191 protein-coding genes, 1 other RNA gene and 1 pseudogene (2 of these 193 cut by a window edge) are annotated in these 230,686 nt (G+C 48.1%); 61 read left to right on the forward strand and 132 right to left on the reverse strand.

The features are described 5' to 3' along the window. Positions 1-95, reverse strand: the 5' portion of a protein-coding gene (locus BBD42_RS06530; RefSeq protein ID WP_172455420.1) for an aminoglycoside phosphotransferase family protein. 880 nt of this gene lie to the left of the window's left edge; the window shows 95 of its 975 coding nt (coding positions 1-95); its start codon is at positions 93-95; the stop codon falls past the left edge of the window. A gap of 73 nt (positions 96-168) precedes the next feature. Further along, positions 169-1,251, reverse strand: coding sequence for a lactonase family protein (locus BBD42_RS06535; RefSeq protein ID WP_099517513.1), 1,083 nt, complete (start codon positions 1,249-1,251; stop codon positions 169-171). Positions 1,252-1,543: 292 nt separating this feature from the next. Between BBD42_RS06535 and BBD42_RS06540 the strand changes: the two genes are divergently transcribed. The 3 genes from BBD42_RS06540 (at position 1,544) to BBD42_RS06550 (ending at position 3,424) form a co-directional block, all read left to right on the forward strand. Continuing rightward, entirely contained in the window at positions 1,544-1,759 is a 216-nt protein-coding gene (locus BBD42_RS06540) for a hypothetical protein (RefSeq protein ID WP_099517514.1), read from the forward strand. Positions 1,760-1,934: 175 nt separating this feature from the next. Beyond that, the gene (locus BBD42_RS06545; RefSeq protein ID WP_099517515.1) at positions 1,935-2,585 is read left to right on the forward strand and encodes a futalosine hydrolase; all 651 of its coding nucleotides are present in this window, start codon (positions 1,935-1,937) and stop codon (positions 2,583-2,585) included. Beyond that, a complete protein-coding gene (locus BBD42_RS06550) occupies positions 2,582-3,424 on the forward strand; it encodes a 1,4-dihydroxy-6-naphtoate synthase (RefSeq protein WP_099517516.1) in 843 nt (280 codons plus the stop codon). Before BBD42_RS06545 ends, BBD42_RS06550 begins: the two co-directional genes overlap by 4 nt. A gap of 61 nt (positions 3,425-3,485) precedes the next feature. On the opposite strand, the gene BBD42_RS32555 is transcribed toward BBD42_RS06550, so the two are convergent. Continuing rightward, the gene (locus BBD42_RS32555) at positions 3,486-3,617 is read right to left on the reverse strand and encodes a hypothetical protein (protein ID WP_257790767.1); all 132 of its coding nucleotides are present in this window, start codon (positions 3,615-3,617) and stop codon (positions 3,486-3,488) included. A gap of 286 nt (positions 3,618-3,903) precedes the next feature. On the opposite strand from BBD42_RS32555, the gene BBD42_RS06555 reads away from it, so the two are divergent. Continuing rightward, positions 3,904-4,731, forward strand: a complete 828-nt coding sequence (locus tag BBD42_RS06555) for a hypothetical protein (protein ID WP_099517517.1) — start codon at positions 3,904-3,906, stop codon at positions 4,729-4,731. A gap of 124 nt (positions 4,732-4,855) precedes the next feature. On the opposite strand, the gene BBD42_RS06560 is transcribed toward BBD42_RS06555, so the two are convergent. From BBD42_RS06560 to BBD42_RS06590, 7 genes are all read right to left on the reverse strand, one after another. Further along, on the reverse strand, positions 4,856-5,872 hold the full coding sequence (locus BBD42_RS06560; protein WP_099517518.1) for a hypothetical protein: 1,017 nt from the start codon (positions 5,870-5,872) through the stop codon (positions 4,856-4,858). A gap of 18 nt (positions 5,873-5,890) precedes the next feature. After that, positions 5,891-6,880: an aldo/keto reductase gene (locus BBD42_RS06565; protein WP_099517519.1), complete on the reverse strand. Its 990-nt coding sequence runs from the start codon at positions 6,878-6,880 to the stop codon at positions 5,891-5,893. A 208-nt stretch (positions 6,881-7,088) separates the two neighbouring features. Further along, positions 7,089-7,910 (reverse strand): AraC family transcriptional regulator, encoded by an 822-nt coding sequence (locus BBD42_RS06570; protein ID WP_099517520.1) that lies wholly within the window; start codon positions 7,908-7,910, stop codon positions 7,089-7,091. Between the two features lie 395 nt (positions 7,911-8,305). Beyond that, positions 8,306-8,566, reverse strand: coding sequence for an HPr family phosphocarrier protein (locus BBD42_RS06575; RefSeq protein WP_056032013.1), 261 nt, complete (start codon positions 8,564-8,566; stop codon positions 8,306-8,308). A 45-nt stretch (positions 8,567-8,611) separates the two neighbouring features. Then, entirely contained in the window at positions 8,612-9,982 is a 1,371-nt protein-coding gene (locus BBD42_RS06580; protein WP_099517521.1) for an MFS transporter, read from the reverse strand. 38 nt (positions 9,983-10,020) lie between these two features. Then, entirely contained in the window at positions 10,021-12,297 is a 2,277-nt protein-coding gene (locus BBD42_RS06585; RefSeq protein WP_099517522.1) for a glycoside hydrolase family 3 C-terminal domain-containing protein, read from the reverse strand. Between the two features lie 306 nt (positions 12,298-12,603). Continuing rightward, positions 12,604-15,126, reverse strand: a complete 2,523-nt coding sequence (locus BBD42_RS06590) for a GH39 family glycosyl hydrolase (protein WP_099517523.1) — start codon at positions 15,124-15,126, stop codon at positions 12,604-12,606. 197 nt (positions 15,127-15,323) lie between these two features. Here BBD42_RS06590 and BBD42_RS06595 point away from each other — a divergent pair, with 197 nt between their 5' ends. Then, on the forward strand, positions 15,324-15,680 hold the full coding sequence (locus tag BBD42_RS06595; protein WP_056032024.1) for a DUF1304 domain-containing protein: 357 nt from the start codon (positions 15,324-15,326) through the stop codon (positions 15,678-15,680). Positions 15,681-15,813: 133 nt separating this feature from the next. Here the strand turns inward: BBD42_RS06595 and BBD42_RS06600 are convergent, their stop codons facing one another. Beyond that, complete coding sequence (locus BBD42_RS06600; RefSeq protein ID WP_099517524.1) at positions 15,814-16,572, reverse strand: MBL fold metallo-hydrolase; 759 nt, start codon at positions 16,570-16,572, stop codon at positions 15,814-15,816. Positions 16,573-16,690: 118 nt separating this feature from the next. Here BBD42_RS06600 and BBD42_RS06605 point away from each other — a divergent pair, with 118 nt between their 5' ends. Then, the gene (locus BBD42_RS06605) at positions 16,691-17,104 is read left to right on the forward strand and encodes an Lrp/AsnC family transcriptional regulator (protein ID WP_099517525.1); all 414 of its coding nucleotides are present in this window, start codon (positions 16,691-16,693) and stop codon (positions 17,102-17,104) included. Between the two features lie 127 nt (positions 17,105-17,231). Here the strand turns inward: BBD42_RS06605 and BBD42_RS06610 are convergent, their stop codons facing one another. Next, positions 17,232-18,293 (reverse strand): NAD(P)-dependent alcohol dehydrogenase, encoded by a 1,062-nt coding sequence (locus BBD42_RS06610; protein ID WP_099517526.1) that lies wholly within the window; start codon positions 18,291-18,293, stop codon positions 17,232-17,234. Between the two features lie 216 nt (positions 18,294-18,509). On the opposite strand from BBD42_RS06610, the gene BBD42_RS06615 reads away from it, so the two are divergent. Both BBD42_RS06615 and BBD42_RS06620 read left to right on the forward strand, forming a co-directional pair. After that, positions 18,510-18,902, forward strand: coding sequence for a MerR family transcriptional regulator (locus BBD42_RS06615; protein ID WP_099517527.1), 393 nt, complete (start codon positions 18,510-18,512; stop codon positions 18,900-18,902). Between the two features lie 217 nt (positions 18,903-19,119). Continuing rightward, entirely contained in the window at positions 19,120-20,289 is a 1,170-nt protein-coding gene (locus BBD42_RS06620) for an MFS transporter (RefSeq protein ID WP_099517528.1), read from the forward strand. Positions 20,290-20,376: 87 nt separating this feature from the next. On the opposite strand, the gene BBD42_RS06625 is transcribed toward BBD42_RS06620, so the two are convergent. The 11 genes from BBD42_RS06625 to BBD42_RS06675 form a co-directional block, all read right to left on the reverse strand. Beyond that, positions 20,377-21,156, reverse strand: a complete 780-nt coding sequence (locus tag BBD42_RS06625) for a squalene/phytoene synthase family protein (RefSeq protein ID WP_099521497.1) — start codon at positions 21,154-21,156, stop codon at positions 20,377-20,379. Positions 21,157-21,264: 108 nt separating this feature from the next. Continuing rightward, positions 21,265-22,857, reverse strand: coding sequence for an SMP-30/gluconolactonase/LRE family protein (locus BBD42_RS06630; protein WP_099517529.1), 1,593 nt, complete (start codon positions 22,855-22,857; stop codon positions 21,265-21,267). Positions 22,858-22,882: 25 nt separating this feature from the next. Continuing rightward, entirely contained in the window at positions 22,883-25,240 is a 2,358-nt protein-coding gene (locus BBD42_RS06635) for a FecR family protein (RefSeq protein ID WP_099517530.1), read from the reverse strand. Next, on the reverse strand, positions 25,237-26,994 hold the full coding sequence (locus BBD42_RS06640) for a CHASE2 domain-containing protein (protein WP_099517531.1): 1,758 nt from the start codon (positions 26,992-26,994) through the stop codon (positions 25,237-25,239). Before BBD42_RS06640 ends, BBD42_RS06635 begins: the two co-directional genes overlap by 4 nt. Before the next feature lie 246 nt (positions 26,995-27,240). After that, the gene (locus tag BBD42_RS06645) at positions 27,241-30,402 is read right to left on the reverse strand and encodes a GAP1-N2 domain-containing protein (RefSeq protein ID WP_099517532.1); all 3,162 of its coding nucleotides are present in this window, start codon (positions 30,400-30,402) and stop codon (positions 27,241-27,243) included. Next, positions 30,402-31,661 carry a TRAFAC clade GTPase domain-containing protein gene (locus tag BBD42_RS06650; RefSeq protein WP_099517533.1) on the reverse strand — a complete coding sequence of 420 codons (1,260 nt, stop codon included), beginning with the start codon at positions 31,659-31,661 and terminating at the stop codon, positions 30,402-30,404. The genes BBD42_RS06645 and BBD42_RS06650 overlap by 1 nt, the downstream gene beginning before the upstream one ends. Before the next feature lie 22 nt (positions 31,662-31,683). Further along, a complete protein-coding gene (locus BBD42_RS06655; protein WP_099517534.1) occupies positions 31,684-32,325 on the reverse strand; it encodes a beta-mannanase in 642 nt (213 codons plus the stop codon). A 223-nt stretch (positions 32,326-32,548) separates the two neighbouring features. Then, positions 32,549-33,835, reverse strand: coding sequence for a vWA domain-containing protein (locus tag BBD42_RS06660; protein ID WP_099517535.1), 1,287 nt, complete (start codon positions 33,833-33,835; stop codon positions 32,549-32,551). Positions 33,836-33,886: 51 nt separating this feature from the next. Next, positions 33,887-36,361 (reverse strand): transcription initiation factor TFIID, encoded by a 2,475-nt coding sequence (locus BBD42_RS06665; RefSeq protein ID WP_099517536.1) that lies wholly within the window; start codon positions 36,359-36,361, stop codon positions 33,887-33,889. Positions 36,362-36,365: 4 nt separating this feature from the next. Continuing rightward, positions 36,366-39,755: a tubulin-like doman-containing protein gene (locus BBD42_RS06670; RefSeq protein WP_099517537.1), complete on the reverse strand. Its 3,390-nt coding sequence runs from the start codon at positions 39,753-39,755 to the stop codon at positions 36,366-36,368. A gap of 1,036 nt (positions 39,756-40,791) precedes the next feature. Further along, positions 40,792-42,564, reverse strand: a complete 1,773-nt coding sequence (locus BBD42_RS06675; protein ID WP_099517538.1) for a vWA domain-containing protein — start codon at positions 42,562-42,564, stop codon at positions 40,792-40,794. A gap of 273 nt (positions 42,565-42,837) precedes the next feature. On the opposite strand from BBD42_RS06675, the gene BBD42_RS06680 reads away from it, so the two are divergent. Both BBD42_RS06680 and BBD42_RS06685 read left to right on the forward strand, forming a co-directional pair. Further along, on the forward strand, positions 42,838-43,764 hold the full coding sequence (locus BBD42_RS06680) for a zinc ribbon domain-containing protein (RefSeq protein ID WP_099517539.1): 927 nt from the start codon (positions 42,838-42,840) through the stop codon (positions 43,762-43,764). A 313-nt stretch (positions 43,765-44,077) separates the two neighbouring features. After that, positions 44,078-44,704 carry a hypothetical protein gene (locus tag BBD42_RS06685; RefSeq protein ID WP_099517540.1) on the forward strand — a complete coding sequence of 209 codons (627 nt, stop codon included), beginning with the start codon at positions 44,078-44,080 and terminating at the stop codon, positions 44,702-44,704. A 128-nt stretch (positions 44,705-44,832) separates the two neighbouring features. On the opposite strand, the gene BBD42_RS06690 is transcribed toward BBD42_RS06685, so the two are convergent. From BBD42_RS06690 to BBD42_RS06705, 4 genes are all read right to left on the reverse strand, one after another. Further along, a complete protein-coding gene (locus BBD42_RS06690; protein WP_099517541.1) occupies positions 44,833-45,786 on the reverse strand; it encodes an aromatic acid exporter family protein in 954 nt (317 codons plus the stop codon). An 81-nt stretch (positions 45,787-45,867) separates the two neighbouring features. Beyond that, positions 45,868-46,701, reverse strand: a complete 834-nt coding sequence (locus BBD42_RS06695) for a methyl-accepting chemotaxis protein (protein WP_099517542.1) — start codon at positions 46,699-46,701, stop codon at positions 45,868-45,870. A 188-nt stretch (positions 46,702-46,889) separates the two neighbouring features. After that, positions 46,890-48,056: a Gfo/Idh/MocA family protein gene (locus BBD42_RS06700; protein ID WP_099517543.1), complete on the reverse strand. Its 1,167-nt coding sequence runs from the start codon at positions 48,054-48,056 to the stop codon at positions 46,890-46,892. A 229-nt stretch (positions 48,057-48,285) separates the two neighbouring features. Next, the gene (locus BBD42_RS06705; protein ID WP_046231731.1) at positions 48,286-48,486 is read right to left on the reverse strand and encodes a cold-shock protein; all 201 of its coding nucleotides are present in this window, start codon (positions 48,484-48,486) and stop codon (positions 48,286-48,288) included. A 336-nt stretch (positions 48,487-48,822) separates the two neighbouring features. On the opposite strand from BBD42_RS06705, the gene BBD42_RS06710 reads away from it, so the two are divergent. Continuing rightward, complete coding sequence (locus BBD42_RS06710) at positions 48,823-49,500, forward strand: cyclase family protein (RefSeq protein WP_099517544.1); 678 nt, start codon at positions 48,823-48,825, stop codon at positions 49,498-49,500. Positions 49,501-50,431: 931 nt separating this feature from the next. Beyond that, positions 50,432-51,088, forward strand: a complete 657-nt coding sequence (locus tag BBD42_RS06715) for a phosphatase PAP2 family protein (protein ID WP_099517545.1) — start codon at positions 50,432-50,434, stop codon at positions 51,086-51,088. A gap of 66 nt (positions 51,089-51,154) precedes the next feature. Here the strand turns inward: BBD42_RS06715 and nikE are convergent, their stop codons facing one another. The 6 genes from nikE to BBD42_RS06745 form a co-directional block, all read right to left on the reverse strand. Then, positions 51,155-51,985, reverse strand: coding sequence for a nickel import ATP-binding protein NikE (nikE, locus tag BBD42_RS06720; protein WP_099517546.1), 831 nt, complete (start codon positions 51,983-51,985; stop codon positions 51,155-51,157). Positions 51,986-51,988: 3 nt separating this feature from the next. Next, positions 51,989-52,822 (reverse strand): nickel import ATP-binding protein NikD, encoded by an 834-nt coding sequence (gene nikD, locus BBD42_RS06725; protein WP_099517547.1) that lies wholly within the window; start codon positions 52,820-52,822, stop codon positions 51,989-51,991. 15 nt (positions 52,823-52,837) lie between these two features. Further along, positions 52,838-53,671: a nickel ABC transporter permease subunit NikC gene (nikC, locus tag BBD42_RS06730; RefSeq protein ID WP_099517548.1), complete on the reverse strand. Its 834-nt coding sequence runs from the start codon at positions 53,669-53,671 to the stop codon at positions 52,838-52,840. After that, positions 53,668-54,612, reverse strand: a complete 945-nt coding sequence (nikB, locus tag BBD42_RS06735; protein WP_099517549.1) for a nickel ABC transporter permease subunit NikB — start codon at positions 54,610-54,612, stop codon at positions 53,668-53,670. Before nikB ends, nikC begins: the two co-directional genes overlap by 4 nt. 32 nt (positions 54,613-54,644) lie before the next feature. Continuing rightward, positions 54,645-56,285: a nickel ABC transporter substrate-binding protein gene (nikA, locus tag BBD42_RS06740; RefSeq protein WP_099517550.1), complete on the reverse strand. Its 1,641-nt coding sequence runs from the start codon at positions 56,283-56,285 to the stop codon at positions 54,645-54,647. 178 nt (positions 56,286-56,463) lie between these two features. Beyond that, positions 56,464-56,934, reverse strand: coding sequence for a CcdC family protein (locus BBD42_RS06745; protein ID WP_056032105.1), 471 nt, complete (start codon positions 56,932-56,934; stop codon positions 56,464-56,466). 173 nt (positions 56,935-57,107) lie between these two features. On the opposite strand from BBD42_RS06745, the gene BBD42_RS06750 reads away from it, so the two are divergent. Further along, positions 57,108-58,469 carry an MFS transporter gene (locus BBD42_RS06750; RefSeq protein WP_099517551.1) on the forward strand — a complete coding sequence of 454 codons (1,362 nt, stop codon included), beginning with the start codon at positions 57,108-57,110 and terminating at the stop codon, positions 58,467-58,469. 29 nt (positions 58,470-58,498) lie between these two features. Here the strand turns inward: BBD42_RS06750 and BBD42_RS06755 are convergent, their stop codons facing one another. The 6 genes from BBD42_RS06755 to BBD42_RS06780 all read right to left on the reverse strand — a co-directional run bounded on the left by BBD42_RS06755 (position 58,499) and on the right by BBD42_RS06780 (position 63,752). Further along, complete coding sequence (locus BBD42_RS06755; protein WP_099517552.1) at positions 58,499-59,236, reverse strand: ABC transporter permease; 738 nt, start codon at positions 59,234-59,236, stop codon at positions 58,499-58,501. Position 59,237: 1 nt separating this feature from the next. Then, positions 59,238-59,957, reverse strand: a complete 720-nt coding sequence (locus BBD42_RS06760; protein WP_348272595.1) for an ABC transporter permease — start codon at positions 59,955-59,957, stop codon at positions 59,238-59,240. Beyond that, on the reverse strand, positions 59,957-60,871 hold the full coding sequence (locus BBD42_RS06765) for an ABC transporter ATP-binding protein (protein WP_099517553.1): 915 nt from the start codon (positions 60,869-60,871) through the stop codon (positions 59,957-59,959). Before BBD42_RS06765 ends, BBD42_RS06760 begins: the two co-directional genes overlap by 1 nt. Before the next feature lie 59 nt (positions 60,872-60,930). Next, positions 60,931-62,358, reverse strand: coding sequence for a sensor histidine kinase (locus BBD42_RS06770; RefSeq protein WP_099517554.1), 1,428 nt, complete (start codon positions 62,356-62,358; stop codon positions 60,931-60,933). Continuing rightward, positions 62,355-63,029: a response regulator transcription factor gene (locus BBD42_RS06775; RefSeq protein ID WP_099517555.1), complete on the reverse strand. Its 675-nt coding sequence runs from the start codon at positions 63,027-63,029 to the stop codon at positions 62,355-62,357. Before BBD42_RS06775 ends, BBD42_RS06770 begins: the two co-directional genes overlap by 4 nt. A gap of 273 nt (positions 63,030-63,302) precedes the next feature. Beyond that, positions 63,303-63,752, reverse strand: coding sequence for an SRPBCC domain-containing protein (locus BBD42_RS06780; RefSeq protein WP_099517556.1), 450 nt, complete (start codon positions 63,750-63,752; stop codon positions 63,303-63,305). A gap of 250 nt (positions 63,753-64,002) precedes the next feature. Between BBD42_RS06780 and BBD42_RS06785 the strand changes: the two genes are divergently transcribed. Continuing rightward, positions 64,003-64,800 carry an AraC family transcriptional regulator gene (locus BBD42_RS06785; RefSeq protein WP_099517557.1) on the forward strand — a complete coding sequence of 266 codons (798 nt, stop codon included), beginning with the start codon at positions 64,003-64,005 and terminating at the stop codon, positions 64,798-64,800. A 77-nt stretch (positions 64,801-64,877) separates the two neighbouring features. Here the strand turns inward: BBD42_RS06785 and BBD42_RS06790 are convergent, their stop codons facing one another. Beyond that, positions 64,878-66,578, reverse strand: coding sequence for a methyl-accepting chemotaxis protein (locus BBD42_RS06790; protein WP_099517558.1), 1,701 nt, complete (start codon positions 66,576-66,578; stop codon positions 64,878-64,880). 140 nt (positions 66,579-66,718) lie between these two features. Continuing rightward, entirely contained in the window at positions 66,719-67,603 is an 885-nt protein-coding gene (locus BBD42_RS06795) for a TetR/AcrR family transcriptional regulator (RefSeq protein WP_099517559.1), read from the reverse strand. 196 nt (positions 67,604-67,799) lie between these two features. Here BBD42_RS06795 and BBD42_RS06800 point away from each other — a divergent pair, with 196 nt between their 5' ends. Further along, the gene (locus BBD42_RS06800; protein WP_237163399.1) at positions 67,800-68,516 is read left to right on the forward strand and encodes an MBL fold metallo-hydrolase; all 717 of its coding nucleotides are present in this window, start codon (positions 67,800-67,802) and stop codon (positions 68,514-68,516) included. Beyond that, positions 68,513-69,637, forward strand: coding sequence for an AbrB family transcriptional regulator (locus BBD42_RS06805; protein WP_099517561.1), 1,125 nt, complete (start codon positions 68,513-68,515; stop codon positions 69,635-69,637). Before BBD42_RS06800 ends, BBD42_RS06805 begins: the two co-directional genes overlap by 4 nt. A gap of 51 nt (positions 69,638-69,688) precedes the next feature. Here the strand turns inward: BBD42_RS06805 and BBD42_RS06810 are convergent, their stop codons facing one another. After that, positions 69,689-70,636 carry a ketopantoate reductase family protein gene (locus BBD42_RS06810; RefSeq protein ID WP_099517562.1) on the reverse strand — a complete coding sequence of 316 codons (948 nt, stop codon included), beginning with the start codon at positions 70,634-70,636 and terminating at the stop codon, positions 69,689-69,691. Between the two features lie 167 nt (positions 70,637-70,803). Here BBD42_RS06810 and BBD42_RS06815 point away from each other — a divergent pair, with 167 nt between their 5' ends. Continuing rightward, a complete protein-coding gene (locus tag BBD42_RS06815; protein WP_099517563.1) occupies positions 70,804-71,373 on the forward strand; it encodes a TetR/AcrR family transcriptional regulator in 570 nt (189 codons plus the stop codon). A gap of 92 nt (positions 71,374-71,465) precedes the next feature. Here BBD42_RS06815 and BBD42_RS06820 read toward each other — a convergent pair whose 3' ends face one another. Then, the gene (locus BBD42_RS06820) at positions 71,466-72,317 is read right to left on the reverse strand and encodes an aldo/keto reductase (protein WP_099517564.1); all 852 of its coding nucleotides are present in this window, start codon (positions 72,315-72,317) and stop codon (positions 71,466-71,468) included. 365 nt (positions 72,318-72,682) lie between these two features. Here BBD42_RS06820 and BBD42_RS06825 point away from each other — a divergent pair, with 365 nt between their 5' ends. The 4 genes from BBD42_RS06825 (at position 72,683) to BBD42_RS06840 (ending at position 75,138) form a co-directional block, all read left to right on the forward strand. After that, entirely contained in the window at positions 72,683-72,907 is a 225-nt protein-coding gene (locus BBD42_RS06825) for a spore coat associated protein CotJA (protein WP_056032155.1), read from the forward strand. Positions 72,908-72,909: 2 nt separating this feature from the next. Further along, positions 72,910-73,182 (forward strand): spore coat protein CotJB, encoded by a 273-nt coding sequence (locus BBD42_RS06830; protein ID WP_099517565.1) that lies wholly within the window; start codon positions 72,910-72,912, stop codon positions 73,180-73,182. 104 nt (positions 73,183-73,286) lie between these two features. After that, positions 73,287-73,856: a manganese catalase family protein gene (locus BBD42_RS06835; RefSeq protein WP_099517566.1), complete on the forward strand. Its 570-nt coding sequence runs from the start codon at positions 73,287-73,289 to the stop codon at positions 73,854-73,856. A 367-nt stretch (positions 73,857-74,223) separates the two neighbouring features. Beyond that, the gene (locus BBD42_RS06840) at positions 74,224-75,138 is read left to right on the forward strand and encodes an AraC family transcriptional regulator (protein ID WP_099517567.1); all 915 of its coding nucleotides are present in this window, start codon (positions 74,224-74,226) and stop codon (positions 75,136-75,138) included. Positions 75,139-75,172: 34 nt separating this feature from the next. On the opposite strand, the gene BBD42_RS06845 is transcribed toward BBD42_RS06840, so the two are convergent. The 4 genes from BBD42_RS06845 to BBD42_RS06860 all read right to left on the reverse strand — a co-directional run bounded on the left by BBD42_RS06845 (position 75,173) and on the right by BBD42_RS06860 (position 80,930). Continuing rightward, positions 75,173-76,135 (reverse strand): zinc-binding dehydrogenase, encoded by a 963-nt coding sequence (locus BBD42_RS06845; protein WP_099517568.1) that lies wholly within the window; start codon positions 76,133-76,135, stop codon positions 75,173-75,175. A gap of 1,013 nt (positions 76,136-77,148) precedes the next feature. Then, positions 77,149-78,573 (reverse strand): L-arabinose isomerase, encoded by a 1,425-nt coding sequence (gene araA, locus BBD42_RS06850; RefSeq protein WP_099517569.1) that lies wholly within the window; start codon positions 78,571-78,573, stop codon positions 77,149-77,151. Between the two features lie 42 nt (positions 78,574-78,615). Further along, the gene (locus BBD42_RS06855) at positions 78,616-79,311 is read right to left on the reverse strand and encodes an L-ribulose-5-phosphate 4-epimerase (protein ID WP_099517570.1); all 696 of its coding nucleotides are present in this window, start codon (positions 79,309-79,311) and stop codon (positions 78,616-78,618) included. Positions 79,312-79,313: 2 nt separating this feature from the next. After that, the gene (locus tag BBD42_RS06860) at positions 79,314-80,930 is read right to left on the reverse strand and encodes a xylulokinase (RefSeq protein WP_099517571.1); all 1,617 of its coding nucleotides are present in this window, start codon (positions 80,928-80,930) and stop codon (positions 79,314-79,316) included. 435 nt (positions 80,931-81,365) lie between these two features. Between BBD42_RS06860 and BBD42_RS06865 the strand changes: the two genes are divergently transcribed. Then, the gene (locus BBD42_RS06865) at positions 81,366-82,457 is read left to right on the forward strand and encodes a GntR family transcriptional regulator (protein ID WP_099517572.1); all 1,092 of its coding nucleotides are present in this window, start codon (positions 81,366-81,368) and stop codon (positions 82,455-82,457) included. 272 nt (positions 82,458-82,729) lie between these two features. Here BBD42_RS06865 and BBD42_RS06870 read toward each other — a convergent pair whose 3' ends face one another. Further along, the gene (locus BBD42_RS06870) at positions 82,730-83,767 is read right to left on the reverse strand and encodes a ketopantoate reductase family protein (protein ID WP_099517573.1); all 1,038 of its coding nucleotides are present in this window, start codon (positions 83,765-83,767) and stop codon (positions 82,730-82,732) included. Positions 83,768-84,004: 237 nt separating this feature from the next. Here BBD42_RS06870 and BBD42_RS06875 point away from each other — a divergent pair, with 237 nt between their 5' ends. From BBD42_RS06875 to BBD42_RS06885, 3 genes are all read left to right on the forward strand, one after another. Next, a complete protein-coding gene (locus tag BBD42_RS06875) occupies positions 84,005-84,553 on the forward strand; it encodes a TetR/AcrR family transcriptional regulator (RefSeq protein ID WP_099517574.1) in 549 nt (182 codons plus the stop codon). Positions 84,554-84,668: 115 nt separating this feature from the next. Continuing rightward, entirely contained in the window at positions 84,669-85,244 is a 576-nt protein-coding gene (locus BBD42_RS06880) for a LysE family translocator (protein ID WP_099517575.1), read from the forward strand. Positions 85,245-85,280: 36 nt separating this feature from the next. Further along, entirely contained in the window at positions 85,281-86,060 is a 780-nt protein-coding gene (locus BBD42_RS06885; protein ID WP_099521499.1) for an AraC family transcriptional regulator, read from the forward strand. Between the two features lie 75 nt (positions 86,061-86,135). On the opposite strand, the gene nfsA is transcribed toward BBD42_RS06885, so the two are convergent. The 4 genes from nfsA to BBD42_RS06905 form a co-directional block, all read right to left on the reverse strand. After that, positions 86,136-86,876 carry an oxygen-insensitive NADPH nitroreductase gene (gene nfsA, locus BBD42_RS06890; RefSeq protein ID WP_099517576.1) on the reverse strand — a complete coding sequence of 247 codons (741 nt, stop codon included), beginning with the start codon at positions 86,874-86,876 and terminating at the stop codon, positions 86,136-86,138. A gap of 18 nt (positions 86,877-86,894) precedes the next feature. Further along, positions 86,895-88,262 carry an NtaA/DmoA family FMN-dependent monooxygenase gene (locus BBD42_RS06895; RefSeq protein ID WP_237163400.1) on the reverse strand — a complete coding sequence of 456 codons (1,368 nt, stop codon included), beginning with the start codon at positions 88,260-88,262 and terminating at the stop codon, positions 86,895-86,897. Between the two features lie 5 nt (positions 88,263-88,267). Then, entirely contained in the window at positions 88,268-89,401 is a 1,134-nt protein-coding gene (locus BBD42_RS06900; RefSeq protein ID WP_099517578.1) for an NtaA/DmoA family FMN-dependent monooxygenase, read from the reverse strand. 311 nt (positions 89,402-89,712) lie between these two features. Next, positions 89,713-90,138 (reverse strand): MarR family winged helix-turn-helix transcriptional regulator, encoded by a 426-nt coding sequence (locus BBD42_RS06905; RefSeq protein WP_099517579.1) that lies wholly within the window; start codon positions 90,136-90,138, stop codon positions 89,713-89,715. Positions 90,139-90,382: 244 nt separating this feature from the next. Between BBD42_RS06905 and BBD42_RS06910 the strand changes: the two genes are divergently transcribed. Next, a complete protein-coding gene (locus BBD42_RS06910; protein ID WP_099517580.1) occupies positions 90,383-91,321 on the forward strand; it encodes an alpha/beta hydrolase in 939 nt (312 codons plus the stop codon). 252 nt (positions 91,322-91,573) lie between these two features. Next, on the forward strand, positions 91,574-93,649 hold the full coding sequence (locus BBD42_RS06915) for a serine hydrolase domain-containing protein (protein ID WP_099517581.1): 2,076 nt from the start codon (positions 91,574-91,576) through the stop codon (positions 93,647-93,649). Between the two features lie 387 nt (positions 93,650-94,036). Here the strand turns inward: BBD42_RS06915 and BBD42_RS06920 are convergent, their stop codons facing one another. Further along, entirely contained in the window at positions 94,037-95,572 is a 1,536-nt protein-coding gene (locus tag BBD42_RS06920) for a glycosyltransferase family 4 protein (RefSeq protein ID WP_150131520.1), read from the reverse strand. Positions 95,573-95,813: 241 nt separating this feature from the next. Here BBD42_RS06920 and BBD42_RS06925 point away from each other — a divergent pair, with 241 nt between their 5' ends. Genes BBD42_RS06925 through BBD42_RS06945 form a run of 5 tightly spaced genes read left to right on the forward strand, consistent with a single transcriptional unit; the run spans position 95,814 to position 101,940 of the window. Further along, a complete protein-coding gene (locus BBD42_RS06925; RefSeq protein WP_099517583.1) occupies positions 95,814-97,088 on the forward strand; it encodes a nucleotide sugar dehydrogenase in 1,275 nt (424 codons plus the stop codon). 12 nt (positions 97,089-97,100) lie between these two features. Then, the gene (locus tag BBD42_RS06930; protein WP_099517584.1) at positions 97,101-98,063 is read left to right on the forward strand and encodes an NAD-dependent epimerase/dehydratase family protein; all 963 of its coding nucleotides are present in this window, start codon (positions 97,101-97,103) and stop codon (positions 98,061-98,063) included. Positions 98,064-98,096: 33 nt separating this feature from the next. Further along, a complete protein-coding gene (locus tag BBD42_RS06935; protein WP_099517585.1) occupies positions 98,097-99,317 on the forward strand; it encodes a glycosyltransferase family 4 protein in 1,221 nt (406 codons plus the stop codon). Next, entirely contained in the window at positions 99,314-100,672 is a 1,359-nt protein-coding gene (locus tag BBD42_RS06940; protein ID WP_099517586.1) for a glycosyltransferase family 4 protein, read from the forward strand. Before BBD42_RS06935 ends, BBD42_RS06940 begins: the two co-directional genes overlap by 4 nt. 32 nt (positions 100,673-100,704) lie before the next feature. Beyond that, entirely contained in the window at positions 100,705-101,940 is a 1,236-nt protein-coding gene (locus tag BBD42_RS06945) for a sialidase family protein (RefSeq protein ID WP_099517587.1), read from the forward strand. A 63-nt stretch (positions 101,941-102,003) separates the two neighbouring features. Here the strand turns inward: BBD42_RS06945 and BBD42_RS06950 are convergent, their stop codons facing one another. Then, positions 102,004-102,462, reverse strand: a complete 459-nt coding sequence (locus BBD42_RS06950; RefSeq protein WP_099517588.1) for a hypothetical protein — start codon at positions 102,460-102,462, stop codon at positions 102,004-102,006. Between the two features lie 153 nt (positions 102,463-102,615). Between BBD42_RS06950 and BBD42_RS06955 the strand changes: the two genes are divergently transcribed. Beyond that, positions 102,616-103,254 carry a class I SAM-dependent methyltransferase gene (locus BBD42_RS06955; RefSeq protein WP_099517589.1) on the forward strand — a complete coding sequence of 213 codons (639 nt, stop codon included), beginning with the start codon at positions 102,616-102,618 and terminating at the stop codon, positions 103,252-103,254. 72 nt (positions 103,255-103,326) lie between these two features. On the opposite strand, the gene BBD42_RS06960 is transcribed toward BBD42_RS06955, so the two are convergent. Continuing rightward, entirely contained in the window at positions 103,327-104,235 is a 909-nt protein-coding gene (locus BBD42_RS06960; RefSeq protein WP_099517590.1) for an NAD-dependent epimerase/dehydratase family protein, read from the reverse strand. A 173-nt stretch (positions 104,236-104,408) separates the two neighbouring features. Here BBD42_RS06960 and BBD42_RS06965 point away from each other — a divergent pair, with 173 nt between their 5' ends. From BBD42_RS06965 to BBD42_RS06995, 8 genes are all read left to right on the forward strand, one after another. Then, positions 104,409-105,050, forward strand: coding sequence for a TetR/AcrR family transcriptional regulator (locus BBD42_RS06965; RefSeq protein WP_099517591.1), 642 nt, complete (start codon positions 104,409-104,411; stop codon positions 105,048-105,050). A 120-nt stretch (positions 105,051-105,170) separates the two neighbouring features. After that, positions 105,171-105,920, forward strand: a complete 750-nt coding sequence (motB, locus tag BBD42_RS06970) for a flagellar motor protein MotB (RefSeq protein ID WP_099517592.1) — start codon at positions 105,171-105,173, stop codon at positions 105,918-105,920. 94 nt (positions 105,921-106,014) lie between these two features. Continuing rightward, on the forward strand, positions 106,015-106,428 hold the full coding sequence (locus BBD42_RS06975) for a MarR family winged helix-turn-helix transcriptional regulator (RefSeq protein ID WP_099521500.1): 414 nt from the start codon (positions 106,015-106,017) through the stop codon (positions 106,426-106,428). Positions 106,429-106,497: 69 nt separating this feature from the next. Further along, positions 106,498-107,526 carry an LLM class flavin-dependent oxidoreductase gene (locus tag BBD42_RS06980; RefSeq protein WP_099517593.1) on the forward strand — a complete coding sequence of 343 codons (1,029 nt, stop codon included), beginning with the start codon at positions 106,498-106,500 and terminating at the stop codon, positions 107,524-107,526. A gap of 103 nt (positions 107,527-107,629) precedes the next feature. Then, positions 107,630-107,800, forward strand: a complete 171-nt coding sequence (locus BBD42_RS31715) for a hypothetical protein (protein ID WP_172455341.1) — start codon at positions 107,630-107,632, stop codon at positions 107,798-107,800. 308 nt (positions 107,801-108,108) lie between these two features. Then, complete coding sequence (locus tag BBD42_RS06985; protein WP_099517594.1) at positions 108,109-109,608, forward strand: MFS transporter; 1,500 nt, start codon at positions 108,109-108,111, stop codon at positions 109,606-109,608. A gap of 55 nt (positions 109,609-109,663) precedes the next feature. Beyond that, positions 109,664-110,083: a hypothetical protein gene (locus BBD42_RS06990; protein WP_099517595.1), complete on the forward strand. Its 420-nt coding sequence runs from the start codon at positions 109,664-109,666 to the stop codon at positions 110,081-110,083. A gap of 32 nt (positions 110,084-110,115) precedes the next feature. After that, positions 110,116-110,652 carry a TetR/AcrR family transcriptional regulator gene (locus BBD42_RS06995; RefSeq protein ID WP_099517596.1) on the forward strand — a complete coding sequence of 179 codons (537 nt, stop codon included), beginning with the start codon at positions 110,116-110,118 and terminating at the stop codon, positions 110,650-110,652. 157 nt (positions 110,653-110,809) lie between these two features. On the opposite strand, the gene BBD42_RS07000 is transcribed toward BBD42_RS06995, so the two are convergent. Further along, complete coding sequence (locus tag BBD42_RS07000; RefSeq protein ID WP_099517597.1) at positions 110,810-111,976, reverse strand: serine hydrolase domain-containing protein; 1,167 nt, start codon at positions 111,974-111,976, stop codon at positions 110,810-110,812. A gap of 357 nt (positions 111,977-112,333) precedes the next feature. Here BBD42_RS07000 and BBD42_RS07005 point away from each other — a divergent pair, with 357 nt between their 5' ends. From BBD42_RS07005 to BBD42_RS07015, 3 genes are all read left to right on the forward strand, one after another. Then, positions 112,334-113,551 (forward strand): MFS transporter, encoded by a 1,218-nt coding sequence (locus BBD42_RS07005; RefSeq protein WP_099517598.1) that lies wholly within the window; start codon positions 112,334-112,336, stop codon positions 113,549-113,551. A 36-nt stretch (positions 113,552-113,587) separates the two neighbouring features. Beyond that, positions 113,588-114,439 (forward strand): sugar phosphate isomerase/epimerase family protein, encoded by an 852-nt coding sequence (locus tag BBD42_RS07010; protein WP_099517599.1) that lies wholly within the window; start codon positions 113,588-113,590, stop codon positions 114,437-114,439. An 87-nt stretch (positions 114,440-114,526) separates the two neighbouring features. After that, positions 114,527-115,540 carry an ROK family protein gene (locus tag BBD42_RS07015; protein ID WP_172455421.1) on the forward strand — a complete coding sequence of 338 codons (1,014 nt, stop codon included), beginning with the start codon at positions 114,527-114,529 and terminating at the stop codon, positions 115,538-115,540. A 163-nt stretch (positions 115,541-115,703) separates the two neighbouring features. Here BBD42_RS07015 and BBD42_RS07020 read toward each other — a convergent pair whose 3' ends face one another. From BBD42_RS07020 to BBD42_RS07050, 7 genes are all read right to left on the reverse strand, one after another. Continuing rightward, positions 115,704-118,640: a glycoside hydrolase family 78 protein gene (locus tag BBD42_RS07020; RefSeq protein ID WP_099517601.1), complete on the reverse strand. Its 2,937-nt coding sequence runs from the start codon at positions 118,638-118,640 to the stop codon at positions 115,704-115,706. Positions 118,641-118,678: 38 nt separating this feature from the next. Further along, on the reverse strand, positions 118,679-119,506 hold the full coding sequence (locus tag BBD42_RS07025) for a carbohydrate ABC transporter permease (RefSeq protein WP_099517602.1): 828 nt from the start codon (positions 119,504-119,506) through the stop codon (positions 118,679-118,681). Continuing rightward, the gene (locus tag BBD42_RS07030) at positions 119,503-120,369 is read right to left on the reverse strand and encodes a carbohydrate ABC transporter permease (RefSeq protein WP_099517603.1); all 867 of its coding nucleotides are present in this window, start codon (positions 120,367-120,369) and stop codon (positions 119,503-119,505) included. Before BBD42_RS07030 ends, BBD42_RS07025 begins: the two co-directional genes overlap by 4 nt. Before the next feature lie 103 nt (positions 120,370-120,472). Next, positions 120,473-121,822 carry an ABC transporter substrate-binding protein gene (locus tag BBD42_RS07035; RefSeq protein ID WP_099517604.1) on the reverse strand — a complete coding sequence of 450 codons (1,350 nt, stop codon included), beginning with the start codon at positions 121,820-121,822 and terminating at the stop codon, positions 120,473-120,475. A 90-nt stretch (positions 121,823-121,912) separates the two neighbouring features. Beyond that, positions 121,913-123,682 carry a cache domain-containing sensor histidine kinase gene (locus BBD42_RS07040; RefSeq protein WP_099517605.1) on the reverse strand — a complete coding sequence of 590 codons (1,770 nt, stop codon included), beginning with the start codon at positions 123,680-123,682 and terminating at the stop codon, positions 121,913-121,915. After that, on the reverse strand, positions 123,675-125,180 hold the full coding sequence (locus BBD42_RS07045) for a response regulator (RefSeq protein ID WP_099517606.1): 1,506 nt from the start codon (positions 125,178-125,180) through the stop codon (positions 123,675-123,677). Before BBD42_RS07045 ends, BBD42_RS07040 begins: the two co-directional genes overlap by 8 nt. A 292-nt stretch (positions 125,181-125,472) precedes the next feature. After that, positions 125,473-125,790 (reverse strand): thioredoxin family protein, encoded by a 318-nt coding sequence (locus BBD42_RS07050; protein WP_099517607.1) that lies wholly within the window; start codon positions 125,788-125,790, stop codon positions 125,473-125,475. 153 nt (positions 125,791-125,943) lie between these two features. Between BBD42_RS07050 and BBD42_RS07055 the strand changes: the two genes are divergently transcribed. Next, positions 125,944-126,582: a transmembrane-type terpene cyclase gene (locus BBD42_RS07055; RefSeq protein WP_099517608.1), complete on the forward strand. Its 639-nt coding sequence runs from the start codon at positions 125,944-125,946 to the stop codon at positions 126,580-126,582. Between the two features lie 14 nt (positions 126,583-126,596). Here the strand turns inward: BBD42_RS07055 and BBD42_RS07060 are convergent, their stop codons facing one another. Both BBD42_RS07060 and BBD42_RS07065 read right to left on the reverse strand, forming a co-directional pair. Continuing rightward, positions 126,597-127,613, reverse strand: coding sequence for an alpha/beta fold hydrolase (locus tag BBD42_RS07060; RefSeq protein WP_099517609.1), 1,017 nt, complete (start codon positions 127,611-127,613; stop codon positions 126,597-126,599). Between the two features lie 212 nt (positions 127,614-127,825). Continuing rightward, complete coding sequence (locus BBD42_RS07065; RefSeq protein WP_099517610.1) at positions 127,826-129,193, reverse strand: sensor histidine kinase; 1,368 nt, start codon at positions 129,191-129,193, stop codon at positions 127,826-127,828. Between the two features lie 230 nt (positions 129,194-129,423). On the opposite strand from BBD42_RS07065, the gene BBD42_RS07070 reads away from it, so the two are divergent. From BBD42_RS07070 to BBD42_RS07090, 5 genes are all read left to right on the forward strand, one after another. Continuing rightward, positions 129,424-129,726, forward strand: a complete 303-nt coding sequence (locus BBD42_RS07070; protein WP_237163401.1) for an AbrB/MazE/SpoVT family DNA-binding domain-containing protein — start codon at positions 129,424-129,426, stop codon at positions 129,724-129,726. Between the two features lie 2 nt (positions 129,727-129,728). Next, positions 129,729-130,064: a type II toxin-antitoxin system PemK/MazF family toxin gene (locus BBD42_RS07075; protein ID WP_099521501.1), complete on the forward strand. Its 336-nt coding sequence runs from the start codon at positions 129,729-129,731 to the stop codon at positions 130,062-130,064. 476 nt (positions 130,065-130,540) lie between these two features. Continuing rightward, positions 130,541-131,773, forward strand: coding sequence for a hypothetical protein (locus BBD42_RS07080; protein ID WP_099517612.1), 1,233 nt, complete (start codon positions 130,541-130,543; stop codon positions 131,771-131,773). Further along, entirely contained in the window at positions 131,770-134,796 is a 3,027-nt protein-coding gene (locus BBD42_RS07085) for a DEAD/DEAH box helicase (RefSeq protein ID WP_099517613.1), read from the forward strand. The genes BBD42_RS07080 and BBD42_RS07085 overlap by 4 nt, the downstream gene beginning before the upstream one ends. 218 nt (positions 134,797-135,014) lie before the next feature. Next, positions 135,015-135,893, forward strand: a complete 879-nt coding sequence (locus tag BBD42_RS07090) for a hypothetical protein (RefSeq protein ID WP_099517614.1) — start codon at positions 135,015-135,017, stop codon at positions 135,891-135,893. 96 nt (positions 135,894-135,989) lie between these two features. Here BBD42_RS07090 and BBD42_RS07095 read toward each other — a convergent pair whose 3' ends face one another. Next, positions 135,990-136,202, reverse strand: coding sequence for a TM2 domain-containing protein (locus BBD42_RS07095; RefSeq protein WP_099517615.1), 213 nt, complete (start codon positions 136,200-136,202; stop codon positions 135,990-135,992). 208 nt (positions 136,203-136,410) lie between these two features. Between BBD42_RS07095 and BBD42_RS07100 the strand changes: the two genes are divergently transcribed. Together BBD42_RS07100 and BBD42_RS07105 are read left to right on the forward strand one after the other, a co-directional pair. Continuing rightward, the gene (locus BBD42_RS07100) at positions 136,411-137,022 is read left to right on the forward strand and encodes a TetR/AcrR family transcriptional regulator (RefSeq protein ID WP_099517616.1); all 612 of its coding nucleotides are present in this window, start codon (positions 136,411-136,413) and stop codon (positions 137,020-137,022) included. 40 nt (positions 137,023-137,062) lie between these two features. Then, positions 137,063-138,292, forward strand: coding sequence for an MFS transporter (locus BBD42_RS07105; protein ID WP_099517617.1), 1,230 nt, complete (start codon positions 137,063-137,065; stop codon positions 138,290-138,292). Between the two features lie 192 nt (positions 138,293-138,484). Here the strand turns inward: BBD42_RS07105 and BBD42_RS07110 are convergent, their stop codons facing one another. Then, positions 138,485-139,414 (reverse strand): AraC family transcriptional regulator, encoded by a 930-nt coding sequence (locus BBD42_RS07110; RefSeq protein ID WP_099517618.1) that lies wholly within the window; start codon positions 139,412-139,414, stop codon positions 138,485-138,487. A 165-nt stretch (positions 139,415-139,579) separates the two neighbouring features. On the opposite strand from BBD42_RS07110, the gene melA reads away from it, so the two are divergent. Next, entirely contained in the window at positions 139,580-140,878 is a 1,299-nt protein-coding gene (gene melA, locus BBD42_RS07115; RefSeq protein ID WP_099517619.1) for an alpha-glucosidase/alpha-galactosidase, read from the forward strand. Between the two features lie 87 nt (positions 140,879-140,965). Here the strand turns inward: melA and BBD42_RS07120 are convergent, their stop codons facing one another. Next, the gene (locus BBD42_RS07120; RefSeq protein WP_099517620.1) at positions 140,966-141,823 is read right to left on the reverse strand and encodes a class II fructose-bisphosphate aldolase; all 858 of its coding nucleotides are present in this window, start codon (positions 141,821-141,823) and stop codon (positions 140,966-140,968) included. A 361-nt stretch (positions 141,824-142,184) separates the two neighbouring features. Between BBD42_RS07120 and BBD42_RS07125 the strand changes: the two genes are divergently transcribed. Continuing rightward, positions 142,185-143,216: a YheC/YheD family endospore coat-associated protein gene (locus BBD42_RS07125; RefSeq protein ID WP_099517621.1), complete on the forward strand. Its 1,032-nt coding sequence runs from the start codon at positions 142,185-142,187 to the stop codon at positions 143,214-143,216. Positions 143,217-143,358: 142 nt separating this feature from the next. Here BBD42_RS07125 and BBD42_RS07130 read toward each other — a convergent pair whose 3' ends face one another. The 7 genes from BBD42_RS07130 to BBD42_RS07160 form a co-directional block, all read right to left on the reverse strand. Next, positions 143,359-144,381: an exosporium glycoprotein BclB-related protein gene (locus BBD42_RS07130; RefSeq protein ID WP_099517622.1), complete on the reverse strand. Its 1,023-nt coding sequence runs from the start codon at positions 144,379-144,381 to the stop codon at positions 143,359-143,361. Between the two features lie 298 nt (positions 144,382-144,679). Further along, positions 144,680-145,471: a carbohydrate-binding protein gene (locus BBD42_RS07135; RefSeq protein ID WP_099517623.1), complete on the reverse strand. Its 792-nt coding sequence runs from the start codon at positions 145,469-145,471 to the stop codon at positions 144,680-144,682. Between the two features lie 244 nt (positions 145,472-145,715). Further along, positions 145,716-146,192: an HPP family protein gene (locus tag BBD42_RS07140; protein ID WP_099517624.1), complete on the reverse strand. Its 477-nt coding sequence runs from the start codon at positions 146,190-146,192 to the stop codon at positions 145,716-145,718. Positions 146,193-146,528: 336 nt separating this feature from the next. After that, positions 146,529-148,136, reverse strand: coding sequence for a fibronectin type III domain-containing protein (locus BBD42_RS31520; RefSeq protein ID WP_150131522.1), 1,608 nt, complete (start codon positions 148,134-148,136; stop codon positions 146,529-146,531). Positions 148,137-148,453: 317 nt separating this feature from the next. Next, positions 148,454-149,593: a toxic anion resistance protein gene (locus BBD42_RS07150; protein ID WP_099517626.1), complete on the reverse strand. Its 1,140-nt coding sequence runs from the start codon at positions 149,591-149,593 to the stop codon at positions 148,454-148,456. A 39-nt stretch (positions 149,594-149,632) separates the two neighbouring features. Beyond that, positions 149,633-151,321: a vWA domain-containing protein gene (locus tag BBD42_RS07155; RefSeq protein ID WP_099517627.1), complete on the reverse strand. Its 1,689-nt coding sequence runs from the start codon at positions 151,319-151,321 to the stop codon at positions 149,633-149,635. Positions 151,322-151,334: 13 nt separating this feature from the next. After that, a complete protein-coding gene (locus BBD42_RS07160; RefSeq protein ID WP_099517628.1) occupies positions 151,335-152,081 on the reverse strand; it encodes a hypothetical protein in 747 nt (248 codons plus the stop codon). Positions 152,082-152,410: 329 nt separating this feature from the next. Between BBD42_RS07160 and BBD42_RS07165 the strand changes: the two genes are divergently transcribed. Beyond that, positions 152,411-153,313, forward strand: a complete 903-nt coding sequence (locus tag BBD42_RS07165; protein ID WP_099517629.1) for a class I SAM-dependent methyltransferase — start codon at positions 152,411-152,413, stop codon at positions 153,311-153,313. Between the two features lie 63 nt (positions 153,314-153,376). Here the strand turns inward: BBD42_RS07165 and BBD42_RS07170 are convergent, their stop codons facing one another. From BBD42_RS07170 to BBD42_RS07195, 6 genes are all read right to left on the reverse strand, one after another. Then, on the reverse strand, positions 153,377-154,528 hold the full coding sequence (locus BBD42_RS07170) for a response regulator (protein WP_172455422.1): 1,152 nt from the start codon (positions 154,526-154,528) through the stop codon (positions 153,377-153,379). Beyond that, a complete protein-coding gene (locus BBD42_RS07175; protein ID WP_099517631.1) occupies positions 154,509-156,320 on the reverse strand; it encodes a sensor histidine kinase in 1,812 nt (603 codons plus the stop codon). Before BBD42_RS07175 ends, BBD42_RS07170 begins: the two co-directional genes overlap by 20 nt. A 66-nt stretch (positions 156,321-156,386) precedes the next feature. Then, on the reverse strand, positions 156,387-156,881 hold the full coding sequence (locus BBD42_RS07180) for a phage holin family protein (protein WP_099517632.1): 495 nt from the start codon (positions 156,879-156,881) through the stop codon (positions 156,387-156,389). Between the two features lie 415 nt (positions 156,882-157,296). Continuing rightward, entirely contained in the window at positions 157,297-157,695 is a 399-nt protein-coding gene (gene cdiI / locus BBD42_RS07185) for a ribonuclease toxin immunity protein CdiI (protein WP_099517633.1), read from the reverse strand. 12 nt (positions 157,696-157,707) lie between these two features. Next, entirely contained in the window at positions 157,708-158,892 is a 1,185-nt protein-coding gene (locus BBD42_RS07190; protein WP_099517634.1) for a CdiA family toxin C-terminal domain-containing protein, read from the reverse strand. Between the two features lie 191 nt (positions 158,893-159,083). Further along, complete coding sequence (locus BBD42_RS07195; protein ID WP_099517635.1) at positions 159,084-159,374, reverse strand: hypothetical protein; 291 nt, start codon at positions 159,372-159,374, stop codon at positions 159,084-159,086. 233 nt (positions 159,375-159,607) lie between these two features. Here BBD42_RS07195 and BBD42_RS32815 point away from each other — a divergent pair, with 233 nt between their 5' ends. Beyond that, on the forward strand, positions 159,608-159,727 hold the full coding sequence (locus tag BBD42_RS32815; protein WP_481855923.1) for a transposase: 120 nt from the start codon (positions 159,608-159,610) through the stop codon (positions 159,725-159,727). A gap of 822 nt (positions 159,728-160,549) precedes the next feature. Here BBD42_RS32815 and BBD42_RS07205 read toward each other — a convergent pair. The 5 genes from BBD42_RS07205 to BBD42_RS07230 all read right to left on the reverse strand — a co-directional run bounded on the left by BBD42_RS07205 (position 160,550) and on the right by BBD42_RS07230 (position 162,708). Continuing rightward, complete coding sequence (locus BBD42_RS07205; protein WP_099517636.1) at positions 160,550-160,861, reverse strand: hypothetical protein; 312 nt, start codon at positions 160,859-160,861, stop codon at positions 160,550-160,552. A 354-nt stretch (positions 160,862-161,215) separates the two neighbouring features. Then, positions 161,216-161,431 (reverse strand): hypothetical protein, encoded by a 216-nt coding sequence (locus tag BBD42_RS07215; RefSeq protein ID WP_099517637.1) that lies wholly within the window; start codon positions 161,429-161,431, stop codon positions 161,216-161,218. After that, positions 161,428-161,775 carry a hypothetical protein gene (locus tag BBD42_RS07220; RefSeq protein ID WP_099517638.1) on the reverse strand — a complete coding sequence of 116 codons (348 nt, stop codon included), beginning with the start codon at positions 161,773-161,775 and terminating at the stop codon, positions 161,428-161,430. Before BBD42_RS07220 ends, BBD42_RS07215 begins: the two co-directional genes overlap by 4 nt. A 245-nt stretch (positions 161,776-162,020) precedes the next feature. Further along, positions 162,021-162,509: a hypothetical protein gene (locus BBD42_RS07225; protein WP_099517639.1), complete on the reverse strand. Its 489-nt coding sequence runs from the start codon at positions 162,507-162,509 to the stop codon at positions 162,021-162,023. Positions 162,510-162,522: 13 nt separating this feature from the next. Next, positions 162,523-162,708: a hypothetical protein gene (locus tag BBD42_RS07230; RefSeq protein WP_099517640.1), complete on the reverse strand. Its 186-nt coding sequence runs from the start codon at positions 162,706-162,708 to the stop codon at positions 162,523-162,525. 323 nt (positions 162,709-163,031) lie between these two features. Between BBD42_RS07230 and BBD42_RS07235 the strand changes: the two genes are divergently transcribed. After that, positions 163,032-163,301 carry a helix-turn-helix domain-containing protein gene (locus BBD42_RS07235; protein WP_099517641.1) on the forward strand — a complete coding sequence of 90 codons (270 nt, stop codon included), beginning with the start codon at positions 163,032-163,034 and terminating at the stop codon, positions 163,299-163,301. A gap of 157 nt (positions 163,302-163,458) precedes the next feature. Here the strand turns inward: BBD42_RS07235 and cdiI (BBD42_RS07240) are convergent, their stop codons facing one another. The 8 genes from cdiI (BBD42_RS07240) to BBD42_RS07275 all read right to left on the reverse strand — a co-directional run bounded on the left by cdiI (BBD42_RS07240) (position 163,459) and on the right by BBD42_RS07275 (position 179,005). Next, positions 163,459-163,800 carry a ribonuclease toxin immunity protein CdiI gene (gene cdiI / locus BBD42_RS07240; RefSeq protein WP_237163403.1) on the reverse strand — a complete coding sequence of 114 codons (342 nt, stop codon included), beginning with the start codon at positions 163,798-163,800 and terminating at the stop codon, positions 163,459-163,461. A gap of 370 nt (positions 163,801-164,170) precedes the next feature. Further along, on the reverse strand, positions 164,171-164,416 hold the full coding sequence (locus tag BBD42_RS07245; RefSeq protein ID WP_099517642.1) for a hypothetical protein: 246 nt from the start codon (positions 164,414-164,416) through the stop codon (positions 164,171-164,173). A gap of 513 nt (positions 164,417-164,929) precedes the next feature. Then, a complete protein-coding gene (locus BBD42_RS07250) occupies positions 164,930-167,728 on the reverse strand; it encodes a glycoside hydrolase family 3 C-terminal domain-containing protein (RefSeq protein ID WP_099517643.1) in 2,799 nt (932 codons plus the stop codon). 174 nt (positions 167,729-167,902) lie between these two features. Beyond that, the gene (locus tag BBD42_RS07255) at positions 167,903-168,778 is read right to left on the reverse strand and encodes a sugar phosphate isomerase/epimerase family protein (RefSeq protein ID WP_099517644.1); all 876 of its coding nucleotides are present in this window, start codon (positions 168,776-168,778) and stop codon (positions 167,903-167,905) included. Between the two features lie 112 nt (positions 168,779-168,890). Continuing rightward, positions 168,891-170,222: a glycoside hydrolase family 125 protein gene (locus tag BBD42_RS07260; RefSeq protein WP_099517645.1), complete on the reverse strand. Its 1,332-nt coding sequence runs from the start codon at positions 170,220-170,222 to the stop codon at positions 168,891-168,893. 20 nt (positions 170,223-170,242) lie between these two features. Continuing rightward, entirely contained in the window at positions 170,243-173,386 is a 3,144-nt protein-coding gene (locus tag BBD42_RS07265; RefSeq protein ID WP_099517646.1) for an alpha-mannosidase, read from the reverse strand. Then, positions 173,383-175,704, reverse strand: a complete 2,322-nt coding sequence (locus tag BBD42_RS07270; protein WP_099517647.1) for a glycoside hydrolase family 3 N-terminal domain-containing protein — start codon at positions 175,702-175,704, stop codon at positions 173,383-173,385. Before BBD42_RS07270 ends, BBD42_RS07265 begins: the two co-directional genes overlap by 4 nt. 25 nt (positions 175,705-175,729) lie before the next feature. Then, the gene (locus tag BBD42_RS07275) at positions 175,730-179,005 is read right to left on the reverse strand and encodes a beta-galactosidase (protein WP_237163404.1); all 3,276 of its coding nucleotides are present in this window, start codon (positions 179,003-179,005) and stop codon (positions 175,730-175,732) included. Positions 179,006-179,160: 155 nt separating this feature from the next. On the opposite strand from BBD42_RS07275, the gene BBD42_RS07280 reads away from it, so the two are divergent. After that, positions 179,161-180,201, forward strand: coding sequence for a LacI family DNA-binding transcriptional regulator (locus tag BBD42_RS07280; protein WP_099517648.1), 1,041 nt, complete (start codon positions 179,161-179,163; stop codon positions 180,199-180,201). 139 nt (positions 180,202-180,340) lie between these two features. On the opposite strand, the gene BBD42_RS07285 is transcribed toward BBD42_RS07280, so the two are convergent. From BBD42_RS07285 to BBD42_RS07355, 15 genes are all read right to left on the reverse strand, one after another. Further along, positions 180,341-182,554, reverse strand: a complete 2,214-nt coding sequence (locus BBD42_RS07285) for a helix-turn-helix domain-containing protein (RefSeq protein ID WP_099517649.1) — start codon at positions 182,552-182,554, stop codon at positions 180,341-180,343. Positions 182,555-182,708: 154 nt separating this feature from the next. Further along, positions 182,709-184,346, reverse strand: coding sequence for a type 2 periplasmic-binding domain-containing protein (locus BBD42_RS07290; RefSeq protein WP_099517650.1), 1,638 nt, complete (start codon positions 184,344-184,346; stop codon positions 182,709-182,711). Between the two features lie 147 nt (positions 184,347-184,493). Beyond that, positions 184,494-185,393, reverse strand: coding sequence for a carbohydrate ABC transporter permease (locus BBD42_RS07295; protein ID WP_099517651.1), 900 nt, complete (start codon positions 185,391-185,393; stop codon positions 184,494-184,496). An 18-nt stretch (positions 185,394-185,411) separates the two neighbouring features. Beyond that, positions 185,412-186,341: an ABC transporter permease gene (locus BBD42_RS07300; protein ID WP_237163501.1), complete on the reverse strand. Its 930-nt coding sequence runs from the start codon at positions 186,339-186,341 to the stop codon at positions 185,412-185,414. A gap of 397 nt (positions 186,342-186,738) precedes the next feature. Beyond that, complete coding sequence (locus BBD42_RS07305) at positions 186,739-188,139, reverse strand: alpha-L-fucosidase (protein WP_099521503.1); 1,401 nt, start codon at positions 188,137-188,139, stop codon at positions 186,739-186,741. A 59-nt stretch (positions 188,140-188,198) separates the two neighbouring features. After that, a complete protein-coding gene (locus BBD42_RS07310; RefSeq protein ID WP_099517653.1) occupies positions 188,199-189,257 on the reverse strand; it encodes a Gfo/Idh/MocA family protein in 1,059 nt (352 codons plus the stop codon). 56 nt (positions 189,258-189,313) lie between these two features. After that, complete coding sequence (locus BBD42_RS07315; RefSeq protein WP_099517654.1) at positions 189,314-190,180, reverse strand: sugar phosphate isomerase/epimerase family protein; 867 nt, start codon at positions 190,178-190,180, stop codon at positions 189,314-189,316. Positions 190,181-190,286: 106 nt separating this feature from the next. Then, positions 190,287-192,119 carry a glycoside hydrolase family 35 protein gene (locus BBD42_RS07320; protein ID WP_099517655.1) on the reverse strand — a complete coding sequence of 611 codons (1,833 nt, stop codon included), beginning with the start codon at positions 192,117-192,119 and terminating at the stop codon, positions 190,287-190,289. Beyond that, positions 192,119-193,570: an alpha-L-fucosidase gene (locus BBD42_RS07325; RefSeq protein WP_099517656.1), complete on the reverse strand. Its 1,452-nt coding sequence runs from the start codon at positions 193,568-193,570 to the stop codon at positions 192,119-192,121. The genes BBD42_RS07320 and BBD42_RS07325 overlap by 1 nt, the downstream gene beginning before the upstream one ends. Beyond that, positions 193,567-194,601 (reverse strand): asparaginase, encoded by a 1,035-nt coding sequence (locus BBD42_RS07330; RefSeq protein WP_237163405.1) that lies wholly within the window; start codon positions 194,599-194,601, stop codon positions 193,567-193,569. Before BBD42_RS07330 ends, BBD42_RS07325 begins: the two co-directional genes overlap by 4 nt. Positions 194,602-194,634: 33 nt before the next feature. Next, positions 194,635-195,393, reverse strand: a complete 759-nt coding sequence (locus BBD42_RS07335) for a copper homeostasis protein CutC (RefSeq protein ID WP_237163406.1) — start codon at positions 195,391-195,393, stop codon at positions 194,635-194,637. A 506-nt stretch (positions 195,394-195,899) separates the two neighbouring features. Further along, positions 195,900-196,751: an Rpn family recombination-promoting nuclease/putative transposase gene (locus tag BBD42_RS07340; protein ID WP_237163408.1), complete on the reverse strand. Its 852-nt coding sequence runs from the start codon at positions 196,749-196,751 to the stop codon at positions 195,900-195,902. A gap of 183 nt (positions 196,752-196,934) precedes the next feature. Further along, a complete protein-coding gene (locus tag BBD42_RS07345; RefSeq protein ID WP_099517658.1) occupies positions 196,935-199,001 on the reverse strand; it encodes a stalk domain-containing protein in 2,067 nt (688 codons plus the stop codon). Between the two features lie 234 nt (positions 199,002-199,235). Continuing rightward, positions 199,236-200,480, reverse strand: a complete 1,245-nt coding sequence (locus tag BBD42_RS07350) for a macrolide family glycosyltransferase (protein ID WP_099517659.1) — start codon at positions 200,478-200,480, stop codon at positions 199,236-199,238. 311 nt (positions 200,481-200,791) lie between these two features. Next, positions 200,792-201,241 (reverse strand): hypothetical protein, encoded by a 450-nt coding sequence (locus tag BBD42_RS07355; RefSeq protein WP_056032426.1) that lies wholly within the window; start codon positions 201,239-201,241, stop codon positions 200,792-200,794. A gap of 265 nt (positions 201,242-201,506) precedes the next feature. Here BBD42_RS07355 and BBD42_RS32170 point away from each other — a divergent pair. Then, positions 201,507-201,599, forward strand: a pseudogene (locus BBD42_RS32170) (oxalate:formate antiporter); the annotation flags it as partial. A gap of 95 nt (positions 201,600-201,694) precedes the next feature. On the opposite strand, the gene BBD42_RS07365 reads toward BBD42_RS32170, so the two are convergent. Beyond that, the gene (locus BBD42_RS07365; protein WP_099517660.1) at positions 201,695-202,513 is read right to left on the reverse strand and encodes a methyl-accepting chemotaxis protein; all 819 of its coding nucleotides are present in this window, start codon (positions 202,511-202,513) and stop codon (positions 201,695-201,697) included. Positions 202,514-202,709: 196 nt separating this feature from the next. On the opposite strand from BBD42_RS07365, the gene BBD42_RS07370 reads away from it, so the two are divergent. Continuing rightward, on the forward strand, positions 202,710-203,954 hold the full coding sequence (locus BBD42_RS07370; RefSeq protein WP_099517661.1) for a hypothetical protein: 1,245 nt from the start codon (positions 202,710-202,712) through the stop codon (positions 203,952-203,954). Positions 203,955-204,036: 82 nt separating this feature from the next. On the opposite strand, the gene BBD42_RS07375 is transcribed toward BBD42_RS07370, so the two are convergent. The 13 genes from BBD42_RS07375 to BBD42_RS07435 form a co-directional block, all read right to left on the reverse strand. Next, on the reverse strand, positions 204,037-204,216 hold the full coding sequence (locus BBD42_RS07375; RefSeq protein ID WP_099517662.1) for a hypothetical protein: 180 nt from the start codon (positions 204,214-204,216) through the stop codon (positions 204,037-204,039). A gap of 314 nt (positions 204,217-204,530) precedes the next feature. Then, a complete protein-coding gene (locus BBD42_RS07380) occupies positions 204,531-206,438 on the reverse strand; it encodes a helix-turn-helix domain-containing protein (RefSeq protein ID WP_172455423.1) in 1,908 nt (635 codons plus the stop codon). 335 nt (positions 206,439-206,773) lie between these two features. After that, positions 206,774-207,796 (reverse strand): Gfo/Idh/MocA family protein, encoded by a 1,023-nt coding sequence (locus BBD42_RS07385; protein ID WP_099517664.1) that lies wholly within the window; start codon positions 207,794-207,796, stop codon positions 206,774-206,776. 35 nt (positions 207,797-207,831) lie between these two features. Beyond that, complete coding sequence (locus BBD42_RS07390; protein ID WP_099517665.1) at positions 207,832-208,497, reverse strand: class II aldolase/adducin family protein; 666 nt, start codon at positions 208,495-208,497, stop codon at positions 207,832-207,834. Positions 208,498-208,506: 9 nt separating this feature from the next. Then, entirely contained in the window at positions 208,507-209,868 is a 1,362-nt protein-coding gene (locus BBD42_RS07395) for a four-carbon acid sugar kinase family protein (protein WP_099517666.1), read from the reverse strand. A gap of 4 nt (positions 209,869-209,872) precedes the next feature. Then, the gene (locus BBD42_RS07400) at positions 209,873-210,799 is read right to left on the reverse strand and encodes a sugar phosphate isomerase/epimerase family protein (protein ID WP_172455424.1); all 927 of its coding nucleotides are present in this window, start codon (positions 210,797-210,799) and stop codon (positions 209,873-209,875) included. Further along, positions 210,799-211,914 (reverse strand): isocitrate/isopropylmalate dehydrogenase family protein, encoded by a 1,116-nt coding sequence (locus BBD42_RS07405; RefSeq protein ID WP_099517668.1) that lies wholly within the window; start codon positions 211,912-211,914, stop codon positions 210,799-210,801. Before BBD42_RS07405 ends, BBD42_RS07400 begins: the two co-directional genes overlap by 1 nt. Then, entirely contained in the window at positions 211,901-212,671 is a 771-nt protein-coding gene (locus tag BBD42_RS07410) for an amidohydrolase family protein (protein WP_099517669.1), read from the reverse strand. The genes BBD42_RS07405 and BBD42_RS07410 overlap by 14 nt, the downstream gene beginning before the upstream one ends. Positions 212,672-212,687: 16 nt before the next feature. After that, entirely contained in the window at positions 212,688-213,503 is an 816-nt protein-coding gene (locus BBD42_RS07415; RefSeq protein ID WP_099517670.1) for a carbohydrate ABC transporter permease, read from the reverse strand. Between the two features lie 13 nt (positions 213,504-213,516). Next, the gene (locus BBD42_RS07420) at positions 213,517-214,389 is read right to left on the reverse strand and encodes a carbohydrate ABC transporter permease (protein ID WP_099517671.1); all 873 of its coding nucleotides are present in this window, start codon (positions 214,387-214,389) and stop codon (positions 213,517-213,519) included. Between the two features lie 67 nt (positions 214,390-214,456). After that, entirely contained in the window at positions 214,457-215,788 is a 1,332-nt protein-coding gene (locus BBD42_RS07425; RefSeq protein ID WP_099517672.1) for an ABC transporter substrate-binding protein, read from the reverse strand. A 70-nt stretch (positions 215,789-215,858) separates the two neighbouring features. Next, positions 215,859-217,367, reverse strand: a complete 1,509-nt coding sequence (locus BBD42_RS07430; protein ID WP_172455425.1) for a DUF5060 domain-containing protein — start codon at positions 217,365-217,367, stop codon at positions 215,859-215,861. A gap of 201 nt (positions 217,368-217,568) precedes the next feature. After that, entirely contained in the window at positions 217,569-218,198 is a 630-nt protein-coding gene (locus tag BBD42_RS07435; protein ID WP_237163503.1) for a GntR family transcriptional regulator, read from the reverse strand. A 320-nt stretch (positions 218,199-218,518) separates the two neighbouring features. Here BBD42_RS07435 and BBD42_RS07440 point away from each other — a divergent pair, with 320 nt between their 5' ends. Next, positions 218,519-219,373 (forward strand): DNA-primase RepB domain-containing protein, encoded by an 855-nt coding sequence (locus BBD42_RS07440; RefSeq protein WP_099517675.1) that lies wholly within the window; start codon positions 218,519-218,521, stop codon positions 219,371-219,373. A gap of 183 nt (positions 219,374-219,556) precedes the next feature. Here the strand turns inward: BBD42_RS07440 and BBD42_RS07445 are convergent, their stop codons facing one another. The 9 genes from BBD42_RS07445 to rnr all read right to left on the reverse strand — a co-directional run. After that, on the reverse strand, positions 219,557-220,195 hold the full coding sequence (locus BBD42_RS07445; protein WP_099517676.1) for a hypothetical protein: 639 nt from the start codon (positions 220,193-220,195) through the stop codon (positions 219,557-219,559). Between the two features lie 406 nt (positions 220,196-220,601). Then, the gene (locus BBD42_RS07450) at positions 220,602-220,835 is read right to left on the reverse strand and encodes a DNA-binding protein (RefSeq protein ID WP_099517677.1); all 234 of its coding nucleotides are present in this window, start codon (positions 220,833-220,835) and stop codon (positions 220,602-220,604) included. A 617-nt stretch (positions 220,836-221,452) separates the two neighbouring features. Further along, positions 221,453-224,953 carry an MBG domain-containing protein gene (locus BBD42_RS07455; RefSeq protein WP_150131524.1) on the reverse strand — a complete coding sequence of 1,167 codons (3,501 nt, stop codon included), beginning with the start codon at positions 224,951-224,953 and terminating at the stop codon, positions 221,453-221,455. 854 nt (positions 224,954-225,807) lie between these two features. Then, positions 225,808-226,953, reverse strand: a complete 1,146-nt coding sequence (locus tag BBD42_RS07460; RefSeq protein WP_099517679.1) for a YecA family protein — start codon at positions 226,951-226,953, stop codon at positions 225,808-225,810. 197 nt (positions 226,954-227,150) lie between these two features. After that, on the reverse strand, positions 227,151-227,690 hold the full coding sequence (locus BBD42_RS07465) for a DoxX family protein (RefSeq protein ID WP_099521506.1): 540 nt from the start codon (positions 227,688-227,690) through the stop codon (positions 227,151-227,153). A 618-nt stretch (positions 227,691-228,308) separates the two neighbouring features. Next, positions 228,309-228,674: a transfer-messenger RNA gene (gene ssrA / locus BBD42_RS07470) on the reverse strand. 209 nt (positions 228,675-228,883) lie between these two features. Continuing rightward, positions 228,884-229,363: an SsrA-binding protein SmpB gene (gene smpB, locus BBD42_RS07475; protein ID WP_056032466.1), complete on the reverse strand. Its 480-nt coding sequence runs from the start codon at positions 229,361-229,363 to the stop codon at positions 228,884-228,886. Between the two features lie 192 nt (positions 229,364-229,555). Next, complete coding sequence (locus BBD42_RS07480; protein WP_028609190.1) at positions 229,556-229,756, reverse strand: cold-shock protein; 201 nt, start codon at positions 229,754-229,756, stop codon at positions 229,556-229,558. 274 nt (positions 229,757-230,030) lie between these two features. Continuing rightward, positions 230,031-230,686, reverse strand: partial view of a ribonuclease R gene (gene rnr / locus BBD42_RS07485; RefSeq protein ID WP_099517680.1) — the 3' portion only. 2,536 nt of this gene lie beyond the right edge of the window; only the last 656 of its 3,192 coding nucleotides appear in the window; the start codon falls outside the window, past its right edge — the gene reads right to left on this strand; its stop codon occupies positions 230,031-230,033.

Raw genomic sequence — 230,686 nt, forward strand, 5'->3', positions numbered from 1 at the left:
CTTGCCAGCAGCAAGTCCAGCTCAGCAAGCCACCGCTCGCCGCTTTCTCCATGTACGCTTATGACAGTCTGCATCCATGCTGATGGCCATCTCATCTCCGCTGACCTCTCCCTCTCTTTTCGCATCTCGCCGCATGAAAGGCATGTTCGCCTCAACTATTTCCTGCTGCTACACTAACACGGGCTGCACATACACGGGACCAGATACCGTAACGGAATGTCCGGTATACACAGGCAAGCCTGTTGCCACATCTATGCGGAATACAGCCAAATTATTCGTGTCGCGGTTAGCCGCGATAATATACTGGCCTCCCGGCACAAAAGCAAAATGGCGCGGGTGCTCGCCCTCAATCGGCACATGACCAGCAAGGGTCAGCTTGCCGTCTGCTTCATTAATTGCGTACACTACGAAGCTGTCGTGCCCGCGATTCGAGCCATATACATATTTGCCATCCTCGGAAACGGCAATTTCGGCGCATGTATTTTCACCGTCAAAATCAGCAGGAAGCGTTGGAACAGTTGCAAGCGCCGCAAGCGTACCTGCCTCAGCATCGTAACGGAACGCAGTAACCGTCGAATCTACTTCATTAATGACATACGCGAATTGCCCATTCGGGTGAAAAGCCATATGCCTCGGGCCAGCACCTGCATGAAGCACGGTCTCGCCGTGGAAAACCAGCTTTTGCGCTTGGTCATCAATACGATAAGCCATAATGCGGTCAATGCCCAGATCCGGCGAGAACAGGTAGCGGCCGTCCGGGCTGAATTGTATGCTATGGGGATGCGGCTGATTTTGCCGCTCCGGGTGCTGGCCAACTCCCGTATGCTGGGCGATATCAAGCAGCTCTCCCACCTCGCCATTGTCCGTCAGCGACACTAGGCTGATTCTGCCGCCATGGTAGCTCGACAGCAGCAAATAGCGATTGGATGGATCGCGTTGAATATGGCAAGCAGGAGCTGTAATTGCTTCGCTGCGGTTAAGCTCCGTCAAGGCTGTTTTATCCGTGTCGATGGCAAAAGCTACAGCATCGCCGATTTTGGCTCCTGCTGCAGAAACCCCTTCTGCAATGGCATACAACCGTTTGTTTAGAATATCCACATTCAAAAATGTAGGATTTTTGAGGCCGGATACTTCATCCAGCAGCGACAGCTTGCCTTCTTTTTCATCAAAAGCATACGCATATACGCCGCTCGCCGCAGCCTCTGCATAGGACCCGACAAATACGACAACTCGTTCATTATGTACAGACACGATTTATATTCCTCCTTCAAATTAGCGGGACCTGCCCCGCTGCGTGTAAGGGCTGACGTTATGGCAGCGGAGCTTGCCGCTTGCCTTGCCAGCTTTCCCGCATTAAAGCTTTCCCTCTTATTGTACTAGCAGTCTGCGCACAAACCAAGTGCTGTTGCTACGGTTTTTATCCCGCCTGAGCAAACGGCTGTTAGGATGAACAATGTTGCAACAGGCTGCTGGCTGGTCTATCATAACGCTAGGGCATACCGCCTTTATAAGGTTTAATTTTAATGGGCAAAGGAGTCTGAGGATGGCGATAAATCGTAAATTGATAACGGATGCGGATTTCGAGGAGGCACTCCAGCGGGAGCTTCGGCTTCGCGTCTTTGAAGATGATTATATTGTGTGCTCCGGCGGAAACATCGTCCGTTTCGACGATACGCAGGTCGTCATTCAGACGAGCGTCAGCGATATTACTTATTTTTCCAGGGATCAATGCGAGTTTTTTGAAATGAAACGCAAATAGCCGCTTGCAGCCGGGAAAGCGCTCGCCTTTCCTTTTCGTCTGCAACCGTACTATAATTAAGTAATAAGCTTGGAAAAAGCAACAACCCTAGCTTTTCGCAGCATTATGCGGCCGTAGATGCAATCTACTCCCGCATGATGGTGCGAAATTTTGCCGTTAAAGGAGATTGCGCCTGATGGACGCTGGCCCAAACATTTTAATTATGACCCCCGTCACAGCTGAGAAGGATGCGGTTTGTCGAGGCTTGCAAAACAACCCGCGCTTTCATGTGGCAGAAGCCGGAGTTGGCCCAGCTGAAGCCGCTGTCCGCACGACACTCGCTCTCGCACGGGGCAGCTATGATCTCGTCATTTGCATGGGAATCGCCGGAGGCTTTCCCGGCCGAGCAGCCGTTGGCTCGCTCGTCATAGCCGATGCCATTATTGCCGCCGATCTCGGAGCAGAGACACCGGACGGCTTCAGCAGCTTGGATACCCTTGGCTTCGGTTCTTCTGCAATCGAGGCTGGCGCACAAGCCTCCGCTTTAGCCGCAGCACTCGCTCAGGCTGGTCTTGCTGCAGCGCTGGCCCCCATTTTAACGTTGTCGACCGTCACCGGAACTGCCGCCACCGCCCAAGTGCTGAGCGAGCGCTTTCCTCGCGCCGCCGCTGAAGCGATGGAAGGCTTTGGCGTTGCAACAGCTGCACAAAGCTTTGGCATTCCCGTACTTGAAATTCGCGCCATTTCGAATGCGATCGGCCCAAGGGACCGCAGCGCATGGCGAATTGGCGAAGCTTTGCAGGCTTTGGAAGCTGCGGGCTCCACACTATTGGAGGTGCTTGTATGAAAATCGCTTTTTCTCCATGTCCGAACGATACTTTCGTCTTCCACGCTTGGGCGCACGGGCTTATCCCGGATGCACCAGAGCTGGAAATTACGTATGCCGATATCGACATTACCAATCGTCTGGCAGCCAGCGGCGACAGCCCGCTTGATGTGCTGAAAGTTTCCTACGCCGCCCTCCCTTGGGTGCTGGAAGATTATGCGCTGCTTCCATGCGGCGGTGCGCTGGGCAGAGGCTGCGGCCCGCTCGTCCTGACAGCTGGAAGCCGCACGGATGCGGCAGCATTATCAGGCAAACGCGTAGCGGTGCCAAGCGACCGTTCCACCGCTTACTTGCTGTTCAGGCTTTGGGCCGCGAAGCACGTTCCCGGCGGGGTCGGCGATATCGTCATCATGCCGTTCCATGAAATTATGCCTGCCGTTCGCGACGGACATATCGATGCTGGCCTTGTCATTCATGAAGCGCGCTTCACGTATCCAAGCTTTGGCCTATCCATGATGACGGATCTTGGCAGCTGGTGGGAATCGGATACGGGACTGCCTATACCGCTCGGTGCCATCATCGCCCGCCGCTCGCTCGATTTGCCCGCCATCACGAAGTGGATTCAGGCTTCAGTCGCTTATGCATGGGCGAATCCGGAAGCGCCTCGCGATTACGTCATGCAGCACGCCCAAGAGATGGACGCTGCCGTAGCGAAGGCGCACATTGATCTATATGTGAATGACTTTACCGCTAATCTCGGCGATAGCGGATATGAGGCGATTACGACGCTGCTGAATCGCGCTGCGCAGGAAGGGCTCGTGCCAGCCATCGATCCTGAGCTGCTGAAATTTCAGCCTTAGTTTAGGACAGGCTATTGTTACGTGTGACGCATAATCGTTGTGAAAATATGGGCTCGTCGATTTACGTCCCGATATCCTGATCGGAATCGTCCCATTTTTTCGAATACGCTTTTTTCGTCACCCAAAGTGTCATCCATGTCAGCAATATAACGATTAAGCCTGAAAAAATCCAAACGCCTATAGGCACATTCATTCGCTGCTTCCTCCCTTTCGTCTCTTTTCCTACTATCATACAGGAGAATCGGCGGGGGGAACAGTCCTTCCGAAAGAGCTTGACGAATGCCCTTCCTTTTAGTATATTTGGAAATAATTATTTGAATAGCAGCGGCTTACGATGGAAGCACCCGTAAGAGAAGACGCCTCAGGCGTCCTTCTTGCGGGTGCTTTTTTGCGTGCATTCGGGACTAAGCCCTTTATCGCTGCCCTTCAACGTCTTTCTTTTCCACTTCATTTCCACCATTTTAAAGGAGGGCTCCATTATGTTTATTTTCAAGCCGCTGCATCTGTTCACTGCTCTAATCGCATTATCCTTATTTCTGACGCTGCCATCACTCTCCACCGCTGCCACGTCGCTTTTGCCTTTTTCGCCCACCGTTCAGACGGCCTTTGACAAACTGACCACGAATGCTGACTCCGCATCAGCCTCCCAGCTCAAGAAGCAATACGACAGCCTGCTGTCCGCCCAGCAACAGGAAGACGCTTGGGAAGGCAAAATTACCGCCAGCCATTATCGCAATGAAGAAGCGCTTGTTGCCGTTCGGCAGCGCATCAAGCAATTGAATGCGGAGAAGCTTGCCCAGCTGGCAGCTGACGTTAAGCAGACGAAAGAGCATTATCAGCCGCTATTTGAGCTGTACGCTTCGCTGCGCAAGCAGCAGGAAGCCGCCAAGCTGCTGCAAAGCAAGGAGCTGAATGCCGTAATAAAGGCGCAGCTGGAGCAAACGAAGCAAGCTGTCCAGCTCGCCAAGCTGGATATTAGAAATAAAACCGAGGCCTACAGCAAGCTTAAGGCCGCTACTGTGCTGAAAGCGAAGCAGACGCGAGCCATATTGGAGACTGCTTCCTCGCAGCGTATCAAAATCCGCTCCGCCAAAAGCAGCATATCCAGCAGCCGCAAGCTTATTACGGCCGAGGGCAAGCTATTGACCCAAGCTGTGAAGAAAGGCGATGCCGCATCCGCTTCGCGCTCCTTCGCTAAGTTGCTGACGCTGCAGCAAAGCATTCTGGATAAAAAGCAGGCGATCAACAGCAGCGAGGAGCAGATCGCCGCTATTATTACGAAGGCGAATACACTGCTCTCTTCATAAGGCGACGTCCAATTATTTATATCCATAGCAAACACCCCTTAGAATGTCATCGAGCTAACCAGTTGGTTATCCCATGTTTATTCTAAGGGGTGAATTTCATCCTATTTGTTGTTTAATGGGACGCTTAAATAAATGGTCTGCGGTCCAATACCAATTGCAGGGGCCGATCCGTAAGGACAAGTTCTGGAACCAGCTGTTGAATGACTGCAAGGCCGCTTACAGCGCCGCAGAGCGAATGCAAATCTTCGAACGGCTCTGCTGGCGATTGTTCGCCCAGCTTCTCGATATAGGCAAGGAAAGGTGCAGCCGATTCCCGAACAACAGCAAGCACTTCCTCGCGGCGATAGGACGTTTGCTTCAGGCAGCAGCCCAGCACGTATACCCAATCGATTTCGAAAAAGGAAAGCTGCTCCTTCGGCTGCTCCCACCGCTCGCTGTGGAACAAGGCGATGCAAGTATCGACCAATGCCTCCACATAAGGAATAGACTGCTCGCGATAAGCCATATTAAACAGGTAATGAAAGCTGCCAGCCAAGTGATGGAAGAGCGGCGCACCGCGCAGCTCGCCATCTCCATCAACAATGCAGCCTTTGCGCCATAAGCCCGTTGCCGGATCAGCCTGCTCCTTTAACCAGTCGAAGTACCAGGCTTCCCACGCAGCGTCTACTTCCTGCGCGAGCACCAGACTTGCGAAGACGCCGGAGCCCTTCTGCGATTCTCCCCAAGGCTGCTGTACCCAATCCAGCTGCTCCAGCAATTCGTAAAGCCCAGCTTTGCTTCTATAGGCTGCAAATTGCTGAAGCGGATAAAGTGGCTTGCCATCAAAAAGCTCCAAAGCCGATATTGCGAACGCCGCGCTATGCAGCTCATTATGGTAAAGCCCGCGGAACATGCCGCTGCCTTGCTCCTGAAAGCTTTGCAGCGCCTGCTTCCATGCGGATTTCTCCGCTTCTGCTTCCGGCAGCCCGTTCACCGTGTATAGCAGATTGGCGGCATCCGCCGTCCCATAGACATCGCTCCGGCCTGCCTGCTTGTCCGCATGAAGGAAGCGTTCGTAGAACATCCCATTCGCATCCTTGGCGAGGTGAGCATCAAGTGTCAGCAGCACCCGATTGATGAATGGTTGCGCCTTTATAGCCATTGCCTCATCCCCCTTTGCCTATTGCAAGATCTGATCGATCAGCGCCAGCTCTTCATCGGTGAAATGAGCAACAGCAAGCGCCTGTACGGCATCTTCAATCTGGCTGACTTTGCTGGCGCCAATAAGCGCGGAAGTCACGCGTCCGCCACGCAGCACCCATGCCAGCGCCATTTGCGACAGCTTCTGGCCGCGGCCAGCTGCCATTTCGTTCAACTTGCGCAGCTTAACAATAAGCTCATCGGTAATTTCCTCTGGACGCAGAAACACGCTTGGGCCAGCCGCACGCGAATCTGGAGCAATGCCATTCAAATAGCGATCGCTCAACATCCCTTTCGCAAGCGGGGAAAATACGATGGAGCCAATCCCCTCTTCCTCCAGCACGTCCAGCAAGCCATCCTCAACATGGCGATTAATCATGGAGTAGCTCGGCTGGTGAATCAGACAAGGCGTACCCAGCTGCTTCAAAATGCGCGATGCCTCACGCGTCTGCTCCGGCTTATAGTTGGACAACCCAACATACAGCGCTTTGCCTTGGCGTACAATGAGATCAAGCGCAGCCATCGTTTCCTCCAGCGGCGTATTTGGATCTGGACGGTGATGATAGAATATATCGACATAATCAAGTCCCATGCGCTTCAAGCTTTGGTCAAGGCTCGACACCAAATATTTTTTGGAGCCAAAATCGCCGTAAGGCCCTTCCCACATGCCGTAACCGGCTTTCGTCGAAATAATTAATTCGTCGCGGTAAGCCCCAAAGTCGGCTTTCAAAATGCTGCCGAACGTTTGCTCAGCAGAGCCCGGAGGCGGTCCGTAGTTATTCGCCAGGTCGAAATGCGTTATGCCAAGGTCGAATGCCCGTCTAACCATTTCTCTGCCTTTCTCTACGGAATCAATACCGCCAAAATTATGCCACAGCCCTAACGAAATAGCAGGCAGCTTCAATCCGCTTCTCCCACTGCGATTATATGTCATAGTGTCATATCGATTATGACTTGCCAAATAGCTCATTCATTTGTTCCTCCTCAGGTTTAATATAAACCTATTGTAGCGGGAAACGACTATGAATCCTATGTCAGCAAGGATGATGTTTATGGAATAATGTCCTTTTTTAAAATATAGGGAGTATATGGTTTTCCCATCCGTTCTCTATACTTCTACGCGCAGCAGCAGCTTTGCCGCCAAAGGACGGCTTCAGCCGTTTACGTTTGTAAAATAACTATTCAAAATTGCGTGGAGGTGTTCCCTTTACTTTTTTGAACATTTTAGAAAAAAGCAGCGCATCTTGATACCCTACGGATCGCGCTACCTCACTGATGCTGTAGATGCCCTTCCCTAACAGCTCACAAGCTTTATTCATCCGATAGTTAAGCAAATACTGCTGCGGCGGCATGCCCACAGCCTCTTTAAACAGAAAAGACAAATATTTGCGATCCAGGCCGAGTACGTCAGCGAGCTGCTCCATCGTAATTCGTTCACTGTAATGGGCGTGCAGAAATTCCATGCTTCGGTGAATGTAAGCTTCCTGCTTGCGTGCGGCATTGCTGCTATTGCTTTCCGTTAAAGGAACAAGCTCGACAAGCAGCGATAAAAACTCATACAAAATGGCTTGAAGGCGCAAATCACTGCTGGCTTGGTGGGATACAGCTTCCGTCAACTGGTCATACAACGTCGGCATCAGCTTCATATCCATGGGAAATACGGGGTTTTCTGGCGTAATCGATGTCCGGGCGATGATTTGGGCAGCCTGCTCTCCAAAAAAACCGATCCAGGAGTACGTCCACGGGTCCTTCTCGTCCGATTCATAAGAAATAAGCACCTGTGGATAAATGAGGAAGGCTTGTCCGGCTGTAAGCGTGTAGGTTTTGCCCGCCACCTTCACAGTCCCTTTTCCTTTATGAATGAAATGCAGTTTAAAGTTTTCCCTTACGATTGGCCCTATGAGATGGCAAGGCTTGCATGCCTCTTTGCCCCAATAAAGCAAATACATATCCGGGCCATCACGAAAGGGACGCTCCGGATTATACTGAAACACTGCCATGATGACCTTCATCCCTCTCTACGCTATCTTGCATCGTGATGTGGCGAACGTCTGCTGCAACAGGGCAATACCACTCATGATTTCTCTATATAAAAACAGCCCCTATACTGGGGGCGCTGCTTTTTGGATGCTTTCCGATAATAATAGCACAGTTTTCAAACATCTGACACAATTAAACGGATGCAATTTTTTAATAATAAATGCCCTTTTCAGCCTTAGCTTTTCACATGATTGAATGAAATTACACCGTATTAAACTATGTTTAATTAATAAAATATCATTTTCATGCGATTTCAATTAAATTCACTAAAAAAAGCAGGGCGAGGTTTTCCTCTCCCTGCTTTTATCGTTTTTTACTGTGCCGTTTACTCTGCTTTGCTGACCCGGAGCATTCCTTATTCGTGACCTTCGAATAAAGCGGCTAATTTCTCAATCGCCTGATCCTCGTCCGGACCTTCAGCCGTGAGCTTGATCGGCGTGCCCTTCATAATATCGAGCGCCATTAGGCCCAAAATGCTTTTGCCATCGGAAATAATGTTTTTCGCTTGCCAAATGACGCGGATCTCGGATTCGAAGGAAGACGCAAGCGTCGTGAATTCTTTTGCAAACAAGACATTGAAGCCGTTTTGCTTCGTTAACGTATCATGCGATTTCATCTTTGTCAGCACCTTTCATTCAGAGTATGTGTTTGCAGCTTCGTATTAAGCTTTTTTAACAGCTTTCAATTCAGCTACAATTTGCGGATACAATTTATCCAGCTTGTGGAAATACAAAATGACCATCTGCAATACCCCTAAAATAATCGGCAAATAAATAAACATGAAGTGAATCGCGCTGCTTGCGGAAGAGCTGATTGTCTCTTGTCCTCCGATATATCCGCCAATCGCCAGCCCCCAGCCAATAATAGCTGCGCCCAGACCGCTGCCCGCTTTCGTACCAAAGCTTCCTGCGCTGTATACGAGTCCTTCCGTACGCACGCCTGTTTTCCATTCGCCGTATTCTACGGTGTCGGCCAGCATGGCGAAAATCGTACCAAGAATTGGCGTCATGCCAAGCGCCTTGACCACCAAACCAACAATTACAAAGGTAACATTCGTTGGATCCATTAATATAATCAGCGAGCCTAAAATCATAATAAAGCTTCCGACAAGCGCCACATTCCGTTTGCCGTACTTCTTGATAAGCGGAGCAATCAAGAACAAGCCGACTGCAATAGGAATCAATCCGGCAAAGCTTAGAAGGCCCAGCAGCTCAGCATCATTCAACATGTACTGTGCGTAATAAATATTCAAACCATTCATGCCGTAGTTTGTGTAAACAGTGACAGCGAATAGCAGCATAATCGCCCAATATTTATTGCGGAATAGCGCTCCCAAGCCTTGCTTGAACGGGATTTCTTTTTGCGACACGGAAGGTTTTACGCGCTCACGTGTCGATTTAAAGGTAATGAAAAACATAATGAGAGATAAAACGCCATAAATCGTGAAGGTCAAAATCCAGCCTTTTTCGCCGCCGCCAAATGCTTTAACAAGCGGTTGCGTCGCGAAGCTGACGCCGATCGCCCCTGCAAGCGCGCCAAGCATACGAACGATATTGAGTACCGAACGCTGATAGCCGTCCTGTGTAACAAGCGAGTTCAACACCCCATATGGAATGTTAATAAACGAATAAATAAAATTCATGAGCAAATAAGTAACATAGGCATACACGAGAGCTCCGCCGGGTCCGACATCAGGGAACGTAAAGAGCAATACGCCTGATGCGGCGAATGGAACCATCATCCATAGCAGCCATGGACGAGCTTTGCCATGCTTATTTTTCGTTTTGTCTACCAATGCCCCTACACCGACGTCAAGGAAGGCATCCAATATGCGGGCAATCAGCATCATCGTTCCGATTGCGCCTGCGGCAAGTCCCATTACGTCCGTATAATAATACGTTAGAAACGTAGCCGCACCTGTAAAGATAAGGTTGCTGGCTGCATCACCAAAACCATAACCAATTCGTTCTGACCATCTTACTTTATGGTACGCGTCATCTTGAACGCCGCTTGCTGTCTGATTCGCACTCATCGCACATTCTCCTCTTGTACCTAGCTTTAAACGCTAATTTATAAGCTGTTCAGCTCTTTAATTAATTGGTCAAGCATGTCTTTGGTGAAGCCATCGCCGCCGAAAGCCATCAAGTTGCGAAGCGGCATGTATTGCATCATTTTGACCATCATTTCCGCATGGGCATCATCTTCATCAACGCCGCCGAGCGGACTGTTCTCCTGGAATTTCTTCATATATGGCTGCAAAATGACAGTCGCTTCTTCATTGTTATACAAGTCGCCCAGTGTCGTATTTTGCGTATAATGCTTTTTCAATTTAACGGTAGATTCAACGGCAAGCGTCGCTTCAAGAACGATTTCCTGCGAGGAATGCCCGATCAAAATCGCGAATTCGCCGCTTTCCACATGCCAATCCTTAATATCCACATTGTAGTAGGCGAAAGAACGTTTATTGAGCACGAAGCTTACCGTTTTTGTCTCGCCAGGCGCGAGCGCAACCTTTTTAAAGCCCTTCAGCTCTTTCTCTGGGCGAATAACGGTGCTTGCTACATCCTTCACATAAAGCTGCACCACTTCTTTGCCTGCAACGCTGCCTGTATTGGTCACATTGACCGTTACTTCTACCTCATCTGTATCCTTGATGCTCGCCGCGCTTAGCTTTAAGTCGCTGTAAGCAAACGTCGTGTAGCTCAGGCCATATCCAAACGGGAACAGAACATCGATTTCCTTCTTGTCATAATAACGGTAGCCTACGAAGATGCCCTCTTTATATTCAACGCGGTCGCCTTCGCCCGGGAAGTTCAGGAATGAAGGGTTGTCGCTAAGCTTCAGCGGGAACGTCTCTGCCAGCTTGCCGGAAGGATTCACTTCTCCAAACAACAAGTCTGCAACGGCTCCGCCAACGGCCTGTCCACCCAAATAACCTTCAAGCACAGCATCGACTTGATCCAGCCATGGCAGCAGTACTGCTGATCCATTGAGCAGCACAACTACGACGCGGCCTTGAACGCTCGCAACGGCCTCGATCAGCTTGTTTTGATTTTCAGGCAGGTTCAGATGCTCACGGTCATACCCTTCTGATTCATAACGGTCAGGCAATCCGGCAAAAATGACCGCAACCTCCGCCTCGCTTGCAGCGCGCTTCGCTTCTTCAATCAACGCTTCATCAATGGCATCATCACCTGCGTGATAGCCTTGCGCATAAACAACTGCCGATGCATCGCTAACGAGCGCCTTAATTTCTTCAACCGGGTGATCCAGCTTTGTCGGTACGATATGCGAACTGCCGCCGCCTTGGAATCTTGGCTTCTCGGCAAAAGCGCCGATAACTGCTACACGGCTGTTTTTCGCAAGCGGAAGCAAACCGCCTTTATTTTTCAGCAAAACCATGCTCTCGCTTGCAACGGTTCTTGCCAATTGGTGATGCGCGTTTTTGTCATACGCTGCATCCTTGACTTTCTCATCGACCGATTTGAAAATAATGCGAAGCAGGCGCGTTACCGCACGATCCAAAGCTTCCTGCGTCAATGTGCCGTTGCTGATCGCATCAAGAACCTTCTTCTCGCCTACGCCGTTGCTTGCTGGCATTTCCAGCTCCATGCCTGCCGCAAGCGAAAGATCGCGCTCATTGACTGCGCCCCAGTCAGAAACGACAAAGCCCTCATGGCCCCACTCATCCTTCAAAATATCAGTAAGCAGCTTCACATTCTCGGATGCAAATACGCCATTCACTTGGTTGTACGAGCACATAACCGTCCAAGGCTGCGCTTTCTTCACCGCTCCCTCGAAGCTTGCCAAATAAATTTCGCGAAGCGTACGCTCGTCAACAACTGCATCCGTCGACATGCGGCGATGCTCCTGATTGTTGACGGCGAAATGCTTCAGCGACGTTCCGACGCCTTGGCTTTGCACACCGTTGATATGGCCTGCTGCCATCTCGGAGGACAAATAAGGATCTTCGGAAAAATATTCGAAGTTGCGGCCGCAAAGCGGGGAGCGTTTAATGTTCACGCCTGGCCCAAGCAAGACGGCAACATCTTCCGCCTGGCATTCTTCACCAAGCGCAACGCCGACTTTGCCGATCAGCTCTTCATCCCATGAGCAGGCAAGTCCAGCTGCAGAAGGGAAGCACGTTGCCGGCACACTGTCGAAAATGCCCAAATGATCCGCACCTGTTTGCTGCTTGCGCAAGCCGTGTGGTCCATCGGTTACCATAATGGAAGGGACGCCTAGACGTTCGACACCCTTCAAATGCCAAAAATCAAGCCCCGAGCATAGTCCCGCTTTTTCCTCCAGCGTCATTTGAGCTACGATATCCTGAATGTTTCTCGTCAATGTAAAAACCTCCAATTCGATATAAGTGATGATGAGTACCTGTTCTACCCCACAGAAAAAAATGGATGACTACGAAGCATAACTTGCTCCTATCCCCATTTCCTTATCAACTAATTTTAAGTATAGTGCGTTTGTTTAGCGCTTTCCTTCCCTCGTTTCATTGAAAACAATGTCACTTTTTATGATTATCCTTTTGCCTCTTTCTTACTCTTTCAAAAAGAAAATAAAAAAGGCCATATGTCCGCCGCTTGCTGCAAAAAAAAGACCTCCGCCGATTTCACAATCAGGCGAAGGTCTTTCTGCTTTTTATATGGAATTGTGCTGCCATTCCCGTTTAATCTCCAACAGCTGAACCTCATGCGGCGCAAGCAGGCCCTTCAGCGTCAACACATCTCCCGCTGTTTCGGTGCGCATATGCTGCTTCGGCACGCTGCACTGGTTCAAATAGTCAATATCCGAAGGCATCAGCTCGGCGGGCGCTCCCATCCGCAGCCATTCATCGTAAGAGCTGCCCGATTCCCGGTTAATCGTATGCCGGTGTATGCGGTAAGCGCCTGGCTCCAGCCCTTCCAGCTGAATAGTCAGCTCCAGTTGGTCGTTATGATTAAAGACGGCATACCGATGATGCGGCTGAATGCCTGAAATATCATTTTTGAGATACATCTGGTCAAAATGGGCGTAATGGAACAGCAGCAGCTGATATGTGCCATCCTTCGACATCGTCAGGCAGTAGCCATCGCCGCGGTCAAGCAGCTTGCAGCCCAGCTTGGCAAGCAGCTCGTAAGCATAGAAGGCCGCTTTTTTGAGCCCATTATTCGTAATCATGCCAAGTCCGCCGTGGAATATCTCCTGCGGCAGCGGCAGCTCCTCCAGCAAATCCGTTACTGTCCAGTAACCTAGACTGCTTACTTCATCGAGCGTTTCCACGATGTTTTTGGCAATGTATGCGGCTTTGAAGCAAGTATCATTCGTCAGCTCCCGATGATGGGGCGTTGCATTCCATTCCGTCACATGCAGCTCGGTGCCCGTCCATCCAAGCTCCAGCAGCTTGCGTTTCACCTTGCCCAGCATTTTGGGAACATAGTCCTCGCCCGCGTAGCGGAAATCGCTGATTTGGGGCACTTGATCATGCTCTGACTCCGTTACCGCATATTCAATCGGGTACATATGAATGGTGATAAAATCAGGCAAGCATTCATGCTCGGTGCAATAAGCCAAATATTTTTCCATCCAATAGCTGCGATCCACGATGGTGTCTCCCTGCATGCATGGGCCGCCAATCTGCACCTGCGGGTTTACGCGCTTAATCGCTTTAAAGCTCGCTTCATATAGTTCCAGGTATCGTTCAAAAGGATCTGGCCAGAACAGACCGCCATCCGGCTCGTTCCAAAACTCAAAGCGCCAGCTGCTTACCTCGGCACTGCCATAACGATGGAGAAGGTGCTGAATGAACGCTTCCATCAGCGCGGTCCAATGCTCCATCTCATTAGGCATGCTCATGTAGCTTTTTTTATGAAAGAAAAACTTCGACTGATCTGCAAAATCGCCCGGCATAAAGCCCAGCTCGAAGAAGGGACGCAGCCCGATGCTCCGGAAAAAATCAACCACCTGATCGACATAGCCGAAGCTGAACAGGGGCTTGCCGTCCGGCCCCAACCGCGCCACCATCATTTCGTCATCAAAGATGCCGTGGAAGCGAATATATTGAAAGCCAATGGCTTGCTGCACCATCCGCAAATGCTGCTGGACGGGAGCAAACAACGCTTCCTTCGCCTTGCCGATCGTACATAAGCTGCGCCAAGTATGCTTCAGTGTCCGCCCGCTGCCAGAGGCACGGATTTGTACCGAGCGGCAGATAGAGCCCTGATCAGCAGCGGCAATCGTTCCAGCGCTCGCTTCCGTTGGCAAATATTTAAACAAGCTGATGTAAGCATTTTCCCGGTCAAAAGCCAAGTAATTGTCGCTGGAGGGCTCGGACAATTCCGCCTCAGGCAAATGCTGCCCGCGATGGCCGCGATATTCCGTCGGCGTCATTTGGTAGACCGCTTTGAACGCCTTATGGAAAGCTTTCAAATTTGGAAAGCCGCTGTCCAAAGCGATTTTTATAATTGGCTCCTGTGTCGTCAGCATCGCCTTGACCGCATGCTCCAGCCGAATGCGCGTAATATAAGTACGGAACGTCACACCCATGCTTTTCTGAAAGAAGCTCGATAAATAGGAGACGGAGAAATTTTCACGCTCAGCCAGCTCATTCAGCGTCAGCGGGCGATTGTAATGCTCCTGAATGTACTCGTTCAGGTGGAGGAGCCGCGCCATCGTACGGCGATTGATTGGGTACTCCCGCTTCTCCTGCGTGCTTCTGAATTTGCGCAGCAGCAAATAAATCAGCTCCAGCAGCAGGGAGCGGACCTTAATTTCATAGCCATATCCGGCTTTATTATAATTCCACATAATGGTGGACAACAGCGTACGCACTTCAATAAACTTCTGCTGATCGCCTTGAGCATGCCAGCAGGAATTGCACTCAAAGGCGGTCTGCTCCGTGTCCACCCCCTGCTCGCGCAGGAAAGAATCCGGAATTTGCAGCGCCAGCAGCAGATTTTCCTGATCCGATTGTATCGTATGAATGTCATTGCTATTAATAAGGATAATATCCTCTTCATTAAGCACGAAAGGCTTGCCTTGTACAGCAATGATTGCCTTGCCCTTAAGCACGAACAGCAGCTCCATGCTGTCATGCCAATGATTCGGGACGTATCTGACGTTATGAAAAAAAATATGCAGCGGAAGCTCATGATCCGTCTGAATGATTTCATAAGTATGGTCCATCTATGTCCTAACCGCCTCGTCCATTTGACCTTTTGCTATGTATACTCAACGTATCACCTGCTCACAGCACTGTCAAATCCAGTCATGCGAAGATAGCGTAAAAGCATAATCTGCGCTTGATTGTAGAAGAGGTTAGGAGTAAGATGGGTAGGGATCATTTTTCCCAATATTTGAGTTTATTTCAGGAGGGTATCCTTATGTTAGCTGCTATATTCGTTGCCCTTGTGGCTGCCGAGCATTTGTACATATTGGCTATGGAAATGTTTTTGTGGACGAAACCTCGGACGCGCAAAACATTCAATTTGACGCCTGAGTTTGCTGAGCAAACCAAGTCGCTTGCCGCCAATCAAGGATTATATAATGGATTTCTCGCCGCTGGCCTGATTTGGGGCCTTGTGCATCCGAATGCCGATTTCGGCTATCAAATCCAGCTGTTTTTCCTCATTTGCGTACTCGTTGCTGCATTGTACGGCGGTCTTACGACTAAACGCTCCATCTTGGTTATGCAGGGGCTGCCTGCGCTAATTGCGCTGCTGCTTGTGCTGTTTACCTAGAGCGGGCGGGCTGCTGGTTGCAACAACACCCAGCTTTTGTACCAGCAGCCCAGCGAATGCAACTGAAAAAAATCTCCAGCTTCGCTATAACAGCGACAGGCTGGAGATTTTTTGATGTTCATAAGCCGCATGATTAACTAATAATCGTTTCGCCGTCCTCTGGCACGAGGATTACGCCGCTTAGCCCTTTGCCTGCTGCATATTCGCGCAGTTCCGGTCTGGACAGCATGCAATGATTGACCGCCCCCATATGGGAGGAGATGATAACCGCCTGCGGCGCCGCGAGATGCGCATAATATATATCTTCCTTCGTCATCAGGATGGGACCCCCTTGTAAAAACTGTGCGGCGCCGCCATTCACGACGATGACTGACGGTTCGTACTTCTCGATTGCCGCTTGCGTCTCCTCGCACCAAATCGTATCTCCCGCCACATAAAGCGTCTGCTCCTGCGCATGCTGAAACACGATTCCCGACACCTCGCCCATACGCTCGCCGATTTCCCCTGTGCCGTGCCGTCCATAGGTTCGGCTGAGGCTGACTTCCCCGAGCTGTGCCGATGGTGTGAAAATCCGCACCTGCTCAAAGCCTTTCTCGCGAATCGCTGCCGCATCATGCTCGTTTTGGGCAAAAATCACCATGTCCTTCGGCAGAAGCTCCGCCGCCGCCTGATCAAAATGATCCACATGCAAATGCGTAACAATAACAGCATCAACAGGGAGCAGTTGCTCCGCTGGGAAGGGCAGCTCGACCGTCGGATTAAACTGCTCTTGGTTAGCTGTATTGGGGAAAGGCCGATAGGTGCCTTTGGGCGCCAAGAAAGGGTCGATCAAAAAGGCAAGGCCGCCGTAATTTATTTTCAAAGTTGCATTGCGGATTTGAGTTATTTGCATATGCTGTTCCTCCTTTAATCTTGCTCTTTAATAGGTTACTATCTAAAGAATGGCATGAACATAGAAGCAATCACTCAAATCGCACCAAACACTTGATTTTTGAAAGAGGTTGTCGCTTATGCTGGATCATACGGATAAACGCATCATTGAAGAGCTGTCGAAAAATGGCCGCATCTCGATGAAGGAGCTTGGCCAGCTCGTTCATTTGACTGGACAGGCTGCTGCGAATCGTGTCAGCCGGCTGGAGGAAGAGGGATTTATCGAGGGTTATACGATACGCCTGAATCAGGAGAAGGCGGGACTCCCTGTCCATGCCTTTATCCAAATTTTTATGCATGGATTGTATCATGCTCCCTATATAGCGTTTGTACAGCAGCAGGCAGCTATCATTCATCATTATAAAACGGGCGGAGACAGCTGCTATATGATGGAATGCCGCTTTCCTTCCAATGCCGCGCTTGACCAGTTTCTCACGGAGCTAAATGAGCATGCCAATTACAGGCTGACGATCGTCATTAATCAGACGCTTTAAGCTAAAATAACCATGCAATGGAAGCAGCGGTAGACTGTTCCTTGTAAAAGGTTCCTCGTAAAATGAAAAAAAAGCCCTTATTTTGAACAAAATTTGTTCAAAGCGAGGGCTTTTTATTAATTGAAAATTACAAAGTAGAGATATCAATAACGAACCGATAACGCACATCACTTTTGAGGACACGTTCATACGCTTCGTCGACTTGGTCTGCACGGATTACTTCAATCATTGGAGCAATGCCATGTTCAGCTGCGAAATTGAGCATTTCCTGGGTTTCACGAATTCCGCCAACGAGTGAACCGGCAATGCTGCGGCGGCCCATAATTAATGAAAACACTTGATACTGGTCTGGTTCAGCCGGTGCGCCAACATTTACAAGTGTTCCATCAATGCGAAGCAGAGATAAATACGCATCAACATCCAGATTTGCCGAGACGGTATTTAAGATCAAATCAAAGCGGCCTGCTAATTGCGCAAAGGTAGCGGAGTCACTTGTCGCAAAATAATAATCTGCGCCAAATGCCAATGCTTCCTCTTTCTTATGATTAGAGCGGCTCAATACGGTAACTTCAGCACCCATAGCATGAGCGAATTGAATGGCTACGTGACCAAGACCTCCCATTCCCACAATGGCAACCTTCTTGCCTGGGCCAGCTTTCCAGTGCTTTAAGGGAGAAAATGTAGTAATGCCTGCACATAATAGCGGGCTTGCCACATTCATATCCAGACTGTCTGGTATACGGACTACGAACCCTTCGGTTACAACGATTTTTTGGCTATATCCACCGTATGTTGGATTGCCGTCGTAGTCTAGCCCATTATAGGTATTGATGACACCTTTCGTACAATATTGCTCCTCGCCACTGAGGCAGTATTCGCATTGTCCGCAGGAATCAACAAAACAGCCAACGCCTACGCGGTCACCAACAGCATATTTGGTCACTTCTGTTCCTACTGCTTCTACAACTCCGGCAATTTCGTGGCCAGGAACCATCGGAAAGATTCCACCGCCCCATTCTCCGAATGCACTATGAATATCAGAATGGCAAATGCCGCTAAACTTAATATCTATCAGAATATCATGGGGCCGTAATTCTCTACGCTCAATAGTAGTCTTTTCAAACGGTGCCCTTGCATTTGATACACTCAGAACATGTGTCGTAGTCCTATTATTATCAATATTGCACATAAGCGATCACACAATCCTTTCCTACATATCCACTTATTTTTCATGCCTTTAAAATTCACAAGACCAGCTTAACCCTTAAAGTTGACTTTAAAGCAAGGGTTTTTCCCGAAATTTTTTTTTCGTTAACTAAACGAGTTGCATTAAAGTCCACTTTAAGGTCTATAATAAATGGAATGAACTCGATCACAACTATCCGTAAAAATGATGGAGGTTATAATGGCATTTTATATTAAAGAAGCAGCTGAAAAGGTAAATTTGCCTACGCATACACTCCGCTATTATGAACAAGAGGGTCTTTTGCCTTTTATAAAAAGAGATGAGCATGGAAATCGCATTTTTGACGACAACGATTTATTATGGTTGGATCTGATTGTATGTTTACGAAAAACGGATATCCCTCTCTCCGAATTGCGTTCGATTGTGGAATTAACAAAAGCAGGAGACAGCACAGCCGCAGAGCGCAAACAAATATTGGAAAAACATAAAGAGAAAATGATGGAGAAACAACGAGATTTGGATAGCGCCTTTATAAAAATAAAAGCGAAGCTAGCATTTTACGATGAAATAGAAAAGAAATTCAACGAAGAAAACATGCCATTCGAAGCTTAATGAAGAACTGCCTTCATACGATTTTGGTTGTAAAAAAGCCGTTTGCCCAATGATGTTGGGAAAACGGCTTTTTGCAGTATAAGGCTGGGATTTGCTTCGCAACCTAGTCTGGCATCACAGCTGTCAGTTAAAAATGTTGCTTGACTTAAAGTCGACTTTAACCGTTATTATGACCTTGTTTAGCAAATAAAGAACAAAGGCAGGAGAAAAATTTTTGATGGATAAAAGAAACCGTTTCTTTATATTTATATTGACCCTAGGTGTTTTCGGCATCTTAAATACGGAAATGGGCATCGTCGGGATATTGCCTCTAATTGCTGATCACTTTCATGTCAGTGTATCCAAAGCAGGGCTGCTAGTGAGTCTGTTCGCCCTTGCTGTTGCCATATCGGGACCCACTATGCCGTTATTATTTTCGGGCATCAATCGCAAGAAGGCCATGCTGCTTGTACTAGGCGTCTTCGTTCTGGGTAACCTGGTCTCCATTTTCGCTTCAAACTTTGCCATTCTAATCATTGCGCGTGTCATTCCAGCCTTTTTACATCCCGTCTATGTCACAATAGCTTTGACAGCAGCAGCTGCCTCCGTTAGCAAGGAAGACGCTCCAAAAGCTACTGCCAAAATATTTATGGGAGTAACGGGAGGGCTAATACTCGGTGCGCCTATCTCTAGTCTTATTGCTAGTACAACTTCACTTGAGATGGCAATGTTATTTTTTACGATCGTAAATGCGATAGCGTTTATTGCTATATTTCTATTTGTGCCCTCTATGCCCGTTAAGGAAAAACTCTCTTATGGATCTCAAATACGTGTATTAAAAAGACCAATTATTTGGCTATCCATCGTTGGGGTTATTTTTATGAATGCAGCGATGTATGGTGTTAGCAGTTACCTTGCAGTGTACCTGGAGACCGTCACGAATGTGCCTGCGAAAACGATCAGTTTCATGTTATTCATATTCGGTGGCGCAAGTATAATAGGAAATATCGTCGCAGGAAAGCTGCTTACTAAAAACGCCTTAAAATCAGTAGCCTCTTTTCCATTCGTATTAGCAGCCGTTTACATCCTATTGCTGTTATTGGGACAGTTCACTGTACCTATGGCTTTCGTTCTTTTTGTTTTTGGAATAGTCGTGGCTTTAGGCAATAATATTGGCCAATATTGGATTACGTCTGCCGCCCCAGAAGCTCCTGAATTTTCAAATGGCTTGTTTTTAACCGCTGGCAACTTAGGGGTAACCGTCGGGACGTCTATAGGAGGATTATTTATTTCGGGAATGGGTACGCCATACGTCGTAATAGGTGGATTCCTGTTTTTGATATTGAGCGTAATATTAATTTTACTGAGAATATACATGCATAGTCCTGCAAAACAGCTTTCCTCATAAGAATGAATATAAAAATAGCCCGCAAGCAGAAGACTTTTCACAAAAGTCATTCTCCTTGCGGGCTATTTTTCAACTCACAGGCAATGGTCAGTTCAATCGGTTAACCAGCTTGAGCACCGCATCGCGCGTCAGCTTGTTGCCGCCAGCAGCAATGAGGTTCACGGTTGCATGAGCCAGCGTGAGCGGAATCTTGCAGAAGCTTAGAGCTGGACCCTTCTTCAGTTCTGCGATATACGCATCCGCAACCTTCAGATTGCGGCGTGTATACGCCAGCATTTCCTTCGGCCCCCAGCCATCTGGATAAAAGTCCACGCCCCGCTCCAAATCCTCGTCGCGGTTGCGAAGAATATTGACGGCTTGCAGTCCACGGCCAAAAGCAACTGCCTTCACCGTATCCGATTTCGTTCCATCAAACCATAACCAGATTTCCGACAGCATCTCGCCTACCATCCCAGCTACGCTGTATGTATAACGGTCGAGATCCTCCTCCGTATGGATGTGCCAGCCTTTTTCTACCCATTCTGCCATTTGCTTTGACATCATCGCAATATAGCGATAGATGGTGCGGGCAACAGTCGACGGACATAGCTCCGCCCATTCATTTACCCGCATAGATACAGCTGGCAATACATCCTCATAGGGAGACAATAGCTTCTGTGTGGCTTCTGTTACATCAGGAGACTGGAAAGCTTCTTCCATTCCGACGAGCAGCTTGACTTTCAATTGGTCTGAGATGTCGTTATGATCCTCTATTTCATCAATAGCCCGCATACACAGATATGCAGCTGCTACAGCTTCCTTCAAGCCAGACTCCAGACGGCTGATAGGAATATAGAAAGTCCGGCTTGTTTGCTGCAGCATGGTCATAGCATCATTAAGGACGACGTTAGTAATGAGTGTTCCCTCCAAAAGTAGCTTCACATTTCTTATAATCATATCATACGATGCTTAACTTCCCAAATAAAAACCGTCCGATTATTGCCCGCTATCTAGGACAGCAGCACGGTATTCGGCATCATAGGCGGCAAGGAATGGCGTTAAGCTCTCCAAGTGGCTGGCCTCAATATAAAGCACGCCTTTCGTTATCGCCACTTTCCCCTCGGAATCCGGCTTAAGGCTCAGCGACCAATCGCCTTTATGCAGCTCAGCGGTTTTCGTTGCAGCATGCCAGTCCAGCCTAGCACCCCATGCTGAAAAGACGCTTCGAACCGGAATATACACCTTTTTCCCACTCGTGTAAGGCGCAGGGCCGCTCGTCAGCTGCTTGCCATCCAGCCATAGCTGCACCGCTGCTCCCGCAGGCTTCAAATCAACGCCAGAGAGTAGATCCTCGGCATTACGAACAGGCTGCAATTGAGCCGGATTAACCGTCAGCGCCTTCACATTGCCATTCGGGGGATCGGAAATATACAGCTTTCCTGAGCGATAAAAGAGCCCTGTGGGCTGATTGAATTGGGCCTGATCCGCTGGACCGATAAGGTCACCGGCAGCACTTTTTCCAGCCAGCGTTGCAACTCGGCCATTCGCCGTCACGGCGCGAATCCGGTGATTGAGGCTGTCCGCTACGAACAGAACGCCACCCTCATAAGCAAGCCCCCGCGGCCGGTTGAAGCGCGCATCGACAGCAGCCCCATTTTGATAGCCTCCCGTGCGATAGCCGGTTAAAGGATCGACTGCCGTCTTTTGGCCTGCAAGCGTCGCAACCTCTCCTTTATCTATTACCCTAATTACATGATTTCCACTATCCGCGATAAAAAGACGTCCGGCTTCGTCAAAAGCAAGCCCAGCAGGCTCGTTAAAACGCGCCTTGGCTGCTTCCCCGTCTACGTAACCACCCGTCTCTCCTGACGGTGCTTGCCCAGCAAATGTCGATACCGTGCCCTCCGGCGTAATCCGCCGAATAACATGATTAAGCGTATCGGCCACATAAACGTTGCCCTCGGCATCAACCACAATACCTGTAGGCGAGTTTAAACGCGCCGTGCCCTGCTCGCCATCTGCATAGCCAGCTTCGCCGTTGCCCGCCAGCGTCGTCAGCTTGCCGCCCGCAAATTTGCGAATAACATGATTGTCTGTATCGCTAATGTACACATTACCTTTTGCATCCGTGGCAGCAAAAGAAGGCGTGCGGAACGCAGCGTTTGCCGCTTCCCCATCCGCATACCCCGCTGCTCCGCCGCCGGCGGCAGCACTGAGCTTGCCCGCAGCGCCGTTCCAGCGGCTGATGTTATTGCTGCCCGCACTCACTACGAGCAGCTCGCCCCCGCTCGCTGCTGTCACTCCCCATGGCTGCTTCAAGCCTTGCAGCTCATAGGTTACAGCCGCAGCGGCTGTCGTTGAGGTTGCCGTGTCCGCAGCAGCCGCTGCGGAAATGCTGACTTCGGCGGCTGCTCCCAACACTGCCGAAGTTAAACCGCTGACTGCTGCGGCTGGCCATTTCACTGCCGTTGCAGCTGCTCCTGCTTGCCCACCGGCTGCTGCCTCAGCGGCCGCAGCTGCTCCTCCTTGCGGCAGCAGCGATGTGAACAGCAGCGCGCTGAAGGCTAGCAGCATTCCTTTTTTGTTCATTGTATTTTCTCTCCCTATAAGTCCATTATAATGGGTTCGGCAAAATCAAAATTTCAATGAGGGCTGAGCTGACTTCCTGCCCATTTTGCATAATTAGGACTTCAACAAAATAACTTCCTGCATCCAAACGGTTATAAAAAGCTTCTGTTAGTGTAATCGTAGGGCCTCTGCCCGGCTCCTGCGCCATCGTATAATTCGCTGCATCCACGATTTTCGATCCAATCTCCGAGCCACTATATAAGCGGACCTCCCCTAAGTCATCACCCAACGTATTAAAGCGAATAACTGGGGGCTGAGGCATACTGCTGCCTCTGACATGCTTCACGTATCCCGGGCTGTAAGATACGGCAAATAAAGTGCCCTCAGGCGTTTGAAGCCTATCCGGCTGAGCTTTATCCTTTTCTGGATTTTTCAAGCTGTTTCCGGCAATCGTTATTAAAATCCCTGTGCCTCGCGGGACACCTTCAGCCAAATGGATAGACAGCTCCGAGCCCGATATTTCGACATATTCAAGCGGCAGCTTCCTGCTTAATTCGCCTTGCTCGTCATAAATCCAGAACTCTACTTGCTGTGCGAGTCCTTGATCAGGAAAAGCTTGCTCATTATAAATAATCTCTGTCGTGAAGGGCAAAACAAACGTATGGTCATCTTTAATATAAAGGTCTCGATCGCTATTGAAGGCCTCCTCGTCAAAATAAGGCAGGTCGCGCGAGTCCTCCACCGTTATATTCATGGTCAGATCAGCAACTTCTGTGCCGTCCAAATCCAGCTTGACCGACAACGTATAAGGCGCTGCTGCTGCATCCAAAGTTTCTAGCCACCTAGGTTCAAACGTGAAGGTGAAATGATTTTCCCCTCCCATTTGCGTGTAATACGCCACCTCGGAATCAAAAGCTACCGGGCCTTCTTCGTTCTCCAAAGTCATCGTCAAATTGGCATTGCTATAGCCAAGATGATAGACGAGAATATCGTCCATTACAGGCGTTATAATCAAGTTTTGTACATATCGCAAGTCCGTTTGGCTAAGTGCTGGTTTAAAATCAATATCATTGCCATCCCGGCCAAGTTCGGTAAAGTCCGCCTGTACTTCGTCCGTTTGAGCGTTTTTCAAATAATCGCCGCGTACAGATATATACAGTCTGGAATTGAGCGGAAGCTCATTAGCTAGTTTTATAACCAAATTTTTGCCGTCTAGCGTTGCGCTCTCTACTTCCCAGAAAAATTCCGGATTATTAATCGCAAAAATAACGCCGTCCATAAGCGTCCGATCCGGTTCTTCCTCCTGCTCATTGAAGGCAAGCAGCATCGTGAACGGAACGACGATTGTCGTGCTATTTATGAAATAAGGATATGGATTGCCGTAAAAAGCAGCCGTATCCGCCTCTGGCGCCCCTTCATACACGACTGGCGTCGGCGTTGGCGGCACTGTTTCTATCGGCGTTTCTGTTGGTACTGGTGTTGGCGTTGCCTCCGGTGTTGCGGTAGCAGCAGGCGTTGGCGTGGCTTCTGGTGTTGGCGTCACGGCAGGTGTCGGCGTTGGCGTGCTTCCGCCAGAACCAGAACCGCTGCTTCCTCCACTGCTCGCTGGCATGCTAGAAGCGGGCTGAACATATACGATAGTCGGCTTGTTGAAAGGCTTCCCTTCCGCCTCTGCCGCCTTATCCTGCTCCGCTTGCTTTTGCTTCACCAGCTCGCTTATTTGCTGCTTAAGCGCCGCATTCGCTTCCGTGCCGGCCGCTTGCTCCAGCTCCTCCAGCAGCTTCTCCAGCGCGACGAGCGGCAGATCGCCCAGCACCAGCGTTCCTTTCGAGCCTTCGCCTGCTTGATTCAGCTTGATTTGCTCATTTGCCAAAAGAGCCGCGATTCGTTCGCCAGCCTCTCCGGTGACGCTTACGACACCTTCGAGAACGCCGACATAGCTGATATCCTGTTCATATGAAACAGCGAATTTAGTGCCCATAACGCCCATTGTCGCTGTTGGCGTCTCGATTTCGAAGCGGGAATCGCCAGTGAGCTTCTTTTTCACCTGAATAACGACTGAACCATTCTGGAGCGTCAGCTTCGTCTTGCCGCCAAGCGCGCTGGCGCTTTTGACCAGCTGGCTGATCAGCAGCGTCGTGTTCGCTCCAATCGTCACTTCCTTGTCGCTGTCGAGGTCCATGCTGACTTTGCCGTTGCTTCCTGTCTTAATCGTATCTCCCTGCGTAATCGCCATGCCCTTGAACGCACTGAAGCTTTTTGTGCCGCCGCCCTTCTTCACCTCGGCTTTACCCGAAACAGACGTCAGCTTGCCGACTTTATCGGTATCCTTCGCCCATGCAGCTGTAGGCAGCGCCGCATAGCACACGACTAATAACACAAGCAGCCATTTGAAGCTTCTCATTTTAATCCCTCCAATTCATAAATGTGAATGCCCTGCTCCTTGCCCTTGACCTTTATTTCTCCAAGCGATTCCGCCAAAATGCGATCCTTGACCGCCTCATGCGTCGACTCGCTAAGCACAATTTGCCCCGGCTTTGCATGGCTCTCCAGCCTGGCAGCCGTATTGACCGTATCGCCAATTGCCGTGTAGTCCATCCGCGTTTTGGAGCCGATGTTGCCGAAAACCGCAGGTCCCGTATGGATGCCGATTCCGAATTTCACGCCAAAGCCGAAGCGCTCGGTGAGCTTCTTCTCAAGCTGCACTGAGCCCTGCTTCATCGCCCATGCGGCGCGGACCGCTTTCATCGGATGATCATCCAGCAGCAGCGGCGCATTGAAGATCGCCATCGTCGCATCGCCAATAAACTTGTCCAGCGTCCCCTCCTGCTGAAAGATGCAGCTGGCGGTCAAATCCAAATACTCATTCAAAATTTCGACGATCTCCTCCGGCTCCGCCTTCTCCGACAGCGGCGTAAAGCCGCGAATATCGACGAACAGCACCGTCAGGACGCGCCTGCTTCCGCCGAGCTTCAAGCCGTCCTCGCCATTTTTCAAAATCTGGCTGACGACCTGCGGCGCCACATACCGGCCAAAAATATCCGTCACCCGCCGCCGCTCCACCAGCTCGCTTACATAGTTGAAAATGACGACCGCCAGACAGCTGGCTGCCAGCAGCGGCACCACATAACCAAGCGACAGCAAAATGCCTTGCCCATATAAATAACGTCCGCCCGCGATAAATACGGCGATAAGCACCGCAACCGACAGGAAAGACAGCAGCATATTGAGCTTGCGGAACAAATAATAAGCCAGCACTGCGGCAGCGAGCAGCACGAGCGCATTCCATTTCCAATCCAGCTCCCGCTTGAAATTCTGCTCCATGAGCTGCTCAAGGATATTGGCATGAATTTCAACGCCGTTCATCGCCTGCTTATCGTTCATTGGCGTCAAATAATCATCGTTAAACCCGACAGCGTAAGGGCCAATCAAGACGATTTTATTCGTAAAATAGTCCGCCGGAACGTCGCCGCCCAGCACGGCCGAATAAGAAATCGTCTCATACTGATCGGGACCGCCCGTATAAGCGATAGGGAAACGCTGAAAGCCGTCGAGCGGCAGCTTCGACGCATCTGCCTCCTTGCCTAAACGCTGCATGTACAGCTTGTAAATTTCCCATGAAAAACTGTCTATTTGCTGGCCGTCTTTATTAAAAGCATACAGCGCCTTGCGAACGACCCGATCTGAATCGGTAATCGTGTTAATATGACCAGTCGCTGCCGCAGCCTCCTTCAAGCCTTCAAACGGCTCGGAAAGCGCCTCCGCTTCAATCGCGCCTAAGCGCGCAGAGTCGGGGAAGGTACCGTAGACAGGCAGAACGACATTGCCTGCTCTCGCAACCGCATCGACAAACTCGCTGTCCGGCTCCTCATCCGAGCTCGTCGCAAAGGTTACATCAAATGCAATGACCGCCGGCTTGCCCTCGCTTAGCGTGTCCACCAGCTGCGCATGCGCACTGCGGCTCCACGGCCAGGTGCCCAAATCCTCCAAGCTTTGATCGTCGACAGCTACGATGACGATTTGTGTATCAATCGGGCTTTCCCGCTGCATCACATGGTCCTGGAAATAAAATTCCGCCTGTGAAAACGTCCCCCGATATAGACACAGCAAAGCTAGCGCCGTCAGGACAGCCATAACATGCTTAAGCTTGATTTTCAATTGTGTTTCCCCTCTCAAAGCTGGCCGGTTGACTGACTATGCGAGCAAGGGCAGCCGCCTGTATCTCTGTCTATTCTATCGTTTTAAATCTCTTGTTTTTATGTAAAATTATCCTGTCTTTCATTATAATTCAGAATTCGCCGCTTGGGCATGATCTGGCGCAAACTTTAGGAAAAAAATTGCTCTTGGCTGCATATGAAGCAGCCCTCTGCCAATAAAACCGACAGAGGGCTGCTTCTTGTGTACTTAATTCGTTGTATTCGGTGAAGCCGTCGGATCGCTAGGGCTTGTCTCTGCATCCGTTGAGCCGGCATCAGCTAAAGGCTCAGTCAGTGTATATTCAGCAGCACCAACCTTTACCTTGCTCGCTGCAAGCAGCTCCACATCCTCGCCTAAATCAATAACGACGCGGTTTGGATAATCGCTCGGGTTGGGCTCGCTAGTTGCTGCTCCATCGGGGCTTGCACTGCTTCCACCGCCGGCGGCTGCATTGTCGCTGGCGCCAGCACTTGCATCCGGCGATGGCGATGCGTCGCCCGGACTTGCAGATGCCGCATCTACCGTCCCAGCGGCTGCATTTTCTACATTGCCCGTATTGCCTGCCGCTGCATCGCTGGTTGCTTCAGAAGTCGGCGCTGCGCTATCGCCTGGGCTCGCGGAAGCATCGCTTTCATCCGTACCTGCTCCCGGAGTTGCCGCAGGAGCCGCCGTGCAGCTAGGAATGAACGTGAGGCCGCTGTATTCCTTGGTTTCTCTATCTGCTGCGACAACAGCCACCGTCTCTGGTGAAAAAGCGCTGCATAGCGCAGCATCCGTAAAGCGGAACACGAGTGTCGTCGTTTGCTTGCCGTCCACACCTTCCTGCTTCGCCGCATACACGAGTGTATCCGGAATGGCCACTCCTGGAGTGGTCAAGCCTTGACCATCGGTCGCTTCTGGAAGATTGGCCCCTTCCTCAGGCTTATCCCCGCCACCAAGCGCAAGCAAGCCGCCAATGCCCACCATTAGAATGGCGAAGGCAATGATTATGGAGAAGAGGAACGGTTTGCGATTTTGCCGAAACAGCTTCGCCAGAGGCGAAGACAGATCCCCTCTCACCTGCTTGTAGACAGCTTGCAGCCTTGGGCCCGCCTTGGAAAAATACTGATTCCGATTCGCGCGGCTCTTGAAAGCATCGCGATCATGCTGCCGGAAATAATTCGTAATGGCGGTTGCATACGCAGGCACGAAGCCTCGCGGCCGCATAAAATCCTCATGGCGCTCCGACCAAGCGAAAAATTGATAAACGAGCTCTTTTTCCCCCGCGCTCTTGCGCAGCGTATCCAGCAGCCCTGCATAATCAATCGTCTCCATGTCCGAGCTGCGATAGAAGGCCAGCACGAGCTGCTCGAACCGCTCGGCTTTCATTTCCGAATCGACCGTTAGCATCCAGCGCCGTCCAAGCTGCTGGACGCGGTCGATTTCGACCGGCGACAGCTTTGCGAACAGGCTTGCCTTCGGCAGCGGTTTGAAGAACCAATCGTAAGCCGCCTTAATAATAAGCGCGGTCGACTTCTGCCTAGGATCGGTCAATTGAGCGTTCCACTGCTCTAGCCGATCCGCCTTCTCCAGAAAGCTGCCTTTGAGCAGCTCACGCTGCGACAGCCGATCCAAGTCAAGCTCCGTCAGCAGCGTCCGGTAAGCGACAAGCTCCAGCTCAAACAGCCGGACGCCGATTCCCGCCGTCAAATGGTTCGTCTTCACACGGCCCTCGTCGCTGTCGAAAGCGGAAGAGCTCAGCTTGTCCAACTGCTCATGCACTTGCTGGAACACTTGTACAGGCTGCGCCTCATCCATCAGCTTATCCTTAAGCTGCTGCCTGAAGAGCTTGTGAACGACATCATTATCGAGAATAGCCGGGAATTCTTTGCCCCATTTACCCATGAAAATAATAATATCCTTCGCCGATCTTGTATCCCGCAGCTTGCCGTCCAGAAACGGGAGCAGCAGCCGTTCGAGCAGTGCTCCGTTCGCCAGCATTTTGCTGACAAAGTCCTTCAGCAGCAGCGGCTCGGCCTCCAAGGCTCCATAATAGGCAGCCATCGCTTCCGCTTGGCCCTGCTGCTGTGCAGCGAGCAAGGAGCGAATGAAGAAATCGACGATTTTGCCGCCATTATATTTGCTGTCAATGTGGTAATAATCCTTAAAGCTCTCCGCAATGAATGGCTCAGGCACCCGGCCGTCACGCACCGCATCAAACTCATAATCGAAGCGGGACAAAAATAAATCATTCATCCGCATACGCTGCGTAAGCGCTCCAGCTGGCTGCAAATACTCCAGCATCCCGCGCAGCACGGCACTTTTGTGCATTTCATACAGCTCGTCGCTGCCTTCCTCGACTTGGAACATAACGCTTAGCTCATGGTAAGAACCGAGCGCCAGAAGCCGCTCCTGTCCCATTCCGTGCAGCATTTCCTCAGCAAACTGATAGAAACGCTCGGCACGGTCCGGCTCGTCCATAACGCTCCAAGCAAAATCCAAATAAGGGTGCTCTCCCTTTTCCAGATCGACATTCAGGAAACGATCATTAACAAAATCAAAGGTGTAGTCCTTGTCCGTATTGCGGTCGCCCGCCCGCAGGCTTCCCTTCTCAACGAAGGTGAGATGAATCCCTTTGCGGCTTTGCGGTTCTTTGGAAAACGTCATGAAGCCCAGCTGTTTGCGGAATGCATAAGGCAAGCTCGCATACAGCACCGCCAGCAGCGTCTTCGCTTGCTCCGGCAGCTGCCGGACAGGCACATTCAGCGCCACATATACCTTCTTCCGTCCGCCAACGGCTGCCATAACGGCAAACAGCAGCTGCTTGAAGCGCTGCTCGCTAATGTTCAGCGCAGCGAGCGCCGCCCGCTGATTGGCAAAGCCCGCAAGTCCGGCAGCAGAGCTAGCGGCTCCAGCCTCGCGAGGCGTCCATGCGCCGCCCGCTGCTTGCGGCAATTCCGCCAAATCGGGCAGCTCCATGCCCTGCTCAATATCGTAGCTGTCCACGAAAGCAGCGCCGAGGAAAGCTTTATAGCTATCTGGATCAGCATCCGCAATCGCGGCAGGAATGACGTAGTTGTGCGTGAAGAAGGCGCTGCGCAGCCCCGTAAAGTCAACGGCTTGATAGATGCTGCGGCCGACAACCGCCTCGCCGCTCTCCAGCCGCAGCACATACGCTGTTTCCGGATAAGCGGCGCCATCCTTCTCGCCGCTTGCGGCCAGCTCAGCTGGAGCGTCATAGACGCAAAGCGGATGCAGCTGCTTTTTTACAAACTGCTGATCCAGCCCTTCGGACTTGGCTACCGTGTCATAACCTTCCGTCGCCCGAAAAATACCGCGGCGCTCCCGCGTATACAATTGCTGGCCAATGGTAGAGGTAGAATGCTTCACTATTCTCTTCTCCCCTCTATATAACCCAGCTTATACAGCAGCCATATAAATGGCTCATCAACGCGGATCGGGCTGACGACCGTCTCCATCTTCTGATTGACCGGATTGCTGCCGAGCGCCGATACCGCATAATAGGCTGTATCCTTAAAGTAAACGTCCATCGTCCCTTTAAACGGGCGGTCAACCTTCTCGATAAAGCGCCGCATTTCGCCATCAATGTTCTCAAACTCGGTTAAATTGAAATAATTGCGATGCACCATATTGTGAAAAATGTTGCTGTTCGACTTAATATATTCGCCTTCCTCATCCTTGAGCGCGTGCAGCATGTCGCTCTTCGTCAAGACGACGGCGGTTGGAATATCCGTCTTGCTATTATCCTGATACGCGATAAAATCCTTGAACATCGTCAGCACGACGTCCCTTGGCTCATCATATTGCGGAGCCCACTCGCCCGGCTTGTCGCCGTGGTTAATGCGCAGCTTCTCGCGGATAGAGCGGATTTGCAGCGGATCGACCATGAACAAAATGCCGGAGGAGTTTTTAATGTGCTGCCCATGCAGCCCCAAATAATCCTCCTCGACCATGCCCTCGCCCGCCACATCGAAAAACACCAGCGTCAGCGGCGGCTTGGACTCGTCACGGAAGACGAATTGAAAAATAAACGGCTCCTGCATTTTTTCCTTCTGCGTAGAAGCCAGCAGATCGCCGCGACCAAACAGCGGCTCCTCATAGTTCGTGCGGAACTTGCGGCTGATCTCCGCCGTAAGCGGCATGCACGCCGCGTTAAAATGATCGGCGGTCGTATTTTGCAGCGTATGTATGAGCGCTGTCATATACACCGATTTGCCGACCTGGGAAGCGCCAATAATCGAAATAATATTGCTTGGCACCTTGCCCGACGTCACCGGCAGCTCGTTATGGCATTTCGGACACAGCCTTCTGCGCGTCAGCTCGCCGTAGCGGTCGTTCAAGCCAATTAGCACCTCGCCTGCATACAGATGCTTCTCCTCCGGCACATCCTCGGGATGAATAACCGCCTCAATATCGTGGACAGAATCGAGCCCGAAGCGCTCTCTGTACCGATTCAGCTGCTCGTCCTCGCCCAGCGCATAATCCTCATCGTCCTCGCGGCTGTGCGTGGCACGAAATACGACATCTTCCGGCGCAAACTTGCTGAAGCAAAATGGGCATACAATATCATAAGAGCCTTGAAGCAGCTCTGCTTGCGGTTTTCTTTTTAAAAAGTCAAAAAAGCCCATGCCTTATCTCCCCTTCCTGCTGTCATTCCGGCACCAGTTCGTACAGCTGTGCGAAACGCGGGCCATCGGTGAAAAACACACGGACGAAGTCCTGCTTGCCGACCTCGATTGGCGGAAGCACATTCCGCCCGGAGGCGAAAGCAGCGGCAAATGGATACATCATGCCATCATCCTTGCTCGCTGGATAGCCCCCCGCCTTTTTCACATAACACAATACATCCTTGGCAATTGGCACCTCCGCCGTCACCTGAATGGAAACCGTCTTATAGCGCTGAAAAAATCCGGTCTTCTGCTTGACGGAATAGCGGATTTTCGCTCTGCCGGCGCTCACATCCAGCTCGCTCAGGCCATCGCTTTGCAGCCAGATGACTTTGCCATCCTCCGCTCCCTCTTCATAAATGTAGACGGTGAAGCGGTAGCGCCCGATGCCCTCCAGCCTCACATGATAGCCGTTGTTCGCCTTGTATTCGGCTCTTGTATATAGCTTTAATGATGCCAGCTCCGGCGTTCCTCTGAATGCCGCCTGCTCGGCCTCCGCCTTGCCGATGTAAACCGCCTCGACGCCGCTCGGCCACAGCCATTGCAGCGTGCAGCGGTCGCCATTCAGCGTATGGGATAAGCCGTTGATGCGCGGCGAATCGCCCTCTGCCTCCACAAATCGCATCTGTCAATCGCCCCCTAGCTGACTTCTAAAAGTGTGTTGAAAAAGAAACTATGCTGCATAAAAAGCTTGGCTTCCGATCGCCATTACTAATCCAAGGGTAAATGCTTATGCTTACGATGCTGCTTTCCTTCGGAAAGCTTTAAGCGAACGCTGCCGCTTCTCCAGCACAAGCTTTTTATTCCGCTACGCCTTTTTCTGGCACGCTTTTAAACTTAGCATCCTTCTAAAATCCATGGTTGCGGCTATCCTTTGATTTTCCGTCGCCGCTCGATGCTCCTCGCTCTCTCGGGACTGGAGCCCCGCGGCGCCTGTCGTTCACCGGCCGGCTGTTTTCTCTAATCGGCACGATCAAGGTGAATAAGGAGATCATAATCGCAAGCAGCGCAATCGCCATGAAGCGGGTGAACGAATCACTGAGAAAATGGCCGGACAGCCACGCTTCCAGCACGAGACCTGCCAGCAAGCCGCCAACTGCACCGCCAATGCCAAAGCTGCGCGCCAAATAGCGATTGTCGAAGAACAGCCCGATCGCCACGCCCAGCACACCGCCAATCAGCAGCATCGAGATGACGCGAACGATTTTGTAAAACGTTGCATCGGCCATCGGTCCCGTACGCTCGGTGACGAGCGTGCGATCATCGATCGTATCGTAGATCGTCTGGAATGCCGTTGATACCTCTGTCGCCTTCTGCACATCGTAATAAGCGCCGCCTGTCGACTCGGCAATGTTGCGCAGCAGGTCCGCCCCTCTCGAATCCACGAGGCTGAGGCCGACGGAATTAATCGCAATCTGCTGCTCCTTGTAGAGCGCCAGCTGTGGAGCCACATCGGATTCACTGAAGCCATCCGACAGCAAAATCACCATCGTTCCGCGCTTGCTGTCCGCCTTCGCCTCAATCGTCTTCAACGATTCCTCCAGCGCGGCGCTGAAATTCGTTCCGCCATCCGTAGGCACAAACGAATCAATCGCCGCGTTGATCGCTGCCTTATTGGCAGCCGAGTCTACGCTCGTAAACGGCAGCACCTGCTCTGCCAAATCGCTGAAGCCCACAATCGCGACGCGTTTGTCATTGTCCATCTGGTCAATAAGCTGCTTCGCCGCCACATAACGCTGGTTGTCCGGGTCCGTCTCCGCCATGCTGCCGGAGTTGTCGATGACAAGGACGATATCCTTCACCTGCTTTAAGCCGCCAATATTGAGGCCGTAAAAAAATTGCAGTCCCCAGCCCGCTGCAAAAAGCAGCACAAGCGTCGCCGGCACGAACAGCTTCCATGAAAGCCCTGTGTAGCGCTGGCGCCAGGAGGAGCCGTTCAAATGCGGATTGACCAGCTCTGCCACAAAGCAGCCGAGCCCGATAAATAATGCGAGTACGCCAAAATACAAGCCCATGAGAACCGAACGCGGCATATCGCCCGTCCACTGCGCAAGCATCAGTTCTCCGATGGCGTAGCCGATGAATCCCCCTATTAAGCTAAACAACAATAGTAGCAGGTTTATTTTTCGCTGCATGTGTATAGCATCCTCTCTTACATTCATTCGGCTTATTCCCTGCGCCCCGTTCTAACGCAGCTCCGGCAAGCCCGCCGGGTCCACGCCGTGGAACGCATAGCCGTTCTCTCTATATGTCTCGTAATACACCTTGCCGTTGCGATAATACAGCAGGTCTTCAAGATGGAAGCCGCCCATCAGGTTCAGCTTCTCCACACCGCTGCTGCGCTTCTCGTGAATGCAGCCAAGCTTGTAAATGCGCGACGTTTCGTCGACTCCAAGCGCATACTGCACAAACTCGCTGTCCGCGTCGCCGAACATATATTTTTCCTCGTAGCGGTGCTCATGCGTGTAGTCCAGCAGCCGAACGTTGATCGACGCGTTCTCCTCCAGCGTCCGGTAGAGGCGCTTGAACAAATCCTCTTTCGCCAGCGCCTGGCGGTTCGTATAGTCAATCGTCACATTCGCCCTGCGAAGCAGCTCCTCCTCGAACGTCTGGGCGAATGGCTCCGCCGTCAGCACATGCTTCAAGCATAGCTGGGCGAGCTTATTCACGTAAGCCTCATTGCCCTGCTCCAGCAGCTCCGCCGCCGAACCGAGATAACGCTCATCAAACCAGATGCCCGCTCCCCGCTTATCCTGCACATCCAGCACAATATCTGCCGTTACCCGAGCGTAATATTCAAAAATATTTTGCCCGATGTAATCGTCAGCGGTCTTGATGCTTTGCAGTGCTGTCAGCTTCATGACATCCGCCATATCGGCCATTTGCTTGACGCGCAGGCGATACAGCTCATGAAGCTGCTCCAGCTCATCTGCCAAGCGGCGATACAGGGAAAGCTCCAGCTCCAGCCGGAGCAGCTCCCACTTCTGGCCATACACCAGCTGAAAAAAAGCACGGATAAACGAACGCAAATTTTGCTTATCCATAAAAGGCAGCCGCTGAATGCGGACATCCTCCGCGCGCCCCGACTGCGTGCGCTCCAGCTCCTCGCGCGCCTGCTCCACCGCAATCGCCAGCTCTTTAATACGGCTGCGAACGCCAGCGAGTACACTGCCATCGTCGCCGCTTGGCTCCGTCCAAGCACATAGCTGGTAGAAGCTAATGTCCGCGCGCTCCCGTTCGAACTTGGCAACCGCACGGCGCATTTCCGGCGCCGCGCCAAATTCGGACAGCCGCTGCTGCGCCGTGCGGGCAAAATGATTATGGAAAAAGACAGCTGCCCCATCCCCGAACAGCGCCTCCTCCGCATCGCGCAGCGATAGCGGCTTCAACTGCTCATAACGGACACCAGAGGTCAGCAGTCCCGTCATGTCGGCAAGCTGCTCCTCGCTTGGCAGCAGCTGCGTCAGCATCGCATCGACCGAGGCCGGATCGAGGCCAAAGCAGGCAAGCTTCTCCCGCATGCTGAGCTCAGGCTCCTTCGCCAGCAGCTCGGATAGCTGCATGTGCAGATGGTACAGCACCGTCAGCGCAATCGAATAATTCGGGCGCTTCACCTTGGATAGCCCCGCTGAGACGAAGCCCTGCCTGCCTGACTCCGTACGCAGGCTGTTCTTAAACGTTGAGTTATTGTAGCCGCCGTAGGCAACACCCTCCTGCGCATCCTTGCGCTTGCGGTTTTTGAGCAGCTGTATGTGGCAAATAATATCATAGTTGTCACGAATGCCGTTAACGGCGGTCATGCCCTTCTCATTGCGATCCGACAGCACGTAAACGAGATCGAACAGCGGCGACGGCGGGTGAACGACCGGAATCGCCAGCCCGTCGCCCGTCACCTCAAGCAGCGCCGAAAACGTATAGTCCTGCCGCTGCATCCCTTCCAGCTCGCGCAGAAAGCTCACGCCAATAGCGCTGGCGTGAGCGAAGGTATCCATTTGCTCACGCTCGCTGATTAGCGTATAAAGATCCATCTGCACGGATTTGAACGATTGCTGAAAAATCGCCTGTGCCAGCAGGGAAATATCCGGCACCAGCGCATTCATCGGGTCATCGGCACGCGTGATAACCGCCAAATGCAGCCGATCAAAGGAAGCATACAGCCTGCCATAATCGGCAATTGTATCGCTGACCCCGCGAAGCGCGCGGTTCAGGTCAGCCAAATAGCCGGCATTGCCGCGGAAGGCTTCCCATAGCTCCTTGCGCCCCGCCTTATGGTCGCTGCCATAAGTCGATAAGCCGTCCAGCACGACCTCAGTCACCTTGGCGGCGCTCGCCGCCTGCCGTCCATTTCCGCCTGCATTGCCGCCTGCGTAGCTTCCGGCCGAAGCGCCTGTTGCTCCAGCAGCTGGCGCCTGACCGCCACTTCCGCTGGCTGAGCCGCCGCTCCTTGAAGTGGACGCGGCGTGAAAATAAATCACGCCAGCGCTGTTTTCCCATTTCGCCGCATTCATCTGAATCATCGGCTCAATGGCTTGCCCCGCCTCGTCGCCAATATACAAAAATACGGTCGGATAATGAATGATGCTCTGGTCGTCTCCATGACCGCTGAGCATTTGCTCGGCAGCCGCATAATCAGCTGCATACCGCTCCAGAAGCTCTCTCATAGGCCTACTTCAACTTTCTGCGTATGTCGTTTAGTTTGCTCGTCATTTGCTTGTAGAACTGGTACAAATCTTCTCCGTTCGCCAGCTCAATCCGCTCGTACTCCAGGCGGTCACGGGCGTCGAGGAATGCGCTGAACAGCTCATCCAGCTTATGAACGAGCAGCTTCGTATCCTCCGTTGCCGTCAAATCCGTCACCCGGCGCGATGCTTTGCGCAGCAGGGCGGCACGGTTTTTCTCATCCAGCCCCCGGAAGCTCTCGAACACCTCATGCTCCACGAAGCTGCTGCTCTTCATCAGATTGGCGAATGGCGCCCACGCCTCTTCCTCTGGGTCCCGGTCATAGACGTACAGCGCACCCTTCTTCACAATCGTTTCCGTATAAAGCGCCTCAATAAATTGATCCAGCCACTTCTCCTCATCCTGATGCAGGCTTAGCAGCTTCTCAAGCTCAAGAACCTTGTCGCTAATCGCATCATATTTCGCCAGCTCCTCGCGCACACGCGCCAGCAGCTCTGGGGAACGAATAAGGTTTTCCTGCGCCAAATCTTCATTCAGGCTGCCGAAAATATCCTTCACTCCATCCGGTGCCAAGCCTTCAGCCAGCAGGCGGCGAAGCTCAATGACAGCGCGCTTCACTTCGCCAAGATTCGGTTTAGCAGCAGCGGCCTCCATATTGTACGAGCTAAGCAGCGCTTGCAGCTGGAATGGCTGGGTGAACTGCACCGCATAACGACTGCTCATGCTGTTGTCGACGCCCTTCTCGCTAATAATCCGGTAGCCAAGCGCACGCTGGAATTCGGCACGCACGCGGGCATTATAGCCTTTCACCCTCGCATTGCTGTACGTATCGCCCCATGATTTCTCTGGAATTGGCGAAGGCAGATTCGTCCAGTTGACCTTCTCCGTCATCACGAGATGGCGGCCGACGCCTTCTTTATCAAGAATCGTCCGTTCATAGCTTTCCTCATACACCTTGAGCGGCGTATAGACGAACAGCGGCACGCCATTTTTCGTATTCAGCCAGAAAATCCGGTTTTTCACTTCACTCTCTTTAATGGTGAAATGCGATTTTCCTACCGCATTGCTCTGGTAATTGCGAATCCCCTTGAGTATGCTCGGCGCATGCTGCGGCACCGATACGAAGCCCCATGAAGGGAAATGCAAATTGCCTGAGCTATTGCTCAGATTGAACACGGCAACTGCCTCTTCATCCAGCTTTGTCGCAATAAAGCGCTCGACGAACTTCTCAATCGACTCGTCATTTCCATATTTCATCACGAGGAAATCTTCCATCGATCTCGTAATCAAATCGCCGAATTTATCAGTCAGGAAGTCGGAAATGGAATTGACGATATCAATGTCCTTCTCCTTCACCCACTGGTCGGAATGATCAAGCAGCCCCTGCGAGAAGTCGCGAATGAGATCATCGACATCCTTCTTCTCCATAATGCGGGCGATCACATCAGAAATGTCCGGCACGCCGACCAAGTTCCAATAGTAGGTTTTGTTGCCCTTGTGATCGGCTTGCTCGTCGCCATTGATCAGAATATCGCCATTTTTCGCGAAAATGCCGTTCAGTACGTTCAGCACCTCGGTAAATACGCTGTAGAAGCGATTGTTCTCGTTGTTCAGCAGCTGATACAGATCCTCGTAGAACTCGATCATTTGCTCGGTACGCTCTACATCGGCGCGCAGCCAATATTCATTGATTTTAGCTTCGATGTAGCTGTTTTTCTTCTTGTCCTTGGACACGAAGGCGCTCTTCGCATCGCCCATCCGCTCTTCCGCTTGAATGCTGGCCGACTCAATGTCGCGCGGCAGGCGCAGCAGCGTTTCGCGCAGCACTTCAATGTAGGAAAGCAGCATTTTCAGCAGGCAGAAGCCTTTCTCGGTGTGCAGCAGGCGGGATACGTAAAACGGTCCCTGCTCTGGATGCAGGAAGGTACGGCGGATTTGGTCGGTGAACTGGCCGACGATTTCTCCTGGCAGCTGCTTTTTCGCCTTCACATATTCCTCGCGGGCACGCGTAAGGAATGTCTGCTCCAGCTCGGTATCCATGTTGACCACCTGCATTTTCACCACATTGCTGTAGTTCAGGCGCTCACTGTTCTCAAAGCCCGGAAGCGGCTCAGGCACACGCGACTCGAACGTCTTGATCATCGTATCGAGATCAATGCCAAGCTTGCGGGCGAATTTCTCCACATCGTCCTGAGTTGGCGCTTTGTGGAACATTTTATCCATTTTGCTAAACAGGCGATACGCCAAAAAGGTCGTCATTTCCTCAATCGGCAGTACAGCCGACGAAGCGCCAATAATGTTGTAATCGTAGTTCGCCGGATACTGCTTGTTCATTTGCGCAATATTCGTGCGGATGTTGCTGATATAGTCATGAATGGCGAATTCCTCGCCAGACTGCTTATCCTCGCTCGCCATAAAGTTCGTAATATTTTCCGCTGTCACGTTCATGCAGTAGTCATAAGCGTTCTCCAGCAGCTTGCCCTCCGTGTTCGTCGCCGAAATCAGATGGCAAAGGTTAAACGGCGGAAGCGGCGAATTGACGCTGAGAATGCTGCCGTACTGCTGCTTAAAGCGCTCGCCGCGGGCATCAACATTCATCCAGTAGTCGAGCTCTTTAAGCGCGGCATAGCCATTTTTCTTAATATATTCTCTCGTATGCTCGCTTAAGCTTTTGTTCGCGAGATTAATATCCGGCGTAAAAAGGTACCCCAGCGTGTTGACGCGGTCAACGCCCGCCGAGCCATGATCGCGCTCAATAATACCGCGCACAATATACGAAATATCAAGGAAGCAGCCGCTGCCCGTACCACCGGATAGACCGGTAAGCAGGAATACCATCAGCTTTTTGCTTGTGCCGACGGAAAGCGTCTTAATTTTTTTATCGATGCTTTGCACAACCTGGTTGATTTTCGTAAAAAGCAGCAGACGCCCAGCTTGGCGTACGCCTGCCGCGCCGTTCATGCCATCGGTAATGCTCAGCTCTGGCGATAGCCAGTCGGTGATGTACGGCTCCAAAATGCTGCGGTTTTGCAGCAGCCCGCCGACTTCGGCATTGGAAAGCAGCACAAACTCATTGATTGGGTCGAGGCCAATGCCTTTATATTTTTTGTTGCGGTCCTGTTCATTGGTCTCAAAAGCTAGAAATTCGACGTTATTAGGCTTTTCCAGCTTGCGTTTGGACAAAGGATCTTCGGGCAGCTTAAAGCGTCGGTTAATTTGATATTTCAGGCGCAGCAGCGCATCGATGCCGGTGCCGCCGAGTCCAATGATGAGTATAGGATTATCGATCGTATCGACGCGAATTTTCTCACTAACGATACCTCCGCCTAATGAAACGTCTAGCTGCTGGATATGTTCTCTAACAATCGGCTTCATTCGTTCTACCTCCAAATGGTATGAATCATTGCTCTATACTTGTTAGAAGAATGGTGAGAAAGAAGCTGCATTGCATGAAAAGATTGGCTTCCGATCGCCATTACCCTTGAATTTCTCTGAATTAATCCCTTAGGGGGAAATTCAAGGGTAAAAGCATATGCTTACGAAGCTGCTTTCCTACGGAAAGCTTTAAGCGAGCGCTAACGCTTCTACAGTCCAATCTTTTCATTCCATTCCGCTTTTCTCACCATACTTCTAACCCTATATTGCTGCAAAAGTTTATCTACAATAGACGACCGCAAGGCCCCCTACCCCTCGCAAATCCCCTAATATTTTTTCTCCATGCTCCTTATGACAGAGGCCTGCGACTTGCACAAAGAAAGACTTGGCGGACACAGCAGACGCTATTTCAACTGAATTATGGGTTTGGCATAAGCAGCGGACTCAGGAGTCGCTATTGTGCTGCAAATGGCTGTTTTGACGGAATAATGGGTAGGATAACGGCTTTCCAGTCCGCTTGCCCCCTGAAATCGCATTAAAAACCAAAATAGCGGAATCTCAGTCCTTCAAAAAAGGAGTACGTGTCTTGAGCGACACGATCTCGGCTATAATCTCAGCAGGCCGACTCCAGACTGCTTACACTCCCTAGTTCTTGCACTTCATCTTTCATCTTTCATCTTTCATCTTTCATCTTTCATCATTCATCTTGCATCTTTCATCTTGCATCTTGCATCATTCATCTTGCATCTTGCATCATTCATCTTGCATCTTTATATCTTTTAGGTTCACGGGGTGTCCTCCCCCGCTAGAACCCCCATGGTTTTAATGTTCTTTAAAACCCTTGCGGTGAAAGGGGAGCGCAGCGAAGTGAAAGGTTTGAGCTGGAGAAGCGGAGCGTTCGTTTTTGCCCTTGGAATTGTACCGCTGAGCGGTTTATTCAACAATTCCAAGGGCAATGGCGATCGTAAGCCAAACCTTTCACGCCGCGCAGCTCCACTTTTCACCCTCCCATCCGTTTTACGAACCCTAAAACCATCTAAACAATATATTCGATAAAAATCGTCTTATCGATCTGCTGCAAAGGAATCGTCAACCGCTCCCCGCTCTTGACCTCCAGACCGCCGCTGGCATCCACCGCACGCCCGGACTTCTCCACCGTGCACGGCGTGCCATTGCGAAGGACTAGGCGGTCGCTGTTGCCCGGCACGAAGATGAGCTTCTCCGTCTCCTTCAGCTCCGGTGCCAGCTGCAGCAGCTGATGCAGCGAGAATTTGCCCCGGAAGGCGTTCAGCTTCTTATACTGCGGGAACGTCTTGTCGCCCGTATTTTCATCGCGAATCTCGATGACCATCTGGCCGACAAAGCCGCGCCGCGCCTGCTTCAGGTAACGCATGATGAAAAAGGCAGCGGCCAGCAGCGCAATCAGCACAAGCGCTCCAATAATGACCGGAATGAGCGGGAATGGCTTATCGCTTTCCGCCGCAGTCCCAGTGCCTGTGCCCGCCGAAGCGCCGCCTTTAGCACTAATTTTTACGACAGCTGTTTCACGATAGAAGCTTGCCTCTTCCGCGCGAACCTTGAGCTCATAATCATGTTTGTCCGCCACCTTATAAGTGCCTTCGAAATGATCGCCCGCATTGTTCAGCTGAACTTCCTCTGTAGTACCCGTATCCAAATCATTGACGTACAGAACCGCCTTCATGTTGCGGTATTGCTCCTGATCGCTCAGCTTATTCCCTCCGCTTACCAGATAAGCGTTAATCGGGATGCTGTCCCCTTTGCTGTATGACGAGCTTGGCAGCTTATCCATCTCTAGCGCCAAATCATAGTTGAAAATAAGATTGATATCGATTTTGTCGCGATCCGCGCCCTTCACTTGAAGCGTCCAATCACCCTCCTCCGGCTTCAACAGCTTCATTAAGGAGTACGTTTTGGACGTCGAGAGCAGCACCTGATCGCTCGGAATAGCTATTTTGTTGCCGGATGGATCAATCAGCCTCGCCTCTACCTGCTTGGAGGACATAATGGATATATTCGCTTCGAGCACGTTGCTGTTCGGCACTGTGATTTTGACATCCTGAAAGTTGCCATCAGCTGTAAAAGAATCGACAGGCACAACATTCAGCTGCAAATGGCTGGCGAAAATTTCGCTTAGAATTTGCGGCAGGTCAGCCGCTGTATTCGTGGAAAACGACTTGCCGCCCGTTTGCTGCGACACGCTCTCAAGCGCCGCTTTATTCAGCTTGCCATCGGCATTCAGCCCAATCGTATAGACCGGATAACCTTTGCTGGTCGCTTCCTTGAGCGCAGCAGCCATATCTGCATCCGAATCAGCCTGCGTACGGCCCGACTTCGAATTAAAATCATTGTTGCCGTCCGCCAGCACGATGATCAGCGGCTCATGATCGGGGTCGGCCCCGTCATTCAAAATTTGCACCGCCTCTTTCACGCCGACAGCGATGTCGGTATAAGCGCCTCTTTTGAGCTGGTCAATGAATTGCTTGAGGTTCGTTTTATCGGCATCCGAGCTAATTTCGAGCAGTGCCTTCTCCCGCTGAATTTGATCGGTATAAGATACGATGCCCACCTGGTCGCCCTTCTCGGACAGCATGTCGATGAACATCTTCATCGCCTCGTTGCCGATCCCGCCCGGATCGCTCGTGCTCATCGACTGGCTGACATCCAGTACTAGAACGGCGTCGATCTGCGAGCTCTGCGCGGCTGCATGTGCAGGAGCGGGAGCAAACCCGGCTAATGGTAGCAGCGTTATAAGAAATAACATGGTGAGGTAACGATATATTTGAATCATCTTTTGGCTCCTTCTCCACAAATTAAGCATATTGGTCCTTGTTGTCTTAATAATGATATACTGTCAGTATACCTGATAGAATCGCTTAAATCACTTCAAGCATAAGAGAGGACTCGCGCTTATGGTTACATACGTATGTCTGGGAATATTGTTTCTTTTCGTCTTGCTCCGGGGTCTCCACTACTACAACCAGCGTAAAAAAGCACCTACGCCAGAGCAGCTTGATCAGCTTGCCTTAGCTATCTTTAAGAACAGCGATCGGGGGAACTCTTGATGAAAAAGATACCCGTGCAGCTGAATCCCTACATTAAAACACGACAAGCTTATGAAAAGCTTAAAATTTGCCGCAGCTGCGGCCGCTTCACGATACTGGGTGATAAAATATGCCCCTCCTGCGGAAAATCTTCCCTCATTAAATTGGAGAAAAAGGCGTCGTCGCTGCAACGAAGAGGTTTCGTAAAGGAAACTATTCTCATCCTTGCCCTTGTTGCCGCTGGAATATTCTTTTCAGAGTCGACTTTGCAGACGAGTCTTTGCGCCGCTGGCGGCGTTACGGCGCTCATCCTTCTATGGATGCTTCGCCGCAACACCAGCGCGGAACGGCGCAGCTACCAGTTAGGGAAGCTGCTGCAGCGCGAATCGTTTAAGCTCGTTGACGGACTGCGGCTCGACCGCGAAGCCGCAATCGAGGTGTTCCACAACGACGAGAAGCAGCAAGCCTATGAAATGCTGCGCGAGATCGGCACGCTCGTCCGTACGGACCAAATTAAGGTAGAGCAAATTTTGCTGCTGCAATCGTTCGTACTGCGCAATGATATGGATCTGATGCTGGAGCCGCTGCTGCTCGACCATTTCAATCCGGACCTTGTCCAGTATATAGGCGAGCTAACCAAGCTCAAACGGGGACTGCTGAAGGAGAAGGCGTTCCGCTACGCCCTTATTCATGAAGCGCAAATTTTGCGCATGAAGGACGGCGAGCAAATTCTCGTCGGCATTGCCGGAGCAGCCGTGCGCTTGAAGCGCTACGTCATTTTATACCCGCATCTGGTTATGCGCTATGCGCGCAAGCTGCCGAAGGACCGTTTCCTGCGGCTCTACAATGTCATTCGCCATAACCCGCAGCATAACTGGGGAGCGCTTGGCACAGAGGTTTTCGAAATCTATAATGAAAAGTACAAATGGGACACTCAATTTCAATAGAACGGTGCGTTGCAGCTGGACTAAAGCTGGAAAAACTTCCTTTTCTCTATACTACCTATTTTTAGGTGAAAAGAATAGCGCAAACCAAGCTTTTGCTGTCGAAAAACAGCTCTCCTCGTACGTTTGGATGCCCTAATGGCATAGGACTTGCCCAATTGCGGGAGAAAGCGCGCTGGCTCGCGCGACAGGGGCATTTTTCGGCAGTTTCACACTAGTTTTAGCGATTCGACACTACCTTTGTCACCCTAGCAGGGAGTACCTTGTCCACCACGAATACTTTACATCAAAGACGAATGAAACGAGGTGCTCGCTAATGAATCTGTTAAAAACGAAAGATGCTGCCAGACAGCTAGCTGTGAGCGAAACGACGATCAGACGCTGGGTTGCCCTTTTCCCTGCCTCCTTTAGCAAGGATATGTTCGGTCATTATATTTTCGATGAACCCGCTTTAGAGAAGCTGCAAAGCGTAAAGACGAAGCTTGAGGCGGGCGAGCTGCTTCATGAGATGACCTTGCCTGAGCTAGCTCAAACGGTTGAGGTCACGGGGCTGCAGCAAATGGCTGCCGGGGCTGCTGGCGTCGGGGCTGTTGGTGCCGCCATTCCCTTCCCCGCTTTCAGCCCGGAAGAAACGAAGAGCAAAATCGAATCCGCTTGGGATTTCAAAAATCCGCAGGAAGAGCTGGCAGAGCGCCTGGAGCGAATAGAAGGAACGCTGGCGCGCAAAGCGGACGAGGTCATTGGCGTGCAGCTGCTTCATCACCGCGAGGAGCTGGAGGAAATCCGCCAGACGCTCAATCAATTGGCGGCTTCCCTGTCGAGCATGCAGGAGCGTAATAAGCAGCTGTCGTCGCTCGTATCCGTGCAGCCTGCCGCAGGAGGCATGGAGCGCAAGCCGCATAAAAAAAGAGCGCTCTTCCGCCTGCCCTTCTCCTTCTTCTGAAAGCGGCGCCCGTCCGCCAATTCCTAAATTTAAAAAAAGCCAAGCCACCCTCTCCCATTGTCCAGGAAGAGAATAGCTTGGCTTTCATTTTTGTATGGCCTGGCTTTGTATGTGGCCTGACTCTGGGACTACAGCGTATTGACGAATCGCTCCAGCTCATTGGCTACCGCAAACAGGCTGGCCCGATTTTCAAATTCATCCCTCGTCTGCGGCAAAGGCAGCAGCTTATGATATTCGCGAACACCGCGCAGCATTTCATAAAAGTAATCGTAACGGTCTTCTCTCGAAGACTCAGCCTCGCCAACGTAGGCGCTGAGCAGCTCCATACATTCGCCAATCCGTTCGCCTTGCTCCAGCTGCGACGTAATTTGCGAAACAAGCGGCAGCAGACGCTCGAGCAGATCATATTGCTTGCGCTTCTGCTCAAAATATTGACGATAGCTCGGCCCCTTCTTGAGCGGCCTGTAATTTTCCGCATCCAGCTGGGCGATCTGGCTAGCCTTCCGCAGCACCGATTCCAGCTGCAACAGCTCATTGCCGTCCCACAGTGTATACCCCTTCTTCAAATACAAGGCATATTCCTTGAGAATAACGGCAATATAACGCTCTGTCTCCTGCTTGTAGCGGGTCATTTCCTTATCAATACTCGGCATGTAGCTGTTTACCAGCAGCGCAACGCCAAGGCCGATTACGACGACGAACAGCTCATTGAGCAAAAAAGAAACCTCGACCTTGCCATGGACAAATACATGCATCATAATAACCGCACTGCTGGCTATGCCCTCATGAATGCGCAGCTTCACGCAAAACGGAATAAATAGCAGCAGAACGACCAAGAAGGCATACGCATGGTAGCCGAGCAATTGAAACATGAGCATGGAGAAAAGCATGCCCGTCATACAGGCAAGAAAGCGGCTGATGGCCGCTTGATTCGACTGGCGGCGGGACCGCTGAATGCACAGCAGCGTCAAAATGCCCGCTGCCGTAAAGTTTTCCAGCTGCAAATAATGGGCGATTAAGATCGACAGGCTGACGCCAACTGCCGTCTTAATCGTCCGAAAACCGATTTTAATGACTTTCACCTGATTTCATTCCAGTTGTAGTGTATGCTCGAATCATAGCATACATCCGCAAATGTAGTAAAATCGCCCTTTGCTATCGGTTTATTGCTGATACGAGATGACTTTTTTAATAAATCCATGCATTTCCAAGCCCGTTGCGTTCATCTGTTCAATAATCTCCATGAGATTGCTGACCAGCTTCGCTTGCTCTTGGGAAGATGAAGTAATTTCAGCAATTTCCGTCTCCATAAGCTTTATTGACTCCTGCACCAGCTTGAGCGACTGCTCAATTTGGGTAGTCGCCCCTTTCGTATCCACGGACAGCTTGCGAATTTCCGACGCCACTACGCCAAAGCCTGCTCCCGCTTCGCCTACACGCGCTGCTTCAATCGCCGCATTGAGCCCAAGCAAGTTGGTTTGCTCTGAGATTTCGCGGATAAAGCCTGCGACTTTATTGACATCGCGCGACTTTTCGACCGCTTCCTTCGTATTAACTAAAATTTCCTCGGATGTCGAGTTCAGCTGCTCCGAATGGGCAGCCAGATGCTGAACACCATCAAGCAATTTGCCATTAAAATGCTCCGTCTTATCCATGAGCTGTTCAAGCAGCTCTTGATTATCCATTTTGTAGGTGACGCATAAGCAAGCCTGCATTTCGCCCTGTTCATTTTTTATAGGCAGAAATAAGCAATCAAGCGGTACACCCGTTATTTCCTTCGGAATATGGGCTACCGTCTTCTCGTTGCCATTGTTCAAATCCTTATAGTTCTGATTAATCTCCAGCAAAGGGTCACCGGATTTATAGCCAAGCTTGAATGGGTCCTCTGTATCAAAATAAACAAAGGTTTTCTCATCAATGATGGATAATGAAACATTTTCACGAATCATTTGTCGAATGAAAGGCATGGCTTCAATCAGAGCTTGAACGGTAGTCATAGTTTCCCATTTCCCCTTTATTAAAAACGTTATACTATAATATCGACAGCAAGGTTAATTTTATGGAGTGTTAATTCACAATAATTCTAGCGTACTATTTTATGAAGGACTTCTAATTTGAAATAAGGGAAGGCCGAATAAAAAAAAGACATAGCGCTTCACTAAAGAAGCCCATGTCTTTATATTCATTACACTTCCAAAACCTCAACCTTAACCCACTTCTCCGTCGCATGGCTTTTCAAAATAGCATCCGTCGTGCTCATTGAAATATGCCCGTCCAAAAACGTTGCGAAAGTCGGTTCTTCGCCGCTTAGATGCTTGCCGTCGCGAATGTACGCATAGAAATGCTGCATCATGTTCTTGATGGCATCCGGCCAGCCTTCATTATGGCCCCCCGGATGATGAATCGAGGAACGGGCGTCTGCCGCGAAAAGCGCCGGATCAGCCATCAGTACCTCATTCGCCTTGTCCCGGTAGCCAATCCACAGTTTTTCTGCCTCCTCCTGGTTCCAGAAGGTCGATTTCTCCGTGCCATTCAGCTCAAAGCTGAGGCGGTTTTTGCGTCCCGCGCTCACTTGCGAAACCGTGAAGGCCCCCTTCGTTCCGTCGGTAAAACGGAGCAGCACGGTCGCATAGTCTTCCGTATCAATCGCTACATCTTCATATTCCGCGTTATCTCCCTGCTTCTGGTACGTTTCGGAGGCTTGCTTTGCCTTCTTCCGTACCGGATGCACGGTCGAGAAATCAGCGAATACCGCGTCTATCTTTTTCCCTGTGACATATTTAATTAAATCGCACCAATGCGAGCCTATATCCGCAATCGCTCTGGATTTGCCGCCGATCTCCGACGACATCCGCCAGTTATAATCGGTTTCGTACAGCAGCCAATCCTGCAAGTAGCTGCCGTGAACCAAATTGACTTTGCCTAAATCGCCGTCCCTTACCATCGATGCAAGCTGTTGAATGATTGGAAACTGACGATAATTGAAATTAATGCCGTGGACGATGCCTTTTTCCTTCGCGAGCCGCAGCAGCTCTACCGATTCCTCGCTTGAAATGGCCAGCGGTTTTTCCGACAGCACATGCTTGCCCGCTTCAATGGCTTCCTTCGTAATCTGGTAATGCAAATGGTTCGGCGTACAGTTATGAATCGCCTGAATATCGGGATTTTTCAGCATGTCCCGGTAATCGCCATAAGCGAGCGGCACACCCAGCTCCCGTGCCTTTTTGTCCGATGAGCTCTGGTCCGAGCCGGAAACCGCTACTACCTCTACAAAACCAAGCCTTCGGCAGGCCTCAATATGCGCAGGGCCAATAAATCCGGCTCCAATTACGCCTACTTTTATTTTTTCCACTTTCTTCACCAACCCGTTAGTCTAATGGAAGAAGCTTAATTTCTGGTAAGCGCTTTCGCTATCCTAATCATGATTCCCTTTCAGTGTAGCGCTCGCCTCGCCTTTCGTCAACGTGCACCCAGCAGAGCATCTGTACCGATTCATTCCAACAACATAAAAAAACAGCTGCCGGGAAAAATCCCGAACAGCTGTCTTTAATCCCTTGCGGGCATTTAGTCCGTTTTAAAGCCTACAGCTTTACAACGTTCTCGGCTTGCGGTCCACGGTTACCTTGAACCACGTTGAATTCAACTTGTTGACCTTCGTCCAAAGTTTTGAATCCGTCGCCAGTGATTGCACTGAAATGTACGAATACATCGTTTCCGCCTTCAACTTCGATGAAACCAAAGCCTTTTTCAGCGTTAAACCATTTAACTGTTCCTGTTTGCATAAGAGCACCTCCTTCTTTATAAAACATGACCCCTTTATTTTGTTAAAAATAAAAAAATCACATATGGTAGCAGGCTATAACCTCAAAAACCATAACCTTCTATCATATGTGAGTTCAGGTCTAATTTTTATTATCCTTATCATAACACAACTGTTTAGAAAACACCAGCGCAAATGTAAGCGATTAAAATAAAGCGCGGAAACGGCCGCTTTATTCGGCTTTTTCCCGGCTCTCTTGGTCATGAATATGCCGCTTCATCAATAAGATAGTTCCATGCTGTACCAGTCAAACGAGGACTGATTGCTTCCATCAAATAAATAAAGGAGATTAGTAAAAATGAAGCGACTGCTCTTATCCTACCCGCTAAGTGTGCATACTCCTGTGTATAAGGATAATCCCCCTGTTGAGATCGTTCAGCAGTTCAGCATCCAAAAAGGCGATCTGTTTAATCAATTTATGATAAAAACGATTAATCATAGCGGTACCCACATCGACGGCCCCTGGCACTTCAATCCGCAAGGCAAAAAGCTGAGCGAAATTCCAATAGACAATTTTGTGTTTCATCATGTGACTGTCCTCGATATTCCAAAAACCGATGACGAGCTGATTACTAAAGCAGATCTTGAGCCCTTTGCCCATCAGATCGCTGGCACAGACTTGCTGCTCATACGCACAGGGTTCGGAAAAATCCGAGCTTCCGACCCTGCTCGCTACGGCAATCATAATCCGGGCTTCTCAGCTTCTGCTGCTAATTACTTAATGGTATTTGATTCCTTGCGAGCCGTAGGCATGGATTTCATTTCCTCTGCCTCACCGCAGCATATGGATGAAGGCATCGCTTTTCACCAAACCATGCTTGGAAAAGACCGGGTGGATGGACGGTTCATCCTGCTGATCGAGGATATGAACTTAAATCATAACTTGTCCAATGTGAACATCGTTTACGCGGTGCCTTTGTTTATTGAAGGAGTCGACAGCAGTCCTGCTACGGTTTTCGCAGAGAAACGCTATTAAACTCCTTCGTCACGTCCTCTGCAAAGCTGCTGATCGTATCAATAACCAATGAAATTGGGGAGTCTCCTAACGGGTATTCACTCTATATCGGTCCCTTTTGGGAAAATGATTCGTTTTCTCTAATTTTACAAATACATTTAACGATCATATGCGGCCTGGGCTTTAATGACCAGGCCGTGTTTATATTTGCAGACTCGCCATTGGCATGTCTAAAAATACGACAAAAAAAGACCGCTGGACACTGCCCAGCGGTCTTCAGGAACCATATTCCACTTGCCTGCATATCTTTTGATGCATACACGTTTGTTTTCACTAAGCTTAGCTTTTCATCGAATTGAGCTGCGATTCGCCTTGATACAGCTCCTTGAGCATGCTTTGATAAAAGTTGTGCTCTTGCCCGCTCAAGCCTTCCCGGTTATTTTTAAGGATGAATGAGTTCAGGTGTCGTTTCAGAATTTCGTTTCGGCGTCCCAACATCTTCTTGTAAGTCAAGTGAGTAACCTCCATTTTGTTCTCCCAGGCGATTGGGTTTCTTTAAGTATAGCGGACTTTGCCCCTTGTATAAAATCCGGTCAGACCGCCTCAGTCCGGATAATTGGGGCTCAGCCACTCTCTCACAGGCTCATGGGAAGCATCCAGAAACATCCTGCCATATTCTCCCGATAACGTACCAACCCACCTCAAGCAGCCTGCATGGCCTGCCCACGAAAGCTCGACTATGTTTCAGGAGAAATCAGGGAAATCGCATACAATTTGAAATAAGACGCTGGATTGTCTATAGTTAAGGCAGAGAAACTGGCGTAAACGACTTTCGCCGTCCTTTGGCGGCAAAGCTAACGTTTCGCGGTGAAATATGAGCCCATTATAAGTGTGGCACTTATAAAAGCTTATATTTTTAAAAATTGCAAGTACGTTGCGTAAGGAGGCCGTGATGAAGTCGTTTTTGTTACGATGGTGGCATGTATTGGGTGTTTCAACCATTTATATACAAGGGTTGATTTATTTATGGATTGGGAGAAATGCAGGTGCCATTGAAACCGTCCATTATAATTATTATTGGATTGACGTGAAAATCCCTTTCCTCTCCTGGTTCGTCTTTCCTTATATGAGCTGGATGCCTGTCATGTATTTGGCGTTTATCTACTTTGCAATTGTTGACCGCAAAATCTATTGGCGTGTTCTAGCTGCCTACAATATTGCCGTAATGGGCTGCAATGTGATTTTCCTCATGTTCGCTACGTATGTGCCGCGTCCCGACATTGAACCAAGCAATTTGGCTCTGACGCTGGTGCAATTTATTTATAATAATGATGCTCCGCTGAATTGCTTCCCAAGCGTGCATTGCCTCACCAGTTATTTGCTGTTCATTACGATCAACCGCGATCTTAAGCTAAGCAACGTTTCCCGGATCTCTTGGAGCGTGCTCATGTGGCTGATTATAGCCTCTACCGTATTCATTAAGCAGCACTCCCTGCTCGATGTCGTTGGCGGCATTCTCGTCGCCGAGGTTACGTATCAGCTCGTTCGCCTGGCAGCTAACCGCTTCTATGTGCGCAAGAAGCAATACGTCAGCAGCAAGGCGATGTGATAGGGCAGAAGTTAAACAAAGAAGACTCCATAACCACTATAAAAGTGGAGCTGGAGTCTTCTTTTCTTACGATGAAGCCTCTGCAAGGCTATCCAATGACGTTCGCGAACGATATCGGGGATGCTCAGGGAGCATGGCGGCAAGCAGTTTTTTCACGGCCCTGTGAGTGGATGCGAAAACTTGATCCTTATCGTCGCACATCTCGATCACCTGCCCATGCTCCATCACCGCCAGCTTATCCGATATCGAATAGGCCGCTTTAATATCATGCGTAATAAACACATACGAAAGCCCAAAATCCGCCCTCAGCTCGCTTAGCAAACTCAAAATATGCGTTTGATTCACCATATCAAGGCTGCTGACCGATTCGTCCAATACAATGAGCTTTGGCTTTAATGCAATCGCTCTAGCAATATTAATGCGCTGCAGCTGGCCTCCGCTAAATTGATTCGGGTATTTCCGCATATCTTCCGGCTTCAGGCCGACCCGTTCGAGCAGCCCGCCAATCATTCGTTTTTGCTCCTGTACGGACAACCGCTCATAGTTCTCCAATGGCTCGCCAATGATCTGCTCCGCTGTCGCACGCGGGTTGACCGATGAATAGCAGTCCTGAAACACCACTTGCAAATCCCGACGCAATGATCTGCGGGTAGCTGCATCCGCCCGGTAAAGATCATGCCCCTGAAAAAGAATTTGCCCGGCTTGCGGCTTTTCCAATCCGAGAATCACTTTGCCTAATGTGCTTTTTCCCGCACCGCTCGTCCCGAGCAGACCGAGGCATTCGCCTTCCTCCAGAGCAAGAGAGACGCCTGAGAGCACGGGGGCACGCTTAGCAGAACGCCATAGCAGCCTCGTCTCACCATAGGTGTGGGTGACTTCCTTTACCTGCAGCAGCATACGCTACCCCCTGTTTTCAAAATATCCGCTTAGATGGTCAGGCAGCTTTGGTCTGGCATTCAGCAGCTTTTTCGTATACGGATGCTGCGGATGATCAAACAATTGAAACACATCTGCCTTTTCTACGATTCGTCCCTGCTGCATCACCGCAACCTCATCGGCCAATTCAGAGATGACCCCTAAGTCATGGGAAATGAGCAAAATCGACGTGCCATGCTCCACACGAAGGCGATCCAGCTCTCTCAGCACCTGCAATTGGTTCACGACATCCAGCGCCGTAGTCGGTTCATCGGCAATGACGACAGCGGGACGCAGACACATGCATATCGCAATCATAACCCTTTGCAGCATGCCGCCGCTGAGCTGGAAAGGATAAAGTTTCAACAGCTTCGCGGGATCGGGCAAGTTCATCGCCTCCATCGCGGTGACAGCCAGCTCGACAGCTTGTTTTTTCGTAAGGGCGGTATGTGTACGAATCGTTTCAATGAAAGGTACGCCAATCGAATATACCGGCGTAAAAGCATTCATTGGATTTTGCATAATGAAAGAAATTTCTTTGCCGCGTATTTGCCTCATGTCCTCCGCCTTCAGGCCATTCAGCTCGCGGCCATTCAATTGAATGCTGCCTTCGACAGTCGTATGCTTCGGGTCCAGAAGCTGCAGCAGGGAATTGCAGGTAACCGACTTGCCGCTGCCGCTCTCGCCCACAAGGCCAAGCACACGGCCGCGCCCAATATCAAAATGAATATCCTCGATCAGGGAAAGCATCCCTTGCTCCGACTTTACTTTCACATGCAGGCCGCTTACTTGCAGCACCTTGCGAGATTTTTCCAACATGGGCCTCATTCCTATTCACATCCGTCGTTTTACCCCAAATCGCTCCGACAACGCTTCACCTAATATGTTGAACGTTATAACCACGAACAAAATCATCAAGCCTGGATATAACATCAATTCCGGATGGCTGCGAATAAAGGCTTTGCCTTCATGAATCATCGCCCCCCATTCCGGAGTCGGCGGCTGAATGCCGAGGCCTAGAAACGATAATGCCGAAATATCCATAATTGCCCAGCCCATTTCAAGTGTTCCCATGACCAAAATAGGAGGAAGCACATTCGGAATAATATGCCGTCTAATAATTTTCCACTCGGAGGAGCCGCTGATTCGAGCGGCGGTAATAAACTGGCGTTCCTTTAGGCTGATAACCATGCCGCGGAACATGCGGGCGTAATACACCCATTGCACCAGCATGAGCGCCAGCACAACCTGCATCAGCCCCGGTCCAAAAATGCCGACCATGCCTAAAACGAGCACGAGGTTCGGAATTGTCATAACCGCTTCGCAAAAACGCATCAGGCAGGCATCCAGCCAGCCCCCTCTGTACCCAGCAATGGTGCCAATAACTAAGCCGATCCCCAGAGAGGCAATAAAAATCAAGAAAGCCAGACCAAGTGAAATACGGGCGCCATAGAGCAAGCGCGATAAAGTATCGCGCCCTAAATGGTCGGTGCCGAGCCAATGCTCCGCCGAAGGCGGCTGCAGCTTAAGCGCCAAATTGACTTTAATAGGGTCATGTGGCGAAATCCATGGAGCTATAAGGGTCACAATAGCAAAAACGAATAAAATGGCCGTGCATATGGCAATCGCTTTCTGGCCCCTCAGGACGGTGCGTAGTCTCGCAATCACTGGTCGGTTCTTCCTTTCAGGGAAATTCGGGGATCCATATAAAGCTGTACCAAATCAACGATTAAGTTGCAGATAATGAACAAGCAAGCCGCGAGGAACACATAACACTGAATAACCGGGATATCCCGATTGAATATCGCATCGACAAAATATCGGCCGAACCCCGGCCACGAAAATACCTGCTCCACGATAATCGTCCCGGTCAGCAATTTGCCAAAGTTCATGCCAAGGCCTGTAATGACGGGCGAAATGGCGATTTTCAGCACATGCTTGACCATAATAATCCGCTGCTTAATTCCTCGCGTCCTCGCATACAGAACATACGACTCCTGCAGCTGCTCCAGCACACTCGCACGCAGCAGCCGGGTATAGATAGCGATAAGGGCGAGTGACAGGGTCAGCGTCGGAAGCACGAGATTTTCCCACGAGCCCTTGCCTTCCACAGGAAGCAAATCCAGCTTGACGGCGAAAAAGAACATCAATAAATAACCGAGCCAAAACTGCGGAATGGACGCCCCGAAATACGAGAGCCCTCTGCTGAAATGATCAATCGGGCTGTTCTTATAAATGGCCGACAAAAAGCCAAGCGGGATGCTGACGAGCATCGCAAACAAAATGCTGCTGACGGCGAGCTGCACCGTCGCGGGCATTTTCGATACGACGTCCTCCCATACCGGTTCATTCGTCATATACGATGTTCCAAAATCAAGCTGCGCCATCTTGACGACCGTGCGCCCATATTGGACGAGCAGCGGCTGATCCAAGCCAAATTCATGTCTCTTCTCAGCGAGCAGCTCCTCCGTCGGATGAATGTGGGCGGCCGTTAAATAAGCTTCCGCCGGGTCTACAGGCGATACCTGAATCAGTACGAACGTAATAAGAATGGCAAAAAGAATGATGGGGACGATTGCGAGCAATCGCCTCCCGATATAGCTAATCATGGATTGCCTCCCTGCTGGCTGCTTGCTGCTTATTACTGGTTAATGTTTATTCCTTCAAATGGATTTTCGTCCCGATTCGCAGGGAACGCAAAGTCCGTTACCTTGTTTTGAAGCACTACCGTTTTCTTAATATAGGAAATTGGCACAATCGCCGATTGCTCCTGCAGCGTCAGCAAGATGGTGCTGTACAGCTGCTGGCGCTTCGTCTCATCCGTCGAGGCAAGCGCTTCATGGATTTGCTGATCCAGCTCCTGCTTCATTGGCAAGCCGGAGTTGGCTTCGGATACGCCCCAGCCTTTCTCAGCTACAACGTTAATGAAGGAATGCGGATCATACGGCGCGCCATAGTTGTACCAGAAATCAAGGTCAAATTCGCCCGCTTTCCGGCGCTGAATTTGCGTCGTGAGCTCAAGCCCCGTTATGTTCAGCTTCACGCCGATCGCACTCCATTCGGCTTGCATCGTTTCAGCCATCGCTTTTTGAATCGGATCTGTCTTATCGAAAATCAATTCCAGCTCTAATGCCTGTCCATCCTTCTCGCGAACGGCTTTGCCAGAAGGCAGCTTCCAGCCTGCTTCATCCAAGTAAGCAGCCGCTTTATCCGTATTGTATTCGACAGGTTGTACGTCGATATTCGTATAAGGGAAGTTTTTGGACAAAATCGTATCCGCCTTTTCCTCAAGGCCGAGCGTAATGCCTTCAACCATCGCCTGCTTGTTAAAGCCAGCCTGAAGGGCCAGACGCACCCGCAAATCGGAAAGCTTGTCATTCGTTGTATTCAGCAGAAGACTTCTTGTTCCGACCGGCTCGGACAATTGGGTTGCATACTTGCCGGATTCTTTCAAACTATTAAAGGCATCCATGCTGATGACACCTTCTCCATAAATCAAATCGAGCTCGCCTTTTTCAAAAGCCAATACACGGGTTTCCGCGTCAGGAATGATTTTGACGGTGATTTTATCGATTTTTGGACTTTCGCCCCAATAATTCGGGTTGCGCGTAAATACGGCATATTCGTCCTTCTTGTATTCAGCCAGCATCCACGGGCCTGTTCCAACCGGCTCTTTAATTCCTTTAGAAGTGTCTCCATCATCCGGGAAACCGGCTTCACCCAAGAAACGAACGGGGCGAACGAGCGAAAGATCCTGAATAGCCGGATAATACGCCTGCTTCAGCGTCATTTTAAAGGTATATTCGTCTACGACCTCCGTCTTGTCGAGAACGTTGATAACGCCAAGCCAGCTGTGCAGGCTCGGATTTTTCATAACCGCATCAAAATTTTTCTTCACGATCGCGGCATTAAAAGCCGTTCCGTCGGAAAACTTCACATTTTGACGAAGCTTGAATGTATATTCTTTGCCATCCTCCGAAATCGTCCATGATTCAGCCAGCATCGGCTCAAGCTTGCCCCCTGCTTTATAGCTGACCAACGGCTCATAAATCATCGATTGGGCAAATAGCTGCGAAGGATTATATGTGTGTGGGTTCATCGTTCCAATATCACGCGGCCAAGATAACGTAATGGCCTTTTCCGTTACGACTGCTGCGTTTTCAGTAGTTCCACTGCTAGCGCTTGGCGCCGCTTCCTGCTTCGTACATGCCATAAGCACGGTTGATACGAGGAAAATCGTAGCTGCGATAGATAGGAGCGTTTTCTTGGTCGTTCTAATCATGTTGTCGTTGTCTCCGTTTCGATTCAGTAATAATGATTCTCATTAATAATAGTGAAAAGCTTATAGGCTGTCAATGCGCATCATCCTTAATAAAGTGAAAAAAGGCAATCGGGCCTCATTCAAGGTCCAATTGCCTGACTTGTTATTTGCTGCTTGTTTTTGCATTTGCATGGGAAGGCTACGCTGCGAGCCGTTCTCTAGCAAGCTTTCTGAATTTAAGATAAGACATCACGCGCCAAGGAATGATATAGGAAAAGGCGATCACCATAAACAAGGCGGCGAACGTTTCCGGATCGAGCATCGACACATAATTCCGCAGCAGCAGGCGAATGCCCAAAATCGCTAGAAAAGCGACGATGAAGCCCCGATTCTTTTTCGCATAAATTTGCTGATCCTCGCGCACCTCATAATTAGTCGTCCAGATGAGCGGTATCGACAGCGCTAAGCCGATCACGATAGCGAGGAGCCACTCAAGCAGCGGCGCATGGATATGAGGATTGAGGAAAATCATGAAGCCCGGCAGCATGAAAAGAAGGGGAAGCAGCAAACGTATGCCGCTGCCGCGAATCGGACGATAAAAGCTGCGCGTCCTCCTCCATAAAATCAATCCCGCGATTAAAATAATAAATACATACACAGAGCCGTTCATGCTCACACCGCTTTCTTTAAAGGAATAGATCGTTTTAATTATAAACGTTCATCAGCTGAACTTCTATACGCTCCTAAACGCTCATGTTATACTTCATGAATATTAAAATTTCACATGGGAAGCAGTAGAGTCGGTTAACGAAAGCACTGTTCAACATCAGATTGGAGATTGTCATGTTTGGATACGGCAAGGCCATCAAGCAGCTTGCGCCCGCTGCAAAATGGCTGATTTTTAGCGAAATATGCTTCGGAATGACCATGGGGCTGTCGAGCCTTGTGCTTAATTTATATTTTCTGTCAAAAGGTGTGAATGAAGAGGCAATTGGCCACCTGACATCGGTCAGCACCTTAATTGGAGGAGCCGTCGGCATTCCCGCCAGCATGCTGGCAGGTCGTCTGGGACGAAAGCGAATTATGGTGAGCGGCATCTGCATGATGTCTGGCAGCTTTGCGCTGTTTGCTATGAGCGATCACTTGCTTCTATATTATGGCGCTCAAGCTATGCTGTCCTGCGGCATCGTATTTATTGTTGCGACGGAAACCCAGCTGTTGTTTCAATATAATCGTTCCCGGGAAGCGGAGACGCAGGCTTACAGCCTGTTTCTGGCTGTGTTTATGTTTTTCAACATCGGCGGCACGCTGCTTGGCGGGTATTTGCCCCGCTGGCTCGGCACGCCAGCGGACCATTATGAGCCGCAGCTGTGGCTGGCGTCTATGTTCATGCTGCTGCTCGCGATCATTCGCGGATGGAAGCTGCCTTCTGACCGCCAAGCTGCTGTGAAGAAGGCAACGCAGGAAGCACAGCAGCGGGGGATTGGCCCACAGGATACAGCGAAGGATCGGAAAGCTGGAGCTGGCAGCAGCGAGCATCGGGCAGCAGTTGGTAAAGCATCCGATTCGCGCAAATTTGCCCATTCGCTTACCCGTCTACTGCCAACGAAGCAGGTCTGGCTGCTAGCAGGATTTATTTTCATATCCGGCATTGCTGGCGCTTTGACCATGCCCTTCCTGAACGTCATCATTAAGTACCAGCTCAATTGGGAAAATGAAGCCGTATCATCGCTGCTTGCAGCTAATTATTTCGTCTTGTTCATCGGCACTTTGCTGGTGCCTTCCGTGTTATCCCGGCTCGGCGAGGTCAAAACGTATATGCTGTTGTTCGCACTGACGATCGTATGCGCAGCCGTGCTGTCTGCCACCAGCTCGGCGGGCTTGTTCGCTAGCGCACTGCTGCTGCGGGGCGGGCTGTTCGCCTTCCTCAATACGCTGATCGACAGCAACACGATGTCGTCGCTGCCGGACGAGGACCGCAACAGCTTTGCGGGTCTGCGCTCTCTGTTTCGCAGCATAGGCGGCGCGGCGGCAGCCTATGCTGCAGGACTGATGCTGGAGCAGAAAAATGTCCAGCTCCCTTTTCTCATCACGGCCGTCGTTATGCTCATCAGCGCCGTTTATTTCTGGTATGTAGTCAGGCCGCTGTTGAACAAACAGAACATACAGAACAAGCAGAAAACGCAGCAGCAGCTCGAACCGTAAGGCTGAGCTGCATGGGCTGTTTCCTGTTATTATATTTCTTTAGCCCGGAAATAGACCAGGCCGCCGATAATAAATAGAAGCAAGCTGCCTATAATCGTCATAAACAAGTTCATCACAGGCATAGTGAAGGCACCGTAATTTTCGGAGCCCAGCGCCAGCATCGCAATCGTCGGCTGCGCCCAAGGATAAAAGGGGCCATATTCTGCTGAGTTGATGACTAATATATTCGGCAGCGTCAGCATGACGTTAATCGTCAGTGGCGCTGCAAAGCTGCTCCAGCCGGTAGAGGCCCACAACTGAAGCGCTGCTAATGGCAAGCAAGCGAGCCAGCCTCCCAGCAAGCCCAGCAGCATAAAATCCCAAGGAATTTCATGAAGTCCGCGGACAACACCTGTAATGAGCACCGCTGCCAAGAAAAGCAGCTGTACACCGATGAGCAGCTCGGAAACGAGCCAAAGCTTGGCAAAATAAAGCGATTTGCGCGATATTGGCAGTGCCAGCAGCTGCTTCCAACCTCCCCCTGCATGCTCATAGCGGCAAACGAAAGCCGCGAAGACGCCAGTCAAAATCGGCAAAAGCAGCACCGCATGAAACAACGCCATGGATGAATACAAGCCTTCATATTGCTCGGCAGGCGTGCCTTCTATTGGATTAGCGAGAATGCCTAAAACAAGAGCCAGCAGCGGACTAATAGGGACTAGCAGCCAGATAAAGGAGCGGGATAGCTTAAGCCGCTCGGATGCCAGCAGCCTCATGAATGCAGCCATTCTAGACCACATCCCTTCGGCCAAAATGCACAGAACCCAGCAAAAAAATAATTAGCCCGGTCAATATTCCTGCGCCGATATAAAGCTCTCCCTGCTCGCCTCTGAAGGCGAGCAGCGGCCAATTCAGCGGCAGCCACGTATATTTAGCCGGAAGATACATGGAAGCCAATGCGGTAACGATCCCGGCGCTAATGGAGAAGCCTTGATTGCGAAAGGTCATGCAGAGCCATAACATGCATGCAAGCATGGGCAGCGCACCTGCATAAGGATAGAAGCTTAGCCGCAGCACGTCCGTTAGCGGAAAGTGCCAGCCGAAGCCCAGCAGCACACCTAAAGCGACAGAGAACACAGCAAGCAGCAGGCAGGAGCAGGCCAGCAAAATCGCGCTCAGCGCAAATTTCGCAGAGAATACCGTCAGCCTTGATACAGGCAGCGCCAGCAGCTGTTTCCATGAGCCTGTGCCATGCTCCACATTTGCCAGCAGCGAGCTGACAAGCACGCAGCCGAGAAACAGCGAGATCGGCACAAACATGAAGATGTTATGCAGCAGCCCGCCCCATAAATCTTCGGCATACTGCTTCACCAAATAGTCATAGCGAAGCCCAAAATTGACGGCTTGCAGCAATACAACGCCAAAAGGAGCAAATATAACGAGCGCCCACAGCCCTTTGCGGCGTATTTTCAAAAAATCGGCAGATAGTGCCCTGAAAAGCATGCCCATCACTTCTGTCCCCCTTCCCCAACAATTTGCAGGAAAAGGTCCTCCAGCGATTTTCTTTTTTCTTCGATACGATATACGTCATGCTTGCGCGCTACTAATTGGTTCACCATCTGAGCCGCAGCGGCATCGCTTATTCCTTCCAGTCTAATAAGCGAGCCTTCTCTGACAGCGTCCAAACCCTGCTCATACAAGGTGAGCAGCGCCGCTTGCGGATCGGATACCCGCAGCTCGATTGTGCTTTGCGCCTTCTGCTGCAAATTTTGAATCGTATCCTGAAAAACAAGCTCCCCTTGCCTAACGATGCCTACCGTTCCCGCCATCTGTTCGACCTCGCTCAGCAAATGGCTGGAGATGAGCACCGTAATGCCATGCTGCCGAGGCATGCGCTTAATCAGCTCGCGAATTTCCAAAATGCCGGAAGGATCGAGGCCATTCGTGGGCTCATCCAAAATCAGCAGCTCTGGATTGCCCAGCAATGCGCTGGCGATGCCAAGCCGCTGCTTCATGCCCAGCGAATACCCCTTGACGGTCCGCCGTGCCTCCTTCGCAAGGCCAACGATATCCAGCACCTCGGCAATTCTCGCCCTTGGGACGTCGATAATTCGGCGAATGGCTTCCAAGTTGTCGACCGCGTTAAGATGTCCGTAATAGGACGGGTATTCCACCAGCGAGCCGACTTTGCGAAGGATGTTCAGCCGTTCCTTTTGCAGCTCCTTGCCGAAAATATGCACACTGCCGCCCGATGGCTTAATCAGCCCGAGCAGCATGCGGATGGTCGTCGTTTTCCCTGCGCCATTCGGCCCAAGAAAGCCGTAAATATCCCCTTTTTCAATGCGCAAATTCAGACCGGCTACAGCATAACGCCCTTTATATTTTTTACTAAGCCCTCTCGTTTCTATGACCCATTCGTTCATGTCTATCACCTCGAAAGCTAGAATAACGCATCAAGGTTAAAAGCAAGGAGCTTCTTTGTTTAAATTTTGTTTAAAAAATAACCCGCCGCCGCTTCCGGATAGATTAGAATGCGTGTGCCATCAGCTGTGCTGTCAATATGCCAGGCCAGCCCCATCTCGCGGACCAAATAATGGACGATCGCAAGGCCGATGCCTGCCCCTTTCTCCTTCGAGGCCGACTGGGTGCCGGGTCCCCGATCCGAAATGACGAGTGCCGAATGCTCGCCTTGCTGCACGATGGCAACGCCAATGTAGCCGCCGTCAGCGGCATGGCGCATAACATTTTGGAACAGATTGTCCAAAATGCGACGGAAGCCGTCCTTGTCCACACGCCATACAAGCGCCTGCTCGGGCAGTTCAATATCTGCCGCCAGCCCTTCGCGCTCCCAAAGCGGATACCAAGAGGCTGCGCTTTCCCTGACAAGCCGCAGCACATCCTGCGGTGCCAGCTCAAGCGGATACCTTCCGCTGGTCATCAGCGTATACGAGAGCAGATTTTCGATCAGGCTGCTGACCGTATCGATTTTATTTTCCAGCTGCTTAACGGTTTCGCGTCCCGCCTGACTGAGCGGCTCCTTATGCAGCGTATACAGCTGGCCGCCCATTACCGTCATCGGCGTACGCAGATCATGCGATAAATTCGCGATCAGCTCCTTGCGCAGCTCCTCCTCTTCGCGTTCCCTTTGCCTGCCCGCTCTAAGCTGCAAAATCATTTCATTAAAAGCGATTTCGAGCTGCCCAATCTCATCCTGCTTCTCCTGCTCCACCAGAAGCGGCAGCCCTTCTTCTCCCTGCCTCGTCATAGCCGCCTGCAAACGCAGCAGGCGCCTGCGAATATGGCGAAAAAACAGCAGCGACATTGCCACGAAGAACAGGAAAACCAGGATGAGAAAAAGAATATAAAACGGGGCTCCGGAAATGAGCGGCGTATTGCTTTGCACAAGCGAACGCGGCAATTGCATCGCCATGAAGCCTTGGCCAAGCGGCTTATCGCCAATAAAGGCAACAACCGTAAACGTATCCGATCCGGTATTTTCTTTCATAAACTGGATGGCATCTTCATTCGACCACGACACTGGCAATCTATTCTGCCCGCCAAGCTCCAGCTTCGTCTTTCCCTCTCCATCGACCCAAAAGAAGGAAGCATCGGGATAGCTCTCCCGCAGCTTTCGCAGCGTTTCATTGATATGCTGGCTGGATGCACCGGACAGCACGGCCGCCTGCTGATGAAACATTAGCTCAATCTCGCTGCTCTTGCCATACTTAAGCTCCTGCATGTCCTGCTCCTGAACCGCAACTCCCAGAAAATAATACAAAATCGTCGCTACTGGAAACACGATCGGCACGAACAGAAACGCCGATAAAATAATGAGCAAATATTTCGATTGCAGCGATTGAAACAAACGGCCGCCTTTGCGTGTCCGCCACTCCTTCTTTTCCCGCTTCACGGCTTCACCCGGTAACCGATACCCCGTACCGTCTCAATGATCTCGGGATGAGCCGGGTCCTTCTCCAGCTTCTCGCGCAAATAGCGAATATGTACCATCAGCGTCTTGTCCCCTTCCAGGTAAGTTTCGCCCCATACACCCTCATAAATTTGCTCCTTCGTCATAATCTGCCCCAAATGGCGCAGCAGGTAGGAGAAGATTTGAAACTGCTTGCCTGTCAAAAGAATTTCCTCGCCCGTTTCCCGATTTTCAATGCGGTTTTCCTGTTCAAAAACAAGCCAATGCTTGACCGCCAGCGGCTCAGCCGCAACGCTCGCAAAGCGGCGCAGCAATACCTCGACCCTTGCCGTCAGCTCATCAGGATGAAACGGCTTCGTCAAATAATCATCAGCAAACTGCAAGCCTTGCAGCTTATCATCAATCGCCGTACGCGCCGAAAGCATGAGAATCGGCATACTCGGCTCTGCCTTTTTCAGCCGCTGCCCAATCGTAAAGCCATCTAGTCCCGGCAGCATCACATCCAAAATCGCCAGTGAACAGCCCGCCGCTGCCTCCAGCGCCCGTTCGCCGCTCAGCAGCCACTGCACCTCATAGCCCCGCTCCTGCAAATGCGCATAAACGAACTGCCCAATTTCCTTGTCATCCTCAATATATAAAAGCTTTACACTCATCGCGGTTTCCCCTCCCAAGCTACAGCAAAGGTTATCAAGCTGCTATACTTTGAAATATTACGCAGCAGCCTAATTAAGTGTAATGTAATCAAGACTGCTATACAACGGCGCGAGCTTGGGCGCTTATTTGCACATTATTAAATAGACGAACCTAGCCCAAAAACCAAGACCTTCGCCGGCCTTGGTTTTTGGGCTGAATGCTTTTATTATTCTGCCTCTTACAGATGATCATATTGCATAGACTTACTTCTGCATTCCAATTCAATTCTAAGCCTACCAGCCAAAATCAAGCGTCTTGCCCGTCTCCGCCAGCGTCTTAATATTGCTGAGAATCATCCACCAGCTCGTCTTCGTATTTTCATACGACGGGTGGCCGGCTGGCCACTTATCATTGACCAGCGTCAGCTTCGTGCAGCCGCCGACCTTCTCAAGCGACAGCGTAAGCCGCGTCTCGAGCTCCGCATGATTTTCACGATATGAGGGCCCCGGGTGCTCCGTACAGCTGAATAGCTCATTTGGCTTATATTCCAGCACCGTTCCGTATACATGCACAACCTCTTCGCCCTTCTCATTTGGCCCGATGTACTCATAATGGGCACCTGGCTCAAACGTCGAATGCAGCGTGCTGCCAAAAAAGATTTTGCGCGTGTTTTCTGGCTTCATGAACGCATTCCAGACGTCCTCCGGCTCGGCATTCACATAAAAATCATATCTCAAATCCATACCTACACTCCTCCGCAATCGTGAATGGGCTGACCTTATACTTAAAAAATAGGAAAGGATATGATTTTTCCACCCTTTCGCTATATTTCCCGGAATGAAACGCGCCGCGCCGAGAGAGGACGGCGAAAGCCGTTTCACCTTATCTTGCTAGTATGCTTGGCTATGATAAAATTATTATAACGTGCAAATAACAACAAGTATTGTAAAAACGCGACAACGACTATGACAATAAATTGCGGAGGAATTCATAATGAGCGCAAACATGCAACGACCGAGCATGGGCCTTCTCCATTTGCAGGAGGGGGAGAAAAATTTTCAGCTTGCGCGTTATGCGCCTTCCGAGGATATTGCTTTTTTCGTCAAGCATTTCTGGATCGTGAGCTGGGACTTGACTGAGCAAAAACAATATTTGCAGGAGGTTGTGCCCAATCCATGCGTGAACCTTATCATTCAGCAAGGAAGAAGCGGCATTTTCGGGGCGGCCAAGCAGAAGTATAGTTATCTCGTAGAAGGCAAAGGCTGCGTATTCGGCGCGAAATTTCGCCCTGGCGGCTTTTATCCGTTTATGCAGCAGCCGGTGTCCTCTCTAGCAGACCATCCGCTGGGCATTCATGATATTTTCGATATAGATGGGCCAGCCATGGAGAAACTGCTGCTGTCACTGGAAGCGGAAACGGCAATGGTCGAGCTCGCCGAGCGCTTCATTAAGCCGAAGCTGCCTGAACAGGACGAGTCGGTCACGCTCATTAATCAGATGGTTGATTGGATTATGGCCGAGCGTAGCGTTACTAAGGTCGATCAGCTATGCGAGGCTTTTCATATGAACAAAAGAACGCTTCAGCGTCTATTTGATCAATATGTCGGCGTTACGCCAAAATGGGTCATTCAGCTGTACCGGCTGCAAAATGCCGCTGAAACGCTGGATCGCAGCCCAAGCCATGACTGGACGCAGCTGTCGCTAGAGCTTGGCTACCACGATCAATCGCATTTTATTAAAGATTTTAAAGCTGTTGTCGGCGTTACGCCGCAGGAATACGTCCGTAAATAGCAAAGAGACAGCCCCTATGCTACGGGGAGCTGTCTCTTTGCTTTTATTTCTAATGAGGCTTGAAAGCCGGCACTCGCTTATACTTTGAATCTGCTGATTTTATCCTGAAGCTCCTCAGCCATGCTGGACAATGATGCCGCCGAGGAAGCAATTTCCTCCATCGAAGCAAGCTGCTCCTGTGTCGCTGCGGACACATTATGCGCGCCGCCCGAAGCTTCCTCCGCAATATGCGAAATTTGCTTCACGAAGCCGACAACCTCATCCGTGCTTGCCGCCATTTGCTCGGCACTAGCCGAAACCTCTTGGATTTCGCCAGCTACCTTGTTAACGGCATCCAAAATTTGTTCGAAGGCTTCTCCAGCATTCGTCACAACCGCGATACCTTGCGATACCTCTTGTTTGTTCATCGTTACAGCTTGGACTGCATTAATCGTGTCCTTCTGAATAACGCTGACCAGTCCGGTAATTTGCATAGCCGAAGCGGATGATTGCTCCGCCAGCTTGCGGACTTCATCTGCTACGACTGCAAAACCGCGACCGTGATCGCCTGCTCTTGCCGCTTCAATCGCCGCATTCAGAGCAAGCAAATTAGTTTGCGTTGCAATGGCGGTAATAACATCGGTAATTTTGCCAATCTCATCCGAACGCTCGCCAAGACCAGTAACCAGCTCAGCAAGCGAGGAAATCGAGCGCTGAATGGAGTCCATTTGCACAACGGCCTGCTGAATCGTCCGGTTTCCTTCTGACGATTGGGTAGCCGCATCAAGAGCCGAGGTAGATACGCTTTGCGCACGCAACGCGATCTGCTCGACGCCAATCGACATTTCGTCGATCGCTTGGGAAGAGCGCTTCACCATTTCAACCTGCTCGCTAGTTCCGACAGCCAGTTCCTCGACCGTTTCGGAAATTTGCTCCGACGCCTTGCTGTTCTGGTCAGCGCTTGCCATCAGCTCCTCAGAGGAAGCAGCAACGAGTGAAGAGGTCATGGAAACGGAATGAATGACTTCACGCAAGCTGTGGGTCATTGCATTAAAGGATTTAGCCAAATCGCCGATTTCATCGCGGTTTTTAATGACGATTGTCTCTCCGGTCAGATCGCCTTGGGCAATTTGCTCCGCTGCTCTGCTTACTTTCTGTACAGACCTGGATACCATTTGCGCAATCAAGACTGCAATAGCCAGCGCCAGAATTACAGCTAAGATGACTACAGCTATAATGGTATTCGTGCTTGTCATAGCCAAGTCGACCGACTGATCTGCAGCACTTTTCGATCCTTCGATGCCCAGATTGATCATTTTGGTAATATTATCATTGGCTGTATACCAGAGCGGGTAAGCTGTTGCATGGAGCTCGCTTGCCCTTTCAAAGTTATTTTCTTTGCCATATGCGATAAACTCCGGCATTTTAGCCAAATAGAGATCCAGGCTTTTGCCGAATTCATCGAACAGCGCCTTCTCTTCTTCACTTTGAACCATCGTTGCTAATTGTTCACGTTCGGATTTCACCTTGTCGAGAAGCTCATTCAAAGCACTATTCATCTTGTCAACTTCATCTTTGTTCGTCTCGACAATGATGTTCAGGGCAAGACGCTCAATATCAGATACGTCCCCGTTCATAATTCCGAGAAGAGTTACGCTAGGCATCCACCTGTCATTCATTTCCTTTGCTTTATCACCCATGCCGTTCATGCCAAACATCGCGATTAATCCTGTTGCAACAAGCAGTAACGCTACCGAAATAAAACCCGTTAGCAATTTAAAACGAATGCTGAACCTCATAACTTCACTCCTCTGATGTGTGTCTTAAATATATCGACATTTTGATCATGGGAGTGAATATGCTTTCGACATTTTTCGGGATAATATTGCTTTATTAGACAGGTCGCATACCATTATGCAATAGTCACAAGTGCAAGCTGCTAGAACAGCATAAGATTCAGCTGTCTCACATCCGCTCTCAGCTCGGAAACGTTGTCCAAATACGCAAGAAACACGCGTATAAGAGTCGGATTCCGCTGCTCTGCCCGAGCCTCCTGCCCAAGGAGCGAAACGACCTCCCGCAGTTCTGCGCGAACAGCCTCTGGCTTAGGCAGCTCGTCTATTTTCCCCGCCAGTGCTTGAATAAACTGCACAGCCGTTTCCCGCCGTACCGGCTCATCGCTCGGGTTCAAATGGTTAAAATAGACGTTCGCGCTATCAATAATCGGCTTCGGCTGCTTAGCCGCCATATCGCGGACGACGGCGTCCATCCGGTCCACCAGAAAAGCGGCCAGCTCTGCCATCGGCACGGCTATGACCTTCTGAATGGCATAGGACAAATATTGCAGCAGCATGCCTCGAAAAATGGTGACGACATCCCATATGATAGCGTCAATCTGCTCGCCGTACGCTTCTGTCAGCAGCTCCCGATGCCACGACAGCATAGCCGCTTTTTTATTTTGCCATGCCGTCAAAAATTTATCATTCGCCGTTATCGGCAGCTCTTTAAAGTCGAGCATGAACAAATGGTTCTCCATCGTATAATACAGCTGGAATTCAATTTTCCGGCGAAACTTCTCCTTTGGCGCAAGCCCCTGCTGCGATTGCACACGGTCAAGCTCCGCTTCCTGCTCCAGCAATGAACGGTAGCAGGCGGTAAATACCTCGGTGAATAAATCTTCCTTGGAAGCAAAAAACTTATATATGCTCGCTTTCGCCATGCCGCAAGCTTCAGCAATATCCTGCATGGATGCAGCGCTGTAGCCCTTCTCCCGAAAAAGCGCCAAAGCAGCGTCTAAAATTTTTCCTTTTCGTAATTCCTCCATTTAGATGCCCTCCTCCCCCCTATCTTGACATGAGGAAAGAGCGAGGTCAACGTCTGGAGTTGACACCGAAACTATTTAGTTTTATATTGAACTCATAAGTTTTACTTTACTGGTAAAGGAGGTGCGCTGCCGCTTGTTTCTATTTAAATAGGGATAAAGCTGTGGCCTGCACATGCGCATAGCCGAAGGAATTGAAATGCTGGAATTGACTTTAAGCTTGGGAGACAATCATAGAGTCTTTCATCCCACAGCGATACTGGGTCCGGACTTTTGGGTGCTGGTTGATACCGGCCTGCCAGGTTCTGCTGAAGCGATTCAGCGAATGGTCGTAGAGGAAGGATTTCCCGATGTACCGCCAAGCGCTATTATACTTACTCATCAGGATCTGGATCATATCGGCGGCTTGCCAGGCTTTTTGTCCTCGAGTCGCAAGCTGCCCGTCGTTTACGCCCATCTTGGAGATCAGGCTGCGATTGACGGGAAAGAGCAGCTGCTCAAAGTGCCCCCTGAAAGGATGGCGCAGCTGCTTGAGACCATGCCTGAAACGCAGCGGACAGCATTTGAGCACACTTTTATCCATCCAACCCGTCCGAACGTTAATTTGACGATTGCAGATGGCGATACACTCGACTTCGGCGGCGGGCTTACCGTCATTCATACACCCGGCCATACGCCGGGGCATATTGCTCTCTATCATCAGCCGAGCAAGACGCTTCTCGCGGGGGATGCCATGGTGGTAATCAATGGCCAGCTATCCGGGCCCGTGCCTGCTGCCACGCCAAACATGGCAGAGGCTATCCGTTCCCTCAGCAAGCTTAAAGCGTTTGATATCGAGCAGGTGATTTGCTACCATGGCGGGCTGTTCCAAGGAGACGCGAACAAACGAATTGCTGAGCTGGCTGACCAGCTGTGACCCGTTTTGTAACGGCACTTGTGCTCGCTTTAGCCGGCGGCTATCTGTTCGCAGCACTTCATGTGCCGCTGCCTTGGCTGCTCGGTCCGATGGTATTCGCCTTTCTCGGTTCACGATTTCTGAAAAAGTCATTCAAACCGCAATGGCCCAGTTCCATGCGCAATCTAGCACTGCTTATTATTGGCTATTCAATCGGACTGTCACTTACAGTCGACACGATGAAGGAAATGGGCCATCAGCTGCCGACTATGGTGCTTATGACGGTACTGCTGCTGCTATTTAGCGGGTTAATTGGCATCACGATTGCCAAGCTGTCTGGATTGCTGCTGCCGACCGTCCTAATGGGCTGCATTCCGGGCGGCTTGTCGCAAATGGTTATTTTGGCGGAGGATACGAAGGGCATTGATATTACGGTTGTCACCTTCTTGCAGGTATCGCGGCTCATGATGATTATTTTCTGCGTGCCGCTGCTCGTATTCAGCCCATTATTCGGGAGCGTTCACGATGAGATCGTCGTTGCAGCAGCAGGCTCCGAGTGGGCGCAGTGGGGCGCCTTATTCCCAGGCATTGTGCCGTTTGCCCTCGCTTGTGTGGCGGCGGCGCTGCTGGCGAAAAAGATCAAGATGCCTTCGGCCTATTTGCTCGGCCCGATGATCGCAACCGCACTGCTTCATAACTTTGGCTTAGATGCTCCTCTGCTGCCATCGACCTTATTGAGCGCAGCACAGCTCATGATCGGCACCTATGTCGGACTGCTGCTGCGGCCGGAAAATTTGAAAAATAAAACACGCATCACTCTGCTCGCCATCCTAAGCGGCATCGTCCTCATTGCCGGAGCGTTCGGCATGAGCCTGCTGCTTGCCAAGCTGCATAATCTGTCGCCTGCCACTGCTTTTCTTAGCATGTCCCCTGGCGGCATGGACCAAATGGGCATTATCGCCAAGGAAATTCATGCGGATGTTGCCATCGTCAGCGTCTACCAGCTGTTTCGAACATGGTTCATCTACTTCGCCATCCCTCCCCTGCTGAGGCTGCTTTTCAAGCGAATCGGCAGTGGCAGCGGAACAGGATCAGAAACAGCAGCAGGCTCAAATGGGAAGCAGCCGATGGAAAGCAAGTAAGCAAGGACAGCGGGCTTGAGCGAAGCCGCGCTGTCCTTTTTTATCCGCCACTTATCGTCTTTCGTTAGCTTTCCCCTCCATTTTAGCAAGGAACGCCTCCTCAAGCTCATTCCAGTTTGGCGTCGCTATATGGGCTTGCTGCTTCCAAACGTCGAACGCTTTATGCAAAAGGGCGATTTCCACGAATGAGCTATCTATCATTTTCGCAACGGGAAGACGATGATAAATTTTCAGAAAAAAGTAGACGAGCTGCCTTTTCCGGCGAAAATAATCAACCTGGCTTGCAGGTGTAATCGTATAGCCGATAGCCTCCATTACTTTAAAGCCTTCATCAACGGCTGCAATCATTTGCAGGAGCAGCTTTTTGTCCTTCGCTATCTGTTTAAATTGATTGTCTTGGACATAACTTACGGAGCTCAACACCAGAATAAAGACAATGTGGCTTTTAAGCCATGCATCTATATCCTCATGATAATCGATTTTATATTTGGCATCAGCAAATGCTTTGTCAATTAAATCTTTAAAGGGGAAAGGCCCGTTCAGGCTGCCAAGCACCATTTGACCGCCTCCACGCACGGAGATCATGCGCCCCTTTTCTCTGCGTCCGCCGCTTAGCTGGAAGCCGAAGGCAGCCTTTTTGTCAGGCAAGCTATTCTCCAGCAGCTCTTGCTCCGTCGTACTAGCCGTCGGATTATTGCCGACAAACACGATATGGCTGCTTTTATTTTTCGCCAAAATCGGCAGCACAGATGGAAAATTATTATATTTCATCACAACAAAAATCAGGTCATAGCTGTCATCCGCCGGGAGCGCTTGAATGATCTTCACTTTATCTACGGTCGTTTTACGCTGAAAATAATGGCGAATGACGAGCCCGTGCTCGCTCAGCTCCTCCGCTCTGCTTCCTCTCGCAAGCACCGTGACGTCATTGCCCCCCTGCACTAACACATGGGCCAGATAGCTGCCTAAAACGCCCGCGCCATAAACTAATATTTTCATATTGCCCCCCTCATTCTTCTGAACACTTGTTGCTTTATCAACATTCGTTCAATACAATGATAGTACCAACGACTTGGGTTCGCTTCAATCGCTAAATGGGTCCGAATCGTTGATTAATCAACATATTTGGCTTAGCTGTTTAAAATATTTTTTGGAGGAGGAGTCCTATGGACAGGAGGGTGCTCAAAACGCGGGAAGCGATAATGAAGGCTTTTATTGCGCTTATGGCCGAGAAAAATTTTGAGCAAATAACGATCAACGAAATTGCAGACCGTGCCAATGTAAACCGGGGCACCGTTTATTTGCATTATGTAGACAAATTTGATCTTCTCGATCAATGCATAGAGGTCCATTTAGTCCAATTGCAGCAAAAATGCTTGCCTAACGAGGAAGCAACCTCCTTTACGTCTAAAGAGCTGCTGCTTCAAACCCTTGAATTTTTAGAGGAGCATGCTTTCCTATATTCGACTCTGCTGACGAACAAGAGTATTCCTGCTTTCCGAAGCCGCATGACGGAGTTGATGTTTCAGCAGCTTGGTGAAAACATCGATATGAGTGAGATGAATAAAGACCGGAACAAAGAGGTACTGAAGCAGTTTTTAGTATCGGCTGCGATCGGTGTTCTGGAGTGGTGGATTACCCGTTCCATGCCCTACCCAGCTAAGGAAATGGCCGAAGAGTTATGGGCGCTGCTTGAGCGCAATCAGATGGTGCCGCAGAATATGGAATCGAAATAAGCCAGTGCAGTTCCTCCTTGTAGAGGCACTGCACTGGCTTATTGTTTCTGATCTGAAATGAATTCATTTATTCAAGTGGGCTGCCTAATCAGTTAGATGTCGTATTTAACTTCACCCAGCCATTTCACCATTTTAGGATCATTATGTGAAAAGAACTGGCTCGTTTTCAAGTCTAAAGCAGCAATCCGCTCCATGTCCGCTGTGCTTAGTTCAAAGTCGAAGATATTAAAGTTTTCAATGATTCTTTCCTTGCGAACAGATTTTGGAATGACAACGATTCCTCTTAGGGTCAACCAACGCAAAATAATTTGCGCAACGGATTTATTATGCTTTTCAGCTAGAGACACTAAAGCTTCATTCTGAAAGATGTCGTTTCTTCCTTCGGCAAACGGAGCCCAGGATTCAACCTGAACATGGTTCTCTTGCATAAACGCTGTACTTTCTATTTGCTGGCAGAAGGGATGCGTTTCAACTTGGTTTACTGCCGGAATGATTTCATTGTGAGTCATTAAATCCATCAAACGATCCATCTGAAAATTGCTAACTCCGATAGCCTTGACCTTGCCCTCCCGATACAATTCCTCCATCGCCCGCCAAGCACCGTAAACATCGCCAAATGGCTGATGAATTAAATATAAATCCAAGTAATCCATTTGCAATCGTTCCAGCGATTTGGCGAACGCTTTCTTAGCGCTCTCATAACCGGCATCCTGGATCCAAAGTTTTGTCGTAATAAATATTTCCTCTCTTGGCACGCCGCTTCGCCTGATTGCTCTGCCGACCGCTTCTTCATTTTGATAGGAAGCAGCGGTATCAATTAGGCGATAGCCTGCCATAAGAGCGTCATAAACGGCTTGTTCGCATTCATCTGCCTCCTTGATTTGAAACACTCCAAAGCCGAGTATAGGCATCTCAACACCATTGTTCAAAATAACTTTTTGCATATGAATTCCTCCTGCTTGTTTATATTAGGATGCAAGCCGCTCCCCATCCCCCTCTATACTTTGAATAACCATTTTCCTTAGAGGTTTAAGTTCATTATGCGCTAAATCTTCAAGAGGGCGATATCTCATTAATCTCTAATGATTGCCTAATCCTCTCATTGCTAAGTAACGTTGCTATCCGAGCCGGACATGAAAGCCCATCCCCAAACCGCCGAATAGCTGCTTAAATTTTCAACAGACAAGCAAGTTAGCTGAAAGTTGAACATACAAATGTTTTAATACTCCAGCCAAGAGGGCCATTTGTTGGACAATATATAAATCATAGAGAAGCGTTAGGCTGGCTAGCTGGATGAAGGAGGCCGTGCATGAACAGCAATCCGCAAATTCGAAAATGGTACCCCTTTGTCGGGCCGCATGATCCGTGCGAGCCGATGATTGTGCGGACGTATGTCGTTCCGCCGAACCAGTACATTCCTTTTCAGCCGATGAACCTTCCGCAATTTTCGCTAGAAGAGGCGCTGCGGCTTGGAACGCTATGGCCTGCCTTATACAGCCCGTACGCATCCAAATGTGGAGGGGGGAGCTATTAGCCATGAGTGAGCAGCCAATGGTGTGCGATGAAGCCTATTATGCCAAGCTTTTGGAGCTGCAGCAGCTGGATTTTGGCCTGCTTGAGCTGAACCTCTATCTCGACACCCATCCGCATGACCATCATGCCCTGCAGCAATTCAATTATTTGGCCCAGCAGCGCATGCAGTGCGCCCAGCAGTTCGAAATGAAGTATGGTCCGCTGATGAACTATGGACACAGCTTCTCGGGTTATCCTTTTCAATGGCCGAATACGCCTTGGCCTTGGCAGGTGTAGCAGGCCTGACAGACAGTCAGCATGAAGCACAGCGGGCTGCCGCTGCTGACATCTGCGCAGCTCTCTAGAAAGCGGCAGCTTAGCATGTTGGAGGTGACAATGGCATGTGGGTTTATGAGAAAAAGCTCCAGTACCCTGTTCGGGTTAGCAAATGCGATCCTCGAATGGCGCGTTATCTCGCCGAACAATACGGCGGCGCGGACGGCGAGCTGGCGGCGGCACTTCGTTATTTGAATCAACGCTATACGATTCCAAGCAAGGTCATTGGCTTGCTAACGGATATCGGCACAGAGGAATTTGCGCATTTAGAGATGATTGCTACAATGATCTATAAACTGACCAAGGATGCCACTCCTGAGCAGCTTGAAGAGGCTGGGCTGGGGCCGCATTATGCGAGCCATGACAGCGCGCTGTTTTACAACAATGCCTCGGGCGTTCCTTTCACAGCCGCCTACATACAGGCCAAGGGCGATCCGCTTGCGGATTTATACGAGGATATTGCGGCTGAGGAGAAGGCGCGGGCCACCTATCAGTGGCTCATCGATATGACCGACGACGTCGATTTGCAGGACAGCCTGAAGTTTTTACGCGAGCGGGAAATTGTCCATGCGCTGCGCTTCAAGGAAGCGGTCGAAATTATTAAGGAGGATCGGGATCAGAAGAAGGTTTATTGAGGAAGGGACAAAAAAGGAGTAAGGCAGCCATCTTCTGTTGGCTGCTTTGCTCCTTTTTTTTAATTCAGATTTGTCGAAATGCCCGGTCCGTCTCTCTCTAAATGACATTTCCCCTTATAATGCTTAATTACGGCTATCGGCCCAGAGGAATTGGCACATCACCCCTAGAGCTGTTAGCGGGATCGTCTGCATCATCAATTTCCCCACTTGCGTTGCTATTTGTTCCGTCCTGCCATTCAACCTGTAAATATCATGTTACCAGTGATTCCTCTTATCAAATTTGATATGATAGGGAAGAATCAGATATGAAACGAGTTCTAATAAGTTCAAAGCCCGCTTTCATTTGTTTATAAAGGAGGATGTTAGGATGGGAAACGAAATCGAAAATCTATATTCAAGCGTAAATCGATTTGCGATAACGGACGGCATCAACCGAACCATTGTCCCCTACCTTGAGATTCATAGTTATCGCGAGCAGGATATTATCATACCCGATACGCCAAATCCGTTTATCTATCTAGTTGTAAACGGTACTATGCGCCTCCACTTTGCTACTGGGGTATCCGATTACGCTCCCGGACAATATCTTATATCCGCCATAGACAGTCCCAAATCCGGAATGGCTTTGTCTGCTTCACAGTCTTCACCATTCCTTGCTCTATATATCGAATTTTCTGTAGATGATATCGTGTCCGTCATGCTGGATATGGAAGCTGATTTTATGGGGAAAATATTCGAGAAAGAAATGGCGTCAAAAATCCAGCCCCATGATGACTATAAACTTCTGGATGTCATAATGCGCCTTCTAAACATAAATGAAAAACCAGATGAAATGGCATTTATGACCAAACATTTAAAGCGTGAAATCATCTTAAATCTAATTACCGGCCCTTATGGAAAAACGTTTGCCCAAAGTATCGTCAAAATCCAGCAGGCAGGCGATATTTATTATACAAATAGCTGGATTAAGCAGCATTATAAAGATACGTTTACCGTAGAAGATCTCGCCGAACAAAGCAATATGAGCGTATCCAGCTTTCATCAAAAATTCAAGAGCGCCGTGGGCATGGGGCCGCTGCAATGTCAAAAAAAGCTCCGGCTGATGGAAGCACGGCAATTAATGCTGGATAAGACTTTAAATGTAACGGATGCGGCAATGGAAGTCGGGTACGAAAGCTTGTCCCATTTCAACAGAGATTATCGGCGACTGTTTGGTCTGTCACCACAGAAAGACATTCAAGAAATACGCAATTGTTTATACACAAAAGCACAATTCGACTAAAGGTCAAATTGTGCTTTTTATTATTTTCGCCCCATTACTTAGACATGCTTATTACGGCACGGAATTTCGTCTTTGCAGACATCATTTTTTCATAAGCTTCTTGAGCGCGTTCCAAAGGAAAAACTTCAATCATAGGCCGTACATCGGTCAGTATGCTAAATTGAATGGTTGCTTCAAGCTCCTTCGCTTGTCCGGTAAACGTGCCTCGAACCGTGTTTGGACCTTTCAGAAAATCCATCGCAGACCATTCCAGAGGCTCGTCTGAAACGGCAGCAATAATAAGTTCACCGCCCGTACCCAAGCCGCCAACCAAGGAAGCGATCACTTTTGCGTTAGGCGCTGTAGCGACAATGACTTTTGCGCCTCCTAATGCTTTCAAGGCTTCAGCCGGATCTTCCTTATCAGCATCGATATAGTGATGCGCCCCAAGCTCAAGTGCCAATTCCTCTTTATCCTGGCCGCGAGAAATCGCAACCGTCTGGAAGCCTGCTTTTTTTGCGTACTGTACTGCAAGATGGCCAAGCCCGCCAATGCCGGAAATCGCTACAAGGTCACCCAGGCGCGCCGCGCTGTTCCGCAATGCACTGAACACGGTTTCTCCAGCGCACAACAGCGGCGCCGCTTCTTCTGGTGAAATTTCCTCCGGAATAACAATGAGAGCATCTTCAAAAGCAACCATATATTCAGCGTATCCGCCATCCATCGTAAGGGCTGTCACATGATTATGCCCTCCATTCCATCCGATACCAACGCGCTGTCCAATTTTCCATTTTGTTGAGCCCGGTGCTAATTTCTCTACGATACCGACAACTTCGTGGCCTGGAATCCGCGGATACTGTGAGGATGCGCCTTCGATTACCTTCGCTTCCCCGTGACATACTCCGCATGCTTCAACACGAAGAAGCACTTGTCCTTCTCCGGGCTGCGGCACAGGAATTTCAACCAGCTTCATTGGCTCTCCCTTGGCGGGAACTTGTATGGCTTTCATCATATTCATATATATTGCCTCCTATAGTTTTGTTTCATGCTTGCTCTACATCATTATTTTTGCAAAAATCACAGCAGGAGGCTTGCTCATTTCTACGAATTGTTTGCCCGATTCTACATGCTTAACAAACTCAAAGCGTGAATCGTTTTAGGCTTTATGCAGTAGTAACGACGGAGGCTCTAACCATTCAAAAAAATCGAAAAACTCACTCCTTATACTTGAAGCTTTCGTTGTTGCAAAACATGATTTGGAAGGACGCAAGAAAATTCTGCTTGCATTAGACATAGAAAATCCTGAGTTACATTCCAAATTAGAATCGATAATTGCTCAAACAGCTGAAGACATTCTACGGGCTAATAAATATGATTTGCACTGGCTGGATGTAAGGAACATTTCCGAAACTAGAGCGTGTATGCACACGCAAGCGAGCTGGTTTCCGATAAAAACCAGCGTTCAAACGTCTTCCCTCTGCTGCCGGGAATAGCACAACTTATAAATATGAAAAATGTGAACCTACGTACCAAAAGTCTGCTTCATGCTCTTCGTTTCTGGGGCTTGCTTCCTGCACAAAGACATTTAGACAGACTTGGCGGACACAGAAACCGCTATTTTAATCGAATCATGGGCTACGACAGAGGCTGCGGACTCAGGGGCCGCTAATGCGCTGCACATCGTCATTTTGAGAGGATTATTAAGGCAATAGCGGATCTCCTGTCCGCTTAATGCCCGAAAGGGAATCAAAAGCCAGATTAACGGAAACTCAGTCCGCCAAAAAAGGAATTCGCTTCCAAAACTGCGCGTTCTCAGCCACAGTGCTCACTGCAACTGTGCTCTCAGCAACATTTGCATGCTGTGGTTCCTTAAGCCTTGAATGGTCCGAAGAGCTTTGCCTCGAATAATCACTTAACAAGGAGCAGCAGAAGGGCTCCCGTTTGCATACACACCCTAGAGCAAAAGAAAAAGGCCGGAGGTTCACCTCCGGCCTTAAGGAAAAAGCTTATTTGTTTAAGCGTACAGCGGTGTTACTTAATTACAACGTACTCCAGGTTCACAAGTTTAGCATAAGTCACGATTTGGTCTGTCGTCAGGTTCAAGGAAACGACAGTATGATGGCCGCCGCCATTCTCAATCCAAGCTTTTACGCCATCCTGGAAGTTCGGCTTAACCGTCCACAGCACACGAGCTACAGGGAGCTTAGGAGCTGGAACCGTTGGCTCGAATGCGGAAACCTCGTTGATTAACAGCTTGTAATGGGTGCCGAAATCCGCCATGGAGACGACGACGCCTTCGCCAGCTTTGCCGTCGAATATGAGACGCGCTGGATCCTCGCGATCGCCAATACCCAATGGGGAAACGATGATGGTTGGTTTGTTGCTGGCCAAAGTCGGATCTACTTCGAGCATATGAGATTGCAGAATGGCTTCTTGCCCAGCTGCCATTTCATACGTGTAATCTTCCATAAAGCCTGTATTTTGGTTATGGCTCATCACTTTCAGCAAGCGATCAAGCGCAGCCGTCTTCCAGTCGCCTTCACCGGCAAAGCCGTAGCCTTGCGCCATCAGGCGTTGGACAGCCAGACCCGGAAGCTGCTTCATCCCATGCAAATCCTCGAAGTTCGTAGTGAAGGCATTGTAGCCTTTCTCTTCAAAGAAACGTTTCATCGCGATTTCATAGCTCGCTTGTACTCTTACGCTAGCTTCCCAAGACTCTTTGCTGCTCGTGCCATAATCAAATGTATATAGCTCCGCATACAGCCCCATCAGATCGTCGATTTCTTGCTCTGTAACAGCATTCACGTATTGTACGAGGTCGCCGATACCGTAATAATCTACCGTCCAACCGAATTGAATTTGGGCTTCGACTTTATCTCCATCCGTAACGCCGACGTTGCGCATATTGTCGCCAAAACGAGCAACCTTGATATTAAAGCTTTCGTTATAGGCAACTGCTACGTCCATCCAGTCGGCAATTTGCTGATGCACTTCCGGACGCTCCCAGTAGCCTACGACGATTTTATTTTGCTTCTTCAGACGGGCATTGATGAAGCCGTATTCGCGGTCACCATGAGCGGCCTGGTTCAGGTTCATGAAGTCCATATCGATCGTGGCCCAAGGAATGCTTTCGTTGTATTGAGTTGCCAAGTGAAGCAGCGGCTTTTGCAGCAATTTCGTGCCGCGAATCCACATTTTCGCAGGCGAGAACGTGTGCATCCACGTAATGACGCCCGCCACCTCGTCGCGATAGTTGACTTCTTTCATAATGCTTGTGATTTTATCTGCGCTGACAGCCAGATCCTGCAATACAACCGGGTAAGGCAACACACCGCTTGCATTCAAGGCATCCGTCATCGTCTGAGCATGTGCTTTCACTTCAGCCAATGCTTCTTCCCCATACAGGTTTTGAGAACCTACGACAAACCAAAACTCTTTAGCTAATGTTACTGACATACCGATCATCCTCTTTTCTAATTTTAGTCGTGGATAAAATGATTATTTCTGTCCGTAATAAGCGTCTTTCCCATGTTTGCGCAAATAATGTTTGTCCAAAATGCCTTGCGGCAGTTCTTTGGCAAAATGATTCAATTGCCGCGCGTACAAGTTCATTTTGCAAACTTCCTCCAGCACGACGCTGTTCACGACTGCCGATTTGGCATCCTTGCCCCACGTAAACGGTGCGTGGCCATGGAGAAGGACGGCCGGTATCGCCATGACATCCAACCCGCGCTGCTCGAAAGTTTCAATGATGACACGTCCCGTTTCGGCCTCGTAACCCCGGTCAATCTCCCCTTGATTCAGGAAACGGGCACAAGGCACCGCTCCATAAAAGGTATCCGCATGCGTCGTTCCCATGACCGGCACATCAAGTCCTGCTTGTGCCCAAATCGTTGCCCATGTGGAGTGGGTATGCACGATGCCGCCGATCTCTGAGTAATGTTTATACAATACGGCATGAGTCGCGGTATCGGAGGAAGGTCTTAGCTCTCCCTCAACCACATTGCCATCAAGATCGACAACGACCATATCGCTCGCCTTCATCTTGTCATAACTGACTCCGCTTGGTTTGATGACGAAGAGGCCGCTTTCCCGGTCAATGGCGCTTACATTGCCCCATGTAAATTTTACGAGTCCATGCTTCGGCAATTCCAGATTCGCCTCAAATACCTCTTCTTTCAGCTGTTCTAACATCGCTAGTCCCTCCCGTTCTCTATCAGATGGTCTACAGCAGCCTGCTCAATGGCCAGCCCATTCCGGTAGCGTTCCATAAATACTTCAAAACCCGACACATCGGATGGGTCTGGGGCAATTTCCTGCCCTTCCACATCTTTAAAGACCTTCTGTTCAAGGAAGTCGTCCAGGCTCTCCTGCTGATCCTTGTTGATCAGATAAGAAGCCAGAAGCGCCATTCCCCACGCCCCGCCTTCGCCGGCTGTAGACATGACGGAAATCGGAACGTTCATCGCCGCGGCTACCATTTTTTGTCCGACGACAGGGGTTTTAAATAAACCGCCGTGAGCCAAAATGCTGTCAATGGCGACTTGCTCGTTTTCTGTCAAAATGTCCATGCCGAGCTTGAGTGCTCCGAAAGCTGTGAACAGATGGGTGCGCATGAAATTAGCCAGAGTGAAGCTGCTCTCAGGCGAGCGCACGAATAGCGGACGGCCTTTTTCAATTCCGGTAATGTTTTCGCCTGAGTAATAACCGTAGCTCAGCAAACCGCCGCCATCCGGGTCGGCCTCCAAAGCTTTATTAAACATGACGCTGAACAATTTTGCGTTATCCGCTTCATAACCCATGGCTACAGAAAATTCGCGGAACAATCCCATCCATGCGTTGATATCGCTTGAGCAGTTGTTGGCATGCACCATGCCAACCGGACTCCCGTCTGGCGTCGTGACCATATCGATTTCCGGATAGACCTTGGATAATTCCTTCTCCAGCACAATCATCGCAAAAACGGAGGTACCTACAGAGATGTTCCCCGTACGCTTTCTTACGCTATTCGTGGCAACCATGCCTGTCCCAGCATCACCTTCCGGAGGACAAAGCAAAATGCCTGGCTGCAAATCCAGTGACGGGTCCAAAATGCGGGCTCCCGCCTCCGTCAATTGACCAGCTTGCTCGCCTGAAAGGAGAACTTTCGGAAGAAGATCCTCAAGCTTCCAAGGATAGCCGCCTGCCGAGATCAGTTCATCGAATTGCTTAACCATCAGTGGATGGTAATTATGAGTCGATTCGTCAATAGGGAAAATACCAGAGGCATCCCCAATACCAATCGCTTTATTGCCAGTTAGCAGCCAGTGAATGTAACCGGCCAATGTCGTCACAAAATCAATACGAGGCACATGCTCCTCTTTGTTTAATATCGCTTGATACAGATGGGCAATGCTCCAGCGCTCAGGAATATTGAATTGGAACTTGTCCGTCAGTTCCCTTGCTGCCTCGCCGGTTGTAGCATTGCGCCAAGTCCGGAACGGTACAAGCAGTTCACCCGTGCTATCGAACGCCATATAGCCGTGCATCATAGCGGAAAACCCGATCGAACCCACGGTCTTAAGGGTGACCTCGTATTTGCGCTCCACTTCTTGCTTCATTTCGCGATAAGCCGTTTGGAGGCCGGTGAGGATATCCTCTTGGCTGTATGTCCAAAATCCGTCTTTCAATTGGTTTTCCCATTCATAGCTTCCTGACGCGATGGTCTCAAAACGATGATCGATCAATACCGCTTTAATCCGCGTAGATCCAAATTCGATCCCCAGCGAAGTTTCTCCCTTAGTTATCGCTTCTTTCAACTCTACATGATTCATGATCACGCATGTCCCCTCTCTGTTCGCGGTTTTTAAACCTGAAGGATGGAAAATAAAGTGAATGTGACACCTCATAATAACGGGTCTATGTTGTTTCGTATAATAGCTGCTCCTAATTAAATGGTACACCTCTTGAAGAGAAGCGTAACGATTTAATCAAAAGAAGGCGCTTTCCATTAGTGACAGCCTTAGTATATTTTTTGTACGTACATTTGTCAATACAAACAAATAGTTATACTTACAACGACGCACTCTCCTCTTAATCCTTGGAGTTAGCGTCCTCTTATTAGGCATTTCCCCAGGCGAAATCCAAGTAAAAAGCATGGAATTAACCCATTTATTTCGTGAAAAATGGTACTGCATTTTCATTCGCTGCAATTCATGTTAGAATGTGTACGTACAACTTTCTGAACAACGATGAAAGAAGTGGATTGCGTGAAGCCAAAGTATCAGATCATCATTGATGATATAAAAAGCAATATCCTGTCCGGAACGTACAAAGCAGGAGAGCAAATTTCTACAGAGTCTGCTTTGCAGAGCAGTTATAATGTTAGCCGCCAGACGGTTCGGAAGGCTATTTTGGAGCTGTCCAATGAAGGATTCCTAAGAAGCGAAAAAGGATCTGGGACGTATGTCAGCAGCCAATACCGGTCCAGATCGGGCGGGAATGCCGCTAAAAAAACGATTGGCGTCATCACCACCTATATCTCGGATTACATCTTCCCCTCTATTATCCGTGGTATTGAAGGCCGATTGAATGAAGACAACTATTCGTTACTGTTAGCCAGTACAAATAATGATATTATGCAGGAAAAGAAAGCGCTGGAAATGATGCTGTCCTATGGCGTGGACGGTCTCATTATTGAGCCGACTAAAAGCAATTTATACAACCCCAATATTGCTTATTACCTGTCCTTCAAGGAGCAGGAAGTTCCGTTCACCATGATTAACGCCTTCTATGAAGAGCTGGAGGTCCCTTTCTTCTGTTTGGATGACGTGCAGTCCAGCTATCTCGCAACCCGGGAACTCATTGCGAAAGGTCATTCCCAGATCGGCATTATCGCGAAAATGGATGATCTGCAAGGAAAATATCGCATGAAGGGATATATTAAGGCACTTGGGGAAGCCAAATTGCGGTTTCATCCCGAGCAAGTGCTTTCCTTCGACACGGCGACGAAGCCGAACCTCTCCACCAGCTTGGAGGAGTTCCTAAACGACAACAGGGATGTTCTGACTGCGCTTGTTTGCTACAACGACGAGGTAGGGCTGGAAGTCGTACATGCCTGCAGAAAACTGGGGATATCCATTCCAGATGAATTATCCATCATTGGCCAGGACAATTCGTATATCGCCAAAAATGCGAATATCAAGCTGACGACACTGACGCACCCCCAAGAACAAATGGGACGGGACGCAGCAGACTGGGTCATTAAAAATTTGCAAGGAAAAAAAGACCTGCCCGTGAGCACCTACTACCAACCCGTGTTAGTTGAAGGTGAAACCGTAAAAGAGATTGAAGTAGAGTAATTTCTTATAATTTGGTTCAACTTAAAGGTTTTGGATCTATCAGCGAAAAAGAAAAAAGGAGCCGCCGCGGCAAGCTCCTTCGTTACGCTTATATTGCTGCCGGAAGTACCTCAGGCATCACGTTGTTCATTTTTAGACATCCGTTGGTCCTGCTCATAAATGCTGATGTCTAAATCTGGAACGGCCTACACACGTTTCATCCCCGAATATCGACAATTCTACTATTTCCTCATTTTTCTATCCAGCGTTCATCACCTGATCTATAAATGCCCTTAACTTGCCGCTTCATGCTCCGAGAGACGTTTCAGCAATTCCTGCAGCGCTGGCATCTGATGGCCGCGGCGCTGCCCTTCGGCAAGGGAATTGCGCATCGATTCAACGTCCTGAGCACGAACCTTGCCGCCATGATGGAAGCGGTTGAATGCCTGATAATCTAGCGGCAGCATGTCCCGCTCCATTTTGATGTGCACGTATGCCGTTATGCGCGCTCCCATAACCAAGGCCATCATTTTGCCCAACAAACCATGCTGAGGGAGTGCTGCTATTTCGCCTTGGGCACGGATGGCAAGCCGCCAAAGCTCCTTGTTTGCCGAAACCGCCGAAAAATCAGGCCAGCCCGCAATGTCACACGCTGCATATACAGGAAAGCCAACACTTGCGTAAATATTAAACATCGCCGGGCTCACTTGACCACAGCGCGAAAGCTTATTGCGGTTGTAGAGCTCAATGAATTGCTTCGCTGCCTCTTTATTGTTGGTCTCGACTTGAAAGCCGACCTTGTTCGCAGGATGCTTGTAACAGACAACAGCCTTTGCTACTTTCGCTGGATCTGTTGGTGCATGTATAGGCAGGTTCGCGCTTCCCTGGTGGCTGAGCATGCCGAGAATTCCTCTTAGCAGGCGATCTTCCGAAATTTGCATGACCTTGATATAGTGCTCGCGAAGGCCGATGCCGAAACCGTTCATGATGACAATAGCTTTAGAAGCGCGTACCACGCCGCCTAGCTTGCTCAGCATAGCCATGCCTTCTGCCGTTCGACTGGCATTTCCGTCAAGTGTAATGAAAATAAACTGAAGTGGTGTATCTGCCAGTTCAGCGGCATTCTCAATGACGCTGAAGCCGGTAAAATTTTTCAGTGCTGCATCGTCATAGCAATAAAGCTGTTGCGGAGATTGGAATGTCGTTTTCCGCCCTTCTCGCACGAGGAAGGTAATGTTGGCGCCGGACAAACTGAGATGGTAGCCGACAGAGAAGCCTACTGCCCCCGCTCCTACAATGAGGACATTGGGTTTGTTCGTAGTAGTTGTCATTTTTATTCACTCTCCAAGGATTCGTTGAAATCTAGTTATACCATTAGGAATAAATGGAACGGCTAATTGATTGCCGTTTCGTCCACGCCATTAAATGAACACCTGTTGATTTAATATCATGGTGATAGTATAATCTCAAAATAGCCGCATGCTCAATCATCAATATGCGGAATAATGTTATTCATTCAACACTTTCCCTGGCGTTTGTTCGATTAGATATGGAAAGGGACGGATCTTATGGTCGGAGTAAAAAACAATAGAAGAACCAAATATACGACGGAGCTTATTAAGCAGTGTTTTCTAGCTCTATTGGAAACGAGGAAGCTGCCGCAAATAACGGTTACCGAAATATGCAAGCAAGCTGACATTAACCGCGGTACCTTCTATCTGCATTACAAAGATCCCTACGAATTATTTGAAGTGATGCAGAAGGAATTTAATCAAGAATTATGGGAGACGCTGCAAAAGGATCAAAGCCCCTGCGCAGAAGATGGTTCCTTAATCAAGCTTTTGAACATTATCCAAGAGAAGAAAACCATTTTTCGTAGCATGATTTCGGACAGAGGAGAAAGCAGCTTTTTATCCGAGGTGCTGGTTGAGGTTCATAAAGATTATTTGCAAAGAAAGGGAGAGGATCTAAACCGGAAGGGCTCCTCCGCAATGGACTACTCTTTTACTTATATGGTTCACGGCTCAATGGGCGTCATCCATCAATGGCTGGAATCGAATGGCGAGGAAAGCCCGGAAGCGATTGCGCGTATCATTTCTTCTTTCAAACCGGCATGAACGGCTCCTTTCCACTTAGATCCATGGCGGAAGAAGCTTTTTATCTGCAATAATATACTATAGCCCAATCCCTTTAAGATGTAGCATATGAGAATAGCTTGAAAGGGGTATTCTCATGGATATGGCATCTTTTTTAATTTATTGCGTGATTGCTACTTTTACACCAGGTCCTACTAATATCGTCATATTGTCCACCGTGCAAAATTCAGGTGCAAAACAAGCCTTGACATATACGTATGGAGCAGCGGTTGGTTTTGGATTATTACTCGTTATTTCGGCTGTATTGAATACGGCGCTCTTAACGATATTGCCGAAAATTCTATTGATGATGCAGATAGTGGGAAGCTGTTATATGATCTATCTCGCTTATCAAGTCTGCAAAATGGATGCATCGAACCCAGCAGCAAACCAAACGGCTACCTTTAGGTCAGGCTTCCTTCTGCAGTTTTTAAATCCAAAGGTAGTTCTGTTTGCACTGACGGTCATTCCAAATTTTATTATGCCATACTACAGTGCAATCCCTGCGGTTACGATAAGTATTATAGCCATAACGCTCATTGGCTTTTTAGCATTTGTGACGTGGGTTGTTTTCGGAAAAATCTTCAAGGCGTTTTTACAGAAGCATAATAAAATTGTGAATGCCATCATGGCCTTATCTCTAGTTTATGCTGCAATTATGATCTGGATGTAGGTGTACTTAGATTAGAAGTGAATCGAGATGAATCGAGTGGACAAATTTATTTATAAAAAATCGGCAGGTATTACTGCGCTGTCAGCAAGCATGACTGATTTTAAATATAAAAAGCACGCTCACCAGGAATATGCCATTGGCGTAACCTTGCGCGGTATTCAACGATATAACATGGATGGCGGCTTGCAATTATCCTACCAAAACGGCGTTATGCTTTTTAATCCAGAGCAGGCGCATGACGGTATGGCCCATGATAAGACAGGCCTCGATTATGTCATGCTGTATATTGAACCGCATTTGCTTCTAGACGCTATGGAGAAAAAGGATATCGTCCGTTTTTCAACTCCTATTGTGTACAATCAGAAGCTTGAACAGCGCATAGTAAATCTTGCCCGTGCCATATTAAGCGAAAAAGACGAGGCTTTGTGCAGTGAATTATTTGTCTCCCTCACGGATGGCCTTATCCAAACTAATTCATCTATCAACAACAAAAAAGATAACACCCTAATTAAAAAAGCAAAGGATATGCTTCATGCCCATTTTGAACATGTCCTTAAGCTTGACGAAATCTGTGAAGAGCTTCAACTATCGAAATTTCAGTTTATCCGGCTATTCAAGGCTCATACAGGGATTTCCCCCTATCAATATTTTCTGAACGGCAAGATCGAATATGCCAAGCAATTAATTGAAAAAAATAGCGATGTTTATTCAGCCGTAGCTGAATGCGGTTTTGTTGATTTAACTCATTTAAATAAACATTTTAAAGGTGTATATGGAACAACCGCATTTGAATATATTTCGCAAATCAATGGGTGAGAAAGATGAAAGGAGAAAAGCAGCCACCATCTATTGGCTGCTTTTCTCCTTTTTGACCCGTGTAATAGGGAACGTCTATTTTTTGGCATAGCCTTGCTTGCGTAAATAATCCAGCATGCCCGGTTGAATGCTTCTTTGCAGATGATCTTGAATATGGCCACTCCAACCCTGTACCTTTTTCACTGTAAAAGGTGCTGTAACTGGACGACTTTCGTAATATTCACGCATGGTTTCGTCATAAATGGCTAATTTTTCTTTAGCGAGAATTTGATACTGATCATCAAACATTATCATTGATTGAGGCAGTCTCGGCTTCATTCCAGGTTTATCTCCAGACGGGTGGCCTATACATAAGCCCACTAAAGGAATGACGTACTTCGGTAAATGCAAAACTTCACTTAATTCGTCGATATTACTTCGGACTCCCCCAATGAATACGCCGCCAAGTCCCATTGATTCTGCGGCAGTTAAAGCATTTTGTGCCATTAGCCCTGCATCAAACGAACCTATTAATAGAAATTCAATATATTCAAGGTCAACCTCGGGGGCGATTTGGTGATTTCGGTTGAAATCAGCACAAAAGATCCAAAACTCTGCCGCTTCTTCAATATAGGATTGATTGACTGAAAGCTGCATCACTTTTTTCCGAAGCTCTGGATCCGTCACTCTAAGGATAGAAACAGCTTGTAGGAGGCTAAAAGATGATGTTTGATTAGCTGCAAGAAAGATCGCTTCACCTTGTTCTTTTGTGAGAGGTTGATTTGTAAATGAGCGAATGGATGTATGATTACAAAGTAACTCAATCGTCCGGTTCATGTGAATTCCCCCTAAGCTTTATTTTTCAACCGTTCCGTATTGATAAGATACGCCCATATGCTCACGCAGCGTCTTGCCCTCATATTCTTCGTGAAATAAACCGCGCTCCTGAAGAATGGGAACAACCAAATGAACAAAATCCGCAACGCCGTCAAATGATATATCCGGTACAACAGAGAAGCCGTCACATGCCCCTGCTAGAAACCATTCTTCCAAGAAATTAGCAACCTGTTCAGGGGTACCCGCAACAACAGGATGATAATTGATAACCCCATGTGCTAGAATATCACGAATAGAAAGCCCTTTTAACGCCAATTCCAGCGCTCTTGGAGAACGCGGGTCTTGCGGATTTGCATATGCCCGGCTCAATAAGGCTGTTGGGATGGGTTGCTCTATATCAACTGAATCGCTTGATAAAGGCAGCCCCAGCATAGCTCCAAGATACCTCACTCTGCCCGGAATCTCCTCAATAGCAAAGTCCATTAATTTCCTTCTTCGCTCCAAGGCCTCTTCTTCGGTTGCTCCAATCGAGAACATAAAACCGGCAAACATTTTAATATCATCAGGGCTGCGTTTGAACTGGCGGGCACTCTGACGAATCATTTGCCGCTGAGCCCGTGCGGAAGCAATATCATATGGATTCGCATACACACCCGATGCATAACTTCCGGCTAGCTGCAGCCCTTCTCCCCCGCCTCCAGCTTGAAAAATGACCGGCTGGCCTTGCTCGGAAGGCGGAATAGGAAGAGGGCCGCGAGAGGCAAAATATTTTCCTGTAAGATTTACCGGTTGGATTTTGTCCATATCTGCATATTGGCCGCCTTCTGCATCCGCCGTCCACGCATCCTCTCCCCAGCTTCCCCATAATGCCTGAACAATCTGTATGGATTCATGGGCCATTTCGTATCTCTCTTTGCGATCAGGAAGCTGCGCTCCATAATTTGCTGCGAACACCTGTCCCGATGTCGTTACTGCATTCCACCCTGCACGCCCATGGCTGATCACATCCAACGCTTTAAACTGCCGGGCTATATTATAGGGGTGGTTAAATGTAGTTGATAGTGTTGCGACAAGCCCAATATGCTTTGTTTCCCTAGCTACCGCCATTAAAGCCAGCATGGGGTCCATTGGGAATTGGGGAGTTTGTTTACTCAGATCATTATTTAGACCCGGTGAATCGGCTATGAAAATCAATTGAAATTTTCCCTTTTCAGCTATTTTTGCTCGCTCGACATAACTATCCGTATTGGTATAAGCCTTCGGATCGGTCCCAGGCATTCTCCAAGCGCTGAATTCGGCTCCGTATCCAGAGACCATTTGTAAAGCAAGCTGCATCTTCTTGTTTTTCATTCTATATTTCTCCTTACAAACTTTATTGGCATGCATTTTCACTATCTTTCAACAGAATATCTATTCGGGATATAGGGAAGCTCCAAATTCCCCCGCAGCGTACTGGCTTCGTATTCAGTTCGGAATATGCCTTTCTTCTGTAATAAAGGAACCACTAAATCGATAAAATCATCAAACCCTGAAGGATGCTCCATTCTAAGAAGCAATAGATCCATTGCTCCAACTCCATGCCAATGTTCAATCTGATCAGCTACATCCTCCGCCGACCCGAAAAGCAACGGCTTGGGCATGCGATAGCCAGGAGGCAATAAACGTTCTAGCTCTTGAAGCTTTTCCCTAGCTTCAGCTTCTGTTCTTCCAACAATAGGGTTTTGTGTCGGCATAATGAGGAAGTTATCAGCTGATCTTCCTGCAATAACGACCCTTCTTTTCAATTCAAGACCGAATTGTTTAGCATAATGAAGGTCATCCCCATTTACCAGCACGCCTTCGGCATGTTTTGCTGCAATATCCATAAATTCGTTAGATGTGCCTGCTTGGAAAATAACCGGCCTGCCTTGAACGGAACGGCTAATATTTAAAGGACCATCTACTGAAAAATACTTGCCTCTATAATACAAAGGATGCATTTTACTTGGATTTAAAAAGCTCCCTGTTTTTTTATCTCGCATAAAAGCATCATCTTCATAAGAATCCCAAAGTCCTTCTACCACTTCGATAAATTCTTCTTTCATCGGATAAAGATCAGATTTATGAAGATGTCTTCTGCTATAGTTGGCCAACCCTCCAGGATTGGAGGTAATTGCATTCCACCCCGCTCTCCCGTTGCTTATTTTATCGAGTGATGCCATTTGTCTCGCTACTGTAAATGGATCTGCATACGACGTTGCAATCGTCGCGACAAGACCAATATGACTGGTCACCATGCTAAGCGCCGATAAAATGGATACACCTTCAAACATGCTTAAATAATGGGGGATCATGCCGGGGCCAATGTGGCTTACATCAGCCAGGAAGACCATATCAAATTTGCCTTCTTCCAATCTTCTGGCCTTGGCGGCATAAAAATCTATACTCTCGCTAGCATTAGAAGGCATATTCGGATGGCGCCATGCGGTATGGCTCCATCCTACTCCATCCACAATAGCCCCTATTTTAAGCTTCTTTCTATTCATCTGGCTCTCTCCCTTATTGTCAGTGAAGATCAAAGGCTTCAGCAAGCAACCGGTATGCCTTAAGGCGCGTTTCCTGCTCTGGATAAAAATCTGCAATCAGCATGAACAAAATCTAAAATCGATAATTTTATGAGTGGTGCATTTTTTGACGCCATTTCGATGTCTCCTTTGGATTGAGCAATTTATTGTACACCCAAATACTTAGCTTGCTAAGTATTATCACAAAAATCAACACTATCCCCCTAAATAAATGCATTTATTTAGCTTACTAAATATTCATCTAAAATAAAGGAAAACCTTAAAAAATGCTTTTAAAACAAATTAATCTCCATCTGCTTCATAAGTCGCCTTAACAACATGCGTTCTTCCGGCAAGATGCCGTTCAGCAGTTTTTCTTGCTGGTTTCTCCATTTAATTTTTATAGGATTTTCTAGCTCTCTGCCCTGCTCGGTTAGAAAAATCCGCATAATTCTAGCATCCTGGCCATCGCGTTTACGATATATAAAGCCGTTCTGCTCCAATGATTTGACCATGTTGGTTACAGTAGGAGGCTCACACTTTAAATGTTCACATAGCTGCATTTGTGTAACCCCGTCGCCTGACCACAAACGATAAAGCAAATTATCTTGGCCTACATACAGATTAAGTTCCCTTAGACTTTCACTATAGTCTCGGCGCATCCGTGCTGAAATTTTATCTAACAGCTCGCGAATATCGCAATCTACCTTTTCTTCCATAAGCAACCCTCAAATAGCTGAATTATTTAGCAACCTAAGTTTAGCACGGTGCATTTTGAGTGTCAACCGACCTTAGAAGCGCTATGCCTATTATAACCTAAATAGCTGAAACGTAAATAATGGTGAATAGTTCATCTTCCGTTCATATTGACGTCACGAGTAGGACATCTTCTTCGTATAAGCTTATTTCAGCAGCCCGTTAAGGCAGCCGACTAACAAGACAACGACAGGAGAAGATACGAATATGAAAAAATGGATTAGGGTTTTACTTAAAATATTGGCAGCTATCGTTATAGCAATCGTCGTTTTTATGGCTATTGTGTTTATAGTGAATAAGGTCAGCAGCAAATCTGAGCAAGGCAAAATACATGCCTATGGCCAGCTGGTACCCGTAGACGGGAAAAAGATGAATGTGCTGATTCAAGGGGACGGCGAAGAAACGATTGTGCTCTTGCCAGGCTATGGAACAGCAGCGCCGGCGCTCGATTTTAAACCGCTAATCGATGAGCTGTCACCCTCTTACAAAGTAGTTGCAGTTGAACCATTTGGTTATGGCTTAAGTGATGGAACCGATAAGGAAAGAACGACAGAAAATATAGTAAATGAACTCCATGAAGCGCTGCAAGCTCTTAACATTGACCGCTATATTCTAATGGGCCACTCCATTACAGGCATTTACGGAATTGATTATGCAAACAAATATACAAACGAAGTGACTGCCTTTGTCGGCATCGACAGCAGTGTCCCAACACAGCCTGGCATGGACGTGAAATTCCCATTAAAAACGTTTGGTTTTCTCAAACAATCCGGTTTGCTGCGATTGATCGTGAAAACAGGCAGCGACCCTTATGAAGGACTTCCATATGATGAGGAAACCAGAGAACAGCTGACCATGCTTTCGCTCAAGAACAGCAATAGTCCCACGATGCTAAATGAAATGAAAAATATCTCTGCTAACTTTAAAGCAGCTGAACATTTAACCTTCCCAAAAGAGCTTCCGATTATTTTCTTTATCCAATCGAACAATGAAGACATTCCAACTTGGATACCGCTGCATGAAGAGCAAATCAAAGATTCGGTGCATGGGAAAGTAATGACCTTTGAAGGCGGACATTATTTGCACCACACCAGATCCAAAGAAATCGCTGAAAACCTTAAGGTGTTTATGGAAGAAGCAAGGTGAAACGGCCGAAAGCCGTTCCCTGGCGGCGCGCGGCGTTTCAATCCGACAAGCAGATAAACGCTTTTAGTATTCCCTATTCCCTATGCCACGGCCATATGTGCAAGCTTCCTTGCATATGAGGCCGTGGCATTTTTTTACTTATTCATACTCCGTTCATATTGAAGTCACGGTGAGGACATCCCCGTCATATAAGCTTTATTTAGCCGCCCTTAAGGCAGCTGAATAAACCGTCGAAGATAGGAGTAGATAAACATGAAACGAACTTCCATTGTCGCTGTCACCCTCGCGCTGAGTATGCTGGCTCCCCTGCCTGCAATGGCTGCTGCGAACAGCAAACCGCTTGCTTATGATGCGGCTAAAAAAATAGCGGCTGAGAAAGCCAAGCTGCTGACAGAAACCTACGGCATGACAAGCGTCCAATACGCGCTCATTGATGATGGGGAAATTACGATTTCGGGGCATGCAGGAAAAAATGATCTAACGGATTCGATTCCACTCTCCTCAAATACCATTTATGGAATCGGCTCTACAAGCAAAATGTTTCTCACGACAGCTGTTATGAAGCTTGTAGACGAGGGCAAGGTAGATTTGGATTTGCCCGTTGTGAACTATATCCCTGACTTTAAGATGAAAGACAGCCGCTACAAACAGATTACAACGCGCATGCTGCTGAATCATTCCTCCGGCTTTCTCGGAACTACCGGCAATAATGCCACCTTGTATGGGGATAATGATACTTATGCACATGATACTTTTCTAGAGCAGTTGGCTACTCAAAGCTTGAAGGCAGATCCCGGAGCCTTTTCAGTCTATTGCAACGATGGTTTTACGTTAGCTGAAATTCTGGTAGAAAGAGTTAGCGGCATCGGTTTTACAGCATTTATACACAAATATATTACTGGGCCTCTAGACATGAGCCATACAAAAACACCGCAGGATCTCATTGATCAAGCGGCGCTGGCCGGCATCTATTCCCCGCTGTATGAGGGACAGCTCCCACAAGAGAATTATAATATTATTGCCACGGGAGGCCTTTACTCCACAGCTGAAGATCTCGCGGCCTTTTCACAAATTTTCACAGGGCAGACGGAAGGCATTCTTTCTGCAAAATCGCTAGAAGCGATGGCACAAGAGGAGTATAAAAGCGGCATGTGGCCGGAGGAAGCCCATCCGTCCTACCTCTCCTACGGGCTAGGCTGGGATAGCGTCCACTTGTTCCCCTTTGATGAATACGGCATTAAGGCCCTTTCCAAAGGTGGCGACACGATTTCGTATCATTCATCCTTGGTCGTGCTCCCGGAATACAAGCTGTCTGCCGCTGTTGTCTCTTCAGGTGGTTCAAGCGCATTAGACCAAATGATCGCCAATGAACTGCTGCTCAGCGTCCTTCAGGAGAAGGGTGTTATTAAGGAACGGAAACCGGAGGGGTCGTATGGCGTGCCTATTAAGGCAGACATGCCGCAGGAAGTAACACAGTACGCGGGTATTTATGGCGGTGGATCAAATAAGTTATTGAAGATAGAAGTGAAAACCGAGGGCGAAATGTCTGTATCCACGGTTACGGCTCCGAACAATCCTGCCCAGACATATACGTACACCGCTGACGGTTCTTTTGTAAACGGTGAAGGCACTGAAAAGGTAAAATTCGTTGTGGAGAAAAATGGGCATACCTACTTGTGGTCCCGCTCTTATATAGCTATCCCGGGGATAGGACAAACGGCAATTTCCAAGTATAATGCCGAGAAGCTTGAAGACAACCCATTAGCCCAAGACGCAGCTGACGCATGGGCACAGCGTGACGGTCAAAAATATTATTGGGTGAATGGAAAATACACATCAACGTCCTACCTCCATTCGACACCCATCCTACCTTTTCAGACTTCTAAAGAAGTTCCAGGGTATGTATTGAATCAAAAAATGATTGGAGCAGACAAAGCCGTTAATCAGCTGCAAATTCCTGGCATGGATGGCCGTGACACGATGGAAATCGAATTTTTCAAGAAAAATGGAATCGAGTATATGAAAGCAGCAGGCAACCTATACGCCAGTGAAGAGCTTGTAAAACCGCTCTATTCGGGCAAACAGTCTTCGGCAACAATCCAAGCGGACGGCGAAGCCAAATGGTACACCGTCTCAGCGAAGGATACAGGAAAAGTCATGACGGTTAATATGCCTGCCCACGGCTCCTTTGCCGTCTATAATGAAGCTGGTATTTGCATAAATCATACCGTTATCAGCGAGAACAATCAGGCCGTATTGCCAGAGAACGGCAGCGTTGTCTTTGCGGGCGAGGTTGGCTCTACGTTTGGCATTTCATTGAAAAAGTAAAAAATAGAGGCTTGTCTTCATATATTAAACAACACTAGGGGTCACCACATTTAAGGTGGCCCCTTTACTGCTTGAATTCGTATTAGAGACGTTGCTCGAAATATTATGAATGAGCAGCATTCTATAGAAGGGACTGAACAATGCTGACATCCGGAATCTTATACCCGTTTGGAGCTGCTTGAAAAACACGCTCCCAGATGTCCGCCTCTATTGGAGGAAGCTCGTCATATCGCGGGTATACAAATAGGGAAGATAACAGATTAGAGATTTTATCTTCAGGCTGCGCTGGCTGTATGGCTGGATCATGGTCATTTGCGGGCCCTACTTGTTGGTTTTGTAATACATGGCTTGCCCGTTTCAGTCTGGGGCGGCGTTTACGTACTCGCCTTACGATCTTTTTCTTGTAAATCTTCTTTGTCTTGTAAATCTTCTTTGTTTGCTTCTTTGTTTGCTTCTTATTTTTCTTTTTCGCTTTATTGCTCCCGGTTGTTTTTTTCTTCGATTGGCGCGCCATTTTCTTCTTCCCCTCTGTTGTGGCGTTACTGGGCTTTGCAGCTCAGTCTGCTGGGCCATCTGTGGTTCGATTTGCGGCTCGATTTGCGGTTCGATCTGTTGCTCAGCCTGCTGTTCAGTCTGCGGCTCATTTTGTTCGGGATGCTTGCTCCTCGCCAACTCATATAGTGCTAACACCCGGTTAGTCATCTCAGGCAATGCCCAATGCCGCTCTCCCCATTCTTTTGCCTGACTCGCCATGCTGCTCAACCGGTTTGTATCCTGTAAAGCGGATCTTAAGCATAAATGCAGCTCATTAATATCTCCGGCATGAAATACAAGCCCATTCACGGCATGGGTTACCATTTCCGGTATACCGCCAGCGTCAGAAGCGATAACCGGCTTGCCCGCTATTTGAGCCTCAATAACGGCAAACGGCTGATTATCCTGCATGCTGGGCAAAACGATAAAATCTGCCTGATGAATCAAAGCGGGAACGTCCTCCCGGTTTCCTAAAAAAATGACGTGGTCGCCCAGACCGAAATCTTTCGTTATATTCATGATTTCTTCACGGAGAGAGCCTTCTCCAGCTAACCAGCAAACCCAATCCGAACGCTCCGCTTTCAGTTTTACGAGTGCATGAATGAGATAAATATGTCCTTTCACAACATCAAAGCGGGCAGGACATAAAAATACGCTTGCTCCTTCAGGCTTGACAATCATGGTATCACGCAGCATATTTTGTTGAAATTGTTCTTTATCAAATCCATAGTGGCTTACGATAATCTTGGGCTCGGGAACTGCAAAATCCTCAACCATTACTCTTTTTAACCACTCTGAAGGCGATATCGTGACATCACTGACTGTTGCCCCCAGATGCTCGCGCAATGCCGAATATTTCCAAAGCGGGGAATTTGTATCTTGGTCTGTTAACCCCAATGTCTTTAATCTAACGAACCATTCCCTTGTCAGGCATCCGTGAATAGTCGTTACTAAGGGCGTATGGGCAGGCTTTACACGTGACAATGCATGAGCACTCATAATGTCCTGCGCATGAATGATGTCATACTCGGCCAAGCCGAAATACATAGCAGCTGCTTCAAAACAGTAACGCTCAACCTCAGAAAATGTAATCCAGGGATCAATTCCGGACAAATGGTGATCCATGTAGTGGTTCGATTGATGGGCAATCAGCGGTTGCAGCTTGGCTTTATCAATAGCCATCTCTTTGCCCGGAATATAAAACCCCTGCCCATCAGGTGTCGGGGAGAAGATATCGACATGATGCCCCGCGAACTTCAGCCCTTCTTCCAGCTGATTTACATATGTGTTTACGCCGCCGGCATGTGGCAGCGACCAACTGCAGGCGATTAATATTCGCATGTGTTCCCTCCGATTGGTCTGTCGTCCAAATATAATATGAGATTTCAAGTGCGTTGTTAACGTACACCAACCTATTTATACCTCGTATCGATACAGGCAATTATCATGTCGTTTTTTCTTTCCAGCCCCATTAATTCCAACTATTGTTTCCAAAACTCAGCGCCTCTCTCTATTTCTGCTAGACCTCGTGATACTCTACTATTTCCATAAAATTTAGACTCTCAACTATAGCAGCTTTGATTCATTCGCGTATTATGCTAGAAGATGAATCAAAGGAGCTGACAGAGTGATGGAGCATGCCCCTAAATTTAAAATTGGCATTATCGGTCTGGGATACGTTGGATTGCCACTCGCCAAATTGTTTCTGGAAGGAGGAAACACGGTTTACGGCATTGATGCCGATGAACGAAAAATCAATATGTTGATGAAGTATCAATCCTATTTGTCTGACTTTAAGAGGACGGATATTCGAAAGCTTTTTAGTAAAAATAGTTTTCATGTCAGCACGAAATTCGACGTAATCGAGAAGGTCGATGTTATAATCCTTTGCGTTCCGACACCGCTTGATGAGCAGCATCAACCTGATTTGAGCTATGTAATAGGCGCAGCACAAAGCTCACTTCCCTATTTGCATAGAGGGCAGCTCATTGTGCTGGAAAGCTCTACATTTCCAGGAACAAGCGAGGAACGGCTAAAACCGATGCTGGAGTCAACTGGACTTCTTGTAGGCAAAGACATTTCGCTCGCCTATTCACCAGAGCGAATTGATCCCGGTTCTAAATGGGAGCTGGAACAAATCCCTAAAGTGGTTGGCGGCGTAACTCCATCCTGCACAGCCTATGCGAAGCAAGTATATGGCTCAGTGTTTAATGAAGTGGTCCTTGTGTCATCGCCACGCGTTGCTGAAATGACGAAGCTTCTGGAAAACTGCCAGCGATACTTGAATATTTCATTTATGAACAGTCTGTTGAAGTTAAGCGAGGAGCTGGATATAAATCTCTGGGAAGCCATCGAGGCAGCAGGAACTAAGCCGTTTGGATTTACAAAATATTATCCAGGCCCTGGCGTTGGAGGGCATTGCATTCCGGTCGACCCCCTATATTTATTGTGGAAGGCAAGAGAACATCATATGGATTTGCCGTTCATTGACCTTTGCCATCAAGTAAACGAGGATATGCCGGGGTACATTGTAGGACGAGTGGCAAAGAGCCTGCAGCCAAAAGCGCTTAAAGAATGCAGTGTGCTTGTCATTGGAGTTACGTATAAAAAAGACGTTAATGATATGCGGGAGTCCGTTGCGCTGCCTATTATGGAGCATTTACTGCAAGCGGGCGTCAAACTGGGGTACTTTGACCCCTATGTGAAGGCTCTAAAAATAGGCGAAACCGTCCTTCATAGTACACCGCTCACTGCCCGAAAAATGAAAAATTATGATTGCACTTTAATTTTAACGGATCATTCCAATATCCCATATGAGCTTCTTGTGGCGCACACGCCCATTGTCATCGATACACGTAACGCCACTGGAAAAATGGCAGAGCGAGAAAATGTTATTTTACTCTAGGAGGGTATTCCATTGAAGGTAGCAGTAACAGGCGGTGCAGGTTTTATCGGCTCTCATTTAGTAGAGCGTCTGCTGGAAGCGGGCCATACGGTTTGGACGTTGGATGATTTCTCGACCGGACGGCCGGAGTTTTTATCCCATCTTCAAGCTAATAAACGCCATACGCTCATCCAAGGCTCGGTAACTGACCGAAGGACGCTCAAGAAATTAATGGATCGAGTGGACGTGGTCTTTCATCTAGCGGCTGTGTTGGGTGTTAAAAATACGGTAGAGGATCCCCTCAAGGTTATTGAAGGCAACATTGATGGCACGCGCAATGTTCTTGAATTGGCATATCCACGTCATACAAAGGTCATTTTTTCATCAACATCCGAAATATATGGAAAAAATAAAGTGCTGCCCTTCCACGAAATGTCCGACCGTTTTTATGGGGCCCCTTCTGTTCATCGTTGGTGTTATGCAACAGCAAAATCGCTCGATGAGCATATGTGCTTCGCCTATGCAGCAAAGGGACTCCCTGTCACCGTGCTTCGATATTTCAATGCATATGGACCAAGACAAACGAATTCGCAATATGGCGGGGTGGTCGCAAGATTTATTAAAGCAGCTCTGAAAGGGGAACCGCTTGAGGTTTATGGCGACGGAGCACAGACGCGTTGCTTCACCTATGTGGACGATACGGTTAATGGCACATTAGCAGCACTTCACGAGAAAGCAAACGGACTCGCCTTTAATATTGGCTCTAATTGCCCTATCACAATCTGGGAGTTGGCGCAGCTGATTATTAGGCTAAGCGGTTCGACCTCCCCGATATTGCTTAAATCGTATGCCGAAGCTTACGGTTCAGGCTATGAAGATATGCCTGGACGTGAGCCGGATTTGACTCGATCCGAATCATTGCTCGGCTACAAGCCTTCCGTGAATTTGGAAGAGGGGCTTCACAAGACAATTGAATGGTATCGCAATCGGTTATGAAATGAATCCTTGCAGCCGAATGGGGAGTGACAGATGAAAATTGGACTTGTTTCCTATTGGTGTATTCCTTATACAGGCGGAGTATCCACTTATGTTTTGGCGCTTCAAAAAGGCCTTGAGGAGAGAGGGCATGAAGTTGACATCCTCTCCCATAACCAATCCGGATTACATTATCATATCGTTAATAAAGGCAAATCCATTGATAAGCAAACCTTTTTAACTCCGATCATGAAACAAATTGGGATTCGCTTCAATATGAAATCAAGAAACTACGATGCTTGGCTTGCGGCAATGGAAGGCGAGCGTCTTGCTTTCCGCCAAGCTCTAACAACATTCACACTAACAAAATACGATGTGCTTCATGCACAGGATGTTATTTCTGCGACTGCTGTTTCTGAAATTAAACCAAAGAACACTCCGCTTGTCGTGACCCTCCACGGCAAGCTGGAAGCCGAATGGAAGCTTCAAGGCGTTATTTCAGACCCCTCCCCGGCAGCAACGTGGGCTAGTACACTTGACCAATATGGAAGCAGGGTGGGAGACCGAATCATCGTTCCTTCAAAGTGGCTCAAGCAGCAGTATGAGTCAACTAGCGATTTAGAAAAAGATCCATTTGACGTCATCCCTTATGGCTTCGATACGTTATCTTTTCTGCGCCAAGCCATAAGTCTGAAGGGGGCCATTCCAGAAAGCAGTTTAAAGCTAATCGTTTGTCCGGCGCGCCTGGATGCGGTAAAGGGCCACGAGGTTTTACTACATGCTCTTGAGCTACTGCGAAAGAGACGGTCAGATTGGGTTTGCTGGCTAGTTGGGGATGGTCCGCTGCGCCCAAGGCTTGAGCAACTGACCAATCATTTAAAGCTTCAGCAGCATGTTATGTTTCTGGGACATCGCAACGATATGGCTGCACTTCTAAGTCAGGCTGATATGGTCGTGGCACCAAGTATTCATGACAATTTGCCTTTTGCCATCATGGAGGCACAAGTAGCCGGGAAACCAATAATTGCTTCGGATGCAGGAGGAATTCCAGAAATGATAGCTGATGGAGAAAGCGGGTTATTATTTACATCCGGTCGTGCAGATTTATTATGTGAACGAATCAATAAACTACTTGACGATGACTGGCTTCAGAAAAGACTTGCCAATCAAGCCAGATACCATGGGCTTAGGCAGTGGTCTTTGGATTCCATGACGGAACGAACGCTGCAGCTGTACGATGAGGCGCTTCAAGCCAAGCAGCGTGGTGGAAAATGAGGATTCTCCTTGCCACGTATTGGAAGCTCCCTCATGTTGGCGGTGTATGGGCATATATCCAAGATTTAAAAACTAGTTTGGAGCGTCTAGGCCATGAGGTAGATGTGTTTGCGAGGCATCCTGATGAAAAAAGCTACTATATGCTGGGTACAGGGCAGCGAGTACAGAAAAGGTATTTCAAACAGCTCGTCGAGCGAGAAATTAAGGCCGTATATGCTGCACAGCAAATTCCCATTGATCCATGGATCGTCGATCAAGAAATTGAGTTTTGCACCTATGCGCTAGCAGCCTCGTATTTCGGACTGAAAAAATATGATTTGATTCACGCGCAGGATGTCATATCCTCCCGGGCGCTATGGCAGATTAAGCCGGAGGGCCTGCCTTTAATAAATACCATCCATGGATGCCTGGCGACCGAATACTGGCTTTCGCTTGAAGGAAAAGCACCGCCTGCATTCATTTGGAAATATGCTTGCGCAAGAGAATATTATGGAGCTACTTCGAGCGATTTGTCCATCGTGCCGACGAAGTGGCTGCAGCGGACACTAGCCAGCTATTTAGTGCCAATCGATCATATGGAAGTTGTCCCCTATGGAATGAACGTTGAACATCACTTGCAACGGATGAAAGAGAATACTGCCTTAATGCTCCCGTCCAACCTCCACATTATTGCCTGTCCAGCGAGGCTTGATAAAGTGAAAGGCCACAGCAGCTTGCTTAGTGCTTTATACCAGTTAAAGCAAACCAGAAGCGATTGGATTTGTCTGTTCATTGGCGATGGCTACCTTCGGTCAGAGTTGGAAAATCAGACTGCTCATTTGGGACTGAGCCATCATGTGCTTTTTATTGGCAGCAGAAACGATGTGCCCGCACTGCTGCAGCAATCCGATATTGTTGTACTCCCGAGTCTGCATGATAACCAGCCTTATGCTGTGATGGAAGCACAGATCTCGCGCAAGCCCCTCGTCGTCTCCAATGCCGGCGGAATTCCGGAAATGGTAAGTCATAACCATACAGGATTGATGGCAAATGCAGGTGATAGCAATGAACTGTCGCGTTACTTGCAATTGCTGCTCGAAAACCAATCGCTTTCACAAAGATTAGCTTATAACGGTTACGAATGGGGGATCAAGCAATGGTCGCTTCCGAAGATGGTCGATCGAGTAGTTGACTGTTATGAAATACTTCTAAGTAACCAGCATATAAGAAAAGCAAACCATCCCCCGAAATATGCCGGCCATCATGGTTCCGGAATATGTGAAATGCTCCGCAAGAATCAAGGCATGTATATTCCAGCTTCCTTCTCCATCGTGGATGATCACATTGTAGGCTCGGTTATTTTTCAAGCGAGGTAAGGATAACTAAAAGTATAGAAAGGAAGTTTTAAATGACAAATATACAAGTAACCCCCTCAGGCCCTCAACAGGAGCCGTCGATTGCGCTCAATTCCCTGGATCAATCGACCGTTATCGTAACGACGAATGACTTGCGTTCGGGAAACAATATGACGACCGTCTACCGCTCGATTAATAGCGGAGCCTCGTATACCCAAATGCTGATGTCACCTCCGGTTGGATTCGCAGCCTCCGGTGATGGGGTTGCTGCGTATGGTTATTCCAATTTGTTTCTTGTTGCTGCGACTGCCCTAAATGTTAACCCTGTAGCAGATTCATCGATCATTGTTTACCGCTCAACCGATAATGGGGCCTCTTTTTCAAGTCCAATCATTGTCAATCAAGGGTTTGGCACGGCCGTGTATAACGATAAACCAGCGATAGAAATTGATACGGCAAATGGCAGCCCCTATCTCGGGCAGGCATATATTGCATTTACGCGCTATTTCAACAATTTTAAAAATTCCGAAACGTTATTTCAACGATCACTCGATCAAGGATTAACTTGGTCTGCACCTATATTGTTAACCAATCAAGTACAAGGTGTAACTAGCTTCGGATCATCAATCGCTGTTGGGCCGCAAGGCGATATTTATGTGGGATGGATGCAATATGGGCCGGGAACACCGCAATTTCTTATGCGTCGATCTGTTGATGGCGGGGTAACGTTTGGACCCATTATTACGATATCAACCGTTTCGCTTGTTCCGACCCCTCTCCCTGTACCAACCTTTGGCTTTCGCGTCCTGACTATTGCTTATTTAGCGGTCGACATTTCGCCATTCAATGGCGAGGGCATTGTCTATGCCGCCTGGCAGGATAACCGAACAGGCAATGCACACATTTATATGTCGCGTTCAACCGACAGAGGCGTCTCCTGGTCCACGCTGCGTCAAGTAGACGATAGCCCTGCCGTATCACAAAACTTTTTACCCAATTTAACGGTGTCTCGTGACAATGGAGGGGTAAAAATTATGTACTATACAAACCGAATCACCACCACGCTGCTCGATGTGTTTCTGGCAGAGTCCAACGATGCTGGCTCCACGTTTTTACCTAACCGCCGCATAACAAGTGTCTCCTTTGATCCTAACGCCGATCCGTCGATAGGGGTCCCTACTCCGTCCATCGGCGATTACAACGATCTAGTTGTAAATGCCGTGGGAAATTCTATTATTGTATGGATGGATACTCGCACAGGCTCACAGAACATTTTTGAGGATGTGTAAAAAAATAGGTGATTGAAGCTTCATTCTCATGAAGCTTCAATCACCTGACAATGCTTAGCTCCCTTATAAATAAACAATACCATCAAAATGAACGGGTCCGGTTATCGTGGCGGAGTTTTGCCCAATATGCTCTACAGTCAGGGCGTATTGTTGAAAAGTGCCGACGCTCCCGGCTGTGGCAGCTTCGGTGTGCTGAAACGAAGTTGTGAAATCAAGCGGAACCCACGGACCATCAGATACTGTTCCCAAGAAAACGGAATCCGTCGTCTGAAATACAACGGTTGCCGGGGCGCTTGTTCCTCCGCGCCGAATCCGAAAAAGCAGCTTCGGCACAATATTCAAGAGCAGTAATTGCGCCTCCCATCCGATTGTGGCTTTCAACTCAATCCGGTTATTAATATTATTAATCTGGAGAAAGAGAGACGTCAGCAGCACTTCCGAGCCTGGAGAAATGATAAACGGTAGCGAACCTGTTCCAACAGCAACCTCTTGAAACTGGTAATCTACTATTGTAACGGCCATAACTATCACCTCCTTTCTAGTAATGCGCTCCATATATTAGATTCATAGACAAGGTCTGATGCAATGTACAGATGTACCAGGAGAAATGGCTGATATTTTCAAGGACAGACAACTGTGAGGAAAGAAACTAGGCTGATAATGGAGGAAAAATAGATGGATGACGAAATCGCAAAGATGGAACGGATGTATGCTACCTCCATTCATGATGTCATGATGGATCATCATTACCGCTATCATTTTGCAACGCGCTTTATCCGCCCTGGAGATTTCATATTAGATGCAGCATGCGGCTCGGGATATGGCACCCATTATATGGCCATTCATTCCCCAAGTGCATTAGTCGTAGGAGTTGATCGCTCGGAGCATGCATTAAATTGGGCAATTGATCTTTTTTCAGGCGGCAATACGGTTTATGTAAAAACAGACTTGTCCGGATCGTTTCGTGAAGAGCTTCCTCTCCAAACGTTCGATGTTATTACCTGTTTCGAAACCGTGGAGCATATAAAGGATGATCGGTCATTTATTCAAAAGCTTTATGAATCGCTGCATACAAACGGTATTCTTCTCATCTCGGCCCCTAACGAAGAGATTATCCCCCATTTGAAAAACCCTTATTTTCTCCACGGGGTGAATCCTCACCATTATCGGCATTACCGGCCAGATGAATTGCGTAAGCTGCTAACGGATTGCGGTTTTACAATCGAACAGGTGCTGACACAGGATAATGAGACGTATGAGTTGGTTTATGGGCGGGAAGACGGGTTTGCGAATGTGCTTGTAGCCATAAAATGATGCCTAATAGTAAAGCCGGTAAATGTCATGATTTTGAATGACATTTATCGGCTTTTGGCTTATACCTATCCTTCAACGATATTGCTGATAGCTTTGCGTTAATCCTTCAAACAGGCTGCTCATTGGCCGCCATCCTAACACTCGTTCAGCTTTTGAGTTATCGAGGCAGCTATCCATAATATCACCCGGCCGTTCGGTGCCATACGTAATCTGGGCGTCCTGGCCATGAATCATTTTCATCATGTGTATGAGGTTGTTTATAGAAGTCCGCAAACCCGTGCTTATATTAATCGTCTCTTGCTCTCCTTGGTGGATAGCCGCCAGGTTTGCCTTAACAACATCCTGTACATAAATAAAATCCCGAGTCTGGTCGCCGCTGCCGTGAACATGTACAGGAAGCCCTTTATTTAATTTATTTAGAAATATGGCGACAACACCGCCTTCTCCTGCAGAGCTTTGACGGGGGCCATACACGTTGCTATAACGCAAGATGGTATAGTTAATGCCGTACATTCTATGAAACAATCGAATATAGCTTTCGCTAGCCTGTTTAGAAAGCCCATAATAGGAAATGGGGGCGGGAACAGCTTCTTCTTCATGGCGTTCGTTATTGGAGTCTCCGTATGCGGCGGAAGTGGAAGAGAAAATAATTTTACTTACTTTAGCTTGTTCGCAAGCTTTTAAGAGCCGGATGGTTCCGACAATATTAACAGTAGAGTCAAAAGCCGGGTCAGCTATTGAACGCTGGACATCGACTTGAGCAGCCAGGTGAAAGACAACATCAGGCCGAACATGTTCAATAATTTTAGAACAGGCATCACTGTTAATGTCCTCAACATGCAGGATAGCGGCAGGATTCACGTGATTTTTTGATCCCGTTGATAGATTATCAATAACATGTACCACAGCACCGCTTTGGATAAGCATATCCGTTAGATGGGAACCAATAAACCCCGCACCTCCGGTAACCAACGCTTTCATAACTCAACTCCTCATTAAACGATATACTTCATAGTACGCATATCAATGGAATTGGAAATGTGCATATATCTCATCAGCTATAGCCAATTTATTCGTTTGTAGACATTAACGATTGCAACATGCTAAAATCATCATGTGATGAATTATTGTTTTGAAGAAAGTAGGCCGACAAAGTGAAAGAGACGAAGCGCCGCCCAGGGCGCCCATCCAAGGATGATCCATTCCAGAAAGAGCAGATATTGGCTCATGCCCTTATTGAATTTGCCAAGCATGGTTATGAGGGGGCAAGTCTTAGAAAAATGGCCAGCTTATCGAATGTGGATGTCGCCCTGCTATCCTACCATTTTGGGTCAAAGCTTGGTTTATGGACTTCGGTGGTCGATTATTTAACTGAACGGATCACGCTTCAAACCGTACCCTTTAAAAATAATTACAGGCATATGAAGCTAGAGGCTGCTTGCCTTGCTCTTGTCGACAATATTGTAGATTTTTGCTTTGAATTTCCTTTCCACATGATGTTTGTGACGAACGAGTTGTCCCATCCGAGTGAACGTTCCACCTATCTAATGGATAAAATGCTCCTGCCAACATACCGGCACCTCGTGCCTTTTATTAAGGAGTGTATGGAGGCTGGCGTTATCAAGAAGCAGGAGCCTACTCTCTATTATTTAATGCTTGTAAACTCCGTTTCCCTTCTTGGAACGATTCCTAATTTTGTGAATGAGTTCAAAGAAGACGTTACGGCAAGCAGCGATCTTAAAGGCGAAATGAAGCAATCCGTTTTGGCTAATTTTTTTCAAATAGCCGTCGATTAAAAAGGGAATAATAAGAAAGGGAACCCATTTTGCTTAAAAAATGGCTCCTTTTCTTATTATTATAATTCATCGGTTGTTGAATTGATTCTATTCAAATCAGACTTGAAAGGTGTGGAACAAATGAAACGAAACAAGCATGAACATGAAGAAGAGCATGTCGATGAGTCATGGCTGCTGCCCTATTCGGACTTAATGACTTTACTAGTCGCTTTATTTATCGTGCTTTATGCCATGAGCAGCGCTGATGCTGCAAAGTTCGAACAGATGTCGCAAGCTTTTCGGATGGCCTTTAATAGCGGTACTGGCGTACTCGAAGGGCAGCCTGCATTAGAGAATCCTGTCATTGCAAAATCAGATAAGGGAAACGTACAGGAAACGCCGGATACCGCGCAAGCACAAGAAATAAACGAATTAGAGCATATACAATCGCAGGTGAACCAATATATTTCCGAGCACCAGCTCACCGCAAAGCTCGAAACCCAAATGACGGATGAAGGGCTGCTCATTACGATTAAGGATGATGTTTTATTTGCTTCCGGCAGTGCCAAGGTCCAAAGCTCCAATATCAGCATCGTCAAAGATATATCACAGCTTCTGGTTATGGACCCTATACATAATGTAATCATTAGCGGACATACCGACAATGTCCCGATTGGCATGACTGAATTTGATTCCAATTGGCATCTTAGTGCCATGCGAGCGCTCAATTTTCTAAATTTATTGCTGCAAAACAAGGAGCTCGACCCCCGGAACTTCAGCTCCAAAGGCTTTGGCGAATATAAGCCCATTGACAGCAATGCTACAGAGGCGGGCCGGCAGCGCAACAGGCGTGTTGAAATTTTAGTGCAGTCTCATACACTTCCGAATTAATAATCAAAATCGTGAATGCACAAGCCAGTTGTATATTTCATTTAAACATGATATCATTAGCGTGCTAAACATTTTATCGCAAAGGCGTGACGTTATGATCGAAGACGAAATTCGACAACTGCTAGATAAAATAGCCGCTCAAACACGAAGAGACTATGCCAATATGCTGCGTGAATTCCAGTTGCATGTAGGGCAAGACAATATGCTTTGCCAGCTATGGAGAGGTGATGGCATAACGCAGCAGCAGCTTTGCGAAAATTTGAATTGCGAGCCCTCGACTGTTACTAATATGCTGAATACGCTAGAAAAAAATGAGATTGTATATCGGCAGCGCGATGCTGCAGATGCTAGGATAAGCAGAGTTTATTTAACCGCTAAAGGGGCTTCTTTAGAACAACCCGTTCGTAACGTTTGGATGAACCAGCAGGAAAAGCTGCTGCAGGGCATTTTGCCTGAGGAGCGGCTGCTGCTACGAAGACTTTTGATGCAAATGGAGGATAATCTATAATGATTCCTCTATTTTTTTTCATTATATATTTAGCATGCTAATAAAAAATGATGAGAAGGAGCTTTTAAAATGACAGAATCCCCATCCCAAGGAAAATTAAAATTATCTATTTTGGATATTGCTACGATTATGACTGGAAGGTCTGCTGCTGAGACATTAAAGGACTCATTGGACCGCATCCAGTTGGGAGATCAATTAGGATATACCCGTTATTGGTTTGCCGAACATCATAATACTGAAAATCAGGTGAGTACATCGCCGGAAATCATGATCGCTAATGCAGGAGCACATACGAAAAATATTCGGGTAGGCGCAGGAGGAATTATGCTGCCGAATCATAGCCCGCTTAAGGTTGTAGAAAACTTCTTAACCCTTGAAGCGATGTATCCGAAAAGAATTGATCTTGGCATTGGCCGGGCAGCAGGAACAGACGGCTTGACTGCCTTGGCCTTGCGGCGTTCGCGAGACGCTGTGAACTCGTATGATTTTCCAGAGCAATTGGATGAAACGCTCGCCTTTTTCTCGAAGGATTTTCCATCTGACCATCCGTTCAGCCAAATTACACCGTTTCCTGGCGAAAGCAGCATGCCCGATATCTATATGTTAGGCTCCAGCAATGGCGGCGTTCAATTTGCCATTCAGAAAGGGCTCGGGTTCGTATTCGCTTCGTATTTAGCGCCGCATCTTGCTGTACCTATGCTGCGAGCGTATAAAGAAAATTTTAAACCGTCCAAGTTTTTATCTAAGCCCCAAAGCATGATGTCCATGATTGTGATTACGGCTGAAACGGATGAAGAAGCGCAATATTTGGCAGGCCCGGTTGAATTGTTTTGGGCCAAGCTTCAAACTTCGGGTACTATTCCTACGTTCCCCACATTAGAGGAAGCCAGCCGCCATACTTATTCGCCAGCCGAAGAGTCCGCACGAAAGCAAAATAAAGATCGCTTTATAATTGGCGGTATAAACAAGGTAGCAGCCCAATTGGAACGCTTGGCAGAACAAGCCATGATAGATGAAGTGATGCTGCTTGATTTCTACACGGAGAAAGATGCAAGCCACAATGCGTATCGGTTGCTGGCCAAAGCCTTTCTTCAGTAAATGGCAGCAATTGCAGCGGCGTATGCTTCAAGTTCCGCTTGGGCTGGGATAAAATTCAATCCAACTTCTCATACTACATTTTGAAAAGATGGAGGTGAATATAATGCCCAAAAATAGCGCCGATCCCAAAATGGACCGCTCTAATAATCGTGCAGATAAGAAAAACAATCAACAAAACGACGATCACTTAACGGAAGAAGCCCAGACGTTGACCGGCAATAAAGCCGCCGATTTTGCCCCAAGCTTGAATGGTATTTCCAAAAATGAAGTTTAACTAGTAGTCTAGCTGCTTTAACGCCACAATCAGGCGGGAAAGCAGCTTTTCTTCACCTGGCATAGAATATAGATTAAAAAATTTATAATTGACATAAAAACCGTCTGGACGGTACAATAATTTAAATTGCTCCCTTTTTATAACCGTATACGACCGTTTACTCAGACCAAGCTTGTACTAAAAAATTCGGAAAGAGGGGTGATCTGCTAGGTTATATTATAGCCCTATTTTTTTAGGGCAAAAAAAAGACCGTCTGGACGGTTTTTATTTATGTCGAGAAAGGCCAATACCATAATTAGAGGTGCATCATGCAAAAGTATCAGCGATGGATTATGCTTGCGATTGTTTCAATCGCGCTCTTACTCATTTCTTTAGATATGACCATTTTGTATACGGCATTACCGACACTAACCTCTGATCTTTCGGCAAGTGCTTCAGAGAAACTATGGATTATAAATGCATATCCACTCGTTATGTCAGGGTTGTTATTGGGGATTGGCGCACTGGGTGATCGATTGGGGCATAAACGAATTTTTGCAGCGGGTTTGGTTGTTTTTGGAGCGGCTTCGCTTATTGCAGCTCTTTCGCCAACACCAGCAATATTAATAATCGGGAGAATTTTTCTAGCTGTCGGTGCAGCCATGATGATGCCTGCTACCCTTTCCATTATTCGAATTCATTTTGAAGATGAGCGTGAACGATATTTTGCCTTTGGGGTTTGGGGTTCCGTTTTCTCAGGCGGTGCCGGTCTCGGACCACTCCTTGGAGGAGCATTGCTTGAACATTTCTATTGGGGCTCTGTTTTCTTGCTTAATATACCGGTTGTTTTACTAGCCTTTTTATTTTCACTTAAGTTCGTGCCTGCTGATAAAGGCCATTCTTCCCGCAGTTGGGATTGGATGGGCTCTATTCAGATCATGCTTGGTCTTATCGGTGTTATTTTTGCAGTTAAAGAAGCTACGAGACGTGGCGGGTACATGGAGATGGCGATTATCTCCCTGCTAATTGGCGCTATTTCGATTTTCTTTTTCATAAAGAGACAAAAAACGATCAATGACCCCTTGATTGATTTGGGATTGTTCAAAAATTGGCGATTTACGGGCGGAGTCGTTACGGCAATGCTTGCCAGCTTTATTTTGGTTGGCTCGCAATTGCTGTTTACCCAAAGATACCAGCTTGTACTTGGGTACAGCCCATTAAAGTCTTCCTTATTTATGATTGCAATTCCGATTGCCTCCTTTATAGCCGGAATCGTGATGGGTATGTACACGCATCGATTTAATTTATTAAAAGCACAACTATCAGCCATCATTGTAGCCGGATTAGGACTAGGGGGTTACTTGATATTCTACAATGACAGCCCTATTATGCAAGTCCTTACGATGGTCATACTCGGTTGTGGGTTAGGGGTTGGAGGCACAACCGCCTCAAATGCAATTATGAATAGCGTGCCCATCGAAAAATCAGGCATGGCAGCATCAAGCGAGGAGGTTTCCTATGAGTTGGGCAGTGCGCTGGGTGTAGCTATTTTAGGAAGCTTCTTATCCTTTTTTTATACCCGAAATTTTGTTCTTACGGCAGATATTGTGGCGCCGCCCATGGTTAGAGACAGTTTAGACGAAGCTTTGTTGGCCGCAGAAAATCTTTCGGCTCAAGCAGCCGCCACTTTAATTGATACGGCTAAAATCGCTTTTAACCAATCATTTGTCGTCGTTAACCTGGTCGCACTTGGCATACTGATTGTGGGCGGCCTAGTCATTACTTTCGCCATTCAAGCCGATAAACGCAGGCCATCGCCAAAGCACTGAAAGCCCGGCTGGGGTTAACCCAAATCTAATACACTAATCGATAAGGAGTTTTGTCATGTATCAAATCTTTCTTTATCTGCACGTCCTAGGGGCCGTATTACTTGGCGTATATATACTGCTTCCCGCATTAGTACTCTATATTCAGCTGGACGAGAAATCGCAACATCTCTACCTGCGTTTATTGTCTAAGCTGAACCGTTTAGGCCAATTTGCTTTAATCCTCACCTTTCTTACAGGCGGTTATCTAGTCAGCCAAGCGGAGTATCCAACCATTTGGTGGCTGCTTGCAATTGTTCTGCTAGTAGGCATCGCTGCAGTGAGCGGAATAATGGGCAGTAAAATACGCAAAATTTTGAAAGAAACGGACACAGCGATTAAAAATAAAATAGGAGCGATCCGCTCCTTGAGCTTTGCAGCCAGCGTATTATATTTTTTAGTATTAACACTCATGCTCTTTCCGAATTTTTTTGAGTAGCGTATGATAGAGTAAAAATGAGGTGACTACCTTTGAACACCCAGGCAAAACGTTTGCTTATTTTATCAGCCGCTTCAACTGTAGTCAAAACGCACGGTGCAGAAAAGCTTACGCTTGAGGCCGTTGCCAAAGAGGCTGGAATAAGCAAAGGCGGCTTGCTCCATCACTTCCCAAACAAGCAAGCATTGATATACGCGATGGTGGATGAGTCAACCAGCAGCTTTTTCGCAGATCTACATCAAAGAGCCATGAATGAGTCAAAAGATACTGGCAAATGGAGCCGCGCTTATATTGACTCGACCTTTGAGGATGTACAAGACGGCAATATGTTAAATGCAGCAATTATAGCATCCCTATTTTCAAATCCAGACATTCTTGCGAAGCTGCAAAGCGAATACTCCATCTGGCAAAAACAGATTGAGAACGATGGCATTGACCCTGTACAAGCAACCATTATTCGCTTGGCTGTTGACGGTCTATGGTTCTCAGACATACTGGGAGTTATAGGCATAAGTAATGAACTGCGTGATCAAGTGCTTCAATATTTAACTAATATGACGAACAAATAAAAGACACATTCCCTAATGCCACATTGGGCAAGATAATCCAGACCGTTCATCATTCAGGAGTAGCTGAAAATAAAACAGGAGTGAAGCAGCCTTAATGAGGCCACTTCACTCCTTTTGATTTCCGGGAAAACCGACTAACCTAGCTTTCTTTGAATGACTATTTTTTGATGCTGTCATAAACAGCTTCACAAAGGTCAACCGTAAACTGGCCCGACATGCCTTCCAGTGCAGTATTAGTAAACGCCACGAAGCTGAGCCGCTGCTTTGGATCAACGAACCACGAATGTCCGTAGGTACCGCCCATGCGCCATGTGCCCGGTGATTCCGGTGTATTTGCCGCAAGGGGATCCCTCAGCACCGTGATGCCTAAGCCGAAGCCGCGCCCTGGCCAATGCGCCATTGGCAAATCCCCAATCTGGTTGGTAGTCAGCTCACGAACTAGAGCCTCCGGCAGCAGGGGCGCTCCTCCTTTACGCAAAGTTTCCAGCAGCTGCATGAAATCCCCGGCGCTGCCGACCATGCCGGCACCTCCCGAAGGATAGGCTGTACTGTCAAATGCACGGCCTGGAGCAAGGCGAAAGCCTGCTGTGCCTTCCAAAAAGCCGATTTTGTCAAAATCCAGTATCGGCCTCGGCTCTGGATGATCATTGGTATAAGCGGCAGCCAACCGCTCAGGGTCCACTGCAATAAAATCGGTGTCGCTCATGCCAATCGGCTTTGTCACTAAGGAATGTACAGCCTCGCTGAGCGTTGTTTCCGTTACCTTTGCAATGACCGCTCCGAGCACATCTGTCGCGATGGAATATTTCCACTCGGTGCCTGGCGTATAGAGTAGCGGAACAGAGGCAATACGCTGCAAATTCTCTTCCAACGTAATACCCGGCTGATCCATGCCATCCGATACCCCGGCTTGATGATAGGGACCATTTTCTTCTTGAAAGAAGCGGTAAGTCAGACCTGCGGTATGCGTCATCAAATGGCGAATCGTCAAAGCTGCTGACTCTCCGCTTTGTAATCGCGGCCCGAACTCGGGAAGCCAACGATCAACGCGGTCATCCAACTGCAGGCGGCCTTGCCCAATCAGCACTAGGGCGGCCGTTGAAACGATAGGTTTAGAAACGGAAGCAAGGCGGAACAAGGCATCTTCTTGCATGGGCCGGTTTAGCTCGCGGTCGGCAAAACCGGCAGCGCGGCTGTACACCATTTTTCCATCTATCGCCACTTTAATGACAGCACCGACCAAACGCTTGTCAGCAATCGTCTGATCAATTACCTCATCCATTCGGCCGGGTAGAAATTCTGGGCTAACTTTGCTTGCATCCATTTTATTCAACAGCCTTCATCCTTTCGAATAGTTAAAGCTTTAATGCTTTACTATTGTGAGTTAATTATATTAAATAAGCGTTTTCGTTTATATAAGGCAATTAAGTTAAATCAGTCTTGCAGCAGTCAAAATGAAGACAGTTAGCATGGAAAACCTTAAATTTAAAAGAGCTGATTTCAATAAAATAGTAGCTCAGTGTCAGAACCACAGCTAAACAAGACCTTATGCAAAACCCATAATCCCATATGATTTGTGCAAAAAGACAGCTTTTTAATGCGGTTGCAATACGTTATGATAAGCATGCTTAGTTATTAAACATCTTTAAAAAGTATCTCAGCGAGCAAGGGGGGGCGTCTTATGTACGAACATTTACACGCAAGACAGATTGGATTATGGCGTAATGCCATCTATGTGATTTTCACTTTATGCGGCTTTGCCACAGCATCCTGGATTTCCCGTACGCCAGCCATTCGTGATACACTCGGCGCTTCGACTGGCCAGATGGGCTGGATTATTTTCGGGCTGTCTGTTGGCTCAATCCTCGGCTTGCTTGGTGCAGGGCATTTTATTGCCAGCAAGGGCGGACGTTTTGTCATGATGAACGGGATGCTCATTGCTGCAGGAGGCCTCGCAATCATTGCTCTTGGCAGCTCTTTTTTCACCTTTGCACCTGTTGTGTTCGTGGGGTTAGCAATTTTCGGATTTGGCTTTGGCATTTGTGATGTGGCAATGAATGTTGAGGGCACCATGCTGGAGCGCGCAATGAAAAAATCCTTGCTGACCGGCTTTCATGCTGCCTTCAGCTTAGGTACCTTTATCGGCGCTGTCGTGGGCTGGATAGCAACGAAGTCTCATGTGTCCGTCATCATGCATTTGGGTATTGTTCTCATTTTATTAGTTGTGCTCATCGTTTATTTGTCCCGATTCGTGCCTAAAGGAACAGGACAAGAAAGTAAAACAGACAAGAATGCTCCTACGCTAACGACTAAAGAGCGCCTTGCCATCTGGAAAGAGCCGCGTACCCTGCTGCTTGGCATTATTATTTTGGGTATGGCCTTCGCGGAAGGCTCAGCCAATGACTGGCTTCCTTTAATTATGGTCGATGGCTATGATACTTCTGCTTCAACAGGTTCGTTCGTCTATGGCATATTTGTAGCTGCAATGACCATCGTTCGGGCAACTGGCGGCATGCTGCTCGATAAATTCGGCCGAGTAGCTGTGCTGCGAGCGTCGGCTGTATCCGCTATTGCCGGCCTGCTCATCGTGATCTTGGGCCACAATTACATCATCGCTTCTATCGGCGTTGTATTGTGGGGCTTTGGCGCAGCCTTCGGCTTCCCTGTCGCTTTGTCCGCCGCTGGCGACAATCCGCATGGTGTAGCTGCACGGGTCGGAGCTGTAGCAACAGCCGGATATTTAGCTTTCCTTGTTGGGCCGCCGCTGCTTGGCATGATTGGCGATTCAATTGGCTTGCGTATGGCCTTAATCGTCGTCCTTGTCGGCATTGTATTCGCCGGGCTGACGTCTCATGCCGCGAGACCTCTTGGCGAGAAGGGTCAGACAGCTACCAAGTAAGCAATACCATTTCTTATACCCATTGGAGGTTTTATTATGACTATGAAAATTGGCTTGCAAATGTTCTCTGTCCGCGAAGAATTTGGCAAGGATCGCGCAAAAACGCTGCAGCAGCTAGCTAAGATCGGCTACAAGTATATTGAAATTCCGCTTAGCTTCGACGAGGAAAGCCCATTTAGCATACAAGCGCTGCCTGCTGACAAATTAAAAGAAATGACCGACCGTGAAGGCATTCAGATTATGGGAACACATATTAACGTCGATTCAGAGCAGCAGCTGGATGCCATTATCGCATATAACTTGGCAATCGGCTGCACGAAGGCTGTTATTCCAATGAAGCTATTTCAAGGCTACGATGACGCTCTCGCGTTCAGCAAGCAATTACAGGCTTATGGCAAGAAGCTCTATGAGAATGGCATCCAGCTGTATTATCATAATCACTTTCAAGAATTTCAAAAATTCAACAATCAAATGGTGCTCGATATTATATTGGAAAACACGAATCCCGATTACTTAAAAATCGAACTGGATACCTACTGGGCAATTAGAGGCGGAGCTGATATCGATTCCTTGCTTCAAAAGCTAGGCAATCGCTGCGTCCTCCTTCACCTAAAGGATATGCCAGTTAGCGCCAGCCCAATCGATGTCCTCGGCACCATCCCTGAAGGCAGGGCAATTACGCTGGATGATTTTTATCCGCTGTTTAATGATCGGAACTTTATAGAAATTGGCCAAGGCCATCTCGATATGAAAGCGATTATTCAATCCGCTATCCAGTTCACGGCGACCGAGTACATCATTATCGAGCAAGATGTTATTGCGATCGATGCGCTGGAAAGCGTCGAAATGAGCTATAAAGCATTATCAAGCTTGCTTGAAACGATATAAACACTGCCCGCAACTAAGGTATAATATTTTCATCGTTCATGAAATTGTTTAACCGTCAGGATGGTGAAAAAAATAAAGCTTCCATTTGTGAATCCTAAATTAATGGGCGAAATGATCCGGCAGCAAATTCGCAGCGCGCTCTATTATGAGCAGGAGTCGACCAAGGTCGAAATCGCTCAAATAACAGGGCTGACCTTCCCGACCGTGAGCAAAGCTATGGAGGAAATGAAGGCGGATGGCGAGGTTTTGCTGTCGGGGCTGCGGGAATCCAGCGGAGGCCGCAGGCCGCAAATGTATATGCTGAATGCAGCGCATATGTCGGGCTTAGCCGTGTATTTGGAAAAGGACTGCACCATTTATACTTTGCTGAATTATGTCGGAGAGGTCCTTCTGCAAGAGAGGCTGCCCGGTGTTTTGGATGAAGGGCCGGAAGCGCTGGACCGTCAAATGAAGGTTTATTTGGAGCGATATCCGCTCATCCGCGCTTTGACCTTCGGCGTTCCTGCGAGCGTGACGAACGGCCAGGTTTTTCATATTCCCAGCTACGAGAAATTTAACGGCTATGATTTGAAGGCCGCTTACGAGAGCCGCTACCGGCTTCAGGTCCAAATTGAAAATGATATGAACGCCACGGTACTCGGCTATCATGACCAGTTGGATAACAACAAAAGTTTATCGCTTGTTTATCTGTATTTCGGCATGAATGGCCCTGGTGCCGGCATTATGGTCAATGGGAAGCTCGTCAGAGGGAACACCTTTTTTGCTGGCGAGGTTTTTTATTTGCCCCTTGGGCAGCAAAACTTTGGCGAGGTCATTCAAGAGCTTACCAATCGTTCGAACAAAAAGCGCGATGATGCCAAGCTGATTGATGCCATGAGCCGCTTGGTTGCGATTTTCACGGCAACGCTGAACCCGGATATTTTTATTTTTTGCAGCATCAATCTGTCGGAGAAGGATCTGGAGGAAGTAAAAAGCCGCAGCGCTCTTTATGTGCCAGAGGCTCATTTGCCAGCGCTTATTATTCGAAATTGGCAGCAGGACTACATTCATGGATTAAAGCAAATGACAATCCGTACGATGCTGGGCACGGGAATCGAATAACATTCGTTACAAAGTTATATGCGGCTTGGCAGGAGCCGCTATCGCTATCTGCATAGAAAAAACCGCATGGCAGCAGCCGTGCGGTTTCCTTCTCTTTTCACACCCTATTTACTTGCCCTATTTACACGCCCCATTGTCATGCTTATGACCTTACTGCCAACAACTACAGCGCTGCAAGCTCCTCAAGCAACTGGTCAATCGTCTCCTTGGAAATTCGGAACATGCCATTGTCGCAAATTTGCTGAAGAGAGAACGGCTTAGCAATGTTTGCCTGTGCGCCGCTGAACAGATTTGGCATATGGCGGCTCACAATGGCGATCGCCCGCTCATCCATCCATATTTCACTCATCTTCGTCTTGGCACTGTACTGCGAGCGGAACAGGCCTTCACTCTCATAGGCGAACTGGTACGTACCCGAGCCGGCACGGATGATCAAGCCAGCTGCGGTTTCCTCCGCCGATGCGATGCCTGCTTTATTTTCAAGCGAAGCCCCGCCTTCTGTCGTGCCAGCGAGCGTTGCTCCCCGCAAAATAATATCTGCTGTCGTATTCGCTGGAATGACTACTTGAAGCTCAATACGGCTGCCTTCTACACGCCAGCCCGACTCGATCCGTCCGTACACGGAGTCGTAGGAGGCTTTAGCATAAGTCAGCATGGTCGAACCGAACAACGGCTCGATTCGAATATGCTTGAAGGCAGGCTGCGAAGGGTCCATGTCTAGCCCAGCCACCTTGCGGTACATCCAATCCCCGATGGCCCCATAGGAATAATGGTTGAACGAGTTCATGTCGTCGCTCCAGAACGAGCCGTCCGGCTTAATGCTGTCCCAATGCTCCCAAATCGTCGTCGCGCCTTTCGATACCGAATACAGCCAGCCCGGATAGCTCTCTTGCAGCAGCAGGCGAACCGCCGTTGTGTGATAGCCGCTGTTCGACAGGGCAAAACATAAGTACGGCGTACCCACAAAGCCGGTCGTCAGATGGTAGTCATTTTCGACGATGAGGTTGTTTAAATCCTCCGCTACCCGCTCCTTCACGCTCTCATCCACCAGGTCGAACATAAGCGCCAAAATATGCGCGGTTTGCGTCGGCGAAGCGATCCGTCCCCTCTTGGTCATAAACTCGTCGCGGAACGCGGAAATTACGCGGCTGTGCAGCTCGTCATAGCGACCTGCGTCTTCGTCATGGCCGAGCACCTTCGCTGCGTCGCGAACAATGCGCGTGGAGTAGGCATAATAGGCGGTAGCAATCAATGCCGTTGGCGTCGCGCCAATATAGCTGTTCTCCTTCGCATCGAGCGCAAGCCAATCCCCGAAATGAAAGCCGCTATTCCACAAATACTCTTCGCTGCCCTGTGCCCGAATGTACTCCACCCATTGCTTCATGCTTTCATACTGTTCGGAGAGCAGCCGCTCATCGCCATAATATTGATAAACCGTCCATGGGCAAATAACCGCAGCGTCTCCCCATGCCGCTGAATTGGCTCCGCCAACAATATCAGGAATAACGAAAGGAATGCCGCCATCCTCATGCTGCTCCGCCTTCAGGTCATGCAGCCATTTTGCAAAAAACGGCGCGCCTTGGAAGTTGAATAAAGCAGTGCTGATAAATACTTGCGCGTCGCCCGTCCAGCCGAGCCGCTCATCGCGCTGCGGGCAATCCGTCGGCACGTCGAGGAAGTTGCCGCGCTGTCCCCAGCGGATATTTTGCTGGAGCTTGTTAATTCGCTCGTCAGAGCACTCGAATTCGCCAGATGAAGGCATGTCGGAGTGCATGACCTCGCCTTGGAAAACATCTGCCGGCAATGGAACGCCTGCTTCCTGTCCCGGGAAGCCCTGCACCAGCACATAGCGGAAGCCCATGAAGGTAAAATGGGGCGCATAGCTTTCTAGGCCGTCGCCATTCGCGATATAGGTCAGCGTCTGCTTCGCCGGACGCAGGTTGCCAAAATAAATGTTGCCGTCCTTGTCCAGTACCTCTGCATGGCGCAAAACGATTTGTGTTCCTTCCGGCGCCTCGACGGTAAATCTCATGCGCCCAACGATGTTTTGCCCCAGATCCAGCACATGATCGCCTGCCGGAGTTATAAACGAGGAAATCGGCTTGATGATTTCGGTGACATTTGTCGGCCAGTTTTCTTGTGCTACAAGCTGGCTGTATGGCAGATCCAGCACTTGCACACCCGACCATCCGCCAGCCGCCTGCTTATCATCGCCTTGAGCTTCCGATCCGTTCCCTCCACGACCGGCTTCGCTCCAGCCCTCGATTTCCAAGCGGGCATCATACGTCTCACCGTGATAGATATTCGCGTATTGAATCGCGCCAAGCGCCGCCTGCCATGAGCTGTCCGTCGCTACGACCTCTTCTGTGCCATCCGCATAACGGATATGCAGCTCCAGCAGCGCGGCACGATTGTCGCCGTACATATAATTTTTGTCATCAAAGCCCAGACCGCCGCGGTACCAGCCGTCGCCCAGCATAAAGCCGATGCCATTTGCGCCTTCTTTAAGCTCCGCGGTCACATCATAGGTCTGATATTGCACACGGGTGTGATAGCTGGTCCAGCCTGGAGCGAGCAAATCATCCGACACCTTGCCGCCGTTCAGGTACAGCTCATACACGCCAAGCGCGGTTGCATACACTCGGGCGGACGAAATGCCCCCCGCTTTCACCTGAAAGGTGTGGCGCAGCAAATAGGCCGGGGCCGCATCTGCAGCAATAGAAGATGCATCTGGCGTAATCCATTTCGCCTGCCAGTCCGCCCCGCCAGCAAGAGCCAGCTCGAAGGTGCCCTCCTCGCTCCAAGGCGACTCTTCTCCTGCCGTATCCCATACTCTAACGCGGAAGCGATAAGCCGTGCGGGCTGCAAGCGACGGGCCGCCATATTTGATATGAAGCGATTGCTCCTGTTCGATCCGGCCCGTATCCCAAAGGCTTGCCTCGAAGCCGCCCGATGCCTCGGCTACTTGCAGCTGATAAGCGGCCTGGCGGACTCCTCTGCGCTCTGCTGCTTCCAGCATCCAGCTGAAACGCGGCTTTGTGAGGTCTGTGCCAAGCAGAGCACCTCTATATTCACAGCTTGCGGAATGAACATTTAACATGTAGCTATCCCCTTTTTACTGGATTTATGAATGAGACATTAACCTTTAACCGAACCAGCTGTCATGCCCGCTACAATACGCTTGTTAAAAATAATAAACAGCAGCAGCGGCGGAATCGTAATCAGCAATATGTTCGTGAACAGCAGATTGTATTGCGTCACATACTGGCTCTGGAAGTTATAGAGCGTCAGCTGCACCGTGACATTGTCCGAGCCCGGCAGAAAATAAAGCGGGTTCGTGAAATCATTAAAAATGGTAACCGAGGACAATACAATAATCGTTGCCGTCACAGGCTGGAGCAGCGGCAAAATAATGCCGAAGAACAGCCGAAGGCCGCCTGCGCCGTCAATAACGGCCGCCTCATCGACCTCACGCGGAATGCCGCTCATGAAGCCTTTATAGAGCAGAACGGCAAACGGAAAGCCAAGCGCGACTTCGATCAAAATAAGGCCGATCAGTGTTTTGAACAGGCCAAGCCCATCCATGACCCAGATCGTCGGCACGATCGCCGGCGGAATGATAAGCCCGGCAAGAATCAAGAAGTTGAACAAGGGCGACAGCTTTCCTGTCCGGCGCTGCAGCACATAGCCTGCCATGGCGCACAGTACGATCAAAATAGCGATGGAGGCCACCGTCAGCACCGTACTGTTGATAAAGGCGCGAACCAGCATAAAATCGCGGGCCACAACGACGGTTTTAATATTTTCCCAGTACTGGCTATTGGACGCCCATGACATCGTGAGCAGCGAAGACTCCTTGGGGTCCTTGCCCGAATTGACCAATATGAAGTAGAACGGAATCCAGAACACGACAATCGTGAACAAGACGGCGCCGATTTCAAAGCCCCATTGTTTGATCCTTCTCACAGGTCTACCTCCTTGCGGTTCAAATACGTATAGAGCGGGAAGGCAAGCGCTGTTACAACGAGGAACAAAATCACATTGCCCGCAGTAGCGAGGCCATAGAAGCCGCCTTGATACTGCTTGTAAATGATCGACGCAATCAAGTCGGTCGTGAAGCCTGGGCCGCCCTTGGTCATCGCCCATACCAGATCGAAGGAGCGCAGACCGCCGATGAAGGCCAAAATAATAACGGAGTTCGTAGCTGGACGGCTCAGCGGCACAATAATGTTCCAGAACTTATGCCAGTTGTTGCCGCCGTCGATATGCAAGGCTTCATAATATTCCGCGGGAATCGACAAAATTCCAGCAATGTAAATGACCGTCGCGAAGCCTAAGCCTTTCCACACATCGACCATGGCGACCGACAGCAGCGCGATTCTCGTATCGCCGAGCCAATCTGGACCTTCAATGCCGATGGCGGCAAGCGCTGTATTAATGACGCCTTGCGTCGGGTGCATCATCATGCTGAAGGCAATACCGACAGCAATTGTACTCACCAGGGTGGGAAAAAATATGACAGACCGCAAATAGCTTTTGGTCCGAATCTTCGAGGTTAGCAATACGCCTAGCAGCAGCCCGAGTGCAACCTTAAGCGTACAGGTAACGACCGCGTAGATCAGCGTATTTTTAAAACCAATGCTTAAGGACTGCTCCTGAAAAAATGTAATAAAATTTTCAAACCCGATAAACTCCCAATCCGACAGCGTCCATCTCGTCATACTGAAGAAGAAGGACATAATCGTCGGCAGGATGAAAATAATAAAATAAATGATCGCCGCAGGCAGCAGGAACCAATAGGAGTAGGTTCGTTTAAAAATGTTGTTCATCGTTATCACTCCTACACTGTCAAGCTTATATTTTGAAGTAAAGCGGCCCTGCAAGCAGGGCCGGGCTTCTCTATCTATTTTTTACTGCTACCCAAGTTGAAGATTACCAGCCCGCCAGTCCAAGCTGTTTCGCTTGCTTCTCCACATCTTTATCGTAAGCAGCCGCGCCTTCCGCTGCCTTCTTGATGCCTGCGCCAACCTCAACGGTAATCTGCTCCAGGCTCGGCCCTTTAACTGGGGAAACGAACTCCAGCGCAGGCGCCGTTTTGCCCGATTCGAAATACGGCAGCATGTCTTTGACTAGCGTTGGCACATCGTCAGGAATCTTCGCATCTTTAATCAGATAAGGGCCGGTTGGCTTCGAGACCGTAGCCGCAACCTCTGTCCCTTCTACAGAAGCAATAAATGCTAGAAACTGCTTCGCTGCCTCCACATTTTTTGTTTCCTTATAAATGTAGGCTGCTCCCGGCATCCAGACGCTCAAGCCGTTTTTCGAGGCATCGTCGCCAGGCTGGGCGAAAAAGCCGATATTTTCAATCTCATCCGGGAAGTTTTGTACGATAGATGGCGCTGCGAACGACAGCATTGGATAATGCGCGCCCTTGCCATCGGCAAGCATTTTGAGCCCTGCATCATAGGTTGTCGCCAGCATATCCTTGTTCATAAAGCCTTTATCATACAGCTCCTGCAGCTTCTCGAAGCCTCTCAGCGCAGCGGGTGTGCCTGCGAAAGTCGCCTTATGAGCAGTAAAATCTTCCGCGAACGACGGTACCTGTGCCTGTACATTGTAATAATCAGCCAGCACAACGAGCTGTGACGTCCACGAGTCCTTGTAGGAACCAATGACCGGGGAAATGCCTGAGGCTTTAATTTTCTCGTTATTAGCGATCAGCTCATCCCAAGTAACAGGCACCTTCAGTCCAAGATCAGCATAAATTTTCTTGTTATAGAACCAGCCTCCAGCTATTGTGGAAGACGTCGGCACGGCATACACTTTTCCATTAAAGGAAACGGTCGACTTAAAGGAATCCACGACGCCCGACTGGAACGCTTCATTCGTCAGGTCCAGCATATTTTTCTCTGGAGACAATGCCTGCATCAAGGAGCCCGAGTTATAAAAGAATACATCCGTCATATCGCCTGTCGCCAGACGGGTCTTTACAATATTGTCGCCTTCGCCGCCGCCCGGCCTTGTTTCCATCTCAACTGTAATGTTCGGATATTTCTTCTGGAAAGCGTCGACATAAGCATTCGCCAAATTGACCGAATCCTGCGTATTATCAACCAGCAGCGAGAGCGTTACCTTCTTCTCTGCATTGCCGCCTGTGCCGCCCGCCGCCGCATCCGTACCGGTATTGCCGCCCGAATTGCTTCCGCCGCATGCCGCCAGCGTTCCGGTAAGCACAAGTGCGGTTGCTGTCATTGCTAGCGATTTAAGCTTCATGTTCTTCATGTTTCGTTCCCCCTCGTTCATGATCGCCAATTGTATAAGTAGCTTTCTATACCTTTATTGTAGGGAGGAAGCGCCACTTGTGAAAGCGCTTCATTTTTCAGGTGAGTGTCGGTTTTTTTTAGGTAGGTTCGATGGGTTGAAGCGCAGGGTCACACGGGTGCCCTCTCCTTCGCGGCTCCAGACGGTCAGCGAGCTGCCTTCCCCATAAGACAGCGACAGCCGTTCCTTGACGTTGCGCATGCCGTAGCCCTGCTCTGTCTGGGCCATATCCGCCATTCCCACCCCGTCATCCTCGACCGTGAAAATCAAATACGGCCCGTCAGTTCCACCCGTCAAACGGATCGTTCCTTTTCCGACCTTCGGCTCCAAGCCATGGTAAATGGCGTTTTCGACCAGCGGCTGCAGCAGCAGCTTCATGATCTCCAGCCCCTTGATCGACTCCTCCACCTCCTCGATATAGTGGAAGCGGTTGTTGAACCGAATGTTTTGGATGTTCAAATAATGCTCGATATGCTTCAATTCGTTGTATACGAGAATCGTCTCCTTGCCCTTGTTCAAGCTGAGCTTGAAGCTTTCGGAGAGAGAGACCGCCATTTGGGCGACCTCTTTATTATTTTGCAAAATCGCCATCCAATAGATCGAATCCAGCGTGTTATACAAAAAATGCGGCTTAATTTGCGATTGCAGCGCCCTAAGCTCCGCCTCCCGCTCCTTCAGCTCCGAGTTGATGAGCCGCGCATTCAGCTCCTCATTTTCGCGGGCAATGCGCTTGAACGTTTCACCGATGACACCGACCTCATCCTGGGCAAATTCCGCCGGAAAATCGCGCTTGCCCAGCGTCCAGTCGTTCATCATTTTTTTCAGCCGCAGCAGCGGCCTTGTGATGGTTCCCGATATAAAAAAGGATAGGATCAGCGCTGTCACCGCGAAAGCTGCGGCAATAAGCGTCGTCGCGAGGCCAATGTATTGGGTATGCTTCAGCAGCTCCTTCGATTCGACGAGATGGACCAGCGTCCAGCTTGTCGCCTGATTATAATAAGGATTGACCAAGAAGCCTTCATCCTTCAAGTGGCCCAGCGTTTCCGAGATGGTCCCGCCAGCAAGCGGAACAGTATCATTATGGCTGTATACTGCTTTCGTCGAGCCAGTCCCCTCGCTGAGCACCATGAAGGAGCCATTCTCCTTGCTGCCCCCGAACACTTTATCAAAAATCGTCTTGGATACATTGATGACGAGAACGCCAATCGGCTCGCCGCCCGGGTCCTCCGCGTCGCGAAACAGCTTCACGGTAGAAAAGGACTTATTCGTATCGTCAAAAATATCTGACGGATAATAAACAACCTTTCCCTTGCTCTCATACGCCGCCTTGTACCAGTCCGAGCTTGTAATCTTGGCTATTTTATCGCTTCCTTCATACACGCCCGCATCATCGGAGCGGCCAAAGCAGTAGGTGTGAAGCTTCAGATCAAGCAGACAGACCGAGGTTACATAACGCGTATCAGCAAAGCTGCTGCTGATTAAGCCTTTGAGCCGCGAGGAGGTTGTGCTGTTCACCGTATCGGGCTGGCTGCCCGAATTTTCTCCGCTGCTGCGCAGGCTCTGCCGAATGGCATCGTTGACAACAATAGATAGATGAAAATTGTTAATATTCCGAAATAATAGGTCGGCCACCTCGCTGGATGTTCGCAAATGGTCCAAATTCGTTTTTTCATTCATATCCGTCAGCGTGTCCTTCGTAATGTTGAAGGAAATGTAGCCGAGCAGCATAATTGAAGGCACGATGAGCAGAATCATTGCCGCCAAAAACCGGCTTCGGATTTTTTTGAACCGCAGCCATTCCAATAGCCGTCTTTTAGGCATGGCCATCTTCCTTACGCTCGATTGAGTGGGCTTCCCGGTAATGCTTAGGCGTCATGCCTATGAGTTTTTTGAACGTTTCCGTAAAATGCCTGTAGTTGAGATAACCGACCTTCTCGCTGACTTCCCCGACGAGCATCCCTTCTCGCAGCATCACCTTTGCATGCTCCATCCGTTCATGAGTCAAATGCTTAATATAGGAGATGCCCATCTCTTCTTTGAAAAGCAGGCTGAAATACGTCGCATTCAGGCCAACATGCTCCGCCAGCTCCTGCAAGGAAATATCCTGCCCGAAACGGGCCTCCATATAGGCAAGCGCCTTCTCGACCGCCGCATGCTTCGCGGAGCGCCTAGCTTCGGTAACGGCCGTCAGCATCGCCTCTACCTTGCCCCGCAGCCAGCGGAACATTTCCTCGCGCGTATGCATGACGCCAAGCTCCTGATGAGCGACCTTGCCGAGAGAGCGAATGTCCCGCCCCGTCTCCTTCAGCACCTCAAGGCCCACATAAACAAGCTGCAAAATTTCGCGCTCCGCCTGCTCCGGGTCCAGCTTCTGCTCCCCAACCGATACCTCGAATTCGTCCAACGCAGCCGACAGCCCCTTCTTGTCCCCCGTGCGCAAGGAGAAAATGACCGACTCCTCATGCTTCGTCAAATGGCCTGCCAGCTCATCGCTGCCTTCCATTTCCTCAATGCGGATCAAGCCGCTTTCCTCCAAAAACCGGCCGTAGCGCAGCGCCCGCAGCGCTTCCTTGCAGCTTTTTGGCGCTTCTGCTAGCGATGCATAAGTTCCTCCTGCTGCGAACAGCTCACAGTCTCCGCCCTGCAGCATAAGCTGCTCCCATAGCTCGTCTGCGGGCAGCTTGAAATGAAGCACCGCAGAAAGCCGGTCTGCCCCATTCGTCACCTCAACGATTCGATAGTCGGCACTTTCCGGCAGCTCTACACATTCCGAGGAAAAGGCAAGCACCGTAATGCCCGCAATCGCTTCCCACTGCGGGCCATAGCTTTCCTTCCATTTGCCTAGCGCACTATCGCCCGCTAACAGCAAGTTCAGCGTCGCTTTCTCCAGCAGCTCCTGCTTCGACGCCTCCCATTTGGATTTCATGGAGCTGAATGCTTGCTGCTTCTCAATGCGCTCGATTGCTTTGCGCATCACTTCATCTATTTTCTCTACCGTAACCGGCTTCTCCAAATAATCAACAACGCCAAGGCCAATCGCCCGCATTACATATTCAAATTCATTAAATCCGCTGAATACAATAAACATCGTATCCCCTGCTTCGCCTGCCACCGTCTCAATGAGCCGCAATCCGTCCATGCCCGGCATCCGAATATCCGTCAGCACAATGTCCGGCCGCTGTTCGCGAAACATCTCTAGTGCCGATAACCCGTCTCCCGCCGTTCCTACCAGCTCGACGCCATAACGCTGCCAGTCGATCATTTGGCTCAGCCCTTGGCGGACAATATATTCGTCATCGAATACAACCGCTTTCAGCATCTTCCCCATCCTCCCTGCAAAGCACCTTCTAAATAATTCTAGTATACCCGCCTTATTCTCCTTCATCGTAAAGGAGAGCTGGATTTTTTCCTACCGTCGTTTATTTTAGGTCGATGTCTGCTTTTTTTAGGTGAACAACAAGATGAAACGGCTGTCGCCGTCCTTTGGCAGCGCAGCGCGTTTCATTACGAGAAACAGCGAGAAAGGATGGGAAAATCATATCCTTTCCTATATTTAAAAAATGGCACATCGGAGCATGCTCCGATGTGCCATTTTTATAAAGTATATATAGCTACTCATCCTCTTTCAGCAGCTTGTAAAGATAATCGACAGAGCGCATCGCGTATTCGAACCGCAGGGGCTCGCCGTCCTTCACCAGCACTAGGCAGGGAACGCTCGTAATTTTCCAGGCCTCGCGCAGCTTGGGCGCGTAATTGATGTTGATTTTATACATCGTCGTTGGCACTTCCGCTGCCTGAACGATGTCCAGCATCCGTTCGGCTACCTTGCACGTTCCGCAGAAAGGGCTGGAGAACAGCAGCGCATCCTTCCCATTACCGATTCGCGCCAGACGCAGCCACTCATCCTCTTCAATTTCATAAATTGCCATACGCTCTTCCTTCTTTCCTTGCTCTGGCTGTATATGTGCCCAGCGGCACCCGGCCAGCTTCGTTGCCTTCTATTTTAACATAAGACATAGACGAGCAGCCGCCAACATACGTTTTTATAACAACCGTTTTTGGAAAGGATGCGATAACGCTTGATGGACCTGCTGCTGCTGCTCGGAATGGCGTTTTTTTGGACAATCACCTATCTGCTTATTATTTATCAAGGCTTCAAGGATCGGACATGCGGCATGCCTTTGGCTGCGCTCTGCGCCAATCTGACGTGGGAGCTGCTGTTCGGCTTTTTCATGCCCTTCAACCCGCTTCAGCAAATCATTACAATCGTCTGGTTCGCGCTCGACATCATCATTTTGCTGCAATTTTTGTATTACACCCGCCATGAATATTCACCGAAAAAAATAGCCGTCATCGTAGGCTCTCTGCTCGCTACCGCTTTCTTGCTGCATTACGGCGTCTCGGTCGAATTCCATGATCCAGAGGGCAAATATACCGCCTTTGGCATCAATCTGATGATGTCCATACTGTTTATTCAAATGCTGTTCCAGAAGGACTTGCTGGGGCAGTCCCGTTTTATTGCCTGGGCAAAAATGCTCGGCACCCTATGCGCCTCCGTGCTCAGCTACAAGCTCTACCCGGATTCCCTGCTGCTGATGTTCATGTATGTCCTTATCTTCCTTTTTGATGTTGGCTATATTTTACTCGTACAAAGCCGTTCGGTGAAAATCGTGCAGCGCCCCGGCGCAAAACAGGGCAATTCGCAGCAGATTATTACATAAGAAGCAAAAATCGTCTATTTGTCTTGTTTAAGTTGTTCCATAAACATCCTGAGGTTTTCAACGATTTCTGCCGAATGAGTACGATATAAATAGTGGTCCGCTTCAAATAACACTATTTTTCCATGAGCAGAATCCTTGATTTGCTTCTCATGCTCGGGTATCCATCTATCCGTTACTGGATGATTGGCTTGGATAAAGAAAATAACGGGAAGCGCTTTTGGGAAGGTTAATTGTTCTGCTGCTTCAAAATTAGCATACATACTTCCGGCTTCATTTAATTGACTCGAATTATATATGTTTTTGCGAATCATGATTTTTAGTTGCTCTTTGGTTTGATCATCATAGGGTAATCCAGCATAAGGGTCATCGCTTAATTTCAATTGCAATCTGGCGAAACCTGATTCTCTGAGCAGGCTAAGCGTCTTTAATATGGAAGATCCTATCTTCTGCTCTTTGAGCGTTGGGACGCTGCTGTCGAGTCCGACAAATGCTCTCACTTCGCTTGGATATTTGTTCACATAATCTAAGCTGTATAATCCTGAAATGGAGTGGCCCATTAAAAGGTAACGGTCAATATGGAGGCTTTGCAACGCTTCATGAATTTCACTTACTATATTTTCTGTGCTTCGTTCCTTGTCGGTCAGATCGCTTAAACCATAACCAAATGGCTCAACTACGACGACTTTGTAATACGGTGACAGTTGTTCAATTAGCGGCTTAAAATCAAGTGCCGGCGCTGCTGTGCCATAACCTGGCAGGAGCACAATCGTTTCTTCTCCTTGTCCATGGGTCGATACATTCATATATTTCCCATCTACAGCTACTGACTGGCCATAAGGCAATAATTTCGCTTGCTCTGATTTGCTGCTGAACAAATTCACGAAAAAAACGACGGCTATAAAAACGACGATTGCTATTCCTATGGCCGCTATTCCTTTAAGCAACCTGCGAAGCCATTTTTTCAACCTGCTGGCTGGCTTTTTATTTGTTGTTGCATCCAGCTCCATCTTGTTTACCTCTCGTATTTCCATTTGCATCTTCTCCTATCGTCATCTCTCTACTGGGCGCCCTTAAGGGCCGATAGGGAAAGCTTACACGATGAAAATGTACTCTATATGCCGGCAGGATGAACGGAATATGAACACGCAAAAAAACCTGCGTCATCATAGGCAGGAGGCCTGTACCTGATGACGCAGGCATGGGGAGAAGCGAGGGGACCGCTATGGGATAACGGATAAGCCTCTTATTCAGCCAGCATTGTGACGGGCAAGGTGATGATGAAGGTCGTTCCCAGACCCGGCTCGCTTTCCACTCGAATATCGCCTTGATGAAGGGAAATAATCTGCTTAACGATGGCCAGGCCCATGCCGCTGCCTTCATATTTCCGGCTGTGAGAGCGGTCGGCTTTAAAGAAACGCTCGAATATGCGCTTCTGGTCCTCTAGTGAAATACCAATGCCCTCGTCTGATATTCGGACGGTCAAATGTTTGATGTCTTGCTCGATGCTGACTGTAATTATGCCGCCATCCTTGGAAAATTTGATGCTATTGCCAATGATATTGATCCATACCTGATTTAGCTGATCATGATCAGCCGTTAGCATAGCCGGCTTCAAATTAAGCTCAAAATGGATGTTCCGCGCCGACCATTGCGGCTGAATCCCGACGATGACCCGCCTAATCTGTTCATCAAGCCTGAGCGTTACGAGTTGCAGCTGCTGTGACTGTGATTCGAGCAGGCTTAGCTTGAGCAGACTATCGCTCATCTTGGACATCCGCTTGGCTTCATTAATAATAATATCGAGATAACGGCTGCGCTCATTAGCTTCGATGCCTTCTTGCTTGAGCGCTATCGCATAGCCGGATATCGAGGTGAGCGGCGATTGAACCTCATGCGACACATTCGTTACGAATTCCCTGCGCATCTGCTCCAGACGCTGCAGATCATGCATCATTTCTTCGAAGCTGCGAGCCAAAGTGCCTAATTCACCCGCCTGCTTAATATTCAGCTTGACGTTGAAGTCTCCAGACGCGATCCTCCTGGTCGCTTTTGTCAGCTTGTTAATCGGCCTTATGAGAAAGAAGGAGGCAATTAGAACAAATAGGCTTCCTGTAATCAACGAATACGCTGCAATCGTTAATCCCCATTTTAAGACAAAAGAGGTGGACGGAGGGGAGAGCGTCTCCACAAACATCGCTTTCGTTCCCATATCTGTGTTCAGCGGAAATCCAATGAAGGCAACCGCAATACCCTCTGTATTGACCTGTACGACTTCCCCATTTAGTACTTTTTTTACTTGTTCCGTCGTTACTGCAGCAGGCTTGTGTCCATTAAGCGCTCCGAACGACTGGAAGCGATCCGTTGCTTCGTAAATTCGAATATGATAGGAATTGAGCTGCTTCATTTTGCTTACTAACGCGTCCGCTTCACGTGACGGAATGGTCTCGTAGATCGAGGTGATGTCATTTCCAAAATTACGCAAAAGAATTTGCGAGTTTTCATTCAATTGCTCTTCGAATATCCAAGATGCTGCAAAAAAAGCAATGATCGTGCCCCCGATTACGGACACTAGGAATATCAGAACTACGCGTGTATATAATGATTTGATCATTGTTGCACCTCAAGTCGACAGCCAAGCCTGCGAACCGTTTCGAGTTGAAAATTAGTAAGCATCTGATCCCTCTTTCCCTGTTTCGTATCCTATTCAGTAGTAATCATTATACTATTATAGCAAGGAGATATAATAATTGGATTTAGGCGCCTTTCCTTCGGCCAACGAGTATCCGATTGTCGGAAGATGTATATCCTAAGTATATACATGATAAAAGGGGTGAAGTATACTTGAAAGACCAAAAGAGAGAGGATATGATCCCAATGACGACTGTAACGCTTAGTAAATGGGGAAACAGCAGTGCTGTCCGGATTCCGAATCAGCTGCTTAAACGTCTGAATTTGGAGGAGGGCGCTGAAATCGAATTGGTCATTACTCCTGAAAATGAATTGCTGCTGCGTCCTATGAAACAACAGCAAGAAACGAATGAAGAGCTGCGATCTCATTTAAAGCAACTCCTTGCTAAAATCCAGCCCGCTTCCCCACGGCATGAGGAATTCGATGTTGGCATTGAAGGAGACGAGCTCATTTGATGATACCTATCCCCCAGCGCGGCGATTTAATATGGCTGGATTTTGATTCCCAAGCTGGCCATGAGCAGGCTGGGAGAAGACCAGCTCTTGTGTTGTCCGAGGCTGATTTTAACGAACTAACCGGCTTTGCAGTTGTGTGTCCCATTACGAGCCAAATTAAAGAATATCCGTTTGAAGTCGCGTTGCCTGGCGGTCTTGCCTTCTCGGGAGTTGTCCTGACCGATCAAATGAAAAGTCTCGACGTGCAGAAACGGAAAATTAAAATTATGGGCAGCGTCCCTGCAGATTCTCCTTTCATGAAAGCTGTGCTGCGCAACACGCGCTCTATACTGGCCTAACTAAGCAATCGCCGCGCCCCTAACCATAAGGAGCGCGGCGATTTCGCATGAATGAGCGATTTGCCAACTCTATTTTTATTCGCGTATAGTTAGGGTGAGAAACACGGTGAGCGAACAAGAGCAGCATACTCATGCGCTCGGTCAGCTCAGCTCGAATATTCTCCATTTAAAAGGACTGACATTCCGCTATTTCAGCAATTTTCATGTTTTCAGCTGCTGCGCGGACAGCGAAGCCGTTACGCCACCCCCTATCGCTTCAAAAAAGAGGAATAGGGATAATTAACGGCTGCTGTGTCCGCCAGCACGGCCAAAAACCATTTTTACATAGATTAACGGTTTCTGTGTCCGCCAAAGTCTCTATATATCCAAATACATAACCATAATTGCCTATACCTCGCACTTTTTGAAGAATGGAAGCTGAAAGAAGCTAGTCCACAAGCCCAGCCTTCAAGAAATGTCTCAGGAGATTGATTCGAATGATGCCTATTGATAAACAGAACGAGCGAAAAAAAAATGCCGCACTCCAGCAGCTGCCCGAGCAGCCGATTTCGCAGTGGCGAAATTGGCTGCTGCAATGCTTGGAGCCGCTGGCCGCACTAACGAGAAACAGCGACTATGCTGGCCGCGCAGCTGAGCTTATTAAGCAATCGCGGCCCGTTTTTTCCCCTGCGATGAAATGCCTGTTCGAGCTGCACAGCTTCCTGTTTATTATGGAGCAGCTGCATACGGGCACATTCGTCGGCTACCACACGCGAGTCGCGATGGAGGATGTGCAGGGCAGCATCAACAAGCTGTTCGAGCAGTCGCCGGCGCTCGCGGATGCCGAGCCGGCGTTTTGGGACCGCCTGGCGGAAACGCTGGCGGATTTGCGTGGAAGACTGCTTGCGGAGGAGCGGTATGCGGACTATTTTTCACCTGTGTATTATGCGCTTTGGAGAAAATGGCTCTATCCCCGCCTGCCTGGCAGCCCGCTGCTTGCGGAGGAGCTTGAACACCTTGAGGCGCTAAAGCCCCAGCAAAAAATTGCCCAGACGCGCTATCAATGGATGTTCGCCAAATGCTGGCTGAGCTTTCTGCTAGGGCGCGACGAGGAGGCGCAAGCGCTGCTCACCGCGCTGGGCCGCAAATCCAAGCTGCGCATTCATGATTATTATGCGTTGCTGGATGAGCTGGAGCAGCGCAAGGAGTGGGATCGGCTGCTTCACTGGCTGAAGCAAACGGCAAGCCTGCTGGCAGATCATCATGGCGTGCATTTGAACGCTTTTTTCGCCTATTGGGATGCGGTGCTGGCGGAAATGCCTCAGGAGGAGGAAGCGATGTGGGAGCAATTGCTGCTCCTGCTGCCCGCCTCGCGCTCCATCTATGCAGACAAGCTTCATCATTATGAAAAATGGCAGGAGTGGATCGATTACCAGCTAAGCGAAGGCATCGACCCGCTGTATTATCGCGTCGCCATGTTCGCTCCGATCGAGAAGCACGCGCCTGAGCTGCTGCTTCCCTTCTATCACCAAGCCGCCGAGCGTTATGTGCTGCTGAAAAACAGGGACGGCTACAAATCGGCAGTCAAGCTGCTGAAACGATTAGCGAAGCTGTATAAAAAACGCAAGGACGAGGCGGGCTGGGAAACGTTCATCACCGCCTTCGCTGGGCGCTACAGCCGCTTGCGGGCCTTGCAGGAAGAGCTGCGAAAGGGGAAATTGCTGTCATGAGCACCGAGCTGACGAAAAGCCCATCATGGACGACGATAACGGTACATTTGGCTTTAACCGATTTTGGCGATGCGCTGCTGTATGCGGTGGATGACCGCCAGGACCTGCTCACCGGGGTTCGCCTCAAGCAAAGCCTATTCGCTTGGCATGCGGCGACCACCTATGGGACCGAGCTTGAAATCCGGCAAATGGAGCAGGTGGAGCTGGTCGTGCTTCCCGCGGAGCATGTGCTCCCCTTCTTTGCCGAGCAGCGCCTGCTGGCGCATATTCATTGGGAATGGGACGAGCAGTCGGCTGCGCTCATCCGGCTTGCGCCTTTGCTCCACGAGCACACGGAGGCCAAGCGCTACTTGCCGAGCCACTCCGCATGGCGGGCTGGGCAGCTGCAATGGGTGTGGGACAGCTCTGCTTCGGCGGAGCTGGCAAGCGAGCTTGCGATTGCTGAGGAAAAAGTGAAGGACGGCCGCTTGTCGAATGGCTTTCTCGGTATGCTGGAAGCCGCCTTCTCGGCGGCGGTGTTCCAGCGCTATTACAACAGTGAAGCAGCGTCCGCCGATTTGCGCGCGGAATATCCGCTGTTGTTCGTGAAGGAGAAGGCGATCTTCGCTGGCCTTGATGCGTCCGGCTGGCTGATGGCCGTCGGCTGGAAGGCAGACCATGCGCCGTTCCGCCCTATGCTGCAGCTGCTTGAGCCGGGCGAGGAAACCGATGAGGCGTGGCAGCTGCGGCTCGTGCTGCAGGACAAGCTGGACCCGTCGGTGCTGCGGCCTGTGAGGCTGTCGCAGCATGGCGATGTCGCCGGCGAAGTTCCGGCGGCTTGGGTTCATGCTGTGCGCGAGCGATCCGCCGGATGGCTGGATCATCTGCGCGCCAGTCTGCCTGACGAGCATTTGGCAGGCGAGAAATACGATGTGCTGAGAGTGCCGCTCAGCAGCGACTCCGTCTGGCGCTTCCTGACGGTGGGCAGCAACCGCCTGCTCGAAGCAGGCTGGCAGGTGCTGCTGCCCGCCTGGTGGGAAAGCGCCAGGCGCAAAAAGCCTAAACTGCGCGCCAAGGTCAAGGAAGAGGAAAACCCGGCCAAGGGCCGCTCCTTCTTCGGGCTGGACGCCATTATTGAATTCGATTGGCGCGTTTCCGTCGGCGATCTAACGCTCACGGAGGCGGAGTTTTCGGAGCTGCTCGCCCGCCAGGAGCGGCTGCTGCAATTCCGCGGGCAGTGGGTGACGCTCGATCCCGGCCTGCTGGAGCAAATCAGCAAAATGATGAAGGGCATGAACAGCGCCCAAGGACTCTCGTTTCAGGACGTGCTTCAGCTCCATCTGCTTTCGCGGAAAGACTACTTCGCCCGCAAGGATGAAGCAGCAGAAGACTCGGCGGATGAGGCTGAGGATGAAAATGAGCAGCTGCGGCTGGAAGTCGAGCTGAACAGCTATATGCAGGAGATGATGGACCGGCTCGTGCAGCAGAAAGAGGCGCCAGCACTTCCCGTTCCTGCGGGCTTGCAAGCGACGCTGCGCGCTTATCAGCAGGAAGGCTACTCTTGGCTTGCTTTTATGCGCCAGCTGGGGCTTGGCGCTTGTCTTGCCGACGACATGGGCCTCGGCAAGACGGTGCAGCTCATCGCCTACCTGATGCAGATGAAGGAGACAGGCGGCGCTGGCCGCACAGCCGCCCTCATCATTTGCCCAACATCCGTGCTCGGCAACTGGCAGAAGGAAATTAGCCGCTTCGCGCCATCGCTGAACGTCATGCTGCATTACAGCAGCAAGCGGCTGACGGGCGACGCTTTCTACGAAGCCGCCAGCAAAGCGGATGTTATTCTCACTTCGTTCGCGACCTCCATGCTCGATCAGGAGCTGCTGCAAGGGCGCACATGGGAAGCGATTTGCCTCGACGAAGCGCAAAATATTAAAAATGCGCAGACGAAGCAGGCCGCCGCTATCCGCAGCTTGCCCGCCAAGCATCGCATTGCGCTGACCGGAACGCCGATTGAAAACCGGCTGAGCGAGCTGTGGTCGATCTATGACTTTATGAATCCCGGCTTTCTTGGCAGTGCGCAGGGCTTTCAGAAGCGCTTCGCTACGCCCATTGAGCAGGAGCAGGACCCGGAGCGCGTTGTCGATTTGCAGCGGCTGGTCAAGCCGTTTATGCTGCGCCGCAAAAAGAAGGACCCGGCGATTCAGCTCGACCTGCCGGATAAGAACGAGATGAAAACGTACGTTCATCTCACCGCCGAGCAAGGCGCGCTTTATACGCAAACCGTCAATGAGCTGATGGCTAAGGTGCAGCGGGTGGAGGGCAACAAGCGCCGAGGCGCGATTTTGTCCGTGCTGACGCAGCTCAAGCAAATATGCAACCATCCCGCTCTGCTGGAGGATGGAATGCCGCTTGAGGTGATGGAAGCGGAAATCGCCAGCGGCACGACCGGCGCCGAGGCCGCAATGGAAGCGCTGATTAGCCGATCGTCCAAGCTGGAGCGGCTGATGGCGATGGTGAAGGAGCTGCGAGCCGAAGGCGAGCGCTGCCTTATTTTCACGCAATATATCGGCATGGGTCAACTGCTCCAAGGGGTGCTGGAGCGGGAGCTTCAGGAACGGGTGCTTTACTTGAACGGCAGCACGACGAAGCTCACTCGCGACCGGATGATTGAACGGTTCCAGTCCAGCACGCTCCCGGCGTCCGAGCAGCCGAACGTCTTTATTTTGTCGATTAAAGCAGGCGGCGTCGGCCTGAATCTGACTGCGGCCAATCATGTATTCCATTTCGACCGCTGGTGGAATCCCGCCGTGGAAAATCAGGCGACCGACCGCGCCTACCGCATGGGGCAAACCCGCGACGTTCAAGTGCACAAGTTCATTGCGCTCGGCACGCTGGAGGAACGGATCGACGAAATGCTGGAATCCAAGCAGAAGCTGAGCGAAAATGTCATTTCCAGCAGCTCCGAGACGTGGATTACCGAGCTCGATAACGCAGCGCTCCAGCAGCTCGTCACGCTGAAGCAGGACTGGGCCGGCGAAGCTTAGACGGCTTCACGCCGCCAGCGCCATACGGATGGCGGACGGGAGGCGCCGCCTCACTCGCGCAAGACGGCGCAATGATGCTCTCCTTCCTTATGCTAATGAACCTTCCAGCCTAACCACAAGCGCATGCTCGGTCGCCAAGATGCTGGATGGACCGTTTTTATGCTAAACTGGTTGTACCTAAAACAATTTAGCCGGATTGACGGAAAGGCGGGAATAGGATGGAGTATGCGTTTGCAATTGAACCGCAAAATTACCAGCTCTTTGAAAATGATGAGGAACAGGTAGAAAAATGCCAGGAGTGGGGCTTGCTTTCAGGGAAAGCCAGCAAAACAAAAACCTTTTATTATAAAGGCCACGGCCTGAATATCGTTTGCAGCATCGTCGGTTTCGTCGATAAAATGACCGCCGTCATACAGCTCGGCAACGATCAGCTGCACTGCATCCATCCTTCGTATTTGAAGGAAATGCAAGCGGCAAGCTATGGCGCGAAGCATGCAGCTGGTGCTGAGGCTGACGAGACAGGCGAGGAAGCTGCAATTCATGAAACAGAAGCCGTTGAAGCGCAATCTGTAGACAATGGCACTGACGTTAGAAGCGATTCGGCAGCCGTGGGCGAAAGCGACGCAGACGCAGGAGCAGCCAAGACGGTCGAGGAAATGCTTGCGGAAGCAGGCTTCGCTTTCGATTCGGTCGAAAGTGCAGCAGCGATTCCAGAAGCAGTAGAGGAAGCGGCGGACAAGGCGGAGCAGGCGGAAGAAAAACCGAAAAGCAAAGCCAAAAAAGAAAAAGCGCCGAAGCTGGAGCTGCCGGAGGACAAGGTTAAATTGATCGCAACCGTTAAGGAGTTTACGACGGTTCCGAACCATTTTTCCGATAATGATGATGAGGTTGTCATTTATGAAGCCGTGTCCATCACTGAACAAGGGACGCTTGTGGGCGAAGCCTGGTCCAGCCATAGCGCCACGCTCAAAAAGCAGGAGCTGGAAGTTGGCGATGTCATCACCTTCGAGGCTAAAATTGTAGCCAAAAAACTGACCAAGCATCCCGTTCCTTATAAAATCAACAACCCCGCGAAAATTAAAAAAGAAGAGGCTTGAATATGAGGGCAGCATTAGCACAGCCTGCTTAAATACGCGGACGCAAAAACAGAGCTCCTAAGAGCTCTGTTTTCCTTTTTACCTATAAAATGATCGTTATGCTTTAATTTCACGGCCTTCTGAATCTTTAAATGCGCCGCAAATGATCATAATTAAGTCGATTAGTGTCCAGATCCCAAAGCAACCCAATGTAATCAGCATCAAAATACCTGTTCCCACTTTTCCCGCATAAAAACGATGAATGCCGAAAGATCCTAAAAAGAAACATAATAATAGTGCCGCTACAAAAGATTTATCACTCTTTACCACTTGTAAATCCCTCCATTATATATTCTACTCTTCCATTATCGGCATATGGCCAGTAATTCTTTACATATAACATGAAAATGTTAATAAAATATTTGGTATTTCTTTAACTGTATAACCTTCTTAACCTCTCATTTGCATTTTCCCTGTTTATTTTGCTATTATTATAGAACGAACGTTCAGTATAATTAATGGAAAGGGGCAGCGCCTAATGAACAAAAAACAGCTGCAAAGCGAACAAACGAAGAAGAAAGTCGCAAGTGCCGCGCGGGCGCTTTTCGCCCAGAAGGGCTATAAAGGGACTTCAATTGAAGATATTGTGGAGGCGACCGAAAGCAGCAAGGGCAATATTTATTACCATTTTAAAAGCAAGGAAGGTTTGTTTCTCTATCTTTTAGAGGAATGGGATCTGGAATGGGAGCAAAAGTGGAATGAGCAGCAGGCGCTCTATGAGACATCCACCGAAAAGCTGTACGCCATTGTCGAGCAAAGTGTAATGGATGATTTCAGCCATCCGCTTACGAAAGCGGCCGATGAATTTTTCAACCATGAGGAGAAAACCAACGAGGTTGAGAAACGGATGACGGTCATGATTGACCGGCATTTGGAATTCAACAAGCGCCTTATTCAGGAAGGCATTGACCGAGGCGAATTAGAGCCGATGCAGGTTGAGCATTTGGCGATCATCTTGGAAAGCTTGTTTTTCGGCTTGAATCAATTGTCCAGACGCTCCTATGCGATGGATGAGGTTTTGACCATTTACAGAACCGCTATAAAGGTTGTTCTTCATGGCATTGCGATCTCCACGCTCCAGCAAACCTAAATATTAAAACAACCTAGATCAGGGTGAAAGGATTTTAACCATGTCATTATTACTACGGAACAGAGGAGCTATACTCCTTCTGATGGGCAATATTTTGCTCGTATTTACAGGCATTGGGCTCGTCATTCCCGTTATGCCTGCCTATATGCGAGAGCTGGATTTGAACGGCAGCATACTTGGCTTCATGGTAGCGGCCTTTTCCTTGGCCCAATTATTATTTTCCCCGCTTGCAGGCAGGCTCTCCGATTCTTTTGGCCGAAAAAAAATGATCGTGGCGGGCGTTACGCTGTTCGCGCTCTCAGAATGGATGTTTGGCGCGGTCAGCGAGCCGTGGCTGCTGTTTGTTTCACGCATACTCGGCGGAATCGGGGCCGCATTCAGCATGCCTTCGATTATGGCTTACGTCGCTGACGTTACTAGCAACGAAGAACGCGCCAAAGGCATGGGCTATATCAATGCCGCGATTACGACCGGATTTATTATTGGCCCCGGCATCGGAGGTTATTTAGCCGAATATGGCGTTCGCGTCCCTTTTTATGTAGCGGGCATCGCCGGCGGGGTGGCCGCCATCGTTACGCTGCTTGTTTTGCCAGAATCCAAGGCGAAGGCCGCTCCAATGGCTGCCGCTTTAGCCCCCTCTAAGGCTAAGGCCTCAGCTTCAGCCTCGGCCGGCGAACCCAGCTTTATGTCCCAGCTGCTGACGTCTTATAAGCAGCCGTATTTTTTTAGCTTAATCATCGTGCTTGTCGCCTCGTTCGGGCTTGCGAATTATGAGACGGTATTCGGCTTGTACGTTGACCATCGCTTCGGTTTTACAGCAACCGACATCGCGTTTATTATTACGTTCGGCTCGATCGCGGGCGCGGTTGTGCAGGTCACGATTTTCGGGTGGATTTTGAATCGGTTCGGCGAGCAGAACGTCATTACGTGGTCGTTGTTCATTGCGGGCCTATTCGTTCTGCTGATGTTATTGACCAACAACTACTGGATGGTGTTCGTGGTCACTTTCTTTCTGTTCCTGTCCGTTGATATTTTGCGCCCAGCCATCGGCACCCAAATTTCCAAAATGGCAAATGACCAGCAAGGCTACCTCGCTGGCTTGAACTCCGCTTTTACGAGCCTCGGAAACATTCTTGGCCCGATCACTGCGGGCGTGCTGTTTGATATGAATATCAACTTCCCGTATGCCTCCGCTGGCATCGTGCTCCTGCTGTGCTTCCTTCTGTCCATGCGGGCCGGGAAAAAGAAATCGGTCCCCGCTCGCGGTTAGAGCCGCGCATCGTCTGCTGGCGGGAGCGATTCTGTTCAGCATCGCCTGTCATCAAAGCAAAGCAAAAGCAAGCTGCCGCATGCTGTGAAGCACAACGCTTGCTATCTCGCATTCTATGGGCGGGCTTTGGCAATTAAGCCAAAGCCCGCCCTTTTTTTTATTAAGAGCTGTGCTTTGCCCAATCCCATTCTCTTACAGCTTGCCCTGCTGCTCCTCCAGCAGCTCCCGCGTTCGGCGCGGCGATTGGCCGATGACCTTTTTGAACATTTTGGAGAAAAGAAAGGGATCGGTGTAGCCCACCGAACGGGAAATATCGCTTACCGACAGCTGCTTGCTGCTCAGCAGCTCTACCGCCCGATTCATGCGAAATTGCAGCAAAAACGCTTGCAGCGACAGGTCAAACTGCTGCTTGAACAAGCTGGACAAATAGGTACGATCCAAGCCAACAGCGTGAGCGATTTGCTCAACCGTTGTTTTCTGGCTGTAGTTATTTTCGATATAGGTAATCGCCTCGTTGATGTAGGTTTCCTTGGAGTTCGCACGGAGCGGCTGCGCGTCTACTAAAGCAGGGTCTGCACATTCCATTAACTCTCCAATTAGCCGGTACAAAATGCTCTGGTACAAAATGTCCCGACAGCCCGTTTCATGGGCATTCACAAGCTCCTGATGGCTAGTGTCAAACCAATTGGCACAATCACTATCCTCTCTATTGCTCTCACAGCTCTCACTCTCGCTCTTGCTCCGGCTACGGCCTCCCCCTGTCCTCTTGGCGCGAAATATCGGCTGCGATACACTGAGCCCTGCCCGCCGCATAAATGCCCTGGCGTGAAGCCCATCAAAGCCCACCCACGAATACACCCAAGGGTCAGCCTCATTCGCTGTATAATGGACAATCGCGCCCGGCGTTATGAGAAAGCCCTGACCTTGTGACAGCTGGTACGTCTCTCCTCCGGTACTAAATTCACCCGAGCCGCTGATCACATAATGGATAATATACAAGTCGCGCAGGCCCGGGCCCCAGCTATGTCCATGCTCACATTCTTCCTTGCCGAAAAAACGCAAAAACAGCTCCATCTGCCGCTGCGGCGTCTCCCGATTATGTCTGACTTCGGTCAGAGGCATTCGACATCCCCCCTCATTATGACAGGTAATAGTATAATATGATGAATAAAATCATGCAATGTAAAGGCATTATGACAGGTTTAACAGGAATTACTCCATGTTCCTGCTTCCGCTTCAAGGCTATAGTTAAGGAGTCAAAGCTATTCATAAACGGAGGCGAATTCATTGGCGAAAATAACGTTCCTTGGTGCGGGCAGCACTGTTTTTGTGAAAAATGTGTTAGGCGATGTCATGCTTACAGAAGCACTGCAAGGCTTCGAGCTAGCTTTGTTTGATATTGATGGCGGCCGGCTGCGTGAATCCGAGCAGCTGTTGCAGAATATGAAGGAGTCGCTCGGAAGCAGCTGCGTCATTAAAGCGTATACCGACCGCAAGGAGGCGCTTCGCGGCGCTAAATATGTCGTCAATGCGATTCAGGTCGGCGGTTACGATCCTTGCACGATAACCGATTTCGAAATTCCGAAAAAATACGGCTTGCGCCAGACGATTGCCGATACGCTTGGCATCGGCGGCATTTTCCGCAATCTGCGGACGATTCCGGTTGTACTTGATTTTGCAGCAGATATTCAGGAGGTTTGTCCAGACGCCCTGTTCCTCAACTACACCAATCCAATGGCTGTATTGACGAATGTGCTCATTTCACAAGGCGGCTTGCAGGCTGTAGGACTGTGCCACAGCGTACAAGTATGTGTACCGCACCTATTCGAGCATCTGGGTATCGATACGGCAGGTGTCAAAACGAAGATCGCCGGCATTAACCATATGGCATGGCTGCTTGAAGCAACGAAGGACGGCGTCGATTTGTACCCGGAAATTAAACGTCGCGCAGCGGAAAAGCAAGCGGAGAAGCACCACGATATGGTGCGCTACGAGCTCATGCTGAAATTCGGCTACTATGTTACGGAATCTTCCGAGCATAATGCTGAATACCACCCGTATTTTATTAAACGGAATTATCCGGAGCTGATTGAACGCTTCAATATTCCGCTCGATGAGTACCCGCGCCGCTGTATTGAGCAAATCAAGGGCTGGGAAGAAAGACGGGATTCAATGCTTGGCAACAAGAAGATTGAGCATACGCGCAGCCGCGAATATGCTTCACATATTATGGAAGCCATCGAAACGAATAATCCTTATAAAATCGGCGGCAATGTTATGAACACTGGCCTCATTACGAACCTTCCGAAGGAAGCCTGCGTCGAGGTGCCTTGCTTAGTTGACCGTTCCGGCGTGACGCCAACCTACGTTGGCGATCTTCCACCGCAGCTGGCCGCGTTAAACCGCACGAATATTAATACACAGCTGCTCACGATTGAGGCCGCCAAAACACTGAAGCGCGAGCATATTTATCACGCCGCTCTGCTGGACCCGCATACGTCGGCGGAATTGTCAATGGATGACATTGTCTCGCTTTGCGATGAGCTGATTGAAGCGCATGGCAGCTGGCTGCCAGCGTACCGCTAAGAAAAAGAACAAAGTATACAGCAAAAAAAAGGGCTAGTCCAACTGCATGCAGCAGCCGGACCAGCCCTTCTTCATTTATATATAGGCTTACGCTTTGTTGGAAGAACCGAACTCGCGAATTTTGCCCATAACGGTTTGTTTGATTGCTTCACGGCCTGGAGCCAAAAATTTACGTGGATCGAATACTTCGGAATCCGAAGTCAGGATTTCACGAGCAACTTTAGTGAACGCGATTTGGTTTTCAGTGTTAACGTTGATTTTAGCTGTTCCAAGGGAAATGGATTTTTTGATTTGCTCAGTAGGGATACCAGTACCACCGTGCAATACCAATGGCAGCTTGATTGTTTGGCAAATTTCTTCCATTTCTTTGAAGCCCAGGTTTGGTTCGCCTTTGTAAGGACCGTGAACGGAACCAAGTGCTGGAGCCAGGCAATCGATACCTGTAAGTTCAACCAGTTGTTTACACTCTTGTGGATCAGCGTAGATAACGCCATCAGCAATAACGTCATCCTCTTGTCCGCCAACTGTTCCCAGTTCAGCTTCAACAGAAATGCCGCGCTCGTGAGCATATTCAACAACTTGCTTCGTTGTTTTTACGTTTTCTTCAAATGGGGAATGGGAAGCATCGATCATAACGGAAGTGAAGCCTGCATCGATTGCTTCTTTACATTTTTCGAAGCTGGAACCGTGGTCCAAGTGAATCGCAACTGGAACTGTGATTTTCATTTCTTCGATTAGGGATTTAACGATTGCAGTTACAACCGTGAAACCGCCCATGTAACGTGCTGCGCCTTCAGAAACGCCCAAAATGACTGGGGATTTTTCTTCTTGAGCTGCGCTCAAAATTGCTTGCGTCCACTCCAGGTTGTTGATGTTGAATTGACCAACCGCGTAACCTTCTTTTAAACCTTTGTTCAACATGTCTTTCATCGAAACCAATGCCATGATAAATCCTCCTTCAGTGTAGTTGCAATTTAATGAATAGAACTTTCAATCATGCCCATTGATCTACAGCTTAATATAACGCTTATAAACGACAGATCTATAAGCATGAACGGAATAATTTTATCCTTGTTCACATTCCTCATCTAATACTACATGTTATCACATTTTTTATTATAAGACTACCTATGGAGAGGTTGAATACTTTGTGTTATTTTCTTGAATTATTCTGAAACGCGACCATTCGTACAAATGACTATTTTTAAAATGATTCTGATTTCCTTGTATTGTTGTCCAAGCATTTTCAATTTCACATCATATTCTATTTATACGAATCTCTTTATTCTAATGACGGAGGCATATAATGGGCAGCAAGTGCGTTTATGTTGGTATTTTAGTCGCAAACCGTAATCAAAGAAAGTATGTCCTCAAACAATATCTACCATACGCCACAGCGGATATGAAAATATTTTGCTTCACTCCTCATACGATTAGATGGGAAAGCAACAAGATCATCGGACTTCATCGTTCCAATCGAAAATGGGCGCTAAGCAAATTTCCTTTCCCGCAAGTGGTTTATAATCGCTGTTATTTGACCAATTTCAAGCTAATCGAACGTTTGCAGGCCGTTATCGGCCCAAATAAATGCTTCAATCCCCTCAATCAGTTGAACAAGCTAGAGATTCATAACCATTTAAGCAAATGGCTTGTGGATTATTTACCCGTGACGATGCCTTTTGAGCAGGCAAATCTGGTTCCGTTATTAGAGTTTCATAAAATGCTATATTTTAAACCGTATTACGGAAATAAGGGAAATGGCGTCTATCGGGCAGAATTGCTGAGTTCTGGCGAAATCCACATTGGTCACCACTATTTTTCACCTACGATCATTTTAAGAGATGCCGGGCAATTACAGTCCTGTATGCAAAAACTGGTTGGCTCCACTCCCTATCTCATTCAAGCAGGCGTTCATATCAGGCAAGTAAACCACCAAAATTTTGATATCCGGGCGCTTGTGCAAAAAAATGAACAGGGCTTATGGTCTGTAACTAATGTCATCAGTCGCATTGCTCATAAAGGCAGCTACAATACAAGCATTTGTGAAAAAGCCTGTTTAACCAGCGAAATCCTCAATCAGTTGTTCCCGCCCCAGCAGACGAATGCCATTATACAATCGATTTACAATGTCAGCTTAAGATCCGCAGAAATATTAGATGATGCAGGCTGTTATCATTTGGGCGAGTTTAGCGTAGACCTTGCGCTGGACCAAGAGGGGCATATTTGGATCATTGAACTAAACGGCAAGCCGCAAAAAAATCTATATGACGGAATTCGCCAATCCTCTGCCGTCTATAAGCGGCCGATAGAGTATGCCCACTATTTGGGCAAAAGCTGATCCTCACACCACTAGTACTATGCATATGATGTGAGAATTGCCAAAGCTTGTCCACCAATGGCGCAAGAGGAGCGTTGATGATGCCCTCCTCTTTTTCATACCTAAAAAATCTTGTCTGGCTTCATTGAAATTTTGTCTGATGCTAATTAATGGTGATGCCAGCGCTGGCATATCCATCAATTGTATTAATTAAGGTGATGCCTGTGGCTGTTGCAGAGAACACCATTAATAGGCGGGTTTGAGCCGTCACAGGAATGGCTAGGCCCGTCGTAATACCGCTTGAAATCGTACCAATCGCTAGAATACCTGTAAGCGAAGGCGCTAAGGTCACAATTGCACCTGGAACTGGATTAAATGTGTTGTCAGGCACCGTTGAGCTATAGAGCTGCGCATTAATTGTTAAGGTAGAACCAACAAGCGAAAGCGCAAGCGTTGTGCTGAAGTAGGCAGCAATTGAGGTAATCGTTCCATCAACTGGCACGGAAAAAGCAAAGTTCAGCAGCGTTCCTGCTGCTCCAGTAAGATCGATTGTCGCTCCTAATACACTAAGACTTGGCGCTGAGCTTCCGAATCCAATAAAACTAGGCGTACCGGCAAGCCCGCCTAAAATCGTTGTTAATGTTACGGGTATGCCCGAAGCAAACGGAATAATGGCTCCTGTCCCTGTCGCTCCTGTCGCTCCGGTGCCGCCTGTTGCACCCGTTGCTCCCGTTGCTCCGATTATGCCAGTAGAACCCGTCGCTCCGGTTGCCCCAGTAATGCCTGGTTCGCCCGTTGCTCCAGTTACACCGGCTCCTGTCGCTCCCGTTGCTCCGGTTGTTCCAGCAGCACCCGGTTCTCCTGTCGCTCCAGTTACACCGGCGCCTGTCGCACCTGTCGAACCTGTCGCTCCGGTTGCTCCGGTTGCTCCGGCAGCACCTGGGTCGCCTGTCGCTCCAGTTACACCAGTGCCTGTGGCTCCGGTTGTTCCCATCGCTCCTGCCGGGCCTGTGGCTCCAGCACTGCCGGGATCACCTTTGGCTCCTGCCGGGCCTGTGGCTCCAGCACTGCCAGGATCACCTTTGGCTCCGGCCGCGCCTGTGGCTCCTGTTGCACCTGTCGGCCCGACAGGACCTTGAGGTCCAACTGGTCCCGGAGGCCCTGGAGGTCCGTGATATTTTCCCATAAGCTCATCTCCTCGTTGTTAAACGGATGTCGGGCATGTCTGTACAGCTATGCCATTGACCCGTACACTTATGTATATGCCACTGCTTTTGGCGATGCTATTATACTCTGGCCTATACGATCAGCACGGCAGCCCAATTATTAAAATTCAGGCCTGCTTATTTTTTTCATGGCAGCATTCTCGATATGACTTGATTTAGCAAACAAAAAGAGTGCCTGCACGAGGCACTCTTTTTGCTTATGGTCGAAGTGAATGATAGCCCAAAAAATAAGATTTGCTCCGCAAGGTTTCTTAGCTGCTAAGCCTCTTTTCCGAACACCTCGAACTGGGTCAAAGCCGGAAACGGGGAAGGCTCGGACGACTTCACTAATTCGCTTAGCATCACAGAGTCCACCGCTCTTGGTTCCAGCAAAATCGTTTGCGGCTTATGCGTTTTAATCAGGCTAGCCTGATGCGTGCTGCCATCCGAGAACGTCAGCGTCATGTTTTCCCAGTAGTTGTCGTGCGGAAAATCCGCACGCAGCGTTAGGACAACCTTGTCCACCACTACAGTGCGCCCGAAATCAATTGTAATAGCCGCATCCTCTCTCTGATTAATCCCCCACGATTCGTAAGGCCATTCGCCGTGCGAGTCATTCGCAGCATTTCCATTAATGGCATTCCGCGCCGCAAATACGGCCTCTCCCCGCGTCTCGACATTAGCCGAGGCATGCGGAAAGCAGGTGTCGTTAGCATGCTGGTCAAACTCGTTTTTAGCTACATTTTTATAAGCGCTTATTTCCTCGACGGTTGCCAGGCGGGCAGTCAACACGTGGGTATCGCCCGTAAACGACTTAGGCGAGTAAGATACTCTTTTTTCATCAAAAGGAATGCTGTAGCGGTACTCCTCTCCCTTCAAATAAATGAAGGCCGGATTAATCGAATCCTCCAGCTGAATGATTAGATATACATTTGCCTGCGAGCTTTTGAGAACGATTACATTTCCAGGCTCATAAGCCTGCTTGTAAACCAAATAAACCAGTTCGCTGTCCGTGCTAGCCTCCAGAACCGCTCCGTCCGCATTTTGAATTTCTAGGGATAAGTTAATCATCGCTATTTCTCCATTCTTTATACTAGTTTTGGCAAAGTTACCCTTATCGTAACATAGAGGAGCGATTAACTGAATGCGGATTCTATAGCGATAGTTGCGAGTTTTTGAGTTCTTTTTCTATGTACAATTGCTTTCTCAATCTCAAAACCCCTTCAGCAAACAACAGTAACCCATGATAACATGGACTTACGACTGTCAGGCTAAAGGGGCTATGCTTTAAGGATGGTGTTTTTAGCGAAACCTATTATTCCGATTCAACAGATACACTATTTCTTTTGGTCAGCGAAAATAAAGGGCTCAGCCGCTTCTCAGCCCAATCTGACAGGAACAAAATCAGCATCAAACCAAGCAGCGCCGTACATACGGATATCGGAATGAGCCACAGATGCGTCGAGTGGGAAAAGAACGGAATGAGCGACACTGCTACAATGGGCGGAGCATTCCATTTAAATTTGGTAATCATCCAGATTGTGATCAACACATTCACGAATAAGGAAATCGCGCTTGGATAGATGAAGAAAAGCAGCGTGCCGACGACTGATGAAATAAATGCGCCTAATGTAATTTTGCTAATCTCCGTGTAACGGAACGACCGGGAGACAAATAGGAAGCTGAATGCCCCTAAGGTTGGGAAAAATAACGTGTCCAAAAACGAGAAATGTAAGGACAACCAATAAATAAGCATGACGTAGACGCCAATTGCAAGCATTTTAAAATTCATTTTAGACCAATAAACCTCCAGTCAAAGTTGCCAGCAGATTTGCTAAGTGTTCTGCATGGAATACTGGCAGCATTGTAGTGCCTGCTTCATTCTATTAAGTTTCTCAAGAAGTGTCAATGCTGTGGACCTTCATCCAAACGACAAAAAAGCACCTGCTCGGTGCTTTTTTTGCTTCAGTCATATTTTCAGCACCAAAGATGTTATTCCTGGATTTTAAATACATACAATTTAAAAACCCCTTCAGCTGACAATAGTAATTCATAATATCATGAACTTACCACTGTCTGGCTAAAGGGGCTATCCTTTAAATAGACTCTCGATTAGACCTTATTAAAATTACATATTAGGCTCATAATTTGGGTTAATTAAAATTTGATTTACAATGTAAACTAGATCATCATTGTTGATGTTTCCATCTGCTACTTGATCAGCTACATGATTAACCGTATCCGTTTCAGCTGCCGTTTTACCAAAATAAAAACCACCTATAGCTAAGTCAACTAAAGTATAGCTTCCAGAACGGTTTACATCATCTGGTCCTTTTATTATGACACTATCCTGCATACACCCTACTTCGTCAATGTCATACTCATTAATTGTATCAGCTACTCGGCATTTAATAGCATCAACAGTACCCGTTCCAATTGCCTTTGCTTTGAAAATAATTTTTAAGAAATTCGTTTCTTTATTGATACCATACTCTTCACCCTGGCTCGCTACAATAAAGCGAATTATACCTTTTGTACCTTTTAATTCACTAAATACTTTATAACCTTCAATTTCCTCAAACCCAACGTACTCAATTAAATCAGCATTATAGGTTAACGTAAAATCTTCAGCATAAATATCGCTTACGTTCTTTAAGGATATGTAAGAAGTAAATAGTTCATTTACTTTCACACTCTCTTCATTAATGGTTACATTCAAAATTGGATTTAAATTTTGGGGAATCGTTGCAGAAACCTCTTTTGAATCCGTTCCTTTAACATCCTCATTATAGGCGCTAACAACATAATAATATTCTACTCCTGGTGTCACTTCGCTATCTTTGAAGCTTGTTCCATTCAACCCCGACGAAAGAATACTGTAAGGACCACCCGATTCAGTGGAACGATATATGGTATATGTATCTGCATTGTTTACAGCAGTCCAACTAATCAAAATACTTTTTTCTACAACAGTTGCTGTTAAACCGCTTGGAGATTCCGGAGCACTAGCCACTGGAGTTAGGTTTAATGCTTCACTTAAGCTTGATTCGTTGCCACTAGTATCAACTGCTGATATTTGATATTTGTACGTAGTCTTATTTATCAACCCAGTGTCCACATATGTGCTACGGGTTACACTAGTCAATAATACTCCATCACGGTAGAGATTATAATGTTTAAAATCCGTTTCTGAATTTGGAACCCAGTTCAGATTTACAACAGTATCTCCAGCAACTCCGGTCAAACCAGAAGGTACAGAAGGCGGAGTAGTATCATTTTCGCCATAAATTTCAATTTCATATATTGTCATTGCCGTTGTTGAGGTGTAGCCGCCAATAACAATACTCCGAGCGCCAGCAGAAATCGTACCAGTAACAGTTCTTTTCGCACTTGATGCAACAAGCGTAGTATTACCATTCAAACCGGTTCGAACACCAGAGTAAGTATAAAATCTACCTTCACCATTACTTGAATAAGTCAGTTTGTACGATTTGGCTTTTCCCTGTACTCCAAAATCATAGAGAAATTGTTGCCCGCTCATTGTATAAGAGGTTGTTTCGTCACCATCCGTCATAGCTGTCGAGGAATTACCCGTCAGCAAAGTAATAGTTTCTCCTGCTAATAAATTTGGTGCAGCTGCATTGGTTAGAGCTGGAAGTCCAATAAGTGATATAACGATTATTAATGACAAGCTCATCCACTTAAAATCTACAAATCTATTCCATCTTAAATTCACTGTAAAACCTCCCAGATATATAATAAATAATGATATTGCATTAATTTTAATTTGTCAAAATATTATTTTATATTTATTATAAGCGATATAATAACTTATACAATATTAATCTATATATAAATTTATTTATTTTAATATTTAAATTGAAATCCACATCAGCATAATCATTTTAGATTAATTTTATAAATAATCATAAATTTAGAAAATAGAAATATAGTATCAAAAAATATAGTATTTTCAATTTATTTTAAACATATTATTTAAAATATAAAAAAGAGTGCGATTGGCTCGCACTCTTAAAATTTATAATATTTTCTCTATAATCCCAGCCTCTGCCCCTTCTCCAGCCGCTGGATTTGCACCTCGCCGATATCCGCCAGCTCTCTGAACTGCTGGATCGTTTGGCGCATTTTAGGCAGCGCCTCCTGCTTGTAGGTGCTGATCGAGTCCATTGCCGAAAGCACATCGGCGAAAGCCGTCTTTAGCGTTTCGACGGAAATGTTCGCTTCCATCGATTGCTTTTGAATTGCAGCGCCTTGGTTTTTCAGCATTTTGGAGGTGCCGCTGATCAGGCTGTCGGTCGTCTGATTCAGCAGCTCGATTTTTTGCAGGACGATTCGTTGGTTGTAGAGCGCGCTGGCTACGGTAACGGAGATTTTCAGCGCCGAAACGGTGACGTTTCTCGCCCGATCTACCCCGCGGATCAACTCCTTGTTGTTGCGCATGACAACCTCAATCGCCATAATGCCCTGCTGGTTCACGACGAGCATCTGCTGCAAATCCATGACGCGCTGGCGGAGCGGGAACAGCACCTCCTCGGTTATGAAGCGGACTTTATCCTCCGACTCCTGACGCGCTTTGGCGGCTTCAATCTGCGACTCGATTCCTTCATCCATCAGCATGCCGAGCTGGATTTCCTTCTGCAGCTTCTTCGTCAGCTCGCGAAGCGCTTGCTGTTCCAGCTCCAGCGTAGTGTTGTCATTTTTAAGTATCGTACTGCCTTTGTCCAGCGATAAAATGATGCCCGAAATGACCGTATCCGCCTTCTGGTATTTCGCAAAATAACGCCGCAGCGGATTAAAAAACATGCCGAGCACGCCGCTTTTGGCAAAATCGACGACGCTCGGGTCCAAATCCTTAAGCTGGATGTGCAGCTCCGTCAAGCCTTTCGCCACTTGGCCGCCTTCATCGCCCGTTTGAGACAAATGGCCAACCGCCACCTGCAGCAGCGAATTTTTCTCCGAGGAAGATCTCATCGACTGAATGCCAAACTGGTCAATCGATTGCAAAATCGCCTTCCGTTTTTCGAGTGAATCCAAATCCAGCTCCAAAATCGTCGATACATTGCTCGTCGCAAGCTCCCGCAGTTGGGTGACTTCCTCAGGCTCAGGCTTTACCTGCTCTTCAATGACCGATTTCAGCTTCTCCTCACTGACCACTTCCATCGTAAATGACATGGCTACCCCTCCTCTTCAGCATAAAACGGTATTGTAAAATTACATTTGAACGTTCAGCAGATTTCCAATCTTATAAACGACATCGTCGGTATCGGCGTTGATGCTCGCTGCCTCGTTAATGCTTGAAATGCTTTGCAGCGCCTTAATATTCGCGTTGTAGCCAATGGTATAAATCGGAATTTTGTACGTTTCGATAAGCCCTTTAATATCCTTCAGTGAATGCCCTTCATTCGTCTCCCCATCGCTTAGCACAAAGATGAGCGGCTTCACATCCGGACTCACAGCAAGCTCATCTTGCAGCATTTTCATAGCCACGACGATGCCGTCGAAGGTCGCCGTTCCTCCACTCGCCTGCAAGCTGTTGATCGCGCCAACAAACATCGATTGATGATTTGTGTCATATTTTCCAATTGGCAGGTTGATTGCCACGTCACTGGAATACGAAACGAACCCGATGCTGTTGTTTCTGCCCAAAAACTTCTGCCCCCTGAGCAGCGATTCCTTCAAGCGATTAAGCGGCTCGCCGCCCATGCTGCCCGAAATATCGGCTACAAAAACAGCGGCAATCGCCTTGCTTCCATCCTTCTTTTCCTTCCAAAGCTTCTGCGCGGAAGCCAGCGTCTTGCCGTTGACCGCTTCCATCTCGGACTTGTAGTCATTCAGACCATTAAAGCCTTTTTCCTCAGCAGCCTTCTGGTATTTATCCTGCGCAACAAAATCGGCGAACTTCTGGATAATGTCCTGCTTATCCTTCGACAGCTTGCCGAGCGCATACAGCGGGCTGTCATGTCTGACGCCGAAAGGCGTAAACACGTATCCGCTCTGGAAATCCGCCGCATTCACATAGGTTTGATACTCCAGTACAAAAGCATCGAGCATCCCCGTCTTGGCAGCCTCACGCATTTGCAGCGTAGTCGAGGCAAGAAACGGAACATTAGCCTGGAACTTCTCAAAGCCTTGCACCGCCTTCTCGCCCAGCAGCTCTTGGCTGTCAAACGTCGCGAGGGACGTCACTAAAAAGTTGAGGCCCGTTGAGCTGGCAAAAGGGTCGGTATAGCCCATCGCTACCTGATTGCTTGCAATGGCATCGGTCAGCGTCTTCACATTAAGCGAGCCATATTCGGCGATCAATTCATCATATTTCGCTTGCGTGGATACGATTCCCGCTACATTGCCTACGAGCCGTTTAGACACGAGCTTCGTTTGAACACCGCTCGCTGCAACCATCTCGCCCCACAGCTCGTTGGATGGAGTGAATGCATCGGGTACATATTTGCCTGAACGGATATAATCCGCTGCGGTACCGGAGGCAATATTGCGGATTTTGACCGAAGCCGTCTTCCCGTTCACTTTAATCTTCGCTTGATTAAAAGCGGTGGCGACATCGTTCAGCCAGCCATCCATTTCCGTACCCGATTTCTCGGTGGAGGAAAAGATTTCGACGAATTGGTCTGTCGTATTTTCAACTGATACAGGAAATTTCGAAATATCCGGCAAGGAGTCGCTGACATCGGCAGGATCAAGGTCGATCTGTCCTTTGATCGGCTCCGCAGTCGTCACTGAAATGCCTTGATAAAGCTTATTCAGCTGCTTGCCCGCATCCTCCGACGAAATCTGCGTATCCGTCTTGCCTATGTTCGAGGTCAAGCTAATCCCAAAGTAAACAAGAGCAAAAACAACAATCGCAATAAGTGCCAAAACTACAAAAGCTTTTCCTTTACTCGCCATCTGCGTCACCTTCTCATTGTTGATATAATTTGGTTTGCTTGATTAATACATCGATCTCCTTCATGCAGGGCATTTCCTCGACCGTCCGATAATCTGTGCTCCCTAGCAGTGAAATTTCCAGAGCCAAGCGGTCCAGCTTCAGCAAAATCTCTTCATTCGCTCCCAGATAACCGGACACGTAGTCCAGGTATTGCTGGTAAAGCTCTATTTTTTCCTGCATCAGCTTATTCGAGAACTTCCCCGCGCTCCGCTGCCGTTCCAAGGAGGCAAACTCTGCAGCATCGAACACGCCGAGCTTATTCAACATTCCTTTAATATTCAAGTAAAAAAGCTTCTCGACCTCAATGATGACGGAGTCGAATTTCTTGTAGCTGATTTCCGTCTGCTCAAATCTTTGACCAAGAATATCGGACAAGATTGCTCTCTTCTTCGTTATTCGTTCCAACTGGTCGAGAGCCAAGGCGATATCCTTGTGCAGCACTTTGACGTTTTTGTAATAGGAAAGCGCCGCCATGAAGTCCTCACGTGTTGCAATCGAACGGAGCTGCGGCACCGAAGCGGGCTTGAGCAGCAGCGTATAGCTTCCGTAAGTCAGAACCAGAAAGCTGCTGAACAATAAGGTTACGCCTGAAGCGGTTGCAAGAACACTTTCACCCCCTATGACCACCCCGGCAAGTCCCGGTGACAAAATAACGATATTTAGGGCGACAACTCCGCCAATGAGTCCGAGCAGCTTCAAAAATTTCGAATTATTCCCCATAAATAATTCCTCCACGAATGCGGTAACTTGTCTCCATTTGTAAAAAGACAGCATCAGCAATTGCCTGTCTATTTAATTTTAACAGAGAATAACCGAACAAGCTCCTAAATGTTGCTAATCTTGCTTTAGATTCTATTTATACTCTAAGTACTTCCACGTTATTTGTCCGGTTCCATTTTATTTTTGGTTATGTCTTGGAACACGGCACGATGCTTAAGGTAAAAAAGAGGATTTGCTTTTCGTTCCGTTAAAAGGTATTGTAGATATACAGAGTCTTTAAAGTCTGCGAAATGCATGCCATTTTATTATTAAGGAAGGAATGACGAGATATGAGCAATGACTTGTTTAATGCAGCTGTGTGGGAGAAGGCATGGACGGAGGACCCGAACGCGACGGGCAATAAAATGAAGAAGGCCGGAATTGGCCGTACGTCCTTTGACCATAAAGCAAAGAGCTTTAATGCAGAGGTATTCAGTGCAGAAGGAAGACACAGAAGCGAGCGAATTATTCGCTGGATAGAAGGGCAAGGTGTCGACTTCCAAGGGCTGTCCGTACTCGATATCGGTGCTGCCTCGGGCGGATTTACGGTTCCTTTCATCGACCGTGGAGCACGGGTAACGGCTGTAGAGCCTAACGTTCCGTTAAGCGAGCTCTTCAGAGAGAATACAGCAAGGTTTGATCAGGGGCAGGTCGAACTGGTACATGATGTGTTTGAAGAGCTGGATATTGACGCAAGGGGCTGGAGCAACGCCTATGATCTCGTATTTGTGTCCATGTGCCCGGTCATTGTCGATTGGGAAAGCGTGGAGCGGGTGCTCAGCACGGCTCGCAAATATTGCTACATTAGTGTAGGTGCGGGGCCCAGAGAGCATAGTCTGCTGCAAGCTGTTCTTCCTTTGCTGACGGGCCAGGAGATTCATCCAGAAAGCTCGGATATGGCCTACTTAACGCACCTGCTCTATTTGAAGGGCTATTCGTTCCAATCCATTATTACGAAAGAAACAAAAACGACCGAGTCGTCTTACGAAGAAGCAATAGAGGAAGTCATGCAAGCGCTGAAAACCCATAAATTAATTCCTAATGCGTCCGCCCGCCAAATCGTTACCGATTATGTGCATCGTACTTATCCAGATGGCAAAGTGGTCATTCATCAGGGCGGACGTTATGGCAAGGTGCTGATTCAGCTGCAGGAGCTGAATATGTATACACGACCGGAAACTGTTAGAGCGTAGGTCAGCTTAGGTCGGCGTTCGTCAACGTAGGCCGAGGCCATACCTTTAATTATGCAACTTTCATTATTTTGCGTTATCAGCTAATTCACTGACCAGAGAATCGTATAAAAGGAGCAACGCTTTGGATGGACGAATGCCGAGCTCCTTTTTGACCAGTCTCACATATTCGGTGTATTGGGCGGTAAGCCCCTTCTTGTTTCCATCCTGCGCATGCTTGCGGAGCAGCAAGCTCAGGACGGATTCATCAAGGGGATTTTGTGCATAGAGCTTTAGCAGCAGCTTCGATGCTGCAGCCGTTTTGGAGAGAGCGAAGAGTGTCTCCACTACATTTTTGACGAACGAGGTGTAAAGCTCTGCCAGCCGCTCTGTCTCGTGTATTGCCCAGACGTAGGCTTTGCTGCCGAACAGCTCCCCCGTGTAGAGCCTTTCCACGTTCAGCGCATCCTCCACCGTAGCGGCGTCAATCTGCTTAAACTTTACCGCTTGGCGCTCGAACTCTTCAAAATCAATTATGGCATCTGCTAGTTCCAGCGCGTAGCCGTCGTTTTCCGAGCGAATGGCATCCCGAAGCGCTAACGGCTCTAATGATTTGCGGAGCTGATAGACCGTCGTATTCAAATACTTTTCAGCATTCACATTCGTCATCCCGGCAAAAATATCTGCAACGAGCCTGGCACGCGAAATTCGCTGACCACGGTTCAGCAGCAGGTAGGCAAACAGCTCAGCGCTTTTGCTGGAAATCCATTTTACGCGTCCCCGTTCATTTCGCACGGAAAAGTCGCCTAAAGCTGTAATGCTGACACGGTTCACGTTCTGAATTTGGGCGCTTGCTGTAAGGGAATCCCCTACCATCCTCCTGCCTTCAAGCGCGCGATGAATCGTCCGCTCCAGCCGCTCCTGCGTGACGGGCTTCACCAAATAATCGAGCACCGACAGCTCAAATGCCTCAACCGCATAGTCTTTATGCGAGGTGACGAATACCATTTGTATTTTGCTGCCCGCCTTGTCCAGCTTGGAAGCAAACGCAAGCCCGCTGTCGCCCGGCACGGAAATGTCAACAAACGCCAGCTCGACATCGGTATTTTCAGCGAGAAAATCGCCCGCCGCACGCGTGTCCGCAAATGCCCCTACGACCTGCAGCTCTGCGTATTTCGCCAGCATTTTTCGCATAATTAAATGCATAACGGGCTCATCGTCAATTAGGATGACTTTCATAAACATTCACCACCGTTCCCTCGCTATCGCTTCCAGCCCCGCTGTTAACGGCTCCTGGCAATGTAAACCGGAACGTCGTTCCGTGCCCAGGCGAGCTTTCAAACTGGAGCATGCCGCCATGCATGCGGAGAAACTCCCGGGTCAATACGAGACCAAATCTCATTTCGCTGCCATCCTCTCCACTTGCAAAGCCAGGCTCCTTGAAAAAGAGCTCATCATGACGCAGCAGCCGCGCCGTCTCCTCATCCATTCCGCTCCCGTTGTCGCTAACGGATACCGTTACCACATTATGTTCAATAGAAGAGCTGAGCTCGATCTTCCCATTGATATCCGTATATTTAATCGCATTGGACAGCAAATTTCGAAAAATCAGATCCAGCATTTCCTTATCGGCATTCACCGTCAGCTTCTCATCGATAAGCTCGGAAATTTGAATGTTTTTCATCGCCGCTCTGGCCCCTGCCAGCGATAAAGCTTGGCGGACAACCTGCTGCAGGTTCCAGGCCAGCGGCCGGAACGCAACCTCGCCATTTTGACTGCGATACCAGTCCAGCAAATTGTCGACGAGATGGAAGGTGCCGCGTACCTGCCGTCTAATCTCTTGAAATACTTCAGCGCTGGCAATATCGGTATCCGTAGGCTCCTCGCCCAGCAGCTCGGTTAAACTGACGAGAAGGGCAATAGGATCGCGAATATCATGAGCCATTACGGTGAACAGCTTATCCTTAAAGGCATTCAGTTGGGACAACTGCTGCGATTTTTCTCGCAGGCGCTCCTCATTCTCCTTCAGCTCCGTAATATCGCTGAACATCAGCATTTTGCCAATCGGGGTTGTTCCCGTGTCGTAAATATAAGTTAAACTGCAAATGTAATACATCTGCCGATCGCCAAGCAACAGCTGGAGAGGAAAGCGCTCATCTAGAAAATCCGCTGCCGATGTTCGCCGAAGCAGTTCAGGGCTGGTCGCTAGTATGTCCTTGCTGGGGGCAGGGAAGCTTTTAGCTTGCATCAACTCAGGAAACACCTCTTCAGCCGCGCGATTGTGGTTCACGATCTGATTGTCATAATCCAGCAGCACGACGCCGTCGCGAACGGTATCAAACATTTTGGCATAAGCAAGCGGCGTTAAACGAAGCAGTCCGAACCGAAAAATGCCCCAAGCATAGATGACGCCGGAAACAGCGAACCCCAGTGGAGTAAAATCAATGATCGTATTAAACATATAGCCAATATTAAACAGCATCGGCGCGGCCGCTCCGAGAATTAGGAGGACAATCTGCTTCCGCACTATGGGCAACGCTCGGATATACATTGGAATAAACAATAAAATGCCCAGCAGCAAAATCGTATAATTATAAACGCCATGCACCGCATACCACGGGCCTTTTAATGTATTGTACAACGGAACGGTATCGCTTGGGTTCGGAAAATAGCCTGCGTACACAAGATGATGCCATTCATTAGTAAGATGCAGGAGAAATGTGGCTGACGGAATGAGAAAAAGCAGCAGCGCAAGCCACTTTCGGTAAGGGGCTGCAAGCCCGGTAAATTGGATCACCATGAGCAGCCAAAAAGCAGAGACGAAGGGAATGCCTAAATATTCGAACTGAAGCGACAGCTTTACGCCATCCAAGGTAACGCTCAAAATTTCGAAGGCATAGCCAAGCGCATAGCAGGACGCCGCCGCCATCATGTAAACCATCGTTCTTGCCACCTGCAAATGGCGTTTCCGATAGGATAGGAACAACACAAACAGCATCAGCGCCGTCGCAAAGCACAGCAATACTGACATCCACAACCTCGTATCCACGGCGGCACCTACCTTTCATTCGCTGTTTCGAACATCTCGTCTATGGATTTATTCCCTTTGTGTTTCATTTTCAGGGTTGTCCGTCACGTTTGCAATAGCCCCACGTTCTGCTGCCCGATTAATTTTTTTATCCAACTCCGAGCTCACCCATGATAATAGAGACTCAAATACATTCAAAGGCAACCACGCCCCCCACCCAGCACGAAGAGCGTTCGCAACCATCGACTGTATAACGTGATAGAGGAGCCCCGCAGTTAGCGCACCAAAAAAGAGACCTGGCAAATTAAACAACAGATCTAACAAATGACCGCCAGCCGGCAAAGCCAGCATAAAGAATGTGCGAAATACACCATCAATTCCATACTTGCTTGCGTATGAAAAATCCTTTTTAGCCGCCCTTATGCCACTAATCCAATCCATTGCTACGAAAAATAGCAACGCCATCATCGCTGTTAACACTGCATCACCCGCTCCATACAAATATTCAAAAATAGGTACAACGAAGGCACCCGCTGTTGTAATTAGGGCTTGCCCTTTGTTCATGATTTTTTCCTCCTAAAAGTAAAAGCTCCGCCGCGGCGGAGCTTTATTTTATATTTTTATGATGTGACGACTTTATAAAACGAAGATAACAAAAAACAGGTCAATCATGGTGGGATCTGACCATAATCGACCTGTTTGATGTAATGAAATAGCATTATTTAGGTTATAAAATTAATGCATATGATGTGCATACAACCGAAATGGAGAACTATTTATATGGGTATTACATGGGTTAGATGTGTTATTGGTTGAATGATGGATTCATTCGGCACTGGGCGGGAGGTCTACTTCTTCATCCCCATATTCATACTAAGGAACGAAAAAGACCATAACACGGGCATTTACTCGTATCATAGATCAATTGGTTGTAATATCCAATTCTTGACGCTCTATCACTTATTCGCTAATCCAATCATTATTCTTCAATACTATATTTATCTTTTATTTTTAATAAAGATTCGCTTATTAAATCTTTCTGATCTGCGTTCTTTTCTATATAGAAACTACATGCTACCTGCAAGTAATCATACAGTTCTTTGTAACTTACAATATCATAATTATCATCTGCACCATAATAAAACAAAACACTATTCTCGCCAAAGTAACCTTCATCTCCAACATTGTATTCATCTGAATATATAACTCCCATATAATCTCGTCTGTCAACATATTCGTTTAAAAAACCATCCAATACCTTAACAAAGTCATACTCCAAAACAAAATCGCCAAGAACATCAATGACTGAGCCTTTTTCAAGTCCGTTTTCTTCGTACCTTAGAATAAACTTATTCTTATCATCGTAAACAGTAGTCATTATGGTATCTCCTTATTTTTCTCCAAATTTCAGTACCGGATAAAAGTTTTCAATTTCTCCAGTATCAACATTTCTTATCCCTTCAAACTTCAACCCATTACTTGAAAAACCCCGAATTATTTGCTTGTTTTTTTGACTTTTTAATTGACTTACTCTTTGCGATTTTATTCCTTCCTCCATTGCCTCTTTTCCTAATCGTATAATACCGTCATTAGAAATTGTATTAGGATCATATATAGTTTTTTTATACGGTGGTTTATCTTCCTTGGGTATATCCTTAAATTCACCAGTACCTTTTCCTGTATAATCTTTTATTTCGACCTTCATTCTATATTCCAAATCATAAATACCAGGAATGTCGGGATGTTCTAATTTATTCACCTCTTCTAATGAGTACTTCCCATTTTCGTCAAAAAATTTCTTAAATTCATTGTAGTTATGACCACCACTAACTCCCTTCCATTCTGTTACTTTTTCTACCTCTCCAGTTAAGTGTTCAATATAATATCCTTCTTTGTATATAAGATTACCCGTCCCCTCATAACTGGAACTACGAATACTCTCCATATTCGGCCTGCTTATTTCGGAACTTTTTAAAACTCCAATAGTCGAATCTCGCACACCTTTTGATAGCTTTTCATCATGGGGAACAATTGAACTAGAGTGCTGATTCGTGTTTTGAAAATATAAATCTCCTTCTGTATTTGCTGCAGCTACTTGACTAGCATCGCTACCTTTATAACCAGCAATAACACCCGCATTCTCTTCTAGCTCTTGCATTAGTTTATACTCTGTACCCATTTGCTCTGCATCCATCGATTTGTTGGATAAAATATTCAATTTTGCCGAGCCTAATTCATTTCCGGTATGAGAAGCAACCCCGTTCACATTATCGCTGGTAGTAAAAGTACGACTTCTCAACTCGTGCTGCATGTTTGAAGGTAGTTGGCCGTTATAAAGCGCCTGCGTGCGATTCACTCCAAGCCCCTTCAGCCTTTTCAATGCCGCTTGGATGGGATGCAGGGCTTTCCCAGCACCTCCCACCGCTTCGCTTAATCGCTCCGCCGCCTTCATAATAGTGACACGGGGAGCTTCCAATTTATTTAATGCTGAGCCTGCTCGGGGAGCATGGATTGAGCTGACCAAGAAAAAAAAGTCAACAAAAAACAGGTCAATTATGGTGGAATCTGTGACCATAATCGACCTGTTTTTTGTAACGCTGTAGCGCTATTTAGGTTATTGAATTAAAGCATTTGATGTGCATACAAACGAATTGAAGAAATCTTTATATGGGTATTACATGGGTTATATGTGTTATTGGTTGAATGATGGGTTCATTCGGCACTGGGTAGCCCCCATAGACCTCTTTACGAGAAACTAATGATTTATTACAATTCTATGTTAAAATTGACTATGAAACTATATATCACTGACTCCAATGGTATATCTGTGGGTTTAATAGATTTACCAAGACATATGCCTACCATTTTTTTATCAGTTGGTGAATTAGAAATTTGAACTGAAACAACTTCCAATTCTAGCTCTTTGTTTTCAGGTGTCCGAAGAACAATTTTGTCACCAATTTTATTTAAAGATGCGAGAACAGGGTTAATTCCAACTATAATAGTTCCATTTTCTTTGGATTCAAACACATCTCCAACTTCCATTAATCTTTCCATATCATAACTTCCTTTTTATCTATTTTGGATATATAGCTCATCCTTAACGTCTCGAATACTTACTTTTCGCATAACTAATTAATTCATGTATTTGTTCTTTGGTAAGTAGTGTATCATTCCTATATCCTTTAGTATCAAAAAAATTCTTACCTTCACCCCTATTTAGCCCCCTAGAGAACTTGGACACTAAGAGAGTGTATGAGGAATACTACTAGTAACAGGGGATGATGAAATTGAAACAAAATAAACATTCAAAAGAATTTAAACTACAAGTCATAAAAGAAGCACTGGAAACAGGCAATAAAGCAGCCGTATCAAGACGCTATAAGATTGCAGCAAATATGCTTTATTAATGGACGAAAGAATATGAAGCTGGCAAATTTGGAGAAGATTCACTGGATTCGGTAACCGCCTTGGAATCCAAAATACTGGCCCAAGAGAATAATCAGCTGAAGCATCTCCTTGGAGAGCAGGCACTTGTGATTGCGACTTTTCGTGACTTAATAAAAAAGAAAAACCCTCATTTGCTGACAAAATGGGAGTAGCCGATTTCTACGTCGAAAAGGGATATGCCATCCGGCTTGTTTTAAGGCTAGTGAGCATCCCAAGATCGAGCTACTATTACGACAAATACGGTAACGTGGCCAAGAAGATGGTGAGTGAGGGACCCCAGAATCTGGTTGCTCCTATCAAGAAAGTGGCATGCATGTAGCCAATGAACAGATTGAAGAATGGCTGATGGAGCTGATTTCAGGCGATGGCTACAACTAAGGATATCGTAAATGAACTGTGGATCTAAAGCGTACGTACAAGTTAATCATTAATAATAAGAAGGTCTATTGTCTTTGCAAGAAACTAGATTTATTGCGTCCTCAACGTAAAGCAAAGACGAAATACCCTAGAAAATGAGCTCGTAATCTAATCATTACAGCATCGAATCAACGATTTGAAACCGACACTAAATACGGCTATATCGCAGGTGAACATCACTTTCTCTTCATTCAGTCGTTCAACAATGTGTACGATCGTTCCATTGTCTCCTATCATATTGGACTTAGCTGTGAGGCTAAAGATATGGTTCGGACGCTGCAGCAAGCTCTGCTGAAACGACAGTATTTGATGTGCCTACAAAGCAAGTCGTACGCTCGGATATCCTTATTTCTATAAAGTATGCTTTATTTCTTAGAATCATCATCTGAAAAATTCAAGTTCAAGTGAATTATTGATCCCTTTTTTATTTTCTCAACATCCACTCGTTCTTGAATATTTATTCCTATAAGAGGGGTATTTGAAATCGAAAATGACACACTTATATCTTTTATTACAAATTCGAATTCCGTTTCATTCACACTGCTGACAGTTATCTTAGAACCAACTAGTTTCTTTAATTTTGTAATGTGATGTGTATCTGATTCAACAAAGCTAACGACTAACACCAAACCCCGGTTGGGTATATGAACTACATCATCTAACCTCATTAACTCCAAAATAAACTCTCCCTTCTATCGACTATCAATATAAAGCAAATCCCGTACATCTCTGATTCTGATTCCTGCGTTTCGTAGTCTGGATATTCAATCTCGTAAAAGCATAATTCTTTCTGCTTGTGTTATAACAGGAGCAAATCTCGCAGCACGTATGCTGGCTTGAGCCTCATCCAACGCAAAATTTCTAGTAATAGTATTAAATTCTTCATCTATAACTTGAAATGATCTTCCCGCTAAGCCTGCTTCATAATGTCCTATTACTTCATGTGCTATAGTATCTTTTCCCGTAATTTTGCTATTTGCAGACTCAATATTTCATGTAAATTCATTCTCTGAATCAAAAAGAGTCCTTCACTATTCTTTCTTATATTTTTCAACATAGTGGTGAATTCCTGTAAAAAGAACTTCTTTTACAGTTTCCGTATAATCTCCAAAACTCTCTTTTGATGAGATAATATCTAAAACTTGCTTTAATTGACCATCAATAATGATTGTAATTCCATCTGTCAGAGCACCATTCTTTTCATTTTTAAATACATCTTTTATTATAGTAATATTTTTCCCAGTCATGATATATCCCCTTCAAAATAGTTTTTATTATCATTACACCAATATTTAAAACCTTCATCAATTAAATCATAAAAATTTTTATATTCACCAATCCATTCATCCGGAATATACTCTTCAAAACTAGTGTATTCAGGAAACGTCGAATATAAAAACTTCTCGTCAAAATTTATTAATAAAGATGGTTTATAATCGTAGATAGCATTATCTTCATCAATTTCAACTGAAAATAAAAACTTTTCTTTTAGCTCATCAATTTCTACTTTATACTCTAATATTTTATTTAAAAATTCACTCACTGTTTTTTCATCTAAAATAATAATACCTTCTCTTTCATTATCAAACAAATCGTCGCATTTTTCCCATATTCAACAAGCCTTTCACTAACAGGTGTTAGTATATAGCAGCGAATAAAAAAAACACAACATGGCAGCCAGTTCGCATTGTGGCGTTATTGGGTATTTGGTTTTATGACTGACTACATAGAATTATTGACAGTTCAGAATTATCATCCACTCTTGACAATTCCGATGTATTCTCAATAGTTCATAGTATGCCTTTCATATTATTTGAATTTTTCGGTATTCAAAGACTAAAGGTCTTTAATGTCAATCGGTTCTTTTTCCAAAAACCTAGTATACCATTCATTCAAAGGGAAATGAGCAACATTTGTTATATCTAATGCAAGCGGTTTAATAGAAAATGAGCCACCTCTTTCAAAAACTTTTATTAAAAGTTCATAAATATTTAAGTGTTTATGGACAACTGGTGATTTGTCTGCATACTTAGCTAGCTGTAAATAATACTCAAATATTCTTTGTATATATAAATTTTTATTTAAAAACTCTACTGCTTCTGAACTACAATACATTGAAATCTCTATTTCATCCTCAACGTCACCAAGCAATTTCGCTATATTTGTAAAAGCTGGTGGTAGGGGCTTTAGCTGTTCTTCTTTAAAAAAAAGAGCTAATCTTCTTAAAAACTCATAACCTAATTTAGAATCTTCATCAGTCAAAGTTGTTCCTATATTATCCCAATGTATATTATTTATTTTTAATTTCGCACTCTCAAGATACACTTCGTTCACCTCATTAGCATTCGATATCTTTATCAAAATGTTTATTGAAATCCTTAGAAGCATCATAATCAGTAAACGGTGGGGGATTGGGATCTGTTACATCTGCTTTATCATGTGCATTTTTCACTGGCACAACATCAAATGTATCTTTTTCTGCATTCCATGTTGAACTATCCCTTAATGACATACCATCATCCATATATTCTTTTTCTTTAATCTCATGATTTGCTAGTTTCCTAAACCATTTCTTTTCTGCATCATTAAGTTCTCCCTTTTGTGACTTTTGCCATACATGTGCAATATCAGGATCAGCTTGAAAATGTAATTCTTTGTAGAGTTTACCACGAACAGATAACTATTTAATATCTAAGAATAAGTGCCTTTTCATTTCTAATATCTGTTCTTCTGTTAATCCTGTATTTTTAGAAACAGTTACGATGTCATCAAGCCCCGATTTTCTAATCTCAATGTGGCTTATCATTGAATTCAATTGAATAATGAGTTCAAAAAGAGGTCATTAATTTGAACTTAGACGCGATATTGGGACAAGTTTTAAAAGCACTTCGCAAAAAACATAAAGTTAGCCAAGAAGAGCTAGCTTTTCGCAGCACCCTTGATCGGACATACATTTCCATGCTAGAACGCGGCATTCATCAGCCCAGCCTTAATTCATTGATTACCATGGCCCAAATCGTTAAGATTAAGGCATCCGACTTGGTTAGTTTATATGAAATTGAACTGGAAAAGCTCAACGAGCACAATAATGTAAATATAGATGAAGACCGCCCGTAATGACTCGTCTTCTATTTTTTGAACAAAAAAAAACCATATGGAGTTGTTAGACTCGCATGTGGAACAGTAGTTCAATTTACATGGATTATATGCGTTATCGGTTGAATAATGGGTTTATTCTGCACAGGATAACCTACATAGACCTCTTTAGGAGAAACTAATGCAAATATCGTTTCCTAATACTAGTCAAATAGTTCTCCAGCTCATTACGGTCATCAGGAAATGCACCTACATAGTTTTTGCATGCCAGATTTAGATAATAATAAAATGTCTCATAGTTTAAAATTACTTCTTCATCATGTACAGAGAACCTGACACCATCAAACCTCTCCTCATCTTCTTCAATATCATCTGGAAATGAACAATCTGCCGCATTTATTCCAGTGCCAATGCCTACTGACATTTGCTCAACCATCCTCATAAAATTTGAACTAGGAACAGCATAAAAAAAAGCGATTACTGGAAAATGAATTTGTTCTAACATATCTTTTTCCTGCAACTTACTCCTCATACCCTGTACCCATTTGCTCTGCATTCATTGATTTGTTGGATAAATATTCAATTCCACCTGGCCTAATTCGTTTCCAGCCCAAACTCCGCGTGAACCTTGCCTAGCCCACGCAAGGAGAACCGGCGGAATGAGCGATTGCCCTTGATGTGACCAAATACGCTCTCTACCTAGACCTTACACCGAGCATAAATGGCGGATGTATCGTCATCCTCAAGGGCTTTTTTAGCCTTTGCCTTTAACTCTTCCCAAATCGTATTCCAGTGAACCTCGCGATTTCCCTTTGCTTTGTTGAATACGGGCTTGAAGGGGCGGCTGCTGCATTCTTCACATTCATACAACTTGAAGCTTTATTCCAAACCTAAAGCATTCTTTTTCGTTTGGTATTTACGTAGCGACCACTTGGGCATACAAAGCGATCATTGTGTTCCTCGTATGTCCAGTTCGAGGCGTGCCGGATGTCCTTTTGGTAACGATGCGTTTTTTCTTTCCTATAGTTTTCATAAGGAATGAGAAAATGACAGCTCGGTTCTTTTTCTTTGCCCATCGCATACAAGTAGTTCTCTTCGCTGCCATAGCCTGCATCAGCAATCACGGTTTTGGGCATGGACCAAGAAGACGCCGCCAATTGCACATGTACCCTGGATTCAATTAACCATTTTTCATATGATCTTCCTTCATCCGCATAAACGTGGTATCGGAATTGGTTTTGGAGTAGCTGTTGCGATCGCCAAAGCTGGCTTTCTGCTGCTCATACCTCACGAGCCTTGGAAGAAAATCCTCCCAAATCTGTTTCAGTGGCTGCTTTCAGGCACAGCGTGCTTTATGAAGCGGGGTGTGCTGTACTCCAAGCAATATTATAAGGAATTTAGCAACAGAGCTTCGAAGCACATCCGATCATATACTTGGCGAAGCGGGTAAATGATATTCTAACAGGCCTTTTCTGGGAGGCTAAAGAAATGAATAGAAAAGAGAAGAAGAAATAATAGAACCAATGAAATAAAGAAAAAACCTGCTTATCTCCTTTATAATTAGAAAGAGATAAGCAAGTTCTTGAAAGCGGCGTTATTTGCATAAATATTTGAGCAGCAATGCTTAGTCAGCTCAACCTCTACTTAACCTACACCTGTTTAAACTCAATCCACTCTATCTGCAAGCCCGGCTTGATGAATTCCAGCTTCAGCTCATAGAAGCCGGCTTCGAGCTCGACCTTCACAAGCTTCTGTTTGATCCATTTGCCTTCGGTTCCATTCGTTTGAATGGTCGTCATCAGTTGATCGTTCAGCGTTACATTACAAGCGCTTTGAGCCAGCTCCGTCTCTGGGGACATAATGCTGACAATGATCCGGTATTGCCCAGCTTGATCCACCTGCATAAAGGCCGATTCGAGCGCAGAAGGCTTCACCTGCGCATTTTGGGAAAGTGCTTGCACTTGCTCCGGAGAAGCAGCTGCTGCAAGCGAAGCATTTGCCTTGAACGCTTCAACCGTCTCTACGATTTCGTGTTTTCTCGAAAATACCGGCGCGTTCATGATGAACGTGCAAATATTTATGGCAGAGCGCTGCAATTCGCCGCGGGTCAACGTGCCATTTTCAAGCGATTCGATCGTATTGTCGTCCCAGCCATTGATTTCCGCACCGTAATTCGGCACCACCATATACAAATCGTTCTGCGCACGAACCATCCAGTTCGTTAATTTGCGATCCGCTGGGCCGCCACCCACGACATCGTTCATAATCGCCCACCAATCCGTCATCACGATGCCTGTAAAGCCCCATTCGCCGCGAAGAAGCGTCGTATTCAGGTCATAGTTGGAAGCGGCCCAATGTCCGTTAATCGGATTATAGGAGGTCATAATCGAATTCGCGCCGCCCTGCTTCACGGCGATTTCAAAGCCTTTCAAATATATCTCCCGAAGAGCGCGTTCAGAGACGACCGCATCTACTTTACTGCGATGCTTTTCCTGATTGTTGCAGGCAAAATGCTTCAGCGTCGAGTTAGAGCCGCCTTTCATAATTCCTTTCGTACATGCTGCCGCAAACATCCCCGAAATCAATGGATCCTCCGAAAAATATTCAAAGTTCCGTCCATTAAGCGGACTGCGGCGAATATTCAGACCCGGTCCGAGCAGCGTATCGATGTTGTTTCTTAATAGCTCCTGGCCTTCCATTACATACAGCTCTTCAACCAGCTCCGTATTCCACGTTGCCGCGAGCAAGGTGCCGATTGCGACCTGAGTCGCCTTCTGACCGCTATCCATCCGAATGCCAGACGGGCCGTCTGCTGTACAAGCAACAGGAATGCCATAGTTGAACAGCTGGTCGCTGACTCCGCCGAAAGCCGAAGCCGTTCCCGATGTAACGAGCGGGCTGCTCATGCCCTCGCCCCTGACGATTGCCGCCAAATCCTGATCGCTAAGCTGCGCAATGAACGTTTCCATGCCGACTTTACCCTCAAAAACATCCCTTAACGTATGTCCCTGATTGCCTGTCTGCGCTAGCGTTGCAGGAAGATTGGTCTCAATCCGTTCCGCCATAGAAATCTTCCGCTGCGGCACCTCTGCGGAGCTAAGCTCATAAGATCCGTCTTGCTTGCGATCGCCTGGCTTCATTCTCGTAAAGCTTTCCGTTGGCGCCATCGCTTCTTGCAGCTGCTCTACGACTTGAAGTGCCTCCACGACGTAGCCGTTTTGACCCTCGACAGCTACTTCTGCCACCTTTTTCACACTCGTTCCTACATAAAAACGGTAAGTGCCCGCTTCCAGCACATAAGCGGAAGAATGTCCCGTCACACCAGCGTCATCATAGGAAGCCATAGCAGAAACAGGGAAGCTCACCGTAAGGCGCTGCGATTCGCCCGGCTGAAGCGATTTAGTTTTCCCGAATGTGACCAGCGCTTTAGCCGGCTGACCCAGCTTGCCTTGCGGCGCTTCGTAGTAAACCTGCACCACTTCTTTGCCCGCATAGGCAGTTCCCGTATTCGTTACGTTGACGTCGATTTCAATGTATGTTTCGCCTGCTTTGGTAGTCAGCTTGGCATCCTCCGGCTTGATGTCGAATGAAGTATACGAGATACCGTAGCCGAACTCAAACTGAACCTTATCCGGACAAAACGTCTCAAAATAACGATATCCCACATAGATATCTTCCTCGTAGACGTTTTTAAATTCATTGCCGTAATTGCGAGTCGATGGATAATCGTTGATGGAATAAGCGATTGTATCCGTCAATTTGCCGCTTGGCGTTACATCACCAGCCAGAACATCGGCGATCGCATTGCCGCCTTCCATGCCGCCCTGCCAGGAGTAGATGACACCTGCAATAGGATGCGCGTAGCTTTCATCGTTCAGCCAGCTCATATCTATAATGTTCGATACATTGAGCACAACAACGGTTTGCTCAAAATAAGCCGTCACCTGCTTCAGCATCGCTTTCTCATCCGCCGTTAATTGATAGCTTCCTGCTTCATCGGCATTGTCTTGATCTTCCCCTGCGGTGCGCCCGATGACCACGATTGCCTTGTTCGACTTCCTTCTCGCTTCCGACACCAGTACATCCGTTAAAGGCATTTCCTTCTGATGCCATGGCTCAGCTGCCCAGCCGCCACCGCCGTTGTCGAATGGATTTTCCTCAATCCATTTCTCATAGACAGCAGCTAGCGCTTCATTGACAGCAGCATTCTTCTTGCTGCGAAGCCCGCCTAGCAGATTTGTTGTATAAGTAACATGAACGCTGCCGCCCGAACCGGTACCGCTGCGATAATAGTTAACCTGGGTTCTGCCAAAAACAGCAACGTTGTCGCCATCCTTAAACGGAAGCACCTGACCTTCATTTTTCAATAATACGGCGCCCTCTGCAGCTACCGTCCGGCTAAACTCTGCAAAACCTTCTAATGGAACTCCAATACTTTGTGTACTCAATTGATTTCCTCCTGTTTCTCTCATACCTCTATATCCACCCTCTTACTATACAAGCATCCCTTCAATAAAAGCAAAACCTCTTATTTATGAAAACAATCCTTCAAACGCAAAAAAATCCCGCTATCAACTAGCAGGATTCATTCACTAAGCAATTATCTCTTTCCTCTCCCTCCCCTACCTGTATTTGCGAATAAAATCAACGGCTTTACGAATATCCAGCTCCGGCTGCGTGCCTACCTCGCGCTCAATCGTCAAATAACCGGTATACCCAATGTCCTGCAGCGCCTGAAAATAGCGATTAAAATCGACTCCGCCCTCTCCAAGCGGAACTTCGCGGAAAAACAAGCCGGAGGAAACCATCTCTGCGATTTTCTCATGATCCATAGGCGCATACCCGACCGCTCCGTATACGTCTCTCGGATCAACCTCCTTAAGGCGAACGCCATCCTTCACATGGGTATGGACAATATAATCCTTCAATAGATGAACGCCTTGCACCGGATCATCGCCCGTCACCATGACCATATTTGCCGGGTCAAAATTAACCGATACGCCGTTCGTCGACAAGGTGTCGAGAAACGCTTTTAAGTCCGCCGCCGTTTCGGGACCAGTCTCAATGGCGAAGTAGGCTCCGACGCTTTTGGCATATTGGCCCAGCTCCTCGCATGCGGTATGCATCGTATGAAATGCAGCGGAGGACGAATCGTGCGGCGCGATGCCAATATGCGTCGTCACAATCGTCGTGCCGAGATCCAGCGCCAAATCGACGATACGCTTTGATTTTTCCACTTTCCAGCGATTATCCTCCTCTACCCCGAAGCCATGACCGCCTAAATCGCCGACCAGCGCAGAAATTTCCAAGCCGAGCGATTCTATGTAGCTTCTTAACTCCTTGCGTGCCGCAGGCGACAAATTTTCCGGGTCCATTTCCCCCTTCACCGCATAAATTTGCACGCCTTCCGCGCCGACCTCCTTGGCTTTCACCAATCCCTCTCGCACGCCCAGCCCGAAGCTGTCTACGATTACGCCTATTTTATTCGTTAGTTTCATCGATTCATTGGCCTCCTGTTGAACCTGTTATTTGATTCCTCTTGGCGAGTAAACGAGCCGCTAAACCACAATGACCCAGCCTGTCACCAGACAGAATCCGCGATCCGAAGTCTTACTGCTTCGGTTCCAAAATCCCCTTTGCCATCGCCTTGTAAACAAGCTGTGAGAACAGGCTGTTCGACCATGCGAACCATGGACGGGTAAACTGGTGGGGATCGTCGGCATGAAAGCCTTCATGCATAAAGCCCGTATCAGCATCCGTCGCTTCCAGCACCTGAATGATAGCAAGCATTTCCTCATCGCTCGCGGCTGTCAGCCCCTGCATCGATAAAGCCATAGGCCAAATATATCCCGGCGGCGTATGGGGGCTTCCGATTCCTTTAGCAGCTGTTCCTTCATAATAATAAGGATTGTCTCGGCTCAGGATGAAGCGCCTTGTGTTTTGGTAAATAGGATCATGAACATCGGTGTAGCCAATGTACGGAATGGAGAGCAAGCTCGGCGTACCCGCATCATCCAATAGGCAGTAATTGCCGAAGCCATCCGTTTCATAAGCGTACATTCTGCCATACACCGGGTGATTGTACATCCCATAGAGCTGTATGCCATGACGGATCTCTTCCTCCAAAATGGCCATTTCCCGCACAAACGCTTCGTCGCGGAACACCCATCTAGCCATCTCCTGCATTTGAGCGAGCGAGACAGCGGCGAACATATTCGCCGGAATATTGTAATGCAGCTCGCAAGCGTCGTCGCTTGGACGAAAGCCTGACCACACCATGCCCGTATAATTGACAGGCATTCCAAGCCCATCATTGCGCAGCGTGTCTATGGCTGGGCAGTTGGAGCGTTTGAACCGGTACGCCGATCGCTCGGCATGGCGCTGCTCTGTTTTCCATACGTTCACAATAGAACGCAGCGCTTGTTTGAACTGCTCGTCGAAAATATCAGTGAGCCCTGTTTCCTTCCAATACCTATAGGAGAGACGTATTGAAAAGCATAGCGAATCCAGCTCGAATTTCCGCTCCCATACCCAAGGGGACATTTCCGTATCGTCATTCGCATCCCAATGCCAATGATTGGCCGTTTCATTAAAAGCATTGGCGTATGGATCAATCGCAATATACGCCATATGACGCTTAATTAGTCCTGAAATGAGCCGCTGCAATGCTTCATCCTCTTTGGCAAAAGGCACGTAATGAATGAGCTGCTCCACTGAATCCCGCAGCCACATCGCCGGAATATCGCCCGTAATGACAAAGGTCGTACCGTCGTCCATCAGCTTCGTTGTCGTTTCCAGCGTATTGGGGAAACAATTGCGAAATTGCTGTTGGAGCTTCGGGCGATGGGCCAGCTTGACCTCCGCTTCCTCGAGCACCTTCATTATGGATTCTGGCAGCACCATTTGCGGCAGCTTTACCTTCGGCAGCTTAAATCGTTCCATAACCTACTGCTCCCCTCCTCCTACTCCTTATCCTGTTCCCAATCCGATGAAACGAGCTTCACCGTTTTTATTTCAAAAGGCTTGAAGGCCAGCTCGAATGCCCCTCGCTGACATGGCAGCTGCTCCATTTTATCCTCAAGCAAATTCACGACAGACGCCCTCGCTTTTTCATTCGGCCACTGGATACGCACAGTCTCTCTTCCGCCTGATGATTCATAAAACCGCAGCACGGTTCCAGTCCCGTCCTCGGAAGCTTTGATCGTGTCCAAAATGACATGCTCGCTTTCAAAACCCAGCCATGCATGCCGTGCAGGAAGCGCTGGAAGCGCTGAAACCGCAGGAAGCCCTCCTCTGTTCAGCTGCCCTGCTACCGTCATGACGGGATGATTTAATTCCATTGCTCGGCGAGCAACGTGAGCGCCCCGCCAATCCGCTTGATGAGGCAAAACAGAATAAGTGAACTCGTGCTCGCCTTGATCCGCATGTTCATCCGGCCATTTCGGCGCGCGCAGCAGCGATAAGCGAATCGTCTGGCCCTTAATGTCGTACCCATATTTGCAGTCGTTCAGCACACTCAAGCCGCCGTTGCCCTCGGAAATATCGGCCCAGCGATGTCCGCACACTTCAAATTGCGCCTGCTCCCAGCTCGTATTGTTATGCGTTGGACGCTCCAATGCACCGAATGGAATTTCATACGTCGCTTTCGCAGCAATAAGGTCAACCGGGAACGCTACCTTGAGCAATTTATGGCTTTCTGTCCAATTTACCTTCGTCTGAAAATCAACGCGGCGCTGATGGCGATACAAAATTATATCCTGGCTAATTTCCGAATCATTCAGCTTCCAGCGGAAGGCAAGCACATCCTTGGTGTCCCCTCGCAGCACAACTTCTTTCGAGATCAGCTGCACAGTGCCGGCACGCTGCGCTTCAAAGCGCGGATCAATATCCCATGCATCCCAATAAGTCGGTTTATCATGAAAAAATTGCAGTTCATTTGCTTTATCGCCCGGCTTCAGCCACTCGCGCTGCACAGACTTGTCGTACCAACGGATGATTTCCCCCAAATCATTAAATTCAAGCGTGTAAAAATCCGTCTCCCAAACGGCAGGAAAGGCCTCATCTGCTTGCGTATCCTTGGCGTCATCTGCATGCGCTGATGCACGCAGCCATATCGTTGTATAACCGAAGGCCGGGATAGACGGAACGTACACGGATACCGTCTGGACGTCCCCACTATGCTTGACATCGCAAGCCAGAAGCTCCCCGCTCACATCAACAACAGACAAGCCGCTCATTTCAGCGCTGCATGTCAAGCTGATTACTTCTCCGCGTTCCCAGCCCAGACTGTTGAACACGATGTAGGGCAGCCCCTCACCATCCGGCGCTATGCTGCCTGCAATGGCTTCAAGCGAGCGGTTGAGCCCGGCCGTCCCGATCTCCATCACCTTTCCATACTCCTCTGTAGACGTCACATAGGCTTCAGGAATAGATGTTCCCGGGATAATATCATGGAATTGATTGAGCAAAATGAGCTTCCAGCCTTCATCGAGCGCCTCCGTCACTGCGCTAGATAGCCCAGCGAACTGCGCCCACAGCTCCGCCTCGCGGTACAGCACCTCCGCCTTGCGGTTGCTTCGCTTATTTCTTGCATGCGTCGTGTAAGTGCCGCGATGCAGCTCCAAATACAAATCGCCATGCCACCTAGGCAGCGATTGCCCGCTTTTTCCGATTCCTTCAAAAAAAGCTCTGGCCGTGCTGAACCTGCTGACAGGCTGCCCAACCATAAAGGAAGACCGCTCGGCAAACTCGACCATTTCGTTCGTTACGCCGCCGCCACCGTCCCCATGCCCGTAAAGCAGCATTTGCTGCGGATGCAAATCCTTCTGTTTGTAAGACTTCCAATGTTCATCGACATCCTTGGGACGGGTATGCTCATTTACCCCATGGTTCAAATAGGCAATGACAGAGGTGCCGTCGATGCCTACCCAATCAAACAAGTCATAAGGGAAAGCGTTCGTGTCATTCCAATTGAGCTTTGTGGTCATAAAATACGGGATATCCGCCAGCTTCAGCATTTGCGGCAGCGACGCGCAGTAGCCAAACGTATCAGGAAGCCATTCGATGTTGGAGCGTTTGCCGAACTCCTCCTTATAGAAGCTTTGGCCGTATAAAATTTGCCGCACCAGCGACTCGCCGCTCGGAATATTTAAATCCGGCTCGACCCACATGCCGCCGACCAGCTCCCAGCGCCCTTCGGCAATCCGCGCCTTAATCCGCTCATACAATTCGGGATAATGCTCCTTTACAAAGGCATACAGCTGCGGCTGGCTCTGCGAATAGACAAATTCGGGGTATTCATCCATCAGCGTACATACCGTCGAAAACGTGCGGCTGGACTTGCGAACCGTTTCGCGTACAGGCCACAGCCACGCAATGTCGATATGAGACTGGCCGACCAAATGCATAAAGCCGCTGCGGCCGCCTTCCAAATCTTCTTCCTGCACCTTCTGGGCAAGCGACTGCTCCAGCCCGTTTACCCACTCGGCCTCGTGCCAGCGCTGCGGCTCGGCATGCATCTGATCCATGATGCGATGAATCGCTCCCACAAGGCGTTTTCGCTTCATATCGCTCTCCGGCAGCGCGTTCAACGACTCCGACAACACCGTCACGCTGTACATCAAGCTTTGCAGCGGATGATTCACTCGGACGAGCGCCGAGCGGATGCCAGCGATAGGCGGCTGAATGACCGCCTGGCGATTCAGCGGATCATGGGGCTCGGGAATCGGATCGTACAATTCGATTTCCAGCAGCGGCGTACTCCCTACCCGGTCCACGGGAAGCGGCACATACCAGTGATTGCGGTCGAGCCCATGATAAGGAGCCCCGTTCACCTTCAGCAGCCCTTCCCCGCCCGCTTCGAAAATAAGACCAACCGCGTCTTGATGCCAAGCCTTCGGTATGTCTGCTTTTTTCGTTAAAAAATATGTCGTGCCATGTGTACTGTAAAGAGGATTCACATGTTGCACACCGACATTTTGCTCATCCAGCACGTATTCGCCGGGCCGGATATATTTCGCCTTTTGCATATGCCACTGAGGGAGCTCCACCTTTTCCAGCCACTGCCGCTCGGCCATATCCTGTATGAACCGCTGAATCCGAATCATGCCTGTTCCCCCTCATGCTTAACATGCAAGCTGCATGCCAGCCAATCCTTCGAGCTGCTGCCAACCATTAAGCGGAATTCGCCTGGTTCTACAACCGGCTTCAGCTGGGCATTAATCAGCGCAAGATGCTCTTGGTTCACAGGGAAAGTGACAAGCTTCGTCTCCCCCGGCTGCAAATGAATTTTGCAGAAGCCCTTGAGCGAGGTCTCGGCACGGGTAACCGATGCGGATACATCGGTTACATACATTTGCACAACCTCGTCTCCAGCCACACCGCCGACGTTCGTCACTTCGATTTGCACCTCGGCTTCTCCGCCCGGAGCGATCACTTCCGGCACAACCCGTATGTTGTCGTAGCCAAATTGGGTATAGCTGAGCCCAAACCCGAATGGATATTGCGGCTCCAGATCCGTCTCCAAATACCGTTTGCCGCGCGTTCTCTTGGAATGATAATAAACCGGCAGCTGACCGACATGCTTCGGAATGGAAACGGTAAGGCGCCCGGAAGGATTGACGTCGCCGAATAAAATGTCCGCAATCGCATTGCCGCCCTCCTGTCCCGGATACCACGCCTCCAAAATCGCATGGGCATGCTCTTCAATCCACGGCTCGGCAATCGGCCTGCCGTTGATGTAGACGATGATAACCGGCTTGCCTAGCTTATATATTTCCTGCACCAGCTCAAGCTGCACCCCCATGAGATTAAGCGTCGAACGGTCGATGCCTTCACCGCACTCCATGTCGTTCCATGCGTTATCCGTAACGACGGACGCTCCTGTACGCAAATCAATGGTGCCTTCCCCGAAATCCCGGGCGCTGGAGCCGCCGATAACCATAACGATGGCATCCGCTTGCTCGGCGCAGGCGAGGGCATGGCCGAAGCCGTCTTTGGCGTCGCCCTTAATTCGGCAGCCAGGCGCATACAGCACCTGATCATCCGCATTCGCATTCGCGCCGAGCTTGCGGCGGATTCCCTCAAGTACGGTGACGATTTGTCCCTTAGGCTGCGGCGAGGTGTAATCGCCGAGCTGATTGTAGACGTGGTTCGCATTCGGACCGATAACGGCTATTTTGGCGCCTGCTTTGCTGAGCGGAAGCGTGGCCTGATCATTTTTGAGCAAAATAATGCCCTCCGCGGCTACCCTTCTCGCCAGCTCCACATGCTCCTCGCACCCGATAACCCGCTGCGCAAAATCAGGATCAACATAAGGCCGTTCGAATAAGCCAAGTCTGAATTTCATGTCGAGCACCCGTCCTGCCGCTGTATTCAGCTCATCCTCGGTCATCAGCCCCTGCGCAAGCGCGCCTGCTAAATGCTTGCCATACATATAGCCGGACATCTCCATATCGACGCCTGCTTTCAGGCTTTGCGCCACTGCCTGCTCCCCGTTCTCCGCTGTATTATGGCCGCTGACCAGCATTTGAATCGCGCCAAAATCGGTAATGACAAAACCGTCAAACCCCCATTCCTCGCGCAGCAGGTCGTTCAGCAAATAGGAATTTGAGGTGCAGGGCACACCGTCAATTTCGTTGTACGCCGTCATAACGGAGCAGGCTCCCGCCTCCACCGCCTTTTTGAACGGCAGCAAATCGATTTCATGAAGCTCGCGCAGCCCCATATGGACAGGAGCCGCATTGCGTCCGCCCTCGGAGCTGCCATAAGCGGCAAAATGCTTAAGCGTCGCCACAATCGTTTTGTCCGTATCCAGCCGCTCCCCTTGCAGCCCCTTAATCGCCTCGACCGCCAGCTCGCCGATTAAATAGGGGTCTTCCGCGAAACATTCCTCCGTCCGCCCCCACCGCGGGTCGCGCACGACATCAAGGACAGGCGAATACGTCGCAGCGCCCCCTTGGCTTCGAGTCTCTGCCGCAATCGCCTCGCACATTTCCCGGTACAAAACCTTGTTCCAGGTGCTTCCGACCGTAAGCGGAACGGGAAATACCGTTGCCCCAATTGCCATATGCCCATGAGAGCACTCCTCCCCGAACAAAATCGGAATGCCAAGGCGGGAGTTTTCAATCACGTATCGCTGGATTTCATTAGTCGCTACCGCACCTTGCCTTGGTGTAAGTCCCGTCTCCAGCGTCACCTCTGTCCAAGGATCAGCGCGGAGAACGCCGTATAAAGAACCTACTCCGCCCCGCGCAACCTCTTCCTTGAACTGCTCCGTCACCTGCACGGTGCCGTCCGCTTCCTTGAGGTAGGTTTTCCATCCCATAGGCTGGATGAGCTGGCCGATTTTCTCCTCTGTCGTCATACGTTCAAGCAAATCCTGAACCCGTTCCCGAATCGGAAGCGAAGCGTCTTTATAGTCCATGTGCATAATCTCCTTCTGGGTTGATTTAGCGTTTGAAAGCTCTGATGCTCACTTGCTCGGGGCGATACACCGACATTAGCTGTCCTTCATGGTCGGCGGCGAACATGACCGTCCGTTCCTTTTCCAAAACAAACGCATACTGGGCGCCAGTCAACGGGTCCCGTATTTCCAGTTCCATATCACTGCTATATTCGGATACAAAAATATAAAGATTGCCTTCATCAAATTGCAGCTTCCGGCCATAAACGCCCGGAGCGTCGCCGCCGCTTAGCCATTCCAGCTCCATCTCGGTGCCGGAAGCACGCAGCGCCTCTTCATACAGCGCTTGCAGCGGCTCCCATCTGTCATTCAGCTCCAGCGGGAGCGGACACCAGATGAAGCTGCCTGCACCGAGTGCCATGCTGACCAGGCCTTGGCCAGCATGGTTGGCATTTCTGGTATTGCTATTATTACTGGCATTGTCGGCATTGTTGGCATTGCTGTTATTGCTGGCATTACTGGCGCTGTTTGCACTGCTGGAATTGCTAGAAGTGCTGCTACTGCTGCCAGACTGCGAGACCGGCCGATCGATAGCCAGCTGACCGATTTTGCGTCCGCCGAATGATACGCTTTGCCGCTTGCCGCCTAGCAGCAACGTTTCTTCACGGCGCACGTTGCCGGGCACCGTCTCGCCAATCTCAGCCCGCAGCCGCTCATTGGCAGTGCCCCAATAAGCGTCCAAGCGGAGCGGCCCCGTCCATAGCACGGTGCTGCCTTTCTTCGCCAGACTAACGAGCTGCTCAAACGCCTCGTCGCTAAAGTTATGGGCACTCGGCACGATAATGAGCTTAGCTGGCTGACGCACAAGCTCCTCCAGCTGGTATTCGCCCACGCCTCGAGGATGTATGTTCATGCCGAAGGTGAGCACCCTTACCGCTTGCGAGGTAGCCTCGAAAGCCAGCTTCCGGCTCGAAAAATCATTGGAATACGGATATACGACCGCAACGTCCTCCAATACCCGCCCCACAAACAGTCCGCCAATGTCCTGCATAAAACGGCCAAAATCGTACGTCACATCCGTTTCAGGTTTCTGGGTGCCATCAGCCCGAAGGGCCCCGATATTCGATTCATTCGCATTGTTCATAAAGGGATTAATATTCCATATCCATTGCACCGCTCCGGCGCCTCCAGTTGAGAAGGCGTAGGCATATTTTCGCTCCAAAATGCGATGCAGTTCTTCCTCCGAGCGTTTTGCCATGCCATCCGGGCGCTGAATATGCATAATGCCGGTTTCTTGGGCCAAGTTCGGCTTATCCAGCGTTTTGGCGAAAATTCCGTCCCACACCAGCTGATCCATCAGCCACCAGCTATGTACCGTCGTATAATCGACTACGGAACCGTAGAAAAAGGGAGAAGGACGCTGACCGCCCAGCGCCTCATCCTGCCCAACCGTCACAAGCTGGCGCGGATTGGAGCTGCGAATGGTGGAGGTTAGCTCCAGCGCCCAGCGATTGTGCATGTCCATAGTAAACAGCGAATAGTCCAGCCATGGCCCCCATTTTTTCGGCAAAAGCACGCTGTCAAAATGGGTATCGCCCGGGTCCGGCGGCATCGCCGCCTCAAAGGATGGCAGCTCTCCGGGAGTCATATTCCATCGTTCCTGAAGCCGGACAAGGTCGCCGCCGTGGCGCTCCTCCAGCCACTCGGAAAACGCTGCCCGCTCATAGCGGTCCGCAAGCGATCTAGGCCCCTCGAACACACGAGCCGGATCGAATAAAGAAGGCTCATTGATTAGATCCCAATGGACGTGCGCTGTGTCTTGATGGCGGGAGACGATGGAAGCGATAAACCGTTTTTGTGCCTCGACAGCCCGCGGGTCCAAATACGGATTAACTCCTTCCCACGCCTCGGGCGCAAACGAAAAGAAGGTAAAGGTGACCTCCAGCTCATGCCGCTTTGCCGTAAGCAGGAAAGCGTCGATAGCCCGCAGCACATCCTCGACGACATGCCCGTCGGCGAACATCATATTCCGGTAGCCCGTCCAAATGCCGGTCCGTATCAGATTGACTCCAGCCCTTCGCATCTCTGCCATATCCCGCTCCCAGCGGCTCACATTCGGCAAATGGAGAAACTTGCGCGACACGTCGGAAGCCATATACGTCATGCCGACGATAGGCAAAGGGCGTCCGCCGCGGAAGAAATAGTCTCTTCCGCAGGCAAGCAGCTCCCCGCTGCCCAGCAATTCCCTGTCCATTCCCCAATACGCCTGCTTCATAAGCCGGACTTCGCCTGCATCTGAGCGGACTTCACAGGTGATCGAGTGAAGGCCCGCCACTGCTGGTACTGGCACAGGAATGCGGAGCAGCTGCAAATCCCGACGCCGCGGCCCCGTCTCCGCTTGCAGCGTACTTTCCCAGACCGAGGTCTGACCTTCACGCTCTACCTTCAGCTTGAACGTCCAGTTTTGCTCCATTAAGCAGGTACGGGACAACGACTGCAATTGAAGCGTCAAAATAGGCTGCTCACCCGGCTCATAAGCGGCGTAATTGGGCTTCAGCCACAATTCTGTGACGCCGCGTCCAACATATGCAGCGAGCTCCTTAAGCAGCTCAGCACCCGCAATGCCCGCAGTATCCGCTGTTTCCGCTGTGTCAGCAGCACCCGCACCTTCCCAAAATGGCTGCCCCAGCGTCTGATTGATCAATATCCAGCGGCCTCCTGCAAAGCTCCCTTTCATGTTCTCCAGCAGAACGACTGGAGCCGCCCTTTCGCGTCCATCATGATCCACGCCAACAAGCAGCGGGTAAATAAAAGCATCCATTGGGCCACCCGAGCCCATCTCGGCGGGAATATCGCTTGATTTTGTCGCATGCAGCGTCAGTCCCCATGTCGGTTCAATGCCAAAAAGCGCTTCGCGCCCCAGGAGCAGCGGGAATTCGGCCGATGCAGCTGCCCGCACTACTTTCTGAACGGATGCTGGCAGTGCATCATGGATATTCATGAGCTGATGATATGCGGTCTGCTCCCGCTCCACTCTCCAGCCATCCCCCTCTTTCACAACTGGCCTGCGAAAAGGAGCACCGCCTGCATGAAGCAAGCCGCCTCCTCGATCCAGATGGGCTTTCACGCCGCTCCATGCGGATTTTGGAAAATACGGGCCGTGCAAATGTATAAGCGCTTCCCAATTGTCCTCTGCCAAACGATCGGATAGCGTATGTGCATCGGCGACTTCAGCCCATACGGAAAGCTTCTTCCTTGCTTCCTGCGAGGGACGCGCGCCCTCGTAAGGAAATGCTTCATCGTAAAACACTAGAATTTTCATGGGCCCTCCAAATGAATATTGTTATTTTTGTTAGGTTATTATATAATAACGTTATGATAAAGCCAGTCTATAACTTTTGCCAACAAACGTCAACGCTGTTATTTAGCGTGATTTTAGCATGACGTTTGTTAGTCCTATCACCTAAGGAGAACAACATGCCACGTAAAGTATCGATCCAAATGATCGCCGACCAGCTCGGCCTATCCAAATATGCGGTATCCCGCGCGCTTAGCGGGAAATCTGGTGTCAGCCAGGCCACACGCGAGCGGGTTTTAGAGTTTGCCAAGACGCTTGGCTACGGGCTTCCTTCCCAGAAGGCGCCTTCCCCCGCTCCCGACGCTGCCTCTTCCTTTGTCCTGATCTGCATGAATCCTTCCAACCGGGTCGATCCTTTTTATTGGCAGCGGGTGCTCGAAGGAATCATTTCCGGCTGCAGCGAGCGAGGGTGGCCTCATGTCATCGTCTCCCAGCCGGTCTCGTTCCCGGCTGTATCCGATTTATCGCCGCAGGAAATTATCGCGCCGCACTTGGACTGGAACAGCTGCCTCGGGCTCATCGTCATGGGCGCATATCCTTATGCGGCCCTTCAGCTTATGGCTCGTACAGGCAAGCCATTGGTGCTGCTCGACCATAATGAGCCTTTGCTTGATGTGGATTCGGTCAATCATGCGAATATAGAAGCGGGAATTCTTATTGCCCATCATCTGCTGGTCGCCCAGAAATGCAGAAGCCTTATTTTTCTTGGTGATGATGGCCGTTCTGCCAGCTTTGCCGAAAGACGAATCGGCGTACGGACCGCAATGGAGCGCTACGGCGGATCGAATACGAAGCTGCAGGAGTGGGAGCTGGCCTATGAAGAGAAGGAATGGCTCGCTGCTGCCGCAGAACGGTTTGCCCAGCTGGCACCGGAGCAGCGCCCGGATGCTTGGGTTTGCGCTAATGACGACATCGCCATGCAATGGATGCAGCAGCTGCAGAGGATGGGAGTAGCGGTTCCCCAGCAGACGCGTGTGTCGGGTATCGACAATGTAGAAGCAGCGGCTCACACCTCTCCTCGGCTCACTACCGTGAACCTCAGCAAGGAGGCGCTTGGCAGCCGTGCAATCGAAGCGCTATCGCGCCGCCTAGAACGTCCAGGAACGCCGATGGAGCGGCTGCATCTCAGCGCCACCTTAATTCCGCGAGACTCCGCTTAAGCAGCGTATTTCCGTATAAGCTTGAGCAGCGGCTTTCCCCCTATAAAAGACAAGCGGCGATCGTTTTTTTGTGTATTCACAATGAACGATCGCCGTTTATTATTTGCTAGGGCCGCCCGCGCCGCTCCCTGCCATCTGTTCATATCGCCTTGCGGTAATCGCTTGGCGCTACGCCTACTACATTTTTGAATGCCCGATTAAAGGAGTTGTAGTTGGTATAGCCCACTTCCTCGCTAATTTCCTGAATCGCCCTGTCCGTCTCCAGCATAAGCTGCTTCGCCCGTTCTATACGGTGGCTGATGAGCAAATCGACGAACTTCTCGCCAACTTCATCCTTGAACAGCTTGCTTAAATATTTCGGGTTAATATCAAACAGATCGCTTAAATAATTCAGCGAAAGCTCGGGGTTATTATAATTTTCCTCCACGTATTTGCGGATTTCCAAAATATGCGTCCGATGCTTCTTGCTGCAGCGCATCGCCTGCATCTGCTCCGCCAGCTCCCGAAACGTCTCCCAGCAAAGCAGCCGCAGATCATCCAGCACTTCCCATTCCTCCAGCCCGCGAAGGAGACGGTCGAACGAGGCCGACCACAGGTCCTGGTATTCACGCGGCAGCTCGGCGAATTCCCGATTATAATGCTGGAACAGCAGCTGCACCGTGTTCATCATTTCCTGACGGGACAATACGGAGGCGCTGATTTGATCAAACAAACGTTCAAAATGCTTTTCCCACGTTTCATCGGACAGCCGCATCGCTTGCACGAACAGAGAAATCGTCTTAAGAAACTCATATACATCATTTTTGGAATCCGGCACTTCCCCGCACGAGATTACCCGGTTCATGCCCAGCACCGCTTTATAGCCCAGAGCATGGAAAGCTTCCTTGAGCGAAGCTCTCAAGCCTCGCAGATCACTCGCAACTCCTCCCGTTCCAATCGTAACGGTAAAGTTCAAATACTGCCCAACCTTCTCCAAATAGCCGGACAGCACCTTGCGCTCAATTTGTTCAGACAACGCCGTTTCGGAAAGCCAAAGAATCGCATGCAGCCGGCGCTCTGAAATCCATTCCGCCCATACGTCCGCCCCTTCCTGCTGGGCACTTTCTTGCAGCACAGTGGAAAGGACGAACTTGAGCAGCGTCTGGTCATGCTGATGATAATCGGCGGCAAATTGCGGATAACGGTCAATTTCCACAACCATGACCATCCATCTGCTATCCAGCTCCGGAAGCTTAAACTTCGCTATTTCAGCCTGCAGTTCGCTGTCGGTGAAACGGCGCGTTCCTTCAAGCAGCTCCTGAAAAAAATATTTCTTTTGCAAAATTAGATTTTCTTCGTATTTTTCTTGATATTGCTTCGTTTGATCGATCATCCGCTCAAGCGTATTTTGAATAAACCGGAACTCATTTTCTTTCGCGGAGCTCGTACCCGGTTGTTTTTGCGAGGCGACTGTCTGAATTAGCGTCACAATTTGCTGGATAGGCTTGTAGTTTCTCCGAGTGACGTAAACGACCCAGATGACGCCAATTAGAACAACTGCGATCGCGAAAGCAAACCATATATTATAAAATTGCAGCGCAAATTTAACGACTTTTCCGTTATTAATACCCGTCTCTACCTTCCAACCGCTGTAGCTGGACGTAAAGGTTGAGAAAACCTCGCCAGAGGCAGGCTTAGCGCCCGTGCCTTGAGCCGTCTGCTCATCCCACAAATTCCCGCCAGAGCTGCTGATCACATTGACGAAGGTGTATTCGGGATCATACATTTGCATAATCGACTTCCGCAGCGTTTGCAAATCCACATTGACGACCACAAGGCCCGTTCCGCCCTCCATGCCGCGCACAAGCGTTACGACCTGCTGCGCCGATTGCGAAGGAAGAGCTTTGAAATTTCTGAAATCGACCCATTTTCGCGTCGGGTTGCTGCGGCTTTCTTCTATAAAAGAGGCGTCCGGAAACTCCTCAATCGGTACCGCCTTCCCGTTGCTGAATACGATATCGTCCTTGTAGCGGACCAAATAGATGGAATCGATCAATGGGAAATTGATTTTCAGCTCATCAATAACGTCAAGAACCTGAATGCCCGCGTACACATCATTGGTGCCAGCAGCCGTATAATAATTTTTCAAATCCGGATTCGTCAAAATTTCCCGCAGCACTTTAAAATCAATTGAGCGCAGCGAATTGTCCAAATACTGCATCACTTGGGACGCCAGAAATTCATTGGCCTTTAAAGCCTCCTTGCGATTTTGCTCATTGAACAGCTGAAAGAAAATAATAAACAATATCGTCGTCACAATAAAAAAGACTGGCAAATAGGACAGCAGCAAACGCCTAAACCAATTGTTGTTCATCTCCGAGGTCCCCCCTCACTTTTTATACACGTGACAACAACCTTCAAAATCTTCATTTATTATATAGGATGAAACGGGACCGTCATAGGAGAAGACCGCTCCGAGTCATGTCTGACAACAAGGAGCAGCCCCGAGAATAAACGTTTATGCTGTTTTATTTTTTCTCAATCGCACGCTGGTAGATCGCCAAATAATTGCTCAGGCCCAGTCCATTGAAGCCATTGACATAGCTGTCCCAATCCTTCTCAATGCTCTTGTTGCCCAGTATGAATTGCGCCATATTCGTCTGCACATAATCTTTCACGGCGGTTGTCAGCTGAGCAGCTGCTTCCGTATCCTCTGGACGAATAAAGACGTTCGATGGATACACTTCCTTCGGCGCATAAGGCGCATACACATTCGTCGCCTGTGCCAGACGAGTGCCGTAGCCTTCGGACACTAGAGGGTCCTGCCCTTCTACGAACAAGTTGCGGAACGTATTGGACAAATCATGTGCGCCAATTTGCGACCAGCTTTCGTTAACGACGACGTTCGGATCACGCTCAGGCAGGTTGTAGTAGCTGTACTTGGCAGGCTCGCCATTAATATTTTTCTCATCAGCACCTGCCATTTGCCAGCCCTTGCCCTCCGTCGGGCCGTACTCCGCATAAAGCGCGCCTTCTTCGCTGAACATGTAATCGATAATTTCAATCGCGGCGATTTGCTGCGCTTCCGAAGCTTTATTCGTAATCGCAAACTCGAATTCGCCTACGCTTTGCGTAGCGCCTGTCGTTTGCACACCATCCGGCCCCTTGAGCGGAGGCACGATATCCCAGTGCTGATGGCGCGTAATCGTCTTATCATACGTATTGACCAGGTAGCTTACGAGCGCAGTCGTAATGGAACCAACCACTTCGTCGCCTTCCCTGTTGCCTAGCTGTCCTACCGCTTGATCATTCTGTGTAAAAGCAGCCGGGTCGATCAGGCCTTCCGAATACAGCTTGTGCATATATTCCAGACCCTTCTTCCAGCCCTCTTGATTAGCAGCAAAATCAACCTTGCCGTCATTAACGATTAAATATTTGTCGTTGTCGTTATAGATGAAGCTATTCATTAAATAAGCGTCAATATTCCCGTTCCACACATATTTGTTGGGAGCACCTGTAAGCGGAATTTCATCGGCTTTGCCATTGCCGTTAGGATCTTTTTCTTTAAAAGCTTTAAGAACCGTGTACAGCTCATCGGTCGTGGTCGGCATTTCTAGCCCAACCTTGTCGAGCCAATCGGTATTGATCCAATATTTTTGCGCATACGTACAGTGGTAGCACTCATTAAAAATAGGCAGGGCATAAATGTTGCCATCCGGAGCCGTAATCGCCTCTTTGAAATACGGTTTTTCTTCCATAATCTTTGTCAGATTCGGAGCATGCTTCGCAATTAAATCGTTCAGCCCAAGGAAGATCCCTTGGCTACCGTACGTTTGAAGGTCTGAGGTTGTAAACTTGCCGTGGAGGAATACTTCGGGATAATCGCCGCTGGCCAGCAGCAGCTGTCTGCGATCCTGGAGCGCGTCAGTTGGAGCGAGGTCCCATTTCAGCTTCACGTCAAACTTGTTTTCAATGAATTTCGTGAACTCGTTATCTTCCATAGGCGCTTTGCCTTGTGGAGCAAAAAAAGTCATCGTTACAGGCCCTGTGCTCTCTCCGCTGCCGCCACTGCTCTGTGTATTATTGCTGGATGCGGAGCTGCAAGCCGACAGTACGGCTACCGTAGTAAAAACAAGCAACAACATCGAAATCCAAGATTTTTTCAAACCAGACTCCTCCTTTTAATGAACGCCATTTAAATGATTGTTACTGCACTATTTTGTGACTGCCCTATATGGAACCCTGTCCCGGAAGCCCGCCAGACCTTCGCCCCCTTCCACAAAAGCTTCCGGATGGTAGTTATGGCAAATGCCCTACCCTTTCAAGGAACCAACCATAACCCCTTTGACGAAATGGCGTTGCACGAATGGATACATAATCAAAATCGGGATGCTCGCTACAACAATCAAGGCGTATTTGAGCACCTGCTCGAACCCTTGATCGCGGAGCTGCTGGCTCGTATTGGCGAGCATCGCCGGATCGGCCGCATTCAGAATGAGCAAATTGCGCAGCACGTATTGCAGCGGGAACAAGTTTTCAGAGCGCAAATAAATGAGGGCATCAAAGTAAGCATTCCAATGGCCTACCGCATACATGAGCGTCATAACCGCCAAAATCGGCTTCGACAAGGGCAGCACAACGCTGACTAAATAACGAATGTCCTTGCAGCCATCGACCTCAGCGGCCTCCCGCAACTCATCCGGAATGGACGATTGGAAAAAGGTTCGGGCGACGATCACTTGAAATACCGCCAGCGCCCCCGGCAGCCACATCGCCCAGCGGGTATCGAGCAGGTGAAGATCCTTCATCAGCAAGTACGTCGGAATCAGGCCGCCATCGAAAAACATCGTAATCATCATGAAAATAATGATGGCGCCGCGGCCATAGAATGTCCGGCGGGATAACGGATACGCCAGCATCACCGTCAGGATGACATTGATCGCCGTACCGACTACCGTGTAGATGATCGTATTATAAAAACCCATCATCAGCTGCGTGCTTTTAAAAATCGAGACATACGCCTTAATGTTGAAATCGATCGGCAGCAGCCATATTTGCCCGGCTGTAACCGCCCGGGAGGAGCTGAAGGAGGAACTGACGATATAGAGCAGCGGGTATGCGACGACGATCAGCACCAGCACGAGAAACAAATAATTGATGCCCATAAAGACACGGTCGCTGAGCGGGTCTTTAATTCGATTCCGATTAAACATAGATGGCTTCCTCCTCCTTTACCATAAGCTGTTCTTGCTGACTTTCCGGGAAACTGCATTGACCAAAATAAGCAAAATCAGGTTGATGATTGAATTAAACAATCCAACTGCCGAGGAAAAGCTGAAATTCGCTCCAATTAATCCGACCTTGTATACATAGGTGGAAATGACCTCCGAAGCGCTCGTATTCAGCGGATTTTGCATTAAATAAATTTTCTCAAAGCCGACGCCCATAATGCTGCCAAGATTCAAAATCAGCAGGATGACGGTGACGGGGATGAGGCTCGGAATGTCGATATGCCATATTTTTTTGAGCCGGGAGGCCCCATCCATTCGGGCTGCTTCATAGAGCGAGGGGTCAACCCCAGCAAGCGCAGCAATATAAATAATTGAAGAATAGCCCATCCCCTGCCATACACCCGACCATACATAAATCGATTTAAAATATTCCGGTATGCCCATAAAGTTGGTCATGGTCATGCCAAGGAAGGTAAACAGCCGGTCAACGACCCCGACATGCGGCGACAGCATCAAAATAATAATCGATACCATAACGACCGTCGAAATAAAATGCGGGGCGTAGGTGACCATCTGCACCGTCTTTTTGAAATAGCCCGTTCGCAGCTCATTGAGCGCCAAAGCCAGCAGGATCGGAATCGGAAAACCCGCAATCAGCGTATAGAGGCTGATGCCAATCGTATTTTTAAGCAGCAGCCAGAAGTTTGGAGAGTTAAAGAAGGTTTCAAAATGTTTAAGCCCTACCCAGGGACTTCCCCAAATGCCCTGAACGACGCTGTAGTTTTTGAAGGCAATTTGCACGCCAGCCATCGGCATGTACTTGAAGATCAATAAATACAGCACCGGAGGAAGCACCAATAAATACAGCTGCCAATGCCTTTTCAGACTTTTAAGGAAGGGGTGCTCTATTTTGCGCCCGCTCTGGCTCATGCTTTTTGGGGGCTTCGTTCGCGCTGGTATCGTACCCGAGTTCTGACTCATCTGCATCATTCCCTCTATATTTTAATGTAATAATACCTAACGCAAATATCGTTATGCAGCTTGTTTTTTCGATGAAACTTCTTCATCGCGTTATTCGTGTAAACTATTCTATCAGGTAGCGCTTTCTTGCATTGATCGTACCTTGAGTCGGGCCAATTGTGCAATTTGCATTTTTCTCACACCTCTCCATATTCCAGAAACCCTTGTAAAATCAAGGAAAAACGGTGCTTTCCTCTCTTTTTTCGCCAGTGGATAACGGAGAGGCTAGGCAGAAGGGGATGAGGACGCCACGCAAAAAAAATCCCGAGGGACACGGATTCTCCCCCGGGATTTCGAATGACGCTTATTACGATGTTAACAATCGGAACGTTTGTGTGATGGGCGCCTGCTCGGTAATGGACGCTTGCGGCAGCTTTACAGCCACTCCAGCTTCCGTTCGGGTAAACGCAACGTCCCCTTGATCATCCGCTCCAACAAGCTCAATTCGCTCCACATGGCCTGAGTATGGAATGACGAGCTGTTGATCGACCGCCTCATTTTCATTTGCGTATAGGCGGAAAGCATACGTTACATTATCCTTGCAAGTAAATGCCCAATCTCCTGTAAAATAAGGACCGCAAATCCGCGTTCCGTAAATGCCCTCGCCATGTACATTCAACCAAGCGCCAAGCTCCTTGATGCTCTTAACCGCACCTGCCGGCAGGCGGCCATCCGGCTGCGGCCCTACATTCAGCGCTAAATTCCCACCCTTGGCTACAACCTCCAGCAAAATATGGGCAAGCTGCCTAGCCGTCTTATACTTATCATCGAAGGCATACGCAAAGGAGTTGCCAATCGTAATGCAGCTTTCCCATGGAATATTCATCGGCTGCTCTGGAATCGTCTGCTCTGGCGTTACAATGTTCTCATAAGGCCCGCCAACCGTACGATCGGCAGCTAGAAGCCATGGCTGCGTCTTGCGCGCCCGCTCCACAACCTCGCCCAGGCGGATATCCTGCCCCTTCCGGCCTTCCCGCACCCAGCCTGCATCGAGCCAGAGACATTCAATTCGGCCGTATTTCGTCAGCAGCTCCATAATCTGCTCATGCGTAAACTCTACGAACTTCTCCCAAAGCCAAGGATACTGCTCGGGATCATAGGAAGGCCCGCGCCACATATGATGTCCACGCTCCATGCCCGGTGCCCAGTAATAAGGCGTATGCCAGTCCGCTTTGGAAAAATAAGCCGAGATGCCCAGCCCCCGCGCCCGGAAAGCATCAAACAGCGTACGGCAAATGTCAGCGTATTTATGCTTATGAAATGGCGTGTCCGCTCCCGTAATGCGATAATCCGTCGTATGCGTGTCCCACATGCAGAAGCCGTCATGATGCTTCGTCGTGAACAGAAAATATTTAAAGCCGTTGTCGGCGGCTAAATCCGCCCACACCTCCGGCTGAAAGCGAATCGGGTTGAACGTTTTATTCAGATCGAAGTATTCGCGCTTGAAGTGCTCCATGTCGTCGGTCCAATCCACATCATGGCGGGACCAATCTCCGTCGTCATCGCTTAGCGCCCAGGATTCCACCAGCCCCAGCTGTGAATAAGGCCCCCAATGCATCATTAGGCCAAGCTTCTGGTCCTTGAACCATTCCAACCGCTCATTCAGCAGCGGCTCCTCGGGCCTCACCCATTCTTCCTCTTTGCTGAAATGGTGGACGCCAGCCTCAACGACGTCCGTTTCCTGCTCATGCTCTTGTTCCAGTTCCATTTTCAGTTCCTGATCCAGCAAAATATCCTTTGGTTCGCTCCCACTCATCGCCATCGCTCCTAAAATTGAATTTCGCGTCCTTGACGAGCCGACTCGTAGATCGCACAAAGAATCTTCATCACTTCAACGCCGTCTTCTACCGGGCTCAACGTATCCTTGCGTCCTAATGCGCTGTCGATAAAATGGTTGATTTCATTGCTGAAGGAGCCCATGAAATCAAAGGATTTGAAATCCACCTGCGGCGTCATATTCAGGATCGTATCGAATTTTTCGCCGATTATTGAAATTTCCGGTTCAAGCTCCGCGCCGCCCTTGTCTCCGTAAAGCTTGACGGAGATTTCGTCCTGCTTGGCATGCAGCGTGAAGCTGACGTCTACCAGCAAGCTCGCGCCATTTTCAAACCGAATCATCGCATTAGCCATATCCTCTACCGTATTTTCCTTCGCATCGTAGTCAGCGGCTTTATAGAACGACAGATTGCGGATGTTGGAACGGTTTCCTAATCGATTGGAAAGGTTGGCCGATACCGACTTGACCTTGGGCTTGCCCATCAAATACCAGCAAATATCAATTATATGCACACCCAGATCAATGACTGGGCCGCCACCGGAGCGCTCGATATCCGAGAACCAGCCGCCAGGGTTGCCAAGCCGTCTTAAGCAGGAGGCTTTGGCATAATAGATTTCGCCGAGCTCGCCCTCTTCAATGAATTTTTTCAGAATTTGGGCATTGTCGCTATAGCGCCGCACAAACCCTACTTGCAGGAGCTTGCCGCTACGATGCACCGCCTTCTCCACTTCGAGCGCTTCCTCGACGGTTTGGCAGAGCGGCTTTTCGCATAATACGTTTTTACCCGCATCTAGGGCAGCAATGCTAATTTCGGCATGGGAATTGTTCCATGTACAAATGCTGATCGAATGGATTTCAGGCAGTGCCAATAGCTCTTTGTAATCAGTGAACACTTTAGTCGCGTTATATTTTTTCGCCATTTCCTGCGCCCGGCCTTCGTTCAAGTCGCAGATGGCGTAGATTTCAACTTCTGGATTGCTGGCATACGCCTGCAAATGGCAATCGGATATAGAGCCCGCGCCGATGACGGCAACTTTTAATTTGGACATTTTCTTCCCTCCATGATCTGCTTATTAGCCTATTCATTTGCTTATGAGTTAGATGGTTACGCTTCTTGCCAGAAGCGGCGTACGTTGTCCATGGCTATTTTGGAAGCGGTTCTGCAATCCTCCATGCCTTCAAATTCAACGGAAATATACCCGTCATAGCCGGACTGCTTCAGCACGCGGAATACTTCGAACATATCAATATCTCCATGCCCCACAATTGCCCCGCGCAAATAATTGCCGTTCGCGGTCTGAAACCAGCCTGCTCCCGGATTGCGGTAGGAGGGTCTAAGGTAAAAATCCTTGGCATGGACCATGGAGGCATAAGGAATATTATTTTTCACAGCGCTGACAGCATCTTCGTCCACACAGAGGAAATTTCCGATGTCCAGCGTTGTTTTGAAATTATCCCGCGCTGTTTCATGCAGCAAACGCCGAATTCGCTCGCTGGATTGCACATAATAGCCGTGGTTTTCCACACTCGTTGTAATACCGAAGCCTGCTGCATAATCAGCAATGGTACGGCATGCCTCTACTAGAAGGGGCAGATCCGCTTCAAACTGGGCTACGCTTCCCTCATGTGCGGGGCGGAAGGCAACGTCATGGCGCATTTTGGTGACGCCAAGCGCCCTCGCTACATCAACATGCTTCTTGACAGCTTGAATTTCGCTCTCTAGTGCTTCGGGGCTGTCATGCGCAACAAAATTGGCTCCGATAGCATAGTTGGAAATGTCGATGCCCACTTCCTTGGCCGTCTGTACAATTTGATCAACCAGCTCCGGATTGTCGATCAGGCTGTATCCAATAGGAACGATTTCTACATGTTCCCCGCCTTGCTCGGCGATAAAGCGAATCGCATCCGGTACGGTCATTTCTTTTTTATCCAAAGCTTGCTGAAGACTGTATGTGCTGAGTCCTACCTTCATCTCTTCCCTCATCCTCTCCCGCATGTTTGTATCCTCACACCAACGTATACCCTTTTCCCGGGCATTTCACAATTCGCAATAATCGTCTACTATTCTATTTTCCAGTCTAGCCGCCCAAATCCGGGGTATCTACAAACGTTACGCTCCGATTGGCCGTTCCATGCAGCTCGAATAGAACAATGGCATTTTCACCCTGGCGTAAAAGCGGTGCTGGCACATACAGCGTTTGCTGCGGCCCTTTGTCCCAATACCTCCCTAAATTGAATCCATTAATGAAGGCAACGCCCTTCGTCCAGCCCTCCAGCCGCAGGAATGTATCCTGCAAATCGTCTGCCTGAAAAGTCCCACGGTAAAAAGCAGGGGAAGCCTGCGCAGCGGCAGTGCTGTTACTGGTATTAGTGCTGGTACTAGCGTTGTCACTAGAGCTGGAATTAGTGCTAGCGAAGGCATCGGTGATCTCAGCCGCAAATTGCAAAGGCGACAAATCATCAAGCGGCAGACAATGAATCGTCCAGTCATATAAAAATTGAAAGCCAAAGCGGACGCCCTCCGTAATGCCCTTCGGGTCTCTAAGATATGGCCCATAATTGATCCGCCCCATATTTTCAACGAGAATCGCAATTTCAGCCCCTTCTGCCGGCACCTCGAATGACACCGTCTGCTCCTGATTGCCGCGTTCCAGCACGCCTGCCAGCTTTCCATCCACAAATACTAGCGCACGATCACGCACCTCCTGCACGACAAGCTCCTGTTTCTCCCGCGGCCCCGATATCGTTGTCTGGTATAAAATGAAGCCATAATCCTGGCCCAGCTTCTCCATCGGTTCAGGATTCGTTCGGCGAATCGGAGCAGACAGCCGATCTATTTGCGAGAACAAGGCTGCCTGCTCCGCCATTGCCACCTGGCCGTATGCCCTTCTGCCAATAGGCTCTGGCAGCTTGAGCTCCCCAAGCTTCATATAGCGGTCGATGACAGCCCGCACCGTATAAAATTTATCTGTCAGATCACCCGATTCGCTTAAGAGCGAATCATAATCATAGCTCGTAATCGTCGGCTCGTATTGATCCTTCTGCTGGCAGTTCGCGCCATTATAAAAACCGAAGTTCGTTCCGCCATGGAACATGTAGAAGTTGACCGAACCCTTCTCCTCCAGCATTTCCTCGAATACGCTCGCCACATCGCCTGCATCTCTAGTATGGTGCTGCTCTCCCCAATGATCGAACCAGCCAATCCAATATTCCATGCACATGACAGGCTGATCTGCCTGATATTCACGCAACTTCGAAAAGGCCCCCTTCACGCCGGAGCCAAAATTCACACTAGAAAGCTGTCCCGGCACCGATCCGCCTTGCAGCATAGAGTCAGTCGGCCCATCAGAGGTGAACAGCAATACATTCATCCCGCGGCGAACCATAGCTTGGCGCAAATATTCCAAATAGCTGGCGTCGTTGCCATAGCTTCCGTATTCATTTTCAATTTGCAGCGCAATAATTGGCCCGCCGTTTGTACATAGGAGCGGCTGTAATTTGGGCAGCAGCACATCGTAATAAGCGTCTACCCGCTCCAGAAATTTCTCGTTATAGCAGCGAAGCTTAACCTCGTCATCCGCCAGCAGCCATGCAGGCAAACCGCCAAACTCCCATTCCGCGCAAATGAAGGGGCTTGCTCGCACAATTACGAGCAAACCCATCTCCCCTGCTGTCTGAATAAAGCGCTCTAAATCCGCCATGCCATCAAAACGGAACTTCCCTGGCTTGGGCTCATGAAAATTCCACGGCACATAGGTTTCTACGGTATTGAAGCCGCAAGCTTTCAGCTTTTGCAGCCGATCGCTCCAATATTCGGGGACGATTCTAAAATAATGCAGAGCTCCTGATAAAAGCTGTATCGGTTTTTCGTCATAAAAAAACTGAGATTGCCTGCATTCAAAAATCGCCATTAAACAGCCTCCCCTTGATTGCTCAAATGAACACCCAGCCCAGACAAAGTAGGACACCATCTCGATTCTTGCACGGTGAGACGAATTTTCCTCGCGGTTACCGGTTCGAAGCAGCAAATGCGCTTATAGCCAACAACCGTTCCTTCATATAAAAGCTTCCAGTCTTCCCCATCAAGGTATTCCACCTGAAAACGTTCAATTCGTTGTCCCGTCTTAATATGCTCCTTGAGCACAATTCGGTCAAAGCGCTGCTCTTCCTGCAAATCCAGCTCAATCCAAGCTTGCTCCGTCCCTTCGCGAGGACACCAGAACGCATCCGAATCATCGTTCAACAGCTGCGATGCCGCGTGATTGTCGTCCTTGGTTTCCGATGCTCGTATTTCCACCTGCTCTTGTGCTGCCAAATTATGCGCAAAGGTGCTGCGCAAAGCATCGCCCAGCTGCTGTAAGCGCTCTATATCATGCTCATGAACAAGACCGCGCTTATCCGGCGGAAGATTCAGCAGGAAGGTCGCATTCCCGCCAACGGCGCCATTATAAATGCCCAGAAGCTCTTCCAGCGATTTCACCTGATCATCCTCAGCTTCATGATAAAACCAGCCGGGACGAATCGATGTATTCACTTCCGCTGGGTACCAGATTAATTCGTCGTACTGTTTAACGATCTCTCTGCTGCCTAGATCACTTTCCTGCGAATTAATTCGGGTCGCAAACTCGCGATCATCCGCTTGCTGCGATTGCTCTTGAATTTTTTCATTATCCTGCAGATGGGCCGGGACGACGCTCCATTCCGAAGCCCTTGTATGCCCTGCTTCATTGCCGCACCAGCGCACATCAGGGCCGCAAACGGAAATAACAGCATTGGGCTGCAGCTCGCGAATGACCGCATAATAGCCGTCCCAATCATACACCTGCCTTTTGCCATTAGGCCCTTCCCCGCATGCACCGTCAAACCACACGCAAAAAATATCTCCATAATTCGTCAACAGCTCTCTGAGCTGATTTTTGAAAAATTCATTATAACGCTCCGAATCTCCATAGGAGGCTTCATGCCGGTCCCATGGCGACAAATAGACACCGAACTGGATTCCTCCCTTTCGGCATGCCTCGGCTACTTCCCGCACTAAATCGCCGGAGCCCTTTTTCCAAGGACTTGCCGCTACCGTATGATCCGTATACTTGCTAGGCCATAGGCAGAAACCGTCGTGATGCTTGCAGGTTAAAATTAGCCCCCTCATCCCAGCGGATTTGCAAGCCTCTACCCATTGATCAGCATTAAGCTCCGTCGGGTCAAAAATGACCGGGTCCTCATTGCCGAGGCCCCATTCCTGATCCGTAAAGGTGTTTACCGTAAAATGAATAAACGCATAAAACTCCAGTGACTGCCATTTAAGCTGACGTTCTGATGGCGACACGCTTGCCGCCGATTTTACCCATTGCGCTTGGTTCATTGGGACCGCCTACCTCTCTCGACTCGATTCAGTTGAAATACCGCTTTATTGACGCCTACTAGAAGGCCGCTGTCGTTTTTAAGCTCCCGCGACGCAAGCTGGTACATGAAGTCAATTGTAACGCGATTGCTATAATTTATCTGCTCCAAAATGGATGCAATAATGAGCGCCCACTCCTCCTCAGAGCCGTCCAGCACCTTCAAAGCGAACGCTACTCGTTCCTTGCGAAGCGCGAACCCATAGATGCCTTTGGCACCGCCCTTCGCCACGATATTGTCATCCTTTAACAGATTGGAGCATATGAACCAAGGGGCCGAAACCATATTATGATTTTCATTCATCAGCCTCCCCACTTGCCCAGCTGCCTCTCGCGTTCGCTGATCCTCCAGCAAATCCGGGCAAGCAAGCTTTAGGAACATGGCCGCTATTTGCCGCAGAGGCAGCGCAAACACCGGAAAACCGCAGCCATCCGTGCCCAGCTGGATTTCTTCTTTTTTTGCCCCTGAGAATTCAGCGATTGTCTGTAAAATCTCTCTTTGCGCAGGGTGCTCCGGGTCCGCATATCCCTCTAGTGGATATCCCTTTGCTTGGCATAACGCGAGCACGCCTAAATGCTTGCCTGAGCAATTGTGATACAGACGACGCGGCGGCTGGCTATGGAGCAGGAGCGCATCACGGGCCTGCATGCTTAAAGGATACGTTTCGGAGCAAATTAGACAACGTTCCTCTATTCCTATTTTGGAAAGCATCGCTTCCAGCGCTTCTACCTGATAAGGCTCAGCGCGGTGCGAGGCTGTCATCAGTGTTTTTTCTGGATCCGTCAAGCTGTAAATATCAGGAACGCCATGCATAAAGGCAGGAATTGCCTGAAAAGGCTTGGCCGCAGAGCGCATGTAGGTCACCCATTCCGGGTCGCCTACACTATAAATGACCTCGCCCTGATCATCAATTCCGCATATATGACCATGATGAATATTTTCAAGCGTGCCGCCTCTATATTCCTCTACCAAATGTGGTGCCATAATCTGCATAACCGGGCCACCTCTTGTTCTATGATTAGGGGATTAAAAGTTGTGAAGCACTTTTGCTGCGTCAACAAGGTGCTGCTTTGCTTTTGCTACTAAATTAGTGTCAACAGGAGAGTAAAAGCTGCTCTCGCGGCGCACTCCTGAGCCAAAATGCAATTCCGTAACGCTCGTATGCAGGACGAAAGGATGGATTTTATCTATAATCAACCCAGCTCCAGCCATAACTGAAACGTTGCGTTCCCCACCTCGTGTGGATAGTTCCTTTAATTCGTTCGCTGCCTCTAAAGCGGTGCTCTTGCCACCCGATGTGAGTATCCTTTCAATCTGGGGAAACGCGCTTATGGCGTCTAACGTTCGGGCCAGGCTAGCACTCTCATCAATCGCCCGGTGAAAAGTAACGCCTAACCGTTGAGCTTCAGCCAAGCATTCCTGCAGCAGCGCTAGATCCGCTTCGCCCTTATCGGTCAAAGCGCCTATAACGATGCCGGATGCTCCCAACTCGCGAGCTATATGAATATCTTTTTTCATCGCCTTCCTGTCGCCGTCATTGTAGCAGAACGATCGGCTATGCGGACGGATCATGACGTACACTGGAATCGAAACACTGGAAACTACTTGCTCGATAATACCGAAGCTAGGCGTGAGCCCGCCTTCCGACATCGCGCAAACCAGCTCAATGCGATCTGCACCACCCGCTTCTGCCGCTCTCGCGTCAGCCTCATCCACTGCAATTACTTCTAACAAAGGCCGCCTATCCATCATTAAACCACCGCCTTTCTTTGTCACACTGGTCATTCACTTCAGTCGCCTTGGTCAAGCTCTATGCAAAGCCAGCTTCCAAAAAGCGATTCGATCCCTTTCCCACGTATACGTGACATATAATTCATCGCTCCACGAGAGGAAATTATCCATCAATGCCACTATTGTTATTAAGCAGTGACGTTGGATAGGTTGGTACCGGCTCTTTCGGAACTGTCCATGCAACACCTTTAGCGCACTAAAATTAGTGATAGCTGTTTAACGCAAAACACTTATTGTTTTGTTATTTTTGTTATGTAAAATTAAATAATCGTTATGTACCATCAGTCTAATAGGTTACACTGTAAACGTCAATTAGAAGTCATTAATTGTTTGAGGAACCCGTTTTAAATTCGCGGGAGGCCTTATCTTCTTATTCCCCTTTTTATATGCTCGGGCAAATACAAATAGTGCGCACCCAAAAGGATGCGCACGTCATTTTTCATGTTGAATTAGACTCAAAATCTTAAACTAGGGAAACAGCCTTCAAGAACAATCTTTATTTACTTTTTTAGATTTGCAATCTCCTGCTCCGTTAAACCCGTAGCTTTGGATATCGTTGCTATATCTAAATTAAGGCTTAGCATATTCTCCGCTACTTCTCTTATACCTGCCTCCATGCCTGCCTTCATGCCTGCCTTCATGCCTGCTTTCATCGCACTTTCCATCATGGATGCTTCATCATGCAAGTACTTCTGTCTGGCTTCGTATAATCGTCTGGCTTCTGAATCCTGGCTCAAATATTGCAGCGTATCCATGGCCTTCTCCAACCCCGGCTCATTCATTTTCAGCACCTCCCATTGTGATGTATGGGCCCCTTTCAAAAACAGCAGCCAATTAATCAACCCGCCCTCTGATGGAATGATACGCTCACTCAGCTTTGGCAGCTCTAAGAAATGAACCTCAATATCATCTATTAAGGCTATCCCTGTCTTATCTTCACGCAGATGAAACACATTATGGTATTGATCATTCTTCAGGAACGAATAGTTTAAAATATTGATCGTCACGCATTTCTTAAGCTCCGGATATTTATCGCCCTCACTGAGTTGACTCGCATACCGTTTGCTCCAATAAAACAGGGTTCGTTTCTCTATGTCATACTTATTGAAAAGCTGCATCTCAATATCTATCAGTTTGCCTTCCGAGGTCTTGGCATAAACATCAAAAATGGACTGTTTATCGAGTGGATCGTCTTTATCCGTATACGGGTTCATAAGAATAATCTCAGTCAGCGGAGTTTCTCCAGCTTCAATAAAAATACTGTTCAAAAAAGCTAACAACACATCTTTATTGTTTTCACTTCCAAATATCCGTTTGAATACAAAATCCACACGCGGGTCCAACAAATCCATCGGCATCAGCTCCATTCGTTATTATTATATCATTTTTCCGTTTATTTGAACCTCGCAAAAAGGTGTAGAACAGCTCTTACACGCTGCCTCATCAAGTATGGCAGTTCCAAGTAGGCTGCGCACCTCTTGCCGCTACAATTGTTTGTTTGGAATCAACCATCAAGCCCAAATATGGAATAAAACTTATTTGTTTAACAGCAAAGTACTAGCATCATCGATATCGTACAGCTTGCCCTTATTACTATTCACAAGCTGGATAATTTGCTTATAGGCTGATCCGCTTTTTGGAGCGATTGCATCCAGCACAACCTTATTCGTTTTTAGCTCGGCAATTACCTGTTTAAGCGTGAAGCCAGATTTTGCTGGAGCAGTGCCTTTATCATGAACAGAGGCATCGGTTATAAAAATGATCCTTTTGGCATTCGTTTTGCCCGATAGCTTGCTCATTGCCATATGAATAGCATCAAGTCCCGACTCGGGCTCATCTCCTCCTCCGGCGGCTTTTAATTGATCTAAATTAGTCTTTAACGCGTTTTTATTGTTGGTAAATGAATAAAATTCCAGGTTTTTGTTTTGATCAACATAATTAATATCCCTATAAGCAACTATCGCAAAATTGGAGCCGGCTGGGACGGAATCCACAAAACTTTTAACCGTTTCTTTTATATAATCGATGACTCCTCCCATACTGCCTGTAACATCTATGACAAAAACAATATCCGTAGGAGCGGTAATGCCTTTCGATATTTTTGTTAAAATAGGCGAAGAACTATTCGCTTCAGATTCTGCTTCCTTCTCGCTTTCTACAGTTGTAGGGATGATCGGCTCACTCTGAAATACAACAACTGAATTAGCTGCCACGTTCCACTCTACCAATCCGCCTAGTGCCTCGCTAACGAATCGAACAGGAACCATTGTGGTTCCATTGATTAATTGCGGTGCTGCGCTCAAAGTTATCGCCACACCGTTCACATAGGCAATGTTGGAGCCAATCGTTAATACGATGGTTTTTCCTTCTTTCGTTGCCGTAACGGTTTGAGTGGCGCTGTCCCATTCCACTTTTGCTCCCAGCGATTCAAAAATGGACCTAAACGGAACGAGTACATTCCCATTTGTATTCACCGGAGCTTGAGCATACGCTTGCATATATCCTGAAATAAACACTTTAATCTGTTTAGCTTCATTGTTAATCGGAACGAATATAGGCAGAGAAGCTGCCAATCCGCCTGATTGATTATTGGTTTTCAAATAAACATAATAACCGCCTGAAGGCAGTCCGATCTTCTTCAGTGAATAGGTTGAAGTACTGCCTGCTTTAATTCTGATTCGCCTAACGACCTCTCCACTTGCATTTTTGACCATAAGATAGGAAGTGTAGGCTGGCTGTTTAGCCTGAATGGTTATTTTAACCGTAAGCGTGTAGTTTTTGTTCAGCGTAATAGAGCCAGGATAGCTTTCGCCTCCAAGCAATTGAAATTCCGGTTCTTCCTCTGTACCTGTAGATCCAGCACCTCCCGAAACAGGACTCTCCCCTGTTTCTCCAGATGGAGGACTCACCGTCGTCCCTCCAGAAGCAGGCTGCTCTGTTGTCCCGCCAGATATTGGCTCCTCTATCGTCCCACCAGAGGATGATTGGGTACCCGCAATAGAAGTCTCCGGGAAATAAAAGTATATTGCCTCATCAGCTCTAGGTGCCCGGCGTTTTGCTAATATGGTAATGGTATAATTCTCATGGTTAAAAGTGAACTCCGAGTTGGGAACCTGGTTTCCATCTATTTTGAGAACGACTTTTTTACTCGAATTAATCACATATTTTGTAGTTAGTTTAAATACCCTTGTTGAATTATCCCCATAGGAAAGAGCATTTCCTATATAAGATCCGCCCGAAATCCCTTCTTCCCATTCAAAGGTGGGAATGATTAAGTATTTTATTGAAAGCTCCGCTCCCGGATCAGGTGCTTTGTTAATGGTTATCGCATAGTTAGTATAATCAACCGTATATTCCTCAGGTTCAATTTCTCTGGCATTAATAAACAGACGCAGCTTGGTATTACTGGCCGTAATTTTATTGGGGGTCTCGAATTTAAATACGCGGTTTTGTCCGTCTCCATCTTCCAAAATATTAACGAGGTAGTCGTTTTGCCGATATTCAAACGGGGTATAAGCATTCGCCGTCCCTGTCCAAGAGTCCAGCCCGCCGGCAAACATAATATAAACCATGAACAGCAAAATTATTTTTTTAAAATTCATACTCTCTCACTCCGTTTTCGTAAGACATGATGGGTTTATAACCTGCTGCCTTTCCTTTGAATGGAAATGGTAGCCGATACTCACTTTACCATATAAAACGGAGTGTTTATAGTAAAATATTCCTGAATTGTAGTGGTGATTTGGATTTCACCTAAGGCTCCTCCTAAATTACTATTAACATCCATTAAAACGCAAAAAAGAGCACCTGATACTGTGCTCTTTTAATAGCTTTCTTTATTCAAGCGAAGAGCTGGCCGTGGTCGATAACCGCCGACTGCCCAAAAAGCTCCCAATGGCAGCAGCAGCCTGCTTATACCCGCCAGCCTCGCGCAGCGTTTCGCCAATCACGCCAGCCTGCTCCCGGTAGGAGGCATTGCCGAGCACCTCTAATACAGCGTTCCTCAGCACCTCGGGCGTGAGGTTGTTTTTATCCACGATTACTCCCGCTCCCAGCTCCTTCACGCGGCTTGCCACACGAGGCTGATCCGAGGTTAACGGGAGCATAATCAATGGCACATTATAATACAAGGCTTCGCTCGTACTGTTCATGCCCGCATGTGTCAGAAAAGCATCTACACGCTGCAGCACTTCCAGTTGGGGAACATAAGGCCTGATGATGAAATTGTCAGGAATGAGATCTGCCACTGGCTCTAAATCGGTATCTTTCCCCGATGATAATATAAACTGTACAGGCAAATCATGAAAAGCGGTAAAGCAGAGCTTATAAAAATCAAGGTCTTTATTTAAAATCGTTCCCATTGAAATATAAACCGTCTGTTTATACGGAGCATGAAGCGGCTCATAGGAAAAATCCGGTGCATCCTTGCGCGATATAATAGATGGGCCAGTGAACACAAAGCTGTCATCCAGCGTGTCACCCATTGGTTGAAAATAACGGCTTGTATAGACAATTTTCAATTGTCCTGCATGTCCGGCAAGTTCATCCAAGGAAGGGGCAGCCACATTAAACTGGGCAGCTAGTTGCTGCGACAATTCCATGATGCCGTTATAAAGCTCCTTGACCTCCTCATCGTCATCGTCCAGTTTATTGCCCGATCCAAGCAGCTCTACAAAAACAAAGGTAGTCGTCGAGCAAACCGTTGGTATACCCAGCTTTTCGCCTAAAACTTGTCCTCCCCAGCCCATTAAGGAGTCAAAAATAATATAATCGTAGGTTTCATTTTCAGTCAGCTCCAGAACATCGGGAATAAATCGCTGAATAATATGTTTTAAAATCATATATATAAATTGATAGGGATGCTTGATTTCAAACGGCTTCATATCAGGGTTATTCATCAAGGTTGCCTCGTTGAACGAGTAAGCTCTAAATTGCACGCCGGGCTGTTCAATCTTCGTCCGGTATTTCTCCGTACAACAATAGACGACTTCATCGCCGTTCTCTACCAGCTCCTTGATCAATCCCAATGAGGGATTAATATGCCCTTCTGCAGGCATCATCACAACTAACACACGTGCCAAGTACTCCACCTCCAATAAAATTTCAATCAACTAATAGTGGGGACATTCTATCCAAATCTTTCAGACTATATGGGATAAGCGGCGTAATGAAGCTTTCGCTTCTATGGATATTTTATACATTAATACCATATTTGTAAATAGTATGTCGTTTTTTGTTTTTATAAAAGAGACAGACGCAGCGAAAGTATGCAAGCTGCTTGCTCAAAATAATAAAAACTCTACAACCTCAAGGAGGCTGTAGAGTTTCTACTGGCGGAGGCAGGAGCTATCAAGTCCATAATGCCTACCGTTATTTTATAATTAATGGATGATCACGGCACCCAAACATCTCTTTTGTAAAAGGTTACGCTGTAAGCTGCCGTATCGCTGTAGCGTCCATCTTTGCTTATTACTTTAAAATATACATTATCGTAGTCGACAAGAACCGTATCCGTTCCTGACGTATTCGTTGAAGAAGCTACCAAATTCCCTGCACTGTCATAGGCGTATAGATCGTAATCATAGCCGGAAGGAGAACCCAGCACGACAGATTTGCCATGCCCTCTGAATGTAAAGTAGTCCACATCTGTCGGGGATGATAAATAGGACCAGGCGCTTCCCCCCCAGTAAGATGGGCCATAGGGAGTGGCCACCGTTTGCGTTGGAATTTTATACGCTGTGCTTAAAGTGTCATTCGACTCGTAATTATCCGCCCAGGCGGCACCCGCAATCGATCCTGATAACAGCGTTAACATAATAGCGGAATACAATGTTTTCTTCATTTCATTCTCCCTCCATTTCTTTTGATAGATTAGCACGCCAATAAGGCTTCAAGCTTTTTCCCCGTTCTTAGAAACGTCTGCTCAGAAAAAGCCCCAAACCACCTCCTATCAAAATATGGAATTAAATTGATTATAATGTAAACGGATACAAATTGTCCACTTTTTTCTCTTTTCCTCTCTCAGCCTATATGAATGGACAAAGGATATTCAAGATGATAAGTTGGCGTCATTTTATGATCAGTCGCATTTTTGAAAAAACGCCCCCTCTCATCCGTACCCGGATGCCCAATGGATAGAGGACCGTTTCTGGGTGTGGGTTCATTACGGCGCAACGAAGCTGGGAAGAGGAGCAAGCTTCTATGGCTTGCCTTGAAAAGATACATGCTTCTTCGGAGCATTAGAAAACAAAAAGAGCACCCGCTACGGTGCTCTGCTCTTTTTCATGATGATGGGTTATAACTTCTTTGCGAATTGATTAAGCTGCTCCGACATGCGATGAACCTCTTCAATAAAGGTCAAAACCTGCCGGGAAGATACAGCCTGCTGATCCACGATGGATGTCATACTTTCAATAGATAAACGCATGCCGTTTATCGCCTCTTCGAATGTTTTCAAAGTATGCTGAATCGCGTTTGTAGAGGCAACCGTCTCATTGGACAATTTCCGTATCTCGCCCGCTACAATGCCGAATCCTTTTCCCCGATCCCCTGCATGTGCTGCTTCAATCGCCGCATTAATGCCTAATAAATTCGTCTGGTCCGCTACTTTTCTGACAATTGCTACAACTTTACCCGCTTCATCTACCTGCTCTACCGTCTGATGGGAGAGTGACAGAAGCTGCTGGGCAGATTCAGCCAATGTAAGCGAGCTATCCGCAACTTGCGAGAGCTGATTGTTAGCTTGGGATAATGAAAATGAAATTTGGTTCGCAATGGCTATTAATTCGCTCTGTTTTCGAAGCTGAATTGCTATTCCGCCAATTACGTTGCCTTTGGAATCATGAAGCGGTGTGGCCGTCCCAATAAATTCAAAACCATAAAAGGTAGCAGGAACTTCTGCCCTTAGCGCTACATTATTCCGAATCGCATGCATTAGCGGTTCCTCGTGATGCAACGGTTGGCCAACACGTATGTGCAAATCAATATTTTCGCCAGCCCAATAAGCAATAAATTTTTCTGTATCACAAATAGCAATCGATAATTCCGCAGGAACTGCCGCTTTAAAGATAGGAACCATGGTAATCAAAGCTTCAAGAGATTCTATGCTGTTCATTTTGGTGTTTCCCCTATCCATGTCTGTATATAGAAGCTTTCGTATTTTAAATATATCGCAGAAAACAAAAATACGCTATTTATTCATAGTCTGATTCATGAACGGAAGTTTTGTGAGAAGACATCATACCCCAAACCCTATGATATAATTACCATTGCTAATACAATACATACGATATTAGGAGGATTCTACTTAAATGAGAACGTTCGCTTTACGTATTCAATTGTTTTTCTTGATGGCGATTTTGACAACATTTTTATCGCACCCTGTATCTGCTGCTGACTTTACAGAGCTTCCCGAGCCACGATGGACCATAACGGTTCCAGATCACACATCAACAACTATTTTAGACAAAAATTATTACTTTCTAGGAAAAAAATATTTTCCTATTGTATCTGATTATAACGGTTCTCGTACTGGATATATGTTTCAGAATTATAGCCCCGGAGGAAAAAGCAAAACCACTTACAAGATGATGGCTTTTGACGATACGACGGGAAAGCAAAAATGGATACGCAACTCGCCTCACGTGTACAATGCATTCGATATAGACCGTAAAGGGAACTTATACTACGTTGAACAAGTAAAAATCGACAAGAAAAACTACAGCAAACTAGTCGCCCTTGATTCAAACAATAAGCAGCGATGGGCGAAAACCCTTGCTTATACTTTTAATTGGTACGTGCTAGATGATGGACGCATAGCCACTATTGATACGGTTCAAGATAAGAGCCATTTAGTTCTTTATTCAACAGAAGGTAAGCAGCTTCTTGACAGAGAATACGATGGCAGTATACGCCACATCCAAGGAAATTATGTCGGTTCCGTTAACTATGTAGGGGCTACAACGATTTTAGATATCTATTCTATTTCGGCTAACAAAAAAATCACGACTGCCAAATACCCGCAGGATTATTTTAGCTATATACATGCTGACTTCGATGTTCTCAGTGGCGGAACTCTACTTGTTCCGGTATTAGATGCAAAGACTGGAATTGAGACCTTATACGGCTATTCACCTGATGGAAAAAAGAAATGGAGCCGTATCATGCCGACACCTGAGCCTGATCGTAAAGATAGATTGTTTATGTCCGTAGGGAATCATTATCTGGTTCAGGATAAAAACACACTTACCGTGTATGATACAAATAATATGCTTGTAGCAACAAGAACCTTTAATGACTTGCCTGACCAATACACGCTGCAGCTGCTAGGGAACCAGAGCATCGCCTTCGGGGGAGTCGAGTCCAAAGGTTCTTGGTTTGAATTTGAAAAGCCATCAAAAGCAGTCTTCTACGTAGTAGATTATCGCACACTCAAAACGCAAACCTCATTAATCCTGGAACAAGCGCGGTTTGCCGAGAGAAACATACGCTTCCTGAATGCAACTACCTTTTATCTGGATATGGGTACAAGTCTTGCGAAGTATGAGCTGAAGTAAGAATATAAATACCATTTTGTAGCTGCTCTCTATTAAAAATATAATTAAAAGCCATCAACCCATACACTCGTTAGTGGATTTTCTAAAAATCCATCCAAAAAAATTGGGAGACAGCAAGCACAAGCGCAATACCATTTGCAACGATAAACAGCCACTTTTTGGCTCTTCGGCTTACGGGCTCTTGTCCTGTAAATAAAGTCCAAGCTACAATTCCATTAAACACAACCATAATAATAAGAGCCAGCCACCAATGAGCAACCATTTCGACTTCGTCCTCTCTAACCAGAATACCTATTCCATGGATTTCTCTATAAAATTACTTTGATTCCCTCTTTCCTGTCAAGCTCTAAAATGACATATTTCTACAGATTTTAATCATTAGAAGTTGATCATTTGAAGATCACCATGACAAAAAGCAAATAGTGACTCTCCACAGAAAAGAGTCACTATTTGCTTTAGGTTGGGCAGGTATTGAAGTTTTCCTAAAAAATCATGTCCAGCACCTCATCTAAACCCTGTTCTTGTCGGCTCCCGTTGAGGCAGAATCGAGATGCACTAGTTCTTTTATATCTACATTTATTTGTTGCTTTCAAGCAGCAAGTTAACAATGATGTCCAACTGTTTTTCTACTGAAATCGGATCACTGAAAAGAAATTGATTGAAATCAATATTGTAGATCTTTCCTGCTTTCCCTGCTGGGGAATTTTGAATAAGCTTCTCCACCTTCTTCAGTTCTTCCTCTGCCCCTTCATTTACAGCCAACAATAGTCGATCGCCTATAAAATCAGGAATGACCTCGGTAGATATTTCCCACGTATCGCCATTAATAACGTCTGTTTTCACTTTTTCGGTTGGCTTCAAACCAAGGTACTTGTAAAGAATATTGCCTCCCATATTCGTATCTCCATAAACAAGAACGGCATCAGGACGTACATTTAAAATCGAGAAGGTTTCATCCGCTCCAATAAACGGGGTAATCTTCTCCTTGTAATCGGCTATTTTTGTCGCAAATGCTTCATTCCATTGCTTGGCTTCCTCTTGCTTGCCGAGAATATCGCCAAACATTTCGACATCCTTAATCGGATCGTTATATTGTTCGACAACAATGGTTGGCGCGATCTGGCTCAGTGCTTCGTACCCGCCATCTACTGCCTCTGCGAACGGTGCCGTTGTAACAATCAGGTCAGGCTCAAGCGAAAGAATCTTCTCCGCATCAGGCGGAACTCCAACATCTTCGATACCGGAAGTATCATTTAATAACGAATTATTCAAAATGTAGGTGGTTGCCCCTACCGGCTTTACCCCAATTGCCATCAGCTCACCCAAATGAAAGAGGCTGACCACCCGTTGAGGCTTCACAGGAATTTCTGTTTTGCCCTTCAAATGCTCGTAAATGCGTGTTTCTGCAGCTGCGCTTTCTGTAGCGACACCCGCTGAAGCAGGCTGGGATTCCGCTGCCCCTGTATTGCTGCCTGTATTGCTGCCAGTCTGACAAGCATTCAGCAGCAAGGCTGTGCATAATAGCAGCATTGCTCCGAACGCGGGTCTTGAAAATCTAAACATGGATGTGTCCCCTTCCCCATTGCATTGATAACAAATCTCATTCTCATTATGGGAAACAAGCTTTGGGGTTACAATAGACGATTTTAACAGACGTAATGGATTATTCTGAACAGCCCGCCGATTGTCCTCCCGAAATTGAAGCGGAGAGCAGCCCGTATGCTTCTTGAATAAGCGGCTAAAATAATAAACATCCGCATAGCCAACGCTGCTAGCTATTTCCTGGATACGAGCCTCCGATCTCAGCAAAAGCTGCTTTGATTTGTGAATGCGTACATGAATCAGATATTCAATCGGGCCGGCTCCAATCTGGTTTTTGAACAAGCGAGACAAGTAGCTCGCGCTGCAGCTGTAAATCCCGGCCAATTCCTCGGCAGTAATGGCTTCCCTGTAATGCTCTTGAATATAGTGAATCGCCTCGGTTACCAAGTTCGGCCTGCTGTTTTCCATGGCCAGCGTGCGGATTTGCCGCATAACCTCATACACAAACGGAAGAAAAACCGACTGTGCCTGCAACTTGTCCATCGGGGTTGCCTGCTGCCATAAGTAATGCATGGTTTGGCACTTTTCCTGCAGAGGCAGCGACGCATAAGGAGTGAATGCATACGGTATATGGAAGCTCTCCCCATCCTCCAACGATTCACTCTCGGCTTTATACAGAAGCAAATAGCAGGCAAAGTCGTTCCCTAGCGGCATAAAATCCAGCTCCGCATCCTTCCCTCCGTGCAAAATGTGAAGGGGCTGGGTGAGATAGACCGTTCCCGACAGACTCACTCTTGCCTCTCCATGGGTAGTAACTACGAAAAAGCCCGTATGCGCCACAAAGCGCTCAGGAACCGTTCCTTTCTCTACACTGTACTGCCGAATATCCAGCAGTCTAACTGCGGCCCGGCTCCACCGTTCGATGTGGGCTTCCCAATCCATACGTTCTCCCCCTCTCTCTGTTACCATGTATTTAAGCATTGCTTCATTGCTAAAATGATTAGAGCCTTGTTCATACTTGAAACCGAAGGATAGATTATGTATTTTCAAAGCTGCTCTTATTTAATGCACGTTCATAAATAGTATCATATAAATAGAAAAGACACCCCGCATGGTGTCTTTTTAAGGTGAAAATAAATCGAGAACTACTTATTTTATTTGTATGAATACAAATCAATGCAGGCAATCATTCATATCCGCCATAATTCCTATCCCCGCCAGCAACGCAAGAAAAAAAGTTCCATTAAGTTGAACATACGTTTTGCAGCCTTCAGCATTTATAACGCGACATTTCCTTTATGCTGCATGGAATCGTAACACGAGAACAAAATTCTCATATTGGTCAAATAATCAGAACCAGACGTTTCAAACCCTCTGCCCTCTGCAAGACAATCTACAAAGTGCCGCTGAGTGGCTATTGCGCTGCCTCCCTTATACCCACTAGGGATCTCATATACAAATTCTGTTTCAGTGCCGCCCCTGTTGATTAAAAATATCCTCCCTTCCTCGTCAAGGCGAAGCTTGCCTTCCGTCCCCTCGATGACCATATTCCCGTAGGTCGGGGAACGATTGATAGGGGTATAAGCGACCCGATTGGCATCATAGACGGCAACCATCCCACTAGAAAAATTCGCGAACATAATTGACAAATCTTCGCCGCGTATGACCGGGTTAATCCGGCGCGATTGACAGTATACGCTGCTGATCTCTCCAAATAAAAACCGGAAAGTATCGATAAAGTGGATACCCGTCTCGAACATCAGAAACCGTTCCATCTCCCTGAAATACGGCTGAACAGGGTACGGGCTCTCCCCCCAGCCATCTCCTGGGCGCATAGCAAAGTTGGCATAAAAAATTTCACCAAGCTGCCCCTCTTCCAAAACCCTCTTAATGTGGCGATACCAGGGCTGCCACCGCCAATTTTCATTCACCATAAGAGGCACATTGCGTTCTGCTGCATAACGTACGAGCTCTTCGCTTTCCGATAAGGTGGGCGCGAGCGGTTTTTGGCACAGCACAGGCAGCCCCAAATCTACAGCAAATCGAACATACTCGAAATGCGAAGCAGGCGGTGTGCAAATATCAATAAAATCCGGGTTTACCTCCCTGATCATCTGGTCAAAATCATGAAAACTCAGCATTTCATATTTGCTGGCAAGCTGATCCGCCTTCGCAGCATCAATGTCGTAGATCGCCACCATTTCAGCATCGCTAACGGATTGCCAAGCTTCCAGCTGTACATCGGAAAAATGGCCAGCGCCAATAATAACGCCTTTGTATTTCACTTTTCTCCCCATCATTTCATCACTACCCCAATCATCTGTCTGTTTGCTGTTTAATACGTTCTACGCGGTTTATATCCTGCGTTATTTAAGAAATCCGCCGAAACTTCGGAAGACAATGCTTGTAGAGAAATACCGCCTATTTGCGCCGTAATAATCATGCGGCTAACCATTTCCAGTGTTTCCAGCGCCATTCTGGCTTCCTTAATGCTCGAGTCGAAAACGATTACGCCGTGATTTTTCAAAATGATAATATTGGCATCCTCGCTTTTTTTCCCGACAGCCGCTCCCAGCTCATGCGAACCCGGATGAAAATAATCCACGTAGGCAACGCGCTCCAAATAATACATGCTCTCTACGAAGAGCTCAGACTTGTAAGAAATATTCGTACAAGACATCATGGTTGACCAGAAGGGGGAGGCATGGAGAATGGCTTGTGCATCCGGGCGATGCTTGTAAATTTCGGCATGCATCGGAATCTCTTTGGAAGGCTTCAATGTTCCTTCCCATTCCCTTGACTCAATGTCCACTTGGACAAGATCCGGCGGCGACAACTGCCCCATATCGGTTCCAGATCCTGTAATAATCATTTTATTGTCAGAAAGGCGAGCGCTAATATTGCCGGAATTGCCCCATGCCAGCTCCCTATTCAGCATATATTGGCCCAATTGGCACAGCTGCTGTTTTATTTCATTCCTTCTACTTTCCAACTCATTCATACAAGAACCTCACTTTCCGCCGGAAGCCACTCTCATGAAATAGTCCGGCTGTCCAAGCTGTCCGCCCTTCAGCGCAATCTCTATCCGATCCACCGCCCGATCCCGAGAGTATCCTCGGCATAGCGGCGCGCCCGGTGCCGTTCGCTGTACCAGCTCAAGTGCATCTATCCCCATAGATAATGCTGCAAAACCCGACGTGTCCCCTCCCGCCAATACAAGGCGTTCGATGCCAAGCCCTTCAACCAGCCGTTTTCCGATTTCGCCCAGAGTACCCCCGATGAGCTGGCCCGTGCTTGAAACCCTTTCGCCGCGCCGCTTCAGCTCCTCATGCAGCAGCATAATGCTCTCGTCCTCCGGTCCGTCTGCGGTATATAGGATCAGGCTGCTGCCTTCCCGCCACAGCTTCTTTACTTCATGAAGCAAGCGCTCACAGACCGCTTCGCTTTTTTTCTCATCCAATAGCTCAAGAACATCGACCTTAAGCTTTCGGAAGCCATTTTCAACAGCCTCATGAATTTGCATATTCGTAATCGGAGAACAGCTGCCGGACAGCACCAACGTTTGCTTCGCCTCCAGCCTCTGCTCAACCCGGCTCTCAAGCGCGTATTTTTCCTTCCAATAGGAAGCAAGGGAAAGCGACAGGCCTGAAGAACCGACTGCAAACATAGGCTGCTGTTCTCCGGCACTGCCGAGGAGCTGGCCAATCGCACGCGTATGCTCCTCGTTTATCGCATCGAACAGGATGGCATGCTTCTCTCTTTGAAGCGAGCTTGCCCACCGTGCTTGCCGCTCATCCGCGGGAAGCTCAAGCTCCGTCACGGAATATAGGGAAATTGTCCCCTTCATTTGCTCTGAGAAATGGCGCAGCAAATCGGCCTCCATCATAGGAGTGACAGGGTGCGTAGACATGGAAGGATGCCGATCCAGCCGATAAATTTGATCCCGATATCCGGCATAATGATTTCCGTACACCGTATACCGCTTTAATTGCGGAGCAGCCACAAGCACGGGAATTGCCCCCTGATCGCGGTACAGTTCTTTCCCGAGCTCAATTACCTTTCCGATACTGCCGATCTCAGGGGAAGAATCGGCGGTCGAGCACATTTTGTAATGCAGCATTTTCGGGCGCAGCTGCTTTAATTGCAGCAGCAAAGGGGCAAGCTCTTCTTCCATCACGCTTGGGCTCATCGTCCGCGCCGTACCCGCTACTCCTACGCAATGAACGCCCGGAAAGGCATCCATTCTTTCCTTTGTAGGAGGCTGAATGAACAACACCGTCCTCATGCCCTGCCCCTCCAGCACCTCAAGCGCATCCGTGGAGCCGGTAAAATCGTCGGCATAATAAGCCATTAATAAAGAGCTGTCTGTCATTTTCCTACTCCCCCATTTCACGGAGAAATTTACGCCATGCAAGCTGCAGCGTTCGTTTGGCGTTCGCAATAAGATCTGCGGGCCTATCCACCGCTGCACAAATCAATTCGAAGCTTATTGCAGAAGAATGTGCATGGTGAATATATCCTGTCTTCAATAGCGCATGGAAAAAAGACACTAGCTGTTCGACATCGTTTTCGCCAGCAGGATATCCGAAATAAGGATGAGAATCGCCATATCGCCTATCATCCGATTTCATGACCGTATTTCCAACGTGGACATGTCCGATCCATGGACCTAGCTCTTGAACAGCAGCAGCAATATCAGCCCGAACCATAGGGATATGGCTTAAATCGAGCAGCAGCTTCACTTGGCTCGCAGAACTGATGAACTGCTGAAATAACTGTACGGTATTCTCTACAGAGCCAATCAATCGTTTTTTGTCCACATCGAAGTCGAACATTTCCACGAGCAGCTTGATGTCGCGTGCTTGCGCGTGCTCGCTGAGAATAAGAATGGATTCCGCAAATCGCTCCATTGCCTCGCACTTGCTTCCTTCATGGTTCGGCCCGCTGATGAGCTCAAGCATATCGGCACCGACAGCCTCCGCTTCCGACAAGCAGCTAAGCATTCGTTCAATGGCATGCAACCGCACCGATCGGTCCGCGCTTCCCAAATCCAGCTGCTCGCGAAATATAACGGGCTGCGCCAAGTAGCTGTTTTTCACGCGGCAAACGTCCAGCCGATTTTTCAAAATCGTTTGCAGTTGATGACTGCCAATGCCAGAGAGCTCAACCCTCTGAAAATAGGAATCATGCAAGACATAATCGACAGCTTGCAGCAAGCCCTCATCTACCCGGGCAGCATCTGGGAACATGGCGTTAAGCACGATACCCAGCTCTAAATGATCTTCCACTTTTGGCGTAAACATTATCGAGCCCATACATCCGCCGAGTTTTGCAAAGCTTCAACAACCGCACTGCCAACCTCGGATGTGCTGCTTTTTCCGCCAATATCCGCTGTTTTGGCTCCGCCGTTCGCTAAAATGTGTTTGACTGCCTGCTCAATTCCATCGCCCGCAGCAATCAGCGTTTGATCTCCATGCTTGTCTCCAAGCCAATTGAGCATCATCGAGAGGGACAAAATCATCGCATAAGGGTTAGCGATATTTTTACCCGCAATGGACGGCGCCGTACCGTGTGCCGGCTGGAACAAGGCGTGCTGATCGCCGATATCGCCTGAAGGCGCCATTCCAAGCCCTCCAACGGTAGCAGAAGAAAGGTCGGAAATAATGTCGGCAAACATGTTCTCTGCCACGACCACATCAAACATCTGCGGGTTCATGACTTGAAACAAGGTCATCGCATCGACATATACATAATCCCTTTTCAGATTCAAAAATTGCTCTCCGACACTATCAAACACTTTACGGAAATAAGCATAGGAGCTCAGTACATTCGCTTTATCCACGCATGTCACCATCGACGCTCCGTCCGAAATACGCCCGTTCCTTTTCTCAGCCAAGCGGAAGGCATAACGGGATATTTTCTCAATGCCCGTCTTGGTCATAATAATGGTGTCCGTCGCGACCTCGCCTCGCACATTGCAGCCGCCCGTGCGCGAAGCATAGAGGCCTTCAATATTTTCCCTTACGATGACATAATCGATGCCTTTGCTAACATCCCGAAGAGGGCTGACGATCCCGTCATAGAGCTTGACCGGTCTAACGCCGGCGTATAAATCCAAGTCAAATCGCAAGCGGAAAATAACATCGCCGTTCACTTCCCGGCCATCGGGATGGCGCGCTTCAGGCAGGCCGATGGCGCCCATAAGAATCGCATCCGCTTCCTTGCAATGATTAAACGTGTCCTCCGGCATCGTGATTCCTGTTCGCAAATATCGCTCGGCACCCGCGTCAAATGATTCCGCTTCAAATCTCACATCGTTCAGATGCGATTGGACGGTTTCTAATACTTTTAAAGCTTCGTTCGTAATTTCCGTTCCGATGCCATCGCCAGGCAATACGGCTATTTTATAAACCTTCACTTATCGTCACTCCTTCATAATTTAAGTTAAAAATACGCTTCGCATTATGATGAAAAATATCGTCAAGCTGCTCCTCTGAAAGCCCGATAGAACGATATTTCATAATTTCCACAGGCAAGTTGGTGACATGGTCTGATCCCATAATCAATCGCTGATGCCCGATCGCGCTTACCATCTTCTGCACCGTGTAAGTCTGGCACCATGACGGCTCCAGAATGATATTTTCGCAGGTTTTAGCCGCTACAATGGCCTCATCGGTATAGATTGCAAAGCCGGCATGAGCCAGGACAAAGGTGACCTCCGGAAATCTCCGAGCGGGCTCGATTAATAAAGCGGGCAAGGAAAACGGCGTGCCCAAGCCTGTGTGCACGATTACGGGGATGTTCAGCCTTTTCGCCGTTTCATATATTTTCGTGCAGCGGTCCGATAGCGGAGAGATATTATGTCCCATCGGATGAAGCTTGGCAGCTACGAACCCCCACTCCTTAACGCACTGCTCTAATTGCAGAACATATGGCTCTTCCTCCATCCAAGGGTCCAAACTCGCAATGCCATAAAATTTTCCCGGATGCCGGCTTGCCAAATCTGCAATTTGCGCATGAATATCCTGAATATTTGCGAGAGTCGGCTGAGGCATGACCAAGCTTGCCGCCACGCCGTTACGCTCCATCGATTCCAGAAGCTCTGTTTCGGTCGTCGTAACTCCGGAAAATTTAGAAGTGCCAAGATGAACATGTGTATCAATGATTGGTAGCATGCAGGTTCCTCCGTTCTTATCCTTTCACGGCGCCGGCAGTCATGCCCGCAACCACTTTCTCTTGGAAGAGGATGTATAGAATAACGACTGGAATCATGGTAATTGCCAATCCCGCTGTCATCGGCCCGTAATCGGTCATATACTCGCCCTTCATCCCGTAGATGCCTTGCGTTAAGGTTTTTAAATCCGGGTCAGAAATTAAAACGTAAGCGAACAAATATTCATTCCAGCAGCTAAGCAAAGCCAGTATGCCAACTGTAGCCAATCCCGGTGTGGACAAGGGCAGAATAATAGAAAAGAAGGTACGGTACCGGCCCGCGCCATCAACAATTGCTGCCTCTTCCAATTCTTTAGGGAGCGTCTTCATAAAGGATACTAGGACAAAAATCGTAAGCGACAAGCTGCCGACAATATACATCAGTATCAAGCCAAGATGGGTATTGATAAGATGAAATCCCTTTAAAATAGAAAAGGTCGGAATTAAGATGGTTTGGCCAGGAATCATAATCCCCAGGCTAAAAAACGTATACAGCAGCATGCTTGGATATACGCGTGCCAAAACGTAAGAAGCCATCGCTCCAAATAATAAAATAAGTGCTACAGAGATAAGTGTGATATAGGTTGTGTTGACGAAATTAGCCCCGATATTTCCGCTGGTCCATGCTTTGACGTAATTTTCAAACTGCCATTCCTTAGGCAGCGAGAAGGGATGGCTATAAATCTCGGAATTCGTTTTGAAAGAGCTGAGAAAAACCCAAAGGAACGGGAAAATGGTCGTCACGCTGTACAAGGCGAGCAGCACATAATTAAATGATTTCTTTGCAAAAGGCACGTTTATCCTCCTTTCAATACTCTAGCGAATCTTTGCTGGAAAGCTTCTTAAACAGGACCGTGAATACGAGCGCGTAAGCAGCAATCGTAACGGAAACCGCGCTGGCATAGCCGAACTCGTAGGAACCGAACCCTTTCATAAACATATAAACGGAGGCAAATGCTGAAGCCACGCCCGGTCCTCCTTGCGTAATCGCCCAAGCATGATCGAACATTTTGAGAGCGCCGGTAACGCCCAAAATGATACAAACCTGCAGCACATCCCACAGCATGGGAATGACGATGCTAAAGAACGTACGAATGGATGAAGCGCCGTCGATTTCAGCGCTTTCGAAGGTTTCCTTCGGAATCGCCTGTAAGGCAGCTAGCAAAATGATGAAGAACAAGCCGATCGTTTGCCATACCTGCGGCGCAGCTACAGCGAAGAGAACGATATCCGGATCGGACAGCCAATTTTGCTTTAAAAACGATAGCCCGATCGCATCCAGCACTTTATTCAGCATTCCAGCTTCCGCATAAATCAAGGAGAACATTAGACCGATCGCCATTGGCGCAATGACAACCGGAAGGAAATAAACCGTTCTGAAAAATTTAAAGCCCCTTTTGATTTGAGAAATTAAATAGGCCAAAATTAATGCCACCGGAATTTTAATAGTCAGGGTTAGAAAGACGAGCCACAATGTATTTTGCATCGACTTCCAATAATCCGCATCCCGCCACAGATCCGAGAAATTGCCAAACCCGATAAACTCGGGCTTCTGCACGGCATCCCACTCCGTCATGCTGTAATAACCGGAGAACAGGACAGGAACAATAAAGAACGCTAAAAAAAGAAGGATGGCCGGCGCTAAAAAGATAACGGAGAATAAAGCTTTCTTTTGATTCATGCAATCACCTTTACCTATTGTGTCTTTGAAGGAGAGGTGCTGGCCTCTCCTCTGTCATTACGCTTGATTACTTTTTCTCTCCGGCTACTGCTTCATTAATTTTCTTGATAAAGTCCTCAGGGGTAACTACTCCTGCGAACAGTTCATCCATTGAACGATTGAAAACCTCCGTTGATTTTGCCCCAGGCAGCTTGGATTTCGTAAACGGCACGACACTGTACGGATTGGTAAAAGCGTAAACTTTAACAGCGAACGGGTCCAAATTGCCGACAGCTGTTTCTAACGATTTCGCCGGCATCATGCCTGCGCCGGCCAATGCAGCGTTCATTTGATCAGACAGCATGGCGTCAGCTAACGCAATGACTGCCTCTTTTTTGGCTGGGTCCTCGAAGGAAGCTTTACTGATGACCAAACTCATCGTGTAGCCGCCGATGGTATATGATGCAGGGTCATTTACGGCACCATCCATCTTAGGGAAATGTATTAATTCGGATTTTTCTTTAATCTCTTGGCTTAAATTAGGAAGCGACCACGGCAAAGTGAATATCATTGCCGCCTTGCCTTCATTATATGGAACTACCGAAGGGGCCCAATCGCCGCTGGCTACCGTGTCATCCGGAAATACCTTTAGCGATTTCATCTCATTGATTATTTGTGCAGCTTTCTTGAAAGCATCCGCATTAAACGTATGCTCCGTGCTTAACTTCTCCGCAGCTTCTACACCGCCCGCAAATTGCGTTGCGATTGCCGAGAAGAACCAATGGCCCGGGTTGGAGCCTTTGCTTCCCATCGAGAGCGGAATGATACCGTTTTCACGTAAAACCTTGGAAACCTGCTTAAATTCCTCATAAGTGGTAGGCGGTTGAAGCTGATACTTGTCAAAGATTTCTTTGTTATAAAGGAAAAACGCTTTGGATGCTTCGAGCGGCACTAAATAAGCCTTGCCATCCACTGATGTACTATCCCACGCTCCTTGGGACCATTGTTCTTTTTTTATCGATGGGCTTGCCGCAAAATAATCCGCCATATTCAGCGCAACGTCCCCGTCAATCAATGGACGCATAAACGATTCTCCAGCCCAGTACATAAACACATCCGGCGTATTTCCGCTCGCCATGTCTACCTTCAGCTTTGTCTTGAGCTCGTCTCCCGGTGCAAACTCCTCGACTAATTCGATATCGGGATGGGCCGCCCGAAATTCATCAAGCTGCTGCTTAAATACTCCGGCCTTTCCATCCGTACCGCCCCAGGTGTGTGCTAAACGAATTTTGACGCTTTTGCTTCCGCTTGTCGCAGCGCTCTCCCCGTTGCTGCTCTTTCCGGCTGACGAGCAGCCCGCTATTACCAGCATGACCGCCATAACCAAAACAAGCGTAAATCTGATTCCCCTTTTAAACATCTTTCTTTACCTCCCCTTGTCTTGTTGTCTATTGAAAGCATAATAATGCGATCAATCACAGCCTGTGGCGCTAAACCTCGCGTCTAAAGTATCCGACGGAGCTCTCGGCTTCAAACGGGCTTTTTATATCCCCGCTTCCCCCGTCGACCAGAACGAGCTCCGCTTCTACCCGCTCGCCTGTCCATATATTCATCCAGTAGCCCTTCCACCTTTTAGGAAGGAAATCGGTAATTAAATTGGTCATGCCTTTCTTTGCATACAGCACCATCTCGGATTGATTCTGATCCGTTAAGCAGCGGCCGGCCCATTGTCGAACCAAAAGCGGCTGCGGAACAAGCGAGGTCCAGTCGATTTCTGTGAAAAATTGCTTCATGAATGAATATCCCGGCAAGCATAGCGACTTCGCGTTCCAATCCACGATATCCCAAGCATGGTCTGTGTAGTAGTGAGTCGGATAGCCGCCAGCCATAACGACCTCGTACGCCCTTTCCAATACTTCAAGCGGCTCCTGATCCCAGCCCCATGCGCCTCCGTTAATATCCCCTTGCGGATGCTCATAGCCAAATTCTTCGTTAATGATCGGAATATTGCGGAGGGAATGCTGATGCAGAATCGAATGGTAAATATCCCAATGATTCTGATCGGTAACAAAATCAATTAGCGACTGAGTGCTCGGATCATAAGTAAAGCACTTGTCATCATGAATGGTCGTCATATGACCGTAGGCATCCAAATCTCGCATTCTTCTCAAGCGAGCCGCAATGTATGCCTTGTCAGGCTCATAATAGCTTTCCTTGCTAAAGTTCCAAATCACATTCGGAAAGGCTTGATATCGCGCAACAAAATGATCAAAATACAAATCCTCTTCCGGAGAAAGCCGCACTGGCCAATTTACAAGCTTGTTATATACCTTCATATAAATGTGTGCTTGCATGCCCCGTTCGTGCAGTGCCCACATCATTCGATCGAAGTGAGCAAAATAAGCTTCATTCAACTGACTGTAATCATGAGCCTCATGCTCCCCTAGCCACGGCAGAATCAAAGGCGGGCCATAATCAAACTCCGTTGTATTGCCTCCCCGCCACAATGTGTCGTGAGCATAGGAATTGATAAACAGATGGTTGAACCCATGAGCCGCCAGATCATCAAGCAATCGCTCCGTGCGATACAGGTTTTCTGACATTTGGTCCACCGACCATAGCCAGTTCACCTCGTAGCCCAGGGAGAAGAATGGCGTCCCATCGTGATGAACAAAATGTCTAGGATGGTTAGGATCAACCATCAAGACGCCATGCTTATTCGGGTTGGATGGAGATACCGCTTCAATCGAAAACGTCTTTCCTGACAATTCTGGCAACGAAGATTCAGTAACTAGACTCCATTCGCCAACAGAGATGGGTGAAAAACGAATGCACCATACGTTTTCTTTTTTATAGAAGCCCGGAATTTCTAAAGCTTCGCCTTGCGGGCCTTTAGCAACCGCTTTCAAATCGACCTGATAAGGGTTTACGGTCTGGCTCCCTACAAGATCAATATCCAATGGATCGTATAGACCGGTTTTATTTTTGCTCGTTTCCACTTTGCTCTCCTCCAATGCTTCTTCTTTTAATCAGGCATGCCAAGGGTCTTTTGTATTCCGTACACCGTATACGAAGTTATATAAAAAACAACTGCCTGCTCATTTTTCACCCTCTAAAACTCAATAGCTTATACAGTAGTTGTTCTTATGATGCGCTATTTAAGGCGAATGAATAAGTCGGCAGTAGATCATTTTTAACTCCTAGTCATTCTTACTCAACGATTCGATGGATTTGCGGATGTGGGAGATAGCCGCCTGTTCCGCTTCACTTTCCGAACGCTTCTTTAAAGCTTGAATAATGTCCATATGATCGGTAATCGTTTCTTGCGGCGAACGCATTAAACCTTTCAAATAGGTGATTCCCAGAACCTGAAACTGATCCAGAATACCGGACAGCATGTCACTTTTGGCATGTCTGGAGATGCGGTTATGGAATTCACGGTCAGCTTCCCGATATGCTGTCCAGTCCTCTTCCGTAATTTGGCTCATCGCTTTCGTGAAAAGATCCTCCAGCTCCTGGATTTCTTCATCTGTCATGTAGCGGACGCATAAACGGCTTGCCAAACCCTCGAGCACAGCACGAATTTCAAATGCTGCAATGATTTCATCAGGGCTGTAAGACTTCACGAATGTGCCTCTTCCGCTCGTTTCGATCAGACGCTCCTGAACAAGCTGGGAAATGGCTCTGCGCAGCGGAGTTCTACTCACGCCCAGAAGGCTTGCAAGATTATCTTGAACAATTTTCTCGCCTTGTCTAAGCTGTCCGTCAAGAATCATTTTCTTTAATGACTTGTAAGTCAGTTGATCAAGGTCCTCATGTGCAATTTTCATAATGCCCACTTCGCCCCTCCTTCCTCTGTACTTGCAATCTTCGTATACGGTACACGATAATTGATTTTATTGTAGCTCCAACCTTGGGGAAATGCAAGCGCTTTTTAAAGCGTTGAGTCTCTGATTATGATCCCCCGTCTAACAAGAGTCATGCATATGCTTGGAACCCGCCATATATAAACGCCATAAACCCTATTGTATTTGCCTATTTAATGTTGAAAAATGGGTACTCTCACTTACACTTGTGTCTGCTTGCCAGAATATGATTGTTTAGAAAAGAACCGAACGTGCAGCGCATGCTTTGAAGGAGAGGTGGTTTAATGACAGAGCGATTAAGTTCGATGAGATATGCCAGAAATTTGCGGAGGTTCTCAAGTCACGCACAGTATTTCATTAAAAAACTAGGCTGCAAGCAAAACGAACAGCTGTATTTCACTTTAGTCCATGACGATAAAAACAAAAATAAAAGATACAGCTCTACTTTAAATCATCCAGCAATGACACTGCATAAACCTCTAAGTTTGCTTGAGAGACGTACCACTGAATTCACGCTCTTTTCCAAGAGAAATAAACGCATACATGTCCTCAGCCAAAACAAACAAGGTTATGCCGTATTTATGGAGATCAACTACCGAGCAACAAGGACTAGCGATTTCAAAAAAATCAGGGCACAGTTCATTGATGTAGATCTGAACAAGATTTCCGTGCATTTAGACACGAAAAAACAAGTCCAGCAGATGATTAAAGCGATTCAATCCGACCCTGAAGAACAGCTTCAATCGATTACCGTTACAAAAAATAAAAAAGGCCAATACCATCTGTTAGCTCTGCGAACAAAACAGAGAGTCATGCAATTGAAGAAGGCGTTTATAAATAAATTCAAGCTTCAAATCAAGGATACAATGATTATCGAAACTAAAAACGGATATCATATTTATTGGGTTGTTCAAGGCGCATCCGTAAGCAAATTCGTTTCGATTCAAAAAGCTTTAGCCAAAAAATTCAGCTCTGATCCCCTAATAACCAATTTATCCAGAGTCATGCGTATACCGGGCTTTTACCATATGAAAAATCCTAGAAGCCCCTTTATCGTAAAGATTAGACAACTGGGCAGAAAAAAACCTTTTTCCCAAGAAGAAATTATTCAGTCTCTAGCATTAAAGCCCTTTAATTAGCTTATATAAATGGTGCTTGAAACAGCTATTAACATGTCTAAACGAGTAACCCCCCGGCTTTTTGTGGTCGGGGGGTTACTCGTTGGAAGCAAGGGAAGTGGAATCCCTGTCTGAGGATCGCGCCACACAGATATCTACGTACGGATGTAGTCACCATTTGGATGGCGTCTCAAAATCGGTGGTCTATTTGGCTGCTTTTATTAGCTTCTTCGCTGCCTTTTGGACAGAGCTTTTGGAATGGGTCTCATAATCATAGCCATTTGCCAAAACTTCGGCCGCTAAACTCGGGGAGACCTTAGCGATTCCAATCATGGCCGTTAACAATTTAGATAGAAATTTCTCCTCTAATTGAAGGAGTCCCTTCTTTAAGATCGGCAGAATCACTTTGGCTTCCGCTTCACCGCAGGATGCCAGCTTCCCCAAACAAAGGATAGAATAGTCTTTTACGATTGTACTTTGATCCGAAAACAACCTCTCTTGTATTTCATCAAGTACAGCGAAAATTCGATTAGGTATGCTAGAACTTATGAGAGCAACAGCATGCATGGACTCCCATCGCACCCGTGTATGTTTGTGGTGGATTGATACGAGCAGCTGCTCGGCATATGGCGCAGCTAGTTGAGGGTGAGTTTCTGCTACCTTTGTAAAAACCTCTGCGCAATCTCCTGCAAGCTTCACGTCCGATTGTAAAAGGCCTTCTGCAATTTGTCTTAATAAAGTCGGGTTTTCTATGCACAATAACGCTACATGTTCATTCGATTGCTGTGTCGAATCTCCAGTCTGCGAGGACAACATTGAGACTACGGTTCCTCTCTCCTCCACTTAACGATCACACTCCTTGTTCACTATCAGGTTAATAGTATCTGCAGAATGGTGTCTTGGCAAACACAAATCGGTACTCTTCGTAAAGGCTATACCAGTAACAAAAATGGGCTAATGCACATAGACTGGGGTTGAATATATCCCCGATTCTTTTGCATTGGAGATGTGAAAATTGAGCAATACAAAATATAAGGATAGAGCTCAGCAAATTCCCATGAAAAAGCTTTCTCCCGTAGACGATTTCTTTAACAGTATTCAATGGAGAGAGGTCTTTGCCAATTGGGCTGCAGAGGTAAGGGGTAACTATATACTTAGAACAGAACCAATGTTCAATAATCAGCATTAATTAAAAATCCACAACCGGATTCGGTTGTGGATTGGATTTCGTCTGCGGGAGCGCCATGTCCTACACGGCCCTATTCGCTACAATCTCGTCTATTTCACACTTCAATAACAGGTATCTATGGGCACTTCTCACAATCGGGACTTTTGTTAAGTTATATTTATCCACGAAGATCTTCATTTGGTCTTTGGAGAGACCCATTAACTCTCCTGCCTCCGTAACGGTTAATACAACTAAGTTGCTCGTTGCATTAAATGTCTTTTTCACTTTTAAATTCCAGTCTTCAAATCCGTTCATATTGAGTTTCCTCTCTCGTTCCTAATCGATCGGAATACTTCATTATATCATGACTTTAGACAAATACAGTTTCTATTCCGAAAATCCTATCCAACACAAAACCCAGCCCTCATGCGGGCTGGGTTTTCATGGTGGAGGCGAACCATGGCTGTGCAAAACCATAATTCGCCGATGCTTGATTCTATAATACCTTTTTATGAAATGAATGCTGCTTTTTGAAGATATCTCTGATGCATAGAGAATACAAAAGAACTCTCAGGCAAAATTATCGAGTTATTATTCTCGCGCAATAAATCCTTAGCCTCATACTGAAGTCCCTTTAACAAAATTTATATCTGCACCTTGAAGCAATTCTCCTGAATTATGCCCAACAGCAAGTAAATATTGCCGATAAGAGCATGGTAATTTAAGAAGAACTGGTCGACTTGCATCGTCTGGTTGATGATTACATGGAGTCTAAAAAAATAAAAAACCCACAGCTTTTTTAAACTACATCCCTTTTACTAAACGCCATCTATCAAGTGGGATGCAGATTAATTCGGCTGTGGATTCGCATGGTGGAACGTAGCTTTCAGAACAAATTTCAGCTATGTTCACTTCCGACCAAAAATCCAATCCTATATAAAGCTTAATCGTTTAAGCATACGTGAGAGTAATGTAACCATTTCTGCACGTGTTGCTTCTGCTTGCGGCTTGAAATTACCTTGCTGATCGCCCTTAATAATATCTAAACTAAGCGCTTGCTGAATAGAATCCACCGCCCAAGGTGAAATAGTTTCCACATCTGCTAAAGCTAACTCCCTATTAGCTGTCTGCAAAGAAGGATTAGCATACGCAATTGCTCGGGTAAGCATAACCGCTAACTCCTCACGTGTCACACGGTTGTCCGGACGGAAAGTCCCATCACTATATCCCTTAATTAATCCCGCCTGCTCAGCTGCAATAACATCTGCTTCGTACCATTTTCTATCCACATCAGCAAAGCTAAATTCATTGTTATTCAACGGAATCCCTATTGCACGTACAAGTAATGCGGCCGTTTCTGCTCGTGTCAGCATACCATTCGGATCAAAATTCATATCGTTACGCCCCTGAACGATGAACTTAGCGGCAAGCAACTCTATATCCGACTTTGCCCAATGATTCTGCAAATCTACAAAGCTAACTCGGCGATCAATTACGAAAAAGTAGCCGTTTCGCATACTCTTCACAATTGCTGTGACTTTACCATTCTCTTTTACAAATTGCGCGGGAACAAAGGTGAACGCTTGCTTCTCTTCATCCCAAAGTACAACTGTAGCAAAATCGGAATCTGGGGCATCCAGCTTAATCTTTCTTTCAACATAGGCTGTGAAAGCTGAGATCTCAGAGCTTCTACCTTGATCATCTAGTCCATTAACGTTGAACACAACTGGCCCTGCCCAAACATTTGCACCAAGACTCTTGTTAATTTCAACAAATTCTGTTTTTGTATCTGCTCTGCCTATTTTAATGTTTAGATCATGATTATTCCCTGCAATCACTAGCACTTGAATTGGAATGGTAATTTCATCTTTTTTTGTAATAAATTGCAGTTTCATAGATGGGGCAATGGCCTTTAACTGTGTTAATGTCGCTTTACTAATTATAAACTCTGCGACTTCACTATCTGATTGGATTGCAACAAATCCTTTTTTCAAATCATCAAGTTTTAGTTCAACTCGCTGCTTTCCATTAGCTGACACAGCCTCAATGTAATAGGCTACTCCAGTACTTGTGTTGCTGTTCCCAATAATGGCTCCTCCAGTACTTGTGTTACTGTTCGCGATAATGATTAGCGGATAAATGGCTTCATAAGTAGCACCATCAGCTGTTATCGTCGCTTTAAGTGTTACGTTCTTATTCCCCTCTGTATAGGATGGGCGTTGTACATGACCTGTAGCACCATCTACAAATTGATTATTCGAGGAAGCCCATTGAATGCTTCTACCTTCATCATCGGTTGCTGGAAGACCGAGAGGTCCAATAACTGATGAAGCAGTATCGTTAGTAGCATAAGTTAATTTCGGAACATCATACACGGTCAGCCTCGCATTATTGCTCGTAACTTCATAGTTACCTAAACGTTGATTAGGATCAATTATTTCAGCCTCTATGGTATAACTTCCAATTGGACTGCTTTGCTCTGCAAGCGTCGCATACTTCACGGATATGTTGTCATTGTTCAGCACACCTGTTACAACACCGTCCAGGAAGGGATTCGCATTGTTCACCCAGCGCGAAATGGTGTGCGGCGTCACTGTCAGTTGTGCTTTTGTAATACTTAGACTACCTGCGGTTTTGCTTACTTCATAATTCCCTAGCTTATTATTCGGATCAACCAGTGCTGCTTCAATCGCATAGCTCCCTACATCACTTGCTTGGTCAGCACTCGTTGCGTACGTTGCCGTTATGCCGTCTGACGATAAAGCGCCAGTTATTGCCCCTGTGAGAACAGGATTGCTCGTTCCGTATTCACGCGTCGCATCATTTGCGGTTACTGTAAGTGACGCTTTCGTAACGCTTAGACTGCCTGCAGTTTTCGTTACTTCGTAATTCCCTAATTTATTATTCGGGTCCACCAGTGTGGCTTCAATCGCATAGTTCCCTACATTACTTGCTTGATCGGCACTCGTTGCGTACGTTGCTGTAATTCCATCTGACGTCAAAGCGCCAGTTATTGCCCCTGTGAGAACAGGATTGCTCGTTCCGTATTCACGCGTCGCATCATTTGCGGTTACTGTAAGTGACGCTTTCGTAACACTTAAACTGCCTGCGGTTTTCGTTACTTCATAATTCCCCAGCTTATTATTCGGATCAACCAGTGCGGCTTCAATCGCATAGCTTCCTACATTACTTGCTTGGGCAGCACTCGTAGCATACGTTGCTGTAATTCCATTTGACGTCAAAGCGCCAGTTATTGCCCCTGTGAGAACAGGATTGCTCGTTCCGTATTCACGCGTCGCATCATTTGCGGTTACTGTAAGTGACGCTTTCGTAACACTTAAACTGCCTGCGGTTTTCGTTACTTCATAATTCCCCAGCTTATTATTCGGATCAACCAGTGTGGCTTCAATCGCATAGTTTCCTACATTACTTGCTTGATCGGCACTCGTTGCGTACGTTGCTGTTATTCCATCTGACGTCAAAGCACCTGTTGCCGTTCCTGTGAATACCGGATTGCTCGTTCCGTATTCACGCGTCGCATCATTTGCGGTTACTGTAAGCGGCCTCTTATCGACCCTCATCATAACAGATTCACTCGAAGTAAGATGGGTAGGGTCTCCAGCGAATTCCGCTGTTAACGTATGATTCCCTATTGCCGTATTAACCGAATAGCTAAATACTGCTTCACCATTTCCATTCGTATTAGATGAACCAAGAACGGCTCCATCCAGGGAAAATGTGACTGTTTTATTCGATACTGCTTGATTTTGAGCATCAAGCAATGTTGCTCTAATCTCCTCCGTATTACCATAAGTTGTTGTAAGCTGGTCCATCTGCAATGAGGTCGAATAGTCCCTCTGCTGAGAAGCTACATACGTCCTGAACGCAAAATCATAATTAGAATGACTCCAAATTCCGCTATAATAAGCTGTGCCGCCGGCATATGAGCTAGGTTGGTATATGCCCCAAGTTACTTGGAGCACTTGATTTGGATCATTGTTGGTTGTATCCATCATCATGGTATACTGCTTGTTAGATTCCATGTAAATCCCATCGTTAAAGGTAAATTGAATCCAGCCTCCCGGATAATTAGGCACAATACTACTGCTTACCTTCGCTACGCCTAGTACTGTCCCATTGATATCTTGACCTTCATGAATCGTCAAGCTTATCTCTCGCTCAGTACCTGACGAATTCCATATAAATGCCTCAGCATCGTACATCCACCCTGTTTTACCTGCAGTAAAGCTTTGTCCTACTCCCTTTGATCCGCCATGCGAATTCGGGATCGTATTTGCTGTATCCGATGTTTGATCAATTGGATCAACGGATGACGCTTGGATCGATTCTGACATTGCGAAGGCAATCAATAAAATACCAATTACGATTAGAGCCCCTCTTTTGAAAAGGTTCATATGTCTTGAATGTAACACGGTTACAACGCTTCCTTCCGTTCTTTATTTAGTATGTAGTATGAAGGCTCTTATGTTGAACACTAATAAACGCACCTAACTATTAACATTATTATACATCATAACCTTTTCGCTACTAGGGTTTATCTATCAAAATTAAAAATCATCTTAGGAATAGCTGAAATAAAACGATACCTTCTTCGGATTGAGAGTTTCTTTCCCGTTCAATTACTTTAATTAAAAGCTCAAAACCGAAATCAGTGCTTGACAGGTGGAGCTGAAATACCGCTGCGGGTAAAGTGGGCTTCCGATCGCTGTTGTTCCCAGATTTCCTTGATTCATAGTTTTGTCCCATTTCATTGTAAGGTATCATCCATACCCAACGGCAATGCTGCCCGAAACTGTAGAAGGCAGAGCCTCTCCCATTCTCTCTAGGACATCATAAGTCAAATCCTAAGAAATTGTAGTCCTACTAAAGATGTACATCACAAATATAATGCGAATTGATATTTTTTCATTATACCAAACGATCAAAATTATTTTTTTAAGTTAAATATTTCTTTAACTATGCGGAGTTTCTGTTAAGAGATTTTCCCGATCATTCCAACTAGGCATGGAACTTATCGTGAGTTCAACTGCAAAGCGATTATGTAAAAAGCGGCCTGTCCCCTTTAGCTGATAGCTTCCTTACGGGCGGAACGAACACCCCTGTCCTCCTTCGGATTCAGGGTAATCGCCAGACCCTCGCCCCACGCAAAAAAGCCAGCCTCTTGCGGCTGGCTTTAATGTTGATGGAGGCGAACCGTGGCTGTGCAAAACCACAATTCGCCGGGTCGATTTTGGAGGCACAGAACAATAGTCACCAATCAACGCCGCTATAGACAGCACTTCTTATGCTTTTTCCCGCTCCCGCACGAGCACAGATCGTTTCTGCCAATTTTCGAGGATGCCGCCGCCGTGTGTTGAAGCACATTGTCGGCATTCGTGCTCTGACTCCGCTCCTGGCTTAGTTCAGCAGGTGTATAACCTCGATTAGACCACATTCTAGTCGTATTATTCACCTGAATAATTAACGGTACAATCTCATTCAGCTGCTTCTTGTTCAAACGAATTTTGCGACGCTCAAACTCTTCCATGATGACGCTAATTGGCTCTTCCATTGAACAAGCAAGCTGAATATCATCGATGATAGCCTCAGCCATCTGCTCGACTTTGCCCAACTGCTGCATGATATAGTTCTTCAACGCTTCTAGCTGTGGCGTCATCTCAAAATAATCAATCTCCGCATAACGTAGCAGTTCTTCCTTAGGAGGAATGTAGTACGGCTTGTCCTTCACGCTCTCCAAGAACTTTTCATATTCGTGCAGACTTTCTTCATCTAATTCATCGTTAAATAACATCCCATGCTGAACATTCCAAGTCAGCACCTTATCAGAGACAGATAAACAAACATGATTAAACTTCTCCTCCGTCAAGCTGCCTTCATTCTGATCATTAATAATTTCTATAAGCTTCTGAACGGAGATAATGCCGTACAAGTTAGACGCAGCTTCTGAATATCGCAGCACCAACTGGGTTACGGTGCGTTCTTGACCGAATAAATTCAGATCCAGCTTCTGATATGAGGCCTTAACTTCCTCCGGCATGACGAAGTATAGCTTATCCTGCTCCAGGAAACTGAACACCAAGCCTTTATCCATCAAAAATAAATAAGCATCCGCAAATACAGTATTGTCCTGAATATACGGAGCCTTAAAAAGCCGGCTCATCAGCTCCCATTCCTGCATCTCCGCTGTAAGGAAAGCCGCGCGCACATGAGTTACATCTGTAATTCGATCGTAAAGTGCATCCACGAGCTCCTGCTTCTTCAGCTTGGAGCGGCCCGCTAGCGCGCAATTAACTGCAATGAAATTTAAACGATCTTTAGTTATCTGTGCAAGAATATCCTTTAAGCTCGTCACAACCGCACCTTTGATCGCATTGTTAACATTCAGCTGCAGCATTTCTTTTTCCAATTCCATTCCTAAACCCCTTTACCATGAAGCTACATAGTTAAATTGTACCCTAATCCGGCTCACAATTGAAAGGATTGACGTCTTGAAACTAGAGCATAGCAGTCACAGCAACGACTTCAACCTGATATTGAAAGACGACAAACAAGAACCCCCATCGTATGGATCCCACGAGGAGGTTCGTTTTGTTACTTAAAGTGAATGAGTTAGTGGGCTTTTGCCGTGCCCGTAGGAGTCATTTTTCCGCCTCCATCAAGCTTCTTAAACTTGAGTGTTTTACGCAATAGCGGGATCAGGTAGTAGTCCAATCCATACCGTCCTGCATTGGTGCCTGCAATAAGTACAATTCCACCGAGAAGAACAAGCCATGGGTTAGTGTTTAACGTTCCAGCGAACATGAACATGAAGTTCATTAAAAGTCCGAAGAAGGCTGCCGCAGCCGTTAATCCCCCGACTATCAATCCGATGCCCACGAGTAATTCGCCGATTGGGATGAGAATGTTAAAGAGCTTTACGTTCGGCATCGCGAAGTGTTCGATGAAGTATACAAAGTTCGGATAAACCAATTCATTTGTCGTTTTATCGGCTACCGGGTTATTGATTGCGTTGGTTAAGAACCCTGTGGCATCGAATCCGCCCGTCAATTTGTGCCAGCCCCCTACAATCCATTGGTAACCGAGGTAGACACGAACGACGACCATAAGCATTGCAACATATTTATTATTTTTTAGCCATGCTAACATCATAATCATCTCCAACTTTATTGTGATTTTTTTCACATACTATTTTAAAAAGATAGGCTTTCTTCCTTCTTACTCGATACACTAGGATGTACTGAAAGACTAGATCGCTTGAACCAGGATCGCTTGGGGTTGTGATTTTTCATGATTCATTCTTCCCTTCTTCTGTTACTATGTATTACTCTCTCCTTGCATCTTTAATATATCATACTTTGATACCTATGAATGTGAAAAATTTCACAACTTTGTGAACTCTGAAAAGAATTTGTACGAAGCCGTAGTCTTTGCTTGGAAATGCCACCCCTTAACAGTAAATCCTCTATGGTATGTAGTGTCCAGGCTACTTGTATGCCGATAAAATTATACTTTATACGCATCAATTTTGGCATGGAGGATTTCATTGATATTCTTATTTTTATGAATAACTCCCATAGAATTATTATTAGTTCGAGAGAGAATTTCAGTAATATCTGTATGGTATTTTTCACAGCACATGGTTCTGAGTGGCGATAATTGTGATTTATGATTACTGGTCATTTCTCTTTCATTATATGATTTTCTAAAACACCATGTATGCAATACAAACAAAAAAGACACCTAACACGGTGTCTTTTCTGATAAGGTTGGTGGAGGCGAGGGGAGTCGAACCCCTGTCCGAAGATCACGCCACACAGGCATCTACGGGTGTAGTCACGATTTTGATGTCACCCAGGAGGACGCCTCGTAACCGGCTTCTTCCAAGGTCAGCCTGATTGTCTTCTTCAGCTCACCCCAGGCGGAGATGAGACAGCGTATCCCACTACTTGTTAGCCCCTAGTCTAGTCACATGGGCGATGCTAGGTAGGAGCACGCTCACAGTTTCTTAGGCTGCGAAAGCGTAGTTTGTTTGTTGTTTGCCATTTAATAGGCTTTAGCGTTGATGAAGTGGACGCGTCCCCACTACCCGCAACCCGCGCTCGTCCTATCCCCGTCGAATCCAAGAACGCCCCCGAGTTGGCATAAATGACTCATCCTAGCCAGCTCATAAGAGCCGCAACCAGATCATCATTTAGCTAAGAACTTGCTTCGTTACTTGCTTAGTATAACACGATTCAAGGAATAATCCTTAAAATGTTATTGGTAAGGTTAGTAAAATTCAACACGCTTTCCTTTAAAACATACACTTGCTCTGAACTGCGCTTGCGCACAGCACATCGCGCTTAACGTATGATCTTCTGCTTCTCGCGCAGCGCCCGCTGAATATCACGCTGGGCATCTCGCTTTGCCGCGGAATCGCGTTTGTCGAACTGCTTCTTACCTTTACCTAACCCAATCAGAAGCTTTGCGTAGCCATTGCGCACATATATCTTGAGCGGCACAATGGAGTAGCCTTCCTGCTTGGATTGGCCGAGCAGCTTATGAATCTGAGCTTTATGAAGCAGCAGCTTGCGGGCACGCGTCGGATCCGTTGGATTGTGACGATTCCCCTGCTCGAAAGGGCTGATATGCAAATTATGAATGAAAATTTCGCCGTTACGTATCGTCGCAAATGCGTCGCTTATATTGGCTCGTCCGTTGCGGAGCGATTTAATTTCCGTCCCCATTAGCACCATTCCCGCTTCATACGTGTCTTCGATGAAATAATCATGGGAAGCTTTTTTGTTTTGCGCAAGCTGCTTGCCGTCGTTCTTCTTGCCCATTCTTATCACCTCGACATCATAATTAGCTCCAGAAAATTGAAAAAGCCACTAGATATATATTGTAGCAATTTTTGAAAATGAAAGCAAGAAAGCAGCTGCCATATTGTAAAATATGGTTTGCTCGTCAAAACCATAAAAAGCCGCTCCGACCTTACGGTCGAAAGCGGCTAAATTTCGCAGTTGATTAAACTACTACAGTTTTACTACGTTTTCAGCTTGTGGTCCGCGGTTGCCTTGAACAACGTTAAATTCTACGCGTTGTCCTTCTTCCAGCGTTTTGAAGCCTTCGCCAGTGATTGCGCTGAAATGTACGAATACATCGTTGCCGCCTTCAACTTCGATGAAGCCAAAGCCTTTCTCAGCGTTAAACCATTTAACTGTACCTTGTTGCATTTGTAAAACCTCCAAAAATAAAATTAATATGCGCCTGTTTCGTTTTGAGAAACAAAAAATTCACACATTGAAAAAGGTCCATGACTGTAATGACACCCTTTTCAATATGTGAATTCAGGTCCATATCATCAATTGCTTTGAGTGTACTATACCCATATTCAAAAAGCAAGCGACAAGCTTAAATAATTTCTAAAGCTTGGCCCGCTGTACCAGCGCTGCTGAGCCTCTGTATGAGGGGCAACGCTGATGCAAGAGACTTTACAACTATTTTGTTTTATTTACGTTTTTTTCTAACAAAAGCAGCCGTTGAATTGCCGCCTCCGTTTTTCTTCTTGCGCTTCCTCTTAGCCGCATCTCCGTCTGCTCCCGCAGCGTCTGGCGAAGCCTGCCCACCAGGATTGGCACCGCTTGGCGCTGAGCCTGGCTGCGCCGCCTGGCGCCGCTTGCCGCCTTCAAAGCCACGGCCAGCTCCGCCGCTTCGCTCGCCGCCATCGCTGCGACGGCTGCCTCCTCTAATCGGCAGCCCCCACATATCCGTGCGCGGCGCGCCTTCGCCGCCGCGCCCTTCGCCTCGATCCTGCGGCTCCGCCCGCACGATCCGCTGCGTCTGCTCCGCCGGCGCAAAGCTGCCGCCAGCGTCGCCCTTGCGCCCGCGGCGCGGCGCGTTCCCGCCGCCGCCTGCGCCTGGCGCAGCTCCGCGCCCAGCGCCCTTGCGCTGGCGCTTCGCGCCTTGGCCGGCTCCGCCGGCCTGAGCAGCTGAGTTCCACCACAGCTGCTCCTCGCCAGCGCCGCCATCCTGGCGCTGGCTCTCTCCCGCCGGACGGCTTAGCGCGTCCGGCAGCCCCGGCGCGGCGCTATCACCCTCGCGCCGCTGCCCCGCACCAATGTCGTCGCGCTTGCCGCGACGACGCGCCCCGGCAGCAGCACCAT

It is taken from the genome of Paenibacillus sp. BIHB 4019, from assembly GCF_002741035.1.
Taxonomy (GTDB): domain Bacteria; phylum Bacillota; class Bacilli; order Paenibacillales; family Paenibacillaceae; genus Pristimantibacillus.

Bases quoted from the DNA above. Each gene is read 5' to 3' on its own strand.
- BBD42_RS07060 (WP_099517609.1), bottom strand. From the start codon at position 127,613: ATGGAAATACGAGAGGTAAACAAGATGGAGCTGGATGCAACAACAAAT.
- BBD42_RS06800 (WP_237163399.1), top strand. From the start codon at position 67,800: ATGCTGGAATTGACTTTAAGCTTGGGAGACAATCATAGAGTCTTTCAT.
- BBD42_RS07355 (WP_056032426.1), bottom strand. From the start codon at position 201,241: ATGAAGAAAACATTGTATTCCGCTATTATGTTAACGCTGTTATCAGGA.
- BBD42_RS07305 (WP_099521503.1), bottom strand. From the start codon at position 188,139: ATGGAACTGGAACAAGAGCATGAGCAGGAAACGGACGTCGTTGAGGCT.
- BBD42_RS06990 (WP_099517595.1), top strand. From the start codon at position 109,664: ATGTATCAAATCTTTCTTTATCTGCACGTCCTAGGGGCCGTATTACTT.
- BBD42_RS06695 (WP_099517542.1), bottom strand. From the start codon at position 46,701: ATGACTACCGTTCAAGCTCTGATTGAAGCCATGCCTTTCATTCGACAA.
- BBD42_RS07050 (WP_099517607.1), bottom strand. From the start codon at position 125,790: ATGGCAATTTATGAAATTGAAGAGGATGAGTGGCTGCGTCTGGCGCGA.
- nikE (WP_099517546.1), bottom strand. From the start codon at position 51,985: ATGCTGCTGCAGGTAAAGGAAGTCACCCACACCTATGGTGAGACGAGG.
- BBD42_RS07420 (WP_099517671.1), bottom strand. From the start codon at position 214,389: ATGAATCAAAAGAAAGCTTTATTCTCCGTTATCTTTTTAGCGCCGGCC.
- BBD42_RS07480 (WP_028609190.1), bottom strand. From the start codon at position 229,756: ATGCAACAAGGTACAGTTAAATGGTTTAACGCTGAGAAAGGCTTTGGC.
- BBD42_RS06560 (WP_099517518.1), bottom strand. From the start codon at position 5,872: ATGGCTATAAAGGCGCAACCATTCATCAATCGGGTGCTGCTGACACTT.
- BBD42_RS07020 (WP_099517601.1), bottom strand. From the start codon at position 118,640: ATGTTAAATGTTCATTCCGCAAGCTGTGAATATAGAGGTGCTCTGCTT.
- BBD42_RS07140 (WP_099517624.1), bottom strand. From the start codon at position 146,192: ATGAATTTTAAAATGCTTGCAATTGGCGTCTACGTCATGCTTATTTAT.
- BBD42_RS06665 (WP_099517536.1), bottom strand. From the start codon at position 36,361: ATGAGAGAGCTTCTGGAGCGGTATGCAGCTGATTATGCGGCTGCCGAG.
- BBD42_RS07160 (WP_099517628.1), bottom strand. From the start codon at position 152,081: ATGGGGAATAATTCGAAATTTTTGAAGCTGCTCGGACTCATTGGCGGA.
- BBD42_RS06755 (WP_099517552.1), bottom strand. From the start codon at position 59,236: ATGGCTGCATTCATGAGGCTGCTGGCATCCGAGCGGCTTAAGCTATCC.
- araA (WP_099517569.1), bottom strand. From the start codon at position 78,573: ATGTCAGTAACATTAGCTAAAGAGTTTTGGTTTGTCGTAGGTTCTCAA.
- BBD42_RS07045 (WP_099517606.1), bottom strand. From the start codon at position 125,180: ATGCTGAAAGCGGTTGTATTCGATGACGAATATATTGTCCGCCAAGGG.
- BBD42_RS07110 (WP_099517618.1), bottom strand. From the start codon at position 139,414: ATGCCTCTGACCGAAGTCAGACATAATCGGGAGACGCCGCAGCGGCAG.
- BBD42_RS06620 (WP_099517528.1), top strand. From the start codon at position 19,120: ATGGATAAAAGAAACCGTTTCTTTATATTTATATTGACCCTAGGTGTT.
- BBD42_RS06655 (WP_099517534.1), bottom strand. From the start codon at position 32,325: ATGCGATTTGTGGAGGCAGAGGGCGATTCGCCGCGCATCAACGGCTTA.
- BBD42_RS06935 (WP_099517585.1), top strand. From the start codon at position 98,097: ATGAAAATTGGACTTGTTTCCTATTGGTGTATTCCTTATACAGGCGGA.
- BBD42_RS06945 (WP_099517587.1), top strand. From the start codon at position 100,705: ATGACAAATATACAAGTAACCCCCTCAGGCCCTCAACAGGAGCCGTCG.
- BBD42_RS07370 (WP_099517661.1), top strand. From the start codon at position 202,710: ATGAGAACGTTCGCTTTACGTATTCAATTGTTTTTCTTGATGGCGATT.
- BBD42_RS06685 (WP_099517540.1), top strand. From the start codon at position 44,078: ATGAATCTGTTAAAAACGAAAGATGCTGCCAGACAGCTAGCTGTGAGC.
- BBD42_RS06590 (WP_099517523.1), bottom strand. From the start codon at position 15,126: ATGGACCATACTTATGAAATCATTCAGACGGATCATGAGCTTCCGCTG.
- BBD42_RS06565 (WP_099517519.1), bottom strand. From the start codon at position 6,880: ATGAGCTATTTGGCAAGTCATAATCGATATGACACTATGACATATAAT.
- BBD42_RS07055 (WP_099517608.1), top strand. From the start codon at position 125,944: ATGGACCTGCTGCTGCTGCTCGGAATGGCGTTTTTTTGGACAATCACC.
- BBD42_RS06820 (WP_099517564.1), bottom strand. From the start codon at position 72,317: ATGCAAAAAGTTATTTTGAACAATGGTGTTGAGATGCCTATACTCGGC.
- BBD42_RS32555 (WP_257790767.1), bottom strand. From the start codon at position 3,617: ATGAATGTGCCTATAGGCGTTTGGATTTTTTCAGGCTTAATCGTTATA.
- BBD42_RS07260 (WP_099517645.1), bottom strand. From the start codon at position 170,222: ATGGAACGATTTAAGCTGCCGAAGGTAAAGCTGCCGCAAATGGTGCTG.
- BBD42_RS07155 (WP_099517627.1), bottom strand. From the start codon at position 151,321: ATGGCGAGTAAAGGAAAAGCTTTTGTAGTTTTGGCACTTATTGCGATT.
- BBD42_RS06630 (WP_099517529.1), bottom strand. From the start codon at position 22,857: ATGAACAAAAAAGGAATGCTGCTAGCCTTCAGCGCGCTGCTGTTCACA.
- BBD42_RS07325 (WP_099517656.1), bottom strand. From the start codon at position 193,570: ATGAACCAAGCGCAATGGGTAAAATCGGCGGCAAGCGTGTCGCCATCA.
- BBD42_RS06900 (WP_099517578.1), bottom strand. From the start codon at position 89,401: ATGAATAGAAAGAAGCTTAAAATAGGGGCTATTGTGGATGGAGTAGGA.
- BBD42_RS06680 (WP_099517539.1), top strand. From the start codon at position 42,838: ATGAAAAAGATACCCGTGCAGCTGAATCCCTACATTAAAACACGACAA.
- BBD42_RS06985 (WP_099517594.1), top strand. From the start codon at position 108,109: ATGCAAAAGTATCAGCGATGGATTATGCTTGCGATTGTTTCAATCGCG.
- BBD42_RS07030 (WP_099517603.1), bottom strand. From the start codon at position 120,369: ATGAACAACATTTTTAAACGAACCTACTCCTATTGGTTCCTGCTGCCT.
- BBD42_RS06670 (WP_099517537.1), bottom strand. From the start codon at position 39,755: ATGAAGCCGATTGTTAGAGAACATATCCAGCAGCTAGACGTTTCATTA.
- BBD42_RS07170 (WP_172455422.1), bottom strand. From the start codon at position 154,528: ATGAAAGTCATCCTAATTGACGATGAGCCCGTTATGCATTTAATTATG.
- BBD42_RS07245 (WP_099517642.1), bottom strand. From the start codon at position 164,416: ATGCCCAAAACCGTGATTGCTGATGCAGGCTATGGCAGCGAAGAGAAC.
- BBD42_RS06570 (WP_099517520.1), bottom strand. From the start codon at position 7,910: ATGGCAGTGTTTCAGTATAATCCGGAGCGTCCCTTTCGTGATGGCCCG.
- BBD42_RS07130 (WP_099517622.1), bottom strand. From the start codon at position 144,381: ATGGGAAAATATCACGGACCTCCAGGGCCTCCGGGACCAGTTGGACCT.
- BBD42_RS06745 (WP_056032105.1), bottom strand. From the start codon at position 56,934: ATGAACGGCTCTGTGTATGTATTTATTATTTTAATCGCGGGATTGATT.
- BBD42_RS07150 (WP_099517626.1), bottom strand. From the start codon at position 149,593: ATGTCATTTACGATGGAAGTGGTCAGTGAGGAGAAGCTGAAATCGGTC.
- BBD42_RS06825 (WP_056032155.1), top strand. From the start codon at position 72,683: ATGAACAGCAATCCGCAAATTCGAAAATGGTACCCCTTTGTCGGGCCG.
- BBD42_RS31715 (WP_172455341.1), top strand. From the start codon at position 107,630: ATGCCCAAAAATAGCGCCGATCCCAAAATGGACCGCTCTAATAATCGT.
- BBD42_RS06705 (WP_046231731.1), bottom strand. From the start codon at position 48,486: ATGCAAACAGGAACAGTTAAATGGTTTAACGCTGAAAAAGGCTTTGGT.
- BBD42_RS07180 (WP_099517632.1), bottom strand. From the start codon at position 156,881: ATGAACAAAGGGCAAGCCCTAATTACAACAGCGGGTGCCTTCGTTGTA.
- BBD42_RS07010 (WP_099517599.1), top strand. From the start codon at position 113,588: ATGACTATGAAAATTGGCTTGCAAATGTTCTCTGTCCGCGAAGAATTT.
- BBD42_RS07090 (WP_099517614.1), top strand. From the start codon at position 135,015: ATGGAGTATGCGTTTGCAATTGAACCGCAAAATTACCAGCTCTTTGAA.
- BBD42_RS07310 (WP_099517653.1), bottom strand. From the start codon at position 189,257: ATGTCCAAATTAAAAGTTGCCGTCATCGGCGCGGGCTCTATATCCGAT.
- BBD42_RS06775 (WP_099517555.1), bottom strand. From the start codon at position 63,029: ATGAGTGTAAAGCTTTTATATATTGAGGATGACAAGGAAATTGGGCAG.
- BBD42_RS06785 (WP_099517557.1), top strand. From the start codon at position 64,003: ATGAGCGCAAACATGCAACGACCGAGCATGGGCCTTCTCCATTTGCAG.
- BBD42_RS06545 (WP_099517515.1), top strand. From the start codon at position 1,935: ATGGACGCTGGCCCAAACATTTTAATTATGACCCCCGTCACAGCTGAG.
- BBD42_RS07215 (WP_099517637.1), bottom strand. From the start codon at position 161,431: ATGACTGGGAAAAATATTACTATAATAAAAGATGTATTTAAAAATGAA.
- BBD42_RS07340 (WP_237163408.1), bottom strand. From the start codon at position 196,751: ATGGATTTGTTGGACCCGCGTGTGGATTTTGTATTCAAACGGATATTT.
- BBD42_RS06580 (WP_099517521.1), bottom strand. From the start codon at position 9,982: ATGAGTGCGAATCAGACAGCAAGCGGCGTTCAAGATGACGCGTACCAT.
- BBD42_RS07390 (WP_099517665.1), bottom strand. From the start codon at position 208,497: ATGAATGAGTTGGAAAGTAGAAGGAATGAAATAAAACAGCAGCTGTGC.
- motB (WP_099517592.1), top strand. From the start codon at position 105,171: ATGAAACGAAACAAGCATGAACATGAAGAAGAGCATGTCGATGAGTCA.
- BBD42_RS06810 (WP_099517562.1), bottom strand. From the start codon at position 70,636: ATGAAAATATTAGTTTATGGCGCGGGCGTTTTAGGCAGCTATCTGGCC.
- BBD42_RS07425 (WP_099517672.1), bottom strand. From the start codon at position 215,788: ATGTTTAAAAGGGGAATCAGATTTACGCTTGTTTTGGTTATGGCGGTC.
- BBD42_RS06765 (WP_099517553.1), bottom strand. From the start codon at position 60,871: ATGAACGAATGGGTCATAGAAACGAGAGGGCTTAGTAAAAAATATAAA.
- BBD42_RS06880 (WP_099517575.1), top strand. From the start codon at position 84,669: ATGGATATGGCATCTTTTTTAATTTATTGCGTGATTGCTACTTTTACA.
- BBD42_RS07285 (WP_099517649.1), bottom strand. From the start codon at position 182,554: ATGAACAACAATTGGTTTAGGCGTTTGCTGCTGTCCTATTTGCCAGTC.
- BBD42_RS06550 (WP_099517516.1), top strand. From the start codon at position 2,582: ATGAAAATCGCTTTTTCTCCATGTCCGAACGATACTTTCGTCTTCCAC.
- BBD42_RS07435 (WP_237163503.1), bottom strand. From the start codon at position 218,198: ATGAAAATTGCACATGAGGACCTTGATCAACTGACTTACAAGTCATTA.
- BBD42_RS06675 (WP_099517538.1), bottom strand. From the start codon at position 42,564: ATGATTCAAATATATCGTTACCTCACCATGTTATTTCTTATAACGCTG.
- BBD42_RS07035 (WP_099517604.1), bottom strand. From the start codon at position 121,822: ATGAAGAACATGAAGCTTAAATCGCTAGCAATGACAGCAACCGCACTT.
- BBD42_RS06790 (WP_099517558.1), bottom strand. From the start codon at position 66,578: ATGAGGTTCAGCATTCGTTTTAAATTGCTAACGGGTTTTATTTCGGTA.
- BBD42_RS06940 (WP_099517586.1), top strand. From the start codon at position 99,314: ATGAGGATTCTCCTTGCCACGTATTGGAAGCTCCCTCATGTTGGCGGT.
- cdiI (WP_099517633.1), bottom strand. From the start codon at position 157,695: ATGACTACTGTTTACGATGATAAGAATAAGTTTATTCTAAGGTACGAA.
- BBD42_RS07065 (WP_099517610.1), bottom strand. From the start codon at position 129,193: ATGATCAAATCATTATATACACGCGTAGTTCTGATATTCCTAGTGTCC.
- BBD42_RS06795 (WP_099517559.1), bottom strand. From the start codon at position 67,603: ATGGAGGAATTACGAAAAGGAAAAATTTTAGACGCTGCTTTGGCGCTT.
- BBD42_RS06830 (WP_099517565.1), top strand. From the start codon at position 72,910: ATGAGTGAGCAGCCAATGGTGTGCGATGAAGCCTATTATGCCAAGCTT.
- BBD42_RS07400 (WP_172455424.1), bottom strand. From the start codon at position 210,799: ATGTTTACGCCAAAAGTGGAAGATCATTTAGAGCTGGGTATCGTGCTT.
- BBD42_RS06840 (WP_099517567.1), top strand. From the start codon at position 74,224: ATGGGAAACGAAATCGAAAATCTATATTCAAGCGTAAATCGATTTGCG.
- BBD42_RS07450 (WP_099517677.1), bottom strand. From the start codon at position 220,835: ATGAACGGATTTGAAGACTGGAATTTAAAAGTGAAAAAGACATTTAAT.
- BBD42_RS06895 (WP_237163400.1), bottom strand. From the start codon at position 88,262: ATGCATGCCAATAAAGTTTGTAAGGAGAAATATAGAATGAAAAACAAG.
- BBD42_RS07000 (WP_099517597.1), bottom strand. From the start codon at position 111,976: ATGGATGCAAGCAAAGTTAGCCCAGAATTTCTACCCGGCCGAATGGAT.
- BBD42_RS07080 (WP_099517612.1), top strand. From the start codon at position 130,541: ATGATGCCTATTGATAAACAGAACGAGCGAAAAAAAAATGCCGCACTC.
- BBD42_RS06910 (WP_099517580.1), top strand. From the start codon at position 90,383: ATGAAAAAATGGATTAGGGTTTTACTTAAAATATTGGCAGCTATCGTT.
- BBD42_RS06975 (WP_099521500.1), top strand. From the start codon at position 106,015: ATGATCGAAGACGAAATTCGACAACTGCTAGATAAAATAGCCGCTCAA.
- BBD42_RS07265 (WP_099517646.1), bottom strand. From the start codon at position 173,386: ATGATTCGGATTCAGCGGTTCATACAGGATATGGCCGAGCGGCAGTGG.
- BBD42_RS07195 (WP_099517635.1), bottom strand. From the start codon at position 159,374: ATGGAAAGATTAATGGAAGTTGGAGATGTGTTTGAATCCAAAGAAAAT.
- BBD42_RS06870 (WP_099517573.1), bottom strand. From the start codon at position 83,767: ATGACAACTACTACGAACAAACCCAATGTCCTCATTGTAGGAGCGGGG.
- BBD42_RS07345 (WP_099517658.1), bottom strand. From the start codon at position 199,001: ATGAATTTTAAAAAAATAATTTTGCTGTTCATGGTTTATATTATGTTT.
- BBD42_RS06710 (WP_099517544.1), top strand. From the start codon at position 48,823: ATGAAGCGACTGCTCTTATCCTACCCGCTAAGTGTGCATACTCCTGTG.
- BBD42_RS06875 (WP_099517574.1), top strand. From the start codon at position 84,005: ATGGTCGGAGTAAAAAACAATAGAAGAACCAAATATACGACGGAGCTT.
- BBD42_RS07125 (WP_099517621.1), top strand. From the start codon at position 142,185: ATGGGCAGCAAGTGCGTTTATGTTGGTATTTTAGTCGCAAACCGTAAT.
- smpB (WP_056032466.1), bottom strand. From the start codon at position 229,363: ATGGGCAAGAAGAACGACGGCAAGCAGCTTGCGCAAAACAAAAAAGCT.
- BBD42_RS07330 (WP_237163405.1), bottom strand. From the start codon at position 194,601: ATGCAGATTATGGCACCACATTTGGTAGAGGAATATAGAGGCGGCACG.
- BBD42_RS07165 (WP_099517629.1), top strand. From the start codon at position 152,411: ATGAGCAATGACTTGTTTAATGCAGCTGTGTGGGAGAAGGCATGGACG.
- BBD42_RS06855 (WP_099517570.1), bottom strand. From the start codon at position 79,311: ATGTTAGAACAGCTGAAAGAAGAGGTATTTGAGGCGAATCTGGAATTG.
- BBD42_RS06610 (WP_099517526.1), bottom strand. From the start codon at position 18,293: ATGTGCAATATTGATAATAATAGGACTACGACACATGTTCTGAGTGTA.
- BBD42_RS07105 (WP_099517617.1), top strand. From the start codon at position 137,063: ATGTCATTATTACTACGGAACAGAGGAGCTATACTCCTTCTGATGGGC.
- BBD42_RS07230 (WP_099517640.1), bottom strand. From the start codon at position 162,708: ATGGATGATGGTATGTCATTAAGGGATAGTTCAACATGGAATGCAGAA.
- BBD42_RS07300 (WP_237163501.1), bottom strand. From the start codon at position 186,341: ATGAGCCAGAGCGGGCGCAAAATAGAGCACCCCTTCCTTAAAAGTCTG.
- BBD42_RS07375 (WP_099517662.1), bottom strand. From the start codon at position 204,216: ATGGTTGCTCATTGGTGGCTGGCTCTTATTATTATGGTTGTGTTTAAT.
- nikB (WP_099517549.1), bottom strand. From the start codon at position 54,612: ATGATTAGCTATATCGGGAGGCGATTGCTCGCAATCGTCCCCATCATT.
- BBD42_RS06615 (WP_099517527.1), top strand. From the start codon at position 18,510: ATGGCATTTTATATTAAAGAAGCAGCTGAAAAGGTAAATTTGCCTACG.
- BBD42_RS06660 (WP_099517535.1), bottom strand. From the start codon at position 33,835: ATGCAGCGAAAAATAAACCTGCTACTATTGTTGTTTAGCTTAATAGGG.
- BBD42_RS06955 (WP_099517589.1), top strand. From the start codon at position 102,616: ATGGATGACGAAATCGCAAAGATGGAACGGATGTATGCTACCTCCATT.
- BBD42_RS06780 (WP_099517556.1), bottom strand. From the start codon at position 63,752: ATGGATTTGAGATATGATTTTTATGTGAATGCCGAGCCGGAGGACGTC.
- BBD42_RS07100 (WP_099517616.1), top strand. From the start codon at position 136,411: ATGAACAAAAAACAGCTGCAAAGCGAACAAACGAAGAAGAAAGTCGCA.
- BBD42_RS06605 (WP_099517525.1), top strand. From the start codon at position 16,691: ATGCTGGATCATACGGATAAACGCATCATTGAAGAGCTGTCGAAAAAT.
- BBD42_RS06625 (WP_099521497.1), bottom strand. From the start codon at position 21,156: ATGACCATGCTGCAGCAAACAAGCCGGACTTTCTATATTCCTATCAGC.
- BBD42_RS07255 (WP_099517644.1), bottom strand. From the start codon at position 168,778: ATGAAACTAACGAATAAAATAGGCGTAATCGTAGACAGCTTCGGGCTG.
- BBD42_RS06925 (WP_099517583.1), top strand. From the start codon at position 95,814: ATGGAGCATGCCCCTAAATTTAAAATTGGCATTATCGGTCTGGGATAC.
- BBD42_RS07440 (WP_099517675.1), top strand. From the start codon at position 218,519: ATGACAGAGCGATTAAGTTCGATGAGATATGCCAGAAATTTGCGGAGG.
- BBD42_RS06980 (WP_099517593.1), top strand. From the start codon at position 106,498: ATGACAGAATCCCCATCCCAAGGAAAATTAAAATTATCTATTTTGGAT.
- BBD42_RS06860 (WP_099517571.1), bottom strand. From the start codon at position 80,930: ATGAATCATGTAGAGTTGAAAGAAGCGATAACTAAGGGAGAAACTTCG.
- BBD42_RS06835 (WP_099517566.1), top strand. From the start codon at position 73,287: ATGTGGGTTTATGAGAAAAAGCTCCAGTACCCTGTTCGGGTTAGCAAA.
- BBD42_RS07410 (WP_099517669.1), bottom strand. From the start codon at position 212,671: ATGCTACCAATCATTGATACACATGTTCATCTTGGCACTTCTAAATTT.
- BBD42_RS07085 (WP_099517613.1), top strand. From the start codon at position 131,770: ATGAGCACCGAGCTGACGAAAAGCCCATCATGGACGACGATAACGGTA.
- BBD42_RS06905 (WP_099517579.1), bottom strand. From the start codon at position 90,138: ATGGAAGAAAAGGTAGATTGCGATATTCGCGAGCTGTTAGATAAAATT.
- BBD42_RS07280 (WP_099517648.1), top strand. From the start codon at position 179,161: ATGCCACGTAAAGTATCGATCCAAATGATCGCCGACCAGCTCGGCCTA.
- nfsA (WP_099517576.1), bottom strand. From the start codon at position 86,876: ATGAACCGGACGATTGAGTTACTTTGTAATCATACATCCATTCGCTCA.
- BBD42_RS06555 (WP_099517517.1), top strand. From the start codon at position 3,904: ATGTTTATTTTCAAGCCGCTGCATCTGTTCACTGCTCTAATCGCATTA.
- BBD42_RS06950 (WP_099517588.1), bottom strand. From the start codon at position 102,462: ATGGCCGTTACAATAGTAGATTACCAGTTTCAAGAGGTTGCTGTTGGA.
- BBD42_RS07295 (WP_099517651.1), bottom strand. From the start codon at position 185,393: ATGTTTAATCGGAATCGAATTAAAGACCCGCTCAGCGACCGTGTCTTT.
- BBD42_RS07040 (WP_099517605.1), bottom strand. From the start codon at position 123,682: ATGCCTAAAAGACGGCTATTGGAATGGCTGCGGTTCAAAAAAATCCGA.
- BBD42_RS07320 (WP_099517655.1), bottom strand. From the start codon at position 192,119: ATGGCGATTTTTGAATGCAGGCAATCTCAGTTTTTTTATGACGAAAAA.
- BBD42_RS06575 (WP_056032013.1), bottom strand. From the start codon at position 8,566: ATGAAATCGCATGATACGTTAACGAAGCAAAACGGCTTCAATGTCTTG.
- BBD42_RS07380 (WP_172455423.1), bottom strand. From the start codon at position 206,438: ATGGATTGGGAAGCCCACATCGAACGGTGGAGCCGGGCCGCAGTTAGA.
- BBD42_RS07465 (WP_099521506.1), bottom strand. From the start codon at position 227,690: ATGATGTTAGCATGGCTAAAAAATAATAAATATGTTGCAATGCTTATG.
- BBD42_RS06960 (WP_099517590.1), bottom strand. From the start codon at position 104,235: ATGAAAGCGTTGGTTACCGGAGGTGCGGGGTTTATTGGTTCCCATCTA.
- BBD42_RS06915 (WP_099517581.1), top strand. From the start codon at position 91,574: ATGAAACGAACTTCCATTGTCGCTGTCACCCTCGCGCTGAGTATGCTG.
- BBD42_RS06540 (WP_099517514.1), top strand. From the start codon at position 1,544: ATGGCGATAAATCGTAAATTGATAACGGATGCGGATTTCGAGGAGGCA.
- BBD42_RS06715 (WP_099517545.1), top strand. From the start codon at position 50,432: ATGAAGTCGTTTTTGTTACGATGGTGGCATGTATTGGGTGTTTCAACC.
- BBD42_RS06635 (WP_099517530.1), bottom strand. From the start codon at position 25,240: ATGAGAAGCTTCAAATGGCTGCTTGTGTTATTAGTCGTGTGCTATGCG.
- BBD42_RS07135 (WP_099517623.1), bottom strand. From the start codon at position 145,471: ATGATTAACTTATCCCTAGAAATTCAAAATGCGGACGGAGCGGTTCTG.
- BBD42_RS07365 (WP_099517660.1), bottom strand. From the start codon at position 202,513: ATGAACAGCATAGAATCTCTTGAAGCTTTGATTACCATGGTTCCTATC.
- BBD42_RS07335 (WP_237163406.1), bottom strand. From the start codon at position 195,393: ATGACCAGTGTGACAAAGAAAGGCGGTGGTTTAATGATGGATAGGCGG.
- BBD42_RS07275 (WP_237163404.1), bottom strand. From the start codon at position 179,005: ATGAAAATTCTAGTGTTTTACGATGAAGCATTTCCTTACGAGGGCGCG.
- BBD42_RS07395 (WP_099517666.1), bottom strand. From the start codon at position 209,868: ATGACAGACAGCTCTTTATTAATGGCTTATTATGCCGACGATTTTACC.
- BBD42_RS07460 (WP_099517679.1), bottom strand. From the start codon at position 226,953: ATGGAATTGGAAAAAGAAATGCTGCAGCTGAATGTTAACAATGCGATC.
- nikD (WP_099517547.1), bottom strand. From the start codon at position 52,822: ATGTTGGAAAAATCTCGCAAGGTGCTGCAAGTAAGCGGCCTGCATGTG.
- BBD42_RS07175 (WP_099517631.1), bottom strand. From the start codon at position 156,320: ATGTCAGTATTGCTGTGCTTTGCGACGGCGCTGATGCTGTTTGTGTTG.
- BBD42_RS06845 (WP_099517568.1), bottom strand. From the start codon at position 76,135: ATGAATATGATGAAAGCCATACAAGTTCCCGCCAAGGGAGAGCCAATG.
- BBD42_RS06650 (WP_099517533.1), bottom strand. From the start codon at position 31,661: ATGGGCTTTTTTGACTTTTTAAAAAGAAAACCGCAAGCAGAGCTGCTT.
- BBD42_RS07315 (WP_099517654.1), bottom strand. From the start codon at position 190,180: ATGAAGGTAGGACTCAGCACATACAGTCTTCAGCAAGCTTTGGATAAA.
- nikA (WP_099517550.1), bottom strand. From the start codon at position 56,285: ATGATTAGAACGACCAAGAAAACGCTCCTATCTATCGCAGCTACGATT.
- BBD42_RS07270 (WP_099517647.1), bottom strand. From the start codon at position 175,704: ATGGACTATAAAGACGCTTCGCTTCCGATTCGGGAACGGGTTCAGGAT.
- BBD42_RS06750 (WP_099517551.1), top strand. From the start codon at position 57,108: ATGTTTGGATACGGCAAGGCCATCAAGCAGCTTGCGCCCGCTGCAAAA.
- BBD42_RS06595 (WP_056032024.1), top strand. From the start codon at position 15,324: ATGTTAGCTGCTATATTCGTTGCCCTTGTGGCTGCCGAGCATTTGTAC.
- BBD42_RS07385 (WP_099517664.1), bottom strand. From the start codon at position 207,796: ATGATGGGGAGAAAAGTGAAATACAAAGGCGTTATTATTGGCGCTGGC.
- BBD42_RS07005 (WP_099517598.1), top strand. From the start codon at position 112,334: ATGTACGAACATTTACACGCAAGACAGATTGGATTATGGCGTAATGCC.
- BBD42_RS07120 (WP_099517620.1), bottom strand. From the start codon at position 141,823: ATGGCATTGGTTTCGATGAAAGACATGTTGAACAAAGGTTTAAAAGAA.
- BBD42_RS07190 (WP_099517634.1), bottom strand. From the start codon at position 158,892: ATGGTCACAGATTCCACCATAATTGACCTGTTTTTTGTTGACTTTTTT.
- BBD42_RS06815 (WP_099517563.1), top strand. From the start codon at position 70,804: ATGGACAGGAGGGTGCTCAAAACGCGGGAAGCGATAATGAAGGCTTTT.
- BBD42_RS06760 (WP_348272595.1), bottom strand. From the start codon at position 59,957: ATGGGCATGCTTTTCAGGGCACTATCTGCCGATTTTTTGAAAATACGC.
- BBD42_RS06600 (WP_099517524.1), bottom strand. From the start codon at position 16,572: ATGCAAATAACTCAAATCCGCAATGCAACTTTGAAAATAAATTACGGC.